General features: G+C 41.2%; 226 protein-coding genes, 9 tRNA genes and 1 other RNA gene (2 of these 236 cut by a window edge). 211 read left to right on the top strand and 25 right to left on the bottom strand.

Annotation, left to right across the window (positions count from 1 at the left end; genetic code table 11):
- Together NXG62_RS07485 and NXG62_RS07480 are read right to left on the bottom strand one after the other, a co-directional pair.
- Positions 1-1,321: the 5' portion of a sensor histidine kinase gene (locus tag NXG62_RS07485; protein ID WP_427111842.1), read on the bottom strand. It extends 125 nt beyond the left edge of the window; the window shows 1,321 of its 1,446 coding nt (coding positions 1-1,321); the start codon lies at positions 1,319-1,321; the stop codon falls past the left edge of the window.
- Positions 1,305-1,988 carry a response regulator transcription factor gene (locus NXG62_RS07480; protein WP_427111841.1) on the bottom strand — a complete coding sequence of 228 codons (684 nt, stop codon included), beginning with the start codon at positions 1,986-1,988 and terminating at the stop codon, positions 1,305-1,307. Before NXG62_RS07480 ends, NXG62_RS07485 begins: the two co-directional genes overlap by 17 nt.
- Positions 1,989-2,432: 444 nt before the next feature.
- Here NXG62_RS07480 and NXG62_RS07475 point away from each other — a divergent pair, with 444 nt between their 5' ends.
- The 7 genes from NXG62_RS07475 to NXG62_RS07445 all read left to right on the top strand — a co-directional run bounded on the left by NXG62_RS07475 (position 2,433) and on the right by NXG62_RS07445 (position 6,829).
- Positions 2,433-2,885: a MarR family winged helix-turn-helix transcriptional regulator gene (locus NXG62_RS07475; protein ID WP_427111840.1), complete on the top strand. Its 453-nt coding sequence runs from the start codon at positions 2,433-2,435 to the stop codon at positions 2,883-2,885.
- Between the two features lie 19 nt (positions 2,886-2,904).
- Complete coding sequence (locus NXG62_RS07470; protein WP_427111839.1) at positions 2,905-3,423, top strand: GNAT family N-acetyltransferase; 519 nt, start codon at positions 2,905-2,907, stop codon at positions 3,421-3,423.
- 129 nt (positions 3,424-3,552) lie between these two features.
- Positions 3,553-3,717: a DUF362 domain-containing protein gene (locus NXG62_RS07465; RefSeq protein ID WP_427111838.1), complete on the top strand. Its 165-nt coding sequence runs from the start codon at positions 3,553-3,555 to the stop codon at positions 3,715-3,717.
- A 175-nt stretch (positions 3,718-3,892) separates the two neighbouring features.
- The gene (gene lspA, locus NXG62_RS07460) at positions 3,893-4,321 is read left to right on the top strand and encodes a signal peptidase II (protein ID WP_427111837.1); all 429 of its coding nucleotides are present in this window, start codon (positions 3,893-3,895) and stop codon (positions 4,319-4,321) included.
- Between the two features lie 19 nt (positions 4,322-4,340).
- Entirely contained in the window at positions 4,341-5,255 is a 915-nt protein-coding gene (locus NXG62_RS07455; RefSeq protein WP_427114255.1) for an RluA family pseudouridine synthase, read from the top strand.
- A 21-nt stretch (positions 5,256-5,276) separates the two neighbouring features.
- Positions 5,277-5,822, top strand: a complete 546-nt coding sequence (gene pyrR / locus NXG62_RS07450; protein WP_427114254.1) for a bifunctional pyr operon transcriptional regulator/uracil phosphoribosyltransferase PyrR — start codon at positions 5,277-5,279, stop codon at positions 5,820-5,822.
- A gap of 62 nt (positions 5,823-5,884) precedes the next feature.
- The gene (locus NXG62_RS07445) at positions 5,885-6,829 is read left to right on the top strand and encodes an alpha/beta hydrolase (RefSeq protein ID WP_427111836.1); all 945 of its coding nucleotides are present in this window, start codon (positions 5,885-5,887) and stop codon (positions 6,827-6,829) included.
- Positions 6,830-6,874: 45 nt separating this feature from the next.
- On the opposite strand, the gene NXG62_RS07440 is transcribed toward NXG62_RS07445, so the two are convergent.
- Both NXG62_RS07440 and NXG62_RS07435 read right to left on the bottom strand, forming a co-directional pair.
- The gene (locus tag NXG62_RS07440; RefSeq protein ID WP_427111835.1) at positions 6,875-7,807 is read right to left on the bottom strand and encodes an NTP transferase domain-containing protein; all 933 of its coding nucleotides are present in this window, start codon (positions 7,805-7,807) and stop codon (positions 6,875-6,877) included.
- A 127-nt stretch (positions 7,808-7,934) separates the two neighbouring features.
- Positions 7,935-8,177, bottom strand: coding sequence for a hypothetical protein (locus tag NXG62_RS07435; RefSeq protein WP_427111834.1), 243 nt, complete (start codon positions 8,175-8,177; stop codon positions 7,935-7,937).
- Between the two features lie 182 nt (positions 8,178-8,359).
- On the opposite strand from NXG62_RS07435, the gene NXG62_RS07430 reads away from it, so the two are divergent.
- From NXG62_RS07430 to NXG62_RS07260, 35 genes are all read left to right on the top strand, one after another.
- Positions 8,360-11,113 (top strand): molybdopterin-dependent aldehyde oxidoreductase, encoded by a 2,754-nt coding sequence (locus NXG62_RS07430; protein ID WP_427111833.1) that lies wholly within the window; start codon positions 8,360-8,362, stop codon positions 11,111-11,113.
- Positions 11,114-11,207: 94 nt separating this feature from the next.
- Entirely contained in the window at positions 11,208-13,493 is a 2,286-nt protein-coding gene (locus tag NXG62_RS07425; RefSeq protein ID WP_427111832.1) for a pyridine nucleotide-disulfide oxidoreductase/dicluster-binding protein, read from the top strand.
- Positions 13,494-13,507: 14 nt separating this feature from the next.
- Positions 13,508-13,729: a DVU_1557 family redox protein gene (locus NXG62_RS07420; RefSeq protein ID WP_091651131.1), complete on the top strand. Its 222-nt coding sequence runs from the start codon at positions 13,508-13,510 to the stop codon at positions 13,727-13,729.
- On the top strand, positions 13,726-14,256 hold the full coding sequence (locus NXG62_RS07415; RefSeq protein ID WP_427111831.1) for a class I SAM-dependent methyltransferase: 531 nt from the start codon (positions 13,726-13,728) through the stop codon (positions 14,254-14,256). The genes NXG62_RS07420 and NXG62_RS07415 overlap by 4 nt, the downstream gene beginning before the upstream one ends.
- A gap of 1 nt (position 14,257) precedes the next feature.
- Positions 14,258-14,683: a DVU_1555 family C-GCAxxG-C-C protein gene (locus NXG62_RS07410; protein WP_427111830.1), complete on the top strand. Its 426-nt coding sequence runs from the start codon at positions 14,258-14,260 to the stop codon at positions 14,681-14,683.
- Positions 14,683-15,804, top strand: a complete 1,122-nt coding sequence (locus NXG62_RS07405; RefSeq protein WP_427111829.1) for an aminotransferase class V-fold PLP-dependent enzyme — start codon at positions 14,683-14,685, stop codon at positions 15,802-15,804. Before NXG62_RS07410 ends, NXG62_RS07405 begins: the two co-directional genes overlap by 1 nt.
- 5 nt (positions 15,805-15,809) lie before the next feature.
- Entirely contained in the window at positions 15,810-16,088 is a 279-nt protein-coding gene (locus tag NXG62_RS07400; protein ID WP_427111828.1) for a hypothetical protein, read from the top strand.
- A 1-nt stretch (position 16,089) separates the two neighbouring features.
- Entirely contained in the window at positions 16,090-17,439 is a 1,350-nt protein-coding gene (gene trsS / locus NXG62_RS07395; RefSeq protein WP_427111827.1) for a radical SAM (seleno)protein TrsS, read from the top strand.
- A gap of 23 nt (positions 17,440-17,462) precedes the next feature.
- Complete coding sequence (locus NXG62_RS07390; protein WP_427111826.1) at positions 17,463-18,641, top strand: DVU_1553 family AMP-dependent CoA ligase; 1,179 nt, start codon at positions 17,463-17,465, stop codon at positions 18,639-18,641.
- A 140-nt stretch (positions 18,642-18,781) separates the two neighbouring features.
- On the top strand, positions 18,782-21,058 hold the full coding sequence (locus tag NXG62_RS07385) for an adenosylcobalamin-dependent ribonucleoside-diphosphate reductase (RefSeq protein WP_322351540.1): 2,277 nt from the start codon (positions 18,782-18,784) through the stop codon (positions 21,056-21,058).
- A 140-nt stretch (positions 21,059-21,198) separates the two neighbouring features.
- A complete protein-coding gene (serC, locus tag NXG62_RS07380; protein ID WP_427111825.1) occupies positions 21,199-22,503 on the top strand; it encodes a 3-phosphoserine/phosphohydroxythreonine transaminase in 1,305 nt (434 codons plus the stop codon).
- Positions 22,504-22,539: 36 nt separating this feature from the next.
- Positions 22,540-24,135 carry a phosphoglycerate dehydrogenase gene (serA, locus tag NXG62_RS07375; RefSeq protein ID WP_427111824.1) on the top strand — a complete coding sequence of 532 codons (1,596 nt, stop codon included), beginning with the start codon at positions 22,540-22,542 and terminating at the stop codon, positions 24,133-24,135.
- Positions 24,136-24,149: 14 nt separating this feature from the next.
- A complete protein-coding gene (locus NXG62_RS07370) occupies positions 24,150-24,794 on the top strand; it encodes a histidine phosphatase family protein (RefSeq protein WP_427111823.1) in 645 nt (214 codons plus the stop codon).
- Positions 24,795-24,863: 69 nt separating this feature from the next.
- A complete protein-coding gene (gene serS, locus NXG62_RS07365; protein WP_427111822.1) occupies positions 24,864-26,141 on the top strand; it encodes a serine--tRNA ligase in 1,278 nt (425 codons plus the stop codon).
- Positions 26,142-26,230: 89 nt separating this feature from the next.
- Positions 26,231-26,848 (top strand): hypothetical protein, encoded by a 618-nt coding sequence (locus NXG62_RS07360; RefSeq protein ID WP_427111821.1) that lies wholly within the window; start codon positions 26,231-26,233, stop codon positions 26,846-26,848.
- A gap of 18 nt (positions 26,849-26,866) precedes the next feature.
- Positions 26,867-27,511 (top strand): fructose-6-phosphate aldolase, encoded by a 645-nt coding sequence (fsa, locus tag NXG62_RS07355; protein WP_427111820.1) that lies wholly within the window; start codon positions 26,867-26,869, stop codon positions 27,509-27,511.
- 12 nt (positions 27,512-27,523) lie between these two features.
- Positions 27,524-28,489: a class II fructose-bisphosphatase gene (gene glpX, locus NXG62_RS07350; protein WP_427111819.1), complete on the top strand. Its 966-nt coding sequence runs from the start codon at positions 27,524-27,526 to the stop codon at positions 28,487-28,489.
- A 408-nt stretch (positions 28,490-28,897) separates the two neighbouring features.
- Entirely contained in the window at positions 28,898-30,160 is a 1,263-nt protein-coding gene (murA, locus tag NXG62_RS07345; RefSeq protein ID WP_427111818.1) for a UDP-N-acetylglucosamine 1-carboxyvinyltransferase, read from the top strand.
- On the top strand, positions 30,138-31,223 hold the full coding sequence (locus NXG62_RS07340; protein ID WP_427111817.1) for a rod shape-determining protein: 1,086 nt from the start codon (positions 30,138-30,140) through the stop codon (positions 31,221-31,223). The genes murA and NXG62_RS07340 overlap by 23 nt, the downstream gene beginning before the upstream one ends.
- Positions 31,224-31,239: 16 nt before the next feature.
- The gene (locus NXG62_RS07335) at positions 31,240-31,536 is read left to right on the top strand and encodes a hypothetical protein (protein WP_322351541.1); all 297 of its coding nucleotides are present in this window, start codon (positions 31,240-31,242) and stop codon (positions 31,534-31,536) included.
- A gap of 8 nt (positions 31,537-31,544) precedes the next feature.
- Positions 31,545-33,527: a SpoIVB peptidase S55 domain-containing protein gene (locus tag NXG62_RS07330; RefSeq protein WP_427111816.1), complete on the top strand. Its 1,983-nt coding sequence runs from the start codon at positions 31,545-31,547 to the stop codon at positions 33,525-33,527.
- A 284-nt stretch (positions 33,528-33,811) separates the two neighbouring features.
- Complete coding sequence (locus NXG62_RS07325) at positions 33,812-34,576, top strand: MlaE family ABC transporter permease (RefSeq protein WP_427111815.1); 765 nt, start codon at positions 33,812-33,814, stop codon at positions 34,574-34,576.
- Between the two features lie 9 nt (positions 34,577-34,585).
- The gene (locus tag NXG62_RS07320) at positions 34,586-35,338 is read left to right on the top strand and encodes an ABC transporter ATP-binding protein (RefSeq protein ID WP_427111814.1); all 753 of its coding nucleotides are present in this window, start codon (positions 34,586-34,588) and stop codon (positions 35,336-35,338) included.
- The gene (locus NXG62_RS07315; RefSeq protein WP_427111813.1) at positions 35,335-36,588 is read left to right on the top strand and encodes an MlaD family protein; all 1,254 of its coding nucleotides are present in this window, start codon (positions 35,335-35,337) and stop codon (positions 36,586-36,588) included. The genes NXG62_RS07320 and NXG62_RS07315 overlap by 4 nt, the downstream gene beginning before the upstream one ends.
- A 46-nt stretch (positions 36,589-36,634) precedes the next feature.
- Positions 36,635-38,242 carry a TolC family protein gene (locus NXG62_RS07310; protein WP_427111812.1) on the top strand — a complete coding sequence of 536 codons (1,608 nt, stop codon included), beginning with the start codon at positions 36,635-36,637 and terminating at the stop codon, positions 38,240-38,242.
- Positions 38,243-38,314: 72 nt separating this feature from the next.
- Positions 38,315-42,664, top strand: a complete 4,350-nt coding sequence (locus tag NXG62_RS07305; RefSeq protein ID WP_427111811.1) for a translocation/assembly module TamB domain-containing protein — start codon at positions 38,315-38,317, stop codon at positions 42,662-42,664.
- Positions 42,665-42,669: 5 nt separating this feature from the next.
- A complete protein-coding gene (locus NXG62_RS07300) occupies positions 42,670-43,308 on the top strand; it encodes a sigma-70 family RNA polymerase sigma factor (RefSeq protein WP_427111810.1) in 639 nt (212 codons plus the stop codon).
- Positions 43,309-43,455: 147 nt separating this feature from the next.
- Positions 43,456-44,028 carry a hypothetical protein gene (locus tag NXG62_RS07295; protein ID WP_427111809.1) on the top strand — a complete coding sequence of 191 codons (573 nt, stop codon included), beginning with the start codon at positions 43,456-43,458 and terminating at the stop codon, positions 44,026-44,028.
- A 22-nt stretch (positions 44,029-44,050) separates the two neighbouring features.
- On the top strand, positions 44,051-46,366 hold the full coding sequence (locus NXG62_RS07290; RefSeq protein WP_427111808.1) for a BamA/OMP85 family outer membrane protein: 2,316 nt from the start codon (positions 44,051-44,053) through the stop codon (positions 46,364-46,366).
- A 28-nt stretch (positions 46,367-46,394) separates the two neighbouring features.
- Positions 46,395-47,687, top strand: coding sequence for a hypothetical protein (locus NXG62_RS07285; protein ID WP_427111807.1), 1,293 nt, complete (start codon positions 46,395-46,397; stop codon positions 47,685-47,687).
- A gap of 21 nt (positions 47,688-47,708) precedes the next feature.
- On the top strand, positions 47,709-48,188 hold the full coding sequence (locus NXG62_RS07280) for an OmpH family outer membrane protein (protein WP_427111806.1): 480 nt from the start codon (positions 47,709-47,711) through the stop codon (positions 48,186-48,188).
- 10 nt (positions 48,189-48,198) lie between these two features.
- A complete protein-coding gene (locus NXG62_RS07275) occupies positions 48,199-49,137 on the top strand; it encodes a hypothetical protein (protein WP_322351542.1) in 939 nt (312 codons plus the stop codon).
- A 16-nt stretch (positions 49,138-49,153) separates the two neighbouring features.
- Positions 49,154-49,573, top strand: a complete 420-nt coding sequence (locus NXG62_RS07270) for a hypothetical protein (protein ID WP_322351543.1) — start codon at positions 49,154-49,156, stop codon at positions 49,571-49,573.
- Between the two features lie 14 nt (positions 49,574-49,587).
- Positions 49,588-50,607 (top strand): UDP-3-O-(3-hydroxymyristoyl)glucosamine N-acyltransferase, encoded by a 1,020-nt coding sequence (gene lpxD, locus NXG62_RS07265; protein ID WP_427111805.1) that lies wholly within the window; start codon positions 49,588-49,590, stop codon positions 50,605-50,607.
- Between the two features lie 12 nt (positions 50,608-50,619).
- Positions 50,620-51,522 carry a lysophospholipid acyltransferase family protein gene (locus NXG62_RS07260; RefSeq protein WP_427111804.1) on the top strand — a complete coding sequence of 301 codons (903 nt, stop codon included), beginning with the start codon at positions 50,620-50,622 and terminating at the stop codon, positions 51,520-51,522.
- A gap of 445 nt (positions 51,523-51,967) precedes the next feature.
- Here the strand turns inward: NXG62_RS07260 and NXG62_RS07255 are convergent, their stop codons facing one another.
- Entirely contained in the window at positions 51,968-52,129 is a 162-nt protein-coding gene (locus tag NXG62_RS07255) for a hypothetical protein (protein ID WP_427111803.1), read from the bottom strand.
- 318 nt (positions 52,130-52,447) lie between these two features.
- On the bottom strand, positions 52,448-53,206 hold the full coding sequence (locus NXG62_RS07250; protein ID WP_427111802.1) for an HAD family hydrolase: 759 nt from the start codon (positions 53,204-53,206) through the stop codon (positions 52,448-52,450).
- A gap of 143 nt (positions 53,207-53,349) precedes the next feature.
- Between NXG62_RS07250 and ssrS the strand changes: the two genes are divergently transcribed.
- The 42 genes from ssrS to NXG62_RS07040 all read left to right on the top strand — a co-directional run bounded on the left by ssrS (position 53,350) and on the right by NXG62_RS07040 (position 92,368).
- Positions 53,350-53,530, top strand: a non-coding RNA gene (gene ssrS, locus NXG62_RS07245) — 6S RNA.
- Between the two features lie 74 nt (positions 53,531-53,604).
- Positions 53,605-54,921 (top strand): replication-associated recombination protein A, encoded by a 1,317-nt coding sequence (locus NXG62_RS07240; protein ID WP_427111801.1) that lies wholly within the window; start codon positions 53,605-53,607, stop codon positions 54,919-54,921.
- An 18-nt stretch (positions 54,922-54,939) separates the two neighbouring features.
- Positions 54,940-57,387, top strand: a complete 2,448-nt coding sequence (locus tag NXG62_RS07235; RefSeq protein ID WP_427111800.1) for a DNA translocase FtsK 4TM domain-containing protein — start codon at positions 54,940-54,942, stop codon at positions 57,385-57,387.
- A gap of 62 nt (positions 57,388-57,449) precedes the next feature.
- Positions 57,450-57,836: a helix-turn-helix domain-containing protein gene (locus NXG62_RS07230; RefSeq protein ID WP_322351584.1), complete on the top strand. Its 387-nt coding sequence runs from the start codon at positions 57,450-57,452 to the stop codon at positions 57,834-57,836.
- A gap of 9 nt (positions 57,837-57,845) precedes the next feature.
- On the top strand, positions 57,846-59,729 hold the full coding sequence (locus tag NXG62_RS07225) for a YgiQ family radical SAM protein (protein ID WP_427111799.1): 1,884 nt from the start codon (positions 57,846-57,848) through the stop codon (positions 59,727-59,729).
- A 9-nt stretch (positions 59,730-59,738) separates the two neighbouring features.
- Complete coding sequence (locus NXG62_RS07220) at positions 59,739-60,791, top strand: ABC transporter substrate-binding protein (RefSeq protein WP_427111798.1); 1,053 nt, start codon at positions 59,739-59,741, stop codon at positions 60,789-60,791.
- Entirely contained in the window at positions 60,792-62,129 is a 1,338-nt protein-coding gene (gene rimO / locus NXG62_RS07215; RefSeq protein ID WP_427111797.1) for a 30S ribosomal protein S12 methylthiotransferase RimO, read from the top strand.
- A gap of 12 nt (positions 62,130-62,141) precedes the next feature.
- Positions 62,142-63,389 carry a competence/damage-inducible protein A gene (locus tag NXG62_RS07210; protein ID WP_427111796.1) on the top strand — a complete coding sequence of 416 codons (1,248 nt, stop codon included), beginning with the start codon at positions 62,142-62,144 and terminating at the stop codon, positions 63,387-63,389.
- Between the two features lie 9 nt (positions 63,390-63,398).
- Positions 63,399-64,433: a recombinase RecA gene (recA, locus tag NXG62_RS07205; RefSeq protein ID WP_427111795.1), complete on the top strand. Its 1,035-nt coding sequence runs from the start codon at positions 63,399-63,401 to the stop codon at positions 64,431-64,433.
- Between the two features lie 3 nt (positions 64,434-64,436).
- The gene (locus NXG62_RS07200) at positions 64,437-64,856 is read left to right on the top strand and encodes a regulatory protein RecX (RefSeq protein ID WP_427111794.1); all 420 of its coding nucleotides are present in this window, start codon (positions 64,437-64,439) and stop codon (positions 64,854-64,856) included.
- A 208-nt stretch (positions 64,857-65,064) separates the two neighbouring features.
- Complete coding sequence (gene rny, locus NXG62_RS07195; protein ID WP_427111793.1) at positions 65,065-66,600, top strand: ribonuclease Y; 1,536 nt, start codon at positions 65,065-65,067, stop codon at positions 66,598-66,600.
- Between the two features lie 126 nt (positions 66,601-66,726).
- A tRNA-Asp gene (locus tag NXG62_RS07190) sits at positions 66,727-66,803 on the top strand.
- 5 nt (positions 66,804-66,808) lie between these two features.
- Positions 66,809-66,884, top strand: a tRNA-Phe gene (locus tag NXG62_RS07185).
- Positions 66,885-66,887: 3 nt separating this feature from the next.
- Positions 66,888-66,962: transfer RNA gene (locus NXG62_RS07180), tRNA-Gly, on the top strand.
- A gap of 6 nt (positions 66,963-66,968) precedes the next feature.
- Positions 66,969-67,042 (top strand) — tRNA-Cys (locus tag NXG62_RS07175).
- Positions 67,043-67,059: 17 nt separating this feature from the next.
- Positions 67,060-67,148 (top strand) — tRNA-Leu (locus NXG62_RS07170).
- A gap of 162 nt (positions 67,149-67,310) precedes the next feature.
- Entirely contained in the window at positions 67,311-68,018 is a 708-nt protein-coding gene (locus NXG62_RS07165; RefSeq protein WP_427111792.1) for a segregation and condensation protein A, read from the top strand.
- Positions 67,972-68,595 carry an SMC-Scp complex subunit ScpB gene (gene scpB, locus NXG62_RS07160; RefSeq protein ID WP_427111791.1) on the top strand — a complete coding sequence of 208 codons (624 nt, stop codon included), beginning with the start codon at positions 67,972-67,974 and terminating at the stop codon, positions 68,593-68,595. Before NXG62_RS07165 ends, scpB begins: the two co-directional genes overlap by 47 nt.
- A 25-nt stretch (positions 68,596-68,620) precedes the next feature.
- A complete protein-coding gene (locus NXG62_RS07155; protein WP_427111790.1) occupies positions 68,621-69,337 on the top strand; it encodes a pseudouridine synthase in 717 nt (238 codons plus the stop codon).
- Between the two features lie 12 nt (positions 69,338-69,349).
- Entirely contained in the window at positions 69,350-70,594 is a 1,245-nt protein-coding gene (locus tag NXG62_RS07150) for an NAD(P)/FAD-dependent oxidoreductase (RefSeq protein ID WP_427111789.1), read from the top strand.
- Positions 70,591-71,274: a (d)CMP kinase gene (gene cmk, locus NXG62_RS07145; protein ID WP_427111788.1), complete on the top strand. Its 684-nt coding sequence runs from the start codon at positions 70,591-70,593 to the stop codon at positions 71,272-71,274. The genes NXG62_RS07150 and cmk overlap by 4 nt, the downstream gene beginning before the upstream one ends.
- Positions 71,271-71,891: a lysophospholipid acyltransferase family protein gene (locus tag NXG62_RS07140; RefSeq protein WP_427111787.1), complete on the top strand. Its 621-nt coding sequence runs from the start codon at positions 71,271-71,273 to the stop codon at positions 71,889-71,891. The genes cmk and NXG62_RS07140 overlap by 4 nt, the downstream gene beginning before the upstream one ends.
- Positions 71,878-73,866 carry a bifunctional 4-hydroxy-3-methylbut-2-enyl diphosphate reductase/30S ribosomal protein S1 gene (locus NXG62_RS07135; RefSeq protein WP_427111786.1) on the top strand — a complete coding sequence of 663 codons (1,989 nt, stop codon included), beginning with the start codon at positions 71,878-71,880 and terminating at the stop codon, positions 73,864-73,866. The genes NXG62_RS07140 and NXG62_RS07135 overlap by 14 nt, the downstream gene beginning before the upstream one ends.
- Positions 73,867-73,942: 76 nt before the next feature.
- The gene (der, locus tag NXG62_RS07130) at positions 73,943-75,274 is read left to right on the top strand and encodes a ribosome biogenesis GTPase Der (protein WP_427111785.1); all 1,332 of its coding nucleotides are present in this window, start codon (positions 73,943-73,945) and stop codon (positions 75,272-75,274) included.
- Entirely contained in the window at positions 75,271-75,885 is a 615-nt protein-coding gene (gene plsY / locus NXG62_RS07125) for a glycerol-3-phosphate 1-O-acyltransferase PlsY (protein WP_427111784.1), read from the top strand. Before der ends, plsY begins: the two co-directional genes overlap by 4 nt.
- A gap of 67 nt (positions 75,886-75,952) precedes the next feature.
- Positions 75,953-76,507, top strand: a complete 555-nt coding sequence (gene rsmD, locus NXG62_RS07120; protein WP_427111783.1) for a 16S rRNA (guanine(966)-N(2))-methyltransferase RsmD — start codon at positions 75,953-75,955, stop codon at positions 76,505-76,507.
- A gap of 2 nt (positions 76,508-76,509) precedes the next feature.
- On the top strand, positions 76,510-76,995 hold the full coding sequence (coaD, locus tag NXG62_RS07115) for a pantetheine-phosphate adenylyltransferase (RefSeq protein ID WP_427111782.1): 486 nt from the start codon (positions 76,510-76,512) through the stop codon (positions 76,993-76,995).
- Positions 76,996-77,013: 18 nt separating this feature from the next.
- On the top strand, positions 77,014-77,478 hold the full coding sequence (locus NXG62_RS07110) for an ATPase (protein WP_427111781.1): 465 nt from the start codon (positions 77,014-77,016) through the stop codon (positions 77,476-77,478).
- 95 nt (positions 77,479-77,573) lie between these two features.
- Positions 77,574-78,395 (top strand): TrmH family RNA methyltransferase, encoded by an 822-nt coding sequence (locus tag NXG62_RS07105; protein WP_427111780.1) that lies wholly within the window; start codon positions 77,574-77,576, stop codon positions 78,393-78,395.
- Positions 78,388-79,134, top strand: coding sequence for a nickel pincer cofactor biosynthesis protein LarB (gene larB, locus NXG62_RS07100; protein ID WP_427111779.1), 747 nt, complete (start codon positions 78,388-78,390; stop codon positions 79,132-79,134). Before NXG62_RS07105 ends, larB begins: the two co-directional genes overlap by 8 nt.
- A 6-nt stretch (positions 79,135-79,140) precedes the next feature.
- Positions 79,141-79,584 (top strand): nickel insertion protein, encoded by a 444-nt coding sequence (gene larC / locus NXG62_RS07095; RefSeq protein WP_427111778.1) that lies wholly within the window; start codon positions 79,141-79,143, stop codon positions 79,582-79,584.
- Entirely contained in the window at positions 79,577-80,512 is a 936-nt protein-coding gene (locus NXG62_RS07090; protein WP_427111777.1) for a ribonuclease HIII, read from the top strand. The genes larC and NXG62_RS07090 overlap by 8 nt, the downstream gene beginning before the upstream one ends.
- A gap of 8 nt (positions 80,513-80,520) precedes the next feature.
- Complete coding sequence (locus NXG62_RS07085) at positions 80,521-81,369, top strand: ChbG/HpnK family deacetylase (RefSeq protein WP_427111776.1); 849 nt, start codon at positions 80,521-80,523, stop codon at positions 81,367-81,369.
- Positions 81,370-81,397: 28 nt separating this feature from the next.
- Positions 81,398-82,327 (top strand): NAD-dependent epimerase/dehydratase family protein, encoded by a 930-nt coding sequence (locus tag NXG62_RS07080; protein ID WP_427111775.1) that lies wholly within the window; start codon positions 81,398-81,400, stop codon positions 82,325-82,327.
- Positions 82,324-82,773 carry an ACT domain-containing protein gene (locus NXG62_RS07075; RefSeq protein ID WP_427111774.1) on the top strand — a complete coding sequence of 150 codons (450 nt, stop codon included), beginning with the start codon at positions 82,324-82,326 and terminating at the stop codon, positions 82,771-82,773. The genes NXG62_RS07080 and NXG62_RS07075 overlap by 4 nt, the downstream gene beginning before the upstream one ends.
- A 9-nt stretch (positions 82,774-82,782) precedes the next feature.
- On the top strand, positions 82,783-84,078 hold the full coding sequence (locus NXG62_RS07070; RefSeq protein WP_427111773.1) for a homoserine dehydrogenase: 1,296 nt from the start codon (positions 82,783-82,785) through the stop codon (positions 84,076-84,078).
- 5 nt (positions 84,079-84,083) lie between these two features.
- Complete coding sequence (gene thrB / locus NXG62_RS07065) at positions 84,084-84,995, top strand: homoserine kinase (RefSeq protein WP_427111772.1); 912 nt, start codon at positions 84,084-84,086, stop codon at positions 84,993-84,995.
- Positions 84,996-85,059: 64 nt separating this feature from the next.
- Positions 85,060-85,887 carry an NAD(+) diphosphatase gene (nudC, locus tag NXG62_RS07060; RefSeq protein ID WP_322351578.1) on the top strand — a complete coding sequence of 276 codons (828 nt, stop codon included), beginning with the start codon at positions 85,060-85,062 and terminating at the stop codon, positions 85,885-85,887.
- A 441-nt stretch (positions 85,888-86,328) separates the two neighbouring features.
- Complete coding sequence (locus tag NXG62_RS07055) at positions 86,329-88,989, top strand: valine--tRNA ligase (RefSeq protein ID WP_427111771.1); 2,661 nt, start codon at positions 86,329-86,331, stop codon at positions 88,987-88,989.
- 17 nt (positions 88,990-89,006) lie between these two features.
- Positions 89,007-90,317 (top strand): bifunctional folylpolyglutamate synthase/dihydrofolate synthase, encoded by a 1,311-nt coding sequence (locus NXG62_RS07050; protein ID WP_427111770.1) that lies wholly within the window; start codon positions 89,007-89,009, stop codon positions 90,315-90,317.
- A gap of 57 nt (positions 90,318-90,374) precedes the next feature.
- Positions 90,375-91,643 (top strand): O-antigen ligase family protein, encoded by a 1,269-nt coding sequence (locus NXG62_RS07045; RefSeq protein WP_427111769.1) that lies wholly within the window; start codon positions 90,375-90,377, stop codon positions 91,641-91,643.
- An 86-nt stretch (positions 91,644-91,729) separates the two neighbouring features.
- A complete protein-coding gene (locus tag NXG62_RS07040; RefSeq protein ID WP_427111768.1) occupies positions 91,730-92,368 on the top strand; it encodes a redox-sensing transcriptional repressor Rex in 639 nt (212 codons plus the stop codon).
- Between the two features lie 65 nt (positions 92,369-92,433).
- Here NXG62_RS07040 and NXG62_RS07035 read toward each other — a convergent pair whose 3' ends face one another.
- Positions 92,434-93,219 (bottom strand): transglycosylase domain-containing protein, encoded by a 786-nt coding sequence (locus tag NXG62_RS07035; protein WP_427111767.1) that lies wholly within the window; start codon positions 93,217-93,219, stop codon positions 92,434-92,436.
- A gap of 186 nt (positions 93,220-93,405) precedes the next feature.
- Between NXG62_RS07035 and NXG62_RS07030 the strand changes: the two genes are divergently transcribed.
- The 33 genes from NXG62_RS07030 (at position 93,406) to NXG62_RS06870 (ending at position 124,192) form a co-directional block, all read left to right on the top strand.
- Positions 93,406-94,638 (top strand): argininosuccinate synthase, encoded by a 1,233-nt coding sequence (locus tag NXG62_RS07030; protein ID WP_427111766.1) that lies wholly within the window; start codon positions 93,406-93,408, stop codon positions 94,636-94,638.
- 12 nt (positions 94,639-94,650) lie between these two features.
- Positions 94,651-96,084: an argininosuccinate lyase gene (gene argH, locus NXG62_RS07025; RefSeq protein WP_427111765.1), complete on the top strand. Its 1,434-nt coding sequence runs from the start codon at positions 94,651-94,653 to the stop codon at positions 96,082-96,084.
- Between the two features lie 319 nt (positions 96,085-96,403).
- Positions 96,404-97,240 (top strand): UDP-3-O-acyl-N-acetylglucosamine deacetylase, encoded by an 837-nt coding sequence (lpxC, locus tag NXG62_RS07020; protein ID WP_427111764.1) that lies wholly within the window; start codon positions 96,404-96,406, stop codon positions 97,238-97,240.
- 12 nt (positions 97,241-97,252) lie between these two features.
- The gene (gene fabZ / locus NXG62_RS07015; RefSeq protein ID WP_427111763.1) at positions 97,253-97,702 is read left to right on the top strand and encodes a 3-hydroxyacyl-ACP dehydratase FabZ; all 450 of its coding nucleotides are present in this window, start codon (positions 97,253-97,255) and stop codon (positions 97,700-97,702) included.
- A 212-nt stretch (positions 97,703-97,914) separates the two neighbouring features.
- Positions 97,915-98,727: an acyl-ACP--UDP-N-acetylglucosamine O-acyltransferase gene (gene lpxA / locus NXG62_RS07010; RefSeq protein WP_427111762.1), complete on the top strand. Its 813-nt coding sequence runs from the start codon at positions 97,915-97,917 to the stop codon at positions 98,725-98,727.
- A 154-nt stretch (positions 98,728-98,881) separates the two neighbouring features.
- A complete protein-coding gene (locus NXG62_RS07005) occupies positions 98,882-99,697 on the top strand; it encodes an LpxI family protein (RefSeq protein ID WP_427111761.1) in 816 nt (271 codons plus the stop codon).
- Between the two features lie 12 nt (positions 99,698-99,709).
- Complete coding sequence (gene lpxB, locus NXG62_RS07000; RefSeq protein WP_427111760.1) at positions 99,710-100,852, top strand: lipid-A-disaccharide synthase; 1,143 nt, start codon at positions 99,710-99,712, stop codon at positions 100,850-100,852.
- Positions 100,849-102,600, top strand: coding sequence for an ABC transporter ATP-binding protein (locus NXG62_RS06995; protein ID WP_427111759.1), 1,752 nt, complete (start codon positions 100,849-100,851; stop codon positions 102,598-102,600). Before lpxB ends, NXG62_RS06995 begins: the two co-directional genes overlap by 4 nt.
- Positions 102,601-102,603: 3 nt before the next feature.
- Positions 102,604-103,932 carry a 3-deoxy-D-manno-octulosonic acid transferase gene (locus tag NXG62_RS06990; protein ID WP_427111758.1) on the top strand — a complete coding sequence of 443 codons (1,329 nt, stop codon included), beginning with the start codon at positions 102,604-102,606 and terminating at the stop codon, positions 103,930-103,932.
- 6 nt (positions 103,933-103,938) lie between these two features.
- A complete protein-coding gene (gene lpxK / locus NXG62_RS06985) occupies positions 103,939-105,078 on the top strand; it encodes a tetraacyldisaccharide 4'-kinase (protein WP_427114216.1) in 1,140 nt (379 codons plus the stop codon).
- Between the two features lie 3 nt (positions 105,079-105,081).
- Positions 105,082-105,822 carry a 3-deoxy-manno-octulosonate cytidylyltransferase gene (kdsB, locus tag NXG62_RS06980; protein WP_427114215.1) on the top strand — a complete coding sequence of 247 codons (741 nt, stop codon included), beginning with the start codon at positions 105,082-105,084 and terminating at the stop codon, positions 105,820-105,822.
- On the top strand, positions 105,819-106,658 hold the full coding sequence (kdsA, locus tag NXG62_RS06975) for a 3-deoxy-8-phosphooctulonate synthase (protein WP_427114214.1): 840 nt from the start codon (positions 105,819-105,821) through the stop codon (positions 106,656-106,658). The genes kdsB and kdsA overlap by 4 nt, the downstream gene beginning before the upstream one ends.
- 16 nt (positions 106,659-106,674) lie before the next feature.
- The gene (locus NXG62_RS06970; protein WP_427114253.1) at positions 106,675-107,646 is read left to right on the top strand and encodes a KpsF/GutQ family sugar-phosphate isomerase; all 972 of its coding nucleotides are present in this window, start codon (positions 106,675-106,677) and stop codon (positions 107,644-107,646) included.
- A 1-nt stretch (position 107,647) separates the two neighbouring features.
- A complete protein-coding gene (locus NXG62_RS06965; protein ID WP_427114213.1) occupies positions 107,648-108,181 on the top strand; it encodes a KdsC family phosphatase in 534 nt (177 codons plus the stop codon).
- A gap of 18 nt (positions 108,182-108,199) precedes the next feature.
- Positions 108,200-109,132 carry a lysophospholipid acyltransferase family protein gene (locus NXG62_RS06960; RefSeq protein WP_427114212.1) on the top strand — a complete coding sequence of 311 codons (933 nt, stop codon included), beginning with the start codon at positions 108,200-108,202 and terminating at the stop codon, positions 109,130-109,132.
- Positions 109,113-109,670, top strand: coding sequence for an LPS export ABC transporter periplasmic protein LptC (lptC, locus tag NXG62_RS06955; protein WP_322351556.1), 558 nt, complete (start codon positions 109,113-109,115; stop codon positions 109,668-109,670). Before NXG62_RS06960 ends, lptC begins: the two co-directional genes overlap by 20 nt.
- A 4-nt stretch (positions 109,671-109,674) precedes the next feature.
- The gene (locus tag NXG62_RS06950; protein ID WP_427114211.1) at positions 109,675-110,415 is read left to right on the top strand and encodes an LptA/OstA family protein; all 741 of its coding nucleotides are present in this window, start codon (positions 109,675-109,677) and stop codon (positions 110,413-110,415) included.
- A gap of 15 nt (positions 110,416-110,430) precedes the next feature.
- Positions 110,431-111,150, top strand: coding sequence for an LPS export ABC transporter ATP-binding protein (gene lptB, locus NXG62_RS06945; protein ID WP_427114210.1), 720 nt, complete (start codon positions 110,431-110,433; stop codon positions 111,148-111,150).
- 17 nt (positions 111,151-111,167) lie between these two features.
- Positions 111,168-112,256: an LptF/LptG family permease gene (locus tag NXG62_RS06940; protein ID WP_427114209.1), complete on the top strand. Its 1,089-nt coding sequence runs from the start codon at positions 111,168-111,170 to the stop codon at positions 112,254-112,256.
- A gap of 173 nt (positions 112,257-112,429) precedes the next feature.
- The gene (locus tag NXG62_RS06935) at positions 112,430-113,680 is read left to right on the top strand and encodes a DUF3084 domain-containing protein (RefSeq protein ID WP_322351555.1); all 1,251 of its coding nucleotides are present in this window, start codon (positions 112,430-112,432) and stop codon (positions 113,678-113,680) included.
- Positions 113,681-113,697: 17 nt separating this feature from the next.
- A complete protein-coding gene (locus NXG62_RS06930; protein WP_427114208.1) occupies positions 113,698-114,111 on the top strand; it encodes a hypothetical protein in 414 nt (137 codons plus the stop codon).
- A complete protein-coding gene (locus tag NXG62_RS06925; RefSeq protein ID WP_427114207.1) occupies positions 114,111-114,947 on the top strand; it encodes a YitT family protein in 837 nt (278 codons plus the stop codon). The genes NXG62_RS06930 and NXG62_RS06925 overlap by 1 nt, the downstream gene beginning before the upstream one ends.
- 147 nt (positions 114,948-115,094) lie before the next feature.
- A complete protein-coding gene (locus NXG62_RS06920; protein WP_427114206.1) occupies positions 115,095-115,325 on the top strand; it encodes a YdbC family protein in 231 nt (76 codons plus the stop codon).
- A 187-nt stretch (positions 115,326-115,512) separates the two neighbouring features.
- Positions 115,513-116,055, top strand: coding sequence for a transcription factor FapR (fapR, locus tag NXG62_RS06915; protein WP_091648754.1), 543 nt, complete (start codon positions 115,513-115,515; stop codon positions 116,053-116,055).
- Between the two features lie 13 nt (positions 116,056-116,068).
- On the top strand, positions 116,069-117,094 hold the full coding sequence (gene plsX, locus NXG62_RS06910; protein ID WP_427114205.1) for a phosphate acyltransferase PlsX: 1,026 nt from the start codon (positions 116,069-116,071) through the stop codon (positions 117,092-117,094).
- The gene (locus tag NXG62_RS06905; RefSeq protein WP_427114252.1) at positions 117,078-118,073 is read left to right on the top strand and encodes a beta-ketoacyl-ACP synthase III; all 996 of its coding nucleotides are present in this window, start codon (positions 117,078-117,080) and stop codon (positions 118,071-118,073) included. The genes plsX and NXG62_RS06905 overlap by 17 nt, the downstream gene beginning before the upstream one ends.
- Before the next feature lie 15 nt (positions 118,074-118,088).
- A complete protein-coding gene (fabD, locus tag NXG62_RS06900; protein ID WP_427114250.1) occupies positions 118,089-119,030 on the top strand; it encodes an ACP S-malonyltransferase in 942 nt (313 codons plus the stop codon).
- A 1-nt stretch (position 119,031) separates the two neighbouring features.
- Complete coding sequence (gene fabG, locus NXG62_RS06895; RefSeq protein WP_427114204.1) at positions 119,032-119,775, top strand: 3-oxoacyl-[acyl-carrier-protein] reductase; 744 nt, start codon at positions 119,032-119,034, stop codon at positions 119,773-119,775.
- Positions 119,776-119,809: 34 nt separating this feature from the next.
- Positions 119,810-120,055 carry an acyl carrier protein gene (locus tag NXG62_RS06890; RefSeq protein WP_091648765.1) on the top strand — a complete coding sequence of 82 codons (246 nt, stop codon included), beginning with the start codon at positions 119,810-119,812 and terminating at the stop codon, positions 120,053-120,055.
- A gap of 72 nt (positions 120,056-120,127) precedes the next feature.
- Positions 120,128-121,084, top strand: coding sequence for an NAD(P)H-dependent flavin oxidoreductase (locus tag NXG62_RS06885; protein WP_427114203.1), 957 nt, complete (start codon positions 120,128-120,130; stop codon positions 121,082-121,084).
- Between the two features lie 24 nt (positions 121,085-121,108).
- Positions 121,109-122,368, top strand: coding sequence for a beta-ketoacyl-ACP synthase II (gene fabF, locus NXG62_RS06880; protein WP_427114202.1), 1,260 nt, complete (start codon positions 121,109-121,111; stop codon positions 122,366-122,368).
- A gap of 19 nt (positions 122,369-122,387) precedes the next feature.
- Entirely contained in the window at positions 122,388-123,098 is a 711-nt protein-coding gene (gene rnc / locus NXG62_RS06875) for a ribonuclease III (RefSeq protein WP_427114201.1), read from the top strand.
- Between the two features lie 41 nt (positions 123,099-123,139).
- Positions 123,140-124,192: an elongator complex protein 3 gene (locus NXG62_RS06870; protein ID WP_427114200.1), complete on the top strand. Its 1,053-nt coding sequence runs from the start codon at positions 123,140-123,142 to the stop codon at positions 124,190-124,192.
- 77 nt (positions 124,193-124,269) lie between these two features.
- On the opposite strand, the gene NXG62_RS06865 is transcribed toward NXG62_RS06870, so the two are convergent.
- The 5 genes from NXG62_RS06865 to NXG62_RS06845 all read right to left on the bottom strand — a co-directional run bounded on the left by NXG62_RS06865 (position 124,270) and on the right by NXG62_RS06845 (position 128,180).
- The gene (locus tag NXG62_RS06865; RefSeq protein ID WP_427114199.1) at positions 124,270-125,133 is read right to left on the bottom strand and encodes a transporter substrate-binding domain-containing protein; all 864 of its coding nucleotides are present in this window, start codon (positions 125,131-125,133) and stop codon (positions 124,270-124,272) included.
- A gap of 127 nt (positions 125,134-125,260) precedes the next feature.
- A complete protein-coding gene (locus NXG62_RS06860) occupies positions 125,261-125,911 on the bottom strand; it encodes an amino acid ABC transporter permease (RefSeq protein ID WP_427114198.1) in 651 nt (216 codons plus the stop codon).
- Positions 125,908-126,582 (bottom strand): amino acid ABC transporter permease, encoded by a 675-nt coding sequence (locus NXG62_RS06855; protein ID WP_427114197.1) that lies wholly within the window; start codon positions 126,580-126,582, stop codon positions 125,908-125,910. The genes NXG62_RS06860 and NXG62_RS06855 overlap by 4 nt, the downstream gene beginning before the upstream one ends.
- On the bottom strand, positions 126,582-127,412 hold the full coding sequence (locus tag NXG62_RS06850) for a transporter substrate-binding domain-containing protein (RefSeq protein WP_427114196.1): 831 nt from the start codon (positions 127,410-127,412) through the stop codon (positions 126,582-126,584). Before NXG62_RS06850 ends, NXG62_RS06855 begins: the two co-directional genes overlap by 1 nt.
- A gap of 42 nt (positions 127,413-127,454) precedes the next feature.
- Positions 127,455-128,180, bottom strand: coding sequence for an amino acid ABC transporter ATP-binding protein (locus tag NXG62_RS06845; protein WP_091648785.1), 726 nt, complete (start codon positions 128,178-128,180; stop codon positions 127,455-127,457).
- 346 nt (positions 128,181-128,526) lie between these two features.
- Here NXG62_RS06845 and NXG62_RS06840 point away from each other — a divergent pair, with 346 nt between their 5' ends.
- The 4 genes from NXG62_RS06840 (at position 128,527) to cytX (ending at position 132,082) form a co-directional block, all read left to right on the top strand.
- Complete coding sequence (locus NXG62_RS06840) at positions 128,527-129,051, top strand: flavodoxin (protein ID WP_427114195.1); 525 nt, start codon at positions 128,527-128,529, stop codon at positions 129,049-129,051.
- 32 nt (positions 129,052-129,083) lie between these two features.
- A complete protein-coding gene (locus NXG62_RS06835) occupies positions 129,084-129,920 on the top strand; it encodes an MBL fold metallo-hydrolase (RefSeq protein ID WP_427114194.1) in 837 nt (278 codons plus the stop codon).
- Positions 129,921-130,060: 140 nt separating this feature from the next.
- Complete coding sequence (locus NXG62_RS06830) at positions 130,061-130,654, top strand: LysE family translocator (RefSeq protein ID WP_427114193.1); 594 nt, start codon at positions 130,061-130,063, stop codon at positions 130,652-130,654.
- A 186-nt stretch (positions 130,655-130,840) separates the two neighbouring features.
- On the top strand, positions 130,841-132,082 hold the full coding sequence (gene cytX, locus NXG62_RS06825) for a putative hydroxymethylpyrimidine transporter CytX (protein ID WP_427114192.1): 1,242 nt from the start codon (positions 130,841-130,843) through the stop codon (positions 132,080-132,082).
- Positions 132,083-132,275: 193 nt separating this feature from the next.
- Here cytX and NXG62_RS06820 read toward each other — a convergent pair whose 3' ends face one another.
- Positions 132,276-133,814, bottom strand: a complete 1,539-nt coding sequence (locus NXG62_RS06820; RefSeq protein ID WP_427114191.1) for a pyruvate kinase — start codon at positions 133,812-133,814, stop codon at positions 132,276-132,278.
- Between the two features lie 228 nt (positions 133,815-134,042).
- Between NXG62_RS06820 and NXG62_RS06815 the strand changes: the two genes are divergently transcribed.
- Positions 134,043-135,602, top strand: a complete 1,560-nt coding sequence (locus NXG62_RS06815; RefSeq protein WP_427114190.1) for a fibronectin type III domain-containing protein — start codon at positions 134,043-134,045, stop codon at positions 135,600-135,602.
- Positions 135,603-135,668: 66 nt separating this feature from the next.
- Positions 135,669-136,811, top strand: a complete 1,143-nt coding sequence (locus NXG62_RS06810; RefSeq protein WP_427114189.1) for a YibE/F family protein — start codon at positions 135,669-135,671, stop codon at positions 136,809-136,811.
- 31 nt (positions 136,812-136,842) lie between these two features.
- On the opposite strand, the gene NXG62_RS06805 is transcribed toward NXG62_RS06810, so the two are convergent.
- A complete protein-coding gene (locus NXG62_RS06805) occupies positions 136,843-137,949 on the bottom strand; it encodes a metallophosphoesterase (protein WP_427114188.1) in 1,107 nt (368 codons plus the stop codon).
- Between the two features lie 94 nt (positions 137,950-138,043).
- Positions 138,044-138,424: a MerR family transcriptional regulator gene (locus NXG62_RS06800; protein ID WP_427114187.1), complete on the bottom strand. Its 381-nt coding sequence runs from the start codon at positions 138,422-138,424 to the stop codon at positions 138,044-138,046.
- Positions 138,425-138,738: 314 nt separating this feature from the next.
- Here NXG62_RS06800 and NXG62_RS06795 point away from each other — a divergent pair, with 314 nt between their 5' ends.
- On the top strand, positions 138,739-139,257 hold the full coding sequence (locus NXG62_RS06795; protein ID WP_427114186.1) for a cyclophilin-like fold protein: 519 nt from the start codon (positions 138,739-138,741) through the stop codon (positions 139,255-139,257).
- Between the two features lie 38 nt (positions 139,258-139,295).
- Here the strand turns inward: NXG62_RS06795 and NXG62_RS06790 are convergent, their stop codons facing one another.
- Positions 139,296-141,332, bottom strand: coding sequence for a transglycosylase domain-containing protein (locus tag NXG62_RS06790; protein ID WP_427114185.1), 2,037 nt, complete (start codon positions 141,330-141,332; stop codon positions 139,296-139,298).
- Positions 141,333-141,643: 311 nt separating this feature from the next.
- Between NXG62_RS06790 and ppsA the strand changes: the two genes are divergently transcribed.
- From ppsA to NXG62_RS06775, 3 genes are all read left to right on the top strand, one after another.
- Positions 141,644-144,043: a phosphoenolpyruvate synthase gene (gene ppsA, locus NXG62_RS06785; RefSeq protein ID WP_427114184.1), complete on the top strand. Its 2,400-nt coding sequence runs from the start codon at positions 141,644-141,646 to the stop codon at positions 144,041-144,043.
- 123 nt (positions 144,044-144,166) lie between these two features.
- On the top strand, positions 144,167-144,811 hold the full coding sequence (locus tag NXG62_RS06780) for a helix-turn-helix transcriptional regulator (protein WP_427114183.1): 645 nt from the start codon (positions 144,167-144,169) through the stop codon (positions 144,809-144,811).
- On the top strand, positions 144,811-145,635 hold the full coding sequence (locus tag NXG62_RS06775) for a pyruvate, water dikinase regulatory protein (RefSeq protein ID WP_427114182.1): 825 nt from the start codon (positions 144,811-144,813) through the stop codon (positions 145,633-145,635). Before NXG62_RS06780 ends, NXG62_RS06775 begins: the two co-directional genes overlap by 1 nt.
- A gap of 56 nt (positions 145,636-145,691) precedes the next feature.
- Here NXG62_RS06775 and rpmB read toward each other — a convergent pair whose 3' ends face one another.
- Positions 145,692-145,883, bottom strand: a complete 192-nt coding sequence (gene rpmB / locus NXG62_RS06770) for a 50S ribosomal protein L28 (protein ID WP_091651787.1) — start codon at positions 145,881-145,883, stop codon at positions 145,692-145,694.
- Positions 145,884-146,018: 135 nt separating this feature from the next.
- On the opposite strand from rpmB, the gene recG reads away from it, so the two are divergent.
- The 8 genes from recG (at position 146,019) to NXG62_RS06730 (ending at position 153,939) form a co-directional block, all read left to right on the top strand.
- Positions 146,019-148,061: an ATP-dependent DNA helicase RecG gene (gene recG, locus NXG62_RS06765; protein ID WP_427114181.1), complete on the top strand. Its 2,043-nt coding sequence runs from the start codon at positions 146,019-146,021 to the stop codon at positions 148,059-148,061.
- 96 nt (positions 148,062-148,157) lie between these two features.
- A complete protein-coding gene (gene guaB / locus NXG62_RS06760; protein ID WP_427114180.1) occupies positions 148,158-149,615 on the top strand; it encodes an IMP dehydrogenase in 1,458 nt (485 codons plus the stop codon).
- A 23-nt stretch (positions 149,616-149,638) separates the two neighbouring features.
- Complete coding sequence (locus NXG62_RS06755; RefSeq protein WP_427114179.1) at positions 149,639-150,376, top strand: WecB/TagA/CpsF family glycosyltransferase; 738 nt, start codon at positions 149,639-149,641, stop codon at positions 150,374-150,376.
- A gap of 10 nt (positions 150,377-150,386) precedes the next feature.
- Positions 150,387-151,025 (top strand): phosphatidylserine decarboxylase, encoded by a 639-nt coding sequence (locus tag NXG62_RS06750; RefSeq protein WP_427114178.1) that lies wholly within the window; start codon positions 150,387-150,389, stop codon positions 151,023-151,025.
- Positions 151,022-151,693, top strand: a complete 672-nt coding sequence (gene pssA / locus NXG62_RS06745) for a CDP-diacylglycerol--serine O-phosphatidyltransferase (RefSeq protein WP_427114177.1) — start codon at positions 151,022-151,024, stop codon at positions 151,691-151,693. The genes NXG62_RS06750 and pssA overlap by 4 nt, the downstream gene beginning before the upstream one ends.
- A 23-nt stretch (positions 151,694-151,716) precedes the next feature.
- Complete coding sequence (locus tag NXG62_RS06740) at positions 151,717-152,967, top strand: glycosyltransferase family 2 protein (protein ID WP_427114176.1); 1,251 nt, start codon at positions 151,717-151,719, stop codon at positions 152,965-152,967.
- 14 nt (positions 152,968-152,981) lie between these two features.
- Positions 152,982-153,734 carry a 5'/3'-nucleotidase SurE gene (surE, locus tag NXG62_RS06735; protein WP_427114175.1) on the top strand — a complete coding sequence of 251 codons (753 nt, stop codon included), beginning with the start codon at positions 152,982-152,984 and terminating at the stop codon, positions 153,732-153,734.
- 121 nt (positions 153,735-153,855) lie between these two features.
- Positions 153,856-153,939, top strand: a tRNA-Leu gene (locus NXG62_RS06730).
- Positions 153,940-154,021: 82 nt separating this feature from the next.
- On the opposite strand, the gene NXG62_RS06725 is transcribed toward NXG62_RS06730, so the two are convergent.
- The 5 genes from NXG62_RS06725 to NXG62_RS06705 all read right to left on the bottom strand — a co-directional run bounded on the left by NXG62_RS06725 (position 154,022) and on the right by NXG62_RS06705 (position 157,667).
- Positions 154,022-155,110 (bottom strand): tyrosine-type recombinase/integrase, encoded by a 1,089-nt coding sequence (locus NXG62_RS06725; protein ID WP_427114173.1) that lies wholly within the window; start codon positions 155,108-155,110, stop codon positions 154,022-154,024.
- A gap of 135 nt (positions 155,111-155,245) precedes the next feature.
- Positions 155,246-156,178 (bottom strand): RhuM family protein, encoded by a 933-nt coding sequence (rhuM, locus tag NXG62_RS06720; RefSeq protein WP_427114172.1) that lies wholly within the window; start codon positions 156,176-156,178, stop codon positions 155,246-155,248.
- 77 nt (positions 156,179-156,255) lie between these two features.
- Positions 156,256-156,921: a hypothetical protein gene (locus NXG62_RS06715; RefSeq protein WP_427114171.1), complete on the bottom strand. Its 666-nt coding sequence runs from the start codon at positions 156,919-156,921 to the stop codon at positions 156,256-156,258.
- A 123-nt stretch (positions 156,922-157,044) separates the two neighbouring features.
- The gene (locus NXG62_RS06710; RefSeq protein WP_427114170.1) at positions 157,045-157,308 is read right to left on the bottom strand and encodes a hypothetical protein; all 264 of its coding nucleotides are present in this window, start codon (positions 157,306-157,308) and stop codon (positions 157,045-157,047) included.
- Positions 157,305-157,667 (bottom strand): helix-turn-helix domain-containing protein, encoded by a 363-nt coding sequence (locus NXG62_RS06705; RefSeq protein ID WP_427114169.1) that lies wholly within the window; start codon positions 157,665-157,667, stop codon positions 157,305-157,307. Before NXG62_RS06705 ends, NXG62_RS06710 begins: the two co-directional genes overlap by 4 nt.
- Before the next feature lie 128 nt (positions 157,668-157,795).
- On the opposite strand from NXG62_RS06705, the gene NXG62_RS06700 reads away from it, so the two are divergent.
- The 53 genes from NXG62_RS06700 (at position 157,796) to NXG62_RS06440 (ending at position 198,625) form a co-directional block, all read left to right on the top strand.
- On the top strand, positions 157,796-158,011 hold the full coding sequence (locus NXG62_RS06700; RefSeq protein WP_427114168.1) for a helix-turn-helix domain-containing protein: 216 nt from the start codon (positions 157,796-157,798) through the stop codon (positions 158,009-158,011).
- A 57-nt stretch (positions 158,012-158,068) separates the two neighbouring features.
- Positions 158,069-158,260: a hypothetical protein gene (locus NXG62_RS06695; RefSeq protein ID WP_427114167.1), complete on the top strand. Its 192-nt coding sequence runs from the start codon at positions 158,069-158,071 to the stop codon at positions 158,258-158,260.
- A gap of 11 nt (positions 158,261-158,271) precedes the next feature.
- The gene (locus NXG62_RS06690) at positions 158,272-158,526 is read left to right on the top strand and encodes a helix-turn-helix domain-containing protein (RefSeq protein WP_427114165.1); all 255 of its coding nucleotides are present in this window, start codon (positions 158,272-158,274) and stop codon (positions 158,524-158,526) included.
- Positions 158,523-158,735, top strand: a complete 213-nt coding sequence (locus NXG62_RS06685; protein ID WP_427114163.1) for a hypothetical protein — start codon at positions 158,523-158,525, stop codon at positions 158,733-158,735. Before NXG62_RS06690 ends, NXG62_RS06685 begins: the two co-directional genes overlap by 4 nt.
- 19 nt (positions 158,736-158,754) lie before the next feature.
- The gene (locus NXG62_RS06680) at positions 158,755-159,048 is read left to right on the top strand and encodes a hypothetical protein (RefSeq protein ID WP_427114162.1); all 294 of its coding nucleotides are present in this window, start codon (positions 158,755-158,757) and stop codon (positions 159,046-159,048) included.
- 31 nt (positions 159,049-159,079) lie between these two features.
- A complete protein-coding gene (locus tag NXG62_RS06675) occupies positions 159,080-159,487 on the top strand; it encodes a hypothetical protein (protein WP_427114160.1) in 408 nt (135 codons plus the stop codon).
- Positions 159,487-160,656, top strand: coding sequence for a DUF2800 domain-containing protein (locus NXG62_RS06670; protein ID WP_427114158.1), 1,170 nt, complete (start codon positions 159,487-159,489; stop codon positions 160,654-160,656). Before NXG62_RS06675 ends, NXG62_RS06670 begins: the two co-directional genes overlap by 1 nt.
- Positions 160,653-161,222, top strand: coding sequence for a DUF2815 family protein (locus NXG62_RS06665; RefSeq protein WP_427114157.1), 570 nt, complete (start codon positions 160,653-160,655; stop codon positions 161,220-161,222). The genes NXG62_RS06670 and NXG62_RS06665 overlap by 4 nt, the downstream gene beginning before the upstream one ends.
- Positions 161,223-161,234: 12 nt before the next feature.
- Positions 161,235-163,205 carry a DNA polymerase gene (locus NXG62_RS06660; RefSeq protein WP_427114156.1) on the top strand — a complete coding sequence of 657 codons (1,971 nt, stop codon included), beginning with the start codon at positions 161,235-161,237 and terminating at the stop codon, positions 163,203-163,205.
- A 12-nt stretch (positions 163,206-163,217) separates the two neighbouring features.
- Positions 163,218-163,601: a hypothetical protein gene (locus NXG62_RS06655; RefSeq protein ID WP_427114155.1), complete on the top strand. Its 384-nt coding sequence runs from the start codon at positions 163,218-163,220 to the stop codon at positions 163,599-163,601.
- Positions 163,602-163,613: 12 nt separating this feature from the next.
- Positions 163,614-165,254 carry a PcfJ domain-containing protein gene (locus NXG62_RS06650; protein WP_427114154.1) on the top strand — a complete coding sequence of 547 codons (1,641 nt, stop codon included), beginning with the start codon at positions 163,614-163,616 and terminating at the stop codon, positions 165,252-165,254.
- 3 nt (positions 165,255-165,257) lie between these two features.
- On the top strand, positions 165,258-167,657 hold the full coding sequence (locus NXG62_RS06645; RefSeq protein WP_427114153.1) for a VapE domain-containing protein: 2,400 nt from the start codon (positions 165,258-165,260) through the stop codon (positions 167,655-167,657).
- A gap of 370 nt (positions 167,658-168,027) precedes the next feature.
- Positions 168,028-168,342 carry a VRR-NUC domain-containing protein gene (locus tag NXG62_RS06640; RefSeq protein ID WP_427114152.1) on the top strand — a complete coding sequence of 105 codons (315 nt, stop codon included), beginning with the start codon at positions 168,028-168,030 and terminating at the stop codon, positions 168,340-168,342.
- Entirely contained in the window at positions 168,339-169,727 is a 1,389-nt protein-coding gene (locus NXG62_RS06635) for a DEAD/DEAH box helicase (RefSeq protein WP_427114151.1), read from the top strand. Before NXG62_RS06640 ends, NXG62_RS06635 begins: the two co-directional genes overlap by 4 nt.
- A 4-nt stretch (positions 169,728-169,731) precedes the next feature.
- Positions 169,732-170,214: a hypothetical protein gene (locus NXG62_RS06630; protein WP_427114150.1), complete on the top strand. Its 483-nt coding sequence runs from the start codon at positions 169,732-169,734 to the stop codon at positions 170,212-170,214.
- Between the two features lie 5 nt (positions 170,215-170,219).
- Positions 170,220-170,720, top strand: coding sequence for a hypothetical protein (locus NXG62_RS06625; protein ID WP_427114149.1), 501 nt, complete (start codon positions 170,220-170,222; stop codon positions 170,718-170,720).
- A gap of 356 nt (positions 170,721-171,076) precedes the next feature.
- Positions 171,077-171,739, top strand: coding sequence for a phage terminase small subunit (gene terS, locus NXG62_RS06620; RefSeq protein WP_427114148.1), 663 nt, complete (start codon positions 171,077-171,079; stop codon positions 171,737-171,739).
- 2 nt (positions 171,740-171,741) lie between these two features.
- Positions 171,742-172,986, top strand: coding sequence for a PBSX family phage terminase large subunit (locus tag NXG62_RS06615; protein WP_427114147.1), 1,245 nt, complete (start codon positions 171,742-171,744; stop codon positions 172,984-172,986).
- 11 nt (positions 172,987-172,997) lie between these two features.
- Positions 172,998-174,434: a phage portal protein gene (locus NXG62_RS06610; protein ID WP_427114146.1), complete on the top strand. Its 1,437-nt coding sequence runs from the start codon at positions 172,998-173,000 to the stop codon at positions 174,432-174,434.
- Positions 174,427-174,609 carry a hypothetical protein gene (locus NXG62_RS06605; protein WP_427114145.1) on the top strand — a complete coding sequence of 61 codons (183 nt, stop codon included), beginning with the start codon at positions 174,427-174,429 and terminating at the stop codon, positions 174,607-174,609. Before NXG62_RS06610 ends, NXG62_RS06605 begins: the two co-directional genes overlap by 8 nt.
- A 63-nt stretch (positions 174,610-174,672) precedes the next feature.
- Positions 174,673-175,299, top strand: a complete 627-nt coding sequence (locus tag NXG62_RS06600; protein WP_427114144.1) for a phage scaffolding protein — start codon at positions 174,673-174,675, stop codon at positions 175,297-175,299.
- Positions 175,300-175,313: 14 nt separating this feature from the next.
- Entirely contained in the window at positions 175,314-176,282 is a 969-nt protein-coding gene (locus NXG62_RS06595; RefSeq protein WP_048513565.1) for a major capsid protein, read from the top strand.
- A 10-nt stretch (positions 176,283-176,292) separates the two neighbouring features.
- Entirely contained in the window at positions 176,293-177,357 is a 1,065-nt protein-coding gene (locus NXG62_RS06590) for a minor capsid protein (RefSeq protein WP_048513566.1), read from the top strand.
- A 4-nt stretch (positions 177,358-177,361) separates the two neighbouring features.
- Positions 177,362-177,730 (top strand): hypothetical protein, encoded by a 369-nt coding sequence (locus tag NXG62_RS06585; RefSeq protein ID WP_048513567.1) that lies wholly within the window; start codon positions 177,362-177,364, stop codon positions 177,728-177,730.
- A complete protein-coding gene (locus tag NXG62_RS06580) occupies positions 177,727-178,092 on the top strand; it encodes a hypothetical protein (RefSeq protein ID WP_143745054.1) in 366 nt (121 codons plus the stop codon). The genes NXG62_RS06585 and NXG62_RS06580 overlap by 4 nt, the downstream gene beginning before the upstream one ends.
- Positions 178,092-178,472 (top strand): HK97 gp10 family phage protein, encoded by a 381-nt coding sequence (locus NXG62_RS06575; RefSeq protein ID WP_048513569.1) that lies wholly within the window; start codon positions 178,092-178,094, stop codon positions 178,470-178,472. Before NXG62_RS06580 ends, NXG62_RS06575 begins: the two co-directional genes overlap by 1 nt.
- Complete coding sequence (locus tag NXG62_RS06570; RefSeq protein WP_048513570.1) at positions 178,469-178,939, top strand: phage tail terminator family protein; 471 nt, start codon at positions 178,469-178,471, stop codon at positions 178,937-178,939. The genes NXG62_RS06575 and NXG62_RS06570 overlap by 4 nt, the downstream gene beginning before the upstream one ends.
- The gene (locus NXG62_RS06565; protein WP_427114143.1) at positions 178,940-180,067 is read left to right on the top strand and encodes a phage tail sheath subtilisin-like domain-containing protein; all 1,128 of its coding nucleotides are present in this window, start codon (positions 178,940-178,942) and stop codon (positions 180,065-180,067) included.
- 17 nt (positions 180,068-180,084) lie between these two features.
- On the top strand, positions 180,085-180,540 hold the full coding sequence (locus tag NXG62_RS06560; protein ID WP_427114142.1) for a phage tail tube protein: 456 nt from the start codon (positions 180,085-180,087) through the stop codon (positions 180,538-180,540).
- Positions 180,541-180,568: 28 nt separating this feature from the next.
- Positions 180,569-180,940: a phage tail assembly chaperone gene (locus tag NXG62_RS06555; protein WP_427114141.1), complete on the top strand. Its 372-nt coding sequence runs from the start codon at positions 180,569-180,571 to the stop codon at positions 180,938-180,940.
- Between the two features lie 175 nt (positions 180,941-181,115).
- Complete coding sequence (locus NXG62_RS06550) at positions 181,116-184,109, top strand: phage tail tape measure protein (protein WP_427114140.1); 2,994 nt, start codon at positions 181,116-181,118, stop codon at positions 184,107-184,109.
- On the top strand, positions 184,109-184,822 hold the full coding sequence (locus NXG62_RS06545; protein WP_427114139.1) for a hypothetical protein: 714 nt from the start codon (positions 184,109-184,111) through the stop codon (positions 184,820-184,822). Before NXG62_RS06550 ends, NXG62_RS06545 begins: the two co-directional genes overlap by 1 nt.
- Positions 184,819-186,216, top strand: a complete 1,398-nt coding sequence (locus NXG62_RS06540; protein ID WP_427114138.1) for an XkdQ/YqbQ family protein — start codon at positions 184,819-184,821, stop codon at positions 186,214-186,216. Before NXG62_RS06545 ends, NXG62_RS06540 begins: the two co-directional genes overlap by 4 nt.
- A gap of 6 nt (positions 186,217-186,222) precedes the next feature.
- A complete protein-coding gene (locus NXG62_RS06535; protein WP_427114137.1) occupies positions 186,223-186,648 on the top strand; it encodes a DUF2577 family protein in 426 nt (141 codons plus the stop codon).
- On the top strand, positions 186,645-187,082 hold the full coding sequence (locus NXG62_RS06530) for a DUF2634 domain-containing protein (RefSeq protein WP_048513577.1): 438 nt from the start codon (positions 186,645-186,647) through the stop codon (positions 187,080-187,082). The genes NXG62_RS06535 and NXG62_RS06530 overlap by 4 nt, the downstream gene beginning before the upstream one ends.
- Complete coding sequence (locus NXG62_RS06525; RefSeq protein ID WP_048513578.1) at positions 187,075-188,112, top strand: baseplate J/gp47 family protein; 1,038 nt, start codon at positions 187,075-187,077, stop codon at positions 188,110-188,112. The genes NXG62_RS06530 and NXG62_RS06525 overlap by 8 nt, the downstream gene beginning before the upstream one ends.
- Positions 188,109-188,651, top strand: a complete 543-nt coding sequence (locus tag NXG62_RS06520; protein ID WP_427114136.1) for a putative phage tail protein — start codon at positions 188,109-188,111, stop codon at positions 188,649-188,651. Before NXG62_RS06525 ends, NXG62_RS06520 begins: the two co-directional genes overlap by 4 nt.
- Positions 188,651-189,160 carry a hypothetical protein gene (locus NXG62_RS06515; RefSeq protein WP_427114135.1) on the top strand — a complete coding sequence of 170 codons (510 nt, stop codon included), beginning with the start codon at positions 188,651-188,653 and terminating at the stop codon, positions 189,158-189,160. The genes NXG62_RS06520 and NXG62_RS06515 overlap by 1 nt, the downstream gene beginning before the upstream one ends.
- Before the next feature lie 11 nt (positions 189,161-189,171).
- Entirely contained in the window at positions 189,172-189,495 is a 324-nt protein-coding gene (locus tag NXG62_RS06510) for a hypothetical protein (protein ID WP_427114134.1), read from the top strand.
- A gap of 4 nt (positions 189,496-189,499) precedes the next feature.
- A complete protein-coding gene (locus NXG62_RS06505; RefSeq protein WP_427114133.1) occupies positions 189,500-189,916 on the top strand; it encodes a hypothetical protein in 417 nt (138 codons plus the stop codon).
- A complete protein-coding gene (locus tag NXG62_RS06500) occupies positions 189,909-191,015 on the top strand; it encodes a hypothetical protein (protein ID WP_427114132.1) in 1,107 nt (368 codons plus the stop codon). Before NXG62_RS06505 ends, NXG62_RS06500 begins: the two co-directional genes overlap by 8 nt.
- A gap of 11 nt (positions 191,016-191,026) precedes the next feature.
- Positions 191,027-191,335, top strand: coding sequence for a hypothetical protein (locus NXG62_RS06495; protein WP_048513584.1), 309 nt, complete (start codon positions 191,027-191,029; stop codon positions 191,333-191,335).
- 48 nt (positions 191,336-191,383) lie between these two features.
- Complete coding sequence (locus NXG62_RS06490) at positions 191,384-191,911, top strand: gp53-like domain-containing protein (protein ID WP_427114130.1); 528 nt, start codon at positions 191,384-191,386, stop codon at positions 191,909-191,911.
- 284 nt (positions 191,912-192,195) lie between these two features.
- Complete coding sequence (locus NXG62_RS06485; RefSeq protein WP_427114129.1) at positions 192,196-192,642, top strand: hypothetical protein; 447 nt, start codon at positions 192,196-192,198, stop codon at positions 192,640-192,642.
- Positions 192,635-192,787 carry a hypothetical protein gene (locus NXG62_RS06480; RefSeq protein WP_427114128.1) on the top strand — a complete coding sequence of 51 codons (153 nt, stop codon included), beginning with the start codon at positions 192,635-192,637 and terminating at the stop codon, positions 192,785-192,787. Before NXG62_RS06485 ends, NXG62_RS06480 begins: the two co-directional genes overlap by 8 nt.
- Positions 192,784-193,233, top strand: coding sequence for a phage holin family protein (locus tag NXG62_RS06475; RefSeq protein WP_427114127.1), 450 nt, complete (start codon positions 192,784-192,786; stop codon positions 193,231-193,233). The genes NXG62_RS06480 and NXG62_RS06475 overlap by 4 nt, the downstream gene beginning before the upstream one ends.
- Entirely contained in the window at positions 193,233-193,787 is a 555-nt protein-coding gene (locus tag NXG62_RS06470; protein WP_427114126.1) for an N-acetylmuramoyl-L-alanine amidase family protein, read from the top strand. Before NXG62_RS06475 ends, NXG62_RS06470 begins: the two co-directional genes overlap by 1 nt.
- 97 nt (positions 193,788-193,884) lie before the next feature.
- A complete protein-coding gene (locus tag NXG62_RS06465; RefSeq protein ID WP_427114125.1) occupies positions 193,885-194,166 on the top strand; it encodes a hypothetical protein in 282 nt (93 codons plus the stop codon).
- Between the two features lie 293 nt (positions 194,167-194,459).
- Positions 194,460-194,966: a transposase gene (locus tag NXG62_RS06460; protein WP_427114124.1), complete on the top strand. Its 507-nt coding sequence runs from the start codon at positions 194,460-194,462 to the stop codon at positions 194,964-194,966.
- 203 nt (positions 194,967-195,169) lie between these two features.
- Positions 195,170-195,736, top strand: a complete 567-nt coding sequence (locus NXG62_RS06455) for a hypothetical protein (protein WP_427114123.1) — start codon at positions 195,170-195,172, stop codon at positions 195,734-195,736.
- 176 nt (positions 195,737-195,912) lie between these two features.
- On the top strand, positions 195,913-196,143 hold the full coding sequence (locus NXG62_RS06450) for an ABC-three component system middle component 6 (protein ID WP_427114122.1): 231 nt from the start codon (positions 195,913-195,915) through the stop codon (positions 196,141-196,143).
- A complete protein-coding gene (locus NXG62_RS06445) occupies positions 196,134-197,798 on the top strand; it encodes a DUF2326 domain-containing protein (protein WP_427114121.1) in 1,665 nt (554 codons plus the stop codon). The genes NXG62_RS06450 and NXG62_RS06445 overlap by 10 nt, the downstream gene beginning before the upstream one ends.
- Before the next feature lie 146 nt (positions 197,799-197,944).
- Positions 197,945-198,625, top strand: a complete 681-nt coding sequence (locus NXG62_RS06440) for a DNA-methyltransferase (protein WP_427114120.1) — start codon at positions 197,945-197,947, stop codon at positions 198,623-198,625.
- Between the two features lie 149 nt (positions 198,626-198,774).
- On the opposite strand, the gene NXG62_RS06435 is transcribed toward NXG62_RS06440, so the two are convergent.
- Positions 198,775-199,197 (bottom strand): hypothetical protein, encoded by a 423-nt coding sequence (locus tag NXG62_RS06435; RefSeq protein ID WP_427114119.1) that lies wholly within the window; start codon positions 199,195-199,197, stop codon positions 198,775-198,777.
- Between the two features lie 776 nt (positions 199,198-199,973).
- On the opposite strand from NXG62_RS06435, the gene NXG62_RS06430 reads away from it, so the two are divergent.
- From NXG62_RS06430 to NXG62_RS06415, 4 genes are all read left to right on the top strand, one after another.
- Positions 199,974-200,477, top strand: a complete 504-nt coding sequence (locus NXG62_RS06430; protein WP_427114118.1) for a nitroreductase family protein — start codon at positions 199,974-199,976, stop codon at positions 200,475-200,477.
- A gap of 142 nt (positions 200,478-200,619) precedes the next feature.
- The gene (gene tatA, locus NXG62_RS06425) at positions 200,620-200,850 is read left to right on the top strand and encodes a twin-arginine translocase TatA/TatE family subunit (RefSeq protein WP_427114117.1); all 231 of its coding nucleotides are present in this window, start codon (positions 200,620-200,622) and stop codon (positions 200,848-200,850) included.
- A 10-nt stretch (positions 200,851-200,860) separates the two neighbouring features.
- The gene (tatC, locus tag NXG62_RS06420) at positions 200,861-201,598 is read left to right on the top strand and encodes a twin-arginine translocase subunit TatC (protein ID WP_427114116.1); all 738 of its coding nucleotides are present in this window, start codon (positions 200,861-200,863) and stop codon (positions 201,596-201,598) included.
- A gap of 430 nt (positions 201,599-202,028) precedes the next feature.
- On the top strand, positions 202,029-205,460 hold the full coding sequence (locus tag NXG62_RS06415) for a pyruvate carboxylase (RefSeq protein ID WP_427114115.1): 3,432 nt from the start codon (positions 202,029-202,031) through the stop codon (positions 205,458-205,460).
- Between the two features lie 100 nt (positions 205,461-205,560).
- Here NXG62_RS06415 and NXG62_RS06410 read toward each other — a convergent pair whose 3' ends face one another.
- The gene (locus NXG62_RS06410) at positions 205,561-206,754 is read right to left on the bottom strand and encodes an MFS transporter (RefSeq protein WP_427114114.1); all 1,194 of its coding nucleotides are present in this window, start codon (positions 206,752-206,754) and stop codon (positions 205,561-205,563) included.
- A 201-nt stretch (positions 206,755-206,955) separates the two neighbouring features.
- Here NXG62_RS06410 and NXG62_RS06405 point away from each other — a divergent pair, with 201 nt between their 5' ends.
- Genes NXG62_RS06405 through NXG62_RS06375 form a run of 7 tightly spaced genes read left to right on the top strand, consistent with a single transcriptional unit; the run spans position 206,956 to position 214,442 of the window.
- Positions 206,956-207,888: an ABC transporter permease gene (locus NXG62_RS06405; protein ID WP_427114113.1), complete on the top strand. Its 933-nt coding sequence runs from the start codon at positions 206,956-206,958 to the stop codon at positions 207,886-207,888.
- 3 nt (positions 207,889-207,891) lie between these two features.
- On the top strand, positions 207,892-208,806 hold the full coding sequence (locus NXG62_RS06400) for an ABC transporter permease (protein ID WP_427114112.1): 915 nt from the start codon (positions 207,892-207,894) through the stop codon (positions 208,804-208,806).
- Positions 208,803-209,801 carry an ABC transporter ATP-binding protein gene (locus NXG62_RS06395; RefSeq protein WP_427114111.1) on the top strand — a complete coding sequence of 333 codons (999 nt, stop codon included), beginning with the start codon at positions 208,803-208,805 and terminating at the stop codon, positions 209,799-209,801. Before NXG62_RS06400 ends, NXG62_RS06395 begins: the two co-directional genes overlap by 4 nt.
- Positions 209,788-210,759 (top strand): ABC transporter ATP-binding protein, encoded by a 972-nt coding sequence (locus NXG62_RS06390; RefSeq protein ID WP_427114109.1) that lies wholly within the window; start codon positions 209,788-209,790, stop codon positions 210,757-210,759. Before NXG62_RS06395 ends, NXG62_RS06390 begins: the two co-directional genes overlap by 14 nt.
- On the top strand, positions 210,756-212,339 hold the full coding sequence (locus NXG62_RS06385; RefSeq protein WP_427114108.1) for a peptide ABC transporter substrate-binding protein: 1,584 nt from the start codon (positions 210,756-210,758) through the stop codon (positions 212,337-212,339). The genes NXG62_RS06390 and NXG62_RS06385 overlap by 4 nt, the downstream gene beginning before the upstream one ends.
- 6 nt (positions 212,340-212,345) lie before the next feature.
- Positions 212,346-213,284, top strand: a complete 939-nt coding sequence (locus NXG62_RS06380) for a S66 peptidase family protein (protein ID WP_427114107.1) — start codon at positions 212,346-212,348, stop codon at positions 213,282-213,284.
- An 18-nt stretch (positions 213,285-213,302) separates the two neighbouring features.
- Positions 213,303-214,442 (top strand): amidohydrolase, encoded by a 1,140-nt coding sequence (locus NXG62_RS06375; protein ID WP_427114106.1) that lies wholly within the window; start codon positions 213,303-213,305, stop codon positions 214,440-214,442.
- Between the two features lie 253 nt (positions 214,443-214,695).
- On the opposite strand, the gene NXG62_RS06370 is transcribed toward NXG62_RS06375, so the two are convergent.
- Positions 214,696-218,997: an acyl-CoA dehydratase activase-related protein gene (locus NXG62_RS06370; protein WP_427114105.1), complete on the bottom strand. Its 4,302-nt coding sequence runs from the start codon at positions 218,995-218,997 to the stop codon at positions 214,696-214,698.
- 425 nt (positions 218,998-219,422) lie between these two features.
- Between NXG62_RS06370 and NXG62_RS06365 the strand changes: the two genes are divergently transcribed.
- The 12 genes from NXG62_RS06365 to NXG62_RS06310 all read left to right on the top strand — a co-directional run.
- On the top strand, positions 219,423-220,793 hold the full coding sequence (locus NXG62_RS06365) for an NCS2 family permease (RefSeq protein WP_427114104.1): 1,371 nt from the start codon (positions 219,423-219,425) through the stop codon (positions 220,791-220,793).
- A 123-nt stretch (positions 220,794-220,916) separates the two neighbouring features.
- Positions 220,917-221,762 carry a polyamine aminopropyltransferase gene (gene speE, locus NXG62_RS06360; RefSeq protein WP_427114103.1) on the top strand — a complete coding sequence of 282 codons (846 nt, stop codon included), beginning with the start codon at positions 220,917-220,919 and terminating at the stop codon, positions 221,760-221,762.
- A 198-nt stretch (positions 221,763-221,960) separates the two neighbouring features.
- Positions 221,961-222,036, top strand: a tRNA-His gene (locus tag NXG62_RS06355).
- A gap of 2 nt (positions 222,037-222,038) precedes the next feature.
- Positions 222,039-222,113 (top strand) — tRNA-Gln (locus tag NXG62_RS06350).
- Between the two features lie 5 nt (positions 222,114-222,118).
- Positions 222,119-222,194: transfer RNA gene (locus tag NXG62_RS06345), tRNA-Lys, on the top strand.
- On the top strand, positions 222,184-222,612 hold the full coding sequence (locus NXG62_RS06340) for a hypothetical protein (RefSeq protein ID WP_427114102.1): 429 nt from the start codon (positions 222,184-222,186) through the stop codon (positions 222,610-222,612). Before NXG62_RS06345 ends, NXG62_RS06340 begins: the two co-directional genes overlap by 11 nt.
- Positions 222,613-222,699: 87 nt before the next feature.
- Positions 222,700-224,862 carry an ornithine decarboxylase gene (gene speC, locus NXG62_RS06335; RefSeq protein WP_427114101.1) on the top strand — a complete coding sequence of 721 codons (2,163 nt, stop codon included), beginning with the start codon at positions 222,700-222,702 and terminating at the stop codon, positions 224,860-224,862.
- A 96-nt stretch (positions 224,863-224,958) separates the two neighbouring features.
- The gene (locus NXG62_RS06330) at positions 224,959-225,405 is read left to right on the top strand and encodes a universal stress protein (RefSeq protein ID WP_427114100.1); all 447 of its coding nucleotides are present in this window, start codon (positions 224,959-224,961) and stop codon (positions 225,403-225,405) included.
- Positions 225,406-225,670: 265 nt separating this feature from the next.
- On the top strand, positions 225,671-227,362 hold the full coding sequence (locus NXG62_RS06325; RefSeq protein ID WP_427114099.1) for a DUF2157 domain-containing protein: 1,692 nt from the start codon (positions 225,671-225,673) through the stop codon (positions 227,360-227,362).
- A complete protein-coding gene (locus NXG62_RS06320; protein WP_427114098.1) occupies positions 227,359-228,033 on the top strand; it encodes a hypothetical protein in 675 nt (224 codons plus the stop codon). The genes NXG62_RS06325 and NXG62_RS06320 overlap by 4 nt, the downstream gene beginning before the upstream one ends.
- A 33-nt stretch (positions 228,034-228,066) precedes the next feature.
- Positions 228,067-229,419, top strand: a complete 1,353-nt coding sequence (locus tag NXG62_RS06315) for a hypothetical protein (RefSeq protein WP_427114097.1) — start codon at positions 228,067-228,069, stop codon at positions 229,417-229,419.
- 121 nt (positions 229,420-229,540) lie between these two features.
- Positions 229,541-230,686, top strand: partial view of an FprA family A-type flavoprotein gene (locus tag NXG62_RS06310; protein WP_427114096.1) — the 5' portion only. The gene runs 90 nt beyond the window's last position; only the first 1,146 of its 1,236 coding nucleotides appear in the window; it begins with the start codon at positions 229,541-229,543; the stop codon falls past the right edge of the window.

Raw genomic sequence — 230,686 nt, 5'->3', positions numbered from 1 at the left:
GTCCCAATCCGGAACCGCCAGTTTCTTTTGTTCTGGATGAATCCACGCGATAAAACCGCTCAAATACACGATGCAAATCCTTTTTTGGAATACCGATTCCCGTGTCTCGCACTTTAAAATATACTTTGTTTTCTTTGATTTCACAGGATAAATATATAAATCCCTCAGCGGGAGTATATTTAATCGCATTATCGATAAATATGCGCAGCATTTGTTTTACGCTGCCTGGTTCGGCATAAATTAATGCGGATTCGTTTTTTTCAAGAATAATTGCAGGGTGAGCGGATATAAGAGAGGCTGCGTTATATACGTCTTGTAATAGATTGGCCGAGTTTGTTATTGCAAAGTGTTCAGATAACGTGCCGCTGTTAGAACGGGCGAAAAATAACAAGCGTTCGATGAGTTGGCGCATGTAATCTGTTTCGGATTTAATTGCTTCGATACCTTCTGCTAGTGTGTCAGGGTCGTTTTTCCCCCAGCGGTCCAGTAAATCTACATATCCGGAAATAACTGTAATAGGTGTACGCAGTTCGTGAGAAGCATTGCTGATGAATTGTTGCTGCTGCTTATATCCATATTCAATACGGTCCAATGTTTTATTAATGGTCAGGGCTAAATCATAAATTTCATTTTTTTCGTTAGATAACGTGATACGTTTACCTAATTTATTTACTTCAATATTTTTTACTGTGTCCCTGATTGTATTTAGCGGGGCTAAGGATTTTTTCATGACATAAATGCCGGAAAGAATTGTTAAAACTAAACTGATAAGGATAGAAGCTAACAGTTGTTTTGATAAAAGTGTGAGAAATGCGTTTTCTCTTGCGGCTCGCCGGGAAAAGCACAGATAATATCGCTGTCCGAGAGGATCATCCCATTGGCGGTAATATGAAAACCGGGTGGATTCATTTCCCTGTATCGTATCAGGCAGCGATTTGGCATCGTTATGTTTAATGTATTCGTCAAGATAGCGGTCACTTAATTGTTTGACTGCATACGTGGGACTGTTGTCGAGAATCAGTTTTCCTGACGCGTCATATACTTGCAAATTAGTAAACGGCGGCAATTTGGAATAGATGAAAATGGAGGTATCCATTTTTTTGTGAGTATCCAAGTAAGCCAGTGTTGTTTTTGAACTAGATAACAAATCTTTGCCGATAGAATCTGTTATAATATAATGAACACTGGCTACTGTGATAATTGAGACAATCAATAAAATAAAAAAAACAATGACTGAATATAGTAATACCATACGGGCAAAAATCGGTAATGGGGATAGGGAAAATATACGATGTAGTTTTTCGTTAATCTTTGGCCACATATCCGACGCCTCGGATCGTAAATATATATTTTCTACCTACTGTTTCATCAATTTTACTGCGGATATATCGAACATAGACATCGACAACATTTGTGTCACCGATATAGTCATATCCCCAGACTTCTTCTAAGATGCGGTCACGCGTCAGTACGATGTTTTTGTTGCGGACTAAATAGGCCAATAGTTCAAATTCTTTTTTAGTCAGTGTAAAAACATTATCGTCTACTTGGACTTCATGCCGGTCTAAATATAAAATCATATTTTGTAGTTGGAGAAAATTTTCACTTAGTCGTTCGGAACTTCGTTTTCGCAATAGAACCCGGATGCGGGCAAATAATTCTCTGCTATTAAAAGGTTTGGTTAAATAATCGTTGGCACCTAAATCCAATCCGGCTACTTTGGTTTCGATATCGTCTTTTGCAGATAGAATTAGAATGGGGACGGCGGACATTTCACGAATTCGTTGACAAATACTGAGACCGTCTATGTCGGGCAGCATGATGTCTAAAAGAATTAAATCAAAGTGGTCTTGACCTATGCGATCTAAAGCACTGATTCCGTTATGTTCGATAATACAGTCGTAACCTTCATGCTCTAATTCGAGCTGCAAAAAACGACCAATTCGTTTTTCGTCTTCTACAATTAATACGCGATTCTTAATATTCATTAATAAAGCCTCCTGCAATATAGATATAGAATTAATCAATTATATACACTATTATACATGAAGTATGCGTTTTTTGATACTCCAATTTGCTTATTAGTAATTATAGATTGGTTAAAAATGAAAATAAATTTTAATCAAATTTTAATTTTTAAACAATTTACTTTTTGAGTATTTCTGTTACAATAGACACGTAGAAAGAATAATCTACGACATGTTTCAAGATATAAGTTGTTCAATACCCCTCGAACACCCCTATCTTATATCTTGAAACATTGAGATACTGTCTTCCCCCGATAGTATCTTACATGGAAAGGATCAGCTCCCCTCGCTGGTCCTTTTTTCTATAGGAAAATTAAAAAAAGATGGTATTGACAGCATGGTTTCTTGTGTTCTATACTATTAATTAGTTGAAATATAAACTAATTAATAGAAAGGAGAAAACATATGAGGTTAGATAATACTATACTTCGTAATATTGGAGCATTGTCTCGCAGTATTCACTCCATTAATGATATTTATTTTAAAAAATATAATTTACAGCGAAGCCAATTTATTTTTCTCACCAGGATATGTGAAAATCCGGGTATTAACCAGATTTCACTTTCTAATATGCTGAAAGTGGACAAGGCGACGACTACTAAAGCAGTACAGAAGTTGATGGCAGAAGGGTATATAACAAAAGAACGCAATGCTTTTGATAGGCGTGAATGGAATTTGTATCCTTCAGAAAAGGCAAGACAAATATATATATGTATTATCGCTGAAGAAAATCGGGATATTGCTATTTGCTTTTCTGGATTTAATGATGTGGAGCGTCAAACTGTTTGTACATTACTGGAGCGAATGGCAAATAATATAGGACAAGAATGGAAAAAATATAAAAGTTATAAAATATGATCAGAAAGGGGATGGCATCATGGAATTGCGGTTGGCACAAGCAAACGATGTAAATAAAATACATGAAATTATTATCCAAGGGCGTAATTTTTTAAAAAAATGTGGTGTAAATCAATGGCAAAATGGATATCCTAATAAAGAGGATATTATAAAGGACATTGAAAAACAGACAGGATATATACTATATGATGCTGGAAAGATTGCAGCCTATGCTTGTATTGATTTTGACGGGGAACCGGCCTATGATAATTTAAAGGGAACATGGCTGGATCAAAATGAGTATGCTGTTATTCATCGTATGGTAGTGGATGATAGTTATAAAGGGCAAGGCCTGGCCAAACAATTTTTTGAACAAATTGAGACATTTGTGTATGCCAGAGGTATTTTATCAATTCGCGTGGATACGGATAATGATAATAATATTATGAAACATTTAATAGAAAAATCAGGATATGTATACTGTGGTACTATTTGGTTCGATAATAGCGTAAAAATTGCATACCAGAAGCAACTAGTGCTGGATAAAAGACAATGTTAATGACTGTCTTTTAAGGCCAAAACAGTATGTATCAGAGTTCATTGACTTTTTTATTATTTCGTGCCATAATGAAAATCATCAAGGGGAAGGTAACTTTTCCTACGAAATATTTTTTGGAGGTGAAATAGAATGCATGTAATTAGTGATGAATGCGTAAAATGCGGTTCTTGCGAATCCACTTGCCCAGCAGGTGCTATCGTTGAAGGCGAAGCAAAATACGAAGTAACCGATGCTTGCATCGATTGTGGTGCTTGTGAATCAGTATGTCCTACCGGTGCTATTTCTGCAAAATAATAGCATAAATACGTAACTGTGCAAAAGAGAGACATGTCTATGTCTCTCTTTTTCTTTGCGAAGAATGTTGATTTGGACATATTGAATTTTAAGGATAACTGTGCTAGGATATATGCGTTATGATAGATTAATATATAAACATGTGAGTGCTAAAGATTTTTTAGGAGGATATTCTGTGCCTGTTTTTTTAATAGCTTTATTTATTGTAGCTTTAGATCAAATGAGCAAATTTGTAATTCGTCAATTTATGGTTATGTATGAGTCGATTCCGGTCATACCGGGATTTTTTCATATTACCTATATATTAAATAAAGGAGCCGCTTTTGGTATTTTGGAAAATCAACGTTGGTTTTTCTTAGCCATAGCTGTGGCACTGTTTTATATATATTTTTTGTTTAGAAAAAAGATCCCACAGGATCTGCTGGTTCACTGGGGTGTTGGTTTATTGTTAGGAGGGGCATTAGGAAATGCTTTAGATAGATTTTTTCAAGGTGCGGTTACCGACTTTTTTGATTTTCGAATCTGGCCTGTATTTAATATTGCAGATATGGGAATTGTTATTGGCGTTGGTTTGCTGCTATGGTACAGTTGGAATCATGGCTAGGATTAGGAGTGTATGAATGATGGATACGTATGTTTTTAAATCGGGACCGGAAGAATCCGGGATTCGGATTGATATATATTTGGCTGCTAAAATGGGAATATCCCGCAGTTTTGCACAGCAACTTATAAAAATGGGTAAAGTTATGATAAATGATAAATCTATCAAACCTAATCATAAAATTGGAAGTCATGATAGTATAGCAGTGCAATGGGAAGTCCAAGATGTGCTAACTGTGGAAGCAGAACCGATTCCGTTGGATGTTGTATATGAGGATAAGGATATCATTGTTGTAAACAAGGCTCGCGGCATGGTTGTTCATCCGGCGGCAGGAAACCCAAACGGTACTTTGGTTAATGCGCTGCTATATCATTGCCGGGGAGAGTTATCGGGAATCAATGGTATTATTCGTCCGGGTATTGTTCACCGTTTGGATAAAGATACATCTGGGGTTATGGTGGCGGCTAAAACGGATGAAGCGCATCGTGGCTTGGCGGCACAGATTAAGTCTCATAGAGCATGCCGGACCTATTGGGCTTTGGTTCATGGTAATATTTCCGAGGAACGGGGGACCGTGGAAGCTCCTATTGGAAGACATCCTAAAGAACGTGTTAAAATGGCGGTTACTTTTAAATGTGGCAGGAAGGCAGTAACACATTTTTCTGTTTTAAAACGGTATGGAAGATATACATGGATTGAATGTAAATTGGAGACAGGGAGAACCCACCAAATCCGCGTTCATATGGCATATATTGGACATCCGGTGGTGAATGATCCTCTATATGGATATAAAAAGGATAAATTTCCTATTTGTGGACAAGCACTCCATTCTCATTGTTTAGATTTAGTTCATCCTGTGACAGGAGATATGATGCATTTTGAGGCACCTGCTCCAACAGATTTCAAGGCGTGTCTGCAGCAAGCAGCGAAAGAATAAATAGTGAATGAGGTATGTATGATGTGGAACAATAAGACTCTGCTAATGGACGAAAAAGCTATAGGACGAGCCATTAGGAGAATCGCCCATGAGATTATCGAACATAATAAAGGGTTGGATAATACCGTTCTTGTAGGAATTCATACAAGAGGGATTCCATTGGCCAAAAGATTAGCAGCAGAACTGGCGGCTATTGAAGGAAGGCCGGTTCCTGTTTATGAGTTAGATATTTCGGCATATCGGGACGATCATAAAAAAAGCAGCATTAGTACAATAGGCAGCAGTCCCAATCGGTTCGATGCAGATGGGAAAATAGTTGTGCTTGTAGATGATGTTCTGTTTACGGGCCGTACAGTACGGTCGGCTTTGAATGCAATTATGGAATTAGGCCGCCCGCAGTATATTGAATTAGCCGTTTTAGTTGACAGGGGACATCGTGAATTGCCCATTCGTGCGGATTATGTAGGAAAAAATGTTCCTACCTCACGGAAGGAAGATATATCGGTGCAATTAGGTGAAGTGGATGGACAAAACCAAGTCGTTTTGCGGGAAGAAGTACGCGGGTAATTCCCAGCGTACTTTTTTGCTGTTTTTTTTATAATATTGTGAATCTACTAGGGAGGAATGGCATGCTGCAGCGGTTTGTCAAAGGGGTTTGCGTTTTTTTTTCTGTTATAACCGTACTATTTATTGGAAGCGGACTATATGTAGGAAATATAGCATATGAACATTTTCTTAATACACACTGGGATCAGATACTGGGAGTGGAGAATCATACACAGGATATCCGACCGATACAACGGGCAGAACAGCGATTTGGTTGGAGAAAAATCTATATTTCAGCTCCTGATGGGACTCTTTTGCGAGGTACCTATATTGAAACCGAAAAAAATTTACATCGTACCGTTATTTTATTACATGGATTATACCAGAACCGATCTATGTGTTTGCCGTATGCTGCAATATATCATAATTTAGGATATAATGTTCTTCTGGTTGATCAGCGAGGACATGGGGAGAGCGGAGGGGCGCATACAGAGTGGGGAATTAGTGAAGTTGGCGATATAGAGGCATGGGTGCATTGGCTTCGGAAGGAAGATCAGCTATCAATAATAGGACTTCATGGAATTTCTCTCGGAGGTGCGATGGCATTGCTATACGCTGGCAGCGAGCATGGTTCACAGTTGGCCTTTTGTGTGGCGGATAGCTCTTACGGGAATATACTTCGATTAGGAAAAGATAAAGCGTTTGATTGGCTTCAGAATTCTAAAGCTATTTGGGGTGTAAATATAGTAACGCCTTTTTTTCAAGCAGCCATGTTTTACCATACGCATAAATTTCTTTCCGATATAGAACCGTTGCAGGCAGTTAAGCATATCACTGTGCCCGTCCTTATTCTTCATGGCGGTGCGGATGAGTTAATTCCCGTTGCTACGGCAGAAGACTTATATCAAATGTGTGGAAGTAACAGTAAAAAAATATATATATTTAAAAAAGCACCTCATGCCGTTGCTATTGAAAAAAATTATAATGAGTATCGCCGGGTTTTAACTGGTTTTTTAGAACAAAAATAAACACTGTGAAAAGGACGTATGGCTAGTTTAACTTTTCTGCAGTGTTTATTTTTGTTTAAATATAGAATCAAAATAAGTGATAAATAATTCGGCGGCTTTTTTTTGCAGTTCTATAGAAAAATTTTTATATCGTGTTAATAAATCGAATCCTTCCGCCGTAAGTGTCGTTCGTCCGCCTTTGGTGCCTCCCTGCCAGCGATTTACCAGGGGAAAACCTAATTCTTTTTCCGAATTATTAATAAGTTTCCAGCCGGAACTATAAGAAATCTGCATTTGTTTGCAAGCCGACAACATAGAATGGGTATAATTGATGAGAAATAACAACATTGCAATCCGTGAGTCAAAAAAATAATTTTCACCAGCTAATTTAATATCGACAACCGGGCGTAAGATCTGATGGTTGTGATAAGCCAGCAGCGCCTCGAAATCTTCGGGCGTATCCATATCGTGGAGAATTCCTTTATCAGGGACTTCAACATATGATATATGTCCGCATTGCTGCAAAGTTTTACAAAGACCTCCTGGGGCATTATTCATATGGCATACTTTTTGTGCCACTGTACTGGAGATCAAAATAGGATGTCCCGGCTGCCCTTCATATGTTGGAACAATTATATCTCCAGGGGTGATAAGTAATTCTTTTATTGTATCGGTTGTAAATAAAGGAACATCAACAGGACTAAACAGAATGCGGCTGCATTGTGGATATAAATATTTGAGACCTATCACTGCGGAGTCAAACATTTCTGTCGATTCGGGATAATCGTTTCTTAAAAACATGACTTGGTTTTGTGCAAGATGATGTTCTAATTCGTCAGCGTGAAAACCCGTTACTACTACGACTACTTCTGTGCCCGCTTGTTTCAGCGTAGTAATAATTCTTTGGGAAACTGAAATCGAGCCTATGTTCAGCAATGGTTTAAAATTACCCATTCTGGAGGACATGCCGGCAGCTGTAATGACTGCACCTAGTAGCATTAATTCATTCCCTTCTTTCCTTTTAACATGTGCTTTTTTGAACAAAGCAAGTAGTATTTAGATACATGTTGACGCTATGTAAAGCTGTTGGTAAAATTTAATTACAAAAATGAAATATTAGCATGCATTATTTGCAATTATCTTTATCGGGACCATTGCCGGTCAAGTCTTTTAGCTTGGCTACTCCGGCTTTACTGTAGAAAACCATTTCGACGGGATTTCCATCTAATCCTTCCCCTTTTAAACGAAGACAATAGGAATTTTCATAATAGTCGATGGGAAGTTCTCTGGTAAAAATGTTGCCTGTTTTGGCATCTTGTATTTCTAATTTCACGGTAGAAGCTGATATTTCCTTACATATAGTATCCAATAATATCACCTCTCTATATTTTATGAATCTAAGAAAATTATACACTATTATACATTGAGGAGAAAGCTTTATATTTGGATTTTATACTGTAGTAAATGTTGTATTACGGAAATCTGTATAAACTGATTCATGTAGGGGAATATGGAGCTGTTGTTGAGTTATAGCAGGAGGAGGAAACGTATATGATTAAGAAACCACTTAATATTAATGGGGTTCAGCGAATTATTCTGGTGGAAGAGACAGAAACACTGGCGACGGTATTGCGGGAACGACTGTTGCTTACAGGTTGTAAAATCGGTTGTGGTCAGGGGCATTGCGGAGCTTGTAACGTTATTTTAGATGGAAAAGTAACGCGTTCCTGTATCGTTAAAATGAAACGAGTACCGGATAATGCTCACATTACAACTATTGAAGGTATTGGGACGGTTAGTCATATGCATCCATTGCAAGTTGCCTGGATGGCGGTTGGTGCTGCACAATGCGGTTTCTGTACACCGGGATTTATTATTAGTGCCAAAGTACTTCTTGATCAAAATAGCAATCCCACTCGGCAGGAGGTCCGTGATTGGTTTGATAAAAATCGTAATTTGTGTCGGTGTACCGGATATAAACCGATTATTGATGCCGTTATGGAAGCGGCATCAGTTATGCGCGGGGAAAAGACGAAGGAAGATTTAGTTTTTCAACCGAATGGAGAAAGTATTGTCGGCACAAAATATATTCGCCCGTCAGCCGCTCAAAAAGTAACGGGTACTTGGGATTTTGGTGCGGATGATGCGCTTCATATGCCAGCAGATACATTACGATTAGCTTTGGTACAGGCAACCGTATCTCATGCGAACATTAAGAATGTGGATACCTCAGCAGCAGAAAATATGCCTGGTGTATTTCAAATTATTACAGCAAAGGATGTACCTGGTAAAAATCGTATTAACGGGTTGGTCATGCTGCCATTAAATAATAAAACAGATGGATGGGAACGGCCTATCCTGTGTGATGAAAAAATTTTCCAGTTTGGTGATGCTATCGCGATTGTAGCAGCTGATACCGAAGCGCATGCCAGAGCAGCAGCTGATGCGGTGAAGGTTGATATTGAAGAATTGCCGGCTTATATGAGTGTTCCTGAAGCGATTGCTCCAGATGCTATTGAAATTCATCCGGGAATTCCTAATGCATACTATGAAACAAATTGTATCAAAGGTCCGGATTTTGATTGGAATACGGTACCTGATAAGAATATGGTTGAAATCGAAAGTTATTGTTCACGTCAACCGCATTTGCATTTAGAACCAGATTGTGGATATGCGTATATGGATGAAGACGGCATGCTGACGATTCATTCTAAATCCATTGGTATTCATCTTCATATGCCAATGATTGCTGATGGTATTGGCATTCCTATGGATAAACTACGTATAGTTCAGAATCATACAGGAGGAACTTTTGGGTATAAATTTTCACCGACGAATGAAGCTTTATTGGGTGTTGCGGCTTTGGTTACCCAGCATCCGGTGTCTCTTGTGTTTAATCAATTTCAAAATATTACCTATACAGGAAAACGTTCACCTGCCTTTCTTCATATTAAATTAGCGGCTGATGATACAGGAAAATTAAAAGCTTTATGGGGAAATAATTATGTGGATCATGGGCCGTACTCTGAATTTGGTGATTTACTGACGCATCGTCTGAGTCAATTCATCGGAGCTGGCTATGGGATTGATAGTATACGAAATAAAAATACTACTGTTTTTACCAATCATGCTTGGGGATCAGCTTTTAGAGCGTATGGATCTCCGCAATCTTATATGGGATCGGAAATAGCAATAGACTGTTTGGCAGCTAAAATGGGAATTGACCCGTTTGATATGAGGGAAATGAATTGTTATAAAGCTTCCGAACATACTACGATTCCAACTGGATATGAACCAGAGGTATATTGTGAAGAAGAACTTTTTAAAACGGCACGTCCTTTGTATGAAGCAGCTAAAAAACGGGTAGCGGAAAAAAATGCTAAATCTGACGGTACAATAAAGTATGGTATCGGTGTATCTCTCGGAGTGTATAGTTGTGGCCTTGACGGGACAGATAGTTCTAATGCTGAAGCAGAACTTATGCCTGATGGGACTGTAACAATTTATACAGCATGGGAAGATCATGGACAAGGTGCCGATATGGGAGCTCTCGTTTCAGCTCATGAAACGCTGCGGCAAGCGGGGATTAAACCAGAAGAGGTTCATCTTGTAATGTGTGATACAAAACTTGTCCTGAATGCAGGTCCTGCAGGCGGTTCCCGTTCTCAGGTCATGAGCGGCAATGCCTGTCGGCTGGCAGCAGAAAATCTGTTGGCGGCAATGAAAAAGAGTGATGGTACTTATCGCTCTTATGAGGAAATGAAAGCGGAGGGAATTAATACAAGGGTAAAAGGAGAATGGGTGGCTACTTTTTGTTCGGCACATCCTGTTGATCAGGCTACGGCACAAGGAGAACCTTTCTCTGTTTATATGTATACGATTTTCTTACCGGAAGTCGCTGTTCATACAGGAACAGGTAAGGTCAAGGTGGAAAAATTTACTTGTGTTGCCGACGTAGGGACTATTATGAATCAACTACTTGTAGAAGGAAATTTCTATGGTGGTTTGGTGCAGGGTATTGGACTTGCCTTGTCAGAAGATTTTGAAGATTTGAAAGTTCATACAAGTTTGATTAAATGTGGAATTCCTTATCCGAATGATGTACCGGATGATATAGAACTTCATTTTAATAAGACATACCGGCCTGAAGGGCCATATGGTGCGGCTGGCTGCGGCGAAGCACCTTTAGATGCCCCCCATCCAGCAATCCTTAATGCGATTTACAATGCTACTGGGGCGCGGATTACCCGTGTTCCTGCAAAACCGCATGTTGTTTTGGAAGCATTGCGGAAGCTGGAAAAATAATGCAGATATAAAGTGTGCATGATACAATATAGAGAGGTGTATGCTGCCTCTCTATTCTCTTTTTAATCGTAAGCTTAACTAGTGGAGAATCGTTATGACGATAAAAGAACGTTCAACAAAAATATATCGTACAAAGACTATGTTTTCAGAAAAAGAACTCATAGAAAAAGAACGTGTGTGTATTCATGAAGAACTGCCTTATTGCAGCGCGGCCTGCCCATTAAAATTAGATGTAAGAGCCTTAGTGGGACAAATCGCGGCTGGAGATTTTACCGCTGCGTTGGCATTATATACAAAAATTACACCCTTACCTCATATTCTTTCCCAAGGCTGTGAAGCACCTTGTCAGAAATATTGCAAACTGTATGATGTAGGTGAAGGTATTCGTATCACGGCATTGGAACGTGCAGCAACCAAGTTAGGAGAGATACATAAAGGAACTGGTATGCTGCGGATGAAAAAGAAAAAGTCGGTAGCTATATTTGGTGAAGGATTGTTTGTTGCTTTTTTCATTGGCGAAATGGCTAGAAAAATGTATCCCGTAACGGTATACAGTAAGTATGATAATATGTATGATATGTTAAAAACGGCGGTACCCTTTGCTGATGAAGAAGGAGTAGCTGAAGATGCTGCAGTTATAAAGCATACAAATATTACTTTTGTTTATGTGGAGGCACTTACTTTGGAATTCTTTGAACAGGAGCGGTGCCATTACGATTTAATAGGAGTATCTCCTTCTTTTCTCCAAATTCTTGGCGGAGAAGTGGATGAAGCCGTTATGCTTTGGCATACGGAAACAATTATTTCTGCACCCATTGAACAACAAGAGGTGATAGAAAATGCGTTTAGTGCCCGAAAAGCTGCTTTGACAGCAGATCGTCTAGCCCAGGGATTAGCTCCGGAAAACAGCCGCGGAGAGGAGGGCTGTACAGAAACCCGATTATATACTAATTTAAATGGTGTTGCAGCAAGTTCATCCATTCCTTGCGGCATAGATGGGCGGTACACTCGGGAAGATGCGATTAGGGAGGCAAAACGCTGTATACAGTGTCATTGTGATGAATGCATCAGAGGTTGCGTATATTTACAGTATTACAAAAAATATCCTAAAAAACTTACACGGGAAATCTATAATAATGCAAATATTATTATGGGGGACCATATGATGAATAAACCAATTAATGCTTGTTCATTATGCCGGCAGTGTACGGTTACTTGTCCTAATGGGTATAATATGGCAGATATTTGCTTGATTGCACGGCAGAACATGGTGACAACCGGGAAAATGCCGTTGGCACCTCATGAATTTGCTCTTATGGATATGCAATTTTCTAATACAGATGCTTTTTTATGCAGGAAACAGGCAGGATATACGCATTGCCAATATGTTTTTTTTCCTGGATGTCAAACTTCGGCAATTGCACCGGACACAGTGTATAAAGCTTATCTTGACCTAACACAGCGACTTACAGGCGGTGTTGCATTGTTATTGGGATGCTGCGGAGCTATTGCAAAATGGGCCGGTAGAGAATTAATGTATGCTGAAACCGTATGTATGTTAAATGAACATTTTGCAATGTTGGAGCATCCTGTCATTATTGCTGGATGCCCAATGTGTGCAGATATGCTGACCAAGCACAGTCATGAGCAGGTAATTGGAATTTGGGATATATTGGCGGAAAGAGGACTTCCGGAAGGGGCAAAAGGATTAAATTATCCAGTGGCTATGCACGATTCATGCGGAGCTCGTGGCAATGCTCATATACAGAAGACGATGCGGCTTATAGCGAAAAGATTGGGGTGTGTGCTTGTAGATACAGAATATTCCGGCGATTATTCACCTTGCTGTGGGTATGGTGGATTAGTTATGTATGCCAACCGTGAAGTGGCGCATGAAATGGCCAAAATGTGTGTGGAGCGTTCTGACACACCATATATTACCTATTGTATGGCTTGTCGTGATCGATTGGCGCGGGAGGGCAAAGAATCAAGGCATCTACTGGAATTGATATATAATGAAAATGTAGGAGCACCTCCTGATATAAGCGAAAAAAGATATAACCGGATTCAATTAAAAGAACGGTTGCTGAGAGAAGTGTGGAAGGAGTTGGTAGAACCCGTGAAATATGGATTTAAAGTTATATTTACGCCGGAGGCCCGCCGTATGATGGATGATCGAATGATATTACGTACAGATGTCATGCAGACATTGCAATATATGCGTGAGACTAAAGAGGTTATTTTAGAAGAAAAAACTGGATTGCTGATAACTAGACATCGAGATGGGAATGTTACTTTTTGGGTAAAATATGAGCAAAAAGACGATGTATATGTGGTACATTGTGCATATAGCCACCGTATGAATATTGTTACAAGATAACCGGGGGTAAAACTATGACTGCTGATAAGAATTATTATACGATGGATACACAGGGAAATTTGAAATGTCTAAAATGCGGGGTGCCATTAGTAAAGGGAAAAGCAAAATTTATGTATTTAGATAATGGGTTTCCTGTAGAACTTCCCGTGTGTCCTATCTGTGGGTTTGTTTATGTTCCGGAAGAGCTGGCATTAGGCAAAGTACTGTCAGTGGAAAAGGCATTGGAGGACAAATGAATAGACATCCTGGCGGTGATGAACATACGAAAGAGATGCTGCGTTTGGCATCCGTTACAGTACCTGCCCGTATTTTGGATATGGGAGCGGGGGATGGACAGACTGTACGATTGCTGCGAAACTTAGGATTTTATGCACAGGGCATTGATTTAATATCAAGTACGGATGTAACAGGGGGAGATTTTCTTCATACCCCGTATGATGCGGGGAGTTTTGATGTTATTTTGTCGCAATGCAGTTTTTTCGTTTCAGGCAGAATACAGGAGGCTTTTGCAGAAGCATATCGAGTAGTAAAGCTTCATGGTTTTCTGTTATATTCAGATGTAGGGATTAGAAATAGTCAGGGGCCGATAGATAGTGTCGTAAATGCCGGTTTTCACGTTATTTGTTTTCAAGATATGACAGATATATGGCGACGATATTACGCTGAATGTTTATGGCGCGGAAAGGATATAAGTAAACTATATTGCCCAATACCTGGGAAAAAATACGGATATTATATGTTGATATGTCGTAAGGAGGGATAATATGGAGCTATTTAATAGAATATTAGAACTTTCCCGTCAGGGTTTTTTCTGTTCACAAATCATGATGATTTTGGCCTTAGAATCAGAGGGAAAAGAAAATCCTGATTTAATTCGGGCTATGGGAGGATTGAATGGAGGATTGGGATTTACAGGAGATGTTTGCGGTTGCTTAACAGGAGGGTGTTGTTTTCTTTCTTATTTTTTAAATAAAGGGGAAGCAGATGAATTGGAAGATCCCGCATTAAGAGATGCTATAGCTGATTATATCCGATGGTTCCGCGATATGACACAGGCAGCTTATCATGGGGATACATGTTATAATATAACGAAAAATAAGGCTGTAAAACGAATTGAAAATTGTCCTTCCTTGATTGAAGCGGCTATGGAAAAATGTATGGAACTTCTTGCGGAAAGAGGTGTTATCTAATGCAACCGCTTATTTATATGAATAATGCTGCGACCAGCTGGCCGAAACCGGGTTGTGTTGCTGACGCCGTGTCGGAGGCATTATGTGCTCCGCCGGGATCGGCAAATCGCGGAGGCGTTGAGGAATTTGATGTATTTGAGGAAACACGAAAATCTCTGGCACAGTTGATGAAAGGACAACATTATAATCATATTGCATTGGGAGCTAATTCTACATGGGGACTGAATTTGGCGATACAAGGGTTTCCTCTCAAGGCAGGAGACACCGTCGTTGCCACAGCAGCCGAGCATAATAGTGTGCTGCGGCCTTTGTACAAGCTTAACCGGGAGCGGCATATAAAAATTATATGGGTGCCTGTGGATGCTGGTGGTCAAGTTTGTCCGGAATTTTGGGAAAAAGCTTGTCATACATATAAACCATCATTATGCGTATTGACTCATGCATCTAATGTAACAGGTGCGGTTAACGATATTTGCTTACTTACCCATATTGCTCAGCAGATAGACGCCGCGGTGCTGATAGATGCTTCTCAAACGCTGGGGATGGTACCCGTACAACTTGATGATTGGAATATTGATATGTTAGCTTTTACGGGACATAAATACCTGTTGGGGCCCCAAGGTACAGGTGGGTTATATGTAAGGCCGGGTTTGCAGCTGGAACCCTTGTTATGCGGGGGCACGGGGATTCAAAGCGATAGAAAAGAGATGCCTCCAGAAATGCCGATTCATCTGGAAGCAGGAACAGGAAATGAACCGGCTTATTATGGTTTATTGGCAGCCCTTCGCTGGAGCGAAGAAAATCCTGCTGATATAAACCGGATAGAGTGGCTGACAGAATATTTGAAACAAGGACTTGCCGATGCAGGGGCGACAGTTATTGCACCGCAGGAAAAATGTACGCCTGTTGTGAGCTTTGTTATAGAGGGAAAGTCTGCTGCTGAGATAGGGTATATACTGACGGAAAGTTACGATATTGTTTGCCGCAGCGGCTTACATTGTGCTCCCCGTATTTTTACCGATCTAGGCTGTGATAGTACGGTGCGTCTGAGTCTTTCGCGATTTACCACAGAAGAAGAAATTAAAGCAGTGATACAGGCTGTTAGTAGTATCATGAGGTAAGTTACATGCATTTCGAATATAAAAAAAAAGAAAATTGTTTAGCATATTCTCAGATATATGAGTACAAGCTGACTATCACTGTAAGAGAATTCAAGACACATCTGAATGGATGGACTGTAGAAGAAAATCATCGTTACCGCAGGCCGATGATGACAGCCATAAAGAGGGGCGTACAAATTAAAGGTATATTAGACAAATATGTTATTACTGTAAGCTTTCCTGAAGACACGTATGTTGAAGAGAAGATGTTTTTTGAAGCGTGGTTAAAGAATGAGGAGAATTGACATGACGAGAGACATATCACAAACTCAAAGTGTTTGCCCCGTTTGCTTGCAAGTTGTTAATGCTAAGATTTTTCAGGGCAAGGATGGAAATATTTATATGCAGAAACGTTGTCCGGAGCATGGCGTATTTACGGTACTGCTTTGGGAAGGAAGGATGGAGGAATATTTGTCTTGGGGAACATATGCAAATAACGATGATGTTATTACGGCTCCGCGTCCTATCAACAAGGGCTGTCCTTATGACTGCGGTTTATGTCAGGGGCATCAATCCAATGGCTGCTGTGTTTTGTTGGAATTAACTAATCGGTGTAATTTGTCTTGTCCTGTTTGTTTTGCCGATTCTGGTTTTCAGAAAGGATGCGATATGACGATTCAGGAAATTAATGATCAATATGATATGCTTATGGATCGCGGCGGACCTTTTAACATTCAACTTTCTGGAGGAGAACCTACATTGCGCGATGATTTACCGGAAATCATACAATTAGGACGTAAAAAGGGATTTACCTTTTTTCAGCTTAATACCAATGGAATCCGATTGGCAGAAGAAAAAGAATATGCGCATACACTAAAAAAAGCAGGTTTGAGTTGTGTATTTCTGCAGTTTGATGGATTTACGGATACAACATTTAAGGTGCTGCGTGGCAAACTACTTTTGGAAATGAAGCAACAGGCTATCGAACATTGCCGGCAAGCCGGGTTAGGTATTATTTTAGTACCAGTTATTGCACCGGGGGTAAATATGAATGAGATAGGGGCGTTGCTTCGATTTGCTGTCAATCGAATGCCTGTTGTCCGAGGTGTTCATTTTCAGCCGGTTAGTTATTTTGGCCGATGTGTTTTGAAACATCATACGTGGCGGATTACTATTCCCCGGATGTTGCGGGAAATTGAAAAACAAACAAAGGGTTGTATGAAACAATCTGATTTTAGCGGCGGTGGGGCAGAAAATCCCTATTGTTCCTTTCATGCTAGTTATATGCGGTTTCCTGACGGTAGTTTACAAGCATTATCGCCGCGATATCATCAGGGGTGCTGCATAAAAGCTTCTGAAACACGTGATTTTGTGGCTAGGCAATGGAGCAGCAGCCATCTGGAAGATTTGCCAATAGGAAAAAAATGTTGTAAGGATCCGTCCATGGAGAATACGGATTCGCTGGATGAATTTTTGGTGCAAGCCAAAGAAAATACGTTTACTGTGTCGGGCATGTTATTTCAAGATGCCTATAATTTGGATTTGCATCGATTGCGGCGGTGTTATATTTGTGAAGCGGATAGTAAATATGGGATGGTTCCCTTTTGTGCCTATAATATAACGGATAGCAAGGGAAAGGCTTTGTATAGAAAATGAAAATAACTTGTTTAGAGAACTATATGAAGAGAATAACTCAACTAGACCGATTGTCTCGGACTAATATAGGTATGTTTCAATTGGCTGCACTGAATACCGTCCTGAAGCGAGAACATGCCCGGGGCGGTTTTTATCGTATGCTGCCTTCTCATATTACCTCTTTGGAAGAATTGCAGTATTTTCCTTTTACAACATCCCGTCAATTAATTGATAACAGCGCATCATTGCTTCTTTGTTCTCAAGCAAAGATCCAGCGGATTATAACTGATCAGACAAGCGGTACAACAGGGGTATCGAAAAGAGTGTTTTATACAGCTGGGGATTGTAAAAATACACTGGATTTTTTTGTCGCTGGACTTGCTGAAATGGTGTTTCCCGGAAGTCGCACAATGATTTGCATGCCCTTTTCCGGGCCGTATAGTCTGGGAAGCCTTATTTCACAAGCAATAGAGCGGCTGGGAGCCGTTCCTATCAAGGCGGGTACGGAATGTACTTTTGGGGAATATTCGACTATATTAGAACAGCAAAAACCGGATATATTTATAGGAATGGCAGGTCCCTTATTATCTATATTGCGATTTTGCGGTTCTCATGCATTAAAACGAGCCTTAGTAAGTGGTGATGCTTGTCCTGAAAAGGTAAAAGCGGCTATTGCACATTTTGGAATTGTACTTTTTCCGCATTATGGCTCGCGGGAAATGGCTTTGGGCGGTGCAGTAACTTGTGCTGCTCATGAAGGGATGCATGTCAGGGAAAATCATGTCATTGTTGAAATTATTGGAGAAAAAGGGGAAAAATTGCCGCCAGGAGAATACGGGGAACTAGTTATTACGACAATTGGAATGGAAGCGATGCCGCTTATACGTTACCGTACGGGGGATATAACACGGATTTTTCCGAATCATTGTTCCTGTGGAAGTGAGATTATGCGACTGGACTGTGTCAGAAGAAGCAATAATCACATGGAACTGTTAGATAATATTCTTTTTTCTTATGAATGGCTGGTAGATTATTGCATTACTGTGAGTGAACGGATTGTTGATATACGAATCTTTACTTTATCAAAATCAAAACTGGAAAATACGATCAGTAACAAAATCGCAGAAATTTTTCCAGGGAAAAAAATACATCTATCTGCAAGACCTTGCGGTATTTCGGATACATTATTTTATCGAGGAAAACGGGTTATACGAATATGTTGAAAAAATGAAGAAAACACTTGACATGACGCAGGCATTAGGGGTACTTGACGACATTTACATAAACTGGTAAGATATGAAAGTAAATACAACATATAGTATACATGCGGCTATATAATTACAATATAAGGAGGAAACGCGTCATGGATGAGAAGGAATGGTTGGGACAAAGTAACCAAATTGGTATTGATATTTGGCAGAATAAATATCGTAATGATAGTGAAAGTTTTGACCAGTGGGTGGAGCGCGTCAGTGCGAAAAACCAAGAAGTAGCTGAGCTAATCAAAAATCAGAAATTTTTGTTTGGCGGACGTATTTTAGCTAATCGCGGATTAGAATATGCAGGCAAGAAAATAACTCTTTCCAATTGCTACGTTATGACACCTCCCGAAGATAATATTGAAAGTATATTCGACCGGGCAGGTAAATTGGCTCGAACTTATAGTTACGGCGGGGGCTGCGGCATTGATATTTCGCAGTTAAGTCCTAAGGGGGCACGTATTAATAATGCGGCTAAGGAAACTAGTGGATCTATTTCTTTTATGACACTGTATTCTCTTGTTACAGAATTGATTGGGCAGAATGGGCGCCGCGGGGCCTTGATGATTTCCATTGATTGTCATCATCCTGATATTTTAGAATTTATTAAATTGAAAACCGACTTACATAAAGTTACAAAGGCTAATATTTCTATTCGGTTGAGCAACGAGTTTATGGAGGCTGTCAAAGAGCGTAAACAATTCCGTCTTCACTATACACGTGAAGAAACGGGACAGACTATTGAAAGTTTGGTAGATGCCGCCGACGTATTCCGCCTTATTGCTGAAACTAATTGGGATTATGCCGAACCGGGGGCATTATTTTGGAACCGCATATGTAGTTGGAACTTATTAGCGCATACGCAGGAATTTTCTTATGCAGGGGTCAATCCTTGTGCTGAGGAACCGCTGCCTGCAGGAGGAAGCTGTCTTCTTGGCAGTATCAATTTAGCGAACTTTGTGAACCATCCGTTTACGGAAGAAGCAGTCTTTGATTTTGAAGATTTTAAACATTGTGTTGCTGTTTCCGTACGAGCTTTAAATGATGTCTTAGATGAAGGACTACCATTGCATCCATTGCAAGAACAACGGGACAGTGTTCAACAATGGCGCCAGATTGGTCTTGGTATCATGGGGTTAGGCGACATGCTTATTAAAATGGGATTGACTTATGGCAGTGAAGAAGCGGTTTCTTTTTGCCATGATATAGGGTTCACCATGGCGGATACGGCCATTGCGGCTTCGGCGGTGTTGGCAGAAGAAAAAGGATCATTTCCAAAATGCAATACAGCTGAAATCATGGGTACTCCTTATTTTCAGGTTAATACAACAGAGAAGACGGCAGAGTTGGTGCGTTGCCATGGACTGCGCAATTCACAGTTATTGACAATAGCCCCTACGGGAACGTTATCTACCATGCTGGGAATTTCTGGCGGGATTGAACCGATTTATGCCAATTATTATGAACGAAAGACAGAGTCATTGCATGCTGCCGATGTATATTATAAGATTTATACACCTATAGTTGCGTGCTATATGAAGCAATATGGTATTTCAGGTGATGCAGAACTGCCGGAATATTTTGTAACTGCCATGACGCTGCAATATCAGGAACGCATCGCCATGCAAGCTGCATGGCAGACTCATATTGATGCGTCTATCAGTTCCACTGTCAATGTACCTAACAACTTTACTGTGGAAGATACAGAAAAACTCTATATGTTGGCTTATGAGAGTGGGTGCAAAGGGCTTACTATTTTTCGGGATGGATGTAAACGTGCCGGTATACTTAGCACGCATGCAGAAGAAAATACGGTTCCGATTGCCGGAGCAGGTCTCGGACGTGGCGAAATTGTCTGCATTGACGATAAGGTGATTGGCAAAAAACGTAAGTTGGTAACGGGTTGCGGCAATCTTCACTGTATGGCATTTTTTGATCCGGCAACAGGGGCATTGTTAGAAACCTACTTAAGCAAGGGCTCTACGGGCGGCTGCAATAATTTTATGATTGGACTATCGCGGATGATCTCTATTAGTGCCCGCGCCGGAATCGATATTTATACTATTGTAGACCAGCTTAATTCTACGGGGAATTGTCCATCTTACTCCGTTCGGCGTGCCACGCGGGGCGATACAAGCCGGGGCTCTTGCTGTCCTATGGCTGTAGGCAATGCACTTATTGATATGTATAATGAAGTACAGAAAGAGTTGAATCTCAGTGAAAAGACAGTCGAACAGGAAATAAAAAAGTTATCGGTCAGACCTAAAGCTGAAACAAAAAAAACGGCCGAAAGTATTTTTTGTCCACAATGTGGAGAACCGCTTGTTTTTGAGGGAGGGTGCAACATCTGTAAAAATTGCGGTTGGAGCAAATGTTATTGACAAATTAGAAAAAGATGCTTATAATATATCTAATTTCAAAGAAAACGTGATGATGGAGAAGCAATGTATAAGCCTTGTCAGAGAGTCGGCGGTTGGTGTGAGCCGATAAGGTTATAAGGAGTTCCGCTCCGGAACGGCAAATGAAGAATTTGACAGGTTCGCCTGATATAGCGACTAAAGATGGCCGTATGGCAATTTGGGTGGCAACGCGGGAATATAACTCTCGTCCCTACAAGGGACGGGAGTTTTTTTATTTGTTGCGTGCGGATGCACAAAGACTACGGCAATTTGGGTGGTACCGCGAGGATAGAGAAGCTCGTCCCAATGGACAAGACTTCTCTATTTTATTTTCAGAAAAGAGGGTGAAAGGAATGAAGAGGGTCTATAATTTTAATGCCGGTCCTTCGGCAATGCCTATGGAGGTATTGAAGCAGGTTCAACAAGAATTTCTTGATTTTGCGGGTACCGGTATGAGTATTGTGGAAATTAGTCATCGCAGCGCTGCGTATCAAGATATGCAGGATGATACGGTGGCAACGCTTCGCAGATTGCTGAGAGTCCCCGCGGGATATCACGTGGTGTTTATGCAAGGGGGAGGGAGTATGCAGTTTCTTATGCATGGCGCAAATTTTCTGAAACAGCGTGGAGGATACATTAATACGGGAGTTTGGTCAACAAAAGCTATGCAGGCAGCCGCTTTTTTTGGTGAAGTCTATGAAGTTGCAACAAGCGGTGATAAAAATTTTTCTTACATTCCTCAATCCGACACGTTTGTTATAAAACCGGATACAGATTATGTGTATATTACCTCGAATAATACCATACATGGCACAGAATGGAAAAAATTTCCAAAATTCAATATACCTGTTATATGTGACATGTCCAGCGATTTTCTGGCACGGCCCGTTGATGTCTCTCATTTTGATTTAATTTATGCTGGGGTACAAAAAAACCTAGGGCCAGCTGGGGTAGTAACGGCTATTATCAAAGACTCTTTTCTTGAAACAGCGAGAACGGATATTCCCGTCATGTTGCAATACAAGACTTTTACAGAACATGATTCGACATATAATACGCCTCCTGTGTTTTGCATTTATTTCGTCAATAAGGTGCTTCACTGGTTAGAAAATCAAGGCGGGCTTGAAAAAATGAAAGGGAGAAATGCTCATAAAGCAAAAATTGTATATAAAACGATTGATGATAGTGCGGGATTCTACCAAGGCCACGCCGCAATGGATTCTCGCAGCAATATGAATGTAACATTTAATCTCAGAACACCGGAATTGGAAAATAAATTTTTAATTGAAGCAGATGCAGCAGGCTTTATCGGCATAAAAGGACATCGTTCTATCGGCGGTTGCCGTGCTTCCCTCTATAATGCAGTTACAGAAGAGGCGTGTGCGGCACTTTCTGAATTCATGCGAAACTTTCAAAAAAATAATTAATCATACTATATATTATTTTATACAGGAGGCTATATAATGAAAATTTTGGTCAGCGATGATGTATCTGAAAAAGGAGTTGAGCTGTTGCGGCAGCATTATGATGTAGATGTGAAAATTAACTTAGATGAAGATGCGCTTGTAGCATGTATTGGTAAATATGATGGCCTTGTAACCCGATCCATGACCCATGTAACGAAGCGCGTCATTGATGCGGCAGTAAAATTGAAAGTTATAGGTCGGGCAGGAGTAGGTGTTGATAGTATTGATTTGAAGGCGGCTACAGAACGTGGTATTATTGTTGTCAATGCACCTACAAGCAACACTATTGCTGCAACAGAACATACTGTTGCCATGATTATGGCAATAACCCGCCACATCCCACAGGCTCATAATTCTCTTATGTCGGGAGAATGGAACCGTAGTTCCTTTACAGGCATCCAATTACAAAATAAAACGATGGGGATTATTGGTGTCGGGCGTATTGGTTCTCGAATTGCTAAACGGATGCAGGCTATGGAAATGCAAGTTATCGGATATGATCCGTATATTCCGGAAGAACGCTTTAAGCAACTGGGTATGGAATCAGTGGATTTAGATACCTTGCTGCAAAATTCGGATTATATTACGATGCATACTCCGCTTACCAAAGAAACACGCGGTATGATCAGTGCAGATGAAATAGCCAAGATGAAAGAAGGCGTCCGTGTTATCAATGTATCCCGTGGTAAAGTACTGGATATTTTTGCTTTGGCAGAAGCATTGAAACGTGGTCATGTTGCAGGAGCAGCAATTGATGTGTTTCCCGAAGAACCTCTTACTAAAGAAAAAAATCCGTTCTTAGGCATGGCTAATGTTGTTATAACCCCTCATTTGGGAGCATCGACCATTGAAGCACAAATTGGTGTTTCTGTTGATGTGGCAACTAGTGTTATTGCTGCATTGAATGGGGAACCTGTTACCTCGGCAGTTAATATGGCACCTATTCCGGCCAATATATACACGACGATTCATCCCTATTTTGATCTTATGGAGAAGATGGGGACTATAGGCGTGTATTTGGCCGATGGACCGATGAAGGAAATCAGTGTAGAATATACAGGTGAGTTAGCAGAAACAGAAACGGGTATTTTGACAACGGCGGTTCTTAAAGGCGCTTTAAATCCTATTTTGCAGGATACAGTCAACTTCGTTAATGCACCAGAAGTTGCTAAATCACGTCATATTGCTGTAAAAGAAGTGAAATCTCAAGATAGTGATACCTTTCTTGATGCAGTTACGGTAAAAGTGGTAACTGATAAAGGACAGCACCGTATTATAGGGATGTTGTTCAACAAGACAGAAGCTAAAATTGTAGAAATCGATGAATATCGTGTTGACTTTACTCCGGAAGGCTATTTGCTTTTGGCACCTCATGTGGATCAGCCTAATATGATTGGTCAGATATCCACCATTCTTGGACAAGCCGGAATCAATATTACAGGAATGCAGGTTGGTAAAACGACTACTACAGGTACAAATATTATGGCTATTGCTGTGCGGGATGACATTCCGAATGATGTTATGCTTAAACTTAAAGCTATTGACGGTATTTTAGATATGAATTTTATTAATTGCAATTTGCATACCAATTAGCAGGAGGAAATTACATGATACGCATTATATTGGTACGCCACGGTGAAACAATATGGAATATTGAAGGACGCTATCAGGGACAGGAAGATACAGCACTCAGTGAACGAGGACTGCAGCAGGGACATATGCTGGCTGAGGGGTTGCGCAATATACCTATTGATTTGTGTGTTGCTAGTCCGTTGCAGCGGTCTTATATGACTTGTCGGTTTTGTGCTGATTTGCATGATCTTAGTGTGGAAACAGATGAACGGCTGAAGGAAATTAATCATGGCGATTGGGAAGGGCGCTTGGCGGAGGATATTGCATCCCAATATCCCCATCAGTTTGCCCAATGGCATATTCATCCGGAATTAGTTATGATGCCCGGACCAGGAGGGGAGAGTCTAGAAAATGTACGTATCCGTGTTCGCTCTGCCTTTGATGAGTATGCGCGCCGTTTCGATGGAAAAACAGTACTTGTAGCTGCACACGATGCGGTCAATAAAGCTATCATTTGTGATATAATGGGACTTGATATGAGTCATTTCTGGCAAATTAAACAGGACAATACATGTATTAATGTTATGGAATGTTATGAAGGTGTATGGCGTATGGTATTGCTTAATTCTACTAATCACATGGGATATTTGTTTAGCGGAATTGAACAAAAAGGCTTATAATTGTGTTTGAAAATGTTTTCTCATGATTATTTCTCATGATTATTTAGAAGAGAAAGGAAGTATTTTATTATGTTAGATGTAAAATTTATACGTGAGCACGCTGCGGAAGTAAAGGAAAATATTATAAACCGTCATGCTAAAGCAGATGTAGATCGTTTTTTGAGTTTAGATGAACAACGCCGGAATTTACTGCAAAAAGTGGAAGCATTAAAAAGTCAGCGCAATACAGTGACTGCTGAAATCAGTCAGTTGAAAAGAAATAAAGAAAATGCAGATGTTCAGATTGCAGAAATGAAAAAAGTAGGCACGGAAATAGCGGAACTTGACCGTAATGTTCGTGAAGCAGAAGATGAAATGAAGGCTGTTCAGCTGATGATACCTAATATGTGTCATCGGTCCGTGCCATTGGGAAATGATGATAACGATAATCCGGAACAACGTAAATGGGGTGAAATTCCTACGTTTGATTTTGAACCAAAAAATCATTGGGATATTGGGGCCGCACTGGGTATTCTTGATGTGGAACGAGCATCTAAAGTTACAGGATCCCGGTTTACGTATTATATGGGACAGGGAGCGCGGCTGGAACGAGCAGTATATAATTTTATGCTTGATAGGCATACGGAAAAAGATGGATATACAGAGGTCATTCCACCGTATATAGTTAATCGTGATTCCATGATAGGGACAGGTCAATTGCCGAAATTTTACGAAGATATGTTCCGGTTAGAATCTATGGAATATTTTCTTATTCCGACAGCAGAAGTGCCGCTTACTAACTATTATCGAGGAGAAATTCTCGATGGGGATAAACTGCCGCTGTATTATACTGCACTTACCCCTTGTTTCCGTGCGGAAGCCGGATCGGCAGGTCGTGACACACGAGGACTTATTCGTCAGCATCAGTTCCATAAGGTTGAAATGGTCAAATTCACAACTCCGGAAACCAGCTATGATGAATTAGAAAAGCTGACAAACAATGCAGAAACTATTTTGCAGTTGCTGAAATTACCATACCATGTTGTTACTTTATGCACGGGCGATATTGGTTTCTCGGCAGCTAAAACATACGATATAGAAGTATGGCTTCCTGGACAGAATAAGTATCGGGAAATTTCTTCGTGTTCCAATACGGAAGATTTTCAAGCTCGTCGGGCTAATATCCGTTTTCGCCGTACATCTGCGTCTAAGCCGGAATATGTACATACTTTAAACGGGTCTGGTCTTGCTGTAGGACGGACCGTAGCCGCTATATTGGAAAATTATCAGCAGAAAGATGGAACTGTTATCGTTCCTGAGGCTTTGCGTCCATACATGCATTGTGATATTATTACAGTACAGAAGTAAAAAAGCAATTTTTACATAGTATAAATGGAATACGGGCGGCAGGATTTTTTGTTCCTAATGTAGAACTATTAGGCAGAGGAGTGAGCGTTATGGTTATACATACGGAAGTTTCTGCCGCTTTATATTGTCCTGCCTGCGGAGGTATTTCTATTTTTCAATTGAATCAATTTATACCTGTGGAGGCGTCCTGGAAATCTGTGTACTGTGATTGTGGACAGTATATTGGTTCTGTGCGTCATATTCAAGAAAACTTGTGGTTGCTCAAGCATTCCTGTATTTTTTGTAATCAAAAACATTATACTCTTATAAACAGCCGTTTTCTTAGGTCTTTAAATCAAGTGAGACGGATTTATTGTACGAACTATTATACGGAATTGGGATACTGTGGTACTTCGGCCGTTGTAGCTGCATATATCGGTAGGCAGCGCCGCAATTATTCCCGTTTATTATTTAAATGGGGTATTAATGATAATCCTGGTATTATGCTGGCAGGGTATGATCGCATTAATGATATGCTTGCAGCGGGAACTATTACATGTTCCTGCAGCAATCAGCATATTATTGCATATTTTGATTCGGGGGCTATTGTTCTTCAATGCAAAAATTGCGGCCGCAGCCATCGTATTGTTTTGCATGGCGGTAAAGATATTTTTTCGTTGCAAAAAAGTAGGGCTATCGTTCTTACGAAGTTTGGATTACCAGGTTAATAAAAAGGAGGCACATCCATGAAATTTTTTATTGATACGGCAAATGTAGAAGAAATCAAGGCAGCTTATGCAATGGGAGTTATTTGCGGGGTCACGACGAATCCGTCTCTTGTTGCTAAAGAAGGCCGTGATTTTCATGAAGTGATTAAAGAAATAACGGCAATTGTCAATGGACCTGTCAGTGCAGAGGTATTAGCTGATGATGCACAGGAAATGATAAAGGAAGCAAAGGTATTGGCGGCACTTGATGAACAGGTAGTTGTAAAAATTCCTATGACGGCAGAAGGACTTAAGGCAGTAGCAGCATTACATATGGTAGGGATTCGAACGAATGTAACTCTTGTTTTTTCAGCGAATCAAGCATTGATGGCAGCGCGAGCAGGCGCCAGTTATGTAAGCCCCTTTGTGGGCCGGCTGGAAGATATAGGACAGAATGGAATTGCTCTTATTGCGGAAATTGCTGATATTTTTGCTGTACATGGTATTGTTACGGAGATTATTGCTGCCAGTATCCGAAGGCCGATGCATATCACGGAATGTGCAAAAGCCGGTGCGAATATTGCTACGGTTCCATATAAGATTATCATGCAGGCTTTGCACCACCCTCTGACAGATGAAGGCATTAAGAGATTTAAAGAAGACTGGGCAGAGGCAAATCAATAGGGAGGTACAACAATGGATAGAGTATTAACATTAGAATTTGTGCGAGTAACAGAAGCCGCAGCGGTAAAAAGCGGACGTCTCATGGGAATGGGAAATAAAGTAGGGGCGGATCAGTTGGCGGTTGATGGTATGCATTCAATTTTATCCAGCGTACCTGTAGATGGAACGGTTGTTATCGGGGAGGGCGAATTGGATGAAGCCCCGATGCTTTACATAGGCGAAAAAGTCGGAGCCGGCGGAATCCCCGTAGATATTGCAGTTGATCCGCTGGAAGGTACGAATTTGGTTGCCAAGGGACAGGATGGAGCTATTGCTGTGATAGCAATAGCTGGTAAAGGAAGTCTGCTTCATGCACCGGACATGTACATGGAAAAACTTTGTGTCGGACCGCGAGCTAAAGGGTGTATTGATTTGAATATGCCGGTAAAAGAAAATTTACGTCGTATTGCTGAGGGTCTGCAACGTGGTATTGATGATTTAACCGTTGTTATTCTCGGCAGGGAACGCCATGCTGATATTATCCATGAATGCCGGGAAGCGGGTGCACGTATTAAGCTTATCAGCGATGGAGATGTATCCCCGGCTGTGGATGTTGGAATTGAAGGCTCTGGTGCACATGTTCTTATGGGAATCGGTGGAGCTCCAGAGGGGGTTCTTGGTGCAGCAGCATTGAAATGTTTAGGCGGTGACATGCAGGCACGTTTGATTCCGTATACGGAATCAGAAAGAAAACGTTGTGAATCTATGGGAATTACGGATGTTAATAAAATCCTTACGATTGATGATTTGGTAAAAGGTGATGATTGTATTTTTTCAGCGACGGCTGTTACTAATACCCCTATGATGAAGGGAATTCAATACTTTGGCAGTGGGGCACGTACTTCTTCAGTTGTTATGCGCTATAAGAGCGGGACCATTCGTTTTGTTGATACGATTCATCGTTTTGATAATAAAGCAAAATGGAGTGTTCATATTTAGTAAAGCTATCAATAAAACACCTTCTGTAAGGAATATGATTATTGTAATACATTCCTTACAGAAGGCGTTTTTTTTAAAAAATAAAAATTATAATATATAATACATGGAAAAGTGGATGTAAAATAAAGAGGGAAGATAGTGTTTGAAAATATTTTTTATTTGTTCCTAATTGATAGAGGGCATGTTTTATCAAGAGTCATTGGTTCATCTTATTTTTTATTACGGATAGAAAATAGGACGAGAAAAATTTTTAACATTTGAAATGATGCCTTTTCGTTTATGCGCTTTTATGGTACAATGACTTGATAGTAAAAATTAATGAAAATGGTAGATTATGACTATATATGCATAGCAGTCTATCATTGTCTATATAAGAGATATTTTGAATCTATTTAGGAGGCACCAGAATTGGAGAAACTGGTTATTCATGGTGGAAATCCCTTGCAGGGGACTGTGCGGGTCAGTGGGGCTAAAAATGCCGTACTGCCGATTATTGTAGCGTCTATGTTGGCGACAACGGAAAGTACATTACAGGAAATTCCTCAATTGGATGATGTACATACAGTATGTGAGGTTATTTCCTCACTTGGTGTGAAAGTTGACTCTTCTCAGGAAGGGACATTGGTTATTGACGCGGCGAATCTTGATTCATTTTCAGCACCTTATGATCTAGTGCGACGTATGCGTGCGTCTTTTTTGGTCATGGGACCTTTGCTGGCTCGTAAACGAAGAGGGAAAATATCTCTTCCGGGTGGATGTTCTATAGGTGCCAGGCCTATTGATCTGCATCTCAAGGCATTTGAAGCTATGGGAGCAAAAGTAAATTTGGAAAATGGTTATATTGAGGCCAGTGTTCCGGAAGGATTAAAAGGAGCACAGATTTATCTTGATTTCCCTAGTGTGGGGGCAACGGAAAATATTTTGATGGCGGCTTCCATGGCTGAAGGCCGCACGGTATTGGAGAATGCAGCTGAGGAACCAGAAATCGTTGACTTAGCAACCTATTTGAACAGTATGGGAGCCAATATCCGTGGAGCCGGAACTAATATTATCCGTATTGAAGGAGTAAAAGAACTTCATGGTGCAGTCCACTCAGTTATTCCTGATCGTATTGAAGCGGGAACTTTCATGGTTGGGGCGGCAATGACGGGAGGAAATGTATATGTGGAGAATGCCCTGTCTGAACATTTAAAACCCCTTGTGTCCAAGTTGAAAGAAGTAGGCGCCATAGTGGAAGAAGACATCGATGGCATTCGTGTGATTGGCAAATATCCGCTTCGGCCGACTGATATTAAAACACTTCCTTACCCGGGTTTTCCAACCGATATGCAGGCTCAGTTTATGGCACTTACAACCATTTGTCAGGGAACAAGTGTCATTACGGAAACCGTATTTGAAAATCGATTTATGCATGTAGATGAATTTAAGCGTATGGGTGCAAAAATACGGATTGAGGGACGCAGTGCTATTGTTGAAGGCGTCCGGGCTCTGGAAGGCTGTCAGGTTAATGCTACCGATTTACGGGCAGGAGCTGCATTGGTTTTGGCTGGTCTTGTCGCTTTGGGAGAAACTGAAGTGGGATATTTACATCATATTGATCGTGGATATGATCATTTGGTATTAAAATTACAAAGGCTAGGTGCGGATATTGTTCGGGTCAACAAAGAATAAAAACAAAAGAAATAAAGAGCGTCAGCCCAAGCGGTCCCATTCTTTTTTTCTTTCCCGGTGGTTTGGTAATGACCTGGCTATTGATTTGGGAACAGCCAATGTGGTCGTTTATGTAAAAGGGCGGGGAATTGTTGTCAATGAACCAGCTGTTATGGCTGTTGATGCGAATGTTCATCGTGTTGTGGCTATCGGAAAAAAGGCGCAGGAAATGGTAGGGCGAACGCCAAAACATATCTGTGCTTTCCATCCGTTGCATAACGGTGTTATTGCTGATTATGATGCAACAGAGTATATGCTGCGATATTTTATCCGCAAAGCGGTGGGAAAATCATATATTTTTAAACCTCGTGTTATTATTTGTGTTCCTTCGGGAGTTACAAATGTGGAACGGCGGGCAGTTGTTGAAGCAGTTCTGCAGGCTGGAGTCAGAAAAGTGGTTGTTATGGAAGAGCCTCTGGCGGCAGCTATTGGAGCAGGACTGGACGTTGCTAAATCCAATGGTTCTATGGTTGTTGACATTGGCGGCGGGACTACAGACGTGGCAGTGCTTAGTTTGAGCGGCATTGTTATTAGTGAGTCTTTGAAAATTGGCAGCAATACTTTTGATGAAGCAATCATGCGTTATTTAGAAAAACAAAAACACATTATTATTGGACGACGAACAGCTGAAGAACTTAAAATACTTATTGGCACTGCTTTACCTGATGGTCGTGATTTGACTGCGGATGTCAGAGGCCGTAGTACGGAAACGGGGCTTCCTATCATGGTTGATGTTGATTCCAAGGAGATATGTACAGCTTTGCAGAAAACAATTCATCCGATTTTGCGTGCGGTTGTTTCTATTTTAGAAAAGACACCACCGGAACTGGCGGCAGATATTGCTGATCATGGTATTGTTTTAACAGGAGGCGGCTTCCTTCTTGAAGGACTGGATCGGCTTGTTTCAGAAGCAACAGGAATGGCGGCATATCTTTGTGATGAGCCGTTACTATGTGTAACACTTGGAGCAGGCAAGGCTCTTAATGAAATGGAACATCTAAAAGATAGTTTTGATGATTTATGATAGGGAGTGAATTGTCATGAAGATAAAAAAGAAACTAGCAGTCATACTGGGAATAATAGGATCCTTAGCTATCACGTCTGCTTCATTAGCAGCAGATGTGCAGCATATAGCAACATTGGGAGGGACTGTCGCATCGGTTATGCCTGTAGGCGCGGCGGTAAAGGAAGGCGATGTACTTTTGACTGTAATGGCTTTAGCGGGACCGATGCCTGCCACTCGTGCATCTACAGGTGGTATAGTAAAAGCGGTTATGGTACATCCGGGAAGTACAGTGCAGCCTGGTGAAGTCGTTGTCATTGTGGAGTCAAAGTAAGGAGAACTATGGTGAAAAAAATTAACTGGCGGCGGTTAGCTGTAAGAGCGGCACTGGTAACTTTGTGTTGTTCTTTTTCTATTATTTCTTATGCAGAAGAATTCATGCCCGTCAGTGAGGTTCAGACTGGAATGACGGGATATGCTAAGACGGTTACGCATGGTACCGATATAGAGACTTTCTCTGTAGAGATATTGGGGGTTATGAAAAACAGCGGTCCCTCCGGTGATTTGATTTTAGCTAAATTTTCGGGTCCGCTGATTGATCAAACTGGGGGTATTGCGCAGGGAATGAGTGGCAGCCCTGTATATATTAACGGCAAATTGCTGGGTGCTATCGCTTATGGCTGGTCATTTACAAATTCAAAAATTGGTATGATTACGCCTATTGGTGATATGTTAAAGTTGTGGAATGTGCCATCTAAAGAAGAAATACAGCCATTTAATGCCAGAGAAGCTTCTTTAGTACCGATATCTACTCCTTTGATGACTTCCGGATTTGATGCTGCCTCTATGGCATGGATGCAAGACAAATTACCGCAATATAAATTTGTGCCTGTTGATACAGCAACAGCTGCAACTGACAACGCGGCATTTCCTTTGGAACCAGGAAGCTCTGTAGCGGCAGCATTAGTTAACGGTGATTTAAAATTAGGGGCTATTGGTACGGTAACCTATATTGATAATGATCATATTGTTGCGTTTGGACATCCGTTTTTAAAAAAAGGCAGCATTAATTATTTTATGCATAATGCTTATATTTTTACGATTGTCAATAGTATGTCTAGTTCTTTTAAACTGGGTTCTGTTGGAGCGGAAGTCGGAAAAATAGAACAGGATCGCGGTGCGGGGATTGCAGGGGAGTACGGTAGACTTGCTCCAGGGATTCCTGTAATTATTCGCGTTCATGATGACGATACGGGGGCACAAAGCTTAAAACGGGTGAAAATTATTGAAGACAATGAGTTAACTCCGGTACTGACGGCTACCAGTGTATATAATGTCGTGAATAAGACGATTGACCGTTCCGGCGGAGGTACAGTGGAATTTGCATATACCGTTCGTTCTTCTAAGGGACGCGACAAGGATATTACACGTCATAATATGTATTATTCCGAAGATAACGTGAATGAAAAAAGTATTGATGAATTATATAATGTGCTGGATATTTTAAAACATAATGAATTTATTGATTATCCTATTCTTGATGTGGATATGTCGGTTGATATTACGCAAGCGAAAAAATCGGCTCGTATTATTGCAGCGACAGCGGCACCTGTTGTGGCTAGTCCGGGAGATACGATTTATTTTAAGGTAACACTGCATCCGTATCGAGGGGCTGATGAAGTGAAAACCATGACATATACCGTCCCGGATGATCAGCCGCTTGGTACTATGATGCTTGAAGTACGAGGTGGCGGCATTGTACCGCTGCCGTATCTGATTGAAAAACAGCGGTATAATTTGACGGATGAAATTATCGAACGGCTACGGCATTTTAAAGATTTTGGTCAGCTTAAGAAGGAAATCGAAACAAATGATGCGAATAATGACTTGGTTATTGAACCGTTAGACCCAGGTATAAGCATGATTAATGATGGACATCAAACCATAAAAAAAGAAAAAATAAAGGGCAAGGAGCCGGCAGAACCTTCAAAAGATATTATAAAACCAGCAAAGAAAGGAGTGGTAGAAGAAACAAATGGTGATAAAAAATCTACGTTATCTACTCCTTATATTGTAACGGGTGACGGACAGATTGGCATCAAAATCGTGTCTAAGGAAAAAAGGGATGCTTTACTGGCTAAAAGTCATCAGCTTAATGAAGGGAAAGCTGTTATCGGAGAAGATCCGGGTAATACAGACAATACGGCAGCTGTTCAGAATAACGACTTGTTAGGGAAACAGTCAAGTGAAAATAAAAAAGATAGTCACAATAATAAAGATAATAGCAGCAAGGATGATAGGAGTATCATTTTCAGCAGCTATTAAAAATAACGATTATGATGGTGCGAAATACCTGTCATAATCGTTATTTTTTAATACTATTTTTATAACTTAGAGTTTTTATTGATAATTTAAAAGTCTGTAAAATATAACTTTGAACAGGCTCCAGCTTGATATTTACTTACATACATGGTATCATCTATTTTATGGAAACTCAAAATGGTTTAAAAGTTTTCTTCTGTATATGAGATAGTGTATTGAAAGGTTTTACATCTACTTCCAATGATGGTATAGTAAAATTGATAAGACATGGTGGAGGAGGGGTGTTTGTGCAGGAAATATTAGAGAAAATCGGTCGTTTTACTTTACATATATTTGAACAAGTAGGAGTTATTGCGATCCTTTTTATGCAGACATTGCGACAGCTTCCCAAAATCAATAGAAAGCTTACTATTGTCCAAATGGCACATCTTGGAGTTGATTCATTGCCGATTGTTAGTTTAACACTGCTATTTGCGGGAATGGTCATGACGCTGCAAATTGTGGATATATTATTGCGTTATGGAGCACAATCGACATTAGGCGGAATTATGTCTGTTGGAATGGGGCGGGAATTAGGCCCTATCTTAACCGGTGTTGTTGTTGCCGGCCGTTGTGGAGCTGCCATGACAGCCGAAATAGGGACGATGAAGGTGACTGAACAAATTGATGCACTTCGTTGCATGGCAACCGATCCGGTAGCATATCTTGTTGTTCCGCGGTTTGTGGCCTGTGTCATCATGGTGCCTGTTCTTGCGTTATATGGGTATATTATCGGTACTGGCGGCGGCTACGTTGTATCTACTTTTTTGGCGGGACTTACAACGTATACATATATTAATTCCATCGAAGTTTTTACGGCAGTCAGTGATGTGGTATATGGTATGATTAAAGCAATGTTCTTCGGCGGCATTATTTCTTTGATCGCCTGTTATGAGGGGATGCATTGTAAAAGCGGGGCCGAAGGAGTAGGACAGGCTACGACCCGATCCGTTGTAACCTCTATTATTTTTATTTTTATTTGTAATTATTTATTATCCATTATTTTGTACTAGGAGATGCATATGATCAGATTGCAAGATGTAACCGTGGTGTATGGCAGCCGGGTTATCCTGGACCATATCAACCTAGATGTCCGAAAGGGCGAAACATTAGCTATTCTAGGTGCCAGCGGATCTGGCAAAAGTACAATATTAAAACTTATTATTGGGCTACAGAAACCTACCAGCGGACATATCTTTATTAATGATGTTGATGTGACAGCGTATACCGAGGAGCAAATGATTGCTGTTAGGCAGTGCATGGGTATGGTTTTTCAATATTCTGCACTTTTTGACTCGATGTCTGTCGGCGAAAATGTAGCATTTGGTCTTAGGCAGCATACCAAATATGATGATGTGAAAATTCAAACTATTGTTAAAGAAAAGCTCCATCTAGTGGGATTGGACAATATCGAACAAATGATGCCGAATGATTTATCCGGCGGCATGAAAAAAAGAGTCAGTTTGGCACGTGCTATTGTTTTAGATCCATCACTTATTCTCTATGATGAACCGACAGCAGGGCTGGATCCACTTCGCTGTATGGATATTAATAAGCTTATTGTCGGCATGCAGCAGCATTTGCAAGCAACATCTATCGTGGTTACACATGATATGGATTCGGCTTTTTATGTCGCTGATCGCCTGGCTCTTTTACAGGATGGAAAATTTTTGGTTGTTGCTCCTAAAGATGAATTTCGTAAGTGTGAAAATAGGGATGTACAACTGTTTATCCATGGTGGGGTACTTCCAGAAGAAGGAGGACGAGCTAAATGAAATGGACTGCAGAAGCAAAAGTTGGATTAGTAACGGTCATTGGCATCATTATTTTTACCTATGTTGTTCTTGACCTTGCCCATGCGGAAATTTTTGGTAAGCCCGGTTTTGAAATACATGTCGTATTTGCGGATGCCAATGGCTTGAAATCCGGCAATGCTGTCCGGTATGTAGGGGTTCATGTAGGAAAAGTGGAAAGTATATCAACTACTAAATATGGGGTAGATGCTAAAATTAAATTAGATAAGGGAACTGAAATCCCTAAAGATTCCAAGGTTATCGTAGCAACAGATGGATTGCTCGGTGAAAAAATTATTCAAATTACTCCGGGAGAAGATTCCAGTCATTTATTAACTGATGGAGATTATATATATGGAACAGCTGGCCAGAGTATGGATGACATGATGAAGAGTGCTAACACATTAATGACTAGTGTCAATGATATGATGAAGAATGTTAATGCCGTTATCGGAGATGATAAAACACAGGAAGCTATGCGTGGAACTATTCGCAATTCTGAATTACTGACGGGGAATATGAACGCTATCGTGCAAGGAAATGCTGGAAATATACAAGCCATTACGGCGAATATGGCAGCCATTACGACATCTATGAACGATGTGGCCTCACAACTTCAGCAATCATCTCAGGCTATAGATGGGGATGGGGCGACTTCGCAGAACATCCGAGCAACAGCTGCCAATGTGAAAGACATTACAGAACGAGTTGAAAAAGTAGCGTCTTCAATGGAAAAAATAACTAATGACCCAGCGAGTCAGGCTGATTTAAAAACAACACTGCACAATACGGCGCAGATTTCTACAAAAGTAAATAACATTCTTGGAAATAGCAAAATTACAGTACAAGGTGAAGCTGGAATGTTGTATAATGATACTAAAAGTGAAAGCGGTGCCAATGTAAATTTTAAGGTGTACCGTGACAAATCTTTTGCTCTTATCGGAGCGGAAAATATTGGAAACGGTACAGCACTGAATTTACAGTACGGCTATCATGAAAATTTATTTGAACGACGGATAGGAATCATTAATGGTAATTTAGGTGCCGGCATTGATTTTGGAGTAAATGGTCCGTTTCGTGTATCACTGGAGGGATATAATCCTAACGAATGGCGCTATCGCATTAAAGCGCAGTACAAAATTTTACCGAATATCTATCTTTTTGGCCAATTTACGCGACCAATGGAACGAAGTGATGGCGGTAATTATTATGGTGTCAACTATACTTTTTAAAAAGCATAGTCATAATATTAAGATATAAATGATGGGGGTACCCAAGATGAACCAGAAATTGTATAAACAGTTATTCATTGTGATGATGATTACGGCGGCAGGAGCTGTTAGTGCCGGTGCAAGAGATACGACTGCTGGTGTAGAACCAGTTATTTTGCCTACAGATAGCCAAATTGCTGCTACAAAAAAACAGGCAGAGATTAAAGCAGCCAAATCCGCTAGTGTTGTATCAGCTGGAGATGATGTATCACCGGTATTGCGGGAATCAATAGCGCAAAAGATGTATGAAGAAAGACAGTCAGCTCTGGCAAAAGCTAAGAAAAATGGAGAAGAACCGGTCATAACAGTAGGCCGTGTTTCTCCGAATCAAACAGTAGAACTGACATTGCCAAAAACAATTGCTATGGCACTCAATTATAATCGAGATATCAAGATTGCTCATTATGATTTAAAGCAGTCAGAATACTCTATTGATCAGGCTCGGGCGGGTTTGATGCCTAGTGTTGATTACACATGGTCTGGTGCTCGTGCAGAGACGCATACAAAAGTGTTAGATCTTACTCCTACCGGCATAATAACACGAAATATTGACTCTATTGGCAACAGTTTTACAAATACGCTTGCTGTCAGTCTTCCCTTATATACGGGTGGTCTGGTGGAAGGTAATATTGCGGTAGCTAAGCTGGGTAAGGTTTCTTCTCAAGAAGATATTTTACGTGTGGAACAGGCGACGAAATTATCAGCGGTAGAAGGATATTTTGGGTTATTGGCATACCAAGAATTAAAAGATGTTTATGATGAATCCGTGACAAATTTACAGGGACATGTTGATAATGTTACTGCGCAGTATGATGTAGGAACGGTAGCTAAATTGGATGTTTTGAGTTCGGATGTATCCTTGGCAAATGCCAAGACGAATGCTGTCACGGCGGCAAATAATGTGGCCAATGCGGAAGCCAGTTTAAATAATATTTTAGGATTACCGCTGCAAACTAAGCTTGTGGTTGCTGATCATCGGCTTCCTTTTGATGCATATGATATTTCTTTGGATGAAGCAATTGATTATGCCATGAAATATCGCCCGGAGGTCATCCAAGCTGACTTGGCTGTCCGTGAAGCTAGAGAAAATATTGGAATTGCTGAAGCGGGACATAAACCTACGGTGTCTGTGGGAGCTTCCAATGATTGGTCCAATAGTGATTTTCCCGGCAGTGGCAACGGCGCGTGGACAATTAGTGGCGGTATTACGTACAGTCTTTTTGACGGGGGCGCTACTAATGCAAAGATAAAGATTGCCAAGGAAAAATATTTAGCGGCGTTGGAAACCGAACAGAAAACACGAGAATCAGTGCAATTACAAGTAAAAGAAGCGTATTTAGCTATTCGCAGTGCTGCGCAGCGTGTCGAAGCTACGAAGACGTCTGTAAATCAGGCAGAAGAAAGCTTTAAAATTGCCCGTGTACGGTATCAAGCAGGTGTCGGCATTAACTTGGATGTTTTGGATGCACAATTGAATTTAAATCAAGCTAAAACTAATAATATACAAGCACTATATGATTATAATGTCGGCATTGCAACATTGGAACAAGTTATGGGGGTAGATGTTCGATCCGGTGTAGTACATCCAGCGGCGGATATAGCTGGTAATTTATAAACTAAGATATAATTGTAGAAAAATTACATATATGGCGGTTTTCCTTGATTTTAGTAAGGAGCATGTCGTAAAATGGAGAGAGAATTGTATGAAAGCAGTTCTCTCTTTCTTATATCTGATGGAGGCCGGCGGATGAAACGGAAATGGATTGCCTTGGCTGTCATTGCATCATTTTTGGCGGTGCTTTTTTCCTTGTGGCGGGAAAAACCGGTTTTGATACAGTACGTATCGACGACCATTACAACAACATTAAATGAACACATTAACGGCACTTTTTCTTTTTCTGCTATGGATGTGTCGTTAACTGGTAAAATTTTTCTGTATGATCCCTTAATTAAGGATACGCAGGGACGAACTGTTATTACAGGAAACAATGTGGAAATACAGGTTAATCCTTGGCAGATGGCTAAGTTAGCGGCTGCCGGTGATAATGTAGTACCTTCTGTACAGACGGTTACCGTTGTTGCACCCGTAGTTCATATTTGGGAAAATACACCGGGACAATGGAATATTGCATCGCTTATTAAGAAAAATGCCAATATGGGCGATTCAGGATTTCGGGCGGTTATTTATGCTAAAAATGGTACTATAAAAGCAGCAACAAGTGATGGAATGTCTGTTCAAGCCGATTCTTGTGAGGGTATGGTGGATTTTTCTTCATACCCGGATATCTATGGACAAATAGCAATGCATGTTGATGGAGAGTCAATAATTGCTTCGGGACATTATACTTCGACGCACAAGTATGATATAAAACTTCGTGGGGACGCTGTAAAAGCGGCTTATGTGGTACCTTTTATGCCGGAAACCGCAGATGTAAAAGTTGAACAGGGAATAATTAAAAATATCAGTGCTCATATTGTGCAAAATCATCGCGGAATGATGATTTCCGGTAATGCCGATATTCAGAATGGAATGGTGAATGTGCATGGGTATGAGATAGATTCGTTGACTGGACATGTAGGCTTGACCACCAATGAGGTCACTTTAAGAAACATCAGCGGAAATGTAAATGGGCAGGCGGTTCATCTTGATGGTGTCGTCAAGACCAATGCAGAAACTCCGGTTTTTCAGTTAGATGTACGGGCTCCATCTGTAGATATCGCTGCGGTGATTCCGAATATGAGCATGCCAGTTAGCGGCTCTGTTGGTATACACGCTCGTTTGTGGGGAACCGTGGATGCTCTTCATGCCTCTGGCACGATTGCACTGCAGTCTATTGACGCACAAGGTATTGTAATGCAGCATGGTCATGTGGATTTTTCTTATGAAAATGAAATTTTCTTTATCAACCAAGCTTCGGCAGATGTTGCAGAAGGGGCTGTTCAAGGCAGTGGTTCTTACTCTTGGAAAAACGGCGATTACAATGCTAAAATTCAATTTAAGAATATATGTCTTACTGATATTCCTCAGGTACCAACTTCGATCATGGGTACGTTTTCCGGAGCAATTGAGGCGGCAGGAAATATAAATAGTGGTTCCCTATATGGACAAGGGCATGTTGATGCTGATGATCTTTCTTATAATGGATGGGAAGCACAGCAGGCACAGCTTGATTTTTCCTATAATGATGGATTGTTGCATATTTTGAATGCCAAAGCAGAGGTACAGGGGGGAACAATACAAGCTGATGGAACGTATGATTGGGATAAAGGCATATCTGACATTCGCTTCCATGCTGTGAACATGCCTCTTTCTTTATTTAGTGCGTATGTATCAACACCTTTGACGGGAAATGTTTCTGCGATTGGGCGTATATATGGGACGGAACCTAGTTGGAGTGTGAATTTTCATGCTGTGACCGGTTCAATTAAAAATGTCCCTTTTGATAATGTGAATGGCGTTCTTACTGGTAAGGGGCAGCATATTGATATACCTTTTATACAGTGGCAGTATAAGGATGAATATCAAAAAGCCATGGGTATGATTGATCTTGGTACGAGAGAAATTGAAATTTCACTTGATACCCAGCATATGAGATTGGAAAAATTACTTTCTTTAGCAGAAGTGAACATGCCTCTTACCGGGTGGGTACAGAATCATGTGGAAGTGAAGGGCACGTTGGATGACCCGTCTGCTGTAGGCGAATTTCAATTGACGGAGGGGTCTGCCTATGGGTATTTGTACAAAAGTGTATCAGCTAATTATAAACTTTCCAAGGGAATCGTTACTCTTTCTAATGGTGATCTTGCTGCTTATGATTCACATATCAGATTTTATGGTACAGCAGGTGATCGACTAGCGATTCATGTCGAATCTCCTGATCTTGATGTTTCTCGCATTATGCCGCATATACAAACTCAAAAATCGGGTATTGTCAATATATCTGCATATATTGGAGGAACGTTCGATAATCCGACGGCAACAGGTGTTGTTAGATCGCAGCGTTTGGTTGTCAACAATATTCCGGTGACAGATTTGAAAAGTGATTTTGGCTATTATGATGGGATTATACGATTGCAAGACTTGCAGTTTAAACAAAATGGTGGATTTTACCAAGCGAATGCTAGTTATAAACCATCGACAGATTGGATTAAAGCCAGAGCTTCTGTGATGTCAGGAGATATAGAGAGTTGGCTGAAACTGTTAAATCTTCCAGTAAAAGATGTCAGTGGAAAAATAGATGGCAATATTTCTATTGATGGAACGGTACATGATCCGCAGGGTAAAATAAAAGGGAAAATAACACAAGCTGGTATGGCGGGTTTTCCAGTACAACCTACAGATATTGATATACAACTTGATAAAGGAGTTGTTGAAGTAAATAAACTGGCTATTGCGGTTGATAACGGCGTGCTGGCAGCTCAAGGAACCTATGCTTTACATGGTCCTGTGCATTTACAGGTAGGAAGCCGCAATTTTTCTTCAAAAATTTTGACAGATATTTTGGGGAAAAATAATATTGATGTAGATACACGGATTGATTGTGCGGCGGATGTCAGCGGTGCAAGTGATCATCCGCAGGTTGATATGTCGGTACAATTTAATGGAGGTACCATTAATGGAATTTCATTTACAAATATCTTTGGACTGATAAATGTGCGTGATGGTATCATTCATATAAATCAGGCATTTATTTCCCGAGATCCGTATAAGGCCAGTGCGTATGGTACTATTCCCGTGGGTGCCTTGATGGGAAATCAAAATTCTGATGAATCCATGAATGTAACATTTAAGTTGGAAAATGCAGGTTTAGATATTCTGGCGTTTGTAACACCGCTTGTAACACAGGGAAATGGAGGACTTAATGGATCTGTAAAATTGACAGGAACGTTAGCTGAGCCGCATTTAACAGGAAATTTGTCTGTCCACCATGGAACACTTCAATTTCGCTATCTCAAAAATCCGTTGGAAAATATTGAGGCAGCCATTGTATTAGATGGTACAAAAGCAACCATTACAAGCAGCGGAACAATGGATGGGAAAGGGAAAAAAAATAAAGGCTACTATTCATTGAACGGTGAAGTACGGTGGAATGGATGGAAGATACAGTCATATCAAGGAAGTTTAGAGTTAAATAAATTAGGTATAGATTGTGATTATTTTAAAGGACCTTTGAGCGGACAACTATCAATAGAAGAAGGGCATGATTTTCCCCTTCTCAAAGGGAATATTGAAATATCTGATGCTACGCTTAATATACCACTTATAGCAATAAATACAGGGAATAACCCTGATTTGGAAATGGATATGACTGTATCTTTTGGTAAAAATGTGAGATTGTATAATCCTGTATTATATGATTTAATAGTAATGGGTGCTGCAACCTTTCATGGTACTGTTTCCCACCCTATACCATCAGGACAGTTTGAAGCATTGCGGGGATCTGTGCGTTATCTGGATACGAAATTCAATATTACTAAGGGACAAGCTGATTTTTCACAGGCAGATTCTTTTATACCTTATATGATGGTAGAAGGAAATGGACGTGTAGGGCAATATAACGTTATGCTGACTTTGCGTGGCCCTGCTGATAATATGAATATGCTCCTTCGCTCACAGCCGCCGCTGACAAGACAACAGATTGTGTCACTTATTACCTTGCGTAATGGCGGACGTAACAGCAGTTCACTGAAAAGTGATGATGTGTCTGGATTAATAGGTACAGGTGTACGTATGACGTTGGATAGCTTGGGTGTTACGAGCACGTTGGAACGTGCATTTTCGTTGGATGTACTTAATGTTACCTCCGGATCTTTAAATATGAATGAAAGGCTTTCTAATGAAAATAAAAATTATTATAATATAGAAATGGGAAAATATTTGTTCAATGATTTTATGCTTACCGCAGCTTTTGGCTTAAACCATAGAGACAATCGTGCCGGTCTTCGATATGATGTTAGTAATCATATGAGTATCAACGCTTGGAGGGCTAGTGATGATTCATACATCGGCGGCCAATATCGATACAGTTTTTACTAGGAGGAATGACGTTGCTTGATGTATATTTGAAAGAATTACAAAAAATTACATTATTGGAACCCGCAGAAGAGAAAAATTTGTGGATTGCTTATAAAGAAAAAGGAGATTTAAAAAGCAGGGGCAGATTGATTGAACAGTATCAGCCTTTGGTTTTTAAAGAGGTTATGCGTTGGCATGTAAAAGAAAATTTTTTACAGGATGCATTACAAGAAGGAACGTTAGGACTTATCGAAGCGGTGGAACATTATGAACATGACCGAAATGTTGCATTTCCTTTATATGCGATTCACCGTATACGTGGTGAAATTATTGATTATTTGAATCGAGAAGGGAAGAGTAAGTCTGTTTCCATTGATGAGCCGGATGAAAACGGTATGACTTTGCGAGATGTTCTGCCTGATGAGTGCATTGATATTGCTGATCAGGCAGGTCGTAAATTTTTATTTGATTATGTGGTACAAATGCTGCGTCGCCTTCCTAAGAAGGAACAGATTGTGTTGGAAAGTGTTTATTTACATGATAAACAGCAGAAAATTATTGCTCGGGATATGGATTTGAGCTTGACTTATGTATATCGTTTGCAGAAACGAGGAATACGACGTGTACGAGGTATGTTAAGCCGTTTTATTCATGAAAATAAATAAGGGAAGGAAAATAGGCGAAATATCAATAAAAATCGTGATAATCGAAGAAATGGATAGATAAATATGTGAATTTGCTTGAATATTCTCGTTGGAAAAAGATAAACCTTTTAGGAGTTTATAAGTATGCTTAGAAGGGAGGTACTCTGCATGAGAATATCTGATAAAGATAGAGCGGATCATGTCAGGTCAGCTAAAACATGGCTTGAAAAAGCAGAACAATCATTTGACCGACAGGCCGGCATTAAGGGGGAGTTAAACCTTATGTTGGCAGAAGCGGAAATGAAAAATCTGCGTAGGAAGCATGCTATTGGACAGAAATTTCTCAAAGTGGGGGCTATGCTGACAGCTTTTGTATTAGCCGCTGGTTTTTGGTATATTTTTACACCTCATAATCAGTCGGAACCAACTACTCCGATAACAGCTACCAGTAATAAGACTGAACGGATTAATTCACAATGGGTGCCAATACCTAAGCTTAATTATAGTGAGGACACTTCAACAGTAAAACGTAGGGAAGATGCGGTAACGCATACAAGGATAAACACAACGAGGCAGGAGACGGGATCAGAAGAAAGCGATGCTCGCATAAAAGAAACTATGCAAGAATCTCCACAGATAGTTGAGCAGCCTTCCGAATCGTCACATGGTACTACGGTCATGACAGATCGACAGGTACAAAAAGCTGTACAAGATGCACAGCACAGTTTGCGCGGTAAATAAGAAAAGATAACGGAGGATTTCCATGAATAACAACAGAAACAAGAAAATTCTTGTCATGATGATTACAAGTACTTTGATGACTTTTCCAGCATGGGTTAACGGACAGGAACCCGCTGCGGTGGCACCTGCGGCTGCGGCGGCAGATGAAACGGGATATGAACCCGCTTCGGGAGAAACTATACCAGATATTTCTTCTGAAAAGACGACGGCTATAAAAAAAATGCCTGCAGCGGCTGTGTCGGATAAAACAAAACCAGTGGCTGAAACAACGGCAGTAGATTCAGGATATACGGGGTATGAGTCTACAGAAGAATTAAATGCGGCAGCAAGTACTCCGACAGCAGCACCGAAAACGGTGGCAGCGACGGTAGCAGCGAATGCAGATGCCAATAGACCGACAAGCTCTAGTGATCAAACCGATACCGGCTATGAGCCGGATACGGGAACATCGCAAAGTGGAGCGGAGACAAGAAATGGGAGCATTACAGGAGAAGCAGCTCCTGCAATGGGAACAGAAATGTCTGCTGATCAGAATAATGGCAGAAAAGTAGGATATGTATCTAGTGCAAGTACGGCAGTTATAGATACAACGACGTTTCCTAAATATCCAATTGCTACGTTATCTCAGGCAGAACAAGCTGGATTGCCTTATGGTGATGCAGTAAGTGACCAGGAGATAGCACCTTATGCAGGAAAAACAGCAACGGCGGTTACTATTTCTCCACTGCCGGAGGCGCAGCTGGGGACTGTGCTGCAGCATAACTTAGCTATGCGCGTGGGAGATGCGGTGAATGCCGACTATATCCGCCACGACGTAAACGTTATTGGTGCGACCGGTTTATTTTCGACAGTATCTCCGGCTTTTACTGCTGTTCCAGAGGGAGTAATGCTGGATTATCAGGTCAAAGTTAATCCTGTTGTTACTAAAATAGAAATTACCGGGAATGAAACATATCCTACGGATCAATTATTGAAATTGATTACGATAAAACCGGGAATGACATTAAATACGGTTATGGTCAGTAAAGATGTTTCAGTCATTAATGCCCAATTTGGTAATAACGGGTATTTTTTAAGTCATGTAACTAGTGTCAACATGGATGATAAAGGGGTTCTCCATATTGATATTGCCGAAGGACGGTTACAGGATATCATTGTGAAAGGCAATACGAAAACTAAAACGTATGTCATTATGCGGGAGCTAAAAATTAAGAAGGGTCAAATTTTCAATAAAAATTTGGCTAGTCGCAGTATCGAACGCATTTACAATACGGGATATTTTGAGGATGTTAATGTAAGGCTCTTGCCTGGCAGCAATAAAAATGATGTCATCATGGAAATCGATGTAGCGGAACAAAAAACGGGGTCTATTACTATCGGTGCAGGGTATTCTGATTCTGATGGACTTGTGGGTATTTTAGGCTTAAGCGAAACCAATTTACGTGGCACAGGCGATAAAGCCAGTATTAACTGGGAATTTGGTGGGACCACTGATTCTTTATGGAATTATATTTTTTCCTATACCCGGCCTTGGATTAATGATCATGGTGACTCTCTTGGATTTAGCATTTTTAATCGAGAGGCTGATTATGATGATTATGATCAAAAGGGGAATTCTGTTGCAGAATATTATAAACGAACGAAAGGTGCTAATATTACATATGGCCGCGTTCGTAGTGAATATGTCAGCGATTATATAACATTGGAATCTAAAACAACCGATTATGCTAAATATATAAGCGGTTATGATTATAATGATTATTCGGGATATTTAAGTAAGAATTTTGGTCGTACGAACAGCTTAACTTGGTCTCATGTGTTTGATAATCGTGATAATGTTTATGATCCGACACGCGGTAAGCGGCTATCCTTTGCCGGTTCGATAGCCGGACATGGATTGGGCGGTGATTTTGATTTTTATAAATTTACAGCTGAAAGTCGTACATATTATAAGGTAGGACATGCGCAAGTTATTGCGGTTCGCCTTATGGGCGGCGTTGGTTTCGGAGACATGCCATATGATGACCTTTTTTCTCTGGGCGGCGCTGATACGCTGCGCGGATATGAGGATGATGAATTCCGCGGCAGTCGTTTTTATGAAGCAACCATTGAATACCGATTCCCAATGGCTAAAAAAGTTCAAGGTGTTCTTTTTACGGATGCTGGTAATGCTTGGGGCGGGACAGATCAGATGTTTTGGTATGAAGATAATAATAAGCTTCATTATTCAGGTGGCGTAGGAGTTCGCATTACAACCCCAATCGGTCCGATTCGGCTTGATTACGGGTATGGCGAAGAGGGCGGTAAATTTCACTTCAGCTTTGGAGGTAAATTCTAATGCAAGTTAAAGATAGGTGGGGAGGATTATGATCCGCTCGTATCTATTGGCAGGTTTAGTTTTTCTTATCGGTGCCGGTAATGCGTTAGCGGCACCGGTTACGCATGTAACTGTTCAAGTGACATCGGCGGAGGCGCCTATTCCCCTGCTAGTGCAGAAACGAATTGCGGCTAGCATACAGACAGTAGGTAACCATGTTTTTCTTGATAAAGATGATGCTGAAATAAATGCGTCTGCTGACTCTTATAAAAGAGTGGTTGATGATATTATTAATCGGGTGCTGATTGGGTATACTGTTGATGATATAACTATTTCAGCGGGACCTGATACTATAATGGCAGTACGGGTTCGTCCGTGGGGAGATACAATTCATACGGTGAATGTCACTGTTGATTATGGTTCTTTGCCAAGTATGGGAGTACAGATGGCTGCAGGTGATCTCCATGATATTCAGCCTATGGTGGAAAATTTATTGGTTGGGCTGCCTGTAGATTCACTGGATTGGGCTAATGGAGTTGTAAAATCGGTATTGGAAAATGAATTGACCGGTATGCTTCCTGAATTCTATCCGCACATTGTCATTACACCGGGAATCCATACGGAGGTGCAAATTTATTTAATGCCGCAGCTTCCTGTTATTCGCAATGTCAATGTTATTCTTGATGCTGAAAACCTGCCAAAAGTAATTTTTCTGAATACGCGGAAAAATATAGAACAAAAATATGCGGGACTTGAAGGGCTGCCAATTACTTTCGTGCGGCGTCATGAGCGTGATATTTTAACTGATTTGCAAAAAACGCTTGCTAAGCAATGGGTTATTAAACAATATAAACTTCGTGTGATACCCACTGTTGCTATCGGTGAAAATCTAGAGATTCATTTAAAATCGGAAACAGATTTTTATGATATTCAGGCAGGTGCATACATCGATATGAACCGTAATGATAAATATCATAATAGGGATATATCAGACGAACATACGGTGATTATGGCTCATATAGGACGGAAAGTAGGGCAGCATCATGAGTTTTTCAGTGAAGTAGAATTTAAACCTTCTTCTGTAAAATGGGATTTTATTCCTGGATATTTTTATCGATGGGGCAAAACAACAACGTTAGGATATCAATTTGAAACAGAAGATACAAGCAATCATCTTTGGTTAAAACAAAACTTAGGCAATCGGTGGGGAGTCCGTTATGATCGGGATCTTACCAATCGGGATAATGAGTTTGGTCTTTCTTATAAACTTCATGAATATGTCAGCCTTGAATATATCATATCCGACCATGATAGGTGGCTTCGGGTAATAGGCTATTTGTAAAAGAAAAGGGGAAATGTAATAATGATGTCAGAAATGGGTAAGAAAAAGAATGTTAAAATTTTTTCGGCGGCGGTAGCACTGATTTTTGTTTTGAGTATCGCAGCCATTGCTGTAATGCAGATGGGTAATCCTGTAAATGCGGCACCTTCTAGCAATATTGGAATAGTAGACATGAGCAAGGTGTTTGCTCCGGATAATGCGGATCTGCAGAATGCACAAAAAGAAATGCAGCAGGCATCTCAGGATATGCAGAAAAAGTTTGAGGAACAATCAGCCAGCATGAATGATGAACAAAAAGGACAGTTGTATCAAACTATGCAGGGTGAAATGGCTAAAAAGCAGGAAGAAATTCAAAAAGGACTGAAAGACAAAGTTGATAATGCTGTTAACAGTGTAGCAAGTACAAAGGGGTTAAGCCTTGTTGTAGATAAACGCGTTGTATTGTATGGTGGTACGGATATTACTGATCAAGTTGCGAAAAACTTGAGTGAATCGAAATAAGGATGATTCTATGAAACGGATATATGTTGCAGTCGTCGGTGCAGTCCTTGTTGTGGGATTTCTTTTTGCGGGGTATATGGGTTTGCACAATCGGGGAGGCAGCGTGCAGAATACTGGAACTGCCGGCCCTGTTTATGCATATGCAGATATAGAGCATATTATGATGAGTCATCCGGAATATAGTAAATATCACCATCTGGAATTGCAATATAATGCGATGATTGCCCAGTATCAGTTTGAACAGTGGAATTATTCACAAAAAGCGGTAGTTCAGGATCAGGCTTTTCAGAGTATCGGTAGCAATGCAGCGTTGATGTCTGCCGCCCTTGATCAAGAACTGAATGCCCGTGTTGCTTTAAAAGAAAATGAATTGAATATGGGATTGCAGAAAAAATATCAAGAATTGTTAAAAACAAAAAAGGAGCTGCAGCCACAGAGATTTAAAGAAAATGAGTTGAAAATTATTAATTTAAAGCTGAAATTAGAGACACTTTCCCTTAGTGCGGAAGAGCGAGCTGCAACAAAATCGCAATTAACATCACTGCTTAAAGGAAGTGCTGCAACAGTTGAAACATCACTGACAGAAGCCGAAATAGCTTCGGCTATGGCGCCTTATAAAACACAGGCGCAGCAAGAATTGGCTGCATATACAGAACAGGTTAAACAAGAATTGAATGGGCGGCAGCAGGAAAATTATAACCTTTTTCAAGAGCATATGAATAATATGGATAATAGACCGGAACCGGTAATATGGAATAAAGAGTGGAAAGATAAACTTGCCGCAAAAGAAAAAGAAATAAATGAAGTAAAGGATAATATTATGGCAGATATCAGAGAAAAAGCTGCTTCTGTTGCACAAGAACAAGGAATTACTATGATCTTTAGTGATTATTTAGGGACAGGAACGGCGCAAGACGTAACAGATGATATTATTGCCAAGCTGGCATAACAGGAGGCATTAAAGAATGAAAAAAATATGGAAGCGCTTTACGGCGTTTATGATGATTACTCTTATAGCAGGGATGCTTGCCGGCTGCGGCGGAGCGGATAAAATGGGTGTAGTGGATATGACACGGGTAAGTAAAGAAGCACCACAGGCTCAGCAGTTGCAGCAAAAGTTAAAAGATAAACAAGATGCCGTGGAAAAAGAATTAAATGAAGCAAAGAAAACTATGTCGGCAGAAGATTATCAGAAAAAACAACAGCAATCACAGCAGGAATTGCAAATTTTCGGTTCCAGTATGCAGCAGCAGTTTGTTCATGATGTACAGAGCAAGTTAGGTGAAATTGCTAAAGAAAAAAATATTGGTACTATAGTATACACAGAAGCAGTCCAAAAGGGCGGAATTGACGTGACGGATGATTTGATTAAAAAAATGCAGTAAAGGACGTGGAACTATTGAAGAAAACGGTACAGGAATTGGCTGAATTTTTAGGAGGCACTGTTATCGGAAACGGTGAGACCGTTGTGGAAGATATTTGCAGTTTGGCAGAAGCGGGAAAAAATGATATTACCTTTGCGGTGGACCCATATATAGAATATCTTCCACAAGTTCATGCGGGAGCTGTCATAGTGGAAAAGGAAGTTCCTTGTGGGGACAATACGTTGGTTATAGTAGAGAATCCACGGCTGGCCTTCTCAAAACTTCTTGTTTTATTCCATCCTCGTCAGTCTGTGACGGTGGGAATTCATCCTGCTGCTATTGTAGATGAGAGTGCGGTTATTGGTGCTGAGACGACTATTATGGCGTATGCTGTTATTGGTAAAAATGTACGTGTGGGAAGGCATTGCATTATATATCCCTCCGTCTTCATAGGAGATAATGTTGTTATTGGCGATGAGACAGTGCTATATCCAGGTGCAGTTATTCATGAAAATTGTGTTCTTGGCAGCCGTGACGTTATACGGGCACATGCGGTCATTGGCGGGGAAGGATTTGGGTTTGCCACAAAAGATGGAAAACATACGCGAATACCTCAAATTGGTAATGTGGAAATTGGTGATGATGTAGAAATCGGAGCTTGTACAACTATTGATAATGCAACGCTGGGTAGTACAAAAGTAAAACGGGGAACGAAAATAGATAATTTAGTCCATTTGGGACATAATTGTGAAATTGGTGAAGATTGTTTTATTATTGCACAAGATGGACTTGCCGGGAGTACAATTGTCGGTGATCATGTTACTTTTGCCGGTCAAGTAGCTACAAAAGGACATATCTCCATTTGCTCGGATACGGTGTTTGCTGGCAGGAGCGGCATTACCCGGGATATCACAAAACCAGGAATTTATGGTGGATTTCCTGCCCGGCCGCACATGGAGTGGAGCCGGCAAGAAGCTTATATTAAACATTTGCCGGAAATGGCAAAACGTGTAAAGGCTTTAGAAAAAAAGCTGTCTGAATTGGAAAATAAATAAAGAGGCTATGCCATGTATATCTTTATGAAGTGTTTAAGTTATGTTATTTGCCATGTACCAGAAACTATTCGCCGTGGCATTGGTTCTTTTTTAGGAATATTTTTTTGGACTTTTGTGCCTAAACGGCGTAAGTTATTGGCACAGCGTCAGATACTAGAGTGTGGAATTACGGATGATCCGCAGAAAGCAATGGCGATTGCGCGAGCCAGCAGCGTGCGGTTTGGTCCTATGATTGTAGAAGTTTTATCTTATCCTATGTATACTAAGGAAAAACTTGACGAAAAAATTACTTTTCATGGGAAAGAATATCTTGATGCATTGAAAAAAAGCGGGGAAGGTAGTATCTTTATGGCATCTCACGCCGGGAATTGGGAACTTCTCGGTGCCGTACTTGCTATGAACGGATATCCGCTTATTTCTGTTGCACAAGAACAGAATAATCATAGTGCCGATAAATTTATCAATGAATATCGTTGTATGATGAAACAACACGTTACATATAAAACGGGTGTGCGGGACATGATACGACTTTTATCGGAAGGCTGTTATATAGGATTGCTGATGGATCAAGATCCATCGACATCAGGTATTATGGTTAAATTATTTGGACGGGATACCTTAACGGCGGATGGGCCGGCTAAATTGGCTGGCATTCATAATTATCCTATTCTTACTACGTTCATTCATGAAGATAAACCATATCATCATATTATTAATGTTTTACCGCCGATTCGTCCATATGATAGCAGAGAAAAACTATCTAAAGCAGAAAAAAAGAAAATCATGTATGAAACGACACAAAAGTTGAATGATCGACTGGAGGCATATATACGGCGATATCCAGAGGATTGGTTTTGGCTTCATGATCGTTGGAAATGGACAAAGCGCTTGCAGGAAAAAGAACAGCTCAATTAACAAAATCTTATTTGGAGAATATAAAAAGGCTCTATGTCAAATGTTGGGGTGGTTCAATCGTAACACATGTGTAAGAGGAACATGCAATGGGATGTTCCTCTTTTTCGTTGTGTGGCAGCATCCATGAACAATATACGATTTCGGAAACTAATACTTTTATCTTGTTGGGGTGTCCTTCCATGAATTCATTAGAGTAGTGAATTCGGATGGCATTAATAATGCCGTCAAACCGATCCGCGAACGAGTACAGCAGGGACTTGAATCCTGTTAATCCAGCATCCTGAATTCGTTTTCGTACTTTTGGTCCGGTGCGTTTCCCCGAAATTCATCTAGGGATAAGATAGCAGGGAGCGTAGCAGGTTTACTATAGGAAATGCAGTCGAAATACCGGAGGATGGTAGTCACCGACACGTGGAATCGGTCGGCGATATCGGTAAAACTTTGTTTACGGGCGCATTCCCGGATCATGGCGAGCTGCTGTCGTTGACTGCGTCATTGGTACGGTTGTACTAAGGGGGGCGGGATAAAAGGAATGGCCGCAGGTGGGACAAACATAGCGGTATTTATGAAGGGAAGCATACAGGGGAACGTCGTCCAGCCATGCCAATAGGATTTCCTGCTGCCGGTAATCTTTAATCCGGGGAGTTCGGGTATGACACTGAGGACACAAACAGGAAATGTGAGAAAACTCTATATAAAAGATCTGTTTATTTTCCCCATAGGTGCTGTTCCTGATGCAACCATCAATTGGAACATTTTTTCTATATAATGGTAGTGGGACATGCTACGTCGTCCTTTCTGATCGGGTTTGGTCGCTTGGATTGTATCGGATGTATGCTGTTATGTCCATCTTTTTACGCAAAATGGGGTAAGGCAGACAATGGATTGTCTAGTCTTACCCCAACATTTATTATAGAATCAAAATTTATATCCAACCGTGTTTTTGACAAGCATGCAAGATACCCCCCGTATCGCAGGTATCTGTGATATAGTTTGCTTTTTCTTTAAGTTCTGGACAGGCATTTCCCATGGCAATGGAGAACCATGCAGGAGTAAACATGCTGATATCGTTCAATCCGTCACCGAATACGACGACGTCCTGCAGGGGAGCACTGATTTTTTTCATCATGCGGCGAATACCCGCAGCTTTATCTGCTGGTTCAACGATAAAGGAATTTTCAGTATAAGGAATATGGGAAAGACCATGTTTTTGCGGTTGAGAAGCAGCATAAGATGGTTTTATGTAGAAAATTTTGTAAATTGTCTGTAATTTCATAGGATCTAATGGACAGACAATTGTTTTAAAATAACTTTTTTTTTCGTTATTGACGAAAGCGGCAGAACGAGTATATCGGATAATTTTATTTTCCAATGTGACAGCCCAGGAAATATGACAAGCATCAAGATCTTTGAGTAAAGAGATAGCTTGTTCTCTGGGGAGGCCGGACATCTCCAGCAGTCTACCATTATACGTCAAACTGTTGCCGCCATCGGCGACGAAGGAGTTGATATGCAACGGTAGTGAAAATTGTAAGGTGTCGCACTGCAGCCGGCCTGTGGCAATTGCTACAAAATGACCGGCTTGCCTTAATTGATTTAAACAAAACATAGTATCTTTTGGGATTACTTTAGTTGTTCCTACGGCTAAGGTCCCATCGATATCAAAAAAGAAATATTTTTTCATGAAAGTGGAATTCCTTTCTGTTATTTCATATAAGTTATTATAACTAAAATTTAAAGGTTGTCAAAACAAAAAAAGAAATACGAATCTGCGAATTTGTCAAGGCTTGATTTTTTTTATGTATTTGATTATACTGTAGTCAAGAAGCAACCCTGCTGTGTGCGTAAAATGGTCTCGATGTTTTGAACCAACATCTTTTACATTGGGAGTCTGGGCTTCGTGAGCGTAAAACAATGCCTGGCATAGGACTGTTGGAACTCATGAGAGGACACCCACCTGCTTAGGCAGGCTCAAAACTCGGTTTATAAACGGCATGGTGGGGCTTCTTTTCTTGTATATAGTTGATTAAAATGCCGCTGAGTATTCTTAGCGGCATTCTATTTACCATGGGGAGCAAACAAATGAACGGAGACGACTTATTTTCTATGGCAAATGCGAAGGACAGTGGACATTTTGAACCACTGGCTGTACGTATGCGTCCTAACACGTTAGATGAAATATATGGGCAAAATGAACTGATTGGGAAAGATAGTTTTTTACGGGCAATGATTGAACGCGATACAATTCCCTCATTGTTATTATATGGACCATCTGGAGTAGGGAAGACAACATTGGCTCATGTCATTGCGATGGAAACACAAAGCCGATTTGTTAAAGTAAATGCCGTTACCGCCGGAACGGCAGAATTACGTAAATTGATCGGGGAGGCAAAGGACGCCGTTTGTATGTATCAAAAACGGACGATTCTTTTTATTGATGAAATTCACCGTTTCAATAAAGCACAACAGGATGTATTACTTCCTTATGTTGAAGATGGCACAATCATTTTGATCGGAGCAACTACTGAAAATCCGTATTTTGAGGTAAATCGTCCGTTGCTGTCGCGATTACGGGTTATGAAGCTTACCGCTCTTACTAAGAAGGCGGTGGCTTCTATTTTGCGAAGAGCATTACAGGATGAAACTAATGGTTTAGGAAAAATGGAAATCACGGCGACAACCGATATGCTTATGACTATTGCTTCTTATGCAGATCGAGATGCCCGAATGGGACTTAACCTTTTGGAACAAATTTGTATGCTGGTGCCTCAGCGTGGTACAATTACACAGGAGATCGTAGAAAAAGTAGTAGGGCATAGAATTTATACATATGACAAAAAAGGTGATGCTCATTATGATACTATTTCTGCATTTATTAAGAGTATGCGAGGTTCAGATCCGGATGCAGCTCTGCATTACTTGGCCAGAATGATTGAGGCGGGGGAACAGCCTTCGTTCATTGCCCGACGTCTTGTAATATGTGCGGCTGAAGATGTAGGTTTGGCAGATCCGCAAGCCTTGCTTGTCGCTAATGCTGCAGCCCAGGCAGTACAATTTGTCGGATGGCCGGAAGGAAGAATTATTCTTTCGGAAGCAGTTATTTATATTGCCTGTGCTCCCAAGAGTAATAGTGCATATGTTGCTGTTGACAGCGCTATCTCTGATGTTCGAAAGGGGGATTACGGAGATATTCCTGACTATTTGCGCGATAGTCATTATCAAGGGTCCGCAGCTTTGGGACACGGTATTCATTATAAATATCCCCATGATTATCCTGAGGGGTGGGTCGAACAGCAATATTTGCCGAATCCTTTAAGAAATAAAGTGTATTATCAGTCTTCGGATCATGGGCAGGAAAAAAATATGACGGAACATTGGAACCATCGTCGTGGGAAGTAAGTTTTGGAAGGTGAAAAAATGGCACAACGTAAAATATCCAACCGCACACAAAAATTGACCGGCAAAAAGCGAGGACGTCGGACCACAAAAAAAACACAAGGACCATCACTCTTAAAATATGAAATTATGGGTCTTGTTTTTATTTTTATGGGTCTTTTTGCGGCTATTGGTATCATTGGTGTAGATACGGGCAGCATCGGTACGGTTGTGGATGATGTGCTGGCGTATATATTTGGCGTTGGGCGTATTTTGGCAGCGTTGCTGCTGGTTGTATTGGGATTAAAGTATATCATGCTTCGCAAGGCTGTCCCGGTAACGGGAAATTGGGCGTTGGGAACACTCTTGTTTATTATGTTTCTGGGGATGATACACTTATTTTTTGTTCCCGAAGGGGCTGAATTTATGCCGGCGGTCATGTCTATCAGCGGGGGTGCGATCGGTGGATTGGTAGCTGTTTTGCTACGACAGTTTTTTGGACAGGCTGGTGGTTTTTTAGTTTTGACAATAGGGATGATAGTGACTGTAATGGCTTGGAAAAAATGGTCTATCTCTAAAAGTGTTACGACTGTTTCTGTTAAGGCAACAGAAGAAATACAAGTTGCTTCTCAATCGATTCACAGCCAATGGCAGGAACACAAAACGCAATGGCAGGAAAATAGAAAGAAGCATAAAATATTTGATTTGGAGAAGGATGGTAATTATGATGAAGTGCCAAAAAGTAATCCGGCATTGGCAGAAAATACGGAATTATCAGGAATACCTGTACAGATAGTAAATTTTGATCAAACAGACTCCAATAAGGAAAAACAAGTACCATTGCATAAAGCAATTCAGGGAATAGATACGGAAGACAAAACGATAGCAATGGAAAATATACTAGAGGAAGTACCTGAAAAGTCTCTGTCGAAAAAAGAGGGAGAAAGTATAACAGATATTGCTGAAAAAGATCTTGAAGATTTAAAACCTGTAGAAGTTGAAAAACAGCCGACGGCTGTGGATTTGGCTCCAGAAGGAAAAGCGCTTATACCGAAGGCGGAAATGGAAAAAGCATACATTTTACCGCCTATATCTATCTTAAAACCAGGCCGGCTTGTATCTACCGCAGCTAATGATGAAGTTCGCACCAATGCCCGCATTTTGCAGGAAACACTTTCCAGTTTTAATATTGATGCTAAAATTGTCAATGCCAGTAAAGGGCCTGCTGTTACTCGATATGAACTGGAACCGGCAGCGGGTGTTAAAGTTAGTAAAATTGTACATTTATCTGACGATATTGCCTTGAAATTGGCGGCAACGGATATTCGCATTGAAGCTCCGATTCCTGGAAAAGCAGCCATTGGTATTGAAGTGCCTAATAAGCAGGTCGCCGGGGTTAATCTGCGAGATGTACTGGACTCGGAAGAATTTAAGCGGGCAGCAGGGGGCGTGCCGGTTGGATTAGGAAAGGATATTGCCGGTAATTCGGTAATTGCCGATTTAACAAAGATGCCGCATTTACTGGTAGCAGGTTCTACGGGATCAGGAAAAAGCGTATGTATTAATACCCTGATTGCCAGTATTTTGTTTAAACAACGGCCTTGTGATGTGAAACTGATTTTAATTGATCCTAAGGTGGTCGAACTTTCTAATTATAACGGTATTCCTCATCTTATGACGCCTGTTGTCACGGATGCTAAAAAAGCGGCTCGTGTATTGCGCTGGGCTGTGCGGGAAATGGACAATCGTTATCGCCGGTTTGCAGAAACAAGCACTCGGGATATTGCACGGTATAATCATCTTCATCCGGAGGAAGCATTCCCCTTTGTTGTTATTATTATTGATGAATTGGCTGATTTAATGATGGTTGCCTCTACGGACGTAGAAGATTCGATTTGTCGGTTGGCACAGAAGGCAAGAGCTTGTGGGATGCACCTTGTTCTGGCAACACAGCGCCCTTCTGTTGATGTCTTAACGGGTATTATTAAAGCCAATGTGCCGAGTCGTATTTCATTTGCTGTATCGAGTCAGGTGGATTCCAGAACGATTCTTGACATGTCCGGAGCAGAAAAACTTTTGGGTAAGGGCGATATGCTGTTCTATCCCATGGGAGCTTCTAAACCTTTGCGAGTACAGGGAGCATTTATCTCTGATTCGGAAATTGATCAAATGGTAAATTTCATAAAAAAGCAAAGTGAACCAGAATATGATGCGGATGTGCAGCAAGCACAATCAGAAGAACAGGCGGAACAACACACTTTTTTTGAAGATGAATTAATGGAACAGGCAATCAATATGGTTTTAGAAACAGGACAGGCTTCGGCGTCTATGTTGCAACGGCGTTTTCGGATTGGGTATACACGGGCGGCACGCTTGGTGGATACGATGGAAGCTATGCAGATAGTGGGACCAAGTAATGGAAGCAAGGCGCGGGATATTTTGATGCCTGCTGAAGAAGTACAGCGGAAATTTTTTAGCGGACAGACATGAGATACCTTTTTAGTCGCAAATAGTATATAATAAACTTGTATATGTATAAGGAGGGATACATATTGACATCTGTCGGAAAGATTTTGCAATCTGAAAGAGAAGCGCAAGGCAGAACATTAAAAGAAGTTTCCGATACACTTAATATTAAAGAAATATATTTATCTGCAGTAGAAAACGAAGAATTTAATAGGATACCGGGAGATGTATTTGTTAAAGGCTTTATCCGTAATTATGCAAATTTTTTAGGATTAGATGGAGATGCTTTGGTAAAAGAATATAAATCCGGTGTTTTTTCTGTTGAATATAAGCCTTCCACACGTGCAATAGATAAAAAAAAAGTAAAGAGATCGCATGTAATAGTACGCGAGAAGCAGAAGTTGCTGCAGAAATTTACGATTGTTGCCGGAATTATACTGTTTTTGCTACTTTGTATGTGGTTGATTTTTTAGAGGAAAATTATGGCAAATGAATTTTTGGTTACCAGTCGTTCTGATATGAAACGGCGTGGTTGGGATATTTTGGATTTTGTATTTATTAATGGGGATGCCTATGTAGATCATCCCGGCTTCGCGGCAGCGGTTATTGGCCGTGTGTTGGAGAGCCGGGGGTATCGCGTAGGCATTATTTCCCAACCGGATTGGCATAGTGCGGAACCTTTTACGCAACTTGGGAAACCGCGCTTAGCGGCGTTGATTACGGCAGGAAATCTTGATTCTATGCTGAATGAAAAAACAGCAGCTAAAAAATTTCGAAACCGTGATAATTATTCTCCTGGTGGAATTACCGGACATCGTCCAGAGCGAGCAACCATTGTATATGCAAATCGTTGGCGGGAAGCATACAAAGATGTACCAATAATTATTGGTGGAATTGAGGCCAGTTTAAGAAGGTTTGCACATTATGATTATTGGTCCAATAAAGTCCGGCGTTCCATTTTGCTGGATAGTAAAGCGGACATATTGATATATGGCATGGGTGAACACCAAATTGTTGATATTGCAGATGCATTGGCAGAAGGAAAAAATGTTGCTGAAATGTATAATATTCGTGGTATTTGTTATGTTACCAACAAACAGCCGGCCACAGAAAAGGCAGTTTTTTGTCCTTCTTATGAGGAAGTAGCTGCTGATAAAAAATGTTTTGCTGCAGCTTTTAAAATTCAATATGAAGAACAGGATCCTTTTTATGGGAAAACGATAGTCCAACCTTCAGGAGACCGGTTCCTTGTACAAACACCTCCCGCACTCCCGCTTACGACGGAGGAAATGGATGCGGTTTATGAACTGCCATTTACTCGTCGGTGGCATCCTGATTATGATACCCTTGACGGAGTGCCTGCACTGCAGGAAGTACAATTTAGCCTGACTAGCCATCGCGGATGTTTTGGTCATTGCAATTTTTGTGCGATTACGAGCCATCAAGGGAAAATTATTCAACATCGGAGTCATTCTTCACTTGTTCGAGAAGCTGAGAAAATGACACATTTGCCGGATTTTAAGGGATATATACATGATGTAGGTGGACCTACCGCTAATTTTCGCCATTTGGCATGTGTTAAACAGCAGATATCAGGAGCCTGCCGCAAAAAACAGTGTATTGGCAAGGATATCTGTTCTAATTTGGATACATCTCATGCTGATTATTTAAAACTGCTGCGGGAAATACGACGAATAAAGGGTGTAAAAAAAGTTTTTGTGCGTTCGGGATTGCGATACGATTATGTATTAGCAGATCATAATAAGAAATTTATAGAAGAGTTATGTAAATATCATATCAGCGGGCAACTTAAGGTAGCTCCCGAACATGTTGTCAAGCATGTGACGGATACTATGGGAAAAGCAGGAATTGAGACTTTTCTCGAATTTAAGAAATGGTTTGAGGCAGCAAATGTCAAGGTAGGGAAGAAGCAATACCTTGTCCCTTATTTTATGTCTAGTCACCCGGGATGCACGTTGGAGGATGCTGTGACGTTGGCAGAATTTTTACGGGATATGCATATGCAGCCGGAACAAGTTCAGGATTTTATTCCTACGCCGGGGAGTTTATCTACGGCAATGTATTATACAGGAATAAATCCATTAACAGGTAAGACGGTATATGTTGCCAGACAACAGCAGGAAAAACAGATGCAGCGTGCGTTGATGCAATATAAAAATCCAGACAATTATGATATGGTATATAAAGCATTATGCTTAACGAACCGACGAGATTTAATCGGATATGGGCTTAAATGCCTGATTTTACCGCGACGCAGTCGAAATACGGTTCGGCTTTTACGTGATCAGCGAGATGGTGATTCTGGCCGGTCACCGCGGAATTTTATGAAGAATAGAAATAAATAAGGTGAAAGTATGAAAAAATATTTACCAGTCATGGCTATCGTGGTATTCGTTGTGGCATTGCTGGGACTAAGCAACTATATATGGATAGGACAGGAACAAGTGCGTGCTGAACGAATTCGGGAAGCGGAACGTCATCTTGTCGTGTACTCTGATATGCCGGTTGATGTTAATAATGATTTGGCGAAAAAATTTTATGAACAGACTCATTTGCGAGTACAGATTCTAACTAAAAATGACGGAGATATACAGTCCTACCTGAAGGCAGATGGCAAGGATACAGCAGCTGATCCCGATATTCTTATTGCTGTGCAGCCTTTGCTGCAGACAGCAGCGAAGCAGGGACGTTTGAAGCCATATATTTCAGAGGCTGCAGATCAAGTTGATTACTCTTATAAGGATGCAGATGGATATTGGGTGGGATTATGGTATGATCCTATGGTTTTAGTTATTAGTAGAGACTATTATACTCATCATGGATTGCAATTACAGAATTGGAATGATTTAGTGGCTGATCCAGATGTGCGAATTGCTTTTCCTGATTTGGCAGCAACGGATATTGCCGGAGATTTTCTTTGTACCTTTGTGGAAATTCATGGGCAGGAAAATGCTATGCGTTATTTTAAAAATATACAGCGGCATGTTGCTGTCTATTCTAAATCAATGACGCCTACTGCATGGCGTGTCGCTTCGGGAGAAGCGGATATTGGTGTGGTGGATGCGGTAACGGCGCGGCAGCTTGTTAAAGATGCAGCACCGATTTATATTTTATATCCGCAAGATGGAACCTCATGCTGGCTTGTTGGGGCGGGTGTTACTATGACTTGTGAAGATGAGGAGTTATCAGAGAAGTTTATGGATTGGCTTTTATCAAAAGATACGATAGATATTCTTCGTAAGAATCATTTATTTTTGGACTATACAGCAAATCGTCAAGGAAATGAATTAGATGCCAAGGGACAGCAGCTTGTGCTGTTTCCGGCACAGAAAAATTATACAGAACAAGGTCGTAAAGAAATGCAGGATTGGTGGATTAAGATGGTCCGTTTTGGAAAGGAATCATAAATGGAAAAAGTTGGTTTTGTTAGTTTAGGTTGTTCAAAAAATCTTATCGATACCGAAGTAATGCTGGGTATTTTAAAGGATCGGCAGATGGAAATTACAGAAGAACTTTCTGCTGCCGATATTATTATTGTCAATACGTGTACATTTATTGAAAAAGCCAAGGAAGAATCTATCCAGACAATTCTTCAAGCTGCCCGTTATAAGAAAGAGGGAAATTGCAAGACTCTTATTGTTACGGGGTGTTTAAGCCAGCAATACAAGAAACAGTTAATGGAAGAAATGCCGGAAATTGATGCGTTATTGGGAACTGGATCTTGGAATCGGATTTGGGATGCCGTTGACATGGCCCGTCATGGAAAAAAAACTTGTTATATGGATGATGTTAGTCATCTTTATGATGATAAAACGAAACGATTGCGGACAACTCCATCCTATAGCGCATATGTGAAAATTGCTGAAGGATGTAATAATGGGTGTACTTTTTGTATTATTCCACATGTACGCGGTACCTTATGCAGCCGCCCCGTGGCTTCTGTGGTAGAGGAAGTAAAGCAGCTTGTATCAGAGGGTGTTTTAGAAATTAACTTGATTGCTCAAGATACAACTAGTTATGGTGTTGATATAGCCGGTAAGTCCTTATTGCCGGAATTGTTGCGTCGGCTGGTAAAAATTGATAATCTTCGCTGGATTCGTTTATTTTATCTGTATCCTCATTATTTTACGGACGAGTTAATGGAACTTATTATTAAAGAAGAAAAAATTTGTCCTTATGTTGATTTGCCGTTGCAGCATATCTCTCCGTCTGTTTTAAGAAGAATGAATCGTCGTGATACAAAGGAAGATATTTTGACACTGATGCAGAAACTTTGTGAACATGGGAGAAAATTAACTCTCCGTTCCACTTTCATTGTTGGGTTTCCTGGGGAAACGGAAGCGGAATTCCAAGAACTTTGTGATTTTGTGGAAAAATTTGAATTTGATGATGTAGGCGTTTTTACATACTCTCGAGAAGACGGTACCCCAGCGGCATTGATGCAGAATCAAATTTCAGAAGAAACTAAAGAAAAGCGGTATCATAAACTTATGTCCCTTCAGGCGAAGGTATCGGAAAAACGAAATCAGGAAATGGAAAATACGATTCACACTATGCTGATAGAAAACGTAACAGAACAAGATGGCCGCCACCAAGCAGTCGGCCGCATCGAAACACAAGCTCCTGATGTAGATGGCTTAACTTATTTGGAAAATCCAGGCGCTTTACAGCCGGGAGATATGGTTACAGTGCAAATTGCACAAGGATTTGCCTATGATTTGGTAGCTGATTTAGTAGAAGATTAAAGGTGTGATATTATGTTTGTTGAAATTGTTACAACTGGTTCAGAGTTGCTATTAGGTGAAATAGTCAATGATAATTCTCGTTTTTTATCAGAAGAATTGAATAAATTGGGATATTTTGTTATTTATCATACTACCGTAGGTGATAATCCGCAGCGGATGGAAGAAGTATTGCAAACGGCTATTTCTCGTGCGGATATAATCGTCACAACAGGTGGATTGGGGCCTACACAAGGCGATATGACAAAGGAAATTGCAGCAAAGGTGTTACATTTGCCTATGGAATATCATCCTGAACTAGAAGCGCAGATTCGAAGATGGTTCTGTCATCGCCATAGATCTATGTCGCCAAATAATGAAAGACAGGCAATGGCGGCCAAGGGAGCCTATATTTTTACGAATGAAGTTGGTACCGCACCTGGAATGGCGATTCATCAAAATGGCAAGCTGATTGTTCATCTTCCGGGTCCACCGCGGGAAATGCGTTGGATGTATGAAAATAGATTGAAACCCTATTTATTGGGAAGCTTTGGTTCGCAAGGATGCATCAAGTCTCTCATTCTCAAAGTATATGATATGGGTGAAAGCGATATGGAACAAGCTGTTATGGATTTGGTAAAAGGACAATCTAATCCAACATTGGCATTATATGCTAAGCCGGGATATGTAGAACTTCGTATTACGGCTAGAGCGGCTACAGAAGAAACCGCGGCTGTTTTATTAAAGCCGATGGAACATCAACTGCGGCAGCGGCTGCATCGGTCTGTTATAGCATATAATAAGGAAACGATGGCAGAAGTATTGGGCAGAACGTTGATATCATCAGGGTGGACGGTTAGTTGTGCAGAGTCTTGTACTGGAGGACTTTTGGGCTCGTATATTACGGATGTTCCAGGAAGTTCAGCTTATTTTCTTGGCTCAGCGGTGACATATTGTGATACGGTAAAGCATCATATATTAGGCGTTGCTGCCGATACGCTGAAACGATTCAGCGCTGTTAGTGAACAAACTGCCGGAGAAATGGCGCAAGGAAGCCGAAATCTGTATCATGCAGATATTGCTATTAGTACGACAGGAATTGCCGGACCGGAAGGCGGTACAGAGGAAAAGCCTGTTGGGTTGGTGTATACAGGCATTGATGGACCTTGGGGAATGAAAATATATAAGGATATTTATGTTGGCGATCGGCCGGAAGTTAAACGGCGTGCTGCTATACGTGCGATGTATTATGCAGTAGTGTATTTAGTAGAAAATAAAGAATAGGAGACGAATATGGAAGAGAAAAAAACAGCATTAGAAAACGCAATGCGAAAGATTGAAAAAGACTTTGGTAAAGGGGCTATTATGCGTCTTGGTGATGCAGCTGATAAAATGAATATGGAGGTCATTTCTTCCGGGTCATTGGCGGTTGACCTGGCAGTTGGCATTGGGGGATATCCAAGAGGGAGAGTCATTGAAATATATGGTCCAGAATCATCTGGGAAAACGACCTTGGCTCTTCATGCGATTGCATCAGCACAGCGGAATGGCGGCATTGCTGCTTTTATTGATGCAGAACATGCGCTTGATCCTGTATATGCCCGGCATTTGGGTGTTGATACAGCGAATCTGCTTATTTCTCAACCGGATAATGGAGAGCAGGCGTTGGAGATTACAGAAGAACTTGTTCGAAGCGGCGCTGTCGATATCATTGTAGTGGATTCTGTTGCAGCATTGGTTCCAAAAGCTGAAATAGAAGGAGAAATGGGTGATTCTCATGTAGGGTTGCAGGCAAGACTTATGAGCCAGGCTTTGCGTAAACTTACTGGTATTATTTCAAAATCTAAGGCCATTGTTATTTTCATCAATCAGTTACGTGAAAAAGTTGGAATTATGTTTGGTAATCCAGAAACGACGACAGGTGGCCGTGCATTGAAATTTTATGCCTCTATCCGCATTGAAATCCGAAAAGGGGAAGCAATTAAATCCGGAAATGATGTTATAGGCAACCGAGCCCGTATAAAAGTTGTAAAAAATAAGGTAGCCCCACCTTTTAAAAACTGTGAAGTTGATATCATGTATGGGAAAGGAATTTCTCGGGAAGGTACCATTCTGGACTTGGCAGCTTCCATGGATATTATTGAAAAAAGCGGTACATGGTATTCGTATAAAGGTGAACGCATGGGGCAAGGCAAGGAGAATGTAAAAAGATTCCTGCAAGAACATATGGATATTTCTGATGAAATTGAAAATATTATCCGAGATACGCTAGCGGCGGAACCGGAAAAGTTTGAAGAAGTTTTGGAAATTCCTCCGGAAATGGAATAGACTATGGATTATAATGAGGCTTATGGACAAGCCCTGCGCTTTTTGAATGTGCGCTTTCTTAGTGAAGGAGAATTGCGCAAAAAATTAAAAAATAAAGATATTGATATGCGGATTATTGAAAAAGTTATCATTCAGCTAAAAGAGGAACGGTTCATTGATGATATGCGTTTGGCTTATGATGTATATCATTATTTTGTAAAAAAAGAACAGTATGGGCATTTGTATATCTGCGAACGGTTAAAACATCGAATGCTGCCGATTCCTGAAGACTTAGAAAGGATAGATGAATATGCTGTTGCAAAAAAACTTTTAACTAAAAAATTTTCTCAATTGCCGCAAGATCCACGTAAAATTGCGCGTTTTCTGCAATACAGAGGATTCTCGCTATATATTATTTCTGATATATTGGGAAATAAGTCTTAAATATAGTTTATCAACCATATTGTATGGTAAATTTCTTGACAGTATCTCCAAAAAAAATTACAATTAAAATAGCCGGTTTGTATACTGGCATTTATTTTGCATAGTGTAGGTTTTTTGAAGATGAAGTGAATGAATAATTACTCATATAAAAAAGCCGGACAGGTAAGTTCGGCTTTTTGTTGTGAAAAAAGGAGGTGAAAGAAAAAATATGATGACTATCATTGCGGCAGCGGTAATTTGTGGCATTATTGGAATTGGCGCCGGGTATTTTTATCGAATGAAAATTGCTGAGGGAAAACTGGGACAGGCTGAGGTAGAAGCGCGGCGCATTATTTCTTCAGCGCAGCAGAATGCGGAATCAAAGAAAAAGGAACTTGTTCTGGAAGGTAAAGAGGAAGTTCATAAATTACGTGTGGATGCTGAAAAGGAAAATAAGGAACGGCGGACGGAATTACAGCGTTTGGAACGGCGTTTACTGCAGAAGGAAGAGCATCTCGATAAAAAGTCCGATTCTATGGAAAAAAAGGAAGAATCTTTGCAGCATAAAGAAGAGGAAATTACAAAGATTCAAGATAAGATTTCTATTTTACATGAACAGCAAATGGCAGAATTGGAACGAATTTCTGGCCTTACATACGATGATGCTAAGGAATTATTGCTGAATAATGTTAAAACTGAAGTTAAGCATGAAACAGCGATGATGATTAAAGATCTGGAACAGGAAGCAAAGGAAGAAGCGGATGGAAAAGCTCGGGAAATTATTTCTACGGCAATTCAGCGTTGTGCAGCGGATCATGTAGCTGAAACAACGGTTTCCGTTGTTGCTTTGCCGAATGATGAAATGAAAGGCCGGATTATTGGCCGGGAAGGTCGTAACATCAGAGCTATTGAAACGTTAACAGGTGTAGATTTAATCATTGATGATACTCCGGAAGCGGTTATTTTATCTTGTTTTGATCCAATTCGTCGAGAAGTTGCACGAATTGCGTTGGAAAAATTAATTGCTGATGGGCGTATTCATCCGGCAAGAATCGAAGAAATGGTTGAAAAAGCTCGTAAAGAAGTAAATCAAAAAATTCGTGAAGCCGGCGAACAGGCAACTTACGAAACAGGTGTTCATGGTTTGCATCCAGAATTAATGAAAATTTTGGGACGCTTGCGGTATCGTACCAGCTATGGACAAAATGTACTTCGTCATTCAATTGAAGTATCTCAGTTGGCAGGTGTTATGGCAGCTGAATTAGGTGTAGATGAAAACCTTGCCAAACGGGCTGGATTAATTCATGATATTGGTAAAGCATTGGATCATGAAATGGAAGGCACTCATGTTACTATTGGTGCAGAATTTGCCAAAAAATATGGTGAATCCAAGGTAATAGTGAATTGTATCGCGTCTCATCATGGTGATGAAGAACCACGCAGCATTGAAGCAGTTCTTGTTGCGGCGGCAGATGCTGTTTCAGCAGCACGTCCGGGTGCAAGAAGAGAAACATTGGAAAATTATTTAAAACGATTAACGAAACTGGAAGAGATTGCAGAATCTTTTGATGGTGTCGAAGATTGTTTCGCTATACAGGCAGGACGCGAAATTCGCGTTATGGTAAAGCCTGAAAAGATCGATGAAGCCGATTGTGTTATGCTCGTTAGAGATATTGTGAAACGAATCGAAGCGGAGCTTGAATATCCCGGCCAAATCAAAGTTGTTGTCATTCGTGAAACACGGATGATTGATTATGCAAAATAATGATGAATACATGCCCCTTGATTTTTTCAAGGGGTTTTTTATTTCTTCAAATTAAGTCTTGCCAAAAAGGTTATACCATGATACAATATTATTCGTTCGAGACACTAGTTTTGGAACAGAAAATACGGCCTCGTGGTGTAGCGGTTTAACATGTCGCCCTGTCACGGCGAAGATCGTCGGTTCAAATCCGATCGAGGTCGCCATATTTGCTTAGGTAGCTCAGTCGGTAGAGCAGGGGACTGAAAATCCCCGTGTCGGCGGTTCAATTCCGTCCCTAAGCACCAATTGCGGAAGTAGCTCAGTGGTAGAGCATCACCTTGCCAAGGTGGGGGTCGCGAGTTCGAGTCTCGTTTTCCGCTCCATATGATGGCGGCATAGCCAAGCGGTAAGGCAGAGGTCTGCAAAACCTTTATCCCCAGTTCGATTCTGGGTGCCGCCTCCATATTTTTTTTTCGTCATGCCGAGGTGGCGGAACAGGCAGACGCAACGGACTTAAAATCCGTCGGATAGAAATATCCGTACCGGTTCGATTCCGGTCCCCGGCACCATTTCCTAACAGTACATTGTAATGAAGTCTGTATCTTATTAGAAATATTGGGCTTTATTACGAATGACCAAGAGGTTTGGATTATATATCCAAACCTTTTTTGTAATTTTTTGTTTTTTATTTTATAATAAAAATGGCAACTATGGAAGAGTATAAATATAAAGTGTCAGATTTTGAAGGACCCTTGGATCTGCTGCTGTATTTAATTGAAAAAAATAAAGTCGATATTTACAATATTCCTATTGTAAAAATAACAGATCAATTCAACGAATATGTGGAACAAATCGATGTATTTGATGTGGATTATGCCAGTAAATTTTTTGTTATGGCTGCTACTTTGCTACAGATCAAATCACGCCTTCTGCTGCCAAAACCAAGACATCCAGTTGAGGAAGAAGAGGAAGATCCACAGGATGTCTTGGTGAGACAATTAGTGGAGTATAAACGGGTAAAACAGATTTCTGTAGTGATGGCGTCTATGTGGGAAAAAAGAAGTTATATGCTTGATCGGCCACATACACCGATGCCGTATGCACCGCGGTTCAAAGGTGACATTGATAAAAAAACATTATTTGATGCATTTCGTATGGTATATCACACGCTGCCTGAAAAGGAAAAAACGGAAATTCACATCCAACAAGAAGAATACAGTGTGGATGAATGTATGTCGCGAGTGGCTTCTATATTACGCTATGCATCGGGAGCGGTGGAAGTATTGTCCGTATTCCAAACGTGTCATTCTCGGGTTGAACTAGTTGTTACTTTTCTCGCTGTTTTAGAATTATTAAAATGTGGTCAATGTTGTACCATATCAGAAGGAGAGGATGGGAATACCATTGCCTTACGGTTTATTTCAAAAAGAAATACATGAACCTACTGCCATTATGGAGGCTTTGCTGTTTTTAAGCGGACAACCTATGAGTATTGCTGATTTATGTGAACATACAGGATGGACAGAAACTGAAGTTACAACTGTTGCGGAGACGCTGCAGCAACTTTTATCTGATCAGAATCGGGGGATTATGCTTATTCATGTGTCTGGTGGATATCAGTTGGTAACTAAACCAGAACTTCATGACATGATACAGTGGGTACGTACCGGAAATTCTCAGCTTTCTCCCATGGCTCTGGAAGTGTTGGCTGTTATTGCATTTAAACAACCTGTAACGAGAGCTGAAGTTGAGAAAATAAGGGGTGTGTCTTCAGAACGAATTATATACTCTTTGATGCAGCAGGACTTGATTATTGACTTAGGGCGCAAAGATAGTCCGGGTCGTCCGATTATCTATGGAACATCTCCTTATTTTTTGGAGTGTTTGGGAATGAACTCTTTGGATGAATTGGCTGAACAAGTTCCCGTTAAAGAGAAAATCACTGTAGTGGAGATAAATCAGAATCAAGAGAATAAAGAAGGAGAAATCCCTGGTGATGGAGAATTACATAAATAAGAAGAAATAGTAGCGGAGGGTATAAATGGAACGATTACAAAAAGCAATCAGTACTTGTGGTATTGCTTCAAGACGAACAGCTGAAAAAATGATACTTGATGGGCGCGTGCGTGTAAATGGTGTACTTGTACGTCAATTAGGGACTAAGGTAGATATTGCTAAAGACCTAATTCTTGTCGATGGCAAACGCTTAGAAAGCGTTGTGAAAAAATATTTTTTGTTTAATAAACCGAAGGGGATTATTACAACTTCCAGTGACGAGCAAAATCGACCGACTGTTCTTGATTATTTTAAGAATATAGAAGAACGAATTTATGCCGTTGGCCGGCTAGATCAAAATACAGAAGGCCTTTTGCTCATGACGAACGATGGAGAATTAGCTAATATATTAATGCATCCTAGTATGATGGTAGATAAAACGTATGAAGTAAAAATAAAAGGACATGTACCAGACGCCGTACTGGAAAAACTGGCTGCAGGAGTTCCGCTGATAGATGGAATGACTTCACCCGCCATAATTTCTTATAATGGATTTGATAATAAAACCGGCATTACATCACTGGATATCACGATACATGAAGGCCGTAATCGGCAGATACGCCGTATGATTGAATATTTTGGCTTTCAGGTTCATAATCTGCGGCGCATACAGTATGCATTTTTAACGCTCAGCGGGGTTAAACGAGGTGCCTATCGTTCATTGACGAAGGATGAAGTAGCAGAGTTATATAAATATAAGTAATCAGGAGTGTCTATGAATACAGTGTTAGTCGTAGGTGCTGGTGCAGCCGGTATCCTAGTGGCTTTAACAGCGGCAGAGAACGGTGCGGCTGTAAGCCTTTTTGAAAAAAATGATATTGTGGGCAAAAAGATGGGAATTACCGGAAAAGGACGATGCAATTTAACCAATAGTTGTCCTATGTCTGATTTTATTGCACGTACTCCGGGACATGGAAAGTTTTTATTTGGTGCTTACCAAAGGTTTACAAATAAAGATTTATTGGATAAGCTTCACGAGTGGGGATTGGAAACGAAAGAAGAAAGAGGCGGACGTGTATTTCCACAGTCGGATAGTGCTGTTGAGGTGCGCAAGCTTTTTTATTATAAACTGCGTCATATGGGTGTGGAAATACATTTGAATGAACCAGTAAAATCTGTTCGGACCGTAGATGAAAAAATAATTGTAACCACTAGCAGGGAAAGTTATAAAGGGACTGCCTGTGTTATTACGACCGGAGGAATGTCTTATCCCGTAACGGGTTCAACCGGTGATGGATATAGATTTGCACAGTCTTTAGGACATACTGTAATGGATCTTAAACCTGCGTTAATTCCATTTACTACCCAGGAAAACTGGGCTCACGAACTTTCCGGATTATCTTTGCGCAATGTAGAAATTTCTATATGGAAACATGGAAAAAAAGAAGCGGTTCAGTTCGGCGAAATGCTTTTTACGCATTTTGGCGTATCAGGACCTGCCGTCTTGATGTTAAGCAGCGCTATTTTACGTAAAAAAAGATGTATCTATCCGTTGCAAATGCAAATTAATCTAAAACCAGCCTTGACGAAGGAAGTTCTTGATGGACGGATACAACGTGATTTTCAAAAATATATTCGCAAACAAGTTGAAAATGGTATGAAAGATTTATTGCCGCAGCGATTAATTCCGGTGGTGCTTGATCAAGCCGGAGTTGATGGACATCTGCCGATTAATCAGATATCAAAAATGCAGCGTCAAGATATTGTGGATACGATGCAAGCACTGAAACTAACGCTGACGGGGACAAGGCCTTTGTCAGAAGCTATTGTTACATCAGGAGGAATCAGTATCAAGGAAATTAATCCTAAAACAATGGAATCAAAGTTAGTTCCGCATCTTTATTTTGCTGGGGAAGTCATTGATATCGACGCTTATACGGGCGGATATAATCTTCAGGCAGCTTTTTCAACCGGATATGTAGCCGGCATAAGCGCTGCCGGAGGGGAGCAGTCAAGATGAAAGAAAGGTTAAAAAAAATATCAATTGCTATAGATGGTCCTGCAGGTGCTGGAAAAAGCAGTGTTGCTAAGTTGGTGGCAAATAGGTTAAACTATTTATATATTGATACGGGGGCTATGTATCGTGCTTTTACATGGGCAGTGATGCACCGGCATATTGATATTGCAGATGAAAAGGCAGTACAAGATCTTGCGGAAACGATAGAAATACGGTTGGAAGCAGAAACGGCGTTGTGCCGTGTATATGTTGACGGACGAGAAGTGACGAATGATATTCGTATGCCCGAAGTATCTGCTCATGTTTCTTCTGTTGCTGCACTTGCAGTAGTACGGGAAAAACTGGTACAATTGCAGAAGGAGATGTCTATGGCAGGGGGAGTTATTCTGGATGGCCGCGATATAGGAACGGTCGTACTGCCAAAGGCAGATTTAAAGATATTTTTAACGGCTTCGGCAGACGCGCGGGCAAAAAGGCGTTGGCTGGAATTAAAAAATCGTGGTACTGCAGAATCATTACAGCAAATTGCGGATAATATTCAAGCACGGGATAAAATGGATTCAAATCGGGCCGTATCTCCTTTACGTCAAGCGGAAGATGCTGTCTTGGTGGATAACAGTGAAATAAGTCTACAGGAAACAGCAGACATGATTGTGAAAATGGCAGAGGAAAAAATACGATGAGAAATTTTTGGTATAATGTTATTCGTTATATTTTTAATATTTTTACATATGGTTTACTGAGAATGAAAGTTTATGGAGAAGAAAATGTTCCGAAACAAGGTCCATTTATTTTAGCTAGCAATCATGCTAGTAATTTTGATCCACCTCTCCTTGGGACTGCTGTGAAACATCATCTTATCCATTTTATGGCAAAAGAAGAGTTATTTCATAATCCGGTTATGCGTTGGTTCCTTCATTACATACAGACATTTCCCGTTCATCGCGGTCATATTGACCGGATGGCCCTCAAGGAATCCTTGCACATTTTACAGTTGGGTGGTGTTCTGGGAATATTTCCGCAAGGAACTCGCGTTCGTCCTGGTAATCTCGGTAGGTTTCACGAAGGAATGGCGGCTATTGCCTTGAAATCAGGGGCAGTGGTAGTGCCGACGGCTATTATTGGGTCTTGGGATTTGCCGAAAAAAAAAGGACCGCTTTTGATCGTATTTGGGAAACCTATTGTTCCGGATATTGCAAGGATGGATAAACAGGCAATACAAGTTTTTAATGATAGGGTAAAATGTGCAATTGCCGATTTAATCGATCAATATGGAGGCAACCGCGATGAAAGTAATTAAGGCGGAAGCTTGCGGATTTTGCTATGGTGTGCGGCGAGCTGTGGAAATGGCTGAACATGCTAAGGCGGGAACCCATACGTTGGGACCTATTATACATAATCCACAGGTTGTCAACCGTTTAGCGGTACAAGGGATTATTCCCATTGAAACATTGGATGAGGTAATGGATGGATCTACCGTACTCATCCGTTCCCATGGAGTAGGTCCGGATTTGTATGAACAAGCAAAACAAAAAAATATAGTGATTTTAGATGCGACTTGTCCACATGTTAAAAAAGCACAGCTGGATGCAAAGCGAATTATTGATCAAGATGAAAAATTAATTATTATTGGAGAAAAATTTCATCCTGAAGTAATTAGTATTTCACAATGGGGTGCAAATCGTGCTATTATTATAGAGACAGAAAAAGAAGCTGAAAAAGTTTCTTTTTCTGAAAAATTGGGAGTTGTTGCACAGACGACCTTTTCTCAAGAATTATTTAAACGGATAGTCACCATTTTGGAAACGAAAACAAATCATTTGGATTTGAATATGACAATCTGTACAGCAACGCAGCAACGGCAAAATGCGGCGATTGCTTTATCTAAGCAGGTCGATGCAATGATTGTTGTAGGGGGCAGAAATAGTGCTAACACACGACGTCTTGCGCAGGTGTGTGTGGAACAGCAATGCCCGACGTATCACATTGAGACAGCAGAGGAACTCCAGCTGCTGCGGTTTAAGGGAATGAAAAATATAGGCATTACAGCCGGTGCTTCAACGCCGGATTGGATAATACAGGAGGTTGTTAAGATTATGGAAAATTTGCAAGCAGATGGCACAGAAGTAATGAGCGAAGAATTGTTGGACCAGTATGATTATGAAGAAAATCCAAAGAAAGGCGACGTAGTGGAAGGCACGGTTATTTCTGTGAATGATGATGCTGCCTATGTTTCCATCGGTACGAAAGCAGAAGCAATTTTACCGAAACGAGAAATGGCTGTTCCTGAACCCTCTTCGGCGAAAGATTTTGTAAAAGTAGGAGACACATTGACTGTAGAAATTGCCAATAATATTAAAGAAGAAGGTTCTATAGTTGTTTCCGTGGTAAAAATGAAAAAAATTGAAGACTGGAATGAAGTTCGGGATGCATTTGAAAAAGGTGAACTTATCGAATGTACGGGTAAAGAAACTAATAAAGCAGGCCTTGTTGTTTCTATCAAATCTTTACGCGGATTTATTCCTCTTTCCCAAGGGGATATCAAGTTCGTGAAATCGTTGGATTATCTTGTAGGACAGACATTCTCCGTCAAAGTTATTGATATTGACGAACATAAGAATCGGTTGGTCTTATCCCGCAAAGCCGTGCTTGAAGTGGAACGGGAACAGAAACGGACGGAAGCCTTTGAACATATTCAGGAAGGTGCTGTAATAGAAGGTACTGTTGTAAAGATTATGCCTTATGGTGCATTTATTGATCTTGGTGGAGTAGAAGGGTTGCTTCATATTTCGGATATATCCTGGAAACGGATTAGTTCTGTTGACGCAGTACTTAAAACAGGCGATACCTTACAGGTTTTAGTTCAGAAATTTGATGAAGAACGCAATCGCATTTCTTTATCATTGAAGGCCTTGCAGAAAAATCCTTGGATTGCGGCTATTGAAAAATTTGAAATCGGCGATGTTGTTAAAGCGGAAGTAAAAAAATTGCTTCCATTCGGCGCAATTCTTGCAATTGATCCTGAATTGCAGGGGCTTCTCCATGTTTCCGAAATTACGGATAAACGTGGTGCTGCTGTTAAGGATTTAGTCAATGTTGGCGATGTCATGGATGTTAAGATTATCGGTATAGATACAGATAAAAAGAAAATATCTTTGAGTGTCTTGGCTTTGGAAAAAGATAAAGAAGAAAAAGAAATCCAAAATTATTTGGAACAGAAAAACCAAAGCGAAGAATCGGCAACAATCGGGGACGCTATTGACGAAAATAAATAATTTTCTAAAAGGATAACCGGCAGTTTCCGGTTATCCTTTTTTTGTTATGAGAAAGTATGATAAATAAGGAGTAATTATGTATAAACCGTTAGTGGCTGTTGTGGGTAGACCCAATGTGGGTAAATCGACATTATTTAATGCAATTGTAAAAAAACGAATTTCCATTGTAGAAGATATTCCGGGAGTTACACGTGACCGTATTTATTTTGATGCAGAGTGGCTGGGGCATGAATTTACGATGATCGATACCGGTGGCATTGAGTTTATTGACTCTGACAACAATATTTTTACGAGTATGCGTTATCAAGCAGAGTTGGCTATTCATGAAGCAGATGTCATTTTATATGTAGTGGATGGAAAAATGGGAATTCAACCACAAGATCAGGAAATTGCCAATATTTTGCGATCTTCTGGAAAACCAATAATTCTTGTAGTTAACAAAATCGATAGTATAGAACAAGAAGTAAATATTTATGAGTTTTATAGTTTAGGTTTGGGGGATCCTATTGGTGTGTCAGCTGTCAATTTAATGAATTTAGGAGATTTATTGGATCAAGTACTGGAATATATTGGTAAAACGCCTAGTGAAGAGGAGGCAGAAGATGCCATACATATTGCTCTTATCGGGCGGCCTAACGTGGGAAAATCTTCTTTAACTAATGCTTTATTGGGACAAGAACGCGTTATTGTCAGTAATATTCCTGGTACAACACGGGATTCTATTGATACGCATTGGCAGCATGAAGGAAGCGAATTTGTTCTTATTGATACGGCTGGTATGCGCCGTAAAGGAAAAATTGATATACCTGTGGAGCGTTATAGCGTTATCCGGGCACTTCGGGCTGTTGATCGCTGTGATGTGGCCGTCTTAGTGCTTGATGCAACAGAAGGTGTGACGGAACAAGATAAAAAAATTGCAGGGTATGCGCATGAAGCGGGAAAGGGAAGTATTATAGTTGTCAATAAATGGGATCTTATTGATAAGGATAGTAAAACTTCAGATAAATTCTCGGAGGATATTCGACGAGAATTAGTATTTATGCAATATGCGCCAATTTTGTATACTTCCGCTTTAACGAAACAGAGGATTCATCGATTGGCTGATTTAGTGAAGTTTGTTTCGGAACAGCAGAATATGCGGGTATCGACCAGTGTTCTTAATGAACTTATCAGTGATGCACAGCTGATTAATCCGCCACCAGCTAAAAATGGACATCCGCTGCGGATTTATTATATGACGCAGGCTTCTGTCAAACCACCTACTTTTGTACTTTTTGTCAACGATCCACAGCTTATGCATTTTTCTTATCTGCGTTTTTTGGAAAATAAACTGCGGGAAACCTTTGGCTTTGAAGGTACTCCTATTCATTTGATTTTGCGGGGTAAGAAAGATGGTGACACGGAATGATAACCGGTATACTGCTATTGTTGCTGGCCTATGTTGCAGGGTCATTTCCCAGTGGTCTTATTATTGGGAAAACTTTTTATCATGTAGATTTGCGTGACTACGGCAGCCATAATATCGGAGCGACAAATGCCTATCGGGTACTGGGTAAGACCGCAGGAGCAGCGGTATTGTTGTTAGATACCGGTAAAGGGGTAATGGGTGTATATTTAGGACAATGGAGTGGTGTTTATTTTCCTGAATATATAACATATACTATGATTGCTGGAGGTTTATTAGCCATTGCAGGTCATTCTTGTTCATTATTTTTGAAATTTAATGGTGGAAAAGGGGTAGCAACCGGATTAGGAGTTATTTTATATTTGGCACCGCAGGAAACGTTGATTGTGTTTATCATATGGGCGAGTATTGTCATGATTACTCGGTTTGTATCTTTGGGATCCATTATTGCGGCTCTTTTTGTACCTATTACGATGTATCTATTCGGTGAACCTACGGCAATTATTATTTTTGGAGTCATAGGAGCACTGTTTGTTATTACACGGCATAAAGATAATATTGTTCGGTTACTGCATGGGAAAGAATTAAAGGTAAAACGGATTAATAAAAATTAATTGTTATATTAGTATTTGATATGTAATAAAAAACGTGTATAATTATTGTGTACGAGCAGGAGGTTTTGTGAGAATAATAGGCGGAATCGCTAAGGGCCGAATTTTAAAATCGCCTAAAGGCATGCTGACACGACCCACATTGGATCGTACAAGAGAAAGTTTATTTAACATATTAGAAAATAATGGTTTTGATGGGGTTCAGGTTCTGGATATTTTTGCCGGGACAGGGGCGCTTGGATTAGAGGCACTTAGCAGAGGCGCAGTACATTGCGTGTTTATTGATCATCATACGCATCGGCTTATTGCAGAAAATGCGAAAATATGTGGCTTTTCTGGTATGTATGAGGTATTACCGCTGGAAATGAACCGTGCTTTATCTCGTCTGCAAGGACAAAAGTTTCAGTATATTTTTTCTGACCCTCCGTATGACAAAAATTTAGTTAATGCAACTATCTGCAATCTTGGAATCTACCAGCTGTTAGCGCCAAACGGTTATATTATAATGGAACATAGCGGGCGGGAAGATATAATGTACCATCCGTTGTTTAAAGTGGTCAGAGAGAAAACCTATGGAAGCGACACGCGTATAAGCTTTATTCGTGCCGCTCAGGAAGGGGTATAATTGTGCGAATTGGTATCTGTCCGGGCAGTTTTGATCCTGTTACGAATGGACATATTGATATATTTGAAAGAGGCAGTAAACTCGTAGACAAGTTGATTGTTGCCGTATTTGAAAATCCAACAAAGAAACCTCTGTTTACGATGGATGAACGGGAGGAGATGTTGCGGGAAACAACGCGGCATATATCCAACATTGAAGTAGTAAGCTTTGATGGCTTGTTAAATCAATATGCAAAGGAGCGTGGCGCTACTGTTATAATTCGCGGATTGCGAGCACTCAGTGATTTTGAATATGAATTTCAACGTGCATTACTTATGAAAAAAGTGGAACCGGATATTGAAACGGTATTTATTATGACAAATAATAAATATTCCTATGTAAGTTCGACGGGTATTCGAGAATTAGCTTGTTTTGGCGGTAAGCTTGATGATTTAGTGCCGGCATACGTCGAAAGTCGACTTCAAACAAAATTTGCAGACAAATATTAAGGCATAGGGGTGGATTATATGAATTCTGATAAGTTGTTGGAAGATTTGGAAAGCTTGGTTATGAATGCTTCGAAGATGCCGTTTACGAATAAAAAAATGGTAGAAGAAGAAGAAATTTTGCAGATAATTGATGATTTAAAGGCATCGATGCCAGCAGAATTGGAACAAGCTAAAAAAGTTTTGGCAGAAAAAGAAAAAATTGTCGCTGATGCGCAACGTCACGCGGATAGTATGGTGGCTCAAGCAAAGGATTATATTGCAAAATTAACGGAGGAAAGTGAACTAGTCCGTCAAGCTCAAGAACATGCCAATCAAATTATTTTGAATGCAAATACATCTTCAGAAGAGTTGAAGAGTAGTTCAGTCACATATGCCGGGGACGTGTTGAAATATGTAGAATCAACATTGGAAAAGACGTTGACCAGTATTAAATCCAATAGGGAAAGTCTCCTTCAGTCTAATAAGAAAGGTTCCAATAAGTAGTAAAGAACAACATATTCGCATGGAACATGAGTGCAATATCCAGGAGCGGGTATTGCACTTTTTTATACAGGCAGGAACATAAGAAAGGATACAGGATGAAGGAAATTTCTTCAAAAGATAATCAGTGGGTAAAATTAGCCTGCGCATTAAAAACTAAAAAAGGACGTCAGGAACAGCGGCGGGTATTGATAGAGGGTGTTCGGATCATTTCGGATGCAGCGGTACATGGCATACAGGATGTTACCTGCTTTATATCATCTAAAGGGCTGCAACGTAATGGAGTAGATATATTGCAGAAAAAAGGAAAACAGTTGGGATGGCGTTTTTTTTTCGTGACAGACAGCGTGTATGATAAACTGAAAGATACACAAAATTCGCAGGGAATAGCCGCGATTCTTCCTTTTTTTGAATATTCCGCAGCCGATGTGGTGCAACCTTCAGATAGGCGGCTGGTTTTATATTTACAAGCCATTCAAGATCCTGGAAATTTAGGTACAATTATCAGGACGGCAGCTGCTGGCAACGTGGCAGCTATTTTGCTTAGTCCGGACAGTGTTGATCTGTATAATGATAAGACCATGCGCAGTGCTATGGGTGCTTTGTTTAAAATCCCAGTGGTACAACACGTAGAGTTGGCAGATGTTTTACATTTTTGCAAAGTCAGCGGGCGGCATTTGTTTGGAACCAGTCCATATGGAAGGATATCTTATGCCGATATGGAGTATTCTCGGCCGATAGTATTAGCATTTGGTAATGAAGGAAACGGGTTGACTGATGATTTTCTGCAATCATGTGATGAGCTAATTAGCATTCCTATGTGCCGTAATACGGAATCGTTGAATTTATCAATGTCTGTAGGAATTGTAATATATAAAGCATGGGAAATACAGGCGTTCAGGGAGGATAGGAATGATTGATATTGAAAGTGTTTTAAAGCAGTACAAGGAAGGAACATTATCTCTTAAAGAAGCAGAGGCATCTCTGCGTTCAACAACAACTGCTGATTTAGGATTTGCAACGATTGATTTAGACAGGGAAAGTCGCTGTGGATTTCCTGAAGTAGTATATTGTGCAGGAAAGACTGTTGATCAGTCTGTACAGATTTTACATCTTCTTATGACTAAATATGATAATGTTATTGGTACACGGGCATCTAAGAAAATATATAACAGACTTGTTAAGGAATTTTCAGATGTACGTTATAATGAGAATTCTCATATGGTTTATCAACATAAAAATACCGATGTAGCAAATGGAGATCGGGTCATTGCCGTTATTACAGCGGGAACAAGTGATATTCCTATTGCGGAAGAGGCGGCTTTGACAGCGGAAATTATGGGCAATTCAGTACAGCGTATATATGATGTTGGAGTAGCAGGATTGCATCGTCTGCTATTTCGCAGAGAAGAAATTTGCAAGGCCAATGTTTGTATTGTCGTTGCCGGAATGGAAGGAGCTCTGGCCAGTGTGGTTGCTGGTTTAGTTAATAAACCGGTTATTGCAGTGCCGACTAGTGTCGGTTATGGAGCTAATTTTCACGGTTTGTCAGCCTTGCTGGCAATGCTCAATAGTTGCGCCTCCGGGATTGCTGTTGTTAATATTGATAATGGATTCGGTGCTGGACGTATGGCACATAGTATTAATTCAATGAGGTAATAGGCGATGGAAGAATTGTGGCAGATAGAGGCAAATATAGATGATATGAATCCACAAGATATGGAATATGTTTTTCATCGTTTATTTGCGCTGGGAGTTAATGACGTTTGGACCATCCCCATCATGATGAAAAAGTGCCGGATGGCAATGATGCTTTGCGTATTATGCCGTCAACCATTGATAGAGACTGTACTTGACAGTATATTTAAGGAAACCTCGACCATTGGAGTTCGGTATTTTCCTGTACAGCGGGTTGCTTGCGAACGAAGTATGCGTACTGTTTGCATAGATAATGTAAGTATTCATGTGAAAATTTCATTATATCATGGCGAAATAGTCAATATTTCGGCAGAATATGATGATTGCCGGAAAGCCGCAGCACATACCGGAAAATCAGTTGAAGAATGGCGCAGACGAGCTAGGGAAGAAGCATATAAACAATATGGATAATATGTTGATAGAATATATAACAGCATGTAAAATGAAATTGGCGAAAAGAAGTGTGCAGGTCAAACGGGAAAAAAAAATAAATTACGGACAACAAGTAGTCTTTTTTAAAGAAGATATGGAGACCGCCGTTAATTTCTATTGTGGGAAAAAAGGTGTGTCAGCCGTTGTACAGGGAAAAGAGTCTCCTTTAAAATCACAAATCGAAGAGACGATAACAGTTAAATCTGTTTTTGCTGAAACGGGTCATATTTCTAAGAATAAAGAAGAAATCGTGCCTGCCGGTACAGATCACTGGATGGGATGTGATGAATCCGGCAAAGGGGATGTATTTGGTCCTTTAGTATGTGCAGCCTGCATCGTGACGAAAGAAGAAGCTTCGGTGTTAAAAAAAGCGGGAGTTTGTGACAGCAAGATGCTTACAGATAAAGTTATTGCGAGCTTGGCCAAAGATATAGAAAAAATGTTGCAAGGACGGTGCATAACCAGGGTTGTTATGCCTGAAGAATACAATTCCTTGTATGATGTTTATAAAAAAGAGCATAAAAATCTAAATAACTTATTGGGTGATTTACATGCTAAAAATATACGCGTACTATTGTCAAAATACAATTGTCCATGTATAATAGTCGATAAGTTTGGAAAAGACCAGTATGTTTTGTCTGGCCTGGAAGGACTGGAAAAAAATCATCAAATAATTCAAGTTACAAAAGGAGAACGGGATACTGCCGTTGCAGCGGCCTCTATTTTAGCCCGAGATGGTTTTGTACGGGCGATGTCTGAGTTAAGCAACCGTTTTTGCATAGAACTTCCCAAGGGAGCTTATATGGGAATTTCAGAGACAATTCAGGCAATCATACAAAAACAAGGAATTCATGATTTACCATATGTTGGTAAGTTAAACTTTAAAAATTTTGATTTTTTGCGGTGATGGATAGAATGAATAGACTTATTATTAATGCTGATGATTTTGGCATTCATACAGAAGTGAACCGGGCTGTCATTGATGCCCATAAAAGGGGAATTTTGACAAGTACCTCTTTGCTGGCTTCCGGACCGGCTTTTGAAGAAGCAGTAAAACTAGCGCAGGGTTGTCCTAAATTAGGAATTGGTATACATTTATGTCTCGTTGGCGGATTACCTACTGTTTTAGACATAAAGGATGTACCAACCTTGGTGAATGAAAAAGGACTTTTGCCGGAAAACTATGTGGAATTTATTAAAAAGGCGTATGAAGGCAAAATCGATTATGGACAAGTATACCAAGAATTGGATGCACAAATAGCAAAAATTTTGTCAGCTAACCTTTACATTACGCATATAGATAGCCACCAGCATCTGCATGTACTGCCACCGGTTTGGAAAATTGTACAGTCTTTAATGAAAAAGTATAAATTACATCGCTTGCGCATACCTAGGGAAGCCTATACGTTTAAAATGTTTAATGCCCCCCCTATGCGGATTATGGGACGTAATGGCTTGACCTGGTTATCACGAAGAGCGTTGCGGGACGTACACCGTTTGTCTTATTCTACGTCAGATTATTTTTGGGGTATGGTCGATGGTGGAAATATGAATGAGATCAATTTAGCGTATATTATTAAGCAGCTGCCTTTTGGAATTCATGAAATAATGATGCACCCTGGAGCTAATACTAACACGTTGGCAAGAACATTTAACTGGGGATATCATTGGGAGGATGAGTATCAGGCACTGGTATCTGAAAAAATTTTCAATTTATTAAAGAAACGACATATTGCATTGATTAACTATGGAGACTTGTCTTAAAGATAGCCATTATGAAGGAGTGAGTGTATTGAATATATTAGTAACCGGCGGGGCCGGGTTTATTGGATCTCATTTAACGGATGAACTGATATGGACCGGCCATCATGTTACTATTGTTGATAATTTGAGTACAGGCACTATGAAAAATGTAAATGATCAGGCGGAATTTCACAATGTTGACATCCTTGACAAGGAAAAATTGGCGGCTGTATTTGACCAAGGACACTTTGATATTGTTTTCCATGAAGCAGCACAGACAATGGTTCCCTATTCAATGGACCATCCTGTTGAAGATGCTGAATTGAATATCATAGGACTTTTAAATGTATTAGAAAACTGTCGACTGCATCATATCAAGAAAGTGATTTTTTCTTCTTCGGCAGCTGTGTATGGTGATAACCAAGAAGTACCCATTAAGGAAAATGAAGCACTTAAGCCTATGTCTTTTTATGGGTTGACGAAGATCACAGCGGAACGGTATTTACAGTTGTATTATGAAAATTTCAACCTTCCCTATGTTGTATTACGATACTCCAATGTATATGGAGAACGGCAAGGCAGTCATGGGGAAGGCGGTGTGGTTTTTGTTTTTTCCAAGGCACTGGCTCAGGGGAAAGACTTGACTATTTATGGTGATGGCGAACAATCGCGCGATTTTGTCTATGTAAAGGATATTTCAAAGGCTAATATTGCTGCAATGTCTGAAGATGTGCCTTGCGGTATTTATAATATCAGTACTAAAATTGAAACGACAATCAATGCATTAAAAGAAATTCTTGTATATTTTGCCGGAATGACAGTTCAAACAACGTATAAAGATGCGCGGACAGGAGATATTTTCCGCTCGGCTTTAGACAACAGCAAAGCTATGGAAGTGTTAAAATGGCATCCAAAAACTAAATTGATGCCGGGATTAATGGCAACCTATGCATATTTTCAAGAGGAGGAATCGCATTGAAGAAAGATACAAATCATAGATTTTATTTGGTGCAGGAAGATATTTTGCCGGAGGCCATAAAAAAGACTATAAAAGTTAAGGAAATTTTAAAGCATCATCAAACAAAAACTATTAATGAGGCTGTCAAGAAAATGGATTTGAGCCGCAGTGCATACTATAAATATAAAGATTTTGTATTCCCTTTTTACGATGTGACACAGGGGAAAATTGTTACGTTATCTATCATGATTTTTGATAAACCTGGTTCATTATCTCAAGTTTTGAACGCGATTGCGTCTAATAATGGCAGTGTGTTAACGATTAATCAAGGGATTCCCCTGCAGGGAATGGCGAATGTCGCCATATCTGTGGAAACAAAAGATATGAAGTGTACAATTGAAAATCTGATTAAGAAATTGGAAAAGTTATCTGGAGTAAGCAAAGTCAATATAATTGGACAGGCCTAGAGGGGAGAGATGATGATGAAAAATGTTTCAATTGCACTGTTGGGGTGCGGTACTGTTGGAAAAGGAGTCATTGACTTGTTAGCTATGAATAAGTCGTTGATCGAAGAACAGCTGGATACGGAAATCAGGATTAAAAAGGTACTTGTTCGTGATTTTAAAAAATATAAGCAAATGAAGCTGCCGAAAAACATTGTTATTACCACTGAGTTTGAAGATATTATTAGCGATGATGAAATTAAAATTGTTGTTGAAGTTATGGGCAGCGCAGATTTTGCGAAAAATTGCATAGAAAGTTGTTTTTTAAAAGGGAAAAGCGTTGTTAGTGCGAATAAGGATTTGATTGCTGATTATGGGATTCCTCTATTGAAGTTATCACAAAAGCATAATGTTGATTTTCAATTTGAAGCGAGTGTAGCGGGAGGGATTCCTATTGTTCGTCCTATGTATTCGTCGTTAAATAGCAATGCGATTGAAGAGATGACAGGAATTTTGAACGGGACTACGAATTTTATCTTAACCAATATGACACAGCGGGGCATGTCTTATGAAGCGGCATTGACGGAAGCGCAGGAGCTAGGATTTGCGGAAGCGGATCCGACCAATGATGTGGGGGGCTTTGATGCTGCTCGTAAAATTGCGATTCTGGCGACGTTAGGCTTTCATTCGGAACTTACATTTAAGGAAGTGTCTGTAGAGGGCATTGAAAAAGTAACGCAGGCAGATATTCAACATGCTACAGAAATGGGGTATGTTATCAAAATGCTGGCAGTTGCCAAACAAACCAATAAGGGGATTTCCATGAGCGTGTATCCTGCATTTTTGCAGAAAAATCATCCATTGGCTAGTGTGGGTGGAGCTAATAATGCTATTTTTGTACATGGAAATTGTGTTGGTGACGTTATGTTTTATGGCCAGGGAGCAGGTTCTCTCCCGACAGCTAGTGCGGTAGTCAGCGATGTTATGAATGTTATTACTCACTTTAATAACCAGATAACGGGAAAACGACGGTATCTGTGGCGAGAAGATAAAAAGTTGTATAGTACATCCCGAATCATGTCTCCTTATTATCTGCGTATGATTGTAGATAATGCACCAGGTGTTTTATCCAGTATTTCGGGGATTTTTGCGGAAAGTAATATAAGCATCCGGTCATTAATTCAAAAAGATGAAACGAAAGAAATTGCTGAAATCGTTATTTTGATAGATAGTTCACCAAACGGGCTTGTAAAGAAGGCATTGAAAAAAGTAGAATCGCTGGACTGTGTTCGCAAAGTAGCCAGTGCCATTCGCGTAGTAGAGGTATGATACAGATGATTGAACAATTTCATGTGCAAATTCCAGCTACATCAGCGAATGTGGGATCAGGCTTTGATGCGCTGGGAATAGCGCTTACATTATTTAATGATATATATTTTTCCGTTCAGCCTGAATACAACAATATGAAAATTGTAGTGGAAGGACTGGGGAAAGAGTCTATTCCTACAGTGTTTTCTGAAAATATGGTTTGTCAAGCGATGCAGATTGTTGCAGATACAGTGGGGAAAAGTCTGCCAGGTGGTACGTTGACGTTAGTGAACCGCATTCCGCCGGCACGTGGATTGGGAAGCAGTTCGGCAGCTATTGTGGGGGGCATTGTATTGGCCGATGCCTTGCTTAAAGCAAAGTTGTCCAAGTCGGACATGCTGATTATTGCGGCGAAGATGGAGGGACATCCGGATAATGTTGCACCTGCTTTGTATGGAGGATTATGTGCTTCGGTTATGAATGAAACATATACCATTACTAATTCGTTACCTATTGGAAATGATTTGTCTTTTGTTGTTGTTAGTCCTGATGTGGAGGTATCTACTCATGACGCCCGGCAAGTCCTGCCTCAAGTCATTGATTACAGCCATGCTGTGTTTAATGTCAGCCGTGTCAGTTTTTTGGTTACTTCTATTTTGGCTAAGAAATATGATCATTTGGCCTTAGGACTGGAGGATAAACTCCATGTACCGTATCGTATTCAGCTTATACCGCATGGTGAAGCTGTTTTACAGGCGGCTATGGATGCTGGGGCCAAAGGTGCTACTATCAGCGGCTCTGGTTCCACCTTGATAGCATTTGTGACAGATGATGGCAAACGGGTATTGGAAGCCATGGTACAGTCTTTTGAACACAATGGATTAGCTTCAAAGGGCTATGTGTTGAACTGCTGCAATAAAGGTGCTGTAATTTTATAACTATATAATATACTATACTCTCGAAACTCCAGCGGGTTTGGGAGCATTGCATGAAAGGGAGACTATGATACAGCAGATTGGTTCTCATATTTATTCTAATACATATCATCCCGGTCCGGCGAAGGACGACAGCGTTATTTTGTCTTATTTTAATCGAGATATTCTTTTGCGGGAACAAGGAGATGCTTTTTCGTATCCTTTATTTTCTCAATTATCGCCGGAAATGAAAAAGCAAGAACATCTCATCTGGCTTTTTACGATTGATGACATTGCGTATTTTTTAACACGTGAAACCATAATGATGGCTGGATATACATATGTTCCTGTTAATTATTTACGTGCCGCTCATCCTCGGTATTTATCTTTTGCCGGAGTTACGGGATTATCTTTGCACAACTGGTATCAAAATCATATTTTCTGCGGCGGCTGCGGTAAACCGATGCAGTATAGTGAAGCAGAACGAATGGTATATTGTGATACTTGTCATACTACGTCCTACCCCACGATTTGCCCTGCTGTTATTGTGGGTGTGCGCAACGGTGACAAGCTTCTGGTATCAAAATATGCCGGCCGTGATTATAAACGATTTGCTTTATTGGCGGGGTTTGCTGAAATTGGTGAAACAATTGAAGAGACCGTACATCGTGAGGTTATGGAAGAAGTTGGTATTAAGGTTCAAAATCTGACGTTTTATAAAAGTCAGCCATGGTCTTTTACGGATACGCTTTTATTTGGTTTTTTTTGTGATGTTGCCGGCAGTGATGAACTTCATATTGATTATCAAGAGCTGTCTACTGCACAATGGCTGGATCGTAACGATTTGCCTGATGATGAGGAAAAAGTTAGTCTTACTATGGAAATGATGATGTTATTTAAAGAAGGAAAAGCGTAAATTAGTAAATTTGTGTTTTGAAAATGTATTTGACAATATAAGTGAAACTTGTTATGATAGGCTACAATGAAAGGCAATGAATGGAAGAATCTGTTTTTTTTCTCCATCTGCAGAGAGAGGCTCGATGGGTGCAAGGGCCTTGTAGGAGTGAACAGAGGGTCACCCATGAGCCGGCGGAGGGAAAGATCTGCCCGGGACAACCGTTATCTGTATGATGAAGAGGCTATGATTTTTATTGTAGCAAATTAGGTGGTACCGCGGAAGCTATGATGTTCTTTCGTCCTAACTGTTAGTTTAGGATGAGGGAACATTTTTTATTTAGTTGCGATATGTCAGTCAATTGCTAGTTCTTTAGCGGCTAAGTTTAAATACACCAGTGAAACTTTGTAATAGTAAAAAAACAATAAATAGTTGTTGTGGGATTGAGGAGGAGAAACGAATATGCAATGGAATAAGGAAGAACTGGGTTCTTATGCACCCAATGAGATTGAAATGAAATGGTATGGGTATTGGGAAAATAATGGTTTTTTTCACCAAGAGCCGGAGGCAGGTAAACCACCGTTCAGTATTGTCATGCCGCCGCCTAATGTAACAGGACAGCTTCATATGGGACATGCATTAGATAATACGCTCCAAGATATACTTATCCGCTTTAAGCGTATGGAAGGATTTAATGTGATGTGGCTGCCTGGTACGGATCATGCTGGAATTGCAACCCAAGTCAAAGTAGAACAGCAATTAGCTGAAGAAGGAAAAACACGGTATGATATTGGCCGTGAAGAATTTTTAAAACGGGTTTGGCAGTGGAAAGAACAATATGGGAACCGTATTGAAAAACAAGTGCGTCGATTGGGGTCTTCCTGTGACTGGAGCCGTAAAAGGTTCACAATGGATGATACGTGTGCTAAGGCGGTTCGGGAAGTTTTTGTGTCTCTTTATGAAAAGGGATTGATTTATCAAGGACAGCGTATTACAAATTGGTGTCCGCATTGCCATACGGCTTTAAGTGATATTGAAGTAGATCATTCGGATGTCCAGGGACATTTGTGGTATGTAAAATATCCCATTGCTGGAGAAACGGATTATGTCATGATTGCAACGACTCGGCCTGAAACCATTATGGGGGATACGGCGGTTGCTGTAAATCCGAATGATCCGCGTTTCAAAAAGTATATAGGAAAAAAAGTTATTGTTCCGCTGGTAAATCGTGAAGTAGATATTATTGCCGACGATTATGTTGATCTTGAATTTGGGACTGGCGCTGTTAAAATCACACCGGCACATGATCCGAATGATTTTGATATGGGGCAGCGCCATCATTTGGAATCTATTATGATTATGAATTTAGATGGAACCATGAATGAACAGGCAGGAGCTAAATACAATGGTATGACTCGTGAAGAATGCCGGAATGTAGTAGTAGCTGATTTACAGTCTTTAGGATTACTTGATCATATCGAAGATTTAACACACGCAGTAGGACATTGTTCTCGATGCAAGACGACAATCGAACCGTTTTCCACTAAACAATGGTTTGTTAAAATGGGACCGCTTACAGAAGCGGCTCTTAAAGCGGTGAAAGATGGCAAAACAGAATTTGTGCCAGATCGCTTTGCTAAGACCTACAACCATTGGTTGGAAGATGTTCATGACTGGTGTGTTTCCCGGCAGCTTTGGTGGGGACATCAAATTCCGGCATGGTACTGTGATGATTGTGGAAAAACATCGGTCAGCCGTACGGATATTACAGTATGTCCGCATTGCCATAGTATGCATATTCATCAAGATCCAGATGTGTTGGATACTTGGTTCAGTTCAGCGCTGTGGCCTTTTTCAACTATGGGTTGGCCAAATCAGACAGCCGATTTAAAACAGTTTTTCCCGACAAGTGTACTGGTGACAGGATATGATATCATTTTCTTCTGGGTTGCACGCATGATGTTTATGACATGTGAATTTATGAAGGATATTCCGTTTAAACATGTGTTTATACATGGTCTTGTCCGTGACAGTCAAGGTCGTAAGATGAGCAAGTCTTTGGGCAACGGTATTGATCCATTAGGTGTTTGTGAGGAATATGGGGCCGATGCGCTGCGGTTTACTCTTGTTACGGGGAACACTCCGGGCAACGATATGCGTTTTTATATGGAAAAAGTAGAAGCAAACCGTAACTTTGCCAATAAAATTTGGAATGCAACAAAATTTGTTATTATGAATTTAGAAGATTATGATGCAGACTTTACTCCCTCAATAGCAGACTTGACATTGGCTGATCGCTGGATACTTACTTTTTTCAATGATACTGTTCGGCGCGTAACGACTAATTTAGATACATTTGAATTGGGTGATGCGGCCGATGCCGTATATAATTTTATTTGGAATTCTTATTGTGATTGGTATATTGAATTAGCGAAGCAGCGCTTGTATAAATCAGACGATAAGCGGAGCAAGCGCACCGTACGGTATGTTTTGGTCTATGTTCTTGCACATACGCTGGAATTACTTCATCCCTTCATGCCATTTGTGACAGAACACTTATGGCAGCATATACCCCACGAAGGAGATAGCATCATTGTAGCTCCGTGGCCGCATGTGCAGGAAAAATGGAATTTTGCTTCTGATGCAGCGACAATGAACACCCTTATGGAAGCCATTAAAGGTATTCGCAATATGCGCGCCGAATCCAATGTTCCCATGGGTAAAAAAGCACCGGTCATTATGATTCCTGCAGATAAAGCGATGGCCGTTACATTGAGAGAATATGAGTCGTATTTTCATACATTGGCGTTTGCCGATAAGGTAACTTTGCTTGATCCGATGGATGCTAAGCCGGAAAATGCAGTTGTCTCTGTCGTTCCGGGTATTGAAGTATATCTTCAGCTGAAGGATCTTATTGATGTTGAAAAAGAAACAGCACGTGTTCGCAAGGAACAAGGTAAGATAGCAGAGGATATTGAACGGCTGGAAAAGAAATTATCTAATCAAGGCTTTTTATCTAAAGCTCCTGCTGCAGTTATTGAAAAGGAAAAAGCTAAGCTGGCTGACTATTCTGAAAAAGCAACAGCGTTGGCTAAGCGCATGGAAGACTTAGATGCGTTGTAAGATAGAGGTATATCACTATGACATACAATGAAGCAGTATACTATTTAGAGCATGCCAGTGTATTTGGGGTACAACTAGGTCTGGAACGTATCCGTAAATTGCTGGAACGGTTGGGAAATCCTCAGAATGCTTATAAAACGATCCATGTAACGGGAACAAATGGGAAAGGTTCCGTTACGGCAATGATTGCCAGTGTTTTAACAGAAGCGGGGATTCGTACGGGGCGGTATACTTCTCCACATTTGGAAGAATATACGGAACGTATACATCTTGATGATAATGATATCAGCAGAGAAGCCTTTACCGAAGCGGTAGGAAAAGTATCACACGTTGTGGAATGTATGGCGGCCGAAGGGTTAGAGCGGCCAACAGAATTTGAAATGATTACAGCTGCTGCTTTTTGGTATTTTGCTAAAGAAAAAGTAGAATATGCTGTTATTGAAGTGGGTCTTGGTGGTCTTCTCGATTCTACAAACGTGATTGTCCCAGTTGTTTCTGTCATTACCAATGTGTCTATGGATCACATGAAATATTGCGGGAATACGATTGAAGAAATTGCTGTACAGAAAGCCGGGATAATTAAAGAAGGAGTACCTGTTGTAACAACTGCGCAGCAACCGGCATTATCGATTATTGCAAAAACGGCATACGAAAAACATAGCCGGTTATATGCTGCTGGCTATAGTTTTGACATTGTGAATGAAGGCAGTAAAGGAAAAAAATGGGGAGAACAAGTCGTTACGGTTCAGGAAAAATTCGGATATTCTATTACTGCCTCTCTTCCTCTTATGGGGCAGCATCAACGGATGAATAGTGCAGCCTCTATTATGGCATTGCTTCTTATCGCGCGCCATGATAAGCGCCTGACATGCACTGCTTTGCAGCGAGGCATAGCCAATGTTCGATGGCCCGGGCGTTTTCAAATTCTTAAAGCGGGCGAAGTCGATGTTGTTATTGATGGAGCACATAACCCTGCTGGTATTGATACTTTCTGCAAAACCTATGAAGAAGTTTTTGCAAATCGCAAAAGAGTATTTTTATTTTCTGTTTTAGCAGATAAAGATTATACGCAGATGGTACAAAAATTATTTTATCAGGATGATTATGTTATTTGTGCTCCGGCTCCCACGCCGCGAACCGCCGATCCAAAAGAAATAGCAGCTATTCTTCCTTGTAGGGCAGATTGGACGGAATCCATTGAAGATGGATTGAATGAAGTGTTTTCTTCTGTAAAGGATAATCAAGTAGTGTGCATTATTGGATCATTATATATCCAGGGGAGAGTTCGCCGATATCTGCGTACTCGATACGGTCTTTGTCAGATATAAAAACACATGGACAATTTAATCATTTTTACGCTATAATAAAGCCAAAGGAGGATTGCTATGAATCCTAAGACTTTTATAGCGGGCAGTCCCAGCGAAGCATTGCGGATGCGCATCGTATATGCTCTTTTCGGGACTGCTTTTTTTTTACCGCTTAACATTTTTGCATTGGAAGCCTGTTTTATTACGGCTGTCTTCATGTCGGCTTATTATACGTGGAAATATGACATGCATATTTGGCGGCATATGCCATTATTTTGGCCGGCAGCAGCTTTTTCTGTAACCGCTTTTATATCGTTGGCAGGTTCCCCAAAAGCCTTATACGGTGTTGCTTTTTATTTTTTTACAGTGGTACAATACTTTTTAATATATAATATGATTGTTTCTTTTATTCGAGGAGAAAGAGAACGTCGTATTTTATTATATTGCTTTTTGGCAGGAGCGGTATGTGTTGCTGTCTATGGATTATATCAATACGCTACTATGCTGGGGCTTCATAATGCAGAATGGGTGGATGCGGACGCATTTCCTTTGTTGCAGCGGCGTATGTATTCAACCTTATATAACCCCAATCTTTTATCGGCATATCTGCTCATGGTTATGGGAATTACCGCATCTTTGTCGCTGTGGACACGGCACAATGTACATCGTATTATATATGGCGTTCTGTTCGTTTTATTTACGCTTTGTCTTATCTTGACTTACTCCCGCGGCGGCTGGGTCAGTGTATTTGCTTTGGTCTTTTTCTTTGGACTGGTATGGGACAAAAGAATTTGGCTGCTGTTTCTGATTGTTCCTGTGGTGTTGGCTTTTTATCATGGTGAAGTGGTTAATCGTCTTTTGTCGGTTTTTTCTAATAGTGAAGATACTTCGGTTATTATGCGTCTTGATATGTGGGAAAGTACTTTTTACATGATTTGTGATCATCCTATTTTAGGCGTTGGCTGGGGGGCATATAAATACGTATATCCATTGTACAATGAATTGATTCAAGAAGCAGGAATCACTATTTATCATGCCCATAACATGTATTTTAATATTATGGCGGAAACGGGTATTGTTGGATTTTTCTTTTATATGTGGTTCTTTTTTGGGACGGCTTGGTATGGATTGCGTGTCTTAAAAGAAAATCGTGACACCTTTGATTGCTGTATTGCTATGGGAGCAGCATCCGTTATTGCAGCGCTTGCCGTTAGCGGAATCAGTGATTATGATTTGTTTAGTACTCAAATATCACTAACTTTATGGTTTTTATGTGGATTATTTTCCAATACTTATATAGAAATGCAAAAAAAAATGAAAAAAAGTTTGATAAATAATTCACAATGATATATAATAATAATAATTGTGAATGGTTGAACAATATAATATTATTTTGACATTGTCTACAGGATAGAGATGGAAAGGAGTTTTCCATGAAACAGAAGAAAGTGATATCTGATGCAGTTATAGAAAGACTACCCCTATATTATCGGGATTTATTATTACTGCAGGATGCTGGAATTGACATTATATCTTCAGAAAAATTAGGAGAACGCCTTGGTATTACACCGGAACAAATTCGCAAAGATTTAACCTGTTTTGGAGCTTTTGGTAAAAAGGGTGTAGGATATTATGTTGGTGAATTATGCCAGCAGATTGTTGAAATTATTGGCTTACAGCAGCATTGGAAAGTAGGTATTGCAGGAATTGGGCATTTAGGATGGGCGTTAGCCAATTATAAAACATTTGGCCGTTTGGGATTCCGTACGACCGGCTTGTTTGATGTGGATCATCGTATTATTGGACAGAATGTGGGGGGAGTCATTGTTACTCCTATTTCTGAGATGGATAACGTAATTCGTAAAGAGGGTATTCAGATTGGAATTATTACTACGCCGGCTTCTGTTGCACAGCAAGTTGCTGACCAAATGGTAAATGCAGGCATTAAGGGTATATTATCGTTTGCTCCGCTGCGGCTTAATGTGCCAGATCATATTTTTGTATTTCGTGAAGACCTATCCATTGGGTTGAGCCGTATTTCATACTATTTAACAAATAAACCGGAAGAATAATAATACTTTTTCTGTTTTTATTAATAAAAATGAGGATAAGACATCTATAAGTGGATGTCCTGCCCTCATTTATTTTTTTTCAGATGTAAATTTTCTCGGTAGGCTGCCGTTGCTTCCGCAGGGGTAATAAATCCTTGATCGGACATTAATGCTAGTACGGTTTTTTGCCGTTCTTTTGCCGCTTTGTAATTTTCCAGCGGATTATAATACGTGGGAGCTTGTAATAACCCGGCTAACATGGTCGATTGTCCTAAGGATAAATTGTCTGGTTTGATATCAAAATATCGCAGACAGGCGTCATGAATGCCATATGAGTTAGAGCCAAAATAAGCGGTATTTAAATATAATTCCAAAATTTCGTCCTTTGTATAATTCCTTTCAAGGAGAATTGATAAAATCAATTCTTGAGATTTTCGAGTCAAGGTCCGTTCTGGTGTCAGAAAATTATTTTTTACAACTTGCTGGCTGATCGTGCTGCCGCCTTCTACGGTTTCACCAGAAGTAAAATTGACCAGCATAGCTCGAATAATGCCAATTGGATCAATGGGGCCATGCTCGTAAAAACGGCGATCTTCCGTTGCAATGACCGCCTGTTGCAGTGATTTTGGTATTACGGAAAGAGAGGTGTATATAGGAATCTTTTTAATTTTATCATCTAAAGCGGTACGAAAATGTATGTAAGAATACAGGTTTTCCTGCAGGGTAGTTATAGGTTCCGGTAAAGTACTTTTTTGTACATGGGAAGAGACGACAGGAATGTGTGTATTGATTTTCGGTGTGTCATATAGTATATTCCATCCGGCACAGGCGAAGAAAGCAATTAAAAATATAAAAATATATTTCTTTTTCATAAAACCTCCTATTATGAGTTATTGTATCATATTTCGCTGTGCATGAAAACAGAGGCTTTCCAGCTGTAATATATAACGTAGGAATAAAAATTGTTTTATACAAAATACTTGCATAATATTGCATCAACGTGTATACTAAATTACAAATATAAAATTAATTGTGAGCATGTTGAGGAGGAATTAGCAATGAGTGATATTAAAAAGATAGTCTTAGCTTATTCTGGTGGATTAGATACATCTGTCATTATTCCCTGGTTAAAGGAAAACTATAAAGGTTGTGAAGTAATCGCTGTTTGCGCTGATTTAGGACAGCCGGATGATTTTAAGGCTATTGAAGAAAAGGCATATAAATCCGGGGCTTCTAACGTATATGTGATGGATGTCAAGAAGGAGTTTTTGGAAGAATATGTTTGGCCTGTTGTAAAGGCAGGTTGTGTATATGAGGGGAAATACCTTTTGGGGACCTCTTTTGCGCGTCCTCTTATTTCTAAAAAATTAGTTGAAATAGCCAAAAAGGAAAATGCAGACGCTATTGCTCATGGTGCGACGGGAAAAGGAAATGACCAGGTCCGCTTTGAGTTAACGGTAAAGGCACTGGCACCGGAAATTAAACTGATTGCGCCGTGGCGTATGTGGTCTATTAAATCACGTGAAGATGCTTTGGAATTTGCGGCAGCACATAATGTTCCGATTGCCCATCAAACGGAGGGCGAACCGTATCCGTACAGCATGGATTGGAATATTTGGCATTTAAGTCATGAAGGGGCTGATTTGGAAAATCCGGCGAATGCGCCGAAAGATATGGTATATATGGTGACGACACCGCCAGAAAAAGCACCGGATACGCCGACTAACATTGAGCTTACATTTGAACAGGGAATTCCCGTTGCTCTGAATGGTAAAAAAATGGAAACTGTTGAACTTATGGAAGCGCTGAATGCAATGGGGGCTGAAAATGGGATCGGTATCGTAGATCTTGTTGAAAATCGTTTGGTTGGTATGAAAAGCCGCGGTATTTATGAAAATCCAGGCGGAGCCATTATTATGTACGCTCATAGAGAATTGGAATACCTCTGTCTTGATAGAGCGACGATGCATTATAAAGAACTTGTTGCCAATAAGTATGCCGAACTTGTATATGATGGCATGTGGTTCTCTCCTTTACGTGAAGCATTGGCAGCTTTTGTTGATGAAACACAGAAAACAGTTACAGGTACAGTCGGTTTGAAATTGTATAAAGGAAATATTATAAGTGCCGGTTCTCAATCGCCGTATTCTTTATATAGTGAAGAATTTGTAACATTTGGTGAGGATGAGGTATATAATCAGAAAGATGCGGAAGGTTTTATCAATCTTTTTGGTTTACCGCTCAAAATGCGTGCCATGATGAAACAGCACGTGGAAAAAGCAGAAAAATAAGGAGCGAACACAATGAAATTATGGGGTGGTCGTTTTACAAAAGCTACTGATAGAAACGTAGAAGAATTTAATTCTTCGATTCAATTTGATTGCCGCATGTACGCAGAAGATATCTGCGGCAGTATTGCTCATGCAACAATGCTTGCAAAACAGGGTATTATATCTGATTTGGATAAAAAGCGAATTGTTGCTGGCTTGAAAAATATATATGAACAGATAGAAAAAGGCGAATTTGAGTTTTCTATTGAATTAGAAGATATTCATATGAATGTAGAAAAGCGTTTAACAGATGCTATCGGCGAAGCTGGTGGAAGACTTCATACTGGACGCAGCCGTAATGATCAGGTAGCGTTAGATACGCATATGTATGTTCGTAGAGAAATTGCTTCGGTGGCTGCACTTCTTGCAAATCTGCAAGGAGCCATTGTCAAAGCGGCAGAAAAATATAGTGATACGATTATGCCAGGGTATACGCATATGCAGCGTGCACAGCCAGTTCTTTTTAGTCACCACTTGATGGCCTATTTCTCTATGTTTTCCCGTGATTTTAAACACCTTTCTTATGTTTGGGATATAACGGATATCATGCCATTGGGAGCGGGCGCTTTAGCGGGGACAACGTATCCTCTTGATCAGCCTTATGTAGCAGAGTTGCTTAGTTTCTCAACATTATATGATAATAGCATGGATGCTGTAAGCGACAGGGATTACATTATATCTTTTCTTGAATTTGCGGCTAATTTAATGATGCACCTAAGCCGGTTATCAGAGGAATTTATTCTTTGGTCTTCCTCAGAATTTAAATTTATTGAATTGGATGATGCCCATTGTACGGGTTCCTCTATTATGCCACAGAAAAAAAATCCTGATATTTGTGAACTTGTTCGCGGAAAAACAGGGCGTGTTTATGGACATTTAATGGGAATTCTTACAATGATGAAAGGAATTCCCATGGCCTATGATAAAGATATGCAGGAGGATAAGGAAGGGTTGTTCGATGTTATCGATACGCTGAAATTTGCTCTTACGATTTATACAGCGATGATTGATTGTATGAAAGTGAATGACCGGCATATGCGGGAGGTCTTGGAAAGTGATTTTTCCAATGCAACGGATATGGCGGACTATCTGGCTAAAAAAGGATTGCCCTTCAGAGAAGCGCACGCTGTCGTCGGTAAAGCTGTACAGTACTGTTTACAGCAGGGAAAAGTACTGCAGCAATTGACGTTGCCGGAATTGCAGAGTATGTCTGATTTGTTTGCTGAAGACATACACCACTACCTTGATATTGAAACTTGTGTATCGCAGCGGCAAACATATAACGGGACAGCCCCGTCGTCTGTTGCGAGACAATGTGCTGCAGGATATGAAGTAATCAATAATGAAAAGAAGCATATCGGGCAGTGGAATGTGATTGTTGCTTCTGTATATGAGTTGGTTAAATAATTAACCGAAATGGAGTTAAATAACACTACTGTATTTTTGGCAGTAGTGTTATTTGTGTTATTGTGTAGGGAAGACCTATACTGCGGCAATAGAAATTCATATAGAAATAAAACTAAGAATAACGTGTATTTTAAATATAAAAAGTAATAAATAGATAATTTCGCTTTGCGAATAGCATATTTTTCTGAATAATGATTATTCTGCGTAGTTAACAGGTGATTTGAAGTTATATTTGTCAATTACTGCAGTAATAATGTATAATAAAATCATATAGATAAAAGTTAATTTATAAATATGAAAGAAAGGAGTGGCGTAATTAATGTTAAATGTGGCTCAAACTACGTTAGCTGATTCAATTTCTTACAATGGAATTGGCTTGCATGCTGCAAATGAAGTCCACATGGTACTGCGCCCAGCGCCGGCTGATACAGGAATTATTTTTGTCCGTACAGATTTACCGGGACATCCCTCGGTACCGGCACGGTTATCCAATGTAACCAATACAATGAGGGCAACAACACTTGAAAACGGGGAAGCGAAGGTTTTTACTGTTGAACATTTGTTGTCCGCTTTGCAGGGATTGCAGATAGATAATTGTATCGTGGAAATGAATTCGGTGGAACCCCCGGTTGCCGATGGCAGTAGTCTGACTTTTGTTCATTTAATAGAACAGGTTGGTACAGTATCATTAGATGCGCCTCGTTGCGTTCTTACTGTTAAAAAACAGCATATTGTTCAAGATCAGGATAAGTTCATAGCTATCATCCCCTATGATGGATTTCGTATTACCTTTACCTCTATTAATCCTCACCCTTTATTAGGTGTCCAATTTATGGATACCGAAATTGCGGATAAGCAGCAATATATACAAGATGTTGCTCCGGCTCGAACGATTGCTTTTACACAAGAGTTTGAAATGTTAAAAAAATTAGGGTTAGGCAAAGGCGGAACTATTGAAAATGTTGTTGTTTATGATGAGCATACCTGCTTATCGACATTGCGTTTTTATGACGAATTAGTTCGTCATAAAGTGTTGGATATCGTAGGAGATATGGCGTTGATTGGAAAACCAATCAAAGGGCATATTATTGCTGTTAAATCCAGCCATAAATTAAATAATCGCTTAGCTAATGAGATTTTTAAAGAAGTTGATTAGGGAGGAATTATTATGATTTTGAATGTAACCGATATTATGAAAATTTTGCCGCATCGCTATCCGATGCTGCTTGTGGATCGTATTATCGAATTAGAACCGATGAAATATGCTGTAGGTATTAAAAATGCAACATTTAATGAATTGTTTTTTCAAGGACATTTTCCAGGACAGCCGGTCATGCCAGGCGTGTTGCTAGCTGAAGCGATGGCGCAAGTAGGCGGAGTCGCGCTGCTTTATCCAGAAGAAAATCGTGGACTTGTTCCATTTTTTACAGGTATCGATAAACTGCGGTTTCGTCATCCTGTTCGTCCGGGAGATACCGTTGTTATGCGTGCCGATATTGAAAAAATTAAGGGACGTATGGGGAAAGTCAAGGCACAATCACACGTAGGTGACACACTATGTGCAGAAGGAGAATATATGTTTGCACTCATGCCCTCGCAAGATGCAAAACAGAAATAAGTTATAATATTAAGTAATTAGTATAAAAGATAAGAAAAATAACGAAAAAATAAGATATATTAATATAACACTGCTAAAACATTTGTTTTTAGCAGTTATATTCTGCCCTTATGAAAAAGAGTATATTTAGAGTATATTATATAATAAGTTAAAAAATTTTTAAGCTCCCTTCAGATTGGAAAATCTTGAAAGGATAGCGAGGAGTGACTTTAATGACCGAGGAAAAAGGAGACATGCAGAAAAGCATGATACATCCAACGGCTATTATAGATCCACATGCGAAAATTGGGCCAGGTGTTAAAATAGGGCCTTACGCCGTTATCGGCCCTAATGTGGAGATTGGAGAAGGAACGGAAGTTATGGCACATGTTGTCATTGACGGATGGACTACAATAGGAAAATATTGTCGATTCTTCCCCAGTGCGTCTATTGGTTCTGAACCACAGGATTTGAAATTTAATGGCGAAAAAAGCTATGTAACGATTGGTGATTATTCTGTTTTTCGTGAATTTGTAACGGTAAGCAGGGCAACAGGTGAAGAAGATGTGACAAGTATTGGATCCCATTGCTTGTTTCAAGCTTGTACGCATATTGCCCATAATTGTGATGTCGGTAATTATGTTATTATGAGTAATTGCGCGGGGCTTGCCGGACATGTAACGATTGAAGATCGTGTTGTAATCGGCGGGATTGCCGGAGTACATCAATTTGTCAAAGTAGGACGCAACAGCATGATCGGCGGACTGGCAAAGGTCGTGCAGGATATTCCGCCTTTTGTTATTGCTGATGGACAACCGGCACGTTGTATAGGGTTGAATAGTGTTGGGTTATCTAGAGCAGGAATACCGGAAAATATTCGCAGTGAACTGAAAAAAGCATTTCGTATTTTATATCGCTCTGGTTTAAATTTGGGACAAGCAATTGCTGAAATGGAACAGGAATTAGACAGCTCAGAAGAAGTGGAACATTTTCTTCGCTTTCTCCGCAATGCAGAACGAGGTATTTGTCGCGGCACAAAAGAGTGATGAATTATAGAAAGGGCAGGTGAGCAGTGTCTTGCCAGCCTTTTTTTGTTTGTCGGAACTTTTGTAGAAAAAGCCTTTCCTTTTGCTGACAGAGTATATATTTTTTTGATATAATAAATAAGATACATTACTAGACTTCACAAGGGTGGTATATATGGAAAAAGTAGGATTGCTTGCTGGTGTTGGCAATTTGCCTGTAGAATTTGTGCGTGCTGCTAAACAGACAGGACATGAAGTGATTGTTATTGCTGTCGTGGATGAACCGGCACCGGAATTAGCATTGGAAGCAGACGTGTACTATACTATTAATGTGGCTAAATTGGATAAAGTAATCCGTACTATGAAAAAAGAAGGGGTTACCCATATTACCATGATTGGCAAGGTAACTAAGGAAATTCTTTTTAAAGGCCTTACATTCCCTGACTTGCGGGCAATTAAGCTGCTGGCACGATTGCGTAATCGTAAAGATGATACGATTATGCTGGCTATTGTAGAAGAACTGGCAAAGGATGGCTTGGAGGTAGTTGATCAAACTACTTATCTAAAACCGCTGATGCCTTCTGTAGGAGTATTGACGCAGCGAAAACCTACAGAAAAAGAAAATGATGATATTCGTTTTGGCTTTGCAGCAGCAAAGGCGATTGGCGGGCTGGATATTGGCCAAACTGTCGTTGTAAAGAATAAAGCAGTCATGGCCGTTGAGGCGATTGAAGGGACTGATTCTTGTATTCGCAGGGGCGGGACTCTGGGAAGAGGAAATGCCGTTGTTGTCAAGGTAGCAAAACCAAATCAAGATGTTCGTTTTGATGTTCCGGCCATTGGTATGGATACCTTGCAGAACATGATGAAAAGCAATTGTACAGTACTGGCTATTGAAGCTGGCCATACGCTTTTTGTGGAGCAGCAGGCGGTTATATCTTTAGCAGATAAGAACCGTATTTGTATTTGTGCCGTAGATGAAACGTATTGATAAGGAGCTTTTATGAAAATCATGTTTTCTGCCGGAGAAGCTTCCGGTGATATGCATGGCGCAAATTTGGCCAAAGCTATGATAAAAATTGATCCTGAAGTAGAATTGATTGGCATGGGTGGCTCTCAGATGGCTGCTGCAGGCGTACGGATTTTATATGATATAAAAAATCTGGGATTTATAGGCATAGGGGAAATTCTAAAGAAAATCCCGTTCTTTTTTCGGCTTCGCGATTTTTTGTTTCAAAAAATGCTGGAAGAAAAACCGGATTTACTGGTGTGTATTGACTACCCCGGGTTTAATATGCGCCTTATAAAGAAGGCAAAAGCAGCGGGTATTCCTGTCGTTTATTATATTTTGCCGACGATTTGGGCCTGGCATAAGAGCCGGGGAAAGGTAATAGCACAGTATGCTGATTTGGCCGTGTCTATGTTTCCTTTTGAAGAAGCATTGTATCGCAAGATAGGAACAAACGTTATTTATGCCGGACATCCGCTGATGGATGTAGTTCATGCTGATATGACAAAAGAGAAAGCGTATCGTTATTTTGGCCTGGATCCGGAAAAACAAACGATTTTGTTTATGCCGGGAAGTCGGCTGCAGGAGGTTAAAGGATTGCTGCCTGATATGCTTAGCGCTGCAAAAATTATCAGACAATATGCCAGAAATGTTCAATTTATCATACCGCGTGCTTCGACAATTGACTGCAGTCTGCTCGAACAAGCGACGCAAGCCGCAGGTGTTTCTGCTGTTATTGCCGATGATCATATATATGATATGATGAATATCAGTACGGTAGCGGTGGCGGCATCGGGAACGGCAACTTTGGAGACGGCACTGATGGGATTGCCGACGATATTGATTTACCGAGTATCTTCCTTGACGTATACATTGTCTAAATTTCTGGTTCATATCAAACATATTGGATTACCCAATATCATTTCCGGAAGGGAAATAATGCCGGAATTATGGCAAGACGAAGTTACTCCGCTTCATATAGCGGAACAACTGCTGCAAGTGTTGCAGGATAAAAAGCGGGAACAACAAATGCGCAGCGATATGCTATCCGTGCGTAGTGCTATGGGACAACCCGGTGCGGTTGAGCGTATCGCCGGAACCATTATAAATTTTGCTAAGGAGAAAGGCCGTTTATGAGAGAATATAGTAGCTATGAAAGCTACAAAAGATTATTGATCTTTATTAAACCATATGTATCACGTTTGATTATATCTGTAGTGTGCATGGCTTTTTCCGGCCTGAGCAATGTTATTGTACCGTGGCTGATTAAGGATGTTATTGATAAAGTATTAGCCAATAAAGATGTTTATACATTGAACCTTATTGTTATAGGGATTTTGGTTCTTTTTGTCTTGCGAGGCGTTTTCTTTTTTGGACAAAGCTATCTTATGAGCTATGTGGGACAAAAAATTGTTATTGATATTCGGGAAAAACTATATCGTCATTTGCAGAGACTATCTTTATCGTATTATGATCGTAATAAGACGGGCATCATTATGAGCAACTTAACGAATGATGTTACAGCACTGCAAACTGCAATTGCAGGAAACCTGGTTTCCTTTGTTCAAGAAGTTGTTATATTGGTAGGGTCATTGGTCTCTATGGTGTATTTAAATTGGCGCTTGACTTTATTGACACTTATTATTGTGCCGTTAGTGCTTTTGACCATTCACTTCTTTGGAGCACGGCTGCGTCAAGCAGGGCATGAGGTACAAGGAAAGATTGCTGATATTACCGCCTTGCTTCAGGAAGCTATTTCTGGAATTCGAATTATTCGCTCTTTTAATCGCGAGGAATATGAAATAAAAAAATTTATTACACAAAACGACTACAATTTTCAGGCTGTCATGAAGACGACAAAACTTACAAGTATGTTGACTCCATTTGTGGAATTTTTTGCGGCTGTGGCTGTGACCGGAATTATTTGGTATGGCGGTATAAGTGTTATTAACGGGGATATGACGGCAGGGGCTCTTATTGCTTTCTTGATTTATGCCATTAATTTGGCTAATCCGGTGCGCCGAATCAGTGATATTTATGGCAATGTTCAAAAATCCCTTGGTGCTGCAGATCGTGTATTTGAAACACTTGATACGAAACCCGATGTAGAAGAAAGCATAAATGCCGTTGAACTGCCACAGGTACAAGGACATGTTGAATTTGACAATGTATATTTCTCTTATGACAGTGAGCATGCAGCATTGCAAAATTTTAATTTGACTATAAATCCTGGACAAGTTGTAGCACTTGTAGGTCCTAGCGGAGCCGGGAAATCTACAGTTGCTAATCTTTTGCCTCGTTTTTATGATGTGGAACGAGGGAGTTTGACTATTGACGGCATTGATATTCGTAATGTTACGTTTTCGTCGTTACGCCGCCAAATTGGACTTGTTCCTCAGGAAACGATGCTTTTTAATGCGTCTGTTATGGAAAATATTTTGTATGGCCGTTTAGATGCGACAGAAGAAGAAGTCATATTAGCAGCTAAGGCGGCAAATGCGGATGAATTTATCCGGCAATTACCGGATGGATATAACACAGTAGTCGGAGACCGGGGGAATTCTTTATCCGGAGGACAGCGGCAGCGCATTGCTATTGCCCGAGCCATTTTGAAAAATCCGCGTATTCTTATTTTGGATGAAGCAACATCTGCGCTGGATACAGAAAGTGAAAAGATTGTACAGGCAGCTCTGGATCGTCTCATGAAAGGACGTACCGCAGTGGTTATTGCACATCGGCTTAGTACGGTTCGCAATGCCGACAAGATCGTTGTGATTGATAAAGGAAGAATCGCCGAAGTGGGAACGCATGAACAACTTCTTGCAAAAAAAGGATTATATGCAAACTTATATGCAGTACAATTTAATGGAGAATTGAAAGGCTAAACTATGAGAATTAATCCTATATATTGGTTATATAATATTTTGCTGGTCATGTATTGGGCAACACTATTTCCCATACTGGTATACCGCCTTATCAAAGAGGAAGGATTTTATCAGCGCATTAAGCAAAGTATTGGATATCTGCCGGATGATTTAAAAGAAAAAATATCTAACCGCCATGCTATCTGGCTTCATGCTGCTTCTGTAGGAGAAATTGTAGCAGCTAGTCCCATTATAAGAGAGATGCGTAAAAAATATCCAGATGAGGTACTTATTGTTTCTGTAGTAACTGCGACAGGATTTCGTATGGCACATCAAATTATTGAAGGTGCAGACGGAATTTTGTTTTTTCCTCTGGATTTACCGTATTTTACGAACCGCATTTTAAATATAGTAAAACCTAAAATTATTTTATTGGTAGAAACAGAAATATGGCCAAATTTTTTACGTATTGCTGAAAGAAAGCATATTCCTGTGATGATGATGAATGGCCGTATCAGCCAGCGCAGTGCCATTCGCTATCGGATGATTAGTTTTTTTACGAAACGGGTGTTGTCTTCCATTCGCGTTTTTTGTATGCAGAGTCACATTGATGCAGGGTATATTATCAGCATTGGGGCAGACCCTACCAAGGTTATCATCACGGGAAATACAAAATATGATCAGACATATGGCATTGTGACAGAAACAGAAAAAAAAGAATTCCTTCATGAACTAGGCTTTGAAGATGGAACATACCCGATTATTATTGCCGGCAGTACGCATAAAGGAGAAAATGGTACAGTATATAATGCGTTTGGTGAAATTAAAAAACGGTTTCCTCGTGCCCGGTTAATTATCGCACCCCGGTATATTTATCAAGCAGATTTAATTTGCGAAGAAGGAGCCACGCATCAGATTAGTATGGTGAAGCGCAGCGATATGCAGGCTAAAAAAACTATACCTGCACAGTATGATGGAGTTATTCTTGATACGATTGGTGAATTGGGCCGTGTATATAGCGTCGGCGACTTGATCTTTGTCGGCGGCAGTTTAGCAAAAATAGGCGGTCATAATATTTTGGAACCGGCGGCTCATGGCAAACCAATAATAGTAGGACCCTACATGTTTAATTTTGAAGAAATTTTTGAATTGCTTAGTAAGCGTGGGGCTTGTGTCATGGTCAAAAGTGAAAAAGAATTTATCGAAACCTGCATGGATATATTAACAGATACGTCCCGGGCAGAAAAAATGAAACGCAGCTGTATCGAAGTTGTAATGGAAAATCAAGGAGCTACGGAAAAAAATCTGACGGAATTGCAAAAGCTATTGGACGAAATACAGATGCGGAGATGAAGAGTTATGTCGTTTCGCAGTAAAACTGCGGCATATTTTTCCTTTTTGATGCAAAATGTCCCGCACACAAGAAGAGATCGTGCGGTCCTTGCCGTATTAGAGGGAATATCTAAGTTATATGGAAAAGGTGTTGAAATTAAATATAAAGCATTTGCCGGCGGAAAGCGAAAACAGGAAAAGTTGCCTGCTGTTGTCATTGGATTAGGTAATATTACTATTGGTGGAACGGGAAAAACTCCGACAGCTTGCATGTTGGCCCGTATTATTCAGGGACAAGGATACCGAGTAGCACTGCTGAATCGTGGGTATCGTTCTCGGGCAGAACATCAGACGGCTATTATGTCTGATGGTACACAACTGCTATTGTCGGCGGCCGAAGGCGGAGATGAAGCCTGTCTCATGGCTCGCAGTTTGCCGGGAGTTCCGGTTCTTGTGGGAAGAGAACGTACGACCTCTGGCCGCATGGCCATTGAACGGTATGGTGCTGAAGTCCTTATATTAGATGATGCCTTTCAACATTGGCCGCTGATTCGCGATCTGGATATTGTCTTGATTGATGCGACCAATCCTTTCGGCAACGGATATTTGCTGCCGCGGGGAATTCTGCGGGAACCATTAGAGCATTTAAACCGGGCTGGGCTGTTTATAATTACTAAAACGGATCAACGAGATTCCGATACAATTGAGGATATTTATCAAACACTGCGCCGTTATAATACTCAGGCGCCTATTATTGAGGCAGTTCATCAAGCCCGCTGGTGTGTCCCCTTTCTGAGCTGGAGTTGTGCTAACCGGGAGGATTACAAGAATTATGTGCATGGCAAGGGACGCAAAGGAATTGCTGTATCGGCATTAGGCAATCCGGCTTCTTTTGAACGTACGGTAAAAGAATTTGGGTATGAATTGGTCGATACCCTTCGATTTGATGACCATCATCAATATACTGCTGCAGATATTGAACGTATGACGGTAAAAGCCAAGAGCTTGGGAGCTATCCTGATTACTACCGAAAAAGATGCAGTAAAAATACCGGAGCACTTCTTGAACCAGTATAAATCTCCCTTATATGTACTGGGAATAGAAATTGAAATTACAAAAGGACAAGATTTGTTATATACAATTTTACATAATGTATTGGGAGGATAAAAAATGAAATTTGTATGTATTATTCCGTCGCGGTATGCTTCTACACGACTTCCCGGAAAACCATTGGCAGATATAGCTGGAAAACCTATGATTCAGCGCGTGTATGAACAAGCGGCTCAAGCACAGAAATTGAGCGCTGTTGTTGTCGCTACGGATAATCCTAAAGTATATGACACGGTTGTTACATTCGGCGGCAAAGCGGTTATGACTCGTGAAAATCATATTAATGGGACGGATCGCTTAGCAGAAGCGGTTGAGCAGTTTGAAGATGTGGATGTTGTTGTTAATGTACAGGGGGATGAACCTTTAATTAGTTCGGATGTGATTGATGCGTTGTGCCATGTCTTTGAAGAAAATCCTAGTCTTGATATGGCGACGGTCGCGACTCCCCTTTTAGAATCAGAATATAATGAACCCAGTGCGGTGAAAGTTGTTATGAACCGCAAGGGAGAAGCCATGTATTTTTCACGCTCCTTGATACCGTATCCGCGAAATCCATTTTACGGTACTGTTAAACCATATAAACATATTGGTATATATGCGTACCGGCGTGATTTTCTTTTACAATATGCTAAGATGGAATCGACGCCTATGGAAACCGTGGAATCTTTGGAACAATTGCGTGTTTTGGAAAATGGTTATACAATCAAGGTAATTGTAACAAATCATCAATTTATCGGAATCGATACGCCGGAGGACTTAGCACGCATTCGGGAATATTTTGCAAAGGAGCATATGAAATGAAAAATGTAGTTATTGGAAATAAAAGTGTTGGCGGGGACGGAAAACTTTTTGTTATGGCAGGTCCGTGTGTGATAGAAAATCCAGACCGTTGTCTGCTTATCGGCAGGGAAATGAAAAGAATTTGTAATAAACTGGGACTTACGTATATTTTTAAAGCTTCCTTTGACAAGGCAAACCGTTCTTCTTATCATTCCTTTCGCGGTCCGGGATTAAAAGAAGGAATGCGTATTTTGGGAGATATTAAAAAAGAACTTCAAATTCCGGTGGTGAGTGATATTCATTCTATTGAACAGATCAAGCCGGCAGCAGAAGTATTGGATGTACTGCAGATTCCCGCATTTTTATGCCGTCAAACGGATTTAATATATGCAGCAGCCCAGACTGGCAAAGCTGTAAACGTAAAAAAAGGTCAGTTTATGGCACCTGGCGATATGAAAAATGTTGTAGGAAAAATAGAAGAAGCTGGCAATACTAATATTATTTTAACAGAACGAGGATTTTCTCTGGGGTATAATAATCTTGTCGTAGATATGCGAAGTTTTCCCATTATGCGCAGGTATGGGTACCCCGTTGTATTTGATGCTACGCATAGTGTACAATTACCAGGCGGCAGCGGGACAAAATCCTCAGGACAGCGGCAATTTATTGGAAATCTGGCCAGAGCAGCAGCCGGCAGCGGCATAGATGGGGTATTTATGGAAGTGCATGATAATCCCAAGGAAGCATTATGCGATGGACCTAATATGTTATATTTGACACAAGTGGAAGCAGTGCTTCAGGATATGATTGCTATCAATGAAATAGCAAAACAGAGTGTAGAAACAGACAAAGAATAACGCAGAGGTGAGTATGATGGATATATTGGAAGAGGCAAAAGAGGTATTGCAGGAAGAAGCAGCAGGTATTGAAAAACTGATTCCGAAGCTGGATCAGAGTTTTGTAAATGCTGTCAATATGATTATGGAATCCAGCGGGCGAGTTGTCGTAACTGGTATGGGGAAATCCGGGCATATAGCTCGTAAAGTATCGGCGACATTGTCCAGTACGGGGACCCCTTCTATTTGGCTTCATCCGGCTGAAGGGATTCATGGTGATTTGGGAATGGTAACCTCTGATGATATTATTCTCGCTTTTTCCAAGAGCGGCGAAACAACGGAGATAATCAATTTATTGCCGTCTTTGCGCCGCATCGGTGCAAAGATAATTTCCATTGTGGGCAATCATAATTCGACATTGGCAAAAAATTCTGATGTTATTTTAGATGCTTCGGTGGAAAAGGAAGCTTGTCCTTTAGGATTGGCACCGACGACAAGCACGACTGTATCTTTGGCTTTAGGGGATGCATTAGCCGTGGTGTTGCTGTCAAGGCATCATTTTACACCTGATCAATTCGCTGTATTTCATCCAGGAGGAGCTCTGGGACGAAAACTTTTGCTGACTGTAGAGAACGTGATGCATAAAGGTAATGATAATCCTGTTATTAGTGAAGATAGTACCGTGCAGGATGCGTTGTTCATGATGACAGAAAAAGGACTGGGAGCTGTTTCGGTTGTTGATGGAGAAGGTGTTCTTATTGGATTGGTTACGGATGGTGATGTGCGCCGGGGATTGGAAACGGGATCTAATTTTTTGAAATGGCCCGTTGAAGCTATGATGACGAAAAATCCGAGAGTTATTACTAATGATCAATTAGCAGCAGCGGCTTTGCATATTATGGAAAAAAATCAGCCGCGTCCTATTACGGTACTTCCTGTTGTGGATAAGGATAAAAAAGCAGTTGGCATGATTCATTTAACTGACTTGCTGCGTCGGGGAGTGGTATAATATGAAATATTTGACTCAAATTAAACTTTTGGCGCTGGATGTCGATGGGGTTTTGACTGATGGGATTATTTATTACGGACTGATGGGTGATTCCATGAAAGGATTTTCTGCGCATGATGGCATGGGTATTTCTTTGGCCCGTGCAGGTGGATTGAAAACTGCACTTATTACCGGAAGACGATCCCCCATGGTAGAACGGCGGGCTAGAGATTTGCATATTGACTATGTAGTACAAGATGCAGTGGATAAACTTGCAGAAATGCAGAAGCTTTGCAAAACGCAGGGATTTACGTTAGAAGAGGTATCTTACATGGGAGACGATTTAAATGACGTGGACCTTATTTCTCATGTTGGATTCGGTGCCGCTCCGAATGATGCTTGTGAAGAAGCAAAAAGGAACGCAGCTTTCGTTTCAGCTTATAATGGCGGACATGGCGCTTTGAGGGAACTTGTAGAATACATCCTCAAAGGACAAGATAAATGGACACATATCCTGCGGCAGTATAAATCAGGTCGGGTTGATATAAAACAATAGAGGAAAGGAGTACTGGCAGTGTCTAAAGAGTGGCAGTACATTACTGCGCGAAAAATAAGCAAAATAGTTTGCCATCTTTCCTATCCTACGATCGTGTCTCTGGGGAGAAAGATGGGTCCTGTTGTGGAAATAATTTTAAAAAAGCAACGAGAACGAGGTGTATTTCATATTATCCGCGGTCTGGGATGTGGAGAAACAGAAGCACGTCGTATTATAACGGAACTATTTCGAAATTTGGGACAATCGCTGTTGGAAATTCTGTATACTCCCAAATTAACAAGGGAAAATATCTCTCAATATGTTACGATTGATCATCCTGAACGCATTGAGCAAGCCTTACAGGAAAATAAAGGAGTTATTGTATTAACTGGACATGTTGGCAATTGGGAATGGATGGGGGCAGCATTAGCTTTATATGGATATCCGGCTACGACTATCGTAAAGCGCCAGCCGAATGATCAGGTTACGCGATTTCTAAATGAAAACCGCGAAATGATGGGATTAGAAGTTTTTGCCCGCGGCGGCAACGAAATGATTGGGGCAGCCAGAGCGTTAAAACGTAAAAAAATATTAGGTTTTTTAGCAGATCAAGACGGTGGATTCCGCGGTGTTCCTCAAGTGTTTTTGGGAAAAATGTCATCTACCCCGGTAGGACCGGCTATGTTTGCTAGAAAATTTCGTTCACCTATTATACCTGTTTTTGCTGTTCACGGCGATAATCATCGCAACCAGCTCATAGTGGGGAAAATTATTTATTATGAAGATACAGGAAATACAGAGGCAGATATAACCCGCTTAACGAGAAAATTAGCGGTATTGACAGAAACGTTCATTAAAGATCATCCAACCGAATGGTTATGGTTCCAACATCGTTGGAGCACAGCACCGGAGGAAATCATTGCATTGCAGAAAAAAACGGAGGAATATGGCAATGATGATGCACAAACTTAAAAATAATAAAATAACGATAGGTGTTTGCATTATTATTGTTCTGTTCGCTGGAGTACTATATTGGATTTTAAGTAGTCAGGACCAGGAAGATAGTGAACAAAAAAAGAATGATAATTTAGTTGAATTCGAAGGCTCAACGCTAGAAGAAAAAAAAGATGGCAAGCTTATTTGGAGTTTAACTGCCGATAAAATTCAAGTGGATCCAGATACTAAAATAATATATGTCACACACCCTCATATTATTATTGCGGATGTAGATGGAGAAGAAATAAAAATAGAAGCACCTATGGGTATAGTTGACAGAAATAAGCAAGCGTTGCAAGTAAAACCTCCGATTAAGGCAACGACGGATAATGGCAGTACGTTGCAGACGGATGGCAGTGTGTATTATAATATGGATACACGGTTAATCAAGGGTGGTAACGTGTATATGCAGAAGGCAGACGGCACCACATTAAGCGGGGATGCTTTTGAAACAGATGCCGCTTTAAACAAAGTAACATTGACAGGGCACGCGAAGGTAACTAAGGGAGAATAGTAATATGAGCAGACAACCAATAACATGTAAAGTCATAACAGTTTTATTGTTGGGAGCAATGATGATACCAGTTGCAGGGACTATTGCTGCCGATGATGAAAATCCAGCAGTTTCCGTTACAGCAGACAAACTTTCTTATGATGGGAAAAACTATGTGGCAACGGCGACAGGAAATGTGGTAATTGTGCGGGATCAGGCTACCATGACCGGTGATCAGGCGGTTTACAACTTAAAGTCAGCAGAAGCAGATATGGAAGGGCATGTTGCGGTAGAACAACCTAATATGCATATGACTTCCGATAAAATGCATTCAGTCAATAAAAATTACGTTGTTGCTACGGGTAATGTGAATGGTGTGTATGAAGATAAAAAGCTGCGCGGCGATAAAGTCGAATATCATTTGGATCAGGATTATGGTATTATAACAGGTAACGGTTATTTACAGGCACAGGGAGCGGAATTGTGGGCAGATACGATTCAGGGCTGGTTTAAACAAATTAAGGCAGTCGGAACCGGCAGTGTTCATATTGAATCCCCCGCAGATAACTTAATTGCATATGGGGATCGAGCAATATATACACAAACACCGAATCAAAATGATGGTGTTATTCATATGCTTGGAAATGTGCGGGCAAATCAAAATGGGAACTCGTTGACAGGGGATAATGTTGAAATCCATTTGGCGGATAATTCCGTACAAACGATGAGTCGTTCTACGGTAGTGCTTGTTCCGGGGAATGAATGAGAATAAGGGGGAATTATGTTCATTCAAACGAAGCAACTTGTAAAAACATATAAAGAACGTAATGTAGTAGATGGAGTTAGCCTTCATGTTGATAAAGGGGAGATTGTCGGACTACTGGGACCTAATGGAGCTGGAAAAACAACAACCTTTTACATGATAGTTGGAATAGAACGTCCTACTTCGGGAAATATTTATATAGATGGCAATGATATTACCCAGCTGCCCGTTCATCGCCGGGCGAATTACGGTATAGGGTATTTACCTCAGGAAGCCTCTATTTTTCGTAAATTAACAGTAGAAGATAATTTGCTGGCTATGTTGGAAACAACAAAATTGAGTAAAAAAGAACAAAAAAACAAAGCAGAGGCTTTGATGGAAGAATTTACCATTACAAAATTACGTAATCGTTTGGGTATCCAATTATCAGGTGGCGAACGGCGGCGTGTGGAAATTGCCCGCTGTCTGGTCATGGATCCGGCATTTATTTTGTTAGATGAACCGTTTGCCGGAATCGACCCATTGGCAGTAAATGATATTCAGAGTATAATTCAGCACTTGAAAAATCGTGGTATGGGTGTTCTTATTACGGATCACAATGTTCGCGAAACCTTGAGTATTGTTGATAAAGCATATATTTTGAATGAAGGGAAAATCCTTCTTGAAGGAGATCCGGACACTGTTGCTAACGATCCTGTAGCCAAAAAATTCTATTTGGGCGAAGAATTTACAATGTAATCGATATGGAGAAATGAATGCGAATATTAGATAAATATATTTTAAAAGAATTTATTGGCCCTTTTTTATTTGGTGTATGTGCGTTTACAAGTGTTTTTGTAGGCACGGGTACATTATATCGTATTGCGAATTTGATTAATGAATTTGGAGCCTCGGCTTGGACTGCGTTTCGTGTGCTGGTATTAGCGATGCCTTCTATTATAGTCTTGACATTTCCAATGTCTGTATTGTTAGGGGCATTATTAGCATTTGGCCGTCTCTCCGGTTCCAGTGAAATGATTGTCATGCGCTCAGGCGGACAGAATTTTTTGCGATTAGCTATGCCTGTTTTTATTGCGGCTTTTGTTATTTCTTTGGGTACGACAGCCTTTAATGAATTTGTCGTACCGCAAGCTAATAATGCGTATAACAGAATAATAAATGAAGAAGTAAAACATAGTGCGGCACCAAAAACACAAGACCACATTGTTATTAAAGATGTGCACGGATCGGATATTGCCAGTTTGATGTATGCTCGTCAGTTTGACGGGGACACGAAGGAACTTAAAAATATTACGCTGCAGGAATTTGAGAACGATGTTCTTACAAGAGTAGAAAATGCAGAGTATGCCGTTTGGGATGGTTCTAAGTGGGTTATGAAAGATGGGATTATTTATGATTTGTCAGTTAAGGGTGAAATAGAACGGACCATGCATTTTAAAAGTCAGGCAATGCCGATTAACCAGACACCTAAAAAAATAGGAGAATCCCAGCGTAAACCTGAAGAAATGACAATTCGAGAATTACGGGAACAAATTCGTATATTGGATGAGAATTCGGTAGATACAAATAAAATGAAGGTAGAAATGTATAATCGATTTGCATTGCCTCTGGCTAGTTTGGTGTGCGCTATCATAGGAGCCCCATTAGGTTTGCAAAAACAGCGCGGTAGTTCTTCTATTGGCTTTGGAGTCAGCGTTATTGTTATTTTTATTTACTATTCGATCATGACATTGAGTAATGCCTTAGGCAACAGCGGAAAGCTTACCCCATTTTTAGGAGCATTTCTGCCCAATATCCTTTGTGGTATTACAGGCATTATTTTGGTATATCGAGCATCCAAATAAATGGTTAGTGGTTAGTTTTCCGTGTTTTGGCTGGAATACTGATTGCTAACCATTTATAGTATATAAATAATATAAATTAGTAAAAAATACGAATAATAATGACAGATATAGGTATAATGGTATATTATAATAGTTATATTAGGTAAATAACTGTGTTGAAAGGAGGGGCGCATATGGAATATGGCTGGATTATGCTGTTTATACTGGCGATTATGGGTGGGATTATTGCATATATAGGCGATAAAATAGGCTCACGCGTAGGTAAACGAAAGATCGTTTTATTTGGTTTGCGCCCTAAATATACATCTATATTAGTTACTATTTTAACTGGCATCAGTATTGCAGCGGTTACACTGGGAGTGATGTCTGTATTATCTGAAAATGTACGGATTGCGCTGTTTGGGATGCATCAGTTGCAGTTGCAAAAAGCAGAATTGGAAGTGCAGCGGGATAAATTACTGAAACAAGCGGAAGATTTGGGCAATGAAATGCATGATAAAAATGAATTGCTGGCTTCTAATGAAGAGTTGCTGCGAAAACAAGAGGCACAACTCGACGAATCAAATAAGAAACTACGGTTTACTATGTTAGATTTACAACAAGTACAAGCAGCAAGAAATGATATCAGTAATCAATTAGCTCTTGCCCAAGTGGCGTATGATCAAGCTATTTCTCAGAAACAGGGAGAAATTGATAATTTAGAGTCAGTAAAGAGTGATTTAAATCAAACAAATTCAGCTTTGAAAAAAGCAAATACGTCATTAGAAAATCGCAATCAAATGTTGAATGCAATTATGCAGAATGTTCGTGAAGGGCAGGTGCTGTTCCGTGTGGGGGAAGTATTATCTACGTCTATATTGGAATCAGGACTGGATCAAGCGAAGACTCGGGAAGAGTTGAGTGATTTTATGAGTCAAACGAATACGTATATACGTCAGCATTTGGGTATAAAAGATGAAAATGCTATTGTTTTATATATTTCGCAGGAAGAATTTGATGCTACTGTGAAGCAGCTTGCCCAAGCACCACCTGGTAAAAAACTTATCCGTCTTACAGCGGCGGGAAATATTATCTTAGGTGAACCTGCCTTGGTCCATGTTGAAGTCTATGATAATAATCTGATATACCACAAAGGATATGTCGTATATTCCGAAACGATTAGACATAATGAAATGGCCGGAAATATTGAACTTCAAGTTGTCCGTTTTCTTCATAATGTCAATATGCAGGCACAAGCTAATGGGGTACTCCCAGATCCTTTGACGGGAAAAGTCGGAGCATTGACAGGTATAGAAATGTTTGATACTATTTCAAAGATTAAGTCCTACGGAGATGCGGATATCGTCTTAGAAGCTGTGACAACACATGATATTTATCCTGCTGGCCCGCTGAGTATTAATATAGTAGCCAGTCCGGCATTGTAAATGAAGGAAGGTAAAAAATGATAGTTGCGATTGATCCGGGGTCTGATAAGACAGGGGTTGCTGTTTTGCAGGAAGATGGCAAATTGGTTGAAAAAAGAATAGTTATGACAGGAGATTTTCCTACTTGTTTAAATGAGATATATTCTCGCTTTACTATTACTCATATTGTGATGGGAAATGGCACATATCATAAATCATTGCAGCCTGTTGTAGAAAATTGGATACGGCAGCAGCAAACTCCTATTTTGTTTGTTCTGGTGAATGAAGCGTATACGACAGTGGAAGGAAGAAAATTATATTGGCAATATACACCACGGCATGGCTGGCGGCGTTTTGTGCCTTTGTCTTTTCAATATCCGCCGGAACCCGTAGATGATTTTGTAGCATGGATTATAGGACTGCGATATATTGACACGTTGGGAGGAAAATAATGATTAAACGGTTACCGCGGCTTGTAGGTCTTGTTTTTGGTTCATTGATATATACTATCGGATTAGATGTTTTTCTAGTACCTAATCAGGTTATTGATGGAGGTGTTGTCGGTTTGTCGCTTATGGCAGCTCACGTTACCGGCATCAGTTTCAGTATTTTTATTGTACTTTTGAATATACCGTTTTTTGTTATTGGATATAAGCATATAGGTGCCTATTTTACAGGATTTTCTTTGTTCTCTGTATTATGGCTGGCCATATGGAATCAAGTAATTCATTTTCATCCGCTGACCTATGATCCTTTTTTGTCCACTGTATTCGGCGGTATTATTATTGGCCTTGGTGTAGGACTTATTATCCGCTGGGGAGGATCCTTGGATGGGACGGAAATATTGGCCATTATTGCAGATCGAAAGTCTCCTTTTTCCGTAGGCGAGATTATTATGTTCTTTAATTTTTTCATTTTAGGTTGTTCGGGATTTGTTTTTTCTTGGGACAGTGCGATGTATTCTTTAGTGGCATATTTTATTGCTTATAAAATGATTGATATTGTGACGAATGGTCTTGACGAATCGAAAGGATTGCTCATTGTTACGGGAAAGCACGATGAAGTAGCGCATTGTATTACCCATGAATTAGGAAGAGCCGTTACGCTGCTTAACGGGGAAGGCGCATATAAACGAGAAAAAACAAAAATTTTATATGCGGTTGTTTCTCGTTTGGAAATCATGAAGTTACGCAATGCTGTCAGTGATGTTGATCCGGATGCTTTTATTTCTATCTTTGACATTCGGGAAGCTCACGGCGGATTGTTTAAACACAGAAAAACACATTGATCATTGCTGTTTCAGATGTTGACATTATTGGTAGATTTGCTATCATATATACTAAGTTTTATTTATATATAAATATGGTAGGTACATCCTATTTGATGTACGCTTTACCCTAAATTTGGGATAATTCCCTTGCAGGAGGAAATAATAATGGCACAATTGAATTTTAATATTGAAGATGTATGTGGTACTTTATCAGAAAATAAAGATGGCTGGCGTAAAGAACTAACCTTTATCAGTTGGAACAATCGTGCACCGAAGTTTGATTTGAGATCATGGGATCCCGATTATCAGGCCATGACGAAAGGAATTACTATGACCAAAGAAGAGGTTATGAAATTGAAAGACGTTTTAAATGAAATGGATTTTGATAAATATTAAAGGCGTATTGCATATGCTTTCGGGAGTTCGAATAGGAAATATCTTCGAAAGCATATTTTTTTATGAAGGGGTATTCTTATCATCTTTTGATTATATTTTTTCCTATACTTGCCAAACATCTTAAAACATTATATAATTTGTTGTACGTACTATTAGTACTTGGTCATAATTCAAAGGATGATATAATATGGTTCGTATAGCAAGGGAAAAACGGCATACGCTGTTAAAAAAACGAATAGAAGAAAATCCTTTTATCAACGATGAAGAACTGGCTGAGGAATTTTCGGTCAGTATAGCTACGATACGTTTGGATCGGATGGCCTTGGGTATACCGGAATTACGTATACGCATTAAGCAGCGTGCACAGGCATCTTTGCCGCAGCACCATTTAGTGCAGGTTGTGGGAGAATTGGTGGATTGTATTGTGGGTAAAAGCGCACTTTCCATTTTAACTGCAACAGAAGATATGGTTGACTCGGCACATATTGTCCAATCTCAATTTTTATATGCGCAAGCCAATTCATTGACCAGAGCCGTACTTAATTTACCCGTGTGTATAACAACTGTTGGCAATATCAAATATAAACAACCTGTGACCGTAGGCGATAAATTGGTTGCAAAAGCGGAAGTCATAAGGCAGCGGGATCAGAAATATTATGTATGGGTAACGATTCGAAAAAAAGCGAAGGAAGTATTCCGAGCAAAATTCATCATGGAATCATTGGAATAATGGAGTGGTAATAATGAAAATAGCGGTAGATGCTATGGGCGGTGATTACGCACCGGAGGAGATCGTTCTGGGTGCCATTGACGCTGTTAAGACATATAAGTATGATGTAGTCCTTGTAGGTAATCAAGATAGAATTAGAGAAGTTATGGCACAATACGGAGCAACAGAGAACGATCGACTGACTATTGTTCAAGCCAGTCAGGTTATCGAAATGGGAGAACATCCGGCACAAGCTATTCGCAAAAAAAAGGATGCATCCATTGTGGTGGCGACTAAACTGGTTAAACAAGGAGCATGTGATGCTGTAGTAGCACCTGGCAGTACAGGAGCAGCTGTTACGGCGGCTCTTTTAGGTCTGGGACGTATTCCGGGAATAGAACGTCCCAGCATTGCAACGCCAATTCCTTCCAAAGAAGGAATTACGGTGTTGCTTGATTCCGGAGCGAATGCCAATAGTAAACCGAAGCATCTGGTAGAAGGTGCTATTATGGGATACCATTATGCAAAATATATTTTAGGTATTTCTAATCCTACCGTAGGCCTTCTTAATATCGGGGAAGAAGATTCCAAGGGAAATGAGGTGGCCCAGGCTACATACCCATTGCTGGAGAAATTGAAAACAATTTCCTTCTATGGAAATGTGGAAGGCCGTGATATACCAGAAGGAACGGTTGATGTTGTTGTTTGCGACGGTTTTGTTGGAAATGTAATCTTGAAATTTGGCGAAGGAATGGCGTTATTTATTATTCGCTTGGTCAAGGATACGATAAAAGAAAGCGGATTCGTTGCTAAATTGGGTGCTTTGGCGGTATTACCGGTTTTAAAGGCGCTGAAAAAACGACTGGATTACACGGAATACGGCGGCGCACCGCTTTTAGGTGTCAACGGAAGTTTTATTATTTGTCATGGCAGCTCCAAGGCCAAAGCTATTAAAAATGCAATTCGCGTGGCTGGAGAGTTAGTAGAACAGGATGTTGTCGGGCATATTCGCAGCAGCATGGAGGAAGAAAGGGTTGAAGAATATGGGAATGAAAGTTAGTCAAGCAGGCTTTCTGGGAACAGGACATTGTGTTCCGGATCAAGTATGGACTAATAAAGATTTAGAAAAAATGATGGATACATCCGATGAGTGGATACGTACTCGTACGGGAATTGCACAGCGATATGTTGCACCTAAGGGCGTCAATACCTCTGATTTGGCAACGGGAGCAGCTCGAAAAGCATTGGAAATGGCTTGTGTTAGTGCGAAAGACTTAGATCTGATTATTGTTTGTACATTGACACCCGATAGATCTCTTCCGGCTACTGCTTGTAAAGTGCAGGCAAATTTAGGGGCGGTAAATGTACCCGCGTTTGATTTAAATGCTGCTTGTTCGGGATTTGTGTATGCTTCTATCATTGCCAAGCAGTTTATTGAAACAGGATTATATAAAAATATTTTAGTTGTTGGGGCAGAAGTTTTAACACGCGTTATTAATTGGCATGATCGCGGTTCCTGTGTTTTGTTTGGAGACGGTGCCGGCGCGGCGGTTATCGGCCGGGTTGATGACGGGTATGGCATGTTTGGTACCGATATGGGGGCACAGGGGGAAGGCGGACAATATTTAACGATTCCCTCCAGTGGAGTAGAAATGCCGCGAACGGATGAAACCATTAAAAATGAATTAGCATTTGCTCAAATGGATGGCAAAGAAGTGTATAAATTTGCTGTTCATGCTATGCCGGGTGCTGCTGCAAAAGTAATGAAATTATCTGGTTGGACGAGTGATGAAGTGGCGATGCTGATTCCGCATCAGGCCAATCTCCGCATTATAGAATCAGCGTCCAAACGTCTTCATATTCCTATGAACAAAATTTTTGTCAATATTCAAAATTATGCAAATACGTCAGGAGCATCTATTCCGATCGCAATGGACGAAGCGAATCGGGCAGGACTTCTTCATCGCGGTGATAAAGTCGTTTTAGCTGGTTTTGGTGCGGGTCTTACATGGGCGGGCTTGGCCATGAAGTGGTTTTGATAATGAGGTGATATGATGAAGAAAGCATTTATTTTTCCGGGCCAGGGCTCGCAAAAAGTAGGTATGGTAAAGGATCTTTATGAAGCATATCCGGTAGTAAAGCATCTTTTTGAAGAAGCGGATGATGCACTTGGCTTTTCACTTACGAAGTTATGTTTTAATGGACCGGATGAAGATTTGATGATGACCTGCAACACCCAGCCGGCGATTTTGACAGCGAGTACAGCATGTGCCCGCGTATTAAAACAAGAAGGATGGGAACCTGATATTGTAGCCGGTCATAGTTTGGGAGAATATTCGGCTCTTGTTGCATCGGGTGCATTGCGGTTTGCCGATGCTGTTTGTACCGTACGCCAGCGTGGACAGTTCATGCAGGAAGCGGTTCCCTTGGGAGAGGGAAGCATGGCAGCTATATTAGGGCTTGAAGATAATAAGATTAAGGAAATTTGTCAAACGGTATCAAATAAAGTCGGGCCGGTACAAGCAGTAAATTTTAATTGTCCGGGACAAATTGTTATTGCCGGGGCAGCAAAGGCCGTTGAAACAGCAGTTGACAAATTAAAAGCGGCAGGTGCTAAACGTGCGATTCTGCTCCATGTCAGTGCTCCGTTCCATAGTACATTAATGGAACCTGCTGCGAAACGACTGGCAGCCGTTCTTGATACTATCCATATTGCCGATGCAGAAATTCCTGTTGTTGCTAATGTGAACGGAGCCGTAGAAACAGCGGCAGAAGATATAAAAGAAGCGCTGGTCAAACAGGCGGCTAGTCCGGTATTGTGGATTGATTGTGTTCATACTATGGTTCAGTCTGGGGCCGATATATTTGTTGAAGTGGGGCCAGGCAAAGTTCTGAGTGGGTTTAACCGAAAAATTAATAAGGCAATTCAAAGCGAAAATGTAGAAGATATATCATCCTTAAAGAAAACACTTGAATTTTTTCAGGGGGTTCGATAAAATGCTTTTAACAGGGAAAACAGCTATTGTGACAGGTGGTTCTCGTGGTATTGGACGGGCGGTTTCATTAGCGTTCGCTCGTGAAGGAGCTAATGTGATTGTTGTTTATGCTGGAAATACAACAGCTGCAAAAGAAACACTGCAAATGATTGAAAACGAGCAAGGCAAGGCTGTGAGCATACAATGTGATGTTTCCGATAGTGCTGCTGTGGATGCCATGGTAAAACAAGCAAAGGAAATATTTGGATCTATAGATATTCTGGTCAATAATGCGGGGATTACACGTGATAATCTTATTATGCGTATGAAAGAAGAAGATTGGAAACAAGTTTTAGATACGAATCTTACCGGAGTGTATCATTGTACAAAATCTGTATCTAAAATTATGATAAAGCAAAGACAGGGGTCTATTGTAAATTTGACGTCTGTTGTTGGGATTACCGGCAATGCCGGACAGGCTAATTATGCGGCAGCCAAGGCCGGGATTATCGGTTTTACAAAATCGATAGCTAAAGAGTTGGCATCGAGAAATATCCGGGTGAATGCAATTGCTCCTGGATGCATAGATACCGATATGACGGCTGTTCTTGATGATTCTGTAAAAGAAGATATGATAAAAACAATTCCGCTGGGACGTGTGGCTGAGCCTGAAGAAGTGGCAAAAGCCGTATTATTTCTAGCGTCAGATTGTGCCAGTTATATTACCGGTCAAGTTTTACAAGTTGATGGCGGCATGGTAATGTAAGTATATATGGATCATTGAAAGGGGGTGAATGGAAATGAGTGAAGAAGCTACTTTTGAAAAGGTTAAAGGCATCGTTGTCGAACAGCTGGGTGTTGACGAAAAAGAAGTCAAGATGGAAGCTGCTTACATTGATGATTTGGGCGCGGATTCCTTAGATATTGTTGAACTTATCATGGCTTTCGAAGAAGAATTCAATATCGAAATCCCTGATGATGTCGCAGAAAAGATCAAAACCGTTAAGGATACGGTTGATTATATCGAAAAGGAAAAGAAAGCCTAAGCATGCAATAATGGCCGTAAGGGGGAAGGTAAAGCTTCCCCTTTGATGGCATCTTGAATGGAGGAAAACATATTGAAGCTGCCAGAATTAAAGATAGGTAAGCTTGTGGCAAGGATACCAATTATACAAGGCGGAATGGCTATTCGTTTATCTACCGCCAGACTAGCCGCTGCTGTAGCCAATGAAGGCGGTATAGGTCTCATAGCGGCATCCGGTATGCCTTTTGATGAATTACGATATGAAATACGTCTGGCTAAAAAGCTAGCTCCCAATGGAATCATTGGAATAAATGCAATGGTAGCGGCCCGAGAATTTAAGGGGCTTGTTACTACCTCAATTGAAGAAGGAATCGATCTAGTGGTAGCAGGAGCAGGCTTTTCCCGCGACATGTTTAGTTGGGGCAAAGAATCAGGTACGCCTATTGTTCCGATTGTGTCTTCTGCAAAACTAGCTAAAATATCTCAATCCCTGGGTGCTGCCGCTGTTGTAGTTGAAGGAGCGGAAGCAGGCGGGCATTTGGGAACAAACCGTTCGAGCCGGCTCATTGTACCGGAAGTGCGTGCGGCTGTTGATATTCCCGTTATCGGTGCGGGAGGAGTGCTTCATGGTGAAGATATCGCAGCAATGTTTAAACTGGGAGCCAACGGTGTTCAAATGGGAAGCCGTTTTGCTGCTAGTGTGGAATCTAACGGCTCAGAAGAATTGAAAAAAGTGTATCTTCGTGCTAATAATCCAGAGGATTTTGTTTTGATACACAGTCCTGTAGGACTTCCCGGACAGGCAATCCGTACTCCTTTTTCGGAACGGATCCTGTTAGGAACCGCGCAGAAGCCAATAAAGTGTGACTGCTGTTTAAAAAAATGCAGCCATAAATATTGTATTATTCGGGCACTTACGCGGGCACAGCAGGGGGATATAGAAACAGGCCTTGTCTTTTCCGGTCGGCGTATGCAGGAAATACATGATATTTTATCGGTCAAAGAGATATTTGCATACCTTAAGCGAGAATTGGATGCAATTCCCGATTAAATTTTAATTAATGAGGTGAATACTTTGGAAAAACGTGCAGTAATTACAGGCTTGGGCGTTATTTCTCCAGTCGGTAATGGCAAAGATACATTTTGGAATGCTTTGATTACCGGACAGAACGGAATCGCGCCCATCACTCACTTTGATGCAACGGAATACTCCGCACGAATTGCCGGCGAAGTAAAAAATTTTGACCCGGCTGATTATGATATTGACAGGAAAGAAGCCCGGCATATGGATATTTCTACACAATATGCTGTTGCGGCGGCTAAACTGGCTCTGGATGATTCCGGTATTAATTTAGAGCAAGAAAATCGAGATCGCATTGGGACTATGGTAGGTACAGGTATCGGCGGAATGGAAACTTTACACAATCTTTATAAAGGATTGTTTGAAAAAGGCCCGTCTCGTGTTAATCCTTTTGTGGTTCCTAAAATGATTGCTAACATGGCAGCTGGTCAAGTATCTATCGTTTTTGGACTTCATGGTCATTGTGCCAGTATGGCGACCGCTTGTGCCACTGGTACCAACTCTATTGGTGATGCATACCGTATGATTCAGCGCGGTGAACTTGATGCAGTTGTAGCCGGTGGTACGGAAGCTACGGTTTCCCCAGGTGCTGTCGCTGGGTTTGCGGCAATGAAGGCTCTTAGCACACGGAATGATGATCCTGAACATGCATCTCGACCTTTTGATAAAGACCGTGATGGATTTGTAATAGGTGAAGGTGCCGGTATTGTTATTTTAGAAGAATTAGACCATGCCCTTAAACGCGGTGCTCATATCTATTGCGAAGTTGGTGGTTATGGCAGTAATGCGGACGCATATCATATTACGGCACCTGCTCCCGAAGGCATTTATCAAGCTAAATGCATGCAGCTAGCGGTTGATGATGCGGGTATCAAGCCGGAAGACGTAAATTATGTCAACGCCCATGGTACTTCTACCTATTTGAATGATCTTAATGAATCGTTGGCGATAGCTAAAGTGTTTGGCGAACATGTCAAAGATATGTTTGTTAGTTCGACAAAATCCATGACCGGTCATTTGCTGGGAGCTGCCGGTGCCATTGAAGCAATTGCCTGTGCAATGACGATTGAACAAGGAAAGGTCCATCCTACCATTAATTGTAAGGAACCGGAAGACGAACTAAAAGTATTAGGATTGAATTATGTACAAGGAAATAAAGCAATAGATGCCGATATCAATGTAGCGATATCCAACTCTTTTGGTTTTGGCGGCCATAATGCAACGTTGTTATTTAAAAAATATTCGGAAAATTAACTGAGAAGACTGATGGCTGATGAAAAAAGATCGTAAAGAACAATTAAAAAAATTTACTCAAGTCATGGAAATATCTTTCCATGACTTGAATCTTCTAGATAGAGCGTTAACGCATTCTTCCTATGCTAATGAAAATAAAAACAAACATGTGCAGCATAACGAACGTTTAGAATTCTTAGGGGATGCTATTTTAGATTTGGTGGTAGGAGAATATTTATTTAAAACATATCCGGAAATGCCGGAGGGAGAATTATCCAAAGCACGGGCCAGTGTAGTTAGTGAATCACCGTTAGCTGTTTGTTGTGCCGGATTTCATGTGGGCGATTATATACTTTTGGGAAACGGAGAACTTGCTTCCGGAGGCAGATCGCGTGCCAGTATTTTAGCGGATGCTTTTGAAGCTGTGGTTGGAGCTATTTATATTGATTCATCGTATGAAGCGGCTAGAAATTTTATTTTATATCAACTGCGTACTTTTCTGGCACTTGTTGAAAGTGGTCATTATGGCAAAGATTATAAAACGGTGTTTCAGGAATTTATTCAGCGAGATGGCGAACAAAAAATTGATTATGAATTATGCCGGGAAGAGGGGCCAGATCATGATAAAACTTTTTATATGGAAGTTATTGTCAATGGAAAGGCTCTGGGTGAAGGCTCCGGTAAAACAAAAAAAGATGCGGAACAACAGGCTGCTCATAAAGCACTGGAAAAATTGCACGCATTATATTAAGGGACTGATGCTATGGCATCAGTCTTTTTTTGGAGGCTATTATGAAAACATCAATTATTCCCATTTTTATTCCGCATATTGGCTGTTTGCATCGATGCGTGTTTTGCAATCAATGGCGCATTACCGGACATCATGGTATTCCAAGCGCAGGGGATGTTACTTCTCTTATACAGAACTACACTAAACATGTTCAGGAAGAGCGTCATTGGGAGGTTGCCTTTTACGGAGGAAGCTTTACCGCTATACCGGTAGAAATGCAGGAAAGATTGCTTAAACCAGCCCGTCAAGCCTTATTAAGCGGGACTATTGATGGTATTCGATGTTCTACACGCCCTGATTGTATTACTCTTGATATTTTGGACAGATTGCGCTTTTATGGTATGTCCATTGTAGAGTTAGGTGTACAATCTATGGATGATACGGTACTTGAATTTTCTAAAAGAGGGCATACGGCTGAACAAGTTTTAAAGGCAACACAGCTGTTGAAGGAGTGTGGTTTCACCGTTGGACATCAACTTATGCCGGGATTGCCCGGTGAGGACTGGTGTAGTTTAAAAGAAACGACATTAAAAATCTGTGCAGTAAAACCAGATATAGCACGTATTTATCCCGTGGCAGTTATCGAAAATACAGAACTCGCCCACATGTATCGGCAAGGGACGTATACCCCGCTATCTATTCATGAAGGGGTGTGCCGTGCTGCATATATGAAGCAGGCTTTTATAGAAAATGGCATTTCTTGCATCCGTACGGGACTGCAGGCGACCAAAGATCTTGATGACGATACACAAGTACTGGCAGGGGCATATGCGCCTGCTATGGGTGAAATGGTGGATACAAAACGATATCAGATACAGTTATTTAACTTATTGGATAAACTTTCCGGAGTATCTGTTGTAATATCCTATCATAGGCGTGATACTTCGCGGATTATAGGGTATCACAATGTGACGCGGAAACGGGCGGCCTGCAAATATAAGCAGCATATAAGATGGTGTGAAAAGCAGGGGATACAACCAGGAAATATCATTGTTCAAACACCTTTACGGACCTATAGATTGGATATGAACGCGAATCAAGTGTATGCAGTATAAAAATCAGCAAAAAAAACTCTCCGTACGGCGATTGTATATGCCAATGATACGAAGAGTTTTTTATTGATACATTTTTTTTATTCTGCTGCATCGTCATGAAAATCTACAAGGTGGTGTTTTTGAATCATTTTTTCCAACTCTCCAGACTCTTTGAGTTGTTTAATTACTTTATTTATTTCGGCTAAAAGTTCATTGTTATCCTTACGAACAGCAATACCGTAATCTTGCGGTGCAAATTTTTCTGGCAGAAGCATTAAATCGGGTTTGCCTTCCATGTGACTGTTTAAAATGGAGGAATCTGTACTGTACGCTGCAGCACGTCCGGATGTCATAGCGGATAGTGCTTCCGGATCTGTCGGAAATTCGGTATATTTAAGTTTAATACCGTATTTTTTGGCCCATTCTTCACAACCTTGACGACTGGTAGTTCCTTGCTGTACGGCAATGGTTTTACCATCTAATTCTTTAGCAGAAGTGATACCGCTGTCTTTTTTTACTAAGAAACCAACGGGATCGCGATAGTAAATATCTGAAAAATCCCAAGATTTTTTGCGTTCTTCATTTACTGTATAGGTAGCGATGACAAAATCGACTTGATCACTATCCAAAACAGGACCGCGGGCTTTTGCTGTTACCGTTGTAAATTCTATCTTAGTTTCATCACCTAAAATATCTTTGGCAATGGCTTTTGCGACGTCTGCATCAATACCGGTAATCGTACCATCTGATTCTTTATAACCAAAGCCTTTAACGGTATCCCCTATACCGACTTTGACAACCCCTCGATCTTTGATGCGTTGTACTCCGGCAATTTGTTTTTTTCCAGCAGCATCTTTTGCAGCTGTATCTTTGCTGTCTGTATCACCGCACCCTGCGGCTAATAATCCAAATAGTGTTAAACCAATTGCACCTATTGCGAAGCTTTTGTTCCATGTTGACATAAGTAATCCCTCCTCGTGTTTCTGCTATATATTCCCTCTTATATAGAGAACAGCATGTAAAGTAGTATAATAAAAAAAGGCACTTATGGTTTTTGACATAAGCGCCTTTGCTTTAAAACATAATATTTTAATGGATATATGCTCGCATTTGTTTATATTTCCAACGGGCTAGTGAAGATAACGTATAGTTTAATACGAAATAAATCAAAGCAACGCAGGCAAAAATTGTAAATAGCTGTCCCGTCGCACTGTATTTGCCAATAAGTATCATGCCTCGTCCTGTAAGCTCTTCCGTACCGACAGCCCATACATAAGAAGAATCTTTGATAATAGTAGTAAATTCAGACATCATAGGCGGGATGATATTTCGGAAGGATTGAGGCAATACAATAAAACGTAATACTTGAAAGCGTGTCATTCCTTGTGAGTAGGCAGCCTCAAATTGGCCGCCGGGAATTGCATTTAAACCACCTCTCACCACTTCTGACATAGTTGCGGCAGTAAATATGGACATAGCGGCAATCCCGGAAATAACAGGGGGGAGAGGCGTCATAAAACGTACTACAAGGACAAGAAGCAAGAATGGCAGATTGCGCATGATATCTATATAAATTCCTGCCAGTGTAGAGATAACAGGCAGTTTTAGATAACGACAAACGCCAAGAATGGTACCTCCGATAACGCTGAAAATAATAGAAAAAAATCCGATTTCAAGGGTTACCTTGAATCCTTGAAGCAAAAACATGATGTTTGCTGTTTGAAATACATCAGATATCATAATCCTCCCACCTCTGCTTTCTTTTCCAGCTGTTGAACCCATTTAGTCAGTGGAAAACAGAGTATCCAATAGATAACACCGGTAACTAAATAAGCTGGACCGTAATACATGTTAGCACCAGCCCACGAATCCGCAGTGTACATTAAGTCACCACCGGCAATCATAGCAAGAACGGATGTGTTTTTGATAATTCCGATGCTTTGATTGCCCAGGGCGGGAAGAATTGTTCTTTTGGCTTGTGGCAATATAATATACCACATAATTTTCCAATATCCAAAGCCTTGAGACATACCGGATTCCATTTGTCCTTTTGGTACGGCGTTAATGCCGGAACGGAAGATTTCAGACATATATGCGCCAGAGTAAATACCGACACCAAGAATGCCGATAGCGATGACAGGCAGCATAATATGTAAATGCGGCAACGCATGGTATAGAAAAATAGCTTGTATGACCAATGGGGTATTTTGGAAAAATTCGACATATACTCGATCAACGCAGCGTACCCATTTTTTGGGGAATACTCCGGCAATCCCAAAAATGATACCTAATATGAGCGAGAGAAGCAATGCTAATACAGCAACTTCCAATGTCGTCATCAAGCCTTCGATGAACAATTCACGATCATCGAGTAAGGCTATCCATTTAAAACCGGCAAAAATTTCTGCCATTAGTTCTTAAGCTTCCATTTCGTTAAAAGTTGGTCCATTTCGCCGGATTTTTTCATTTCTTTGAGGACCTGATCAATATAGTCGCAAAGTTCCTTGTTATCTTTTTTTGTAGCTATGCCATATTCTTGGGGAGCAAAGCTATCGGGTAAAATGACAGTTTGATCATCGACATACCCGTGAAGATTAGATTGATCCATGGCATAAGCGGCAGCACGGCCAGACATAAGAGCCGCTTTGCATTCTGTATATGTCGGAAATTCGGCGAACTTAACATCAATACCATCTTTTTTGGCGGCTTCGCTGACTGCTTTGCGTGTAGTAGCACCTTGCGGTACCGCAATCGTTTTACCATCTAAATCTTTTAAAGATTGTATATTATCTGATTTTTTTACTAAGAGACCAACTGGATCAGTATAATAAGGTTCCGTGAAATTGTATTGTTTTTTACGTTCTTCGTTAATAGTATACGTAGCACAAATCATGTCCAGTTCGCCGCTATCAAGCAAAGGTCCGCGGGTTTTGGCGGTGACGGGCGTAAACTCTATTTTGTTTTCATCTCCGAATATTTTTTTAGAAACAGCTTTTGCCAAATCAATTTCAAATCCTTCGATTTTTCCTGTTTCCGGATTTTTGAATCCAAATAAAGGTACATCAATTTTACAGCCTACCTTTAATACACCACGATCCTTTATTTTTTGGATAGCTTGGCCGCTATCGGTTTTTGCGGCAGTTTCCTTTTTGTCTGATTCACCGCATCCGGCAGCTAATGCACCGAAGGCAATCAATGCAGACAGGACTAATACTGTAAGTTTTTTTTCTGATGCTTTCATGAATGATTCCTCCTCTTAATAATCATAAGAAAGTATTGAATATTAATGAATAATTTTACTCAAAAATTGTTTGGCCCGATCATTTTCCGGATGAGTAAAGAAATGTTCAGGAGTACCTGTTTCCAGTACTTGCCCATCAGCCATAAAAATGACCCGATCGGCAACTTGACGAGCGAATCCCATTTCATGAGTGACACAAACCATAGTAATGCCTGTATGGGCTAACTCTACCATGACGTCTAATACTTCTTGAATCATTTCAGGATCAAGTGCCGATGTGGGTTCATCAAAAAGCATGATTTTAGGATGCATATTTAATGCTCTGGCTATAGCAACACGTTGCTGTTGTCCACCGGATAACTGACCAGGGTAGGCGGTTGCTTTGTCAGCCAGACCGACACGATCTAAAAATTCCATGCCGGATTTTTCTGCAATATCCCTTTTTATGCCTTGAACCATGACAGGAGCAATAGAAAGATTTTCTAATACAGTCATATGGGGATACAGGTTAAATTGTTGGAATACCATGGCGGCTTCTTGTCTGATTTTTTTTAGTTTGGCATGCGGTTCCATCAGATCTTCACCGTCGACAATCACTCTGCCGCTGTCGGGGCGTCCCAGCATATTGATGCAGCGGATCATCGTACTTTTTCCGGAGCCGCTGGGACCGAGAACCACGACTTTCTCGCCGGTTTTTACATGGATATTGACATCTTTGAGAACATGATTTGTGCCAAAAAATTTATTAACTTCAGTCAAGGTGATCATAAAATATTCCCCTTCCTATGGACAGATATAAAAATAGCGCTTTACATAATATCAACTTACTAAGTCGATACGCTATAAAGCGTCATTGCTTCTGTCGTTCATTTTTATTAATGTTAACATTGATATTAAACCAAAAAGTTAAATATGTCAATATTTTTTCGTAAACATTTTTATATAGTATGATAATTATCTTTATATATTTAATATTCAAAGCAATTAATTAAAAAGAATGACAGCTATTGTATTTTATACTTGCTAACATGAAAATATAGAATTCTTATTTTCAATTTAGATTTACTTGATATATAATAGAATTATATATATCAAGTTGGAAAGGAAGGATATCATGGGATATAAGGATAAAAAGTGCCTCATCGCTTATTTCTCGCATGCCGGTGAAAATTATGTCAGTGGAAAAATAGTGAAATTGCGGATTGGAAATACGGAAAAAGCGGCACAAATGATTAAACTTCACACCGGTGGAGATATGTTTCGTATTAATACAATTCAATCGTATCCATACACATATATGGATACGGTTGCCATAGCTAAAAAAGAAAAAAAAACTGGAGTTCGACCCTTATTAAAAAACATATTGGAAAATTTGGGAAAATATGACGTTGTATTTTTAGGTTATCCTAATTGGTGCAGTACGATGCCGATGCCCGTGTGGACATTTTTGGAATCCTATGATTTTTCCGGAAAGATTATTCTTCCTTTTTGTACACATGAAGGGAGCGGGTTCGGGCATAGTCTACAGGATATTACATCCCTTTGTCCGACAGCCATCTTGGGAAAAGGGTTGACTATTTTCGGAACGACGATTACCGATGCCGAAGATGATGTTAAACGCTGGCTCAATAACTGTTGATTTCTAATATATCTAATATAAAGGAGGATATTATGGAGCTGACGATTTTAGTAGACAACAATACAATTAGTGGTTCTTGCTATGGAGGAGAATCGGGTCTATCCTGTTATTTGCGGTGTGATGGAAAAAAAATCTTGCTGGATACAGGACGTACGGATATGTTTATGAAAAATGCCAGACGATTGGGAATCGATTTATTAGATGTGGATAGTATTGTCATTTCACATGGACATTATGATCATACTTGGGGATTGCAGCCTTTGGTGCAGGAGTACATTGAAGCCAGTTATGAAAAACGACCTTGGAAAAAGGCAAAGCTTATCACGCATCCTGATTCGTTTCTGCCTAAAGAGGCAGGTGGGAAAAATATTGGAATGATTTTGGGGGAAGCCCAGTTGCAGCAAACTTTTGATATAAAAAAGACCAAGGAACCTGTGTGGTTAACAAAGCATTTGGTTTTTTTAGGTGAAATAGAAAGAGGCAATGATTTTGAAGCTCAAAAACCGTTAGGCCGCACATTGCGGAATGGGGTCTGGGAAGACGATTATTTGCTGGATGATTCCGGAATTGTTTATACGTCAGATAAAGGGCTTGTGGTTATTACTGCTTGTGCACATGCTGGAGTTTGCAATACCGTTGAATATGCTAAAAAAGTCTGTAAAGAAAATCGGATTCATGCCGTCATCGGCGGATTTCACTTGCTGCGGGATAAACCTAATGTGTTTGATGCTACAGCAGCCTATCTTAAAGATTGTGCTCCGGAATTTGTCTATCCTTGCCACTGTGTCAGTCTGAACGGTAAATTATGGCTGGCTCATTCTTTGCCGGTCAAAGAAATCGGGGTAGGGCAAAAGTTAGTTTTTATGTAAGAAAATATAAGAGCAATAAAAGGCGTATCATTAAATAGATGCGCCTTTTATTATAAATTGTATATATATAAGAAAAGGGAATGAGGATACAGAAATCAAAACAGGGATATGGGATAAATCAGGAGATGGGGGGCATTTGTATGTTATGGCGAGGATTTAGGTTCGGTATGATGCTGCAGATGGCAGTGGGACCTATTTGTCTGTTGACTTTCATGGCATCGGCATCTTTTGGCTGGGCATCAGGAGAGGCAGTTGCCATAGCGGCAACGATTGTAGATGCGGCATACATTATTGTATCTGCAGGTAGTGTTGCTGTCGTTATAAAGAAACCGGAAGTGCAGCGAAAAGTTAAAATTTTTGGTGCTGTAATTCTTGTTTTGTTTGGCGGGTATATGGTTTGGCAGACAACGGGCGGAACTATACCACACGTAGCTGTTGTTGGAACCGGAGCTGCTGATTTTTTTATTGAAGGAATTGTTTTAACCTTGTCTAATCCGTTGACAATTCTCTTTTGGGGCGGCGTATTTGCCGCGCAAGCTGCAGAATGCAGCATGAACCAACAGGAAATGAAATGGTTTGCAGGAGGGTGTGTGTTATCGACTATCGTATTTCTATCTCTTATTGCGGCAGCAGGTGTGTGTGTGGGACAATTTTTACCACCCTTTATTTTACTTCTTTTAAATGGAACAGTGGGTATTGCACTTATTTATTTCGGCATGCGGCTTTGGCGATAGAGAATTTTAATATATCTCAGCAAGTTAAATGACATATCGAGTAAGTAATCTTGAAAATTGTTTGACAGGTTATAGAGAGCTTGTTATACTTATATGCGACATAGGGGAGCTCTATTTGGCTGAGAGGAGGACATCTGTCTTCGACCCTGAAACCTGATGTGGATAATCCCACCGGAGGAAACGACAATGGTTTTAAAGGAGAGCATCTATGCGGATGTTCTCTTTTTTTTATGTGGAAAGGAAGAACGATATATGAATGAAGACAAGACATCAGTTTTTGCAAATGGTCTTTTATGGTTTGGCGCTGGTATTTCTATTGCGGAAATATTGACAGGAATGCTGCTGGCCCCGTTGGGCATGGTTAAAGGGGCTGCAGCTATTATCATCGGGCATTGTATTGGCGGAATCGTTATGTATTATGCCGGACTTATTGGCGGAAGAACGGGACGTAACGCCATGGGAACCGTAGAGCTTTCTTTTGGAAACAAAGGGGCCTTACTATTTGCTGGGTTAAATGTTATACAACTTATAGGCTGGACTGCGGTAATGATTACCAGCGCTGCTGCGGCGGCTAATACTATCATTGATATTGGTACGGCAGGCTGGAGCATAGTCATTGGGATACTTATTGCCGGATGGGTTGTGTTAGGATTGAAAAATTTAGGAAAAGTCAATATTGTGGTTATTGCTGCTCTTTTGATTTTAACCTTTATTTTAAGCACGATTGTGTTTCATGGGAATGGACAACCGCTGCCAGGAAATCCACTGAGTTTTGGCAATGCCGTAGAACTGGCGGCAGCTATGCCGTTATCCTGGCTGCCGCTTATTTCTGATTACACAAGGACTGCAGAAAGTCCTCAAAAGGCAACGCTGATGAGTTGTACGGCTTATTTTATTGCCAGCTGCTGGATGTTCTTTATTGGAATGGGAGCCGCTTTGTTTACCGGGCAAAATGATATTGCTGCGATTATGCTGCAGGCGGGTCTTGGTTTTGCCGGTATCGTTGTTGTGCTTCTTTCTACGGTCACAACTACGTTTCTGGATGTTTTTTCAGCTGGAGTCAGCAGTCGGCATATAATTCTTCATATGTCGGAGAAAAAATTGGCCTTATTAGCCTGTGCTGGCGGAGTCACTTTAGCTATCTTTGCACAAGCAGAACAATTCCAGGATTTTCTTTATTTTATCGGTTCGGTTTTTGCTCCAATGACAGCCATTTTGTTAGCTGATTATTTTATCTTGAAAAGAGACAATTCGTCACAATCTTATAATTGGGAAAATATTGTGTTGTGGGGTCTGGGCGTTGTTTTGTACCGCATTTTTTTACATGTTGATACCCCGTTGGGCAATACCTTTCCTGTTGTGATTATTATGATGATAGTTAGTATATTTGTGCAAAAATTATTCCATTCATTTTCATTTCACAGGTAAATATTCATAAAAACACCCTGTCATGCCATTGTAGTGACCCCATCCGTTAATTAATCCTAGGTCTAATTTATGGGGGGGCACTATATAGGTCTGATAGGGCGTTTTTATTATTTGGATATAAAATGATGATATGCATTGCATTAGAAAAGAATAACTATATGTATTATATAAGGAATCCTAATATAAGCCAAAGTTAAATATTTTTTTGTATTTTACTTGCTTTTAAGGTATCAACGGCAATATGCAGTGCTTTTAAACGAGGAGCTTTTTTATAAATATGTTGTTCCATGCGGTTTAAAATATCTGCAAGGAACATTACCGCTTTCACAATATAAGGACCCTTATTCAGCATAACGCATTCAGCACGTTCACTCATGGCTGCATCGGTAATTTCCGCTCGTGAAGGAAGTCCGGTTTTTACCATATTTTCTAAAACCTGTGTAGCCCAAATTACCGGGATATGAGCAGCTTCACATATCCAGAGTATTTCCTCCTGTAATTCGGAGAGGCGTTGATATCCTACCTCCACAGCTAAATCACCGCGGGCAATCATGACTCCGAAAGGTTGTTTTGAAGCAGCTTGGACAATAATTTCTGGTAAATGATCTACGGCTTCTTTGGTTTCTATTTTTGCAATAATGGCAATTCCATCTGATTCAGCTCCCCGACGTTTTTGTATTTCTTCCTGTAGTAATCGTATATCTTCGGCTGTTTTGACAAAAGAAAAACCAATGGCATTAGCATAGGAAGCAATGAAATCTAAATCTTTTAAATCTTTTTTGGTAAGAGGGGATACGTGAAGCGGGGTTTGTGGAAAATTCAGACTTTTTTGACTTTTCAATTTGCTTCCTTTGGGTTTAGTATATGTAATTTTTAGATAGGCGCCTTTATCCGTTAAGGAGATAACCGTTGCTTGTACTTTTCCATCATCAATTAATATAGGATCCCCCGGTTTAAGGGTTTCAAATATTTCGGGTATACTGCATGTAATGACGATAGGACCGGTATAATCTGACGGATAATCACTTATTTTTCCGGAGGCAAGAAAAAGGCAGTCTCCCGTTGTAATGCGGGATTCGGAATCCTTGACTAGTATTTCGGCAATCCGGGATTTAGGGCCGCCTAAATCCATGTAAATTTTACAATTTCGGCCAATGTCACGTTCTGCATGATGAATGTGATTAATCATTTTCAGCCATATGGCAGGGGTATCATGCGCACAATTGATGCGAGCGGAATCCATACCGGCTTTTAGCAAATCGTGAATCATAGCATAGTTATAAGCAGCTTCTGTAGGGAGAGTGACCATGATGTGTGTATAACATGAAGCGGGTGTACCGCCGAAAATCAACGTGGTATTATGATTAAGCAGTTTATCTCCATAAAAAAACATTTTCTGCGAAGGATAATTGATCAATTCCGATTTGTCCTTATTACAGATACGTCCCAAAGAAGCAATAACGGCATCGAGATTAGCGATAGCGCGAGCTTCACTGCGCCCAAGTGAAGAAAGACCTAACGGGAGCAGATCCCGCTGGAGTGCTCGCAGGTCATGGCTGCGCAAAGCTAAATAGAAAGCCAGATTTAACGCACTATACAAAAAGGATTTGCGGCGGATGCAAGGTTTCCAAGTTTCAAACAAATCGATACCTTCTTGCAGGACTTGCCGTCGTAACGCATATAAACGCGTATATAATATATCTAATTGTTTAGTCCTGCTGCCGACTGTCACCGAAATCACCTCCTGTGTAATGATGTCAATTTATCCTTTCTATTATAGCATAATACTGCTATGATGTGGGGAGTCTATGAAAATGGAGTATGTGTTTTGTGAAAGAATGGGCAGCGTCATATTCTTTGCACAAATTTTTCATACTATACACATACTTTTTATATTACTTTCGTATACTGCTCACTAGGAGTTAAGTTGCATAACAACTATTGGAGGAGTGGATGAGAGATGCACCAGTTTTACAAAAGTAAAAAAGTGTTAGCCGTGTATGTTTTAACTGCCTTATGTATTACATCAGCCGGTGTATATGCGGCTACAGAGCATTGGAACGATGCTTCCTTGACACCGCAGACGGTAACGAGGACAAGCTTGTCAGAAAAGACAGGCTGGCAGGAATGGAAGAATTCTTGGGATGCAGTTAAAAGTAATTACGAGCAAGTATCGCTGGCACCGGGAGCGGATGCATCTCGTCTGAACTTCGGCTGGTATTCAAAAAAGAAATCAGATACAGCAGCGGTCAGAATATCCAGGCATCCGGATATGCAGAATGCCAAAGTGTATAGTGGTACTTGTAAGCCCGGGACTGTTATAAACGGAGAAACCTATTATACCAACAAAGTAGAAGCTGTTGGGTTTAAACCGAATCAAACCTATTGGTATCAAGTACAGTTAAATGGTGAATGGCAGCCGGCACAACAGTATAAAACGGGAAATCCTAAAGATTTTTCCTTTATGTATGTGGGAGATCCGCAGATAGGGGCTTCAATAGGACAAACTCCGGCTGATGGCAGTAAAAAACAAGATGGTGAAATAGCGGCCCGCAATGATGCGTATAACTGGAATAAAACATTAAATGCAGCGTTGCGGCAGCATCCGGAAATTAATTTCCTTGTATCTCCCGGAGATCAGATAAATGAACCGGCAGCTAAAGGAGATGCAGAAAAAATACAACTTCAGGAATATCAATATGCAGGCTATCTTTCGGCAGCGGTATTACGCAATTTGCCGGAAGCTACCAGCATTGGCAACCATGACAGCATGACTGAAGGATATGAAAATCATTTTAATGTTCCGAATCCATTCACGGAAGAAGCAAATCCTACCAAGGCGGGGCATGGTTATTACTATACCTATGGCAATGCATTATTCATTGTTATTAATGCTAATAATTATAATGCTGCCGACCATGAAACTCTTATAAAAAAAGCAATTGCGGCACATCCGGATACTAAGTGGCGGGTTGTTGTCATGCATCAGGATATTTATGGAAGCGGCTTAGATCATTCTGATTCCGATGGGATTATTTTACGGACGCAGCTTACCCCTATTTATGATGCTAATCATATTGATGTCGTATTGCAGGGACATGATCATACCTATGCCCGAACCTATCAGTTGAGCAGTGATGGAAAAAATCATGCGGTTTTTGATAATGTCAAAATTAAAGGACAAAGTGGGCAAGATCATTATCTTTTTGACCAGGCACTGCAGGATACGGCATTTAAGAATACATATGAATCACAAAATCTTTGCTATACCATTGCTGACATGAAGCAGGGAACCTTGGTTAATCCGAAAGGCGTTTTCTATATGTCTTCTAATTCGGCTACCGGTTCTAAATTTTATAACTTAATTCCGCAGCAGCAGGATTATATTGCAGCCCGCAGTCAGACATGGCGGCCTACCTATTCAGTTATCCATATTACGGATGACCGATTTACCATAAACACGTATGATGTAGAGACGGGTGCCGCTATTGATACCTCGTACAGTATTGTAAAAGATTGATGATACAGACAGTAAATGCGGAAAGATGAATGATCATCTTTCCGCATTTTTTGCGAAAGGAGTACTATGAAATCTTATATTTCTAAAATGATTCGATTAGGTATTATTCTAAGCATAGTATTGGGAGCCGGATATTTTTTGTATGTTTTCAATCAAGTAGACAAGCCGCAGCTGGTCAATACGGAAGGACGCACTTTTGAAAGGGCCAGCGTAGTTGAAATTATACAGGATAATGTACAGGAAAATGGCAGCCGCATAGGAGATCAAGTGGTGTCTGTACGACTTTCCAGCGGAACGCATGCCGGTGAAATAATCACGGCTAATTGTCCTAACGGCATGTTGTTTGGTACGGTATGCCGTCCGGGAATGGATGTTATTATTATTTCCAGCCGTGTAGGAGCACTGCATATTTTCACGGTATATAATATAGATCGGTCATGGCCGATCGCGCTGTATATAGGTGCTTTTTTGATTCTTCTCTGTTTAATTGGCGGTAAAAAAGGGATAAAATCGGCGATAGCTCTTGTTTTTACTTTTATTTGCTTTATTTTATTATTTTTCCCTATGATTATGAAAGGAATAGGACCGGGAATTGCAGCAGTGATTACATCCTCCCTCATTCTCACGGTTACTATCTATTTAACTAATGGATGGACGAGAAAATCATGTGCAGCTGTTTTATCGTCTTTTGGCGGTATTTTAACGGCAGCGGTGGCAGCGGTTATTTTTGGATATGCGGCATCATTATCAGGATATAATGTGTCCAATATTGAGACACTTCTCTTTGTAGGGCAAAATTCATCGATTGATGTAGGGCAGATTCTTTTTGCAGGAATCCTTTTTGCCAGTCTGGGCGCTGTTATGGATATTGCGATGGATGTATCCTCTGCTATTGAAGAATTGCGGAAGCATACTCCCCATTTGCCGCCGGGTGTATTATTTGCCGCTGGCATGAGCGTAGGCCGCGATGTTATGGGAACAATGGCTACCACGCTTATTTTAGCTTTTTTTGGGGGCGCCTTGAGTATATGGGTGCTTGACTATGCCTATGATCTTCCTTTTTTACAACTTATCAATTCAAATGATGTAGGCATTCAAATTATGCAAGGAATTTCCGGTAGTTTTGGTGTCCTATTTACGGTGCCGATGGCGGCGGCATTATCTGCGTGGCTGCCGCGGAAAAATAAATTGCTTAATGGAAAACGGTAAATACATCTATAGATTTTCTTCGGATACAGTCTTATATGGAAGAGGAGGTATTGCGTATATGGATTAATACGATTTCTGGAATCGATCCCAGCCGTATGGGAGGGCCCCAAAAACCATACCCGCTGGATACAATTGTGATCATATGCCCAAACTTTCGCATACCATAGTGCAGTACATATAAGTGCTTGGTAATCAAATTGACAGGGAAAAATTGTCCTTTGTGCGTATGTCCCGCAAGGTACAGATCATATCCGGCAAGAGCGGCAGGGGCAATTCGCAGGGGTTCATGATCAATAAGGATTTTGAAATAGGCATTGTCTTTATGTGGTATCGTATGTACAGGATGGTGCAGATAATCATCAAGGCCTGTAAGTTCGACACTGTTGTTAAGGACAACGGATTGATTGCGCAAAAAATGCAAAGGGTTAAATCGTGCGGCTTCAGCGTCAAGATCGCCGTTAAAATAGTCGTGGTTTCCATATACAGCATATACACCAAGGGGAGCTTTGATTTTTGTGAAATTTTTATAACTGCCGTCTGCTAAGACGAATGCTATATTACCATCGATGATATCCCCGCCGAAAATGACGGCATCAGGATTTGCTGCATTGAGACGTTGAATTAATGCATGACTGTAGCCGTTACTTAAAATAGGGCCCAAGTGAATATCTGTTATAAAAGCGATCGTTATATTTTGTGCCAGTGGTGTCGAAGTTGTGATAGTAATATGCCGGTATTTTGGATGAAAAGCATTCCAAGTTCCTTTCAAGATAAAAAGTAACACAATACTACAGACGCTTATGGAAAGTCGACTTGACCAAACCTGCCAAAAAGTGTAATAGTGCAAGAGGTTGGTTCCTATATATAAGATAAAATATAGGATTAGAAGCATGATGGAATATAATACAAAAATAAACCAATACGCACCGGCCCAAGCAAATATTTTTACAAGAATGACGGGCAGATGGTCAATGGCTACGTGGGGTAATGTAAATAAAATGGGGAAAAGTAAAAAGAAAAGTAAAGTCCATGTAGAAGAAAGAAAGGAAAATCCTTGACTATACATCCACCACATCCCGATACCGCTTATAGAACCAATGGCAGCAATACTCCAAAAGAAAATAAATCGGTTAAACATAATGTAGAAACTCCTATCAGAATTTATTTTATGCCAAGTAGAAAAGAGATCTTGTAAGCAATGTTACGGAAAGAAACTATGATGTAAAATTGTGCTATTGTTTTTCAGATAGATTTTCTGTATGATCGGCAAGCGTATAATAATTATCAATTTTCCAATTTAAGCGTGCCAGCGTATCTTCCATGGCGGTCATTCGATTTACGAGTTTCTGCCGCTCTTCCAAGAGGATTTCTTTGCGGGCTTTCCGAGTACTGTCACCTTCTTGCGATAATTTTACATATTCGATAAGGCTTTCTACGGATAAACCGGCGCTTCGCATGCACTTAACAAATTGGACCCATCTACAATCTGCTTCAGAATAATCCCGAATACCGTTTTTATTGCGGGAAACAAAAGGGATCAGACCGATTCGCTCGTAATAGCGAAGTGTATCGGCAGTTATATTATATTTTTCACTTACCTCATGGATTTTCATAAAAATCAGCTCCTTTTGCATAAGATCAATAAAATCTTTTAAAAATGTATAGAATATCATACATAGTATTGTAATACTTGGAGTGGGCTGCATGTCAAATTTTTTTTGATAGGCAGCCTTAACTATTTTTGACATGTACTTTTAAAAGACAGAAAATAGGTTGTTTGAGAATTACAGTTGTTTTGCCGTTAAAATTCATTCATAATTCTAAGAGGAAAATATAAAACCTTTGTTGAATAATACAAATAAATGATTGTGACAACAATAAGATTGTGTTATATTTTTATTCGGGAAAAAGCGGAGGGGATGATAGGGTGAAACAGTGGAATGTATTATTTGTATGTATCTTGGCAGCTGTTTTTTTTATGACTGGTTGTGCGAATATTTTAAAAAATACAGAGACACATGAAAATAGCAGTGTTATTCGGCATGAAGAAAAGGCAGACCGGGATTTTATCGATAAAACCAAAGTCACATTTGATGGCGGCGAGGCGGTCATTGGATTGTATGATGATACGGCGACAAGAGAATTTATGGAATGGCAGCCTATTGTTTTTACAATGGAACATGCAGGGGGAATGATTCAAATGACCGGATTTCCTGAAGAGACATTTCTGAGAGACAAAGAAAATGGATTGACTCCGAGAACCGGGGATATTGCATTGAACTTGGCAAATAAATCAGTCATTATTTATTTGCAGGATAAAGAACATTCGGATGATTTGATACCTATTGGCCGTGTTGTTTCCGGCATAGAAGATTTATCGGCAACGAAAGGCGTTTTTCAAGCATACTTGATGCCGACGAAAAAACAAGGTAAAGCTAAGCTATAAAAAGAACTGTGTGATCCATATGACCACACAGTTCTTTTCTATTGTTTATTATTCTTGTTGTTCAGCGCAGGTTGCTGTGCTTTTTGTGCATCATTTTTTGCTTTTTGCTTATCTGCATCAGCGGCTTTTTTTATTCCATCTGTTTTCTTTTCCGGTTTTTCTTCCTTGGAATCTTCCTGCGGTTGAATTTTGCTCATGCCGGCTGGGACGTAAAAATCTCTTGTTTTTTCATCCTCTGCAGCAACCACCATATAGTCATGCCAAATTTGAGCAGGAATAGTACCGCCGTATACATCTCCTAATGTGTGGTTTCCCGTATCATCACCGATCCAGACCGCGGTTACAATGTCCGGTGTATATCCGATAAACCAGGCATCCTTGTTATCATCAGTAGTTCCCGTTTTACCGGCAGCAGGACGACCGATTGCCGCTGCGGTACCTGTACCGTGATCAATAACTCCTTCCAGCATAGCTGTAATTTCATAGGCTACTTTTTCGGAAATAGCTTGTGTTTTATTTTCTTTCTTACTGGTACTGTCGTCTTCCAGCACATTGCCGTTACGATCTAATATTTTAATAATAGCCGTTGGTTTTACATGAACGCCTTTATTGGCGAAGGTACCATAGGCACTGGCCATTTCCAAAGGGGTAACGCCCTTGGTTAAACCGCCTAACGCCATTGCATAATTGATATCATTGGGGCTGCCCTTTGTGACTAAGGTGGTAATCCCCATTTTTTCAGCATTTTCTATAATTTTTTCAGGTCCCACTTTTTCTGCGAGCTGAACAGCAATCGTATTAACAGATAGTGCCAATGCGTGACTTAAGGTCATGCTGCCGCTGAATGTTTTATCAGAGTTTTGCGGGCTCCAGTTGCCATATGTAACTTTTTTATCGACCATAACGGTATCAGGTGTCATATCTCTTTGTAAGGCCGTTACATAAACAAACGGTTTAAAGGAAGACCCTGGCTGGCGTTCAGCCATGCTGGCGCGATTGAAGCTGTCTTGTCCGCGGCCGCCGACCATGGCTAAAATGTATCCTGTATGCGGGTCGATGGAAACGATAGCACATTGCGGCTGTGTTAATCCATTGGCATCTTTATAATTGTCCGGAAGATTGGACATTGCTTTTACGGCAGCATGCTGTTTTTCTGAATCCATCGTTGTATAGATTTTCAAGCCTTCTTTATATAAGGCATCGTCCCCGTATTTTTCAGCAACTTGTTGGGATACATAGTCAATAAAGTAAGACGTTTCCGGATTCAGGACAGATTGTTTTTGTTTTGCCAGTTCAAGATCCGCTTTTTTGGCTTTTTCTCCTTCGGCTTGATTGATATAACCGTATTTTACCATTTGATCAATTACGACACTTTGGCGTTCTTTGGCAATTTCCAATTTATTAAAAGGGGAATAATAATTCGGGCTGTTTGGCAATCCAGCCAGCATTGCGCACTGAGCCAAGGATAATTCATTGACATCTTTTCCGAAATACGTTTTAGCTGCCGTTTGAATTCCGTAGGCCCCTTGTCCGAAATAAATCTGATTCATGTACATTTCGAGAATTTCTTTTTTACTATATTTTCGTTCTATTTCTAGTGCCAACATGGCTTCTTGGATTTTACGCTTTAGGGTTTGTTCTTGAGATAAAAATGCATTTTTTGCCAGCTGTTGTGTGATGGTACTGCCGCCTTGAGCAATTCCATGATGTGTGACATTAGCCCATACAGCACGAAAAATACCACGCGGGTCGATACCGATATGATCGTAAAAACGATTATCTTCAGCTGCAATGAATGCGTTCTGCAGATTTTGAGGGACTTTGTTGATATCAATGGGGATACGATTTTGGTCGGAATGCAGCGTCGTAATTAACCGTCCGTGGATATCAAACACCTGGGATGAAGCAGCCGGCCGCATATTATTGCTGACAGGCGGCAAAGTTTGGTAGGCAGCAAAAATATATCCGAAGCCCAATCCTGCGGAGACAACAATCAACAAAACTATTATAATTCGAAAAAATCTAAAAGGACCTTGCTTTTTTACATGCTTAGCCCTACGTCTGGGTGTATACATAAATCCTCCTAAAGATTTCAATGCTGGGGGGCATTGAAGTTTAGCAACTCATCATAAATCAAGTTTTACTAATTCCTTATTATAGCACAATTGAGACTATCATCATATGAGTAAAAAGCAAGAATTCTGAAAAATACAATGCCTGAATGCAAAAAATATAAAGTATAATTTACAACTAAAAATCATAATAATAGAATACACCATATTGAAAAGCGGTTCTATAAATGTATTGACATAATGTCACTAATAGTGTACGATAATTAAGAAAAATAGTTAATTAGCATACACAGAATTAACCGGGAGGTATGGATATGGACAGAGAAAAAGCATTTGTATTATGGTTTGATGAACTTCGCCGCAAAGACGTTGATCTTGTTGGTGGGAAATCTTCTTCTTTAGGAGAATTAACCTCCAGCACCGATGTTCCAGTTCCTTATGGTTTTGCTACTACAGCTGCAGGGTATAGATATTTTATGAAAGAAACCGGTCTTGATAGTAAAATCAAGGAACTTTTGACCCAATTGACCGATGTGGAAGATCCTGTACAGCTCCGCGATGTTACAGCAGCTGTACGTAAAGCCATATGTGATGCTGAAATGCCGACTGCCTTGGCAGAAGAGATTCGCCGCGGGTATATTGAATTGGGTAAAAAAGTCGGAGAATCGGATCCTTTTGTTGCTGTTCGTTCCAGTGCTACAGCCGAAGATTTGCCGGATGCCAGCTTCGCCGGGCAGCAGGATACCTATCTGAATGTTAAAGGAGCGGATATGGTTATACAAAAGGTTAAGGAATGTTATGCTTCTACTTTTACGGACCGGGCAACCTACTATCGCACGAAAAAAGGATTTGACCATTTGCAGGTTGCGCTGAGTGCGGCTGTTCAGATGATGGTATTTTCCAAAGCGGCAGGGGTTATGTTTACCGTCGATTTAGTGACAGGCGATGATTCCAGTATTACTATTGAAGGAGCTTGGGGACTGGGAGAATATGTAGTGCAAGGAACGGTTACGCCGGATAATTTCAAAATTCGCAAATCCGACTTGAATATTCTTTCTAAAATGATTAATACAAAACCGGTTATGCTTGTACGTAAACCGGATGGAGATTGCGAAGAACAAAAAGTTCCAGAAAATAAGATGAAGGCACAGGTTATTTCTGATGAACAAGTAAAAGAATTAGCTAAATACGCAATCGCTATTGAAAAGCATTATGGTTGCTATATGGATATGGAATGGGGAATTGATGAACGAACAGATAAAATTTGGCTGCTTCAGGCTCGGCCGGAAACAGTTTGGTCCAAACGAAATAAAGAGAAAAATGTACAAGCAGAAAGTGAGGTATTTACAGCCATGACCACCGATCGTGTAGTAGTAGTCAAAGGACTGCCGGCCAGTCCGGGACGTATTGCCGGCAAAGCACATGTCATTCTGGATCCCGCTCAGATAGAAGAATTTAAAGATGGAGAAATTTTGGTGACGACGATGACGGCACCGGACTGGGTACCGGCTATGAAAAAAGCGAAAGCGATCGTAACCGATGCAGGAGGCATGACGTGCCATGCCTCGATTGTCAGCCGCGAATTGGGAATTCCCTGCATCGTAGGTACGAAGAGCCGCAGTCAGGAAGCGACAACGACGATTCAAAACGGTATGGATATTACGGTGGATGCGACAAACGGCATCGTATATGAAGGAATCGTAGCGGATATTGTAAAATCAGCAGAAGCGCCGCAGGCGGCAGGAAGTGCCGCGGTTACAGCAGAAAGCGCTCCGATAACGGGAACGAAAATTTACATGAATCTGGGAAATCCGGACCTGGCCGAAAAATACGGCGTGCTCCCCTGTGATGGGATCGGACTGATGCGGGAAGAGTTCATCTGGACGACGTTTATTCATGAACATCCGTTATATTTGATCGAAATAGGGCATCCCGAACGGGTAGTGGATCAATTAGCCGATGGCATACGGAAAGTATGCCAAGCGTTATCACCGCGTCCGGTCACGCTGCGGTTCAGTGATTTTAAATCGAGCGAATACCGCAATCTGAAAGGCGGCGATAAATATGAACCGGAAGAAAGCAGCGCCCTGTTGGGATGGCGGGGAGCATCGCGGTATTACGATCCTAACTACATAGAAGCTTTTAAATTGGAAATAAAAGCGGTACAGAAAGTGCGGGAAGAATATGGGTACAAGAATCTGCATGTTATGATTCCGTTTTGCCGAAGAGTAGATGAAATGTCACGGATCGTTGCTTTGATGGCGCAGGAAGGATTGCGGCGTGGGCCGGACTTTAAAGTATGGCTCATGGCAGAAATTCCATCCAATATCATTTTAGCCGATCAGTTTAACGAATTTGTCGATGGATATTCGATCGGATCGAATGATTTAACCATGCTGATCATGGGCTGCGACCGGGATAATGATACCGTGGCGCCGTTGTTCGACGAACGGAACCTGGCAGTCAAGAGAGCCATACGTCATCTTATTACCGTTGCGCATAAAGATGGCAAGACGGTATCCATTTGCGGACAGGCACCGAGCGTATATCCGGATTTCACCGAATTTTTGGTGAAGAGCGGAATCGATTCTATTTCGGTCAATCCGGATGCCGTGACAGCAACGAAAAAGTTAGTTGCCCATGTAGAACAACGTATTATGATGGATGCACTGACAGGCAAAGGACGTGCTGATACAGAAGATTATACTTGGTAAGATGTATATGGCAGGGATCACACCAAAAGTACAGGTATGTCTTTTGGTGTGACCTTTTTTCTATGTGTACCCGGTTTATTTTGATTTAGAAATTTTATAAGACAAATGGAGGTGAATGGTGACATGTTATCGGAACGTCAGGAAACTATTCTGAATATTGTCAAACAGCATAGTCCGATTACGGGTGAACACATTGCCGGTCATTTGCATGTAACACGAGCTGCACTTAGATCTGATTTGGCAATTTTGACGATGTTGGGATTGATTGATGCGCGGCCTAAACTAGGGTATTTTTTCACAGGCAATAAAGAAAAAGATTTGTTGTCTAGGCTTATCGCCGATATTCTTGTAGATGCTTCTTTATCTCAGCCCGTTGTGGTTGGTGAACATACCAGTGCGTATGATGCGGTTATTGCTATGTTTACGGAAGATGTAGGTACTGTTTTTGTTGGGACGGATAGTATGTTAGCGGGAGTTGTATCACGGAAAGATTTGCTGAAGGCCGCTATGGGAAACAATGATTTGCGCTCACTGCCTGTGCGTATGGTCATGACACCTGTCAGTAAGTTGATTTATGTGGAATCGGGAGAAACTGCCTTGGTGGCAGCACAGCGTATGATTGAATATGAAATTGATTGCCTGCCCGTTGTTTCAGTTAAAGCGACGGGAGATGGCGTCGATAAAAAAGAATTGCAAATTATAGGAAGAATTTCTAAAACGAACATCACGCATTTGTTTGTAGAATGCGGTATGGGAAGGAGATCTTAATGGAAACGCCAATTATTTATGCCTTGTCCGATTCATTAGGAGAAACGGCAGAACGGGTTGCGAGAGCAGCGGCCAGTCAATATGATCAAGAAGAATTTCAAATTATCCGTGTACCCTATATTCGTTCAGAACAGCAAATTGAAGATATTGTACAGGAAGCAGAGAAAAACCATGCTATGCTTTGTTATACGATTATTTCTCCTGTTTTGAGACGCAAGCTAAAGGAATTAACAAAGCTGGTGAATGTTACGGTAGTTGACATTATCGGGCCTATGCTGCAGGGAGTCAGTAAAATTACGGAAACAGAACCGACGATGAAACCCGGGATGATCCATCGTCTGGATGAAGAATATTTTAAACGGGTTGAAGCAATCGAATTTGCTGTAAAATATGATGATGGTAAAAATCCGCTGGGATTTCTTAAAGCAGATATTGTCATTGTTGGCGTTTCACGTACATCGAAAACGCCGCTTTCTATGTATTTGGCACATAAGCGGATTAAAGCGGCGAATCTTCCCTTGGTACCGGAGGTAAATTTACCATCTGAATTGTTTGAAATTCCTCCGTATAAAATTGTAGGACTGATTATTGATCCCTTTAAACTTAATTTTATCCGTTCAGAACGATTGCGGGCGATGGGTTTGGATGCTAATGCCAGTTATGCAAATATTGAACGCATTAATGAAGAACTGGAATATGCCCGTGGTGTTATGCGGCGGATACATTGTCCGATTATTGATGTATCTTCTAAAGCGATTGAAGAAACTGCAAATCTTATCCTTGATATTGTGAAGCGCAATGCGGAAATATATCCTGAAGATTAACTGAAAAAGAGCATAAAAAAAGATGATTCGTAAGAATCATCTTTTTTTATAATGGATTAAATGTCACGCTGAACGTTACCGGAACGCAGGCAACGGGTGCAAACATTGACACGTTTTACTTCACCGTTTACGATAGCGCGTACCCTTTGGATATTCGGTTTCCAAGTTCTCTTAGTTTTCAAGTGGGAGTGGCTGACATTCATGCCGCTTACGATACCTTTTCCACAAATTTCACAATAATTTGCCATTCGTTACACCTCCTTGCACTTACGCAGTACAACATAAGAATTTTATCATAAAAGACAAGTAAAATCAAGATAAAATTACTAAATAGTCTACAAAATATGATACAATAAATGTAAATAAATTTCAAGGAGAATCTAATGGATTTTTCAATTCGTCAAATTAAAGGAATAGGACTGCGTAAAGAAAAGCTTTTTGCTCGTCTTGGAATAGTGACAATTACTGATTTATTACAATACTTTCCACGTGAATATGAAGATAGAAGCCATGTGCTGCCTATTGGTAACGTTGATATATCATCTGATAAGTCTGTACTTATCTGCGGAAAGGTTGGAACAATTCAGGAAGTTCGCCCGCGTCGGTCGATGACTATACTTAAAGTGGTTATATCCGATGACAGCGGATCCGTTGAATTGACTTGGTTTAACCAACCATATAAAAAACGTTTTTTTTCAAAGGGACAAATAATCTCGGTTTTTGGAAAGATGGAATGGTCCTATGGCCACCGGCAGATGAATGCACCAGAAGTTGAAAACGGTCTTGTGCAGCAGGGAGGATTTGTTCCCGTATATAGCTTAACAGAGGGATTATATCAAGCAGACTTGCGGAATGCGGTGCGAGAAGCATTACATTTTGCTGTAGAACATGAAGAAATCTTACCAGACAGCATACCGACACCTGAATATACGAAATATAATTATATGTCGAAATTAGCGGCCTATGAAACTATGCATTTTCCCAAGCATATGAAACAGCAAGAACAGGCACGGAGACAATTGGCCTTTGGGGAGTTATTTGATATGCAGCTAGGCCTTTTACTACGCCGGCGTCGTGCCCGTATAGCTTCGGGAATCAAATGCGGACCGAATGGCAGTTTGCTGAAACAGCTTGTTCACCAGCTGCCATTTACCTTGACGAAAGGACAAATAAAAACATTTCTTGATATACAAAACGACATGGAAGGAGAAGTTCCCATGCAGCGTCTTATTCAAGGTGATGTAGGATCAGGAAAAACAGTGGTAGCGGCGATGGCCTTGGCAAAAATCGTAGAAAACGGGTATCAGGGAGCTCTTATGGCACCGACAGAAATTCTTGCGATACAACATTATGAAGAATTCTGCGGGTTGTTCAAAGGATGTTCCCTGCGAATTGCCCTCCTGACAGGACGGACAACAGGGAAAGAACGGACCGTTATTCTGCAGGAGTTAAAAGCGGGAACTGTGCAGATCCTTATTGGAACACATGCATTGATACAGAAAGATGTGCATTTTTTTGATTTAGGACTGGTGGTAACAGACGAACAGCATCGCTTTGGTGTCAAGCAGCGGGCAGCCCTGCAGAACAAAGGTCATTCGCCGCATACATTGTATATGACAGCTACGCCGATTCCCCGGACACTGACATTATCTATATATGGCGATTTAGATGTTTCTTCTATTCATGAGATGCCGCCGGGACGAAAAATTGTTAAGACCTATGCAGTGGGAGAAGCTATGCGTAAACGGATATATCGATTTTTGGAAAAAAATATGGCACAAGGACGGCAATGCTATATTGTTTGTCCGTTGGTAGAAGAATCAGAAACGGCTGATCTGCAGGCGGCAACCGCATTATATGAACAGCTTCGTACTACGGTGTTTTCTAACCGCAGCTGCGGTCTCGTTCATGGTCGTATGAATGGAAAAGATAAGGAAGCCGTTATGGAAGCTTTTCAAAAAGGAGATATACAGTTACTGGTAGCGACAAGCGTTATTGAGGTAGGTGTTAACGTTCCCAATGCAGCCGTTATTTTAGTTGATGGGGCAGAACGCTTTGGTTTGGCGCAGCTGCATCAGCTGCGGGGACGTGTCGGTAGAAGCAATATTCAGTCATACTGTATTCTCTTATCGGCGAAGGGCAGCGAAGAAACAAAACAGAGACTGCATTGGATGGAAACCATTCATGATGGATTTATTCTTGCGGAAAAGGATTTGCTTTTACGCGGGTCAGGTCATTTATTTGGGTATGCGCAGCATGGCATGCCGGATTTAAAGGCCGCAGATATTGTACGTGATGTATCTATTCTTATGAAAGCCAGAGAGTGTGCGGCGGCATTTTTACAAAGTTCTGTAGATGAAGATCATGTCTTGGCTATCTTGAGTCGGCGCTTTGGAAGGCATTTTGACGGACTGTTAAATAATTAGATTTAAATATGTACAGAATGCGAGTTATCAGTTATAATAAGGGATAAAGCTTTTGGCTTAAAGGTTTTATTGTATTTTTTAACAGGTGGTGCAAACATGAGATCTGATAAATTTGGTATGAAGGGTTTAACGTTTGATGATGTGTTGTTGGTGCCGGCAAAATCCAATGTTTTGCCGAAGGAAGTAGATGTATCGACCAATCTGACACGGGATATAAAGCTGAATATCCCCATCATGAGTTCTGGCATGGATACAGTTACGGAGGCACCCATGGCGATTGCTGTTGCTCGCGAAGGCGGTATTGGCGTTATTCATAAAAATATGCCGATTGCTGTTCAAGCCAGAGAAGTAGATAAGGTTAAGAGGTCAGAACACGGCATCATTATCGATCCGATTTTCCTTCACCCGGATAATTTATTAGCAGATGCAAATGAATTGATGGGTAAATACCGTATTTCCGGTGTTCCTATTACGGTAGATGGAAAGCTCGTCGGTATCATTACCAATAGAGATATGCGTTTTGAAGAAGATATGAGTCTGCGTATCGGTGATATTATGACTAAAGAAAATCTGGTTACAGCTCCTGTTGGAACATCACTGGAAGAAGCAAAGGACATTTTGCGCAGTCATCGTATAGAAAAATTACCACTCGTAGATCAAGAAGGTAATCTACAGGGACTTATTACTATTAAAGATATTGAAAAAGCGCATAAATATCCTAATTCTGCCAAAGACTCCAATGGGCGGCTTTTGGTTGCGGCGGCAGTTGGTGTGACTCATGATATGACAGACCGCATTGATGCCCTTGTAGCGGCGAAAGTGGATGTCGTTGTGATTGATACAGCGCATGGACATTCCGAAGGGGTTCTGAATACTGTAAAAGAAATTAAGAAAATGTATCCCAATCTGCCGATTATCGCTGGCAATGTGGCTACTGGAGAAGGTGCCGAAGCACTGATTCAATGCGGTGTTGATGCGGTTAAAGTTGGAATTGGGCCGGGGTCCATTTGTACGACACGGATTATTGCCGGCATTGGCGTGCCCCAGATTACGGCAGTTTATGAATGTGCTAAGGTTGCCCGCCGTTATGGCATTCCTATTATTGCCGATGGTGGTATAAAATATTCCGGTGATATGGCAAAAGCTCTTGCAGCCGGCGGTAATGTTGTTATGCTGGGCAATCTTTTGGCAGGGACGGAAGAAAGTCCGGGTGAAACCGTTATTTATCAGGGACGCAGTTATAAAGTTTATCGTGGCATGGGTTCTTTGGGAGCGATGGAACATGGCAGTAAAGACAGGTATTTTCAGGAAGATGCTAAAAAACTTGTTCCTGAAGGAATTGAAGGCCGGGTTCCGTATAAAGGCGCGGCAGCAGATACCATATTCCAAATGGTTGGCGGTCTGAAAGCCAGCATGGGATATTGCGGCTGTCATAATATTACAGAAATGATCGAAAATACTCGTTTTATCCAAATTACCAGTGCAGGTTTGAAAGAAAGTCATCCGCATGATATCAGTATTACTAAAGAAGCACCAAACTATAGCGTGAACTAATAAAGGCAAGGCGGAGGGTCGATTTGGCTAGTAAAATTGAGATTTTATCCATTCCTATTTGGAACGTGACAATGGATGAGACAACGGATTTTGTCTTTCAATGTATCAAGGAAAATCGCGCAGCTATTATTGCTACAGCTAATGCTGAAATGGTTATGAAAGCGCAGACAGATAACGAGCTGGCGCGTGTATTGCAGAATGCAGATATGGTTATTCCTGATGGAGCTGGCGTTCTTTGGGCAGCAGAACAACAGGGTGACAAATTCAAAGAGCGTGTTGCCGGGTTTGATTTAGCCTGCCGGCTGCTGCAGGAAGCGGCTGTCAGACAGACAGCCGTCTATCTTTTTGGTGGTGCTGCGGGTGTTGCGTGTACGGCTGTTGAAAAATGCAGTGAAACTTTCGGTAAAATAAATGTTGTTGGTATACACTCCGGTTTTTTTACAGCCGAAGAAGAGAAGCAAATTATTCAAGATATACGGGAACGCGGTACAAAAATTTTACTTGTTGCACTGGGAGTTCCTAAACAGGAAAAGTGGATATATCAACATCTTTTTGAATTGGGAGATTGTGTTTGTGTAGGCGTAGGCGGAACGTTTGACGTATTGGCGGGTAACTCTTGCCGAGCGCCTCGGTGGATGCAGCGGAACCGTTTAGAATGGCTCTATAGACTATGTAAAGAACCAACCCGTTTTAAGCGGATGTTGGCTTTACCGAAATTTGTGGCAGCTGTCCGATTTAAGAAAAATACACATAAGAACTAGGGGTGATTTTTTGAATAAACCGCTCATTGTACAAGATGGTTATGTGTTTATATTAGGGGCAGTGATACTGGCGGTACTTGCCAAGCTATTTGTGAACGTGTATATTGCTGTGATACCGGCTCTGTTTGCCCTGTACTTCGTTTATTTTTTTCGTAATCCACACCGGACAATTCCAAAAGACGAATCACTGTTGGTGGCACCTGCGGATGGAAAAGTCATGGGGATAGAAACGGTATATGAAGACACATATTTGAACCAAGAGTGCAAGAAAATAATTATTTTTTTATCTATTTTTGATGCGCATGTTAATCGGGCTCCTTTAGCAGGAACCATTAAATTCCAACAATATACGTGCGGACGATTCAGACCGGCTTATAAAGACGGAGTTGGTTTTGAAAATGAACGTTATTCTATTGGCATTGATCACGGAGATACACATATTCTGGTTACTACCATTGCCGGAGTTTTGGCGCGCCGTATTGTATCGTGGGTTACGTTAGGCGACGATTTGCTTCACGGACAATTATATGGCATGGTCAAATTTGGATCCTGTGCAGAAGTGTATGTCCAGGATAATGTGGAAATAACTGTACAAAAAGGTGATCGCGTCCGAGGCGGCGAGACCATTATAGGGAGGATTAAGAAATGAAATCTTTAATACCGAATGCATTTACGTCTGGTAATTTGGGATTTGGTGTGTTAAGTATCATTTTAACTGCACAAGGTGACTTAAAACTGGCAGCTTTTTGTATACTGGGATCCCTGTTTTGCGATGCAATGGATGGCCGTTCTGCTCGCGCATTGGGAGTCAGTGGTGAATTTGGCAAGGAATTGGATTCCTTGGCGGATGTGGTTTCTTTCGGCACGGCATCAGCTTTTTTGATTTATACGGCAGCCTTGCATGAATTAGGCTGGGTGGGAGTCATTCCCGCTATTTTTTATGCTGTATGCGGCGGGCTGCGTTTAGCGCGCTTTAACCTTAATACGACTGTGGTACATGGCTATTTTATGGGGATGCCTATACCAAATGGCGGCTGCTTGATTGCAACCTATGTTATTTCTGGAGTGCATCTTCCGGCGGCTTTAATAGCAGTACTCGTGTTTCTTGTAGGATATGATCTTGTCAGCAAGGTACATCATCCTGATTTTAAAGGACAGAGCGCGGATGTGCTGCATAAGTCGGCTTTGGTGATTGCTGTGGTGTTGGGTTTGGCAGCTATGTATATAGCTGGATGGCAGCTTGTTTTTTGTATGCCTTTTGCTTTATATATCGTGTTTGGACTTATTAATACGTCGATGAATGGATTTGCCAAATAAACTGATGGTGGAGATAGTATAGTATGGAACATCTTTTGGATATCATCATGATACCCATCCAAGTAGTCATTGTATTCTTTTCATTGTACTACTTTGTTCTGGCCATATTCGGCCTCATGAAAAAAAAAGAAAAGATTACCGTACCGCCGAAAAATTCCTTTGCGGCCGTTATATGTGCTCACAATGAGGCCTGTGTCATAGGACCTCTTATTGACAATCTAAAAGAACTCCGGTATCCCAAAGAATTATTGGATATTTATGTTGTAGCCGATAATTGCAGCGATAATACAGCGGCTATCTGCCGGGAACGGGGTGCGATTGTATATACGCGGATTAATAAGGAACAGGTGGGTAAAGGATATGCGATGGACTGGATGTTTGATCAGCTGTTAAAACAGGAAAAGCAGTATGATGCATTTGTTGTTTTTGACGCGGATAATCTAGTTCATCCAGATTTTTTGCGGGAAATGAATAACCACTTATGTAAGGGGGAAAAGGTCATCCAAGGATACATGGATGCTAAAAACCCAACAGATACATGGATTTCTGGAACTTTTTCCATTGCATTCTGGCTTATTAATCATATGTGGCATTTAGCAAAATATAACATTGGACTCTCTACGGCTTTGGGCGGAACGGGCATGTGTATTGCGACGGAAATTGTGCGCAAATATGGCTGGGGTTGTGACTGCTTGACAGAAGATATGGAATTTTCCATGAAAGTATTATTGGAAGGCGTACGTACGACTTGGGCCCATGACGCGATTATCTATGATGAAAAAGCTCTGGGCTTTATGCAGTCTTGCAGACAACGTAAAAGATGGGCTCAAGGGCAGTTTGACTGTGGAGAACGGTTTATTCCCAAGCTGTTTGCCCGCGGCATAAAAACGGGTAATATTCGTATGCTTGATGGCATTATTACGTTATCACAGCCGTTCTTTATGCTCTTGTCTACATTTTATGTTTTTATGACATATATTAATGCATATATTCCATGTTACACGAATATACTGTATCAGATTGTACCTATTCAGATATGGACTATTATAGGTGTGGGACAATATTTGATTCCGATTATTGTGTTGTTGCAGATTAAAGTCCCTAAAAAGGCATGGCTGTATCTGATTGTTTATCCGCTCTTTATGTACAGTTGGATTCCGGTGACGTTTCTTGGTTTTAGAGATCGTCATAAAAAAGAATGGAGCCATACTAAACATATCCGATCCATGGCATTTGAAGACGCGCAGGTAACTCGCAAAAACTTTAAAAAATAAGGAGATAAAGGTGCATGCATATTCTTTTGACTAATGATGACGGGTTACGTGCCAAGGGAATCCAAATCCTGAAAAAGGAGATGGCTGCCTATGCTGATCGCGTGACTGTAGTTGCGCCCAGCGGAGAACGAAGTGCAGCTTCGCATTCTTTGACGATTCACAGGGCATTGTATTGTAGAGAACTTCCACAAAAAGACAATGTGCGGGAAATTCTTGTTTCCGGTACACCTGTCGATTGTGTAAAAATGGCTGTTGAATACTTTTTAGCAGATCATAAGCCGGATTTGATTATTTCCGGTATTAACAATGGCTACAATCTTGGCAGTGATGTTCTGTATTCAGGGACGGTTGCCGCGGCTATGGAGGGACCTTATTATCATATTCCGGCTATGGCGGTTTCTATGGCCCGCATGGATGAAGAACGAGGCAGGGAAGTTGCCGGATTGGTGAAAGACGTTGTGGAAAAGCTTTTTGTTGATTGTCAATATCAAGGGGTTTTAAACGTAAATGTACCGCTGCAAGGCGAAATATCCTTGAAAAACGCGGAAGTCGTTCCTCAGACCGTGCAGATATATCATAATGTTATTGCTGAACGCGAAGATATTGATGGCAGCCGCTGTTATCGTATCCTAGGCGACATGGATATGGATTCGGCTCCTGATGACAGCGATGTGGCGTGTATTAAGAGAAAACACATTGCATTGACCCCCTTGTATTGGCGTCAGACCGCATTTGATAAAATGGCAGACGTTAAAGATATTTTGTAACCTCTTAAAAATTAGACTGCAATAGTGGAACCGGTTATAAAAATTGGCTCCACTTCAAAAAAACTTGACGAATGGGATACAGTATGGTATGATATTTTTTGTACTCGGGAAAACAATATATGCCGGAGTGGCGGAATGGCAGACGCACCTGACTCAAAATCAGGCGGGTAACACCGTGTGGGTTCAAGTCCCACCCCCGGCACCATACAGTAAAATAGCACCCTGCGGGGTGCTATTTTTATTTGACAACATTTAGTTATGCGCGTTTTGACAACATTTTGACAACATCACGAAAGTATTTTCTCTAACTTGTCAACGGCATCGTATTCAAGTATGGGTGTAAGGTGTGAATAAGTATCCATGGTTTCATTAAATGATGCGTGCCCCAGTCGTGTTTGAATGACTTTGAAATTAACACCTGCTTCAATAAGCAGCGTTGCGTGGGTATGCCTCGTTCCATGCATGGAAAACGCCGGCTTACCAATTGCTGCAGCATATTTTTTGCAAAGTTCTGACGCATAGGTCGGATATGTGGGATTTCCCTTTTCACCTGGGAATACCAAATCATTATTGATCCATTCATATGTCGATAACATTCGCTTTTTGACGGTTATGGAGTGTTTCTTTAACTCTGCCATCGTTTCAGTATCAAGCTTAACAGAACGCTTTGACGAGGCATTTTTGGTTGATTTTGACAGTATGATATCGTTGCCGACACGAATCACGGTTTGTTCTACCGTAATCGTTTGTTTTTTAAAGTCAACATTGCTCCATGCAAGGCCAAGAAGTTCTGATCGGCGCAGTCCGGATGCAAACGCAAGCTTAAAAAAGGCATGGTGTTCTTCGTTCTTGATAATAGACAAAAATTTTTTCACTTCATCGGCTGACAGTGTAACCATTTCATGGGTTTTCACTAATTTTGGTTTTTGAACCTTTGAAACAACGTTTTTACCTATTAGTTCATCATTAACGGCTTGCTTGACCATAGCATTAAGCACGGTATAGATATAGCGGACGGTTCGTGAAGACAGATTTTTTTCAAGCTTTATATCTAATAGTCGCCGTACCATAATCACCGTTAATTCACATAGCTTCACATTCCCAATTAGCGGCAGAATGTGATTATCTATAATGTGTTTGTAGCTATCCATTGTCACAGGGGATACGGTTGGCTCCTTTATATGCAGCCATTCCGGTGCCCATTCAGCAATTGTTATATCTGCATTAAAATTGGCTATGTTATCCGATTGTTTTTCATACGCGTCACATTTTTCTTGTGCTTCAATTCGTGTGCGACCATAAAAATACTTACGTTTTCCATTAATAGTGGCAGTAATTGTATAGCGGCCGTCGGTACGTTTCTTTAATTTTGGCATGATAAAATCAGCTCCTTAGATATAGTGAAATAGGGGGCTGATTATGGTATACTATATAGGTAATCAGCCCATTTTGAACGGTGGTGCGATTATGTTTTCCCTCATTGTGGTGCAAACACGATGAGGGAGTTTTTGTTACCAATGTAGAAAATTCATAATAACTTGTATCATAATATCTTTTTCTTTGGGATTGGATTCTGCAATCATTAAAGTAATGGCAACTAAAGCACTATCGCTAATAATTTTGTCTTTTCCACGATATAATGCTTTGTTTTTATCCAAAAAGTATAAAAATAATGTAGCGGCTATGCGTTTGCATCCATCATTAAAAGGATGATCTTTGATAAGAAAATATAATAGATTGGCAGCTTTATCTTCTAGTGTTGGATATACTTCTTTACCAAAAGCGCTTTGATAAATCGCGGCTAATATACTTTGTAATTTCCCTGGCTCTTTTTCAATTCCAAATATATCTGATGTTTTACTGAATTCCATGTTGTGTATAATAGACATACATTCATCAGATTCTAATTGATATGTGCAGCTGGATCCGTGTGGCACAGTAATACATTGGTGATCATAATCATCCAGTAATTCTAGTGCTTGTGAATATTCCTGTATTACGGTCATAACTTCATTTGTGTCAATGCCAACAATACCGGCAATAATGCTGGACTGGATATTGATTACTTTATTCAAAACTTTCAGCCTGGGATTGTTTAAAGCATAACCTTGAAGAAGATATTGCTTTAAGATACTATTCGCCCATTTTCGAAATAGAATGCCACGCTGAGATTTCACACGATAGCCAACGGAAATGATTACATCAAGTGTATAAAAAGCAACTTTTTGTTTGACTCCAACAACACGCATTTTTTGCGTGTTGTTATTTTTCTCCACTTCATTATCAGAGAAAACATTATTGATATGTCGACGAATTGTCTTTTCATCTTTATCAAATAGTAAAGCCATTTGATTTGCACTAAGCCAAACGGTATCTTTTTCTGGTGTGACGGTAACATTTAGTTCAAATTGACCATCTTTAAATAAAACCAAATCATTATCCATGTTTTCACTTCCTTCCCGTCATCATTATCGATGGCAGCCGGTGACGGGATTTTTATTATTTTGTTTTTAGGAGATCCCTATTGCAATTTGCCAATAACTACTAAATGTGTAAAGGATCCGCCGAGTTTATTTTTTACCTCAGTTCGTCCTATTGGATACCCATATAACGTTACCTGTTGTCCTACTTGGATATTGTTAGCATTTCCAGCAATCATGGCGTCTACAATTACTTTGTCAGTGGATTCGATGACAATTTCGCATGCTTCACCGCCAAGTGCTTTAGATAAATCATTGTCGGGAGGGGTATTCTCGGCGATAGCTACTGTGCCCGTAAAAGCAATCACCTTACCATAGTAGTCCCATGGGGACTTATAGACAGCTGTTGGATTTTGAGACTCGGCAATAGGAGCTAAGGTCTCATGTTTTTTTATTTCTCCAATAGCTATTTTCATATTACCGTTTTTTAATGCGTCAGGATCAGACTTATTCCATTGGATTGTTTTTTGTGTTTCCTGTGATGCTTTTGCTGCAGGTTCAGAGGTGGATGTCTTTGGCGTGGAACTAGTAGAGGACATTGCGCCAATAGCAAAAATAACGATGGCCACAATACTAATTAAAGCAGCTTTACTTCTGGTTTTCTTTTCGTTCGGGCCCCATCGAATAATTAAACTTGGTTTTATTAATCCTAAAATTAAAGAAATGATGGCAAGAAAAAATAAAATAGTAAATAAAATTATCATCATTAACTCCTCCTTATGTTGAAATAAAAATATTAATTTAAACTATAAATATCGAATAATGACTAACTTTATTAAATATTTATAGTTTATCCGCGCTGAACAAAGTTAAGTAAATTGCGCAAAAAATCAAGCAACTACAAAAAACTTTACATCTGGCAAATCAGATTCTGCAATCTCTTGGTTATGTAATAAATACTCCAATAAATTTGCATGCGCTTCGGCATCAAAATCACCGCCTTGAATATGTTGCACTTCATGGAGAACGGCCTTGACCTGATTATCGTGATCAATCAAAGAGTTTACAAAAATGGTGTATGTCTCGTCCTCATTAGGGTGCACTAAAGCTTTCATGTGCAAAGGCATTGATTTATAAATAAGGATAATATTCAATCGTCAATACCTTCTTTTTTCTTTAATTCCTTAATCATATTAATAGCAAAATCAATATCTTGTTTATTCAAATCTTTGGATGCATCAAAAAGAATACGCATTTTAGGATTGGTACGCAATTCTTCTGCCATGGCAGCAATTTCGGGATCGTTGTAATAGCCTTGATCTTTTGCAGTTAACGTATTCATATCGACATTAAAAAAATCGGCAAAGGCTTCTAGTACCTCAAAGCTTGGTTTTCTTCTGCCTTGTTCATACATTCCTACTGAACTAGCGGATAAACCTGTTCCTCTGGCTACTTCTTCTTGTGTTAAATTTCGAGCTAATCGTAATTCTTTAATTTTATCTTTAAATGCCATTAGTATCACCTCTATATGAGTTATTTTAACACGTAGCGTGTGAAAATACAATAGTAAATCACACTTTTAGTGTTGACTTTTTAATAACAAAATGCTACACTACGAGTGTAGAAAAGAGGTGAGTACTAATGAATAGCATTATGGCAAATAAAAAAACAATTGGTGAACGGCTAGTTAGATTGAGAGGTGCTATACCTCAAGGAAAAGTCGCTTGTGACATAGGAATTAGCTCATCTGCTTTGGGCATGTACGAACAGGGAAGGCGAGTTCCAAGAGATGAGGTAAAAGTAAAACTTTCAAACTATTATAAAGCATCAATTGAATCTCTTTTTTATACCCCGTAAACACACTTAAAGTGTAGAAATGTGTCAACACGAAACACCGAAGGGAGGTGAGAGCGGATGGCGACTAAAAGATTAGTAGACAAAACATTTTCATTAGGTGCTTATGTGGACAATGATGGTTCGGTAAAAATTATTGCATATGGAGGAAAAAACGTAAAGGAGTGGCATCCCTATTTTAACAAGTATTTAAAATCGGCATTTGCTGCTTCGAATTTAATCAAATTCATATCAGATCACCAAAGAAAGTGAGGTGTAACCTAATGGAAAAGATATGTATTACTGTCGAGGAAGCGGCAAAAGTTGCCTCTGTATCAGATGAACAAATCCGGGATTGGGCCAAAGATTTTGATTTCCCCAGTATGAAGATAGGGGCTCGTGGAGGTAAAAGATTGATACATGCTGACGCATTTTCCGATTGGCTCCGGAAAAAATGTGAACTCCGCTATGGAGAACGCCGATATGAAATACATAATCCGGTCAGCATAGCCAAGCAGAAAGGAGGAGAAACAGCATGAATGAAACAACGGATTATATCGGCACACCATGGCGGTTCGTAAACCAAAATCACGAACGGCGGCAGGAACTAAATGTCATTTGTTATAATAAAGCCCTTGACTATGGCGAACCCGCAACAATCAAGGACGCTCTGGAAATTGTTTTTTGGCTTGGGGTTTATGCAGGCATGGGCTGTCTACTGGCATATGGTTTATGGGAAGTTGTGTGAGGAGGTGAAAAGCGAATAAATGGATATTATTTCAATTGCAAGAGAAGTACTTGAACGGTATAAGAAAATTGAGGGCGAAAAATACGATCCCTCAGAAGGGGAATTAGTAGCAATTTTAAAGGATGGTGTTATGCAAATCGGATTGGATGATACCAATCGATTAAAAATTAATGTTGTTCTAGGAAAACCACTTAACTGCAAAGATTTAAAAATATTAGACAATGGAAAAGCCGCTGACACGGCAATGTCAACGGCTCTGCAAAAAAAATTATTAGTTCAAGGTAACTATAACACAAAAAGAAGCAATTTGTAAATGTTTTACATTCGAAGGGAGATTATAAATTATGGATATTAATGTACATGTAATATTAGATGAATCACCGGCACTGCTTACCACGCTGAATACCTTTAGCGAAGTACTGAAGGATTTTTTACAAGTCAAGGAACCAAATGTTGTTAATGTAGTACAGCCGGCTAAGGAAGCCATTCCAGAAAAAACAGTTACAAAACCTGTTGAAACAACAGCTCCGGAGACTCCGCAGACGGCACAGGTAGAAGAACCAACGGACGCCGTTATTACGGACGCTCAAAATCAGGAGCTCCGCAAAAAAATGACACCGCTGCTCAAAAAAGATAAAACCAAAACGATGGATGCGGCCAATGCGTGGCTGAAAGCAAATAAACTAGATCGTTTATCTCATATGGCACAGTCTCAAATGCCGGACTTCCTGAAAGCAATTGGGGCGGAATAATGGGAGAACATGCATTGTTGTCCGCTTCCAGCTCGGGCCGATGGCTGGTATGCACGCCCTCGGCTCGGATGGAGGAAAAGCTCACTGATACGACAAGCCCGTATGCGGAAGAGGGCACACGGGCGCATGCGCTGGCGGAACAGTACCTGAAAGAGTATCTAAAAGTGCCAGGTTTTTCTTCTATCAGTGCGGAAACGGATCAGGAAATGATTGAAGCGGTAATGAAATACGCAGATATCGTAGTGGAAAAGATCAACGAAGCTCGAGCTGTTTCACCGGATGCTGAAGTACATATCGAATATCACTTAGACTATTCGCCATGGGCTCCTGAAGGATTCGGGACAGGCGATACGGTGATCGTATCAGATCACTATATAGAAATTGTAGATCTGAAATACGGAAAGGGGGCGCCCGTTTCTGCCGTAGGAAATACACAGATGCGGCTTTACGCACTAGGGGCGCACAATGCGTTCGGTATCTGCTACGGTTACGACAATGTCAAAATGACGATCGTGCAGCCGCGGCTGGACAGCGTTTCTACGGATGAAATATCTATTGCGGAACTGCTTGCTTGGGGCACATCGATTCGCCCTATTGCGCAGCAGGCGTGGAGTGGTAAGGGCGCCCCGACAGCCGGAGTGCATTGCCGGTTTTGCCGGTGCCGTACTACGTGCCGGGCGTTGGCAGAGTATATGCTGTCTTCTGTTAAAAAAGACTTTGCACCCGGTGCGGAGCTGGAGGACTGGGAAATTTCAGATATTATCTTAAAGGCCAAGGAAATAAAATCCTGGTTGAAGGATATCGAGGAGTATGCACTCTCCGAAGCTCTTTCCGGTACCACCTGGCCGGGGCTCAAAGTAGTAGAGGGCATCAGCCGGCGCAAGATCACCGACGAGGACAAGGCAGCTTCTATCCTGCAGCTCAACGGGTATGAACACGATACGGTATATAAACCCCGCGAGCTCAAAACCATTACGGAATTAGAAAAATTATGCGGTAAGAAACATTTTAGTGAACTATTAAAGGAATTTATTGAAAAACCGGAAGGCAAGCCGACGCTGGTTTCAGAAACGGATAAGCGGGAACCGATGCAGCTACAGGATGTTGCCGACGATTTTGATGATACGTTATTAGAAGATTTTATTCAAAAAGGAGATAAAACATTATGACAGTTAAGATTTCTACGGGAGTAGTACGGATCAGTTATGCAAATATTTGGGCGCCGAAAGAAACGCCGTCCGGAACCATGAAATATAGTTGTTCTCTTCTTATCCGGAAAGACGATAAGAAGACGTTGGCTAAGATCAGCGAAGCGCTGAAACAGGTTAAAAATGATTCTGCATCTAAAGAAAAATGGGGGAAAGTAATCAAGGAACTGCATATGCCGATCCGGGACGGTGATACCGATCGCCCAGGTGATCCGAATTACGAAGACTGTTATTTTATCAACGCCAATGCAAACGAGGATAGGGCGCCTAAAATAGTGGATCGTGACAGAAACGAAATTCTCGATAAGTCGGAGGTATATAGTGGATGCTACTGCCAAGCTGTTATTACCTTTTATCCGTATGCAGCCTCCGGCAATAAAGGCATCGGATGCGGGCTGCAGGGCTTGCGTAAAATAAAGGACGGGGAACCGCTTAGTGGTTCTGTGGTGACGGACAGTGATTTCAGTGATGATGATATCGAAGACGATGCGTTCGGTGGCAACAGCAGCGTGGATGATTTATTTTAGGAGCTGAGCAATATGAGAACGCTCGCAATTGATATAGAAACCTACAGCGACGTCAACTTAATCAAATACGGAGTCTACAGATATGTAGACTCCGATGTTTTTACCATCCTGCTGTTCGGGTACAGCTTTGATGATGATCCCGTTACCGTCATTGATATGACGCGACAGGGATTACCGGACGACATGACTGCGTGCCTGTACGATACCGATATCATCAAAACGGCCTTTAATGCTAATTTTGAAATAACATGCTTAAGCAAGTATTTGCAGCGCAGAAATTTACTACCCTTGCAGACAGCGCAGTGGGAATGCTCCAGCGTACTTGCCTGCTATAATTCCTTGCCTACGGGTTTGGCTAACGTGGCCAAGGTGCTGCACTTTGGTGAAGATAAGCAGAAAGATGCTCGGGGCAAGGCGTTGATCCGATATTTTTCAATGCCCTGTAAACCGACGAAAGCCAATGGCGGCCGAACGCGAAACATGCCGACAGATGCCCCGGATAAATGGGCGGAATATATCGAGTACAACCGGCAGGATGTCGTAGTGGAAAAGGCAATCCGGAGAAAGTTGTTAGCGTTGCGGCCACCGGACACAGAACATCAGGTGTGGTGCTTAGACCAACGTATCAACAACAACGGTATTGCCATTGACCAGACGCTCGTCAACAATGCAATTTGTATGAATGTAATACATCACGACAATTTGATGGTAGAAGCTGCGGATATCACCGGACTGGAGAATCCAAATAGCGTCATGCAGCTCAAGGAATGGATGGAAGAACAGCTTGGCCAAACGTTGGAATGCATGGATAAGAAAGCCGTGCAGGAACTTTTGGCAGAAACAGACTTACCGGTGAATGTGCGGCGTATCTTGGAAATTCGGCAGTTATTAGGAAAGACCAGTATCAAGAAATATGAAGCTATGGCAGGGTCCATGGCCAAAGACGGCCGGTGCCGGGGCATGTTCCAGTTTTATGGGGCAGCGCGCTCCGGACGCTGGGCCGGACGTATTATACAGCTGCAGAACCTGCCGCGGAACAGTATGCCGGACTTGGATATGGCGCGGAATCTCGTAAAAGATGGTGATCTCGACGTCATGGAAATGCTGTATGATAACGTACCCGATGTATTATCCCAGCTCGTACGTACCGCGCTCGTAGCGCCGGAAGGAAAACGGTTTATCATTGCCGACTTCTCAGCGATCGAAGCGCGGGTGATTGCATGGCTTGCCGGGGAAACGTGGCGCATGAACGTATTTGCCGAAGGTGGCGATATCTATTGTGCTTCAGCTTCGTCCATGTTCCATGTTCCGGTTGTCAAGCATGGCGTTAATGGGGACTTGCGACAGAAAGGGAAGGTCGCTGAATTGGCCTTAGGTTACGGCGGCGGACCGCATGCCCTTGTTACCATGGGCGCACTAGAAAAGGGACTATCCGAAGAAGAACTGCCGGATATTGTAGAAAAATGGCGCGCGGCGTCACCTAAAATTATTCAGTTTTGGGGGGCTGCCGATCGGGCGGCAAAAACTGCCATCCGTACCCGTAAACCACAGCGCATTAAGCAGGGTGGCCTTATATTCCGAGTTGCAAAAGGCGCCTTATTTATTGAATTGCCCAGCGGCCGGCATTTGGTGTACATCCATCCGCGGATCGGTACGAATCGATTCGGGGGAGAATCCATTGAGTATATGGGGATGGAACAGACAAGCCGGAAATGGGGGCGCCTTGAAACCTATGGCGGTAAGTTAGTTGAAAACATTGTGCAGGCCGTGGCCAGAGATTGTTTGGCAGTTGCTATGATGCGCCTAGATAAGGTGGGGTATAAGATAGTGGCGCATGTGCACGATGAAGTGATTTGTGAAATGCCGGAAGGGCGGGGAAGTCTGAAAGAAGCTATTTCTATTATGACACAGAATGTTTCCTGGAATGAAGGGCTCGTACTGAATGCCGACGGATTTGAAACTAACTATTATATGAAAGATTAGGAGTTGATTACTATGGAATTAACAGAATATATGCTCAACAAACAACGAGAAATGGCACAATCAATCAAGGATTTATTGGAACAGGAAATTGTAAATACGACGGATGAAATTCGGCTGACGGATATCAAGACGGGAGTAGATTACTGCAATGGTGCGATTGTTTCCTGCCGGTTGGCCGCGGAGATTCTGAATCAGCAGAAGGAAGCCAAAAAAGCAGAAGAGGCAGCAGTAGAACCGACTACGTCACTTGTGGACGAAAAAATTACTGCAGATGAAGCGAAACCTGTACCGGAAGATAAACCAAAAAAACGGTCTCACCACAAAAAGGATAAGCCCCCAGTGGAAGAACCAGCAGCAGAGGAAGACATTACCGCTGACTTGGATGACCTGTTTTAGGGGGGTGTCGGTATGAAAATACTAGGATACGCGGAAACAGGTCCGCTGTGGGACGTGGTGCAGCATTATACCCCCGTAAGAGGTTATTACGCCTGCGACTACTCAGCGGCACAAAGGCACATAGACTGCGGGCATACATTCAGTTGCACTTGGCATGTAGAGTGTCGTAACAATCATTCATACGACGAAGGCGATTCCTTCTATTGCCCGAAATGTGGTACCCACCTGAATCGTACCGGATATAACCACAAATATTTTTATATGACGCAGCGCGCAGAAACGATTCCTACCCAGATGTGGTTCCGGGTAACAGAAACAGCTACAACGGTTAATTTAGAAATACGATACGCGGCGCTGCAAAGTGCAGCATACGGGCAACCCTTAGGGTTTACCGTGTGGAGACGAAAACATCACTATACCATTCAGGCGGATATCAAACGCCAATGTATACAAGTGCGAGATGCGGAAGGAACACGGCGCATTGATTTATTAAGCCAACCTGATTGGCCGGAAAAAACACCTTTGTACTATTTAACGAATGAATCTAGGGCTTCTATCCGGCGCAAGGAACTAACGGATATTTTTAAATTATGGCGGCAGACGATCGAACAGAAATTATGTAAGAAGCTTGGGTATCGAGTTCCTTCCATGTACGTAGGAACATCGTTGCAAGGTCGCTACGGTATGTTTTTTAATGCTTTACAGAATATTGCATGGCGATTGGCCGCCCCGACAGCCCCAAAGTATGACCGGGATAAATGGGAACGCGCCAAGAACAACGTTTCCGGACTCCTTAATTTTGAGGGGTCCGTCCTGGCGCACACCCGCAGGGGGCAGGAATATTACTCCGCCGTATGTGACGCCTTTGCACTGCCGCAGAAAAAGGCAATGCGTAAGGCGCTGAAAGACAAAGGCCTCTTTTCAGAAATATTATTCCAAAGCGCGCAGCGCATTACTTCCAATTTTGATATGCTGCTGCGCATCGGACAGTCTCTGGGATCCCTTAGATCCCTTAATGGGAGTCGGTGTTACAACGGATATGATGAATCCGGATTTTGGCGTAATGAAGAGGTTATGAAATTTCTGCGACGAATTGCCCGCTTCTATAACGATGAAACGGTAATGCGTCTTTTAACGAAGTACTGCCAAACTCTTTGTGATACAGCACGCATGTACGCACAGTTGACTCCTAAAAACCAAAAAGTGTTCTGGCGGCAGCCTCATGTTGGCGCCCGGGATTTACATGATGCGGTTATGGTGCTGCACGACAAGCAAAAATATGCGAACCAGGTCATTCCACAAACGCGGGAAATGAAGGCACTCCGAGACAGAATCAGTGGACTGGAGTTTTACACGCCGGAGTGTACCCACCAGCTGAATGCTATCAGCGCAGCACTCCATAATTGTGTGAAGTCTTATGGTGATCGGGCTGTAAAACATCAATGCATCATTGTAGGAGTACGTACCGGTGACACGATACTGGCCTGCATCGAAGTACGGCAAGGAACCCTGATACAGGCCAAGTTGCTGCAGAACAAATTGGCATCCAGCGACGCACGGATGAACAGCATCATCTGCGGATGGGTGCAAAAACATCATTTGACACCCTGCTCCGATCTGCAGATGCCGGAACAGGAGCAGAAAGCGGTGTAACCTATGAAGTACGATTTACAGTTTGATATAGCAACAGGGGCCAACCGGTTTGCGGAAGTTTGGCGCACAAAGTCTGTTTTATGGTCAGAGTTTCTGCATAAACTGGAGACTCCGTCACGGACAGGTGAAACCGCAGCTGAGTACAGGACCTTTAAAAAGTCAGATAAGGACAAGGCAAAGGACGTCGGCGGTTTTGTCGGCGGCAAACTAAAAAGCGGCCGACGGCTGCAGCAGAATGTGATACATCGCCAGCTGGTCTGTCTGGATGCGGACCATGTGGATGACCTGGATACGTTTCTCCTATTGGTAGATTTGGCTGTTGGGCATTATGCCTGGGCTTTATATTCTACTCACAGTCATACACCTGAATCTCCGCGGCTGCGGCTCGTGATACCGCTTTCAGAACCCATACCGGCGGAAGCGTATCCGGCTGTTGCCCGGCGTATTGCCGATACTATCGGCATCGGACAGTTTGATGTTACTACCTATGACGTCCACCGGTTGATGTACTGGCCATCAGCACCGCAGGACGGCACGTACATCTTTACCTATAATGACGCACCGCCTATACCGCCTGCGGACGTACTGGCTACGTATGAAGACTGGCATGACACGGCAGAGTGGCCTGTAGGCCCTACGGAAGTAAAAGCACGACAGACGGAGGCCAAACATCAAGGGGAGCCGGCGGAAAAACCGGGACTTATCGGAGCTTTTTGCCGACAGTACACTATAACACAGGCCATTGAAACATTTTTAAATGAGGTATATCTCCCGACGGGGCATGAAGACCGATACACATACGCCGAGGGCAGTACGTCTTCTGGGTTGGTGCTCTATGATGATAAATTTGCGTATTCCCATCACGGAACGGATCCGGCATCAGGAAAATTGTGTAATGCGTTTGATTTGGTGCGGATCCACAAGTTCAGTCATCTGGATGACGATACCGACGACCGGACGCCTATCAACAAACGCCCTTCCTATGTGGCCATGATGAAATTGGCAGGAAATGACGAAGCCACGAAACAAGAATTGGCCGAACATGATATGGCTGAAATCAGAGGGCTCATGACGGATGACGGCTTGGACCTTCCGGACGCAGAGCAAGACCAGTCCTGGCTCCAACACTTAGAACGCGGCAAGAACGCGGCCATTAAGCCGACGGCTGAAAACTTCATTTTGATTTTATCGCACGATCCCCTATTAAAAGGCAGTTTTGGTTTAGACGACTTTTCCCACCGCATCCTGCTGAAGAAAGATTTGCCCTGGCACCGCATGCAGGAGGGAGTTATCTGGCGTGATGCCGATGACGCGAGTCTTCGGAACTACCTGTCCAAGTATTACAAATTGACCGGCCGGGGCGTCATTGATGACGCACTGACAGAAGTCATGGCGCAGAACCGGTTTCACCCGGTACGGGAGTATTTAAAAGGCCTGCACTGGGACGGCGTCAAGAGGGCGGAAACGCTTTATATTGACTATCTGGGTGCCGAAGACAGCATATATGTGCGCACAGTCACGCTGACACATTTAAAGGCTGCCGTTGCCCGTGTGCTGCATCCGGGCATCAAGTTTGATCCTTGCATTGTTCTCTCCGGCCCGCAGGGTATTGGCAAGTCTACGGTATTGGCCAAGCTTGGCCGACAGTGGTTCAACGATTCTATCGTCAGCCTGCAGGGAAAAGATCCCATGGAACAGCTGCAGGGAAGCTGGATGATTGAGCTATCTGAAATGCAGGCGGCAAACAAAGCGGAAAATGACCAGATCAAAGCGTTTATTTCTAGGCAGGTGGATAAGTTCCGAGCACCCTACGGCAGACGCACGGAAGAATTTCCCCGCCAGTGCGTATTTGCAGCAACGACCAATGATTATATTTTTCTGAAGGACCGCACAGGTGGCCGAAGGTTTTGGCCGCTGTTTGTGCAGGGAAGTGACCGGGACATCGGAGAGATAGATATAGACCAGATATGGGCAGAGGTGTATGAAGCCTATCAGCAGGATGATACTTTACTGCTGCCAGCGGACGTTGCCAAGACGGCTGCGGAACTACAGGAAGCGCATACAGAAGGCAGTGAAAAGGCCGGACTGATACAGGATTATCTGGATAAGAAACTGCCGGAAAACTGGGGCAGCTTAGACTTGTATGACCGTAAGGCCTATTTAGAGGATTACGACGACGGGGCGGCCGAAACTGGTGTGGTTCGTAACCGGGTATGCATCCTAGAAATATGGTGCGAAGCCATGAACGGCAGCCGGCCGCAGTTAACGAACGCCGTTGCCCGGGAACTGAATAGTATCATGCAGGGGATGAAAGGATGGATGCCATATAAAGAACGAAGTGGAAAATTACGCTTTGGCAATCTGTATGGCCTGCAGCGGGCATATATAAGAATAAATAAATAAATATAATGAATGAAATTAGCATTTTTAGTGTTACCAATTATTTTCAAGTGTTACCAATTATTAAGAAAAACGATGTTACCAATTATTTAGTTTTATGCAAAAAGTAGAGAATTAGAAAGCAAGGTGTTACCAATTATTTTTTTTGGTAACACCAATTGGTAACACTTTTAAGCTAGATAGGGGCTAAGTTTAGTAACTGTTGTTACCAATGTAACCAATTATATATAGAGATATTTGAAAATGAGACTTTAGACACGTATACGCGCGTGAGGAACTTCTCTAAATTGTCTAATGGGAAATACTTATAAGAGGGCCCTTGAATTGGTAACATCGGTAACATCTGTATTTGTATAAAAAATTAGGAGACGGCATGAAAATTTTAGAAAAAGAACTAGAACAAAAATTAGTGCAAGGAGTAAAGCGGCTGGGTGGCTGGGCATTAAAGTTTACCAGTCCCGGGCAGGACGGTGTACCGGATCGGATTGTAATGATGCCGGGCAGAACGTATTTTGTGGAAATGAAGGCACCCGGTGAAAAGCCAAGACCCTTACAACAAGTCGTAATCCGGCGTATGCGACGCCTGCATCAGAAAGTCTTTACCGTGGATAGTGAGGAAGAGCTGGCCAAACTGTTGCAGTATATGTTGGATGACCAATGCAAAATAGATAGAAGGGCGATGTTATGATATTTACACCACATACCTATCAGAAAGAAGGTATCGAATATATTATAGGGCATCCGGACTGCGGCCTGTTCTGGGAGATGGGACTTGGCAAAACGTCTACCGTATTAGATGCCATAGATGCCTTAATGTATGACTGCTTTACCATTCGTAAGGTCCTTATCGTGGCGCCGAAAAAAGTAGCAGAGGCTACCTGGCAGGAGGAAGCGCAGAAATGGGACAATCTGCGGGGCCTTACCTTTTCCACGGTAATGGGAACGGAGGCACAGCGTAAAAAGGCGTTACAGAAAGAAGCCGATATTTACGTAATCAGCCGGGATTCCGTTGTGTGGCTGATGGAGTTGTGCCGTTTCCGGCCGTCCTTCGATATGCTGGTGGTAGACGAAAGCAGCAGTTTTAAAAATCCACAGGCCAAACGGTTTAAGGCACTTCGCAAAGCCCGGCCTTTCTTTAAACGGATTGTCATATTGACCGGAACGCCAGCACCTAATAACTTACATGATATATGGGCACAAGTGTACCTGCTGGATGCCGGCAAACGGTTAGGCGTAACGCTAAGCGAGTTCCGGAAAAATTATTTCAAGCCGGGGCGCAGTAATGGATACGCCGTATATGAATGGTTGGTCCGAGATGAGAAATCAAAAAAGGAAATATATACCAGAGTGTCGGATATCTGTATGAGCCTAAAAACGAAGGATTATTTAAAACTGCCCGAGCGGATCGATAACATCATCCACGTGCAGATGGATGAAACCGCTAAGAATTGTTACAAGAGCATGAAAAAAGAAATGACACTAGAGCTGCATGGTGCGGAGATAACTGCCTTAAATGCTGCCGCGCTGTCCAATAAATTACTACAGATGGCCAATGGCAGCGTGTATGAAGATCCGGATCCGAATGTGGAATACGTAGGAGGTTATTTCGGAGGAACAGCGCAGATCCATAAAGCGAAACTGAATAAACTATATGAAATTGTGGAAGACAACCCAGGCAAACCGGTGCTTGTGTTTTATGCGTTTAAGCATGACCTGTGGACTATCAAGTCTACGTTTCCGCACGCGGTAGAACTGTCCGGGGCAGATAGTGTACGAGATTGGAATGCCGGGAAAATAGAAATGCTGGTGGCGCATCCGGCAAGCTGCGGCTATGGGCTGAACCTGCAGGCAGGGGGCAACATCATTGTGTGGTATGGCCTGACTTGGAGCCTGGAGCAGTATCAGCAGGCCAATGCCCGATTGTATCGGCAGGGACAGGATAAGCCGGTTATTATCCACCATCTTGTTACCGTCGGCACCATAGATGAACAGGTCATCGCGGCACTGCAGCGGAAACGCAGCGGGCAGGATGCCTTGATGGAAGCCATTAAAGCACATTTACGAGGAGCGTGAGAATATGATAACGAAACGAACAGAAAAGCTATGGAAAGCGGCATTGAATATAATTATTAGGCCCGATGAATTTTCTGGCGGGGTGCATTATTTATATAAAGGGGAAGGTACAATGGTATTGGCAAACGCATATATGGCGGTATGGATTCCACATCCGCACCCTTTTAATTTAAGGGATATGGAATTTTCAGAAATGAGTGAGGACATGTACCGAAGAGTATTTGCAGAGCCTGATATGGGGGAAGGCAATGCGCTACAGGATGAGAATACAGTGAAACACATAGAGGATAATGTACTTGCTGTTTTTTCAATTGCGGGGCGCGAAGTGTTGGTGTCCAATAAATTACTAAAACGTATTCCATATGATCCAAGGGAGGATACTGTGCGAATTAATAATCCTAAAAAAGATGGTCCTTTGTTTTTTTACGATGCAACAAAAGTTTTATATGGGCTTATTATGCCCTTTCGCAACATGAAGGGACGATGAAAAGTATGTATCATAATGATTATGTGATTGTCGTTAAACAGTATCTGCGGCGATATAAAGAATTTGGGGTATACATCAGTAATATCCATGTGGCCATAGAGGATATCCAAGACACGATGAAACTGGAAGGAGTTCCCAAAGTTTCTGTATTATCCGAAGCAGGAGGATGTGGCGGGAGTGGTAAGGGTGTCAGTCCGCAGGAAGTATTATACTTTAACAAGGAATCGGCACCGGCACGAATTGCAGAGCTGCATAAAAAGTTAGAGGAAATAGAACCCACTTTTAATAAACTAAAGAATTCACTTAATAAATTGGATCCCGAGGACAGAAGTTTATTAATGCAAAAATGGGTATCAGGGGATTCATGGGAGGATGTGGCCCGTGAAGTTCATCTTAGTTATGCCAGTTGTCGTCGGCGTAGCAATGTACTGCTAGAAAAGTTGGCGATTATGATATTTGGAAAAAATGCGGACGATACAAATTCAAAAATTATTTTTGCTAAGTAAAAATTGAGCAGATTTTGAGCAGAAAAGTGTGGTATACTAATAGCATGAAAATTTATATACAGGGCGCCTATATTTTGTAGGCGTCTTTTTTATGCGCAAAAGTGGGTGATAGTATGATAGATTGTGACAATGTACGATGCCGGTTTAATCGGCGCGAGGTATGTGTTAACATGCGGATGTCCATACGTAACGGGCGATGTATATCGTCTGAAATTAAGATGCATCGGCAGAAGAAAACCCGGGAAACAGAAATCAATCATGTGCCCGTGGTGCGCTCTACTCGAAATAGAATATTAAAATAATTTTTTTCCGGGCTGTTTTCAAAACAAAACAAGGGATGGTGGTGACAATGTGAAATGGAACTACGGGATAAAGCGTATAACGATTATTTGGGCGGTATGAAGTATAAAGAAATTGCTGAAAAGTACGGTGTATCCATCAATACAGTAAAGTCATGGAAGCAACGGCATAACTGGCAGCGTAAAAAGGGTGCACACAAAAAGAAAAAGGGTGCACCCTTTTGTAATACAAATTCAGTAGGGCACGCAAGCAGCGTCCCTAAGCAAAACAGTAACGCTGTAAAGCACGGGCTGTTTGCTAAGTACCTGCCGCCGGAAACGGCTAAATTAGTACAGGCCATAGAAAAGAAATCGCCTATAGATATCCTTTGGGAAAATATTTGCATCAAATATGCTGCCATTATCCGAGCGCAGAAGATCATGTATGTAACTGATTCGGAAGACTTGACCAGGCGTCATGTTATGGAAAGTGAAGAAGCAGATACATATCAATATACAGAAGCCTATGAAAAACAGGCTGCTTTTTTAATGGCCCAGTCCCGGGCCATGGGTACGCTTAACAACATGATCAAGCAGTATGAGGAACTGTGCCGGGCCGGACAGGCAGATGAAGAACAGCGTCTGCGTATTCAAAAGCTTAAGGCTGAAGTTGATTCTATTAAAAATGACGCTCCGGATAAGGAGACTGTTACATTTACATTTGATAGGAAAAGTGATTGATTATGGAAGTAAATATCGCTAATATTATTTCACCGGCGTTTGATCCGGTGTTCTGGGATATACAACAGCATACGCATACGTTTTATTGGCTGGCTGGGGGCCGTGGCAGTACAAAATCTTCCTTTATCGGAGGTATTGAAGTACCGACGTTATTGATGCAGCATCCGCAGTGCCATGCCGTCGTCTTGCGTAAGGTAGGCAATACCATCAAAAACAGTGTATATCCACAAGTACAATGGGGTATTGATCAGTTGGGTGTTGCTGACCGTTTCCGCTTCAAAACGTCGCCGCATGAAATCACGTATAAGGCAACCGGACAGAAGATTTTGTTCTTTGGGGTAGATGATCCGACCAAAGTCAAGTCCATTAAGCTGCCGTTTGGGTATGTGGGGATTGTGTGGTTAGAAGAATTGGATCAATTCAGCGGAATGGAAGAAATCCGGAATTTGTTTCAATCTCTGCTGCGTGGTGGCGAAGAATACTGGGTGTTTTGTACGTACAATCCGCCGAAAAGCCAAAACAACTGGGTGAATGAAGAAATACTCTTTGATGATCCAGACCGGCTAGTACATCATTCTACATATTTAGACGTGCCTAAAGCGTGGTTAGGCGATCAGTTCATCCTGGAAGCCGAAAAGCTCAAAGCTAAGAATGAAGTGCTGTACAAGCATGAATACCTGGGCGAAGTCACCGGCACCGGCGGGGCTGTGTTTGAAAACGTATCAGACTTGCGTATGAGTGACGACATGATCGCACAGTTTGACCGGCGGCATTATGGGTTGGATTTCGGCTTTGCGGTGGATCCGTTGGCATTTAATGCGATGCACTATGATGCAAAACACGAAGATTTGTATATATTTGACGAACTGTATCAACAGAAGCTGACAAATAAGCGGGCAGCTGAAATGATTAAACAGAAATATAACTCTTGCCGCATCATTGCTGATTCGGCTGAACCTAAAAGCATTGTAGAAATGCGCGGGTTTGGCTTAAATATCACGGGAGCCAGAAAAGGCCCGGACAGTGTGGAGCATGGTATGAAATGGCTGCAGGAACGGGCACATATTTATATTGATAAGCAGCGCTGTCCCAATACCTATAAGGAGTTTGTCAATTATGAGTACGAGCGCAATAAGGACGGTCAGTTTATTAGTGCCTATCCGGATAAAAACAACCATGCGATTGATGATATCCGGTATGCCATGGAAAAAGAAATGGCCCGCAGCCGGTTACGCATTATGAAATGAGGTGAGTACCGTTGAATTTGGATGCAGCAAAGAAGTTAATAACCCGATATATAGAAGGCCATGCTGATTTTATTATAAAGGCTGAAATAGCGGAACGATATTATCAGGTACAAAATGATATCGTATTCCGAAAGCCTAAAAAGAAACCCGGCAGCGATGCCACCGAAGTAGAAAATCCGTTACGCAATGCAGATAACCGTATTCCGCACAGCTTTTATGAATTATTGGTGGATCAGAAAGCGGCATACATGTTTACAACCCCGCCTCTTTTTGACGTAAAGGACGACGAAACGAATCAAGTTATTGCCAATGTGTTAGGGGATGGATGGGCGAAAAGAGCCAAACTGTTATGTGTGAATGCCAGCAATGCCAGAGTAGCATGGATCCATTATTGGGTAGATAAAGAAACCGGTTTTCAGTATGGCGTCGTACCTTCTGCACAGATTATCCCCGTGTGGTCTACTAAGTTAGATCAGCAGCTGCTTGCAGTATTGCGAGTATATAAAGATATCGATCCGGAAGACGGCGAAATGTATGATGTGTATGAATATTGGACGGATACAGAATGCCAGGCTTTCCGGAAACGGGCTGCAGATGAAATTGTAACGGGGCTCATGGATTATCCCTGCTTTACCGATTTTTATGAGGCGGGAGAGACGGATTCAGCGAATACTATGGTGCATGATTTGGGCGCTGTGCCGTTTATTCCGTTTTTTAACAATTCCATACCTAGTAGTGATTTAGATCGCGTTAAAGACCTTATTGATGCCTATGACAAGACCTATAGCGGATTCATGAATGATCTCGAGGATATCCAAGAGATCATTTTTGTTTTGACCAATTACGGCGGTGCCAGTGAAGACGGCGAATTAAACAAGTTTTTAAAAGACCTCAAATATTACAAAACTATTTGTACGGACAGCGTAGGAAGTGGAGATACCAGCGGCGTGTCTACGCTGACGATTGATATCCCTGTGGAAGCACGGGATAAAATGCTTGAGATCACGCGTAAGGCGATTTTTGACATGGGACAGGGCATTGACCCTCAGCAGCAGGGGCTGGACGCTACGAGCGGCGAAGCAATGAAATTTTTATATGCGCTGCTAGAACTCAAAGCTGGTTTGATGGAAACCGAATTTCGATTAGGATTTAACGAACTGGTGCGGGCCATTTGCCATGCTAATAATCGTGATTGCGGCACGATCATTCAAACATGGACACGTACCAGCATCCGTAACGATGCTGAATTAGTTGCTATGTGTGCCCAATCAGAAGAGATTGTATCGAAAAAGACGATTCTCAAACATCATCCCTTTGTGGAAAATGCGGAAGATGAAGAAAAACAGCTGCAGAAGGAACAAAAAGAACGGGATGCGCAGCTGGATGCGTATGATGATACCCATCAACATGAACCGGCTGGCGGCGAAGGAGGTGAGGGGAATGTATAAATGGTTGATTACGTATGTCAAACAGTTTAACAAGGATTTTCCTATTACTGCCGTTGCTGACCATACGGAATATGAGATTGTCCGTATCATTCAAACCTGCTGCCTGACGAATACGGAGTATAGTACAGGTACAGGAACAAGCACAGATACATCGGCGGCTTCGTCGGGAACGTAATGTATCACTCTCATTCGAGGCAGGTAACCTCGGTAAAAACCGGAAAATTAGGAGGAATATAGCATGACAATTGAAGAATTTGTGGCACAAAAGTTAGGAATTGCCGAAGATCAGAGGCCGGCAGCCATTACGGCTCTTAAAGGGTATTTGGACGGGGAGTATGTCACCAAGTCGCGTTTTAATGAAGTCAATGAAGAAAAGAAAACGCTTACCGGACAAATTGCCGACCGGGATAAACAGTTGGATACGCTGAAAAACAGTAAAGGGGATATGGAATCCCTGAAAAAACAGATTAAACAGCTTCAGGATACCAATGCAGTACAGAAAACCGAGGCAGAAACTAAAATGAAGGAACTGCAGTTTACCAATGCTATTAAATTAGCCATAGCGGATAAAGCGCAGGATGTGGATATCGTATCTGGACTGTTTGATAAAGAAAAACTCATCCTTGGCCAAGATGGAAAAGTGACCGGGTTAGATGAACAATTAAAAGCACTGGTAGAAAGTAAGCCGTTCTTATTCAAAAATGATGGTAAGCCGCCTAAGTATGATCCGGCGGGCGGTTCTGGCGGTGCAGGAAAAAATCCATTTGCAAAAGATTCATTCAATTTGACAGAACAAGGGAAATTATTAAAAGAAAACCCCGAACAGGCACGGTCGTTGGCCGCGGCAGCGGGGGTAACTATCTAAAGGAGTGATGAAATATGCCAGGAACTACACTAGTGGACGTTATTGTCCCTGAACTTTTTAATCCGTATGTAGTCAATCGTACCATGGAGCTTTCGGCTCTCTTTAATTCCGGGATTATCACAACAAGCCCTGAATTTACAAAACTTGCCAGTGAGGCTGCACGTACTCACAATATGCCTTTCTTTGAAGATCTTACCGGTGAGGCACAAAATATCGTCGAAGGGAAAACAATTGATTTTCAGAAAATTACATCGAATAAAGACGTATCGACAACCATTATGCGTCAGCAGAAGTGGTCGGCAACAGACCTTTCTGGTGCACTTGCCGGATCTGATCCGATGCGTGCTATTGGTGATTTAGTATCAAGATACTGGGCTCGGCAATATCAGAAAGAACTTATTAATCTGTTAACTGGTGTCTTTGCAGCGGCGACAATGGAAGATCATGTACTTGATATTTCTTCTGGTACAGGGAAAGCTGCTAATATTTCTGCCTTGGCGTTCATGAATGCCTTGCAGCTGTTAGGTGATGCACAAGATCAGCTGACGGCCGTAGCGATGCATTCGGCAACTAAAACCTACCTCAAACAGCAAAACCTTATTACTACAGAACGTGATTCTTCGGATGTGGAATTTTCGGCATATCAGGGGAGACGCGTTATTGTCGATGATGGTTGTCCTGTGACTTCTGGGGTATATACGACGTATATTTTCGGGCAGGGAGCCGTTGCATTTGGTGAAGGATCTCCGGTTGATTTTGTACAGACTGAAACTCGGCGTGATCCGGATGTAGGTGCCGGTGTAAATATGCTTTATAATCGCCATTGTTTTATCATGCATCCTCGTGGAATCGCATGGCAGAATGCTAAGCGTGAAAATGTGGAATCACCTACGCGGGCGGAATTGGCAGATGCTACTAACTGGAAACGCGTATACGAGCCTAAGCAAATTCGCATGGTTGCTATTAAGCATAAAATCGCGTAAGGAGTAGACCATGAACAGTGAAGAATACTGGGCTCAACGTGCAGAAGAGCGGGAGCTGGCATGGCACAAAAAGAGTCAGAATACTGTTGAAATGGAATTATCCAAGGCCTATCGAGATGCATTGGGTAAGATTCAGACTGAGATAGCGGCGCTGTATGGCCGATATGCCAAGGACAATCAGCTTACTATAGCAGATGCCCGGAAACTCTTAATGGGGGCAGAGTATCGAACATGGCGGATGGGCCTGCAGCAGTATGTTGCTATGATCCAAAAGACTAACGACAAAGGATTGTTGCGGGAATTAAATACGTTGGCCATGCGTAGTCGCATATCTCGACTGGATAAACTGTATAGCGATACGCTCATGGAACTCGATACGCTTGGACGCACTGCTATAGGACAGATGGATCATTTTTTGACTGATGCGTATACAGATAATTATTATCATGGTTTGTACGATATTGGTCAAAAGTGGAAAATCACGAATCCAGTGGCGCAGGTGATTCCTAAAGATGTTGAACAGGTATTGCGAACGCCATGGAGCGGAAAAAATTATAGCGAACGGGTATGGAAAAATACGCAGAAGCTGAATCGGTTGCTGCAGGATGAAATGGTCACGGCAATACATCGTGGTGAAAGTTTGCAGAAAATAGCAAAGGTAGTTACGCAGCGTATGGATGTAAGTATCAGTAATGCGACACGGTTGGTTCGGACAGAATTGAATTATGTACAGAATCAGGCTGCTATAGACAGCATCGCCGAATCCGGCATGAAGTACTATACGTTCATTGCAACGCTGGACCGCCGTACATCGCAAATTTGCCGGGCCCATGATCGGCATGTGTACTTAGTAAAAGACGCACAGCCGGGAACAAATATGCCACCGTTGCATCCGAACTGCAGATCTACAATATTTGGCAGTTTAAGTGATCATGCAGACGGCAGCGGTACCCGGATTGCCAAAAACAGCAATAATAAAAGCATTCATGTACCGGCCAATATGACATATGATGATTGGCACGCTATTTATGTAGATCAGACAATGACGCTTAAACAGTGGCGAAAGGAGAAATAACACGATGACACAAGATGAAGCCGTACAAGCTATTATTGAAAAAGTGCAGATCAGGAAAGCCCAGCAAGTCACAGATACGGCTAGCCTTACCTTTTTTGCTGAAAAGTTGGTAGTAGATATTTTAGACTATTGTCATCGTGATGATTTTCCGCCTAGTTTGGTATATACCGTTGCCGATCTCATTTGCAAACGTATTGATGATGAAGTGAAAGCTGCTGCCGGTGCTCCGGGTCCTCTCAAGAGATTGCAGCAGAATGACACTACCTATGAATGGGCAGTAAATGCGACCAATGCTGCAGGGATTTTAAGTGATGCTGATTTTGATAGTATTAAACCCAAATTGAATCGATGGCGAAAGGTTGTATGGCCATGATACAAAATACATACTTGAAAGACTTATTGTCCAGCATCATGTATACGGATACTGTTACGGTAACCAGGCAGATGCCTACCATTGATGAAGAAGGTGCTGATGGATACAAGCCGGTCGATGTATATGTCAATATTCCCTGTAAATTGTCTCAGTATGGTAAAGAATTAGAATCGAATCAGGAAGACAGAGCTTTTAAACTGCGGACTGATTTACGGCTTTGCATGGATCCGAAGTACAAAGTGTTGCCAAACGATATTATGACTGTTTGCCATGAGGACCAGACATTTGTCCTATACGCTGCCCAGCCATTTTGTTATGAAGATCATCAAGAAATATCTGTGCGGCGAAGGGAGGAAGCCTGATGAACATATCTTTTTCGGGATTTGAGGAATTGAATGATAAGTTGTCCGAATTAGCGCAGTCCGGCACTGTGAAACGCAATCAATTTGCAGCACAGCAGGCAGAGATACTGCTCGGAAAGACAAAAGATAATACCCCGACAGATACCGGTCAGCTAAAAAATGCATGGCACCGTACAACTGCTGTTGGTGGAGTTGTGCGTGTGTACAATAATACGAAATATGCGGCTCATGTGGAATATGGTCATCGGGTTCGGGCTAAAAAAGGCGGGATGACGAATAAGATCATTCCCGGCAAAAAAATGTTGCACCTGGGTATGCTGCAAACCGGAAAATCATTTAAGGCAAATGCGGACACTATGTTGAAAGAGCTGCTGAAATGATTACATTACGAACAATAAAAGCAACGATCATAGCGGTACTAAAAACTAAATACCCGGATTATAAGGTACATTTTGATAACGTGGAAAAATCAGATGCACCTTATTTTTATGTCGAGATGCGTCCAACCGCAAACACGTGGGATCGCATTATCAGCGAGCGAATTATTCAGATAGATATTCAGTTTATTCCTCTGCTCGATAAATATGGTCGTGCAGACCGAAACATACTATATGATATGGCTGACAGCATGGAGGTAATGTTTCGGCCAGTATTCCGGATTGAAGACCGATATATTACGGTGTTGGAAGCAGAAACCACATTTTTTGATGAAATACTGCATTATATTTTTAATCTTGATTTTGCTGATGCATTCACAAGCGAAGAAATCGGCGGTATTCAGTACGAACTGATGCAGCAGTTAGGACTCGAACTGAACGGTCAAGAGTTGAATGAGGAGGAATTATAAATGGCAAATGAAGCAGAAGTCTTTGGCTTGCCGCAAGTCCTGATTAATTTCAGGACAAAGGGTACCACTGCAATCAAGCGATCTGCCCGCGGCATTGTAGCTATGATTTTGCGATGCGAGACTACGGACGTGATCCAGACGTATAAGATTGCCGACGTATCGGATATTCCCAGTACGTTGAGTGAGGATGCGCAGGATCTGATCGAAAAATGTTTGGACGGGACTCCGCTAAAAATTTTGTTGTATACGCTGCCTGCGGCATCGGTTGAATCGGCCACAAAGATACAGGCTGATGTGTTGAAAATGTTGACCAGTATCAAGTGGAATTATTTGTGCGCACCCATGGCCAGCGGTACGGATCAGGCAGACCTTGCCAGCTGGATTAAATCCATGCGAACTAATAAGAAGAAGACCTTCAAGGCCGTGTTGAATGCGCAAGCGGCCGATAATGAAGGCATTATTAACTTCTGCACTGGTGATATCAAAGTCCAGACGGGTACGGACAGCAGCGGCAATGCGGTTTATAAAACGTACACGGCATTACAGTATACGGCACGAATCGCCGGAATTTTGGCAGGACTGGCACTTGACAGATCGGCCACGTATTTTAAACTGACCGAAATTGAAAGTGTGGAAGTGTATGAAGATATTGATGAACTGATTGATCAGGGGCAGATGCTGCTGTTTGATGAACAGGACGGCGACGGGGTGAAAATCGCCAGGGCCTGCAATAGTTTGACAACGTTTACAACCGACAAAGGAGAAGACTTCCGGTATATCAAGATCATTGAGGGAATTGATATGGTTACCGATGATATCCGGGATACCTTTAAAAAATACTACGTTGGCAAGGTGATCAATGATTATGATCATAAAATGCTGTTCATTTCTGCAATTCTTGTTTATTTTTCTGAAATTGAAGGGAATGTACTGGATAAGGATGCCGGGAATACGGTCGATATCAATGAAACCTATCAGAAGAGTTATGCGACACTGAAAGGCGAAGATGTGGATGATATGACGGTTCAGCAGATCCGGGAATACAATACAGGTGATAATGTCTATTTGGCTGGATCCGTGAAATTTGTCAATGCAATGGAAAACCTGAACATTGACTTTACGATGTAAGGAAGGGGTGATGGAATATGGCAAGAGCTGCAGAAGATGTCACCTATCGTGGCCGCCGGCGCTGGAATGGCAGCCATGGTAAGGTGTGGTGGGACAATGAATTACTGTTTGAAATTGAAAAATTTGAATGCAAGGTAACCGCTAACCGTGAAGATGTTATTATTGGCAACAGCGTTGACAGTAAGATCGTATCTCTCAAGGGAGAAGGCACAATTACTATAAAAAGTGTTATCAACCGTAATATTAGTGCTTATCTGGAAGCGTGGAAATCTGGACAGGATCCGCGGGCAACGTTTGTTGGATTAATTGAGGATCCGGATGCAGTGGATAAGCAGAAAGAACGGTGCAGTATTGATAATGTTTGGTTTAACGAGCTGGCGATTATGAATTTTGAAAAAGGAAAAGTAGTTGAAAAAGAATTCCCGTTCGGGTTTACGCCAGAAGATGCGTCGTTTATGGAAACGATTTCGTAATAGTTGTTTATTTAGGAGGAATGAGAACATGGCAGCAGTAAGTATTCAAGACTTAATTAATAAGAAAGATCAGATCCAGACACAGAAACAAGAAACGTATGATTTAGACACTTCTATTGGAACGATTACCGTTAAAAAGCCAACTCGGTCGTTTGTATTGGAAGCGTCCAGGTTAGAAGAGTCAGGCGAAAGCGATAAGTATATGATTTTGAACTTAGTGACGGCCCCAAATCTCAAAGATACGTCTTTGCAGCAGGCCTATGGTTGTGCAGAACCCACGGATATCGTAGATGCGTTGTTTGAACCGGGGGAAGTGATTGCTATTTCAAAGAAAATCATGGAATGTGCCGGGTATGGCAAAGATATTAAATCAGCAGTACATGAAGAAGTAAAAAACTAATTGAAGAGAATTGGGAAGCGGCTACGGCCGCTTTTCTGGTTCTCCATGGACATCCAGTACATTACTTTTTTTCGTTATCTGAAACAGACAAACTTTTTTGTCATGCGGCAATGGAACTGGAATTGAAACGGCAGCACGACATGATGGCATGGATTGCAACAGGAGGGAGGCGGCCATGAGCGAATATACGTTAAGTGCAGTCATAGAAATGAAAGATAAATTTTCTTCCGGCATCAAAAAGGCACAAAGCGGCTTTAATACGTTTTCTAAATCATTGACGGGCATGCCCTCTGTTGCTGCCCGTGCGACAGAATCTATTGATAAGATGGGTGAAAGCGCTGTTCAGGCAGCACAAAAAACTACTAAATTAAAAACAAATTTGTCTGGCATCAGGGGCGTTTATGCGGCAACCGTACGCGTTAAAGACGATGCGACGGCAACACTTAGAAAAGCACAGACGGAACTAAATCAATTTAAAGGAAAAACCTATACGGCAATCGTCAATGTTAAAAATAACCTATCTAAAGACGGTGGTGTGGGTGGCAAGTTGTCAAATGGCATGTCTAATATGGCCGGTGGTATGCTCATGGGTACCAGTCTGCAGATGGCAGGAGCAGCCGGCATCGGGTATGGAATCTACGACACCATAAAGACATATATGGATTTTGAAGCCCAACTGTCGGAAATCAAAGCCCTTACGGGGTTAGATGCGGCGGCCATGGATCAGGTAAAAGAAAAGGCTATGGAATTAGGGCAAGCTACCGTATTTGGCAATACAGAAGTGACCAAAGGCATGGCCGAACTCTTGAAAGCTGGCGTGGATGTCAAAGATGTATTAGGCGATGCTTCTGAAGCTGCCTTGAATTTGGCGGTTGCCGGTGATATTGCACTACCTGATGCCGCTGAAATCATGAGTACGGCCATGAATGCTTTTAAAGTAGACGATGCGACACATGCTGCAGATATTTTAGCCGGTGCCGCCAATGCCAGTGCCACCAGTGTGGGCGAGCTGAAATATTCACTGGCTGCCTGCTCGGCGGTAGCTGCAGGGGCCGGTATGAGCTTTGACGATACAAACACTGCCCTTGCTGTCTTTGCACAAAACGGGCTCAAAGGATCGGATGCCGGTACAAGCTTGAAAACAATGTTATCGAATCTCGTACCGAAAGGGAAAACAGCAATTGCAGCGTTCGAAAAACTGAATTTGCTTACAGAAAGCGGTTCATCTGCCTTTTTCGATGAAGCGGGGAAAATGAAAAGTCTGGCAGATATTGCCGGACTTTTAAACAATCGTTTAAAGGATATGACAAAAGAAGAACAACTTAGCACACTATATGACATGTTCGGCTCTGATGCAATTCGCGGCGGGATGATATTGCTGCGTGAAGGTGCTGACGGCGTTACGCAGATGTTCAACGAAATGGGGAAAGTTACAGCTAAAGACGTCGCCATTACTCGGATGGATAATCTCAAAGGGGATCTTGAACAATTATCCGGCGCTTGGGAAAATTTTCAAGATACGCTAATGGATAGTCACAATAGCTTTGGCTTACGCGGATTTATTACGGAATTGACCGATGTTGTGCAGTATGCCGGAACGGTCATTAAAGATGGGTTCGATTTTTCAGATGTATTTAAGATTGCCGGTAAAGGCATCAACGATTTAAAAAATAAATTTCTGGAATTTGATGGCGTGGGTTCGGTATTAGCAGGCGGCGTGTTGGCAGCCGGACTTTATAAGATTACGAAATTGGCACTCAAAGCGAAAGATGCTGTTACAGGGCTAGGTGGTACAAAGCTGGGTGGCGGTATAGGCGATGCCACCGGTATGGCACGGGAAATGGTTGTCAATGCGCAAACTGTCATCGTAAACGGGCTGAAATCTACATCAGGCAATGGCACAACCATACTGGGTCCGGATGGAAAACCAGCGAAACAGAAACCGACTCCCACAGGAACCTCTATTCCGAAAGCCTCTTCCCGATGGAGTAAGCTGCTAGGGCGAGCTCCCATTATTGGGACTGCTATTGCATTGGGAAGCAGCGCTCTTGATGTGGCATACGCGCCGGAAGGACAGCGCGGTACAGCTGCCGCCAGTGCCATTGGCGGTCTTGGTGGTATGTGGGCCGGCGGCAAATTGGGGGCGATGAGTGGTGCGGCTATTGGATCTATTTTTGGCCCCGCAGGGACAGCGGTCGGGGGCGCGATAGGAGGGATTGCGGGAGGCGCTGCCGGGTATTTTGGGGGCAGTGCATTGGGAGAAACGGTTGCTAACGCTATTGATCTTTCCAGCAAATGGGACGCCATTAAAAAAGGGGCGTCCGAGACGTGGGATTGGATAAAAAATGGGGCTGCTACCGCTGTTCAATCGCTATCGGATACTTGGGGCGCAATATCGTCATGGTTTAGCAGTAATATATGGGAGCCGATAAAAAATGATGCCATAGGAGCATTGAATTTTATTGTTGGCATTGGGGCTGTTGTTTGGGATGCGATTGAGCCATATTGGGATGTTGCTGTTAATTGGTTTGATTCCAATGTATGGCAGCCCATTGCAGATTTTGCCAGTTCTTGTTGGTCTGGCATAACAGATGTAGCCAAATCTTGTTGGGATTCTGTTACGGGTGCTTTTAGCACGGCTGCCGATTGGTTTGATTCCAACGTATGGCAGCCTATTACATCCTCTGTATCTGGGCCGGTTACTGCGATTGAAAACGGTTTTAGTGAAGCTGTAGGATCTATTAAAAGTGCGTTCGGCGGGCTTGCAGACTGGTTCAATGAAAATGTATGGGAACCTATTAAAAGCAGAGGCTCTAGTGCCTGGGGCTGGATATCTAATAACGTAAGTTATGTACAGAACAGAGGGTCAAAAATCACAGGTCTTAGTGGACATGCGACAGGCTCGTCCTATTTTGAAGGCGGACTTACACAAATAAACGAGCATGGCGGCGAAATTGTGGATCTGCCACAAGGCAGCCGTATCTATCCAGCTGCTACAACACAGCGGATTATTGAACAGCAGATAGGACGCAGCAGGAATTCATCCGGTGGCGTTCTTTTTACGGGCAATACTTTTGTGGTCCGGGAAGAAGACGATATTGATAAAGTGGCACATCAGTTGTTTCAATTGATGGACCAAGCAAATTTGAACTATGGAGGTGGGTATTAATGGGGTTAGGTGCGTTAAGTAATGTCATAGAAATATTGTCGGCAGCATTAAGCGGGGGTACTGGCGGAGCGTATCGACAGGTCATCCTGACCTATGATACAGACAAGTTGATATTGCCCGTTACCCCTGCCACCTATAAAGTGTCTACGGCTCAAGGCAATAAAATCGTCAGTATTACACAAGTGGGGGAAGCGTTGATTTTTGGGATGCCGAAGCTGCAAACCTTGACGCTGGAATGTTTTTTCCCAGCTCTTATTCATGATTATCCGTTTGTTGTGGGAGATACTAAATCTCCGGCAGAATGTGTACAACAGCTTATCAAGTGGAAAGAGACAAGAACACCGATTCGGGTCATTATTACCGGGACACCCGTAAACATGGCGATGGCTATACAAACATTTGATTATCGGGAACAAGACGGCAGTCAGGATATTTACTACACACTGGGGCTTACCGAATATAAAGATCTAAATACGCCAGCAGCCAATAATGATAAAGCGGTTGATAGTACAACAGGTCTAAAAGAACGAGCCGATAATACACAGGCAGCTACGTCGGCCACGTTGGTACAAAAAGGGGCTGATGTGCTGGATGCGGCCAAAAAATCATATGGCCAATATTCGCACTGGCGTCGTATTGTGCAATCTAATGATTTAAAAGACCTGGCAATTAATAATATTAGTAAGCTACGCAAGTTGGTGATTAAAAATTGATTATCAAACACAATGGTACAGATATATCCAAGTTGGTAAAGAAAATCACATGGTCCGGCGCACGGCTGCAGGTTGCCAGGAAGCTTATATTTGATTATGTGCAGGATGCGCGGGACCATAATTTGCCGAATTGCGTAATTAATAATGGTGAAACTGTTTATGGATATGATGAAGATGGAAATTTGCAATTTCAAGGCAATGTGTACAGTATTGAAAAGAATACGCAGGAATCCAATATTACGGTCACTGCATACGACAATCTGTTTATTCTCTGCCGGTCGAAGACTACGCGTAAATTCACGAATATGACGCCAGAAGCGATTACCCAGGCTGTCTGTGCTGAGATGGGTATCAAAACAGGTAACATCATCGAAACGGGCAAACAGGTCAGCTTTATTGCGGCCGAAAAGACCGGGTACCAAATTATTATGCGGGCCTACACCGATGCTGCTAAACAAATCAATAATGCCAAATCCAACGCAAATGACCCGGATGTCTTGTATCATCTTGTGATGAATGGCGATGCACTGGACGTGATACAAAAGGGAACATTGATCGAAAAGGTCACAGCGGATCAGTATGTCAATGTGGAAAACAGTAACTATAAGGAAAGTATCGAGAATCTGGTCGATGTCGTTATGATTACCGATGAACAGGGCAATGTTACCGGGTATCAGTCCAATGAAGACTGGATAAAGAAATACAGCATGATACAGGATGTCTATAAATCCAGTCCGAAAGCTAATACGCAGGAAAAAGTAAAGGCCATGCTAAAAGGACCGGAACGCACTGGAACGATAGATGTTTTAGGAGATTACCGCGTCAAATCCTCGTATTCCATTACAATCAAAGACATACAGGCAGAACTTACCGGGAAATTTTGGGTAAAATCAGATTCGCATACCTTTGAAAACGGTATGCATTTTATGCGACTGGAAATCGAATTTGAAAATCTGATGAATGAAACCGAATGGAGCGATGGGAACGGCGTTGGTACCGGGAAACTTCCTGTCAGTAAGGGCCTTACTGCTGGATATAAGGCTTGGGGCGGCGTAACAATGGACAACGGTCAAAATGGCTGTGCGGAAGCCGTTGGCAAAGTGGGGAGTTACTACAGCCCATTTTTGGCACAAGAAGCCAATGCGGGTGTGACCGGCGTTCCCACGATGGTAAGCGATGCGCAAGACAGCGGCATTGCCGTAGAATCATTTGATCCCGGTAATTTGCAAAAAGGAGACTGCATTGTCTATGGGGATAACGACCATGTTGTTATCTATGATGGTTCCGGAGGATATTATGGCAATAGCAGTAGCGCAAATCATGTTGTCCACAGCCATGATTATACGGACGTTGGCATGACACCGACTAAGATTATCAAGACAAGCAGGGGATGATCCACAATGGGAACCAAAAATACACCAACCGCAGCGCAATCTATGGCAAAGATGGTCCATACCATGCATGGAATAGCGCAGGAAGAACGACCACAGGGCACTATGATTGGTATTGTGACAGCCCCGCCGCCGGATATCAAAGTAATGGTGAATAACATCGAACTTACCAAAGAGGATGTCTATATTTCTGAATATTTGCTCATTGGATATCAACGTACAGGAAAAGGGCACATTGTTAGTGCCACGCAAAACCGCGGCGGCGGCAGCGGCGATGCGGCGTATGAAAGTCATAATCATGATATCAACAATGATTATACCGATACGATCATTTATACCGACACATTAAAAGTAGGCGACAGAGTAAGTGTGATCCCGGTATATGGACAAGATGCACAGCTGTATATCATTGAGGATAAGGTGGTGAAGCTATGAGTGAGGAATTTCCTTTTGTAGGGACCGGGTCTGGTATGACGGATACAACGGCAACAGAAGATAATCTGTCAATGTGTCGGGAATATGCTTGGGATTTCGAGAAAAACTGTTTCCTATACAACGGGAATGGACAACATATCATGGTCGAGGGTGTGGAAGCCGTAAAAGTGTGGGTATATAAAGCTCTGCAGACGGAACGGTATCAATACCTTGCCTACAGTTGGCAGTATGGCATCGAAGTAAAGCCATTTATTGGCAAAGTCATGGGCGTGCAGGAGCGGTACAGCGAAATTAAGCGGATTATTATTGAGTGTTTAATGGTGAATCCATATATTACCAGCGTCGATTCGGTCGAATTTACGGCCACCGGTGATAAAGTGGTTTGTGAGGTAGATATTACGACCGTGTATGGGGAGGTGAACGTCAATGTATAGTGCCAGAGAACAAGCTGATATATTAGAAGAATTGCAAATCAAAAGTACGACGGCTGCCAGCAAATTTGAGGGAACGTTTGAATATGATATATTTTCCTCAAATAGTATTGAATTTGCCAAAGCAGAAGTGGAGCTGGAGCAATTATACAAGGCGGCGTTTGCGGATACCAGCTGGGGTGATTATCTTACCAGGCGGGCGGCTGAAGCGGGCATTATTAGAAAATCGGCAGTTAGTGCAACGGGAACGGTTACAGTCAAAGGGAGTGGAACGCTTCCTACGGGGAGTATTTTTGCCACGGCAGCCAGTACACAATTTAAAACGCTGGCAACCGTGACGATTTCCGGCAGCACGGACGTAGCTGTGCAGGCTGTCATCGCCGGGGCAGACGGGAATGTGGCAGCCGGGGAAATTACAGTTATTCCCATGTCGATACCCGGCATTACCGGCGTTGTCAATGCCGAAGCCATGCATGATGGATACGATGAGGAAGATGATAGCAGTCTGTTGAGCCGATACCTTACGCATGTGCGGACTCCGGGAACGTCCGGAAACAAATATCATTATATGGAGTGGGCCACCAGCGTTTCAGGCGTGGGATCTGCTAAAGTGATCCCGTTATGGGATGGCCCTGGAACGGTTAAAGTTGTTATTGTCAATTATAACTATGAACAAGCAAGCGATACGTTAGTTCAAAGCGTTGCGGCTTATGTTGAAACGGTGCGCCCTATTGGGGCAACCGTTACCGTCGCCAGCGCTGCGCCCAAAGCCATTAATATATCCGTTTCTATTGATGGAACCTTGAATGAATCAACGTTTAAAGAAAATGTGAAAAATTACTTTATTACCATTGAAAAGAATATTATTAATTCGTCAGATACCGGCTACGTGTCTATTGCAAAAATCGGAGCGATTTTATTAAGTGATAACGGAGTAAATGATTACTCAAATTTAAAAATAAATGATGGGACAGCAAATATTGCATTGACGTCAGAAGAAATTGCCACTCTTGGGACGGTGACCATCTCATGACGTTTGAACTCTTGAGAACAACGCCGGTTAATGTACAGCGGTATTTGCCTGATTTTCTTGCAGAAGACCCCGTCTTTACACTGTTGCAAGGTGCTTTGTCCTGGGAGCATGAAAAACTTAGACTGGAAATTATTGATATGACAAAGCAATTATTTGCCAGCAGTGCCACTTGGGGGCTTGATGATTGGGAACGGGTCTATAATCTGTCTCCGGGAACGAATGATACGTATGAGTACAGACGGAATAAGTTACTGGAAAAAATACGCGGTGCCCGTACCAGTACCGTTGATGCGATGAATCAAATTGTACAAACGTACGGAGCTGGATACGTTGAAGAACATAATGATCTATATTATTTCAACTTATATACGACTTGTAAAGATGCTGGTATGATGCAGGAAATGCGAAAGCAAATTTTGACATCTAAGCCGGCTCATTTGGGAATGAATATTTACACCGGCTATAGTTGGAACGGGCATATTAATTTTGACGGCACCTACACCTATGGGTCCAGTAATACGGAATGGAGTGATGGATAATGAGCTATCTTAGTAAGTGGTTGAGCTTGTTCCCTAAGGTTATCGGGAATCAAACACGGCCAGAAGACGGAATCGATAATACTATTGAGTATAATACGGACGGATTCCCGCAGCGGATGGCAAATGATCCGGTGCGGTATGACTTGGAAAATGCAATGGCCAGTCAGCTTTTTAGTAATGATGAGCGCCTGAAAGAAGATATAGATGCATGTAAAAAGGAAGCCGATGACAATCTTGATACCGCAATAGTCGGTCATAACAAGGATGGGGCAGCACATAATGATATTCGTACTAAAATTGGTACTGACATAGTCACCCATAATAAAGACGCAACGGCCCATGAAGCTATTCGTACCAAGATCGGAACGGATATAGGCGCGCATAATAAGGACACTGCAGCGCATACCGATATCCGGCAGCTTGTTTCCGATACAGTACGGGTAACGACGACCGCCAATAAGCCAGCATCCATGATCGATAATGGCTTGTGGTGCGAAATTGTCAGTTGAGGTGATGGTATATGTTAAAAACAATTAATAATTGCATCTATCATACCCGGGGTGATACGGGAACTGTTGCGTTTGCGCCTACAGTAGATGGGGTTCTGATAGAAAAATACACGGCAACGTTCACGGCGAAAAAAACGTTTGACGATGAGGTTCCTGTATTGCAAAAAACAGTGAATTCCGGAATGGTTACGTTTGAGCATGACGACACCAATACGTTGGCATATGGCACCTACGTATATGATATTGAAGTGCAGTATACGGATGAATATGGCAAGGCACAAGTCAAAACGTTTGGACCGTATAACTACTATGTCAGGCCGGATGTAACGAGGTGAGTATATGTCAGACTTACAAGGAGATTTGAAAGAAACAGCTGCTTCTTTATCGGTTGCTATTATTTCTGGTGGTAGTGTAGACGCCAGCTTGGGAGCAGTTGCCAAGGGTGATAAAGGCGATAAGGGGGACAAAGGTGATACCGGCAATGTAGGAGCCGATGGGAAAAGCGCCTATGCGGTTGCCGTGGATCATGGATTTGTCGGCACGGAAGCAGAATGGCTGAAACGTATTGAAAATGTAAGACAAGTTCAATATGCTGACATTTATTCGTTTCCCAAAGTCGGCAATCCAGATATTGTCTATATCGCAACAAAGGAAAATGCAACGTACCGGTGGGACGATGATAGTTTGAAATATTATTGTGTCGGCCGGGATTTTAACGCTATTGAATATATTTCAGGAGGTAATGCAAATGGCTAATAATGCAGTAGTGGCAAGGTTGACAGCACGGGCTGATACAGCAGCTAATTTCGCAACGTCTAATTTGGTTCTGCTGGCAGCGGAATTTGCGTATGAGACAGACACTAAAAAACTTAAATTCGGAGATGGTGTCACGGCATATAGTTCGCTCCCTTATTTTACAGGATCCATTGAAAGCGCGCTGGCAAGTTGTATGAAGATATCGGACTATAAAGGCAGTGCGGATGGTGTTGTGAAGACTGCAGATAAACTGGCGACAGCACGGACGATTAACGGCGTATCCTTTGACGGTACGGGAAATATCACCATTTCTGATAGTGATAAGATTCCTACATCACAAAAAGGCGTGGCTAACGGTGTGGCCACATTGGACAGTTCCGGGCAGGTGCCATCCAGCCAACTGCCAAGTTATGTGGATGATATTATTGAGGGCTATTACTACAGCGGAAAATTTTATAAAGAATCAACACACGTCACGGTCATAACCGGTGAGGGCGGGAAAATTTATATTGATATCAGTTCGACAGCAGATGCAAAGGCTTGTGAATATCGGTGGAGTGGTACTGCCTATGTTTCCGTTTCTAATCCATTGGATATCGCCAGTCAAGCGGAAGCAACGGCGGGTACGGATAATACGAAAGCCATGACACCCTTGCGTACAGAACAGGCTATTACGGCCAAAGGATATATAACCTCTGACACGGCTGCAAGTACATATGAACCGAAGATTGCAACAAAGAATTCCGCATTTAATGCCAGTTTGGCAACCGTTATGCCGGCAACGGAAACAGTCGGTGATGCCGGGGCTATCGGTACCAGTGCCTCTGTTGCAAGAGCCGATCATAAACATCCGATGCCGGCCAGTATGCCTCCTAGTGGTTCAGCCGGCGGAGATTTGACGGGATCGTACCCGAATCCGACCATTGGTGCTGGCAAGGTGTCCACGACTAAAATTGCTGACGGATCCGTCACAGCGGCCAAAATTGCCGATGGCGCTATCACCGATGCGAAAATGGCAGCTGCCAGTCTATCTACATCAAAATTATTTGTCCCATCCGGAGATGTCCTTATACTTGATGGTGGATCCGCCTCTACGTAGGAGGTATCGGTATGTCGATTATTCGAGTTAAAGGACGATTAGAAACGGCAACAGGAACGGCTGCAGAGTGGGCGGCAAGTAACAAAGTGCTTCTAAATGGCGAACTTGGGATAGAAACGGATACAAAGTATGTAAAATGCGGCGATGGAAGTACGGCATGGAATGATCTGGAATATATCCGGTGCCCGTCTGATGTGACTTGTTCCGTACAGGCATCGGCGGGATCGTCCGTGTGGATTGAAGTGCCATGGGAAAACGTCTATATCGCCAATACATCCCCGACCGGAACCGACGTAAATGTCATAGAAATTACAACGTAGCAGACTTAAGCGGGTCTGCTTTTTTGATATTTGAAAGGAGTACGTACTATGTCCGTATTAAAATCAATTTTCCATCGGTACAATAAAACAACGTCATCTTATGATACGTTACATCCGGAAACAGAACATGCCCAGGTAACAGATTTTGGGCAGGGCGTGATTGCACATCTTGCCAGCAATGTATTAGCAAGTACGATCAGCAGTATTACTTCAGATAGTCTCATGGCCAAGCTGGTGAAACTGGTATTTAATGCCACGGGGGTGCAGTATAATATCGCACAAAACGGGTATGTTAAATTCGGCGATTTATTTGGCGGCCTAATTATACAGTGGGGAAGTACTTCATGCGAAACTAATAACCATGTTGCACAAATATTACCGATTACGTTTACTGATTGGGCCTGGCCAGTATGTACTGACTTTTATACTGATGACGGAAATTTTCCGCAGTCTATAATCGGAGCCAGAATCATTAATTTATCAACGTTGGAAGCACGCGGAAGAGGTATCAGTGGATTAGGGACCATAATAACAAATTCAATCCCTACATTCAGTTTTATAGTAATTGGACGGTAATGTTCAATATGGGCCGGGAGCCAGCGATGATATAATTCTGCAAATGTAACTTTATGGCCTGGAAGGGAGCGATGATAATGGATTTTGTTATAATCTGCCTGATAAATTTCCGCGTCCACTTGGTTGGTAAAATATTCCACCGGCTTTTGTCGTCCGTCTTCAGACACGCAAAAAACAAACGGCCGCCGCCGGTTGCCGGATAATTTTTTGATGCTGCCGTAGCCGTTAGGCTTACGCATAGTATCACACACCTTTTTTATTTTAATTATACAGGAGATGGAAGTATGAGTTTTGCAAGTAACGTTAACTATTATGTATGTGCGTTTGACAGCGCCGGGAAGCGCATAGGATGCGATATATCCTCTTGCGGGCCGGATGACGGCAAAGCGGCAGATATAATAGCCAGTGCCAAAAACAAGTTTACGGACGCGGCTGTGGTTGAGATTCTGACCGCGGATATTTACAATCAATATCTTGCCGGATATGTGCGGGATATGACGAGCGGGAAACCAATTGAGTATATAGCCCCAGAACCTACGGCAGCAGAAAAGAAAGCATCACAAGCATCTGTGGTGGCGGCCAAGTATGAACCGCAGATTGTAGAGCTAAAAGATGCATTGGCTACGGCTACATTGGCTGGAGATACAGCAACCGTGACGGAATTACAAACAGAATATACAGAGTTAATGGCCGCTTATACGGCAGAATTGGAGGCGATTAATAATGGCTAGATGTAAATTTTGCGGTAAAAAATTGGATGATGCTGGATATTGTACCAATGAAAAATGCCCGGAATCAATCCGGGCAAAAATTATGCAAGCTGCAGCACAAGAAGAAACTGTTAAAAATATAACTACAACGGAGGAAACTAAATGATCGAAGTGATTGTAAATTTTTTTCGAGGGATGGCCCCAGTCCACACTGAAATTGAATGGGGTACTGCCGTGTCAGTTGCGGGCACGGTATTTACTTTTTTGATTGGATGGAACAGTATTATTGAAGCTCTTATTGTAGCCATGGCGATTGATTATATTACAGGAGTTTTGGCGGCCTACATCAATCCAAACCTGGCACTAAACAGCCAAAAAGGATTTAAAGGTATTTGTAAGAAAATTGTTGTATTGTTGTTAGTTGCTCTTGCTCACGAATTAGATAAAGCCACAGGACAGCCGGTTATGCAATCTGTTGTCGTGTGGTTTTTTATTGGGAACGAGGGATTGTCCATTCTCGAAAATGCAGGGAAAGCAGGCTTACCGATTCCACAAAAACTACGTGATACCTTAGAGCAACTGGCGTGTGAAAAGAAAGGGGATCAGAAGTAATGAAAGTATTTATTAATCCAGGGCACGATATTGATTATGACAGTGGGGCCGTGAATCCGAATTCAGGCTTGCGGGAATGTGATGTTGCTGCCAGAGTGGGGGATCGTGTAAAAGGGTACTTGGAGGCAGCCGGTTGTGAAGTGCAGCTGCTGCAGAGCGATAATCTCTATTACGACAGTCAGTATGCGGATCGTCCTGTTGCTGTATGTGCAGAGGCAAATGATTGGTCGGCAGACGTATTTATAAGTATTCATTGTAATGCTGCCAATACGCAGGCCCGTGGAACGGAAGTCGAATGCTATGACAGGAATGACGCTGGAGGGCAATTGGCACAATGCATTCAGTCTCAGATCATCAATAGCATAGGTACCGTTGATCGCGGTGTAAAGGAAATGCCTGGGCTTATCGTTATTAAGCATACGGATATGCCGGCGTGCCTTGTTGAAATGGCATTTATTGACAATGATGCCGATGCACAGTTGTTGGTAGACTACGAGGACGATTTTGCCCGTGCGATTGCCAGAGGCATTACCGATTATGAATGCACGCTGTAATACGGCATTGTGCATAAAAGTATCAAGAATAAGTTTGGCCAAACACGTTTTGTAACTATTTTATGAATTTTAGTGTATATAAAAGGAGAAATCAATTATGACAAAAGAAGAAATTTTGAACACAGTAGTAACGGAAGTAACCTCTTTAGCTAAAGACCAGGCAACATCTTTATTGGGTAGTTTGAGCGTAGACGAATTGACACCCTTGGTACAGGCCCAGATTAAAACCATCACGGATCCTTTGGAAGCAGAGATCAGCACGACGTCCAGCGTGTGGGTAAAAATCCGTAATCGTTTGTACGTTACGGCAATCAACAACGCTGTGACTTCCATTGTGGCAAGTATTCAAGCGGGATTAGTGGATTTGGTAAAAGAATAAAATATAAGATAAAATGATAAATAAGCCGGGCTGCTCAGTAGATGAGTGGTCCGGTTTTTTTCTTTTTAACACTTTTACCCAAACCATGCGCTAGAAATTTTTTTCTAAAAATTTGTATAATTGAATTTTTTCTATTGACTTTTTTGTTTTTGCTGTCCTCTTTAGGGGAAAATATGTTATAATAATGCAAATATACTATGCTGCTAGAATAAAAATAGTACAAGCCAAAATGAGAAAACCCTATACATGAAACCATGATACAATAGAAGTATCAGGAACGGGAGGAACTTATCATGGCGAAGCACTTTGATAAACAATTATTAGACCAACCGGTGGTTATTCATTCGGATCGCGGCAGCGCTTACGTTTCGCGGGAGTATATACGAGCTACGAAAAACATGCAACGCAGTTATTCCAAAAAAGCGTTTCCTTGGGATAATGCCTGCATTGAGTCTTTTCATTCGTTGATTAAACGGGAATGGCTGAATCGGTTCCGGATCCGAGATTATCAACATGCGTATACGTTAGTGTTTGAATACTTGGAAACGTTTTACAATACGGTACGGATTCACAGTCATTGCGATTACATGTCGCCAGACGAATATGAAAAATTGTATCAGCAGTGTCAGAAAAAGATGCCTTGTTGGCAAGTTAAACCGAGGATACATTTCTCATTTTATTTTGTACTAAATATTGACATAGGACCACTACAGAATTATGTGTGCATGGTTTATAGGTGGAGTGTATCTATTTATAAAAAAACAGAGAGGGTTATATATGGATATTTTAAAGGATGTTAATACGGTGATATCAATAGTTGCTGGAATTGGGAGTATTATTATGTTCTTTTTGAGTCGGCGTCAAAAGAACAAATGTTTAGCAATACAGAATAAAATAGAACTGATATTTAATAAAAATTCGACCATTACAAGTCAAGATAGTTTTAACATTGAAAATGTAGGAAAATTCGATAATCGTAAATCAGTGAAATAGGGGCAGAAAAATGAGTGATACATTTAATATTGATAATGTGAAAACTTTGATTACCGATGCTACTACAATGGAAGTTTCTGATATTAGTAAAATAATTATTAAAATGGTGGATATCAAAAATGATATAAATCGCATTAAACAAAAAAAGACACAAGCGTATACTATAGATGATAAAATAATATTAAATTGTTTTTCTAATAATTTACAACATAAAATTAAAAAATGTTTTATTGATTCGTACAACATTGTAGAAGATGCTATAGACGAGATTGGCAATTTAGAAGCATCTATTAGAAGTGACTTATATGATTATTATTGGGAAACATATATAGACGTATTAACTGATTTACATATTGATATTGAAAATGAACAATGTATTAAGGACCATTCGGATAAAATATATAATCGTATAATTGAAATTATAAGCGCCCAAATTTTTAATAACAGACAATCAGACATAGAAACTAATAAAAAAATTACGTATTTAAATTCTATTACAGCATATGTATTTTATGAATGTAAAATTTTAATACCGATTGAGACATCTAAAAGAAGCGGAACTCTCGATAAAACATAACGAGAAAACATTATAAGCTTTGAAAATAAAAACTATCATTATTTTTAATGTATTCGGCTGATTCGAATAGAGTACTATGCGATTTTATAGTATTTACTCGGCTTAATAAATACATTAGCAATATTATTCCGGTAATTCAGGAAAAAGTAATTTGATTTAAAGAGGGGTTTTGCTTTATGATTGTTGATTATGAAAATAGTCCTAAAAATTCCATATTATATTCAGGAAGTATTATACTAACATATTTTGAAAGTCATCAATGTAGTATTACATTTGATAGGTTATATCAATATTGTAAAAATCAAAAGATGGAATACTCTATCTTTATTTTGACAATTGATTGGTTGTTTCTAATTGGAGTTATTAAAGAAATTAATAAAAAAAATGAGGTGGTATTATGCAACTAATAAAGTTAGAAGTTATTAAATCTACCACCAATGAGATTATCCGAACTATATCATTTAATAAAACTGGACTGTCTTTAATTGTTGATAAAACTAATAAAATCAATAGTGGTAGTAATATTGGTAAAACCACAGCAGTAAAAGTTATAGACCTTTGTTTGGGGGCACGGTCAGTATCTAGTTTATATAAGGAAAAAGATACTGGAGAAAATATAATTGTTGGACAATTTTTGGAAGATTACAAAGTTATTGCAATATTAACTTGTAAAATTGGTAATAAAAAACATGTTTTTAAACGATCACTATATAAAAATGGTACATATGAAATAGATGGCGAAGCTGTTAACAACTTACAAATATATTGTTGTAAACTTAATAGTATTGTCTTTGATAATAAAAATAATGTGCCTACATTACGCCAATTAATTTCTAAGTTTATACGGTTAGATAACGCTAATGAAGCGGCATTGTTAAAATTTCTAGGAACTTACCCAAAAAATTATAAATATCAGGCGGTGTATAACTATTTATTTGGTATTGATAATACAAAATCAGAAAATGTCAATATTTTAGAGGAAAATGAAAAAATTGATAAGGATATTGAGGCTATTTATAGAAAAAATTCAATATCTTCATTAACTGAATTTGAAACTAAAATTAACTTAATGACAGAGGAAATTGATAAGTTTAAAAAAGCGTATGCTGAAGTAACAGTTGTTGATGATTATGCCACTAAAATAAATGAAAATCAGCTTCTATTATCCAATATACAGAAGTTAGAACTTAAATATGCACGACTTCGATTGAAACAAGATTTGATGAAAGCAAAAATAGAAAGAGAAAAGGAAAATTTTTTTTCAGTTGATATAAAAATGTTGAAAGAATTATATGCAGAAACTAAGTTGCATTTAAGTGAATCACTATATGATTTTAATGATTTGACAAATTTTCATAATAGTATGGTAAATAAAAGAATAGAAATGCTACAAGATACGTTAAATGAAATAACGAAAGAAACACAACAATTAGCACTAAAACTTCAAGAACAGAGAAAAATTTATGAGAGTAAGTATGTGTCTTTTAATGTTGTATTGAAAGACAAATTTGAAGAAAAATATAATGAGTTTGTCACAAATAAAATCAAACTTGAAACCTATATTAGCGATTATCAATATGTTAAACAACAAAAAGAAATTGAAAACAATAATATTAGAAATAAACTAATTAAGAACGATAATTCTGAGAAAAGAAGTGAAATTATAGAACGATTAAATTTTTATTTTAAACGTTTAACGCATAACATAATCGGAGAAAGTTATGCAATTGTTTTTGATGCTAAAGAGGATTCTTTTCCTATAAAAATAGTTGGATTAAATGGTAAACCCGGTACCGGAATAAAAAAAGCAATGATTACTTGTTTTGACATGGCACATATAGATTTAATAATCGAAAAAAAATATCATATGCCTACTTTCCTTATTCACGATAAAATGGAGAATATTGATTTAATGGAGTTGACGAAAATTGTTGATGAAGGTAGAAATTTCTCAGGGCAGTATATTATTCCAATATTGAGTGACCGAATAGCGCGATTAGGTATAAAGGATGATGAAGTAGTATTATCTTTATCCGCTAAAGATAAATTTTTTAGAATTTAATTCAAATCATTTTATACAGAACAAATGTTTGCCTTATAACCACCATCATGATACAATAATACTGGACTAGTCAAAATCTATTATTGTGAGGTGGTTGTACGAACGAACGATTTTTAAATCAAATTATATGTGGTGATTCAATCGAATTGCTGCAGCAGCTTGAAGATAATTCCGTGGATGCTGTTATTACAGATCCACCATACTGCAGCGGTGGTCAAACAGCAAATGCGCGAGCGCAAACGCCATCCAGTAAGTACGAACAATCGGGAAATAAAATTGTCCATCGACCGGATTTTGCCGGTGATACCATGGATCAGCGGTCGTGGTTGCATTGGTGTACGATGTGGATCAATGATTGTCAACGTATTCTTAAGCCAGAAGGATACTTCCTTATGTTTACTGATTGGCGGCAAATGCCGACGGCTTCCGATGTTCTGCAGATGGGTGGCTTGATATGGCGTGGGATTGTTTCATGGAATAAAGGACTTGGGGCGAGAGCCCCGCATAAGGGCTATTTTAGGCATCAATGTGAATACATTGTGTGGGGCACAAACGGGAAGTGTTCACATGCCAAACATGCAGGTCCGTATCCCGGGTGTTTTGACTTCCCGGTAAGGCAGAAAGACAAATTTCATTTGACCGGTAAGCCGACACCATTCATGGAAGAGCTTGTCCAGATCGTTCCGGAAGATTCCGTAATTCTAGATCCGTTTGCCGGCAGCGGTACGACTTGTATTGCAGCAAAAAAACATGGCCGGCAGTACATTGGTTTTGAAAAGACGGCAGTGTATTATGATGTGGCTGAACAAAGGATGATGGATGTATAAATTATAAAAAACAATTTATTTTTTCTTTATAATCTATATTGTTTAATAGGACAGTTTAAAACTAATATGCTAAAATAATTATAATAAAAATGAAAGCGCTAAAGCATTAATGGATCATGCTTTAGCGCTTCTTTTTGTAAATTACCTTTTTATTTAGTTACGGCAACGATATTAATATTGATATCGTATGTTCTTTTTTGTTCATCAAACTTAGAGTATATAGAAGCTGTTTTAAAGTACTGTAAATTTAACGATTTGTTAAATTTATCCGTTTCATCGAACAGTTTAAAATATCCAAAACAATTCATGATATAAGATGCCATTAGTCCTATTATTTGTTTATGATGATTATTATTAAAATCCATTTTTGCTGCACTTTCTAATTTTTCTACCCCTTTAATGCAACCTTCCAGTGCTGGCAACCCGTTTTTGGTAGAAATAATCATGGATGTGATATTTATGGGTTTTATCAGATAATCAAAAATTACTTTTCCATTAGTTAGAGACAGGACGGTGCTTACCCTTTTTCCAGGACTTGATAATAAAAACTCACTGTATGATAATGAATTCATAATAAAACCTCCTTAACAAAAAAACAATACATTTAAATTTAAACCTATTATAATAAAAGGGTTTAAATTTGTCAAGAGCAATAATATCATAAAAACACAATATATTATTCATGACTCGGACTTGCAAAAATTATATGATCAATGTAGCTGAAAAGAGAATAGCGGATGTATGAGAAAATGGTTGCTTTGAGAAAAGATGTTTTTACAATTATATACATTAAATTGTTGAATTAACTTGGTTTGAGGGGGTGCTTTATTTGACAACATTTTGACAACAGGTGTCCCCAAAATATAGAGAAATATAGTTTTTTATCCATGTATAAGAATGGCTCTATTAAGCTGTTTGGGCGTTAAATAGCCATTTATAAAATAACTATTTTGTAACTCAAAATCAGGCGGGTAACACCGTGTGGGTTCAAGTCCCACCCCCGGCACCAATATAAATGGATATGTGTTGCGGGACACAATATATGTAAAAATATCTTAGCGTCCAAAAACGATTCATTCTATGTAAGATAGAAAAATTATTTTTCCTGCTATAACCGTTTTGCATTTTAAAAAGCGAAAGTCTGATAATATGGCATATGATCAGAAGAAATTTTAATGATAAACGTTGCTAAATAACCTGTAATCATTATAGTTATATATAAAAGAAACAAATAAATTTTTCATGTTTTTTATATAATAAAACTATTACAACTTACAAAAAATGAAGTTATTATTCTGATTTTTTATTTATTATGATATAATAAAGTCATTCAGAAGGGGCTGAGAGTGTGGAAGAGATTTTTAAGCGAACGAGTGTTAGATCTTATGAAGATATTCCTGTTGAAGATGAAAAAATAGAAAAATTATTACGGGCAGCTATGGCAGCACCTTCGGACGGTAATCAACAACCGTGGGAATTTTATGTTGTCAGAGACCGAAGACTGTTGGAAGGATTGGCACAGTGCAGTCCGTATGCGAATTGTGTTCGCAATGCTCCGGTGGCAATCGTAGCTTGCTATAGTGAAAAAAAGCTGCGTTTTAAGTCTTTTGCTGATATTGATATGAGTGCAGCTGTCGAAAACATTTTGTTGGAAGCGGTATATTTAGGATTGGGTGCTGTATGGCTTGGGGTTTCTCCTATACGGATGCGTATGCAGTTTGTTAAACGTCTGATGGGCATTCCTGAAGAATTACAACCTTTTGCTATCATTCCTTTTGGGTATGCAAAAAATGTGAAAGATCCCCGATTAAAGGAAGACCGCTTTGATCCGACACGAATTCACTATTTATAGGCCATGTGGAGCTCTTGTAATCAATGCAGGAGCTTTCTTACTGTATTGCAACTGTTTTTGACTGTATTTTACTGGAAAATTTATTTTGTAGGAAGTTGGAAATATATGACTGTTGTGCAGTATAAAGAATGGAGGAATTACAATGTTCAATATTGGTATGAGTGAATTGATATTAATTTTAGTAATTGCGTTAATTGTATTTGGCCCGGGAAAACTTCCGGAAGTGAGTAAGGCATTGGGAAAAAGTTTGCAGGAATTTCGTAAAGCTTCCAGCGAAGTTACGGAAGATGTAAAAAAACAACCTGTTGATGTAGAAAAAGTGGTAGAACAAAAGGAAACACCATCAGAAACTATATCTAAAGATAAACAGTGAGGTAGATAGCATGAGTCAATCCCCTGAAGAAAATCAAGAAGTTTTGCAGGATGGGGAAGAAACGATGTCTCTTATCAGTCATTTGCAGGAATTTCGCCGGCGTCTTATCATTTGTATTGCTGCATTGTTTATTGCTAGTTCTGTCAGCTATATGTATGCGGAGGAATTGATAAAAATAATTTCCAAGCCTGTGGGAATGCTTTATTTTATGAATCCCGCCGAGGTGTTTTTTACGTATTTGAAAATTTCTGTTTTTGCCGGGTTCCTTATTTCACTTCCTGTTTTGGTATATCAGCTTTGGAAATTTATTGTACCGGCCTTTACTCGGTCGGAACGCCGATTGGCATTGTTTTTAACGCCTGCCTTTGTTGTGTTATTTTATGCGGGAATTGTTTTCTCCTATATATTTGTTCTTCCTGCAGGAGTGCGCTTTTTTTTGGGATTTGCTACAGATAGCTTGCAACCTATGTTTTCTTTGGGTTCATATTTATCTTTTGTTATTTCCTTTATATTTCCTTTCGGCATCGTGTTTGAAATGCCGTTATGCCTGGTTATTTTAGCTAAAATGGGGTTTGTTGGTTCGGCTTTTTTACGGCGTAAAAGAAAAATATGTATTCTTCTTTCTTTTGTTTTTGCCGCGGTTATTTCTCCGACACCGGATATATTTTCTCAAACAATGATTGCGGTACCTATGTTGCTTTTATATGAAATTAGTATTATTTTGATACGGTATATTTTAAAAAAATAGCAATGACGGTTATCCAAACAGAGATTTATGGAAGAAAGAGTCTCTGTTTGTTTTTTTTTCGTAAAAATACATGAATACAATGTATAAATAATTATATATTTTTTTCATTATTATTTTTAACTAAAATTAACAATTTTAATATTTTATATGTAATAATTTGTAATAAAAAATATATATGAGAATTACCAAAATAAATTAAGAAAATATACGAATATTTAGAAAACTATAAGCGCTTGCTTGCTCTGTGTTTTAATGATGTATAACTATTCCTTGTGTAAATACAAATTGTATACAGTATTAATGTAAAGCAAGTAATAATCTTACTTGTAAAGTTACTATATTTTGGTATAATTAATTCCATAATGAAAAAATATGACAGGAATTTCTTGTCCAATTTTCATTATGTGAAAATGAAGTGGAGGGACTTTGAATGAAAAAAATTCGTTCGGTTTTAGTTGCAAATCGAGGGGAAATAGCGATTCGCGTTTTTCGAGCATGTAATGAACTGGGGATTCGTACGATTGCTATTTATTCGAAAGAGGATTCGCTGTCGCTTCACCGGTTCCGTGCCGATGAATCTTATTTGGTAGGCGAAGGCAAAAAACCGGTCGATGCGTATTTGGACATCGAAGATATTATTAGAATTGCCCATGAGCATGAAGTGGATGCTATTCATCCTGGCTACGGCTTTTTGTCGGAAAATGCCGATTTAGCGAAACGGTGTAATGAAGAAGGCATTGTCTTTATTGGTCCGAAGGTGGAACATTTGGTCATGTTTGGGGATAAAATCAATGCCCGTATTCAAGCTAAAAAGGCGGGAATTCAGTATATTCCCGGTAGTGATGGTCCCATTACGGACTATTCTGAAGTGGAACAGTTTGCCAATGACTATGGTTTTCCCATTATGCTCAAGGCTGTTAATGGCGGCGGCGGACGCGGCATGCGTATGGTTGCTAAAATGTCTGAACTGAGAGATGCATATGATAGAGCCAAATCAGAAGCAAAATTGGCTTTTGGCAGTGATGAAATATATTTGGAAAAATGTCTTGTTAATCCAAAACATGTAGAAGTACAGATTATCGGTGATGAATATGGTAATATTGTTCATCTTTTTGAACGGGATTGTTCTATTCAGCGCCGACATCAGAAGGTTGTTGAAATTGCACCGGCATTTTCACTGCCGGCATCGGTACGGCAAGGATTATGTAATGCTGCCTTGCAGATTATGAATAATGTAAAATATGTCAATGCGGGTACCGTGGAATTTTTGGTAACACCGGATAATAACTTTTACTTTATTGAAGTAAATCCTCGTGTGCAGGTGGAACATACAATAACAGAAATGATTACGGGTATCGATGTGGTCCAGACACAGATTAAAATAGCCGAAGGGTATGCACTGGACAGCGATGAAATCGGTATTTATGGGCAGGAATCTGTTCAATGTCGTGGGAATGCCATTCAATGCCGTATTACGACGGAAGATCCGATGAACAACTTTATGCCTGATTCCGGAAAACTCATGGTATATCGCAGCGGCGGCGGTTTCGGTGTTCGTTTGGACAGCGGCAATGCCTATACAGGAGCGGTTATCACGCCGTATTATGATTCGCTGCTTGTAAAAGCAACCACATGGGGATTGAGCCATGCCATTGCCGTGCAGAAAATGATCAGAACGTTGAAAGAATTCCGTATTCGCGGAGTAAAAACCAATATCGGATTTCTTATCAATGTATTGAGTAATCCTCTTTTTGTCACGGGAGAATATAATGTAAACTTTATTGACGGTCATCCGGAATTATTTAATCTTCCGGTAATTCACGATCGTGGAACAAAACTTTTGAAATATATAGGGGAAACTACAATTAACGGCTATGCTGGCGGTCCGCAAATCAAACCGCAGTTTGAAGCGTTGGAAATGCCGGCGAAAGCGAGCGGTGAATATCCGCAGGGGACAAAGCAACTTTTTGACTCCATGGGAGCTGAAAAATTCTCAAAATGGATTATGGATCAGAAAAAAGTTTTGTTTACGGATACAACGATGCGGGATGCGCATCAGTCTCTTTTTGCTACGCGGGTACGGACGATTGACATGCTGCGGGTATTGGAAACTTCTTCGAAGAAACTGCCGAATTTCTTTTCTTATGAATGCTGGGGCGGTGCTACATTTGATGTTGCGTATCGTTTTCTTTACGAAGATCCATGGGAACGGCTTCGCCAGATGAGAGAAAAAGCACCGAATATCCTGCTTCAAATGCTGATTCGGGGTGCGAATGCCGTTGGATATACAAGTTATCCGGATAATGTGGTAAAACAGTTTGTGGAACTATCCGCGAAGAACGGCATCGATGTTTTCCGTATTTTTGACAGTTTAAACAGTCTTGATAATATGGCAGGCGCTGTTCAGGCTGTTCGTGAAACAGGAAAAATCGCTGAAGTTGCATTATGCTATACGGGAGATATTCTCAATCCAGCCCGTCCAAAATACAACTTGGATTATTATGTGACAATGGCCAAAGAACTGCAAAAAGCAGGTGCCAACATTATTGCTATCAAAGATATGGCAGGGCTGCTGAAACCAGAAGCGGCATATTGTCTTGTTTCAGCATTGAAGGATGCAATTGATCTTCCGATTCATCTCCATACGCATGAAGGTGCGGGTAATGCGGTATATTCGTTGGCTCGTGCTATTGATGCGGGAGTGGATATCGTCGATGTTGCCTATTCTTCCTTTGCCAACGGTACCAGCCAGCCGAGTATGAACAGCCTGTATTATGCATTGAGCGGTAATGACCGTCAGCCTGATTTGGATATCGAAGCGATGGAAGAAATGTCGCGGTATTGGGCTACCGTTCGCCCGTATTATAAAGGGGTAGACAAAGCGGATCCTTATCCAAATACAGAAGTATATATGCATGAAATGCCGGGCGGGCAATTTTCGAATCTGCGCCAACAAGCAAAAGCAGTAGGACTTGGCGCTAAATGGAATGACATAAAAAAGATGTACCATCGTGTTAATATGCTGTTTGGTGATATTATCAAAGTAACGCCTTCTTCTAAAGTTGTCGGTGATATGACATTATTCATGATTCAAAATAATTTGACGGAAGATGATATTTTCGAAAAAGGAGATATTCTTGATTTTCCACAATCTGTGGTGGAATTCTTTGAAGGACGGATCGGCATACCCTATCAAGGGTTCCCAAAAGAATTGCAGAAAATCATCTTGAAGGGAAGAGAACCCTTAAAAGAACGCCCCGGGAAAAGTTTGGCACCCGTAGATTTTGAAGTAGTACGTAAACAACTGCAGGATGCAGGATACTTGCATGATGATGAAGCAATCAATGCATATTGCCAATATCCCAAGGTGTTTAAAGATTACAATGAAATCATTAAAAAGTACGGAGATGTCAGTGTGCTGGATACACCTACCTTCTTCTTCGGTATGAGCAAGAATGAAGAAATACGGGTTGAAATTGAAAAAGGCAAAGATCTAGTCATCAAATTGATTAATATTAGCGATCCTGATGAAAGCGGCATGCGGACGATTACCTTTATGTTCAATGGCGCGGAACGTGAAATCCAAGTGATGGATAAAAATGTTGATATGAAAACCGTATCTCGCAAAAAAGCAGATCCGGATAAAGCGGGAGATATCGGAGCGACATTGTCCGGTTCTGTAGTAAAGGTACTGGTGGTTAAAGGACAAGCTGTCAAAAAAGGGGAACCCTTAGTTGTTACAGAAGCAATGAAGATGGAAACGACGATAACGTCTCCGATTAGTGGCACTGTTGGTGAAATTTATGCGACAAAAGGAATGCCGATTTTGAGTGGCGATTGCCTTTTAGAGGTAAACGAATAGTAGTACAAGATACAGTAAAAAACGCTGTCAAGGATGAAAATCCTGGCAGCGTTTTTGCCTTGTCATATCATGTGAAATATTGGCGTGTAAGCAATTGTTTTTACATGCCAATATACTCGCGGCGATGTTTTCTCGATAGGAGGCTGATGGCAATTAAGATAAAACCGGCAGCGATAAAAACAAATTTGATACCGATGAAGGTAGCAATTACACCACCTAAAATAGGTCCGATCATAGCGCCTATTTGCTGCGCGGAAAACATAAGTCCAAAGATTCGTCCTTTTGTATGAGAATCGGTGTTTTCCGCTAATATTGCATTAATAGAGGGATTGATTCCGGCAAAAAAAAGGCCGACGGCGAATTGGCTGACTGCAAATAGATAAAGATTATTTGGCAATGCCTGTAAAACCATACATATACCGGCTGTAATCAATGCCCAAGAAAAAGAGGTAAAAAAACCTTTATGCTGACCGAAACGCCCCCAGAGAGGAGCGGAAATAGCACTGGCGAAGCCGCTTAGAGAAAAAACCAAGCCGGAAACTAAGACAAGTTTATCAATATGTTGGGCCATACTGGATATATAGGTAGTAAGGATAGGCTGCAAAATTAAAATGACCATTTGTACAAATGCAGCATAAATGAGCATATTTCGCAGCAAAGGGACTTTTAACAATCCCCAGGAGCTTTCCGCTGATGTATTTTTTACAGGTGTTGTAGATCGGTCTTCTTCAGGAGGTTCTTTGATGACGAATATAAAGACCAGGCAATTTAGAAATAAAGCAGCAGAGGCCAAATAGAAAGACATGCGCATACCGAATAATTCTGCTAAGATACCACCGAATAAGGGACCAATAATTCCACCGGCCGTCATGACTCCTTGCATTATACCTAAGCATATACCTATTTTTTGACGCGGTGCATAGAGTGTCATGATAGCTAATTCCATAGGCCATAAGCCGGCTGCAAAGCCTTGAAACATACGCATGAATACAAGCTGCATCGGTGTTGTGACAATGCCGCCGAGAAAATAACTGATAGATAATAGTAAACTGGCACGTATGGCCATGAGTTTTTTTCCTTTTTTATCGGATAAGCGTCCCCAAATAGGTGCCATGACGGCACTTACTGCAAAGGTAGCAGAAAAAACAACACCGGACCAGATGTTGACAGAAGCTGGATCGACACCCAATTCACGCGTTAGATACATGGGTAAAAAAGGGATAAGCATAGTATAGCTTGCCGACATAAATACTATATTACAAGATAATATAGCCAATACAATTTTCCAATTCATTTAATCACGCTTTCTATAAGAATTTGATTCATCATCATTTTGGTATAGAAACTATTATGGAACAGAATGCGGCAGTTTTCAAGCTTTATTATTGTTAATATAGAATTTTGTATCAATTAAATTGAAAAAAGGGAGCAGCAACTATATAATAAATCATATGCATATACTGTTTTATATTTTATGAGGGGATAGGAAACGTCTATGATTTTATATTTAATGAAACGGTTGGCAGGTGCCTGCGTTGTTCTTTGGGTTATTATTACCATTACCTTCGGACTGATGCACGCGATTCCGGGCGGCCCGTTTACACAGGAAAAAAAATTACCGCCGGCAGTTGTCGCTGCAGTGGAGGAACGATATCATTTGAATGATTCTCTAGCAACTCAATATTGGGATTATATGAAACATGCGGCTGTTTTAGATTTAGGACCTTCTTACAAATATCCGGGGAAAACAGTGAATGATATTATTGCAGAAACCTTTCCCGTATCTGCCGAATTAGGATTCATTAGCTTGTTCTTAGCCCTGGGCGTGGGGGTGTGTGCCGGTATGGTGGCGGCTTGGCGTAAAAACAGCTGGGTCGACTATAGCATGATGATTTGTGCTACCTTGGGAGTTTCTGTACCTAGTTTTATTATTGCGGCCATTCTTATTCAGTTGTTTGCCTTTACGTGGCCTATCTTGCCGGCGGCTATGTGGCATGGTCCGTCGTATGTTGTGCTTCCGGCACTGGCACTGGCGGCACAGCCGACTTCTTTTATTATGCGATTGACACGATCCAGCATTCTTGATGCACTGGCACAAGATTATATTAAAACGGCACGTGCGCGTGGGGTGGGGACCCGGTCGCTTTTGATTCATCATGCCCTGCGCAATGCGCTGCTTCCTGTTGTCAGTTATGTAGGACCGTTAGCGGCTTCGCTTCTGACGGGAAGTTTTATTGTAGAATCTATTTTTGCGATTCCTGGGTTGGGACGTTATTTTGTTACGAGTATCTACAACCGTGATTATACAATGATTTTGGGAATTACTATATTTTACAGCTTTTTGATTATCATGATGAACTTAGTTATCGATGTGATATATCCCATGGTTGATCCCCGCATTGCGTTGCAGAAACGGAAGGGGGAATAAAATATGAATACTCATGATTTTGAACCAGTAGATCCGAAATGTATTGTTCCGATTAGGATACCACCGCAAACTCTCCGAAGCAGGGGCTGGCGGCAAATGAAACAGAACAAGCTGGCTCTTTTGGGATTAGGCATTGTGGTCATTATGACTATTATTGCAATCTTTGGCCCGCTGGTTACCTCGTACACCTATGATGATCAAGATTTTGCTATGGCCAATGCGTATCCTAGTCCTCTTCATTGGTTTGGTACGGATTCATTGGGACGGGACCTTTTGGTGCGAGTTTTATATGGAGCTCGCATCTCTCTTTCGATTGGGCTGGCGGCTAGTTTGATCAATCTTTTTATCGGTGTTATCTACGGTGGAATTGCCGGTCTCGTGGGCGGCAGAGTGGATCGAATCATGATGCATATTGTTGATATCCTATATTCCATTCCCATGTTATTATATGTTATTTTGCTCATGGTCGTATTTAAACCGGGACTGCTCAATATTTATATTGCCCTGGGGATTGCATATTGGCTGAATATGGCTCGGATTGTCCGCGGTCAAATACTGAGTTTGAAGAAACAGGATTATGTGACGGCGGCTCGGTCGTACGGAACATCAACTTGGCATATATTGACGCGCCATATGATTCCCAATTGTATGGGGCCGATTATTGTTACCCTGACTTTATCTATTCCCGAAGCTATTTTTACAGAAGCGTTTTTGAGTTTTATCGGTCTGGGTGTTTCGGCACCGATGGCCAGCTGGGGAGTTCTTACCTCAGAAGGCATCAACAGCATGCGATCCTTTCCGTTTCAGCTTATCTTTCCGGCAGCTGCTTTGTGTATTACCATGCTGGGGTTTATGTTTTTGGGAGATGGGCTTCGTGATGCCTTAGACCCGCAAAATCAAAAGGAGGGAAACAGATGAAGACCGTATTGGATATTCAAAATCTTTCTATTTCCTTTCGTACATATCGTGGTGTTTTGGAAGCCATCCACCATGTTTCCATTGTTGTGAATAAAGGGGAAACCATTGGTATTGTCGGAGAATCCGGATGCGGAAAATCTGTAACAGCGCATGCCGTAATGAAATTGCTGCCGAAGGAAACGGCCATATATTCACCCGATTGTAAAATCATGTGGGAGGGAACGAATATAGTGCCGTTTACGGAACAGGAAATGAATGCATTGCGCGGTCAAGACATGTCCATGGTTTTTCAGGATCCCATGACGGCACTGAATCCGGTACTTACGATTGGTGATCAAATTTGTGAAGGGCTGGTTCTGCATCGGAGAATATCACAGCAACAAGCTAAATACGAAGCGGAAGAATTACTGCGTGCCGTAGGAATTACAGCTCCGGAAAAACGATTGCGTCAATATCCTCATGAATTGTCGGGCGGCATGCGGCAGCGCAGTCTTATTGCAATGGCACTGGCTTGTTCTCCCCAACTGCTGTTTGCTGATGAACCGACAACTGCGTTGGATGTGACGACAGAAGCCCAGGTTTTATACCTGCTTCGTTCTTTGCAACAGAAGCTGGGGATGGCTATCGTGCTTATTTCTCATAATCTGGGCGTTATTGCACAAATGTGTCGTCGGGTATATGTCATGTATGCGGGGTGTGTTGTAGAAAGCGGCATGGTGGAGGATATTTTCGATAAACCGGCTCATCCCTATACAAAAGGTTTGCTTGCTTCATTACCGGATCCGGAACACAAAGATAAACCGCTGCAGGGTATTTCCGGGCAAGCACCGGATTTATTCCATTTGCCTGATGGATGCCGATTTTATCCTCGCTGCAGACAGACCATGCAGATCTGTATGAGACAAGCGCCTCCTTGCTATGATGTAGGAAATGGACATCAGGCTGCCTGTTGGCTTTTATGTCCGGAACGGGGGAATGATAATGACATTACTTGATATTCAGCATTTGACAAAAGAATTTGTCATTGAAAGTGATTGGCTGGGACGGCCTAAAAAGATTTTAACGGCAGTGCATGATGTTTCGTTAGCTATTGAAGCGGGGGAAACAGTGGGACTCGTTGGGGAGTCGGGCTGCGGAAAATCAACATTTGCCCGTACGATTTTGGGATTATATAAAAAAAACCACGGAACTGTCTTATATAAAGGGAAAAATATTGATCATAATGTTGTTTATGCTGATTTTAAACGTCATGTGCAAATGATATTTCAAGACCCTTATGCATCGTTGGATCCGCGGATGACAGTAGCCGACAGTATCAGCGAACCCTTACGCAATTATCATATGTGTGCCAATCGCCAAGATATGGAGAAACGAGTATTTGAATTGCTGGAACAGGTAGATCTTAATTCCGAAGCGGCCCAGCGCTATCCTCATGAATTCAGCGGCGGACAGCGTCAGCGGATAGGTATTGCCCGGGCGTTGGCCCTAAATCCTGAATGTATCTTTTGTGATGAACCTATATCGGCCCTTGATGTTTCTGTTCAAGTACAGATCGTTAACATGCTCAAAGAGTTACAGCAGCGGTTTGGTTTAGCCTATCTTTTTATTGCCCATGATTTGTCTATGGTTCATCATGTAAGTCATCGGATCGGAGTCATGTATTTGGGGAAATTGGTTGAATTAGGACCAGGAAATATCGTTTATCATGATCCGCTGCATCCCTATACACAATCTTTAATAGCAGCGATTCCTAAACCGGATCCCCATGCGGTGCCTGCCGTGCCGACAGGCGGAGAAGTTCCCAGTCCGCTTTCGCTGCCGTCAGGCTGCGTATTTCATCCGCGCTGCCCCTATGCAAGTGAGCAGTGCCGACATGAATCTCCGGTATGGCGCGAAGTGCGACCGGGACGGTTTGCAGCTTGTCATCATGTACGAGGAGGCGATGCCGTATGAAATGGCACTATGTACTTGCCGTCATGTTGAGCGGGTTCGTTCTCTTTAGTGCAGGATGTTCGACAGTTACTAAGCCTGACACTGTAATATATGTGTTGGAAGCGGAACCTTCAAGCCTCGATCCGGCAATGACGACTACCTTACCGGAAAATGATACGGAACTGCAGTTATTTGAAGGATTAACGCGTCTTGATGAACAGGATGACCCGCAGCCGGCATTGGCAAAAAGCTGGGATATCTCAGCGGATGGAAAACTATATACGTTTCATCTTCGCAAAGGCATAAAATGGAGCGATGGTACACCTATTACTGCACAGGATTTTGAATATTCCTGGAAACGGGTCGTTGATCCCGATACAGCCTCAGAAAATGCGTATATGATGTTTCCTATTGAAAATGCGGAAGCGTATTTTAATAGAAAAGCGACAGCCGATGAAGTTGGGGTTAAAGCACTGGATGAACATACATTGCAAGTGCGATTAACGTATCCGACCGCTTATTTTCTTAATTTGACAGCCGTACATTGTTATTATGCTGTACCGCAAAAACTGGTGAAGGCGCATCCGCAAACATGGGCATCGGATGCGAAAGGAATGATTGGCAGCGGACCCTTTAAAATCACCAAGTGGATTCATTCCAGTGAAATAGATTTTGAAAAAAATGAAAACTATTGGGATGCAAAGAGTGTACGCTTATCTCATATGGAATTTCCCATCAGTGATTCGCAGGCGACTCGACTGATGTTGGTAGAAAGTAATCAAGCTAATATCACAGTGGAGCCGCCGCCGGCAGATCAAACCCGCTTGGAGAAAGCCGGATTATATAAAGTGGCACCCTATTTGGGAAGTTACTATTATGTATTTAATGTGACGAAACCTCCTTTTGATGATGTGCGTGTCCGTAAGGCATTTGCCCTGTCGGTACAGCGGGAGGCACTTGTCCGGCATATTATTCGCGGTCAAAAACAGGCGGCCTATGCATGGGTTCCGCCGGGATTAAAAAATCCGGCTACAGGAAAAGATTTTCGTGAAGAAGGCGGAAATCTGACAACAGAGGATGCGGTACAGGCACGAAAACTTTTGAAACAGGCCGGCTATGATACCGATCATCCGCTGCCGGAGATAACGATTCTTTTTAATACCAATGAAATGCATAAAGCAGTGGCAGAAAGTTTACAGGCCATGTGGAAGAATGCATTAGGAGTACAAGTGTCTTTAATGAACCAAGAGTCCAAGGTGTTCATGGCGACGCGCAGTAAGGGAGACTATCAAATAGCTCGAGCCAGCTGGATAGCCGATTATATCGATCCGATGAATTTTATGGAAGTTTTCTCCGATGAGGAAAATGATGCGCAATATCATAATAAAGCATATAATGAGTGGATCCACCAAGCTAAGGAAACAAACGATCCGGCGGTGCGTATGGCCGACCTGCATCGGGCCGAACAAATTCTTTTTGATGATTGTGTTATTATCCCCATATATTATACGACACAGCCTTATGTAGCGCAGCCTTATGTAAAAGGCTATCATTGGCTGCGGCTGGGCTTGGTCGATTTTAAGAAAGCATATATTGAATAGGGTGAAATGATGAATACATATATAATGGGACAAGGACTTACGCCGGGCGATACGATTGCTATTGTTGCCCCATCCGCTCCGTTGGCCGGCGAAGAGCTGCAGAAAAGTCGGATTTTTCTTGAAACCTTAGGGTACCATGTGGTATTGGGAAAAACCGTGACTTCCGACTGGGGATATTTAGCTGGCAGAGATGACATACGGGCAGCGGATATAAATGCGGTTTTTAAAGATTCTCATATTGATGCCGTTATTTGTTTACGCGGCGGCTATGGGGCAACGCGGCTTTTGGATTTACTTGATTATGATAGTATAGCGGCTCATCCAAAATTATTTATCGGGTTCAGCGATATTACAGCACTTCATACTGCGCTGCACGAACGGTGCCGTATGGCTACGATTCATGGGCCTATGGCACTGACGCTGGGCCGCAAAGTTACAACCCAATATACGCTGCGGCAATTTGCTGCCGGACTTATCCAGCCAGTTCGACAGGGCCCCTTTTTGCTGCCGCGGCGCGCTGCGCTGCGGGGACTTGTCCCCGGTTTTGCTCAGGGAACCGTATGCGGTGGCAATATTTCTGTGTTAACGGCGATGATTGGCACCCCGTATGAACTTCAAGGAAGAGGAGAATTGCTTTTTCTGGAAGAAATAGGGGAGGATGCCTATGCTATTGACAGAATGCTGCGGCAAATGGAACAATCGGGACTCATAGATCGTATTCAGGGAATTATTTTTGGTGAATTTACGAGATGCGGACCTCGTATAGAAGCTCCCTTTGAATTTACCGTGCAGCAGATCATTGCACAATATGCAGAACGATGGAATAAACCGGCACTTATGGGACTTCCGGTGGGACATGGAAGACAAAACGGCTGGCTGCCGCTGGGTGTTAACGCATCTATACAAATTGAGAATAATGGAAAGGCACGGTTTATTATAGAATAAGTAAGATGGGGTGATACCATGGATAAAAAAACAATGAAGGACATAATTGAACATAAGGTAGAGGAAATGCAGCCTGTGATTTACGGCATTGCTGAATATTTGCATAGTCATCCGGAAATAGGCACGGAGGAAAAAATGGCCGCAGACTATTTATGCCATATTTTGGCAAAGGCAGGTTTTCTCGTAACCCCCCTGGTTCCCGAAAAATTTCCGACTGCGTTTCACGCGGTTATCGGAAACGGACCGTTTCAAATGGGTTTTCTCGCTGAATATGATGCACTGCCGGAAATAGGACATGCTTGTGGTCATAATTTGATTGCCGCCATGAGTATTGGTGCGGCTATTGCGTTTGCTGCCGTAGCGAAAAAAGAAGCGACGATTCACGTGTACGGTTGTCCGGCGGAAGAAACGGAAGGCAGTAAAGTATATATGAGTGAACAGCATATTTTTGATATGCTGGATGCCGCTGTTATTATACATCCTTCTCATGAAACCGCCATTGGCGGTACCTCCTATGCTACCCATCCGCTGCAATTTACCTTTACAGGCAAAAGTGCCCATGTTGCCGATCCGGACTATCATGGGATTAATGCATTAGATGCGCTGGTGGATTTTTATGGTCGATTGAAGCAACTGGATGCGACTTTTACGGAACCTCACATCATCGGTGCTATTATTACGGAAGGCGGTCTTGCACCTAATATTATTCCGCATCGGAGCGTATTAAAAGCAACTATCCGTGCACTCAAAACAGAATATCTGGAATATACGATGTTGCCGCAGATTCGTAAATTAGCCCAACAGACGGCAGAAGAGCACGGTACGGCGTTGGAAATGGTTCATTATGAACCCTTGTGCAAAGATATGGTCAATGATCCGCGAATGGATGTATATTTTGCAGAAAATTTCAATCTTTTGCATGAAAAGTTTGCAGTTAAGGAAAATACATATGCTTCAGGTTCTACGGATGTGGGAAATGTAAGCTATGATACCCGTGTCTGTCAGCCGGAAATTGAAATTGGGGAAGATATAGCAGCTCATACACCGGGATTTGCCAGTGCAGCCGGCAGTATGTATGGTAAGTTGCAGGCTCTTACAGGAGCTAAAGCAATGGCAATGGTTGCCGTTGATGTATTATTTGAACCAGAATTCCAGTAATAACATATAGTCGCATATTCTGTATGTGTTGATTTATTTATATACTGGGAAATCGGTTGCTTTTTGTTTTCTGCGTAAAGCGATAAGCTTTAACAATGTGATGTTCGTGGTTCGTTCTCTTTAAATTAGACCTGTAATTGACGACTTTATTAAAAGGAGCTGTAACGAATATATTCGTTACAGCTCCTTTTTGTTACTTCATTTTGATGCAATAAGAGAAGAATCGTACAGTATAACCGCTTACCGTACTTCCTTATTTTTTTACGTTGAGAGAGGCATTGACGCTTCCTTCTTTGAAAAAAGGAAGAGGAGGCTGATCGGAAGTATTTAACGGCTCCCGGATACTTTCAAAAGTGGTAGCCAGCATAAGCTTTAACCGATTGGTTTGATTAACGGAACTGGCACCAGGGTCATAATCAATGGCAACAATACCCGTTTCGGGAAAAGCTGCTTTTAAGGTTTTGATCATTCCTTTTCCTGTTACATGGTTTGGCAGACAAGCGAAAGGCTGCAGACAAACAATATTTTTTGCACCGCGCTTGATCAAATCAATCATATCTCCTGTTAAAAACCAGCCTTCACCCGCTTCATGACCCAAAGATAAATACTCCTTGGCATCATTCGCGATTTCATATATGGAAGTGATAGGATCAAAATGCCGGCTCTTTTCCACCGCCTCTTTATACGGCTTGCGGTACCAGTTCAAGATGCGCACGGCAGTTTTGCTGGCAGTCGATGATAACCAGCTTCCTGATAAGTATTTATGACGGAATTGATTATCAAGGAGTCCGTAATAAAAGAAATCAGCTAATCCGGATACGATGATTTCCCCGCCTTCTTCTTCTATCATACGGACGATGTGATTGTTGGCGATTGGGTGAAACTTTACATAAATCTCACCGACCAAACCAATACGTGGTTTTTTTTCATCACGCATGGGTATGGCATCGAATTCAGAGATCATGTTTTTTATATTTTTTTTGAAAGTTGAAAAATCAGCTTTTTCCAAATCAATGGAACATTTTTCCTGCCATTTTTTTAGCAGCGTTTCGGCAGTCCCTTTGACCTTTTCGTAAGGACGTGTACGGTATAGGACTTGCTGCAGTGCATCTCCATAAATCATACCCATAACCAGACGATGCCAAAAGCCCATATGGGGATTAAATCCCGGTTGTTTGTTCAATCCTTTGGTGTTCAAAGAGATGATGGGAATGTTGGGAAGACTGGCATCGGCTAGCGCCTTGCGCAGCATGCCGATGTAGTTGGTTGCACGGCAGCAACCGCCTGTCTGAGAAATAATGACAGAGGTATGATCCAGATCATAAGTACCGGACTGCAGCGCCGTAATGATTTGTCCCAAGGACATGATAGCTGGATAGCAAGCATCGTTATGAATGTAAGCCAGACCCGTATCAATGGCTTTTTGACCTTGATGAGGAAGGATTTCCATTCTATACCCTTCATGAGCAAAAGCGGCCTTAAACAATGGAAAGTGAATCGGTGTCATTTCCGGAGCTAAGATAACATCTTGCAATTTATCTTCTTTGGTAAACAAGGTTTTCTTATAACTATACGGTGTAACGTCTGCTGTCGGCGGTTTGCGGTGATTCATGACAAACAGCAAAGAACGCAGACGAATACGGATCGCCCCTAAATTGGAACCTTCATCAATTTTTAACAAGGTATGGATCTTATGGCCGCAGGCAAGAATTTCCTGAACTTGATCGGCAACGATAGCATCGAGACCGCAGCCAAACGAATTGAGCTCTACAAGTTCCAAATTTTTTTGCTGGGCAACATACTGGGCCGCCCGATACAGACGAGAATGATAAGACCATTGATCGACGACGCGCAGTACTCCGTCAAATTTTCCCAATGGGGCAATCCCATCTTCTGTAAGCACCGCCAGTCCCAGACTGTTGATCAGTTCAGGGATACCGTGGTTGATTTCCGGGTCCACGTGATAGGGACGACCGCATAATACAATGGCACGCTGCCCTTTTCTTTCTAATGAAGCTAATGTTTTTTTAGTCAGATCATAATACTGCTGCTTATACGCATCTTCTTCGGCCCAAGCAGCTTTTGCTGCCTGTTTTATTTCTTTCTTGCCAATATTCCAGATTTTTAATTCCGCCTGTAAACGGGGAATGATGCGTTTTCTATCATGTAAGGGCAAAAACGGGCACAAATAAGGCGTGTTTGTAATAGACAGTCGTTCAGCCATATTGTTGCGTATTACTTCAGGATAACTCATCACCATAGGGCAGTTAAATGTGTTGTTTTTACTGCCTTCGTCGGGGCCGTTTTGAATACAGGGATAGAAAATACGGTCTACATGTTGTTCCAGTAAATCTTCAATATGACCGTGTACAAGTTTTGCTGGATAGCAAGCGGAATCGGACGGAATCGTATCCATTGATTTTTCAAAGAGTGCCTTGGAGGATCTGTTTGATAGAACAACGCGGTATCCTAAGGTAGTGAAAAAAGTAAACCAGAACGGATAATCTTCATACATATTAAGCACCCGTGGAATACCGACAGTACCGCGCGGAGCCTGTTCCAATGGCGTATAATGATTAAACAGGCGGTTATATTTAAAGGCATACATATTCGGCAGTGGATCATGATGTTTTGCCGTACCGCCGGCTCCGCGTTCGCAGCGATTTCCTGTAATATAGGCATGCCCGTCGTTGAACGTATTTACGGTCAAAAGACAATTATTGGTGCATTTGCCGCAGTGACGGATTGACGTCGCTACGCTGAGTTCATTTAAATTTTGTTTGCTGAGCAATGTCGAGGGTGTCTGATGTTTATGCCATGTGTTTTTTGAAATCAAAGCCATGCCGAAGGCTCCCATCAAGCCGGCAATAACCGGGCGTATGACGGTGCGTCCTAATAATTTTTCAAAAGCCCGCAGTACGGCATCATTATAGAAGGTACCGCCTTGAACAACGATATGGTTTCCCAATTTATTGGGATCTTTGACTTTAATTACTTTATACAGTGCATTTTTAATTACCGAATAGGAAAGTCCGGCAGAAATATCTGATAAGGTAGCTCCTTCTTTTTGTGCTTGTTTCACTTTGGAATTCATGAACACCGTACAGCGGGAACCTAAGTCAATAGGGTGCTTGGCTTCCAAGGCCGCTTTGGAAAACTCTTCGATAGATAAATTCAAGGATTTGGCAAATGTGTCTAAAAAAGAACCGCAGCCGGAGGAGCAGGCTTCATTTAATAGAATATCTTCGATATGTCCATCTTTTAATTTCGTGCATTTCATATCTTGTCCGCCAATGTCCAAAATAAAATCCACATCAGGACAAAAATGAGAAGCGGCTTGATAATGGGCAATGGTTTCTACTTCTCCTAAATCAATGCGCAGTGCTTCTTTCAACAGTGCTTCCCCGTATCCGGTAATGCCGGAATAAGCAATATACGCGCTGGCAGGAAGCCGGTCGTAAATTTGAGAGACAATTTTTTTGGCAGCTTTCAGCGGGCTGCCTTCATTATTTTGGTAATGAGTATAAAGAATTTTATCATCTTCACTCAATAACACGGCCTTGATTGTTGTAGACCCGGCATCTATGCCGAGATAACAAGGGCCTCTATAACCTTGAAGCGGTGCTTGTGGGACCGTGTGTTCGCTGTGACGTTTTTTGAATTCTGATAATTCATCGGGTGAGGCAAACAATGGTTCGATACGGTCTGATTTAGCTAAGGAGGATTCATCGACACCTTTTAACTGTCCCATCAGATTCATAAAAGAGACGGGCTTTTCTTGAAAACTGCCTAACGCAGCACCCATAGCGACATATACTTGTGCATTGTCGGGGGCGATAACTTGTTCTTCTTTTAGATTTAATGTTTTGGCAAACTGCAGACGCAGGCGCGGAAGGAACGTTAACGGACCTCCGAGAAAGCAGACCGTGCCGCGGATGGGACGTCCGCAGGCCAAACCGGTAATCGTCTGCAGGACAATAGATTGAAATACAGAAGCGGCAACATTTTCTTTGCTGGCGCCATCATTCATCAGCGCCTGCACATCCGTTTTGGCAAATACTCCGCAGCGAGCGGCAATGGGATATAAGGTATCGGCATGTTCCGCCAAGGTATTTAAACCGGCAGCGTCCGTATGCAGTAATGTTGCCATTTGATCAATAAAAGCACCTGTACCGCCGGCACAATTGCCGTTCATGCGGTGTTCGTTGCCACCTGTTAAATACGTAATTTTGGCGTCTTCCCCGCCGAGTTCGATAATGACGTCCGATTGGGGGTAATATGTCCGGACGGCCTTTGTACCGGCGATAACTTCCTGTACGAAAGCAATATGTAGATAATCGGCCAGGGCAATACCACCCGAACCCGTTATAGCGATTGTTATTTGTCTGTCCCCGAATATTTCATAAGCATTTTGCAGTAGATCCCATACTTTTTGGCGTATGTCCGTATAATGGCGCACGTAGCAGGCATGTAAGCAATGCTTGTTTTCATCCAGCACAGCAATTTTTACGGTTGTCGATCCAATATCGATACCAATATGTAAAATATTTTGCATATGATTCACCTGTCGGCTAAAATACCGGCCCTTCTATAATCTTGGATACAAGCTTGATAATATCGTATATCCTTGTCTTTATTTTACCTATATTGTAACATATTGTAGCAAAACTGTAACGGTTATTATTTAAAGAAAAACAAAGAAAACGGTAGGAGATCATACTAAATATACTTTTTGCTGATTTGCACAATGAAAAAAACGGTAAAAATCATAAAAAAATACGCAGTACCGGCAGCTTCCGTCAATAAATATGAAAAAAAATGACTGTTTCCTATGATAACAATTGACTTTTGATAAGTGAAACCATAAAATGAGAATATCCATCTGCATATATAACGGCAAATGGAGTCTTGGATTGTCTTTTTGCCTGATGCAAAGGCAGAGACAAAATATTTTAATTATATATATGAGGAGGAGAAGTCATGTTAGAAAAATTGTTTGCCCTAAGCGAACGAAAAACGACAGTCAGGACTGAAATATTGGCGGGATTGACAACGTTTATGACGATGGCCTATATTTTGTTTCTGGCACCATCTCTGCTTAGCCTTGGCGGCATGGACAAAGATGCAGTACTTATTGCGACAGCTTTGGCTGGCGGATTAGTTACGATTGCTATGGGGGTATTCGTTAATTATCCTATTTGTCTGGCTCCCGGCGTTGGTATGCTGGCATTTTATTCGTTTACAGTTGTTATTGGTATGGGCATTCCTTGGCAGACGGCGTTGGGCGCGGTATTTATTTCCGGTGTTGTATTTTTGATTTTGACGGTAACCAGTATTCGGCAGATGATCGTAGAAGGCATTCCGACTTCTATGAAAAATGCCATTACTGTCGGTATTGGCCTGTTTATTACAATTATTGGTTTGAAATTATCAGGGTTGATGGCGATTCGCTTATCTCTTACACCGGGTTCTTTGGAACAAGTGGGAATGACGCATGGAAATTTTGTTCCGGGGGCGGAAGAAACGATTCTGGAATTAGGAACATTAAATAATCCGGAACACCTGCTGGCATTATTTGGACTTGTATTTACGGCGCTGCTTATTGCCCGCAAAATTCCCGGGTCCATGCTCATTGGTATTTTTGGTACTTCTTTGGTGGGCTATGTAACGGGAATTTGTCATCTTCCGGATAACTTCTCTCTTATGGCAATTCCTGATTTCAGCCGTGCCGCATTTTTTCAATTGAATATTGGCGATGCGTTTAATATGGGACTGGTAACGATTATTTTCACATTCACCTTTGTTGAATTATTTGATTCGATGGGGACTATGATAGGAACTGCTACGAAGGCAGGCATCCTGGATCCGGAATCGGGAAAATTTCCCGGTCTGAGCCGGGCATTTTTTACGGATGCGTGTGGTGTTAGTATCGGTGCTTTGCTTGGGACCAGTACGGTAACGGCTTTTGTAGAAAGCGCAGCAGGTGTGGGTGCAGGAGGCCGGACTGGCTTAACTGCCGTAACGTGTGGTATTTGTTTTCTGCTGTCCTTGTTCTTTTCCCCTTTTATGATGTTGATTCCTGAAGCGGCTACCTCTCCGATTCTTGTTATTGTGGGTGTTTTTATGATGGAACAAATACATACCATCGACTTCTCTGATTTTACGGAAGGATTCCCGGCTTTTATGGTCATTGTCCTTATGCCGTTTACTTACAATATTGCCAATGGTGTATCAGCAGGACTTATCTTGTATCCCTTGCTGAAGATTCTTACGGGCAGAGGAAAGGAACTGCACTGGATCATGTATGTGTTAGCCGCCGTTGTCATAGCTAGATATGTTTTTCTTAACTGATGCTTTTTTTGCAGACATCTCCCATGAGCGGTATGGGGGATGTTTTTTTATGAGTAATGTGGTACACTATACAAGACGTATTTTAAAAATATACTTATATAAGTAATGCAGGAGGACCTATACATGAAACAATATGTAACAGAACATCAATCCCCGTACCTTGATTTATCAGCCGAAGTGTCGGACATTTTATATAAGGGAAAATCTGAATTTCAGGATATTGAAGTTGTCGAATCTAAGGAATTTGGCAGAATGCTCGTTCTCGACGGAGTATTCCAGACATCTATTAAAGATGAATTTATGTATCATGAAATGATTGCGCATATCCCGCTGTTTCTTCATCCCAATCCTAAAAACGTATTAATTATCGGAGGCGGTGATGGCGGAGCGGCTAGAGAAGTTGTCCGCCATCGGGAAGTAGAAAAGGTAACAATGGTGGATATTGATGGCAAGGTCATAGAACTTTCCAAAAAATATTTTCCGGAAATAGCGAAGGCCATGTTGGAAAACAATCCTAAACTGACTGTAAAGGTCGGAGATGGCATTGGCTTTATGGCACAGGCGGAAAATTATTATGATGTTATTATTGTAGATTGTTCGGATCCGATTGGCCCAGGAGAAGGCTTGTTTACCTACGATTTTTATAAAAATACCTATAAAGCGCTAAAACAAGACGGGATGTTTGTACAGCAGACAGAATCTCCATTTATGCACCAGCCGCTTATTCAGAAAATATGGAAATCTGTTTCTGAAATATTCCCCATCACTCGTTTATATACTACGTTCATTCCTCTTTATCCGAGCGGAATGCATTGCTTTACTATAGGATCCAAGAAATATGATCCATTGACCTGGAAACCGAATCGCCCGCAGACCTTTAAAACCCGGTATTATAATGAAGGTATTCAACGGAGTGCATTTGTTTTGCCGAATTTTGTTAAAGAATTATTGTATGGAAAAAATAAATAGTTTGCAGTAGATGCCGGAGTGCAATATGGGAGACATACAGGCTGGATAACATAAAAAAAGTACGCTGCAGACAGATTATTTATATTCAAATGTAATAATTCTTAAATTATCTATTGACGAGATTTTTAAGTAATGGTAAAATGTTATACGTTACCGGTTCTTGCGGGTAGGCAGAAACTAGTAGCGTATGATAGTATGGCGGGTATGGTGAAGTGGTTAACACGGCGGATTGTGGCTCCGTTACGCTAGGGTTCGAGTCCCTATACTCGCCCCAATAGGGGTATAGCCAAGTGGTAAGGCACCGGACTTTGACTCCGCTATGCGCTGGTTCGAATCCAGCTACCCCTGCCAAGCATGATCCACTAGCTCAGTCGGTAGAGCACCTGACTTTTAATCAGGGTGTCCCGAGTTCGAATCTCGGGTGGATCACCAGAAGAAAGCCTTTCGGAATAGTATTCCGGAAGGCTTTTTTGTTGAAATGATTTTACATGCTAAGGGGGGAGAATTTACGATACTCTATCTGGGAATCATGCTATCCGGCATTACCATTGATTTTAATACATGGGGAGTATTGGCTGGAATGATACCGAGAATCGTATGGATCCTCTTGTCGGTTATTACGGCAGTACCCTCTTCGCTGTTTGATATAGTTTGCGGCTGCTTTGCTGTAGGGACCGATGTACATTTCCCCCCCTGTATGTCGTTGTTCGTTATTTTATGTTTTGAAAAGAGGGCAATAGAAAGCGTAGGATACAGGCTGGGAAAAAATATGACCGATTATGTTCTGATATATGGAAAAATTTGCAGCTTTGTTTTATATAAACTGCAGATTTTTTTGTATTGTTTTTGAATTATTGTTTCTTTTCTCGGTTATATGTACTACAATAATAGTGTTTTAAAAACAGAATTGACGAAATATATTAGAGGGGGAAATGGCGTGAAGCATTTGAAGATAGCATATACCGATGCTGCCGCTGCGTACTTTGATGTTTTTGGCAGACGTAAAACAGTGAAAGTAGCGGAAACCAATTTTACAGATACGGCAGCGGTTGTTCTGATGCAGCAGGATAAAGCCTATATCGATAAAATAAAAGCTACTTGCTTCGGAATTCCTGTTTTTGTATTAGTAACGAATACGGCAGCGATAGAAAAGAGTGAAGGGGTATATGAGGTCTGTCTCGATGATTCCTTTGATAAGATTGCGTTGAGCAAAGAACTGGAACGTGCGGCTGCAACTTATGAAAATACAGTTTTGCCGCCATTTTTCGGTGAAATGGCTAAATATGTGGACGATCGCAGTTTGTCCATGGCGACACCTGGTCATCAAGCGGGCTCGTTTTTTTGCCGAACACCGGCCGGCCGGTACTTTTATGAATATTTTGGTGAAAATATATTCAGGGCCGATATGAGCAGCTCTGATGTTCGGATGGGCGATCTGCTGATTCATGAGGGAGTTCCTTTTGCGGCACAACAGCATGCGGCCCGTGTTTTTAATGCGGATAAGACATATTTTGTATTGAACGGAACGTCTACTTCTAATGAAATTGTAGCAACTGCTCTTTTGCGTCCCGGTGACTTGGTGCTTTTCGACCGCAATAATCATAAATCCGTATACTATGGGGCTCTTATTATGGCCGGAGCGACTCCTATATATCTGGAAACCGGGAGAAATCCATACGGATTTATCGGCGGCATAGACGACCATTGCTTGGAAGAAAAATATATTCGTTCGCTCATTCGGCAAAGAGATCCGCTGCGGGCGGATGAAAAGCGCCCGTTCCGATTAGCAGTGATTCAGTTGGGTACCTACGACGGAACTATTTATAATGCTCGTCAAATCGTGGATCGCATAGGGTCGCTTTGTGACTATATCTTATTTGATTCTGCATGGGTAGGATATGAACAGTTTATACCGATGATGAAAGAATGCAGCCCGCTGCTGTTGAATTTAGGCCCCGATGATCCTGGAATTATGGTTACACAATCGGTGCATAAGCAGCTTTGTGGTTTTTCACAAGCCTCTCAAATACATAAAAAAGATAGTCATCTGCAAGGACAAAAACGATATTGTCCCCATAAGCGATTTAACAATGCATTTATGATACAAGTTTCGACCAGTCCGTTTTATCCTCTGTTTGCTTCTCTGGATGTGAATGCTAAAATTCATGAAGGACCAGCGGGAAAACGTATTTGGCTGGATGCGGTCAAGTTAGGGATTGAAGTCCGCAAAGATATCTTTCGTGAATGCACGATGATCCATCCTTTTGTACCTCCCGTTGTGCACGGTAAACCCTGGCAGGAAGGTGATACTGAGAAAATGGCCGATGATATTGAATATTTCCGATTTCGAAAAGGGGCAAGCTGGCATTCGTTTGATCAATATGGTGATAATCAGTATTTTGTGGATCCCTGCAAGATTTTGCTGTATACGCCGGGAATCAAAGAGTCTTCATGGGCGTATGAAGATTTTGGGATTCCCGCCGGGATAGTATCCCGGTTCTGCATAGAAAATGGATTTACGCCGGAGAAAAGTGATTTATACTCTATCTTGTTTTTGCTTACACCGGCAGATTCTGCCAGCAAGATGAATACCATGATTACGTTATTGAAACGGTTTGAACGATATGTACGGATGGATATGCCGCTCAAAGCGGTATTACCCGGATTGGTGCGGCAATATCGGGAACGGTATGGGCAATACACAATTCGGCAGCTTTGTCAGGAAATGCATGATTTTTCAAAACAATGGCAGATAAATTGCGTTCAAAAGGATTTGTTTCGCAGTGCCAAGCTTCCTGCATATGCGATGAATCCACAAGAAGCAAATTGGAAATTGGTAGGCAATGAAACGGAATTAATCCCGCTGGAAATGGCTTTAGGCCGTATTGCTGCAGAGGGAGCTATACCATATCCGCCCGGGATCATTTGTGTTGCACCGGGAGAACGCTGGAATAAGACGGCGCAGCGGTATTTTCAATATTGGCAGGAGGTTATCAATCGTTTCCCTGGATTTGAACCGGAAATTCACGGGGTATACTTTGAAAAGGAAATGGGGGAAACGACCAAGCGGGCTTTTACGCAAGTAGTACTTGAAAAATAAATTTTGTATATTTTTTTTGTACTAGCAGGAATTGTATTATCCAATAGAGAATAATAAGTAGTAAACAGGTAATTGAGGAAGACAGGAGGGATTATTATGAAAAAGTATCAAAATATTATTGTTCCTACCGATGGTTCTGTAAATTCCAAGCGCGCCTTGGAACATGCGGTTATTATCGCATCGGCTGTAGGGGCTACGATTACATTGGTCTATGTGGCAAACATCGTATCTGTCATTTCCAATTTTGACCAGATTCCTAATGCGAACGGATATGTAACAGAACAGGTTGCCTTAGATATGGAAGAAGATGGGAAGAAGGTTCTGGAAGACTTTGCTAAAGCGATTCCACAGGATGTTAGTGTTAAAAGTGTGTTTGAAGTCGGATCACCGGGACCGGCGATATTGTCGGTGGCAAAAAAATATAATGCCGATCTTATTGTTATGGGAAGCCGCGGTCTGGGACCACTCAAAGGATTGTTTATGGGCAGCGTAAGCAGTTATGTGGTTACCCATTCTGTATGCCCGGCATTAATTGTAAAATAATTCATATACATACTAAAAGCCTTGTTTCCTTTGTAGGAAGACAAGGCTTTTTTTGTGTCTGTATAATCCCGTTCCTTTTCCTAACAAAAAGAACCATTATCATGGTTCGGGGGATAGATTTAATAGAATATATACATATTGAAGAATATGGCAAACGTAAATTTTATGATATACTATGATAGATGGGAATGAACTAAGATATACGATAATAGTTCGTATATGAAATTATAATTAACAAGATTTTGCCTGGGAGGCAATATAAAAAATGACAGCTGATAATAAAAAACATAAATTTGAAATAGCAAATACACGAAGCCGGACACGGTTTTTTTCGCTGTATATAATACTTGCCGTCATAGGTATATCCGTGGCGGGCATAGCCGTTATTTGGGGAGCGGCATTTACTTGGTATCACATACCGATATGGGCGAAAATGACCATTGCACTGGCAATTTTATTTATATCGCAAGTAGGTGTAGGTACGGCTATGTTTCAGGAACGACAGGGAACATGGATTGGTGAAGGAGTAGCAGTAGTTCATTGTGCTGTTGTATTTATTTCTGTGACATTATTGGAAACGACCTTTTATATTGGCAGCAGTGTCTATTTTTATATGTTGGTCTGTGCGTTGCTTATTTTGCCGGTTGCGTATTTGCTGCGCTCTGCTGCTTCCATTATCGGGTATGTCTGTGTTGTATTATACTGGGCTGCTATGACAGGCGTTTCTTATTCCTCCGGCGGCAGCCTCACGATGTGGATTTTGTTAGCTTTAGCCGGACCTTTTTATACACTGATTCGAGAACATCATGATGAAGTGCGGTTAACAATATTTTCGTGGGTAGGTACGATCGCCGTGTTCATTGCTTTTGGTATTGCCGTCAGAGAGGCGCAGTATATTTCTTTTTTGCTTTTTTCTGCGTTGGCCGGAGTTGTTTTACTGACGGGGTACGCAATGGATACCCGCAAAGCCTGGGGATTTCCGTTCCGTTGGCTGGGACGCCTGGCTTCTGTCGGGGCACTGCTTATTTCTTGCATGCCAGCCGCATGGGACAGCGTTATTAGTGCCGCTGGATTTCAATGGGCGAATATAGCCGTTACATTTTTATTACTGTTTCTTGGCATGGGTATATATATGAAAGCTTTGAAAAGAAAGTGTTGGTCGCCGACTTTATATGCGCTGATTCCCCTGGTGATAGGAGCGGAAACCGTTTTAGTACGAAATGGCATTAATTTTTCCCTACCTGTTATTGTTTCTTCGATTTACATTTTCTTTTTGGGTATTTTTGAAGTATTTCAAGGTGTCCGTTTTGGCAAAACGCATCATTTGCGATGGGGGCTAGCCATATTTATTTTTATGGGAGCCGCTGTGCTGGTCGGGAGTCATGTATCGCCGCTTGCCATGGTTGTTTCACTTATTGTTATCTGTGCGGTTGTATGGCAGTTTCAACACTTTTTTTATAAAAAGAAAGTATTATTTTTTCAACAAACTCATCAGAATAGACGGACTAAAAAGGATCATACGGTCACATCCGTTCGCCAAGGGATCAATAAAAAGAGGAAAAACCATCATGCCGATCCGACATATAAAAATGATGCTGCCGGTATCACGGAAAAAAAGCAGAAAGCACTTCCCGATTGGATGGCGGGTGCAGTAAGCCGGGAACCGGAGGCAGCATTGCCTCATACAGAAACTGTGTCACCTAAAGAACCCGCGGCATCCACCTTTGTGGCACCTGTTTTTCATGGACCTGATCAAATCCCGCTGCCTGATAAAAAGATATTTGCAGAAATCAAAAAAGAAGCAAAAGGAAATAAGATGGAACAAACACAAAAACGCAGTGAAGCTGCAACAATAAAACCGGTGACATCTTCTCCGTGGAAAACGCCGGCCCCCATCAAACGTAAAAAACAATTTACGCAGTCTCCGTGGGCAAAGGAAGGAGAATCTAAAAAATGAAGGTTATGAATTTTAGAATATCTCCAGATAGTAAATACAGGTGGGTACTTTTTATTTTTCTTGTCATAGTACAATTCAGTGTTTGTGGATATATAGCTTGGCGCTGGCATAATATTCAAGTAGATGGCATTCCGTATCAGTGGAAATGCATTCCTCGTTTGGAACAGTCTGCTTTCGGTACGGATTATATCCGTGTAGTGTTTCCCGAGGATACGACCCAATGGCTGGATGATACGGCACCGCGGCTCCAGGAAACTATTTATGTGTATATTTCACGTGATGACAAGGGAGTAATACAGATTCAGGGTGCCTCTGCACATAAACCGCCGGTAGGTGAAGATTATATGAACGCCTCTGTCGTAGGGTATGGAGACAATATTGTACAGTTCATGGTTGGGTTTGGCCGGTACCGCATTGATCCGGCGAAAGCTGACGGTATTTATGATATTGGTGTATCGGACAGTGTTATCGCCAGTATTCGCATGAAAAAGGGAGAAGGAGTTATTGAAGGTATCTTTGTGAACGGCATGCCGTTGGAATTTTGCAGCAGTGAAGCAGAAAAAACAGCAGAAACATTGGCCGGGAAGAATGCCGATAAGCCCGCAGCAAGCGTTAAAACTCACATCTTGGGATCTGCTATGGTTCCGCCGAAGCAGCAGAAAGTGGAATAAAAATACATAAGCTAAATGGAAAAGGAGGGAATTATGAAGGGGTATTGGAAATTAGGATGTACCGTTTTGCTCATCACCGCGTTTATACTGTTGTCAGGATTTAGAGCACAGACGATCATTCATGATGACGGCAGTGAGACGCAGGATGTTTTGAAAGTATCCAGCACCACTGCCGGGCAAAAAGAGCTGCGTGCCGATGCAGATGAATTTCAAAAACGAAATTATACTATCATGGATTATAGCAACAATAACGGGGAAGGGTTTCGCGCTATGCGCACGATTACGAAAGAGGGCGCTAATAAAAGCTCGGTAGACCATATTGTGCATAAAACGCATGACGGACTTATTTGTTCTACTTATTATATCGATTATCAATATAATTCGGATAGTATAAAGTCGCTTCGCATGGGAATTCCCATGGAAGAAAATAACGCCGATTTGGAGTATATTGTCTCATTCCCTTCGGGAACACAAGTTACCAGCAACAGTACAAAGAGTGATAACCAGGGAAGTACCTATTTATGGAGTTTGAATAATTCTCATCCACAGGCAATCAAACTGCAGGCGACGGTTTGGCATAAGCTGGCTATTTATATAGCAGTGATGTTGGTTATTGTGATAGTTATCATCGTTTTGCTGATAGAACATCGGCGGCGTAATGTTATCAGTTGGAAGCGTGCCGCTCAAATGCGCCGCATGGAAATGATGCTTCTGTTTATTCCTATTTTTATTTTGGGGTATATGGGATATGAATACTTTGTCGGTACGCATGTCACAGCGGATACGTTGGCAAAAGTATCACAGCAGCAGCAAGAAGAATTACTTGAAAACCGGGAAGAAGATCGTCGCCTCCATGATGCCGAACTTCGTAAAAATGACAGCAAAATTATACATATCAAGGATAAAATGCTGGAAATATCGGATTCCTTGCGCGATTTAAACCGTGGGTATCAGTCGGGACAATACAGTAAGACCGCAGCCAAGGCAGAAGCACAGAAACTGGCTTCACAGGCGAAGGATTTGCTGGATAACAGCGGCGATTTGTCACAGGCTGATAAAGATGTTTTACAGCAGTTAGTGAATCGTGTTATCCAAGAAGCAGAAGATATAGGCAGTGGACAGACGGTGATACAGACGCCGATTCAAAAACGCAGCGTATCGGAAGAACAGAAACGAGCCGATGATTTGTCTTCCAGCAGTACACTGAGTGATACTGCCGGCAATTCTGCATCCTCAGATACTGCCGGCACGTCTGATAGTACTGCCAGCGGTTCTGATAATTCTGATAATTCAGGACAGTCGGCATCGACGGCAGGTAATTCTGGAAGCGGACCGGCTTCAAAAGCATCGGCGGGAAGTGGAAAAACGACAAAAGGAAGCAAGTAATGGATATATTTAGCATATTCTTATTTGCGAACATGAAAAAAAATGGTATGCTATATATAGCAGTGGGACATAGCAGATAGTTTTCCATTACCAATATTAATAAGTCAGGAGGGTATGATATATGCATTGTGTTGAAGAAATTAAAAATGGTATCTATTGGATGGGGTGCAACGATTTTAGGACTGAAATGTTTGAACATATTTTTCCGTTGCCTTTCGGTATTTCCTATAATTCATATTTCATTGATGATGAAAAGACGGCAGTACTGGATGCGATGGATAAAAGTGTCCGTGATGAATTTTTAGAGGATATTGAATATTTGCTGAAAGGGCGTACGCTTGATTATTTCTTTTTAAATCATATGGAACCCGACCATGCTGGTTCTATTTTGGCGTTAGTGGAAAAGTATCCGAATGTAAAAATCATCGGGCAGGCACAGACCTTTAAACTTTTTGAACAATTTTATCGTCATCCTATGCCGAATAATTATGTTACAGTGAAAGAAGGGGACCAGATCAAACTGGGAAAACATGTTATTCAAATGATTAAGGCCCCTATGGTACATTGGCCGGAAGTCATGCTGGCATATGATGTGACAGATAAAGTATTGTTCAGTGTAGATGCTTTTGGCATGTTCGGTACCAGCGGGAATGTATATGCCGATCAGGTCGATTTTGAAAGAGATTATATGGATGAATTCCGACGGTACTATGTTAATATTATTGGTAAATATGGACCACAGGTTATCAATGTACTGAAAAAAATGGACGGACTTCCTATTGAAATAGTAGCTCCGGTACATGGGTTAGTATTCCGTACACCGGAAACCATTCAATTGATCATCCATAAATATCTCCACTGGGCCAAATATATTCCGGAACAGAAAGGGGTTGTCATTGCCTTTGCTTCCATTTATGGGAATACAGAACGTGCGGCATGTGTGCTGGCTCATAAGTTAAGTCTGCAGGGTATCAGAAATATTCATCTCTATGATGTGTCCAAAGTTCACCCGTCATTTCTTACGGCAGAAGCTTGGAAGTATAGTCATCTGGTTTTGGCGGCACCGACATACAATCTTAACTTGTATTTACCGATGGAAAGTTTCCTGCACGATTTAAAGACCTTAATGTTCCAGAATCGTAAAATAGCGGTTATAGGCTGCCACAGCTGGGCTTCGGCAGCACAAAAAACGATGATTGAATACGTGGAAAAGAAATTTAAGAATTGTGAAGTATTGGGAACACCGCTGGATATTAAATCTTCTTTG

It is taken from the genome of Megasphaera sueciensis (genome assembly GCF_050219315.1).
GTDB classification, from domain to species: domain Bacteria; phylum Bacillota; class Negativicutes; order Veillonellales; family Megasphaeraceae; genus Megasphaera_A; species Megasphaera_A sueciensis.
The sequence above is the reverse complement of the archived record's forward strand: the minus strand, read 5'-3'. Positions and strand labels throughout refer to the sequence as shown.

Coding starts and splice junctions, on each gene's coding strand:
- NXG62_RS06480 (WP_427114128.1), top strand. CDS start 192,635: ATGGCTAGATGTAAATTTTGCGGTAAAAAATTGGATGATGCTGGATAT.
- NXG62_RS06630 (WP_427114150.1), top strand. CDS start 169,732: ATGATAACGAAACGAACAGAAAAGCTATGGAAAGCGGCATTGAATATA.
- NXG62_RS07330 (WP_427111816.1), top strand. CDS start 31,545: ATGGTGAAAAAAATTAACTGGCGGCGGTTAGCTGTAAGAGCGGCACTG.
- NXG62_RS06455 (WP_427114123.1), top strand. CDS start 195,170: ATGAGTGATACATTTAATATTGATAATGTGAAAACTTTGATTACCGAT.
- NXG62_RS06665 (WP_427114157.1), top strand. CDS start 160,653: ATGACAGTTAAGATTTCTACGGGAGTAGTACGGATCAGTTATGCAAAT.
- NXG62_RS07050 (WP_427111770.1), top strand. CDS start 89,007: ATGACATACAATGAAGCAGTATACTATTTAGAGCATGCCAGTGTATTT.
- NXG62_RS06560 (WP_427114142.1), top strand. CDS start 180,085: ATGGCAAGAGCTGCAGAAGATGTCACCTATCGTGGCCGCCGGCGCTGG.
- NXG62_RS07445 (WP_427111836.1), top strand. CDS start 5,885: ATGCTGCAGCGGTTTGTCAAAGGGGTTTGCGTTTTTTTTTCTGTTATA.
- NXG62_RS06380 (WP_427114107.1), top strand. CDS start 212,346: ATGATGAATACATATATAATGGGACAAGGACTTACGCCGGGCGATACG.
- NXG62_RS06800 (WP_427114187.1), bottom strand. CDS start 138,424: ATGAAAATCCATGAGGTAAGTGAAAAATATAATATAACTGCCGATACA.
- NXG62_RS07260 (WP_427111804.1), top strand. CDS start 50,620: ATGTATATCTTTATGAAGTGTTTAAGTTATGTTATTTGCCATGTACCA.
- lpxA (WP_427111762.1), top strand. CDS start 97,915: ATGACCGAGGAAAAAGGAGACATGCAGAAAAGCATGATACATCCAACG.
- NXG62_RS06805 (WP_427114188.1), bottom strand. CDS start 137,949: ATGTTTAACCGATTTATTTTCTTTTGGAGTATTGCTGCCATTGGTTCT.
- lpxB (WP_427111760.1), top strand. CDS start 99,710: ATGAAAATCATGTTTTCTGCCGGAGAAGCTTCCGGTGATATGCATGGC.
- NXG62_RS06675 (WP_427114160.1), top strand. CDS start 159,080: ATGGATATTAATGTACATGTAATATTAGATGAATCACCGGCACTGCTT.
- lptB (WP_427114210.1), top strand. CDS start 110,431: ATGTTCATTCAAACGAAGCAACTTGTAAAAACATATAAAGAACGTAAT.
- NXG62_RS06565 (WP_427114143.1), top strand. CDS start 178,940: ATGGCAAATGAAGCAGAAGTCTTTGGCTTGCCGCAAGTCCTGATTAAT.
- guaB (WP_427114180.1), top strand. CDS start 148,158: ATGAGATCTGATAAATTTGGTATGAAGGGTTTAACGTTTGATGATGTG.
- serS (WP_427111822.1), top strand. CDS start 24,864: ATGTTAGATGTAAAATTTATACGTGAGCACGCTGCGGAAGTAAAGGAA.
- NXG62_RS06570 (WP_048513570.1), top strand. CDS start 178,469: ATGATTACATTACGAACAATAAAAGCAACGATCATAGCGGTACTAAAA.
- NXG62_RS06830 (WP_427114193.1), top strand. CDS start 130,061: ATGTTATGGCGAGGATTTAGGTTCGGTATGATGCTGCAGATGGCAGTG.
- NXG62_RS06530 (WP_048513577.1), top strand. CDS start 186,645: ATGAGTGAGGAATTTCCTTTTGTAGGGACCGGGTCTGGTATGACGGAT.
- NXG62_RS07465 (WP_427111838.1), top strand. CDS start 3,553: ATGCATGTAATTAGTGATGAATGCGTAAAATGCGGTTCTTGCGAATCC.
- trsS (WP_427111827.1), top strand. CDS start 16,090: ATGACGAGAGACATATCACAAACTCAAAGTGTTTGCCCCGTTTGCTTG.
- NXG62_RS07135 (WP_427111786.1), top strand. CDS start 71,878: ATGAAAGTAATTAAGGCGGAAGCTTGCGGATTTTGCTATGGTGTGCGG.
- NXG62_RS07140 (WP_427111787.1), top strand. CDS start 71,271: ATGAGAAATTTTTGGTATAATGTTATTCGTTATATTTTTAATATTTTT.
- NXG62_RS07280 (WP_427111806.1), top strand. CDS start 47,709: ATGATGTCAGAAATGGGTAAGAAAAAGAATGTTAAAATTTTTTCGGCG.
- NXG62_RS06525 (WP_048513578.1), top strand. CDS start 187,075: ATGTATAGTGCCAGAGAACAAGCTGATATATTAGAAGAATTGCAAATC.
- scpB (WP_427111791.1), top strand. CDS start 67,972: ATGGGAATACCATTGCCTTACGGTTTATTTCAAAAAGAAATACATGAA.
- fabD (WP_427114250.1), top strand. CDS start 118,089: ATGAAGAAAGCATTTATTTTTCCGGGCCAGGGCTCGCAAAAAGTAGGT.
- NXG62_RS07475 (WP_427111840.1), top strand. CDS start 2,433: ATGAGGTTAGATAATACTATACTTCGTAATATTGGAGCATTGTCTCGC.
- plsX (WP_427114205.1), top strand. CDS start 116,069: ATGAAAATAGCGGTAGATGCTATGGGCGGTGATTACGCACCGGAGGAG.
- nudC (WP_322351578.1), top strand. CDS start 85,060: ATGATACAGCAGATTGGTTCTCATATTTATTCTAATACATATCATCCC.
- NXG62_RS07310 (WP_427111812.1), top strand. CDS start 36,635: ATGAACCAGAAATTGTATAAACAGTTATTCATTGTGATGATGATTACG.
- tatA (WP_427114117.1), top strand. CDS start 200,620: ATGTTCAATATTGGTATGAGTGAATTGATATTAATTTTAGTAATTGCG.
- plsY (WP_427111784.1), top strand. CDS start 75,271: ATGATAACCGGTATACTGCTATTGTTGCTGGCCTATGTTGCAGGGTCA.
- NXG62_RS06645 (WP_427114153.1), top strand. CDS start 165,258: ATGAAGTACGATTTACAGTTTGATATAGCAACAGGGGCCAACCGGTTT.
- NXG62_RS06550 (WP_427114140.1), top strand. CDS start 181,116: ATGAGCGAATATACGTTAAGTGCAGTCATAGAAATGAAAGATAAATTT.
- NXG62_RS07090 (WP_427111777.1), top strand. CDS start 79,577: ATGGATAATATGTTGATAGAATATATAACAGCATGTAAAATGAAATTG.
- NXG62_RS06775 (WP_427114182.1), top strand. CDS start 144,811: ATGGAAACGCCAATTATTTATGCCTTGTCCGATTCATTAGGAGAAACG.
- cmk (WP_427111788.1), top strand. CDS start 70,591: ATGAAAGAAAGGTTAAAAAAAATATCAATTGCTATAGATGGTCCTGCA.
- NXG62_RS06590 (WP_048513566.1), top strand. CDS start 176,293: ATGAACAGTGAAGAATACTGGGCTCAACGTGCAGAAGAGCGGGAGCTG.
- NXG62_RS06410 (WP_427114114.1), bottom strand. CDS start 206,754: ATGAATTGGAAAATTGTATTGGCTATATTATCTTGTAATATAGTATTT.
- NXG62_RS06890 (WP_091648765.1), top strand. CDS start 119,810: ATGAGTGAAGAAGCTACTTTTGAAAAGGTTAAAGGCATCGTTGTCGAA.
- NXG62_RS06740 (WP_427114176.1), top strand. CDS start 151,717: ATGGAACATCTTTTGGATATCATCATGATACCCATCCAAGTAGTCATT.
- NXG62_RS06700 (WP_427114168.1), top strand. CDS start 157,796: ATGAATAGCATTATGGCAAATAAAAAAACAATTGGTGAACGGCTAGTT.
- NXG62_RS06395 (WP_427114111.1), top strand. CDS start 208,803: ATGAAGACCGTATTGGATATTCAAAATCTTTCTATTTCCTTTCGTACA.
- NXG62_RS06485 (WP_427114129.1), top strand. CDS start 192,196: ATGAGTTTTGCAAGTAACGTTAACTATTATGTATGTGCGTTTGACAGC.
- NXG62_RS07155 (WP_427111790.1), top strand. CDS start 68,621: ATGGAACGATTACAAAAAGCAATCAGTACTTGTGGTATTGCTTCAAGA.
- lpxC (WP_427111764.1), top strand. CDS start 96,404: ATGTTAAATGTGGCTCAAACTACGTTAGCTGATTCAATTTCTTACAAT.
- surE (WP_427114175.1), top strand. CDS start 152,982: ATGCATATTCTTTTGACTAATGATGACGGGTTACGTGCCAAGGGAATC.
- rimO (WP_427111797.1), top strand. CDS start 60,792: ATGGAAAAAGTTGGTTTTGTTAGTTTAGGTTGTTCAAAAAATCTTATC.
- NXG62_RS06600 (WP_427114144.1), top strand. CDS start 174,673: ATGACAATTGAAGAATTTGTGGCACAAAAGTTAGGAATTGCCGAAGAT.
- NXG62_RS06860 (WP_427114198.1), bottom strand. CDS start 125,911: ATGATATCTGATGTATTTCAAACAGCAAACATCATGTTTTTGCTTCAA.
- NXG62_RS07110 (WP_427111781.1), top strand. CDS start 77,014: ATGAATTCTGATAAGTTGTTGGAAGATTTGGAAAGCTTGGTTATGAAT.
- pyrR (WP_427114254.1), top strand. CDS start 5,277: ATGTGGAACAATAAGACTCTGCTAATGGACGAAAAAGCTATAGGACGA.
- NXG62_RS07410 (WP_427111830.1), top strand. CDS start 14,258: ATGGAGCTATTTAATAGAATATTAGAACTTTCCCGTCAGGGTTTTTTC.
- NXG62_RS07390 (WP_427111826.1), top strand. CDS start 17,463: ATGAAGAGAATAACTCAACTAGACCGATTGTCTCGGACTAATATAGGT.
- NXG62_RS06435 (WP_427114119.1), bottom strand. CDS start 199,197: ATGAATTCATTATCATACAGTGAGTTTTTATTATCAAGTCCTGGAAAA.
- NXG62_RS06405 (WP_427114113.1), top strand. CDS start 206,956: ATGATTTTATATTTAATGAAACGGTTGGCAGGTGCCTGCGTTGTTCTT.
- NXG62_RS06515 (WP_427114135.1), top strand. CDS start 188,651: ATGAGCTATCTTAGTAAGTGGTTGAGCTTGTTCCCTAAGGTTATCGGG.
- speE (WP_427114103.1), top strand. CDS start 220,917: ATGAAACAATATGTAACAGAACATCAATCCCCGTACCTTGATTTATCA.
- NXG62_RS06375 (WP_427114106.1), top strand. CDS start 213,303: ATGGATAAAAAAACAATGAAGGACATAATTGAACATAAGGTAGAGGAA.
- NXG62_RS06650 (WP_427114154.1), top strand. CDS start 163,614: ATGAAAATACTAGGATACGCGGAAACAGGTCCGCTGTGGGACGTGGTG.
- NXG62_RS06365 (WP_427114104.1), top strand. CDS start 219,423: ATGTTAGAAAAATTGTTTGCCCTAAGCGAACGAAAAACGACAGTCAGG.
- NXG62_RS07295 (WP_427111809.1), top strand. CDS start 43,456: ATGAGAATATCTGATAAAGATAGAGCGGATCATGTCAGGTCAGCTAAA.
- NXG62_RS07320 (WP_427111814.1), top strand. CDS start 34,586: ATGATCAGATTGCAAGATGTAACCGTGGTGTATGGCAGCCGGGTTATC.
- NXG62_RS06545 (WP_427114139.1), top strand. CDS start 184,109: ATGGGGTTAGGTGCGTTAAGTAATGTCATAGAAATATTGTCGGCAGCA.
- NXG62_RS07250 (WP_427111802.1), bottom strand. CDS start 53,206: ATGAAAAAATATTTCTTTTTTGATATCGATGGGACCTTAGCCGTAGGA.
- NXG62_RS07315 (WP_427111813.1), top strand. CDS start 35,335: ATGAAATGGACTGCAGAAGCAAAAGTTGGATTAGTAACGGTCATTGGC.
- NXG62_RS07055 (WP_427111771.1), top strand. CDS start 86,329: ATGCAATGGAATAAGGAAGAACTGGGTTCTTATGCACCCAATGAGATT.
- serA (WP_427111824.1), top strand. CDS start 22,540: ATGAAAATTTTGGTCAGCGATGATGTATCTGAAAAAGGAGTTGAGCTG.
- NXG62_RS07240 (WP_427111801.1), top strand. CDS start 53,605: ATGAACGGAGACGACTTATTTTCTATGGCAAATGCGAAGGACAGTGGA.
- NXG62_RS06535 (WP_427114137.1), top strand. CDS start 186,223: ATGGGAACCAAAAATACACCAACCGCAGCGCAATCTATGGCAAAGATG.
- NXG62_RS06575 (WP_048513569.1), top strand. CDS start 178,092: ATGAACATATCTTTTTCGGGATTTGAGGAATTGAATGATAAGTTGTCC.
- NXG62_RS06465 (WP_427114125.1), top strand. CDS start 193,885: ATGACAAAAGAAGAAATTTTGAACACAGTAGTAACGGAAGTAACCTCT.
- NXG62_RS06950 (WP_427114211.1), top strand. CDS start 109,675: ATGAGCAGACAACCAATAACATGTAAAGTCATAACAGTTTTATTGTTG.
- NXG62_RS06605 (WP_427114145.1), top strand. CDS start 174,427: ATGTATAAATGGTTGATTACGTATGTCAAACAGTTTAACAAGGATTTT.
- NXG62_RS06390 (WP_427114109.1), top strand. CDS start 209,788: ATGACATTACTTGATATTCAGCATTTGACAAAAGAATTTGTCATTGAA.
- larC (WP_427111778.1), top strand. CDS start 79,141: ATGGAAGAATTGTGGCAGATAGAGGCAAATATAGATGATATGAATCCA.
- NXG62_RS06865 (WP_427114199.1), bottom strand. CDS start 125,133: ATGTCAACATGGAACAAAAGCTTCGCAATAGGTGCAATTGGTTTAACA.
- NXG62_RS07005 (WP_427111761.1), top strand. CDS start 98,882: ATGGAAAAAGTAGGATTGCTTGCTGGTGTTGGCAATTTGCCTGTAGAA.
- NXG62_RS06595 (WP_048513565.1), top strand. CDS start 175,314: ATGCCAGGAACTACACTAGTGGACGTTATTGTCCCTGAACTTTTTAAT.
- terS (WP_427114148.1), top strand. CDS start 171,077: ATGGAACTACGGGATAAAGCGTATAACGATTATTTGGGCGGTATGAAG.
- NXG62_RS07035 (WP_427111767.1), bottom strand. CDS start 93,219: ATGAAAAAGAAATATATTTTTATATTTTTAATTGCTTTCTTCGCCTGT.
- recG (WP_427114181.1), top strand. CDS start 146,019: ATGGATTTTTCAATTCGTCAAATTAAAGGAATAGGACTGCGTAAAGAA.
- lpxK (WP_427114216.1), top strand. CDS start 103,939: ATGTCGTTTCGCAGTAAAACTGCGGCATATTTTTCCTTTTTGATGCAA.
- NXG62_RS07220 (WP_427111798.1), top strand. CDS start 59,739: ATGAAAAAATATTTACCAGTCATGGCTATCGTGGTATTCGTTGTGGCA.
- NXG62_RS07225 (WP_427111799.1), top strand. CDS start 57,846: ATGGCAAATGAATTTTTGGTTACCAGTCGTTCTGATATGAAACGGCGT.
- NXG62_RS07415 (WP_427111831.1), top strand. CDS start 13,726: ATGAATAGACATCCTGGCGGTGATGAACATACGAAAGAGATGCTGCGT.
- NXG62_RS06385 (WP_427114108.1), top strand. CDS start 210,756: ATGAAATGGCACTATGTACTTGCCGTCATGTTGAGCGGGTTCGTTCTC.
- argH (WP_427111765.1), top strand. CDS start 94,651: ATGAAATTATGGGGTGGTCGTTTTACAAAAGCTACTGATAGAAACGTA.
- NXG62_RS07425 (WP_427111832.1), top strand. CDS start 11,208: ATGACGATAAAAGAACGTTCAACAAAAATATATCGTACAAAGACTATG.
- NXG62_RS06925 (WP_427114207.1), top strand. CDS start 114,111: ATGATTAAACGGTTACCGCGGCTTGTAGGTCTTGTTTTTGGTTCATTG.
- NXG62_RS06625 (WP_427114149.1), top strand. CDS start 170,220: ATGTATCATAATGATTATGTGATTGTCGTTAAACAGTATCTGCGGCGA.
- rpmB (WP_091651787.1), bottom strand. CDS start 145,883: ATGGCAAATTATTGTGAAATTTGTGGAAAAGGTATCGTAAGCGGCATG.
- NXG62_RS06840 (WP_427114195.1), top strand. CDS start 128,527: ATGGGATATAAGGATAAAAAGTGCCTCATCGCTTATTTCTCGCATGCC.
- NXG62_RS07085 (WP_427111776.1), top strand. CDS start 80,521: ATGAATAGACTTATTATTAATGCTGATGATTTTGGCATTCATACAGAA.
- NXG62_RS06965 (WP_427114213.1), top strand. CDS start 107,648: ATGAAATATTTGACTCAAATTAAACTTTTGGCGCTGGATGTCGATGGG.
- NXG62_RS06815 (WP_427114190.1), top strand. CDS start 134,043: ATGCACCAGTTTTACAAAAGTAAAAAAGTGTTAGCCGTGTATGTTTTA.
- NXG62_RS07210 (WP_427111796.1), top strand. CDS start 62,142: ATGTTTGTTGAAATTGTTACAACTGGTTCAGAGTTGCTATTAGGTGAA.
- fsa (WP_427111820.1), top strand. CDS start 26,867: ATGAAATTTTTTATTGATACGGCAAATGTAGAAGAAATCAAGGCAGCT.
- NXG62_RS06790 (WP_427114185.1), bottom strand. CDS start 141,332: ATGTATACACCCAGACGTAGGGCTAAGCATGTAAAAAAGCAAGGTCCT.
- NXG62_RS06505 (WP_427114133.1), top strand. CDS start 189,500: ATGTCAGACTTACAAGGAGATTTGAAAGAAACAGCTGCTTCTTTATCG.
- NXG62_RS06705 (WP_427114169.1), bottom strand. CDS start 157,667: ATGGCATTTAAAGATAAAATTAAAGAATTACGATTAGCTCGAAATTTA.
- NXG62_RS07420 (WP_091651131.1), top strand. CDS start 13,508: ATGACTGCTGATAAGAATTATTATACGATGGATACACAGGGAAATTTG.
- NXG62_RS06855 (WP_427114197.1), bottom strand. CDS start 126,582: ATGGCAGAAATTTTTGCCGGTTTTAAATGGATAGCCTTACTCGATGAT.
- NXG62_RS07430 (WP_427111833.1), top strand. CDS start 8,360: ATGATTAAGAAACCACTTAATATTAATGGGGTTCAGCGAATTATTCTG.
- NXG62_RS06715 (WP_427114171.1), bottom strand. CDS start 156,921: ATGATGATAATTTTATTTACTATTTTATTTTTTCTTGCCATCATTTCT.
- NXG62_RS06450 (WP_427114122.1), top strand. CDS start 195,913: ATGATTGTTGATTATGAAAATAGTCCTAAAAATTCCATATTATATTCA.
- lptC (WP_322351556.1), top strand. CDS start 109,113: ATGATGATGCACAAACTTAAAAATAATAAAATAACGATAGGTGTTTGC.
- NXG62_RS06670 (WP_427114158.1), top strand. CDS start 159,487: ATGGGAGAACATGCATTGTTGTCCGCTTCCAGCTCGGGCCGATGGCTG.
- NXG62_RS07455 (WP_427114255.1), top strand. CDS start 4,341: ATGGATACGTATGTTTTTAAATCGGGACCGGAAGAATCCGGGATTCGG.
- NXG62_RS07270 (WP_322351543.1), top strand. CDS start 49,154: ATGAAAAAAATATGGAAGCGCTTTACGGCGTTTATGATGATTACTCTT.
- cytX (WP_427114192.1), top strand. CDS start 130,841: ATGGTTTTAAAGGAGAGCATCTATGCGGATGTTCTCTTTTTTTTATGT.
- NXG62_RS06445 (WP_427114121.1), top strand. CDS start 196,134: ATGCAACTAATAAAGTTAGAAGTTATTAAATCTACCACCAATGAGATT.
- NXG62_RS06695 (WP_427114167.1), top strand. CDS start 158,069: ATGGCGACTAAAAGATTAGTAGACAAAACATTTTCATTAGGTGCTTAT.
- NXG62_RS07275 (WP_322351542.1), top strand. CDS start 48,199: ATGAAACGGATATATGTTGCAGTCGTCGGTGCAGTCCTTGTTGTGGGA.
- NXG62_RS07150 (WP_427111789.1), top strand. CDS start 69,350: ATGAATACAGTGTTAGTCGTAGGTGCTGGTGCAGCCGGTATCCTAGTG.
- NXG62_RS06415 (WP_427114115.1), top strand. CDS start 202,029: ATGAAAAAAATTCGTTCGGTTTTAGTTGCAAATCGAGGGGAAATAGCG.
- NXG62_RS06640 (WP_427114152.1), top strand. CDS start 168,028: ATGAAAATTTTAGAAAAAGAACTAGAACAAAAATTAGTGCAAGGAGTA.
- NXG62_RS06810 (WP_427114189.1), top strand. CDS start 135,669: ATGAAATCTTATATTTCTAAAATGATTCGATTAGGTATTATTCTAAGC.
- NXG62_RS06555 (WP_427114141.1), top strand. CDS start 180,569: ATGGCAGCAGTAAGTATTCAAGACTTAATTAATAAGAAAGATCAGATC.
- kdsB (WP_427114215.1), top strand. CDS start 105,082: ATGAAATTTGTATGTATTATTCCGTCGCGGTATGCTTCTACACGACTT.
- NXG62_RS06520 (WP_427114136.1), top strand. CDS start 188,109: ATGACGTTTGAACTCTTGAGAACAACGCCGGTTAATGTACAGCGGTAT.
- NXG62_RS06905 (WP_427114252.1), top strand. CDS start 117,078: ATGGGAATGAAAGTTAGTCAAGCAGGCTTTCTGGGAACAGGACATTGT.
- NXG62_RS06470 (WP_427114126.1), top strand. CDS start 193,233: ATGAAAGTATTTATTAATCCAGGGCACGATATTGATTATGACAGTGGG.
- fabG (WP_427114204.1), top strand. CDS start 119,032: ATGCTTTTAACAGGGAAAACAGCTATTGTGACAGGTGGTTCTCGTGGT.
- NXG62_RS06400 (WP_427114112.1), top strand. CDS start 207,892: ATGAATACTCATGATTTTGAACCAGTAGATCCGAAATGTATTGTTCCG.
- NXG62_RS06315 (WP_427114097.1), top strand. CDS start 228,067: ATGAAGGGGTATTGGAAATTAGGATGTACCGTTTTGCTCATCACCGCG.
- NXG62_RS06935 (WP_322351555.1), top strand. CDS start 112,430: ATGGAATATGGCTGGATTATGCTGTTTATACTGGCGATTATGGGTGGG.
- NXG62_RS06940 (WP_427114209.1), top strand. CDS start 111,168: ATGCGAATATTAGATAAATATATTTTAAAAGAATTTATTGGCCCTTTT.
- NXG62_RS06870 (WP_427114200.1), top strand. CDS start 123,140: ATGAAAACATCAATTATTCCCATTTTTATTCCGCATATTGGCTGTTTG.
- NXG62_RS07400 (WP_427111828.1), top strand. CDS start 15,810: ATGCATTTCGAATATAAAAAAAAAGAAAATTGTTTAGCATATTCTCAG.
- NXG62_RS07370 (WP_427111823.1), top strand. CDS start 24,150: ATGATACGCATTATATTGGTACGCCACGGTGAAACAATATGGAATATT.
- NXG62_RS06615 (WP_427114147.1), top strand. CDS start 171,742: ATGGAAGTAAATATCGCTAATATTATTTCACCGGCGTTTGATCCGGTG.
- NXG62_RS06725 (WP_427114173.1), bottom strand. CDS start 155,110: ATGCCAAAATTAAAGAAACGTACCGACGGCCGCTATACAATTACTGCC.
- NXG62_RS06680 (WP_427114162.1), top strand. CDS start 158,755: ATGGATATTATTTCAATTGCAAGAGAAGTACTTGAACGGTATAAGAAA.
- NXG62_RS06510 (WP_427114134.1), top strand. CDS start 189,172: ATGTTAAAAACAATTAATAATTGCATCTATCATACCCGGGGTGATACG.
- NXG62_RS06835 (WP_427114194.1), top strand. CDS start 129,084: ATGGAGCTGACGATTTTAGTAGACAACAATACAATTAGTGGTTCTTGC.
- NXG62_RS06370 (WP_427114105.1), bottom strand. CDS start 218,997: ATGCAAAATATTTTACATATTGGTATCGATATTGGATCGACAACCGTA.
- NXG62_RS06495 (WP_048513584.1), top strand. CDS start 191,027: ATGTCGATTATTCGAGTTAAAGGACGATTAGAAACGGCAACAGGAACG.
- rny (WP_427111793.1), top strand. CDS start 65,065: ATGATGACTATCATTGCGGCAGCGGTAATTTGTGGCATTATTGGAATT.
- NXG62_RS06655 (WP_427114155.1), top strand. CDS start 163,218: ATGGAATTAACAGAATATATGCTCAACAAACAACGAGAAATGGCACAA.
- NXG62_RS06780 (WP_427114183.1), top strand. CDS start 144,167: ATGTTATCGGAACGTCAGGAAACTATTCTGAATATTGTCAAACAGCAT.
- NXG62_RS07470 (WP_427111839.1), top strand. CDS start 2,905: ATGGAATTGCGGTTGGCACAAGCAAACGATGTAAATAAAATACATGAA.
- rhuM (WP_427114172.1), bottom strand. CDS start 156,178: ATGGATAATGATTTGGTTTTATTTAAAGATGGTCAATTTGAACTAAAT.
- NXG62_RS06990 (WP_427111758.1), top strand. CDS start 102,604: ATGAGAATTAATCCTATATATTGGTTATATAATATTTTGCTGGTCATG.
- NXG62_RS07200 (WP_427111794.1), top strand. CDS start 64,437: ATGGATTATAATGAGGCTTATGGACAAGCCCTGCGCTTTTTGAATGTG.
- pssA (WP_427114177.1), top strand. CDS start 151,022: ATGAAATCTTTAATACCGAATGCATTTACGTCTGGTAATTTGGGATTT.
- NXG62_RS06930 (WP_427114208.1), top strand. CDS start 113,698: ATGATAGTTGCGATTGATCCGGGGTCTGATAAGACAGGGGTTGCTGTT.
- NXG62_RS07070 (WP_427111773.1), top strand. CDS start 82,783: ATGATGATGAAAAATGTTTCAATTGCACTGTTGGGGTGCGGTACTGTT.
- NXG62_RS07300 (WP_427111810.1), top strand. CDS start 42,670: ATGACGTTGCTTGATGTATATTTGAAAGAATTACAAAAAATTACATTA.
- NXG62_RS06995 (WP_427111759.1), top strand. CDS start 100,849: ATGAGAGAATATAGTAGCTATGAAAGCTACAAAAGATTATTGATCTTT.
- NXG62_RS07040 (WP_427111768.1), top strand. CDS start 91,730: ATGAAACAGAAGAAAGTGATATCTGATGCAGTTATAGAAAGACTACCC.
- NXG62_RS07405 (WP_427111829.1), top strand. CDS start 14,683: ATGCAACCGCTTATTTATATGAATAATGCTGCGACCAGCTGGCCGAAA.
- NXG62_RS07360 (WP_427111821.1), top strand. CDS start 26,231: ATGGTTATACATACGGAAGTTTCTGCCGCTTTATATTGTCCTGCCTGC.
- NXG62_RS07285 (WP_427111807.1), top strand. CDS start 46,395: ATGATCCGCTCGTATCTATTGGCAGGTTTAGTTTTTCTTATCGGTGCC.
- NXG62_RS06920 (WP_427114206.1), top strand. CDS start 115,095: ATGGCACAATTGAATTTTAATATTGAAGATGTATGTGGTACTTTATCA.
- NXG62_RS06685 (WP_427114163.1), top strand. CDS start 158,523: ATGAATGAAACAACGGATTATATCGGCACACCATGGCGGTTCGTAAAC.
- NXG62_RS06330 (WP_427114100.1), top strand. CDS start 224,959: ATGAAAAAGTATCAAAATATTATTGTTCCTACCGATGGTTCTGTAAAT.
- NXG62_RS06325 (WP_427114099.1), top strand. CDS start 225,671: ATGACAGCTGATAATAAAAAACATAAATTTGAAATAGCAAATACACGA.
- NXG62_RS07105 (WP_427111780.1), top strand. CDS start 77,574: ATGAAGGAAATTTCTTCAAAAGATAATCAGTGGGTAAAATTAGCCTGC.
- serC (WP_427111825.1), top strand. CDS start 21,199: ATGAAGAATTTGACAGGTTCGCCTGATATAGCGACTAAAGATGGCCGT.
- fabZ (WP_427111763.1), top strand. CDS start 97,253: ATGATTTTGAATGTAACCGATATTATGAAAATTTTGCCGCATCGCTAT.
- recA (WP_427111795.1), top strand. CDS start 63,399: ATGGAAGAGAAAAAAACAGCATTAGAAAACGCAATGCGAAAGATTGAA.
- NXG62_RS06500 (WP_427114132.1), top strand. CDS start 189,909: ATGGCTAATAATGCAGTAGTGGCAAGGTTGACAGCACGGGCTGATACA.
- fapR (WP_091648754.1), top strand. CDS start 115,513: ATGGTTCGTATAGCAAGGGAAAAACGGCATACGCTGTTAAAAAAACGA.
- NXG62_RS07335 (WP_322351541.1), top strand. CDS start 31,240: ATGAAGATAAAAAAGAAACTAGCAGTCATACTGGGAATAATAGGATCC.
- ppsA (WP_427114184.1), top strand. CDS start 141,644: ATGGACAGAGAAAAAGCATTTGTATTATGGTTTGATGAACTTCGCCGC.
- NXG62_RS06580 (WP_143745054.1), top strand. CDS start 177,727: ATGATACAAAATACATACTTGAAAGACTTATTGTCCAGCATCATGTAT.
- rnc (WP_427114201.1), top strand. CDS start 122,388: ATGAAAAAAGATCGTAAAGAACAATTAAAAAAATTTACTCAAGTCATG.
- NXG62_RS07290 (WP_427111808.1), top strand. CDS start 44,051: ATGAATAACAACAGAAACAAGAAAATTCTTGTCATGATGATTACAAGT.
- NXG62_RS07440 (WP_427111835.1), bottom strand. CDS start 7,807: ATGCTACTAGGTGCAGTCATTACAGCTGCCGGCATGTCCTCCAGAATG.
- NXG62_RS07030 (WP_427111766.1), top strand. CDS start 93,406: ATGAGTGATATTAAAAAGATAGTCTTAGCTTATTCTGGTGGATTAGAT.
- NXG62_RS06490 (WP_427114130.1), top strand. CDS start 191,384: ATGTCCGTATTAAAATCAATTTTCCATCGGTACAATAAAACAACGTCA.
- NXG62_RS06850 (WP_427114196.1), bottom strand. CDS start 127,412: ATGAAAGCATCAGAAAAAAAACTTACAGTATTAGTCCTGTCTGCATTG.
- NXG62_RS07045 (WP_427111769.1), top strand. CDS start 90,375: ATGAATCCTAAGACTTTTATAGCGGGCAGTCCCAGCGAAGCATTGCGG.
- NXG62_RS06845 (WP_091648785.1), bottom strand. CDS start 128,180: ATGATCACCTTGACTGAAGTTAATAAATTTTTTGGCACAAATCATGTT.
- larB (WP_427111779.1), top strand. CDS start 78,388: ATGATTGATATTGAAAGTGTTTTAAAGCAGTACAAGGAAGGAACATTA.
- NXG62_RS06475 (WP_427114127.1), top strand. CDS start 192,784: ATGATCGAAGTGATTGTAAATTTTTTTCGAGGGATGGCCCCAGTCCAC.
- NXG62_RS07480 (WP_427111841.1), bottom strand. CDS start 1,988: ATGAATATTAAGAATCGCGTATTAATTGTAGAAGACGAAAAACGAATT.
- kdsA (WP_427114214.1), top strand. CDS start 105,819: ATGAAAAATGTAGTTATTGGAAATAAAAGTGTTGGCGGGGACGGAAAA.
- thrB (WP_427111772.1), top strand. CDS start 84,084: ATGATTGAACAATTTCATGTGCAAATTCCAGCTACATCAGCGAATGTG.
- glpX (WP_427111819.1), top strand. CDS start 27,524: ATGGATAGAGTATTAACATTAGAATTTGTGCGAGTAACAGAAGCCGCA.
- NXG62_RS07385 (WP_322351540.1), top strand. CDS start 18,782: ATGGATGAGAAGGAATGGTTGGGACAAAGTAACCAAATTGGTATTGAT.
- NXG62_RS06970 (WP_427114253.1), top strand. CDS start 106,675: ATGGATATATTGGAAGAGGCAAAAGAGGTATTGCAGGAAGAAGCAGCA.
- NXG62_RS06460 (WP_427114124.1), top strand. CDS start 194,460: ATGGCGAAGCACTTTGATAAACAATTATTAGACCAACCGGTGGTTATT.
- NXG62_RS07305 (WP_427111811.1), top strand. CDS start 38,315: ATGGAGAGAGAATTGTATGAAAGCAGTTCTCTCTTTCTTATATCTGAT.
- NXG62_RS06690 (WP_427114165.1), top strand. CDS start 158,272: ATGGAAAAGATATGTATTACTGTCGAGGAAGCGGCAAAAGTTGCCTCT.
- der (WP_427111785.1), top strand. CDS start 73,943: ATGTATAAACCGTTAGTGGCTGTTGTGGGTAGACCCAATGTGGGTAAA.
- NXG62_RS06635 (WP_427114151.1), top strand. CDS start 168,339: ATGATATTTACACCACATACCTATCAGAAAGAAGGTATCGAATATATT.
- tatC (WP_427114116.1), top strand. CDS start 200,861: ATGAGTCAATCCCCTGAAGAAAATCAAGAAGTTTTGCAGGATGGGGAA.
- NXG62_RS06585 (WP_048513567.1), top strand. CDS start 177,362: ATGACACAAGATGAAGCCGTACAAGCTATTATTGAAAAAGTGCAGATC.
- NXG62_RS07235 (WP_427111800.1), top strand. CDS start 54,940: ATGGCACAACGTAAAATATCCAACCGCACACAAAAATTGACCGGCAAA.
- NXG62_RS06660 (WP_427114156.1), top strand. CDS start 161,235: ATGAGAACGCTCGCAATTGATATAGAAACCTACAGCGACGTCAACTTA.
- NXG62_RS06320 (WP_427114098.1), top strand. CDS start 227,359: ATGAAGGTTATGAATTTTAGAATATCTCCAGATAGTAAATACAGGTGG.